General features: G+C 68.4%; 223 protein-coding genes, 5 tRNA genes, 1 other RNA gene and 1 pseudogene (2 of these 230 running past the window's edge). 138 read left to right on the top strand and 92 right to left on the bottom strand.

The window, feature by feature from the left end:
* Positions 1 to 187, bottom strand: the start of a protein-coding gene (locus tag E3O48_RS13660) for a beta-ketoacyl synthase (protein WP_134539542.1). It extends 1046 nt beyond the left edge of the window; the window shows 187 of its 1233 coding nt (coding positions 1-187); it begins with the start codon at positions 185 to 187; the stop codon falls past the left edge of the window.
* A 247-nt stretch (positions 188 to 434) separates the two neighbouring features.
* On the opposite strand from E3O48_RS13660, the gene murI reads away from it, so the two are divergent.
* The 4 genes from murI to E3O48_RS13640 all read left to right on the top strand — a co-directional run bounded on the left by murI (position 435) and on the right by E3O48_RS13640 (position 3632).
* Positions 435 to 1301: a glutamate racemase gene (gene murI / locus E3O48_RS13655; protein ID WP_134509714.1), complete on the top strand. Its 867-nt coding sequence runs from the start codon at positions 435 to 437 to the stop codon at positions 1299 to 1301.
* A complete protein-coding gene (rph, locus tag E3O48_RS13650) occupies positions 1298 to 2032 on the top strand; it encodes a ribonuclease PH (protein ID WP_134509712.1) in 735 nt (244 codons plus the stop codon). Before murI ends, rph begins: the two co-directional genes overlap by 4 nt.
* 2 nt (positions 2033 to 2034) lie before the next feature.
* Positions 2035 to 2625, top strand: a complete 591-nt coding sequence (gene rdgB, locus E3O48_RS13645) for an RdgB/HAM1 family non-canonical purine NTP pyrophosphatase (protein ID WP_134509710.1) — start codon at positions 2035 to 2037, stop codon at positions 2623 to 2625.
* A gap of 95 nt (positions 2626 to 2720) precedes the next feature.
* Entirely contained in the window at positions 2721 to 3632 is a 912-nt protein-coding gene (locus tag E3O48_RS13640) for a cation diffusion facilitator family transporter (protein ID WP_134539540.1), read from the top strand.
* Between the two features lie 35 nt (positions 3633 to 3667).
* On the opposite strand, the gene E3O48_RS13635 is transcribed toward E3O48_RS13640, so the two are convergent.
* The 4 genes from E3O48_RS13635 to E3O48_RS13620 all read right to left on the bottom strand — a co-directional run bounded on the left by E3O48_RS13635 (position 3668) and on the right by E3O48_RS13620 (position 6308).
* Positions 3668 to 4399: a DedA family protein gene (locus E3O48_RS13635; protein WP_134539671.1), complete on the bottom strand. Its 732-nt coding sequence runs from the start codon at positions 4397 to 4399 to the stop codon at positions 3668 to 3670.
* A gap of 141 nt (positions 4400 to 4540) precedes the next feature.
* The gene (locus tag E3O48_RS13630; protein ID WP_174774802.1) at positions 4541 to 5227 is read right to left on the bottom strand and encodes a DedA family protein; all 687 of its coding nucleotides are present in this window, start codon (positions 5225 to 5227) and stop codon (positions 4541 to 4543) included.
* Position 5228: 1 nt separating this feature from the next.
* Positions 5229 to 5310 (bottom strand) — tRNA-Leu (locus tag E3O48_RS13625).
* Between the two features lie 68 nt (positions 5311 to 5378).
* Complete coding sequence (locus E3O48_RS13620; RefSeq protein ID WP_241982533.1) at positions 5379 to 6308, bottom strand: LysR family transcriptional regulator; 930 nt, start codon at positions 6306 to 6308, stop codon at positions 5379 to 5381.
* Between the two features lie 146 nt (positions 6309 to 6454).
* Here E3O48_RS13620 and E3O48_RS13615 point away from each other — a divergent pair, with 146 nt between their 5' ends.
* The 6 genes from E3O48_RS13615 to E3O48_RS18375 all read left to right on the top strand — a co-directional run bounded on the left by E3O48_RS13615 (position 6455) and on the right by E3O48_RS18375 (position 12180).
* Positions 6455 to 7861 (top strand): MFS transporter, encoded by a 1407-nt coding sequence (locus E3O48_RS13615; RefSeq protein ID WP_134509704.1) that lies wholly within the window; start codon positions 6455 to 6457, stop codon positions 7859 to 7861.
* A gap of 59 nt (positions 7862 to 7920) precedes the next feature.
* Positions 7921 to 8727 carry a 3-hydroxybutyrate dehydrogenase gene (locus E3O48_RS13610; RefSeq protein ID WP_134539536.1) on the top strand — a complete coding sequence of 269 codons (807 nt, stop codon included), beginning with the start codon at positions 7921 to 7923 and terminating at the stop codon, positions 8725 to 8727.
* Positions 8728 to 8862: 135 nt separating this feature from the next.
* Positions 8863 to 10095: a CpaF family protein gene (locus E3O48_RS13605; protein WP_134539535.1), complete on the top strand. Its 1233-nt coding sequence runs from the start codon at positions 8863 to 8865 to the stop codon at positions 10093 to 10095.
* Positions 10092 to 10955, top strand: a complete 864-nt coding sequence (locus tag E3O48_RS13600; RefSeq protein ID WP_134539533.1) for a type II secretion system F family protein — start codon at positions 10092 to 10094, stop codon at positions 10953 to 10955. Before E3O48_RS13605 ends, E3O48_RS13600 begins: the two co-directional genes overlap by 4 nt.
* On the top strand, positions 10943 to 11890 hold the full coding sequence (locus E3O48_RS13595; protein WP_241982532.1) for a type II secretion system F family protein: 948 nt from the start codon (positions 10943 to 10945) through the stop codon (positions 11888 to 11890). The genes E3O48_RS13600 and E3O48_RS13595 overlap by 13 nt, the downstream gene beginning before the upstream one ends.
* A gap of 176 nt (positions 11891 to 12066) precedes the next feature.
* The gene (locus tag E3O48_RS18375; RefSeq protein ID WP_134539531.1) at positions 12067 to 12180 is read left to right on the top strand and encodes a zf-TFIIB domain-containing protein; all 114 of its coding nucleotides are present in this window, start codon (positions 12067 to 12069) and stop codon (positions 12178 to 12180) included.
* A 124-nt stretch (positions 12181 to 12304) separates the two neighbouring features.
* Here E3O48_RS18375 and E3O48_RS13585 read toward each other — a convergent pair whose 3' ends face one another.
* From E3O48_RS13585 to E3O48_RS13570, 4 genes are all read right to left on the bottom strand, one after another.
* Entirely contained in the window at positions 12305 to 12658 is a 354-nt protein-coding gene (locus E3O48_RS13585; protein WP_134539529.1) for a hypothetical protein, read from the bottom strand.
* Positions 12659 to 12717: 59 nt separating this feature from the next.
* A tRNA-Arg gene (locus tag E3O48_RS13580) sits at positions 12718 to 12794 on the bottom strand.
* Between the two features lie 146 nt (positions 12795 to 12940).
* Positions 12941 to 13132 (bottom strand): hypothetical protein, encoded by a 192-nt coding sequence (locus E3O48_RS13575; protein WP_134539527.1) that lies wholly within the window; start codon positions 13130 to 13132, stop codon positions 12941 to 12943.
* Positions 13133 to 13718: 586 nt separating this feature from the next.
* Complete coding sequence (locus tag E3O48_RS13570) at positions 13719 to 13958, bottom strand: helix-turn-helix domain-containing protein (RefSeq protein ID WP_166788709.1); 240 nt, start codon at positions 13956 to 13958, stop codon at positions 13719 to 13721.
* A 242-nt stretch (positions 13959 to 14200) separates the two neighbouring features.
* Here E3O48_RS13570 and E3O48_RS13565 point away from each other — a divergent pair, with 242 nt between their 5' ends.
* Positions 14201 to 14446, top strand: a complete 246-nt coding sequence (locus tag E3O48_RS13565; RefSeq protein WP_134539523.1) for a hypothetical protein — start codon at positions 14201 to 14203, stop codon at positions 14444 to 14446.
* 68 nt (positions 14447 to 14514) lie between these two features.
* On the opposite strand, the gene E3O48_RS13560 is transcribed toward E3O48_RS13565, so the two are convergent.
* From E3O48_RS13560 to E3O48_RS13490, 13 genes and pseudogenes are all read right to left on the bottom strand, one after another.
* A complete protein-coding gene (locus E3O48_RS13560) occupies positions 14515 to 15012 on the bottom strand; it encodes a tail fiber domain-containing protein (protein ID WP_166788708.1) in 498 nt (165 codons plus the stop codon).
* Positions 15013 to 15242: 230 nt separating this feature from the next.
* Positions 15243 to 17818: pseudogene (locus E3O48_RS13555) on the bottom strand (phage tail tape measure protein).
* A 176-nt stretch (positions 17819 to 17994) separates the two neighbouring features.
* Entirely contained in the window at positions 17995 to 18288 is a 294-nt protein-coding gene (locus tag E3O48_RS13545; RefSeq protein ID WP_134539515.1) for a hypothetical protein, read from the bottom strand.
* Positions 18289 to 18562: 274 nt separating this feature from the next.
* Positions 18563 to 18820, bottom strand: coding sequence for a P27 family phage terminase small subunit (locus E3O48_RS13535; RefSeq protein WP_134539511.1), 258 nt, complete (start codon positions 18818 to 18820; stop codon positions 18563 to 18565).
* A gap of 229 nt (positions 18821 to 19049) precedes the next feature.
* Positions 19050 to 19652, bottom strand: a complete 603-nt coding sequence (locus tag E3O48_RS13530) for a hypothetical protein (RefSeq protein WP_134539509.1) — start codon at positions 19650 to 19652, stop codon at positions 19050 to 19052.
* Positions 19653 to 19660: 8 nt separating this feature from the next.
* Positions 19661 to 20059, bottom strand: coding sequence for a helix-turn-helix domain-containing protein (locus E3O48_RS13525; protein ID WP_134539507.1), 399 nt, complete (start codon positions 20057 to 20059; stop codon positions 19661 to 19663).
* On the bottom strand, positions 20056 to 20298 hold the full coding sequence (locus E3O48_RS13520) for a WhiB family transcriptional regulator (protein ID WP_134539505.1): 243 nt from the start codon (positions 20296 to 20298) through the stop codon (positions 20056 to 20058). The genes E3O48_RS13525 and E3O48_RS13520 overlap by 4 nt, the downstream gene beginning before the upstream one ends.
* Positions 20295 to 21602, bottom strand: coding sequence for a DUF3631 domain-containing protein (locus E3O48_RS13515; RefSeq protein ID WP_134539503.1), 1308 nt, complete (start codon positions 21600 to 21602; stop codon positions 20295 to 20297). Before E3O48_RS13515 ends, E3O48_RS13520 begins: the two co-directional genes overlap by 4 nt.
* The gene (locus E3O48_RS13510; protein ID WP_134539501.1) at positions 21599 to 21997 is read right to left on the bottom strand and encodes a hypothetical protein; all 399 of its coding nucleotides are present in this window, start codon (positions 21995 to 21997) and stop codon (positions 21599 to 21601) included. The genes E3O48_RS13515 and E3O48_RS13510 overlap by 4 nt, the downstream gene beginning before the upstream one ends.
* Complete coding sequence (locus tag E3O48_RS13505; RefSeq protein WP_198413071.1) at positions 21994 to 22266, bottom strand: hypothetical protein; 273 nt, start codon at positions 22264 to 22266, stop codon at positions 21994 to 21996. Before E3O48_RS13505 ends, E3O48_RS13510 begins: the two co-directional genes overlap by 4 nt.
* A 109-nt stretch (positions 22267 to 22375) precedes the next feature.
* A complete protein-coding gene (locus tag E3O48_RS17835; protein WP_198413070.1) occupies positions 22376 to 22660 on the bottom strand; it encodes a hypothetical protein in 285 nt (94 codons plus the stop codon).
* Positions 22661 to 22977: 317 nt separating this feature from the next.
* Positions 22978 to 23433, bottom strand: a complete 456-nt coding sequence (locus E3O48_RS13495; RefSeq protein ID WP_134539499.1) for a hypothetical protein — start codon at positions 23431 to 23433, stop codon at positions 22978 to 22980.
* 155 nt (positions 23434 to 23588) lie between these two features.
* Positions 23589 to 24965, bottom strand: a complete 1377-nt coding sequence (locus E3O48_RS13490; RefSeq protein WP_166788707.1) for a recombinase family protein — start codon at positions 24963 to 24965, stop codon at positions 23589 to 23591.
* A 124-nt stretch (positions 24966 to 25089) separates the two neighbouring features.
* Here E3O48_RS13490 and E3O48_RS13480 point away from each other — a divergent pair, with 124 nt between their 5' ends.
* The 4 genes from E3O48_RS13480 to E3O48_RS13465 all read left to right on the top strand — a co-directional run bounded on the left by E3O48_RS13480 (position 25090) and on the right by E3O48_RS13465 (position 27461).
* Positions 25090 to 25494 (top strand): TadE/TadG family type IV pilus assembly protein, encoded by a 405-nt coding sequence (locus E3O48_RS13480; protein WP_174774801.1) that lies wholly within the window; start codon positions 25090 to 25092, stop codon positions 25492 to 25494.
* The gene (locus E3O48_RS13475; RefSeq protein WP_198413069.1) at positions 25469 to 25984 is read left to right on the top strand and encodes a hypothetical protein; all 516 of its coding nucleotides are present in this window, start codon (positions 25469 to 25471) and stop codon (positions 25982 to 25984) included. The genes E3O48_RS13480 and E3O48_RS13475 overlap by 26 nt, the downstream gene beginning before the upstream one ends.
* Entirely contained in the window at positions 25984 to 26490 is a 507-nt protein-coding gene (locus E3O48_RS13470; RefSeq protein ID WP_134539494.1) for a pilus assembly protein TadG-related protein, read from the top strand. Before E3O48_RS13475 ends, E3O48_RS13470 begins: the two co-directional genes overlap by 1 nt.
* An 86-nt stretch (positions 26491 to 26576) precedes the next feature.
* Entirely contained in the window at positions 26577 to 27461 is an 885-nt protein-coding gene (locus E3O48_RS13465) for a DMT family transporter (protein WP_134509694.1), read from the top strand.
* Between the two features lie 26 nt (positions 27462 to 27487).
* On the opposite strand, the gene E3O48_RS13460 is transcribed toward E3O48_RS13465, so the two are convergent.
* The 3 genes from E3O48_RS13460 to E3O48_RS13450 are packed head-to-tail and all read right to left on the bottom strand — an operon-like array spanning position 27488 to position 29911.
* Positions 27488 to 28147, bottom strand: a complete 660-nt coding sequence (locus tag E3O48_RS13460) for a pentapeptide repeat-containing protein (protein WP_134539492.1) — start codon at positions 28145 to 28147, stop codon at positions 27488 to 27490.
* Entirely contained in the window at positions 28147 to 28590 is a 444-nt protein-coding gene (locus E3O48_RS13455) for a nitroreductase family deazaflavin-dependent oxidoreductase (protein WP_134539490.1), read from the bottom strand. The genes E3O48_RS13460 and E3O48_RS13455 overlap by 1 nt, the downstream gene beginning before the upstream one ends.
* Before the next feature lie 40 nt (positions 28591 to 28630).
* A complete protein-coding gene (locus tag E3O48_RS13450) occupies positions 28631 to 29911 on the bottom strand; it encodes an MFS transporter (protein ID WP_134539488.1) in 1281 nt (426 codons plus the stop codon).
* A 73-nt stretch (positions 29912 to 29984) separates the two neighbouring features.
* Between E3O48_RS13450 and prfB the strand changes: the two genes are divergently transcribed.
* The 5 genes from prfB to ssrA all read left to right on the top strand — a co-directional run bounded on the left by prfB (position 29985) and on the right by ssrA (position 34365).
* Positions 29985 to 31097, top strand: coding sequence for a peptide chain release factor 2 (gene prfB, locus E3O48_RS13445; protein ID WP_134539486.1), 1113 nt, complete (start codon positions 29985 to 29987; stop codon positions 31095 to 31097).
* 77 nt (positions 31098 to 31174) lie between these two features.
* Positions 31175 to 32356, top strand: coding sequence for a cell division ATP-binding protein FtsE (gene ftsE, locus E3O48_RS13440; protein WP_134539484.1), 1182 nt, complete (start codon positions 31175 to 31177; stop codon positions 32354 to 32356).
* The gene (gene ftsX, locus E3O48_RS13435; RefSeq protein ID WP_134539482.1) at positions 32353 to 33267 is read left to right on the top strand and encodes a permease-like cell division protein FtsX; all 915 of its coding nucleotides are present in this window, start codon (positions 32353 to 32355) and stop codon (positions 33265 to 33267) included. The genes ftsE and ftsX overlap by 4 nt, the downstream gene beginning before the upstream one ends.
* An 81-nt stretch (positions 33268 to 33348) precedes the next feature.
* A complete protein-coding gene (gene smpB, locus E3O48_RS13430) occupies positions 33349 to 33825 on the top strand; it encodes an SsrA-binding protein SmpB (RefSeq protein ID WP_134509681.1) in 477 nt (158 codons plus the stop codon).
* A gap of 165 nt (positions 33826 to 33990) precedes the next feature.
* Positions 33991 to 34365, top strand: a transfer-messenger RNA (tmRNA) gene (gene ssrA, locus E3O48_RS13425).
* A gap of 101 nt (positions 34366 to 34466) precedes the next feature.
* Here the strand turns inward: ssrA and E3O48_RS13420 are convergent.
* Positions 34467 to 36953 carry a bifunctional YncE family protein/alkaline phosphatase family protein gene (locus tag E3O48_RS13420; protein WP_134539480.1) on the bottom strand — a complete coding sequence of 829 codons (2487 nt, stop codon included), beginning with the start codon at positions 36951 to 36953 and terminating at the stop codon, positions 34467 to 34469.
* A 176-nt stretch (positions 36954 to 37129) separates the two neighbouring features.
* Here E3O48_RS13420 and E3O48_RS13415 point away from each other — a divergent pair, with 176 nt between their 5' ends.
* The gene (locus E3O48_RS13415) at positions 37130 to 38854 is read left to right on the top strand and encodes a SulP family inorganic anion transporter (RefSeq protein ID WP_134539478.1); all 1725 of its coding nucleotides are present in this window, start codon (positions 37130 to 37132) and stop codon (positions 38852 to 38854) included.
* Between the two features lie 4 nt (positions 38855 to 38858).
* Here E3O48_RS13415 and E3O48_RS13410 read toward each other — a convergent pair whose 3' ends face one another.
* The 4 genes from E3O48_RS13410 to E3O48_RS13395 form a co-directional block, all read right to left on the bottom strand.
* On the bottom strand, positions 38859 to 40037 hold the full coding sequence (locus tag E3O48_RS13410) for a globin domain-containing protein (RefSeq protein WP_134509675.1): 1179 nt from the start codon (positions 40035 to 40037) through the stop codon (positions 38859 to 38861).
* Between the two features lie 85 nt (positions 40038 to 40122).
* Positions 40123 to 40593: an Rrf2 family transcriptional regulator gene (locus E3O48_RS13405; protein ID WP_134539476.1), complete on the bottom strand. Its 471-nt coding sequence runs from the start codon at positions 40591 to 40593 to the stop codon at positions 40123 to 40125.
* Positions 40594 to 40630: 37 nt separating this feature from the next.
* Positions 40631 to 41128: a hypothetical protein gene (locus E3O48_RS13400; RefSeq protein ID WP_134539474.1), complete on the bottom strand. Its 498-nt coding sequence runs from the start codon at positions 41126 to 41128 to the stop codon at positions 40631 to 40633.
* A complete protein-coding gene (locus tag E3O48_RS13395; protein WP_134539472.1) occupies positions 41128 to 41958 on the bottom strand; it encodes an inositol monophosphatase family protein in 831 nt (276 codons plus the stop codon). The genes E3O48_RS13400 and E3O48_RS13395 overlap by 1 nt, the downstream gene beginning before the upstream one ends.
* A gap of 116 nt (positions 41959 to 42074) precedes the next feature.
* Between E3O48_RS13395 and E3O48_RS13390 the strand changes: the two genes are divergently transcribed.
* Positions 42075 to 42150 (top strand) — tRNA-Lys (locus E3O48_RS13390).
* Positions 42151 to 42246: 96 nt separating this feature from the next.
* On the opposite strand, the gene E3O48_RS13385 is transcribed toward E3O48_RS13390, so the two are convergent.
* Both E3O48_RS13385 and E3O48_RS13380 read right to left on the bottom strand, forming a co-directional pair.
* Complete coding sequence (locus E3O48_RS13385) at positions 42247 to 43056, bottom strand: hypothetical protein (RefSeq protein ID WP_134539470.1); 810 nt, start codon at positions 43054 to 43056, stop codon at positions 42247 to 42249.
* Complete coding sequence (locus E3O48_RS13380; protein ID WP_134509645.1) at positions 43056 to 43397, bottom strand: S-adenosylmethionine decarboxylase; 342 nt, start codon at positions 43395 to 43397, stop codon at positions 43056 to 43058. The genes E3O48_RS13385 and E3O48_RS13380 overlap by 1 nt, the downstream gene beginning before the upstream one ends.
* A gap of 152 nt (positions 43398 to 43549) precedes the next feature.
* Here E3O48_RS13380 and E3O48_RS13375 point away from each other — a divergent pair, with 152 nt between their 5' ends.
* The gene (locus tag E3O48_RS13375; RefSeq protein WP_134539468.1) at positions 43550 to 44062 is read left to right on the top strand and encodes a DinB family protein; all 513 of its coding nucleotides are present in this window, start codon (positions 43550 to 43552) and stop codon (positions 44060 to 44062) included.
* Positions 44063 to 44103: 41 nt separating this feature from the next.
* Here the strand turns inward: E3O48_RS13375 and E3O48_RS13370 are convergent, their stop codons facing one another.
* Positions 44104 to 44805 (bottom strand): response regulator, encoded by a 702-nt coding sequence (locus E3O48_RS13370; protein ID WP_134539466.1) that lies wholly within the window; start codon positions 44803 to 44805, stop codon positions 44104 to 44106.
* Positions 44798 to 46462 (bottom strand): sensor histidine kinase, encoded by a 1665-nt coding sequence (locus E3O48_RS13365; protein WP_134539464.1) that lies wholly within the window; start codon positions 46460 to 46462, stop codon positions 44798 to 44800. The genes E3O48_RS13370 and E3O48_RS13365 overlap by 8 nt, the downstream gene beginning before the upstream one ends.
* 148 nt (positions 46463 to 46610) lie before the next feature.
* On the opposite strand from E3O48_RS13365, the gene E3O48_RS13360 reads away from it, so the two are divergent.
* From E3O48_RS13360 to mgtA, 5 genes are all read left to right on the top strand, one after another.
* Positions 46611 to 48002: a cation:dicarboxylate symporter family transporter gene (locus E3O48_RS13360; RefSeq protein ID WP_134539462.1), complete on the top strand. Its 1392-nt coding sequence runs from the start codon at positions 46611 to 46613 to the stop codon at positions 48000 to 48002.
* 279 nt (positions 48003 to 48281) lie between these two features.
* Positions 48282 to 49568: a glycine betaine/L-proline ABC transporter ATP-binding protein gene (locus E3O48_RS13355; RefSeq protein WP_241982531.1), complete on the top strand. Its 1287-nt coding sequence runs from the start codon at positions 48282 to 48284 to the stop codon at positions 49566 to 49568.
* Positions 49565 to 50494 (top strand): proline/glycine betaine ABC transporter permease, encoded by a 930-nt coding sequence (locus tag E3O48_RS13350; protein ID WP_134539460.1) that lies wholly within the window; start codon positions 49565 to 49567, stop codon positions 50492 to 50494. Before E3O48_RS13355 ends, E3O48_RS13350 begins: the two co-directional genes overlap by 4 nt.
* A 103-nt stretch (positions 50495 to 50597) precedes the next feature.
* Complete coding sequence (locus E3O48_RS13345) at positions 50598 to 51491, top strand: glycine betaine ABC transporter substrate-binding protein (protein ID WP_134509633.1); 894 nt, start codon at positions 50598 to 50600, stop codon at positions 51489 to 51491.
* A gap of 183 nt (positions 51492 to 51674) precedes the next feature.
* Positions 51675 to 54323, top strand: a complete 2649-nt coding sequence (mgtA, locus tag E3O48_RS13340) for a magnesium-translocating P-type ATPase (RefSeq protein WP_241982530.1) — start codon at positions 51675 to 51677, stop codon at positions 54321 to 54323.
* A gap of 42 nt (positions 54324 to 54365) precedes the next feature.
* Here the strand turns inward: mgtA and E3O48_RS13335 are convergent, their stop codons facing one another.
* Complete coding sequence (locus E3O48_RS13335; RefSeq protein ID WP_134509629.1) at positions 54366 to 54809, bottom strand: flavodoxin domain-containing protein; 444 nt, start codon at positions 54807 to 54809, stop codon at positions 54366 to 54368.
* Between the two features lie 204 nt (positions 54810 to 55013).
* On the opposite strand from E3O48_RS13335, the gene E3O48_RS13330 reads away from it, so the two are divergent.
* Positions 55014 to 56321 carry an HNH endonuclease signature motif containing protein gene (locus E3O48_RS13330; protein ID WP_134539456.1) on the top strand — a complete coding sequence of 436 codons (1308 nt, stop codon included), beginning with the start codon at positions 55014 to 55016 and terminating at the stop codon, positions 56319 to 56321.
* A gap of 50 nt (positions 56322 to 56371) precedes the next feature.
* Here E3O48_RS13330 and E3O48_RS13325 read toward each other — a convergent pair whose 3' ends face one another.
* From E3O48_RS13325 to E3O48_RS13300, 6 genes are read right to left on the bottom strand one after another with little or no spacing between them, the layout of a single operon-like run.
* Positions 56372 to 56728 (bottom strand): DUF1801 domain-containing protein, encoded by a 357-nt coding sequence (locus E3O48_RS13325; protein WP_134509625.1) that lies wholly within the window; start codon positions 56726 to 56728, stop codon positions 56372 to 56374.
* A 20-nt stretch (positions 56729 to 56748) separates the two neighbouring features.
* Entirely contained in the window at positions 56749 to 57528 is a 780-nt protein-coding gene (locus E3O48_RS13320) for an alpha/beta hydrolase (protein ID WP_134539454.1), read from the bottom strand.
* Between the two features lie 58 nt (positions 57529 to 57586).
* Positions 57587 to 58180: an energy-coupling factor transporter transmembrane protein EcfT gene (locus tag E3O48_RS13315; RefSeq protein ID WP_198413068.1), complete on the bottom strand. Its 594-nt coding sequence runs from the start codon at positions 58178 to 58180 to the stop codon at positions 57587 to 57589.
* 28 nt (positions 58181 to 58208) lie between these two features.
* Positions 58209 to 58889: an energy-coupling factor ABC transporter ATP-binding protein gene (locus E3O48_RS13310; protein WP_134539450.1), complete on the bottom strand. Its 681-nt coding sequence runs from the start codon at positions 58887 to 58889 to the stop codon at positions 58209 to 58211.
* Positions 58886 to 59494: a biotin transporter BioY gene (locus E3O48_RS13305; RefSeq protein WP_134539448.1), complete on the bottom strand. Its 609-nt coding sequence runs from the start codon at positions 59492 to 59494 to the stop codon at positions 58886 to 58888. The genes E3O48_RS13310 and E3O48_RS13305 overlap by 4 nt, the downstream gene beginning before the upstream one ends.
* Before the next feature lie 45 nt (positions 59495 to 59539).
* Entirely contained in the window at positions 59540 to 61348 is a 1809-nt protein-coding gene (locus E3O48_RS13300; protein WP_134539446.1) for a glycoside hydrolase family 15 protein, read from the bottom strand.
* Between the two features lie 29 nt (positions 61349 to 61377).
* Between E3O48_RS13300 and E3O48_RS13295 the strand changes: the two genes are divergently transcribed.
* Positions 61378 to 62754, top strand: a complete 1377-nt coding sequence (locus E3O48_RS13295) for a glucose-6-phosphate dehydrogenase (RefSeq protein WP_134539444.1) — start codon at positions 61378 to 61380, stop codon at positions 62752 to 62754.
* 38 nt (positions 62755 to 62792) lie between these two features.
* On the opposite strand, the gene E3O48_RS13290 is transcribed toward E3O48_RS13295, so the two are convergent.
* Complete coding sequence (locus tag E3O48_RS13290) at positions 62793 to 63224, bottom strand: hypothetical protein (RefSeq protein ID WP_134539443.1); 432 nt, start codon at positions 63222 to 63224, stop codon at positions 62793 to 62795.
* Positions 63225 to 63317: 93 nt separating this feature from the next.
* Positions 63318 to 63506 carry a hypothetical protein gene (locus tag E3O48_RS13285; RefSeq protein WP_134509611.1) on the bottom strand — a complete coding sequence of 63 codons (189 nt, stop codon included), beginning with the start codon at positions 63504 to 63506 and terminating at the stop codon, positions 63318 to 63320.
* Between the two features lie 128 nt (positions 63507 to 63634).
* On the opposite strand from E3O48_RS13285, the gene E3O48_RS13280 reads away from it, so the two are divergent.
* The 3 genes from E3O48_RS13280 to E3O48_RS13270 are packed head-to-tail and all read left to right on the top strand — an operon-like array spanning position 63635 to position 69115.
* Entirely contained in the window at positions 63635 to 64252 is a 618-nt protein-coding gene (locus tag E3O48_RS13280) for a TetR/AcrR family transcriptional regulator (protein WP_134539441.1), read from the top strand.
* 4 nt (positions 64253 to 64256) lie between these two features.
* Positions 64257 to 67199, top strand: a complete 2943-nt coding sequence (locus tag E3O48_RS13275) for an MMPL family transporter (protein ID WP_134539439.1) — start codon at positions 64257 to 64259, stop codon at positions 67197 to 67199.
* Positions 67196 to 69115 carry a YhgE/Pip family protein gene (locus E3O48_RS13270; protein WP_134539437.1) on the top strand — a complete coding sequence of 640 codons (1920 nt, stop codon included), beginning with the start codon at positions 67196 to 67198 and terminating at the stop codon, positions 69113 to 69115. Before E3O48_RS13275 ends, E3O48_RS13270 begins: the two co-directional genes overlap by 4 nt.
* Positions 69116 to 69171: 56 nt before the next feature.
* Here E3O48_RS13270 and E3O48_RS13265 read toward each other — a convergent pair whose 3' ends face one another.
* Positions 69172 to 70029, bottom strand: coding sequence for a sugar phosphate isomerase/epimerase (locus tag E3O48_RS13265; protein ID WP_134539655.1), 858 nt, complete (start codon positions 70027 to 70029; stop codon positions 69172 to 69174).
* Between the two features lie 196 nt (positions 70030 to 70225).
* Between E3O48_RS13265 and E3O48_RS13260 the strand changes: the two genes are divergently transcribed.
* The 7 genes from E3O48_RS13260 to E3O48_RS13230 all read left to right on the top strand — a co-directional run bounded on the left by E3O48_RS13260 (position 70226) and on the right by E3O48_RS13230 (position 80839).
* A complete protein-coding gene (locus tag E3O48_RS13260; RefSeq protein WP_370250005.1) occupies positions 70226 to 72415 on the top strand; it encodes a bifunctional alpha,alpha-trehalose-phosphate synthase (UDP-forming)/trehalose-phosphatase in 2190 nt (729 codons plus the stop codon).
* Between the two features lie 45 nt (positions 72416 to 72460).
* A complete protein-coding gene (ilvD, locus tag E3O48_RS13255; protein WP_134509605.1) occupies positions 72461 to 74155 on the top strand; it encodes a dihydroxy-acid dehydratase in 1695 nt (564 codons plus the stop codon).
* Positions 74156 to 74192: 37 nt separating this feature from the next.
* Complete coding sequence (locus E3O48_RS13250; protein WP_134509604.1) at positions 74193 to 76013, top strand: acetolactate synthase large subunit; 1821 nt, start codon at positions 74193 to 74195, stop codon at positions 76011 to 76013.
* Between the two features lie 2 nt (positions 76014 to 76015).
* On the top strand, positions 76016 to 76525 hold the full coding sequence (gene ilvN / locus E3O48_RS13245; RefSeq protein ID WP_174774800.1) for an acetolactate synthase small subunit: 510 nt from the start codon (positions 76016 to 76018) through the stop codon (positions 76523 to 76525).
* Positions 76526 to 76592: 67 nt separating this feature from the next.
* Positions 76593 to 77621, top strand: a complete 1029-nt coding sequence (ilvC, locus tag E3O48_RS13240; RefSeq protein WP_134539433.1) for a ketol-acid reductoisomerase — start codon at positions 76593 to 76595, stop codon at positions 77619 to 77621.
* 267 nt (positions 77622 to 77888) lie between these two features.
* Positions 77889 to 79529, top strand: coding sequence for an alkaline phosphatase (locus E3O48_RS13235; protein ID WP_134539431.1), 1641 nt, complete (start codon positions 77889 to 77891; stop codon positions 79527 to 79529).
* A complete protein-coding gene (locus tag E3O48_RS13230; protein WP_134539429.1) occupies positions 79526 to 80839 on the top strand; it encodes an alkaline phosphatase family protein in 1314 nt (437 codons plus the stop codon). Before E3O48_RS13235 ends, E3O48_RS13230 begins: the two co-directional genes overlap by 4 nt.
* A gap of 139 nt (positions 80840 to 80978) precedes the next feature.
* Here the strand turns inward: E3O48_RS13230 and E3O48_RS13225 are convergent, their stop codons facing one another.
* Positions 80979 to 81908 (bottom strand): alpha/beta fold hydrolase, encoded by a 930-nt coding sequence (locus tag E3O48_RS13225; protein WP_134539427.1) that lies wholly within the window; start codon positions 81906 to 81908, stop codon positions 80979 to 80981.
* 102 nt (positions 81909 to 82010) lie between these two features.
* Here E3O48_RS13225 and E3O48_RS13220 point away from each other — a divergent pair, with 102 nt between their 5' ends.
* The 3 genes from E3O48_RS13220 (at position 82011) to E3O48_RS13210 (ending at position 84098) form a co-directional block, all read left to right on the top strand.
* Complete coding sequence (locus tag E3O48_RS13220) at positions 82011 to 83078, top strand: zinc-dependent alcohol dehydrogenase family protein (RefSeq protein WP_134539425.1); 1068 nt, start codon at positions 82011 to 82013, stop codon at positions 83076 to 83078.
* Between the two features lie 106 nt (positions 83079 to 83184).
* Positions 83185 to 83718 (top strand): DNA polymerase III subunit gamma/tau, encoded by a 534-nt coding sequence (locus E3O48_RS13215; protein WP_134539423.1) that lies wholly within the window; start codon positions 83185 to 83187, stop codon positions 83716 to 83718.
* Positions 83715 to 84098 carry a hypothetical protein gene (locus E3O48_RS13210; protein ID WP_134539421.1) on the top strand — a complete coding sequence of 128 codons (384 nt, stop codon included), beginning with the start codon at positions 83715 to 83717 and terminating at the stop codon, positions 84096 to 84098. The genes E3O48_RS13215 and E3O48_RS13210 overlap by 4 nt, the downstream gene beginning before the upstream one ends.
* Positions 84099 to 84226: 128 nt before the next feature.
* On the opposite strand, the gene E3O48_RS13205 is transcribed toward E3O48_RS13210, so the two are convergent.
* A complete protein-coding gene (locus E3O48_RS13205; protein WP_134539420.1) occupies positions 84227 to 84652 on the bottom strand; it encodes a DoxX family membrane protein in 426 nt (141 codons plus the stop codon).
* A 97-nt stretch (positions 84653 to 84749) separates the two neighbouring features.
* On the opposite strand from E3O48_RS13205, the gene serA reads away from it, so the two are divergent.
* Entirely contained in the window at positions 84750 to 86342 is a 1593-nt protein-coding gene (serA, locus tag E3O48_RS13200; RefSeq protein ID WP_134539418.1) for a phosphoglycerate dehydrogenase, read from the top strand.
* Here the strand turns inward: serA and E3O48_RS18195 are convergent.
* Entirely contained in the window at positions 86332 to 86925 is a 594-nt protein-coding gene (locus E3O48_RS18195) for a TetR/AcrR family transcriptional regulator (protein ID WP_134539416.1), read from the bottom strand. The genes serA and E3O48_RS18195 overlap by 11 nt on opposite strands.
* Positions 86926 to 86986: 61 nt before the next feature.
* Between E3O48_RS18195 and E3O48_RS13190 the strand changes: the two genes are divergently transcribed.
* On the top strand, positions 86987 to 88513 hold the full coding sequence (locus E3O48_RS13190) for an MFS transporter (RefSeq protein ID WP_241982528.1): 1527 nt from the start codon (positions 86987 to 86989) through the stop codon (positions 88511 to 88513).
* 36 nt (positions 88514 to 88549) lie between these two features.
* Here E3O48_RS13190 and E3O48_RS13185 read toward each other — a convergent pair whose 3' ends face one another.
* Positions 88550 to 88795 carry a DUF6458 family protein gene (locus tag E3O48_RS13185; protein ID WP_134539412.1) on the bottom strand — a complete coding sequence of 82 codons (246 nt, stop codon included), beginning with the start codon at positions 88793 to 88795 and terminating at the stop codon, positions 88550 to 88552.
* 129 nt (positions 88796 to 88924) lie between these two features.
* Between E3O48_RS13185 and E3O48_RS13180 the strand changes: the two genes are divergently transcribed.
* From E3O48_RS13180 to E3O48_RS13170, 3 genes are read left to right on the top strand one after another with little or no spacing between them, the layout of a single operon-like run.
* Positions 88925 to 90007 (top strand): 3-isopropylmalate dehydrogenase, encoded by a 1083-nt coding sequence (locus tag E3O48_RS13180; RefSeq protein WP_134539410.1) that lies wholly within the window; start codon positions 88925 to 88927, stop codon positions 90005 to 90007.
* Positions 90004 to 91173 carry a branched-chain amino acid aminotransferase gene (locus E3O48_RS13175; protein ID WP_134539408.1) on the top strand — a complete coding sequence of 390 codons (1170 nt, stop codon included), beginning with the start codon at positions 90004 to 90006 and terminating at the stop codon, positions 91171 to 91173. Before E3O48_RS13180 ends, E3O48_RS13175 begins: the two co-directional genes overlap by 4 nt.
* Complete coding sequence (locus E3O48_RS13170; RefSeq protein WP_134539406.1) at positions 91170 to 91934, top strand: fumarylacetoacetate hydrolase family protein; 765 nt, start codon at positions 91170 to 91172, stop codon at positions 91932 to 91934. Before E3O48_RS13175 ends, E3O48_RS13170 begins: the two co-directional genes overlap by 4 nt.
* Positions 91935 to 91955: 21 nt before the next feature.
* On the opposite strand, the gene E3O48_RS13165 is transcribed toward E3O48_RS13170, so the two are convergent.
* The gene (locus E3O48_RS13165; RefSeq protein WP_134539404.1) at positions 91956 to 92561 is read right to left on the bottom strand and encodes a TetR/AcrR family transcriptional regulator; all 606 of its coding nucleotides are present in this window, start codon (positions 92559 to 92561) and stop codon (positions 91956 to 91958) included.
* Between the two features lie 96 nt (positions 92562 to 92657).
* Here E3O48_RS13165 and E3O48_RS13160 point away from each other — a divergent pair, with 96 nt between their 5' ends.
* Positions 92658 to 93692 (top strand): NADP-dependent oxidoreductase, encoded by a 1035-nt coding sequence (locus E3O48_RS13160; RefSeq protein ID WP_134539402.1) that lies wholly within the window; start codon positions 92658 to 92660, stop codon positions 93690 to 93692.
* Between the two features lie 71 nt (positions 93693 to 93763).
* Positions 93764 to 94471 carry a type 1 glutamine amidotransferase domain-containing protein gene (locus tag E3O48_RS13155; protein WP_134539400.1) on the top strand — a complete coding sequence of 236 codons (708 nt, stop codon included), beginning with the start codon at positions 93764 to 93766 and terminating at the stop codon, positions 94469 to 94471.
* An 18-nt stretch (positions 94472 to 94489) separates the two neighbouring features.
* On the opposite strand, the gene E3O48_RS13150 is transcribed toward E3O48_RS13155, so the two are convergent.
* Positions 94490 to 95596: an aminotransferase class V-fold PLP-dependent enzyme gene (locus E3O48_RS13150; RefSeq protein ID WP_134506014.1), complete on the bottom strand. Its 1107-nt coding sequence runs from the start codon at positions 95594 to 95596 to the stop codon at positions 94490 to 94492.
* 81 nt (positions 95597 to 95677) lie between these two features.
* On the opposite strand from E3O48_RS13150, the gene E3O48_RS13145 reads away from it, so the two are divergent.
* The 6 genes from E3O48_RS13145 to E3O48_RS13125 all read left to right on the top strand — a co-directional run bounded on the left by E3O48_RS13145 (position 95678) and on the right by E3O48_RS13125 (position 99822).
* On the top strand, positions 95678 to 96397 hold the full coding sequence (locus tag E3O48_RS13145; RefSeq protein ID WP_241982527.1) for a LysR family transcriptional regulator: 720 nt from the start codon (positions 95678 to 95680) through the stop codon (positions 96395 to 96397).
* The gene (locus E3O48_RS18075; protein ID WP_241982545.1) at positions 96282 to 96647 is read left to right on the top strand and encodes a LysR substrate-binding domain-containing protein; all 366 of its coding nucleotides are present in this window, start codon (positions 96282 to 96284) and stop codon (positions 96645 to 96647) included. The genes E3O48_RS13145 and E3O48_RS18075 overlap by 116 nt, the downstream gene beginning before the upstream one ends.
* A 12-nt stretch (positions 96648 to 96659) precedes the next feature.
* Entirely contained in the window at positions 96660 to 98180 is a 1521-nt protein-coding gene (gltX, locus tag E3O48_RS13140) for a glutamate--tRNA ligase (RefSeq protein WP_134539398.1), read from the top strand.
* Between the two features lie 79 nt (positions 98181 to 98259).
* A tRNA-Gln gene (locus E3O48_RS13135) sits at positions 98260 to 98331 on the top strand.
* 174 nt (positions 98332 to 98505) lie between these two features.
* The gene (locus E3O48_RS13130) at positions 98506 to 98715 is read left to right on the top strand and encodes an AlpA family transcriptional regulator (protein ID WP_241982526.1); all 210 of its coding nucleotides are present in this window, start codon (positions 98506 to 98508) and stop codon (positions 98713 to 98715) included.
* Positions 98716 to 99147: 432 nt separating this feature from the next.
* Positions 99148 to 99822: a haloacid dehalogenase type II gene (locus tag E3O48_RS13125; protein ID WP_134539396.1), complete on the top strand. Its 675-nt coding sequence runs from the start codon at positions 99148 to 99150 to the stop codon at positions 99820 to 99822.
* A 177-nt stretch (positions 99823 to 99999) separates the two neighbouring features.
* On the opposite strand, the gene E3O48_RS13120 is transcribed toward E3O48_RS13125, so the two are convergent.
* On the bottom strand, positions 100000 to 100245 hold the full coding sequence (locus E3O48_RS13120; protein ID WP_134539394.1) for a hypothetical protein: 246 nt from the start codon (positions 100243 to 100245) through the stop codon (positions 100000 to 100002).
* A gap of 151 nt (positions 100246 to 100396) precedes the next feature.
* On the opposite strand from E3O48_RS13120, the gene E3O48_RS13115 reads away from it, so the two are divergent.
* The 7 genes from E3O48_RS13115 (at position 100397) to E3O48_RS13085 (ending at position 105655) form a co-directional block, all read left to right on the top strand.
* A complete protein-coding gene (locus E3O48_RS13115; protein WP_134539392.1) occupies positions 100397 to 101134 on the top strand; it encodes an ABC transporter ATP-binding protein in 738 nt (245 codons plus the stop codon).
* A complete protein-coding gene (locus E3O48_RS13110; RefSeq protein ID WP_134539390.1) occupies positions 101131 to 102033 on the top strand; it encodes an ABC transporter permease in 903 nt (300 codons plus the stop codon). The genes E3O48_RS13115 and E3O48_RS13110 overlap by 4 nt, the downstream gene beginning before the upstream one ends.
* The gene (locus E3O48_RS13105) at positions 102026 to 102997 is read left to right on the top strand and encodes an ABC transporter permease (protein WP_134539388.1); all 972 of its coding nucleotides are present in this window, start codon (positions 102026 to 102028) and stop codon (positions 102995 to 102997) included. Before E3O48_RS13110 ends, E3O48_RS13105 begins: the two co-directional genes overlap by 8 nt.
* Positions 102994 to 103560 carry a hypothetical protein gene (locus tag E3O48_RS13100; RefSeq protein ID WP_134539386.1) on the top strand — a complete coding sequence of 189 codons (567 nt, stop codon included), beginning with the start codon at positions 102994 to 102996 and terminating at the stop codon, positions 103558 to 103560. Before E3O48_RS13105 ends, E3O48_RS13100 begins: the two co-directional genes overlap by 4 nt.
* Before the next feature lie 27 nt (positions 103561 to 103587).
* Positions 103588 to 104268 (top strand): response regulator transcription factor, encoded by a 681-nt coding sequence (locus E3O48_RS13095; RefSeq protein ID WP_134505985.1) that lies wholly within the window; start codon positions 103588 to 103590, stop codon positions 104266 to 104268.
* Positions 104268 to 105218, top strand: a complete 951-nt coding sequence (locus tag E3O48_RS13090) for a HAMP domain-containing sensor histidine kinase (RefSeq protein ID WP_134539384.1) — start codon at positions 104268 to 104270, stop codon at positions 105216 to 105218. Before E3O48_RS13095 ends, E3O48_RS13090 begins: the two co-directional genes overlap by 1 nt.
* A 143-nt stretch (positions 105219 to 105361) precedes the next feature.
* Positions 105362 to 105655 carry a hypothetical protein gene (locus tag E3O48_RS13085; RefSeq protein ID WP_134539382.1) on the top strand — a complete coding sequence of 98 codons (294 nt, stop codon included), beginning with the start codon at positions 105362 to 105364 and terminating at the stop codon, positions 105653 to 105655.
* Between the two features lie 917 nt (positions 105656 to 106572).
* Here E3O48_RS13085 and E3O48_RS13075 read toward each other — a convergent pair.
* From E3O48_RS13075 to E3O48_RS17685, 4 genes are all read right to left on the bottom strand, one after another.
* Entirely contained in the window at positions 106573 to 107010 is a 438-nt protein-coding gene (locus tag E3O48_RS13075) for a VOC family protein (RefSeq protein ID WP_134539381.1), read from the bottom strand.
* A 231-nt stretch (positions 107011 to 107241) separates the two neighbouring features.
* Entirely contained in the window at positions 107242 to 107835 is a 594-nt protein-coding gene (locus E3O48_RS13070) for a GNAT family N-acetyltransferase (protein WP_134539379.1), read from the bottom strand.
* A gap of 25 nt (positions 107836 to 107860) precedes the next feature.
* Entirely contained in the window at positions 107861 to 108031 is a 171-nt protein-coding gene (locus tag E3O48_RS18370; RefSeq protein ID WP_370250068.1) for a PLD nuclease N-terminal domain-containing protein, read from the bottom strand.
* 273 nt (positions 108032 to 108304) lie between these two features.
* The gene (locus E3O48_RS17685) at positions 108305 to 108475 is read right to left on the bottom strand and encodes a hypothetical protein (protein WP_166788706.1); all 171 of its coding nucleotides are present in this window, start codon (positions 108473 to 108475) and stop codon (positions 108305 to 108307) included.
* A gap of 505 nt (positions 108476 to 108980) precedes the next feature.
* On the opposite strand from E3O48_RS17685, the gene E3O48_RS13060 reads away from it, so the two are divergent.
* Positions 108981 to 109409: a GNAT family N-acetyltransferase gene (locus tag E3O48_RS13060; RefSeq protein ID WP_134539377.1), complete on the top strand. Its 429-nt coding sequence runs from the start codon at positions 108981 to 108983 to the stop codon at positions 109407 to 109409.
* A gap of 1442 nt (positions 109410 to 110851) precedes the next feature.
* Here the strand turns inward: E3O48_RS13060 and E3O48_RS17680 are convergent.
* Together E3O48_RS17680 and E3O48_RS13045 are read right to left on the bottom strand one after the other, a co-directional pair.
* The gene (locus tag E3O48_RS17680) at positions 110852 to 112150 is read right to left on the bottom strand and encodes a DUF6114 domain-containing protein (RefSeq protein ID WP_166788705.1); all 1299 of its coding nucleotides are present in this window, start codon (positions 112148 to 112150) and stop codon (positions 110852 to 110854) included.
* A 102-nt stretch (positions 112151 to 112252) separates the two neighbouring features.
* On the bottom strand, positions 112253 to 112849 hold the full coding sequence (locus E3O48_RS13045; RefSeq protein ID WP_134539371.1) for a DUF6230 family protein: 597 nt from the start codon (positions 112847 to 112849) through the stop codon (positions 112253 to 112255).
* Positions 112850 to 113248: 399 nt separating this feature from the next.
* Here E3O48_RS13045 and E3O48_RS13040 point away from each other — a divergent pair, with 399 nt between their 5' ends.
* The gene (locus tag E3O48_RS13040; protein ID WP_134539370.1) at positions 113249 to 114760 is read left to right on the top strand and encodes an amino acid permease; all 1512 of its coding nucleotides are present in this window, start codon (positions 113249 to 113251) and stop codon (positions 114758 to 114760) included.
* Between the two features lie 36 nt (positions 114761 to 114796).
* Here the strand turns inward: E3O48_RS13040 and E3O48_RS13035 are convergent, their stop codons facing one another.
* Positions 114797 to 115996 carry a CdaR family transcriptional regulator gene (locus E3O48_RS13035; protein ID WP_134539368.1) on the bottom strand — a complete coding sequence of 400 codons (1200 nt, stop codon included), beginning with the start codon at positions 115994 to 115996 and terminating at the stop codon, positions 114797 to 114799.
* Positions 115997 to 116377: 381 nt separating this feature from the next.
* Between E3O48_RS13035 and ald the strand changes: the two genes are divergently transcribed.
* Positions 116378 to 117496 (top strand): alanine dehydrogenase, encoded by a 1119-nt coding sequence (gene ald / locus E3O48_RS13030; RefSeq protein WP_134505936.1) that lies wholly within the window; start codon positions 116378 to 116380, stop codon positions 117494 to 117496.
* Here ald and E3O48_RS13025 read toward each other — a convergent pair.
* From E3O48_RS13025 to E3O48_RS13010, 4 genes are all read right to left on the bottom strand, one after another.
* A complete protein-coding gene (locus E3O48_RS13025; protein WP_134539366.1) occupies positions 117486 to 118151 on the bottom strand; it encodes a TetR/AcrR family transcriptional regulator in 666 nt (221 codons plus the stop codon). The genes ald and E3O48_RS13025 overlap by 11 nt on opposite strands.
* A gap of 8 nt (positions 118152 to 118159) precedes the next feature.
* Positions 118160 to 119461 (bottom strand): ABC transporter permease, encoded by a 1302-nt coding sequence (locus E3O48_RS13020; RefSeq protein WP_134539364.1) that lies wholly within the window; start codon positions 119459 to 119461, stop codon positions 118160 to 118162.
* A complete protein-coding gene (locus E3O48_RS13015) occupies positions 119458 to 120192 on the bottom strand; it encodes an ABC transporter ATP-binding protein (protein ID WP_134539362.1) in 735 nt (244 codons plus the stop codon). The genes E3O48_RS13020 and E3O48_RS13015 overlap by 4 nt, the downstream gene beginning before the upstream one ends.
* Before the next feature lie 130 nt (positions 120193 to 120322).
* Positions 120323 to 120961 carry an MBL fold metallo-hydrolase gene (locus tag E3O48_RS13010; protein ID WP_134539360.1) on the bottom strand — a complete coding sequence of 213 codons (639 nt, stop codon included), beginning with the start codon at positions 120959 to 120961 and terminating at the stop codon, positions 120323 to 120325.
* A gap of 105 nt (positions 120962 to 121066) precedes the next feature.
* Here E3O48_RS13010 and E3O48_RS13005 point away from each other — a divergent pair, with 105 nt between their 5' ends.
* The 22 genes from E3O48_RS13005 (at position 121067) to E3O48_RS12910 (ending at position 145212) form a co-directional block, all read left to right on the top strand.
* Positions 121067 to 121969, top strand: a complete 903-nt coding sequence (locus E3O48_RS13005; RefSeq protein WP_134539358.1) for a diacylglycerol kinase family protein — start codon at positions 121067 to 121069, stop codon at positions 121967 to 121969.
* Positions 121970 to 122026: 57 nt separating this feature from the next.
* Positions 122027 to 122099: transfer RNA gene (locus E3O48_RS13000), tRNA-Glu, on the top strand.
* A 284-nt stretch (positions 122100 to 122383) separates the two neighbouring features.
* Positions 122384 to 123409, top strand: coding sequence for a TerC family protein (locus E3O48_RS12995; RefSeq protein ID WP_134539356.1), 1026 nt, complete (start codon positions 122384 to 122386; stop codon positions 123407 to 123409).
* Between the two features lie 122 nt (positions 123410 to 123531).
* Positions 123532 to 124425, top strand: a complete 894-nt coding sequence (locus tag E3O48_RS12990; protein ID WP_241982525.1) for a PP2C family serine/threonine-protein phosphatase — start codon at positions 123532 to 123534, stop codon at positions 124423 to 124425.
* 6 nt (positions 124426 to 124431) lie between these two features.
* A complete protein-coding gene (locus tag E3O48_RS12985; RefSeq protein ID WP_134539354.1) occupies positions 124432 to 125385 on the top strand; it encodes a hypothetical protein in 954 nt (317 codons plus the stop codon).
* Positions 125386 to 125394: 9 nt separating this feature from the next.
* On the top strand, positions 125395 to 125634 hold the full coding sequence (locus tag E3O48_RS12980; protein ID WP_134539352.1) for an FHA domain-containing protein: 240 nt from the start codon (positions 125395 to 125397) through the stop codon (positions 125632 to 125634).
* Positions 125634 to 127340, top strand: coding sequence for a serine/threonine-protein kinase (locus tag E3O48_RS12975; protein ID WP_134539350.1), 1707 nt, complete (start codon positions 125634 to 125636; stop codon positions 127338 to 127340). The genes E3O48_RS12980 and E3O48_RS12975 overlap by 1 nt, the downstream gene beginning before the upstream one ends.
* Entirely contained in the window at positions 127337 to 128032 is a 696-nt protein-coding gene (locus tag E3O48_RS12970; protein WP_134539348.1) for a hypothetical protein, read from the top strand. The genes E3O48_RS12975 and E3O48_RS12970 overlap by 4 nt, the downstream gene beginning before the upstream one ends.
* 64 nt (positions 128033 to 128096) lie before the next feature.
* A complete protein-coding gene (locus E3O48_RS12965; protein WP_134539346.1) occupies positions 128097 to 129173 on the top strand; it encodes a hypothetical protein in 1077 nt (358 codons plus the stop codon).
* Positions 129174 to 129185: 12 nt separating this feature from the next.
* Complete coding sequence (locus tag E3O48_RS18190; protein ID WP_134539344.1) at positions 129186 to 133415, top strand: Ig-like domain-containing protein; 4230 nt, start codon at positions 129186 to 129188, stop codon at positions 133413 to 133415.
* A gap of 23 nt (positions 133416 to 133438) precedes the next feature.
* Complete coding sequence (locus E3O48_RS12955) at positions 133439 to 134407, top strand: MoxR family ATPase (RefSeq protein WP_134539342.1); 969 nt, start codon at positions 133439 to 133441, stop codon at positions 134405 to 134407.
* A complete protein-coding gene (locus E3O48_RS12950; protein WP_241982524.1) occupies positions 134404 to 135333 on the top strand; it encodes a DUF58 domain-containing protein in 930 nt (309 codons plus the stop codon). Before E3O48_RS12955 ends, E3O48_RS12950 begins: the two co-directional genes overlap by 4 nt.
* 17 nt (positions 135334 to 135350) lie before the next feature.
* Complete coding sequence (locus E3O48_RS18065) at positions 135351 to 135704, top strand: hypothetical protein (protein ID WP_241982523.1); 354 nt, start codon at positions 135351 to 135353, stop codon at positions 135702 to 135704.
* Positions 135701 to 137620, top strand: coding sequence for a transglutaminase domain-containing protein (locus E3O48_RS12945; RefSeq protein ID WP_134539340.1), 1920 nt, complete (start codon positions 135701 to 135703; stop codon positions 137618 to 137620). The genes E3O48_RS18065 and E3O48_RS12945 overlap by 4 nt, the downstream gene beginning before the upstream one ends.
* The gene (locus E3O48_RS17675) at positions 137542 to 138054 is read left to right on the top strand and encodes a hypothetical protein (RefSeq protein ID WP_166788703.1); all 513 of its coding nucleotides are present in this window, start codon (positions 137542 to 137544) and stop codon (positions 138052 to 138054) included. Before E3O48_RS12945 ends, E3O48_RS17675 begins: the two co-directional genes overlap by 79 nt.
* A 50-nt stretch (positions 138055 to 138104) precedes the next feature.
* Positions 138105 to 138620, top strand: a complete 516-nt coding sequence (locus E3O48_RS12940) for an FHA domain-containing protein (protein WP_134539339.1) — start codon at positions 138105 to 138107, stop codon at positions 138618 to 138620.
* A gap of 159 nt (positions 138621 to 138779) precedes the next feature.
* Entirely contained in the window at positions 138780 to 140225 is a 1446-nt protein-coding gene (gene leuC, locus E3O48_RS12935) for a 3-isopropylmalate dehydratase large subunit (protein ID WP_134539337.1), read from the top strand.
* Between the two features lie 2 nt (positions 140226 to 140227).
* On the top strand, positions 140228 to 140836 hold the full coding sequence (gene leuD, locus E3O48_RS12930; protein WP_134539335.1) for a 3-isopropylmalate dehydratase small subunit: 609 nt from the start codon (positions 140228 to 140230) through the stop codon (positions 140834 to 140836).
* A gap of 101 nt (positions 140837 to 140937) precedes the next feature.
* Entirely contained in the window at positions 140938 to 142266 is a 1329-nt protein-coding gene (gene murA / locus E3O48_RS12925; protein ID WP_134539647.1) for a UDP-N-acetylglucosamine 1-carboxyvinyltransferase, read from the top strand.
* Positions 142267 to 142273: 7 nt separating this feature from the next.
* Complete coding sequence (locus E3O48_RS12920; RefSeq protein ID WP_370249972.1) at positions 142274 to 143083, top strand: lysophospholipid acyltransferase family protein; 810 nt, start codon at positions 142274 to 142276, stop codon at positions 143081 to 143083.
* Complete coding sequence (locus E3O48_RS12915; protein WP_134539333.1) at positions 143073 to 144200, top strand: NAD(P)H-dependent glycerol-3-phosphate dehydrogenase; 1128 nt, start codon at positions 143073 to 143075, stop codon at positions 144198 to 144200. The genes E3O48_RS12920 and E3O48_RS12915 overlap by 11 nt, the downstream gene beginning before the upstream one ends.
* Positions 144103 to 145212, top strand: a complete 1110-nt coding sequence (locus E3O48_RS12910) for a D-alanine--D-alanine ligase family protein (protein ID WP_134539331.1) — start codon at positions 144103 to 144105, stop codon at positions 145210 to 145212. Before E3O48_RS12915 ends, E3O48_RS12910 begins: the two co-directional genes overlap by 98 nt.
* A gap of 7 nt (positions 145213 to 145219) precedes the next feature.
* Here E3O48_RS12910 and E3O48_RS12905 read toward each other — a convergent pair whose 3' ends face one another.
* The gene (locus E3O48_RS12905; RefSeq protein ID WP_134539329.1) at positions 145220 to 145735 is read right to left on the bottom strand and encodes a DUF3515 family protein; all 516 of its coding nucleotides are present in this window, start codon (positions 145733 to 145735) and stop codon (positions 145220 to 145222) included.
* A gap of 24 nt (positions 145736 to 145759) precedes the next feature.
* On the opposite strand from E3O48_RS12905, the gene thiL reads away from it, so the two are divergent.
* Positions 145760 to 146767 carry a thiamine-phosphate kinase gene (gene thiL, locus E3O48_RS12900; RefSeq protein WP_134539328.1) on the top strand — a complete coding sequence of 336 codons (1008 nt, stop codon included), beginning with the start codon at positions 145760 to 145762 and terminating at the stop codon, positions 146765 to 146767.
* A gap of 30 nt (positions 146768 to 146797) precedes the next feature.
* Here the strand turns inward: thiL and E3O48_RS12895 are convergent, their stop codons facing one another.
* Positions 146798 to 147391, bottom strand: coding sequence for an RsmD family RNA methyltransferase (locus E3O48_RS12895; protein WP_134539326.1), 594 nt, complete (start codon positions 147389 to 147391; stop codon positions 146798 to 146800).
* An 87-nt stretch (positions 147392 to 147478) separates the two neighbouring features.
* On the opposite strand from E3O48_RS12895, the gene E3O48_RS12890 reads away from it, so the two are divergent.
* The 11 genes from E3O48_RS12890 (at position 147479) to smc (ending at position 162275) form a co-directional block, all read left to right on the top strand.
* On the top strand, positions 147479 to 148333 hold the full coding sequence (locus tag E3O48_RS12890; RefSeq protein WP_241982522.1) for a tetratricopeptide repeat protein: 855 nt from the start codon (positions 147479 to 147481) through the stop codon (positions 148331 to 148333).
* Positions 148330 to 150567, top strand: coding sequence for an ATP-dependent DNA helicase RecG (locus tag E3O48_RS12885; RefSeq protein ID WP_134539324.1), 2238 nt, complete (start codon positions 148330 to 148332; stop codon positions 150565 to 150567). Before E3O48_RS12890 ends, E3O48_RS12885 begins: the two co-directional genes overlap by 4 nt.
* 53 nt (positions 150568 to 150620) lie before the next feature.
* Positions 150621 to 151109: a pantetheine-phosphate adenylyltransferase gene (gene coaD, locus E3O48_RS12880; RefSeq protein ID WP_134539322.1), complete on the top strand. Its 489-nt coding sequence runs from the start codon at positions 150621 to 150623 to the stop codon at positions 151107 to 151109.
* A 149-nt stretch (positions 151110 to 151258) separates the two neighbouring features.
* Complete coding sequence (locus E3O48_RS12875) at positions 151259 to 152233, top strand: MoxR family ATPase (RefSeq protein ID WP_134539643.1); 975 nt, start codon at positions 151259 to 151261, stop codon at positions 152231 to 152233.
* Between the two features lie 4 nt (positions 152234 to 152237).
* The gene (locus E3O48_RS12870; protein ID WP_134539321.1) at positions 152238 to 153602 is read left to right on the top strand and encodes a DUF58 domain-containing protein; all 1365 of its coding nucleotides are present in this window, start codon (positions 152238 to 152240) and stop codon (positions 153600 to 153602) included.
* A complete protein-coding gene (locus E3O48_RS12865; RefSeq protein WP_134539319.1) occupies positions 153599 to 155953 on the top strand; it encodes a DUF3488 and transglutaminase-like domain-containing protein in 2355 nt (784 codons plus the stop codon). Before E3O48_RS12870 ends, E3O48_RS12865 begins: the two co-directional genes overlap by 4 nt.
* Before the next feature lie 11 nt (positions 155954 to 155964).
* The gene (locus E3O48_RS12860; RefSeq protein WP_134539317.1) at positions 155965 to 156537 is read left to right on the top strand and encodes a DUF177 domain-containing protein; all 573 of its coding nucleotides are present in this window, start codon (positions 155965 to 155967) and stop codon (positions 156535 to 156537) included.
* 2 nt (positions 156538 to 156539) lie between these two features.
* Positions 156540 to 156743, top strand: a complete 204-nt coding sequence (rpmF, locus tag E3O48_RS12855) for a 50S ribosomal protein L32 (protein ID WP_134508074.1) — start codon at positions 156540 to 156542, stop codon at positions 156741 to 156743.
* Positions 156744 to 156866: 123 nt separating this feature from the next.
* On the top strand, positions 156867 to 157556 hold the full coding sequence (gene rnc / locus E3O48_RS12850; RefSeq protein ID WP_134539315.1) for a ribonuclease III: 690 nt from the start codon (positions 156867 to 156869) through the stop codon (positions 157554 to 157556).
* Positions 157557 to 157580: 24 nt separating this feature from the next.
* The gene (gene mutM / locus E3O48_RS12845; protein ID WP_134539313.1) at positions 157581 to 158486 is read left to right on the top strand and encodes a bifunctional DNA-formamidopyrimidine glycosylase/DNA-(apurinic or apyrimidinic site) lyase; all 906 of its coding nucleotides are present in this window, start codon (positions 157581 to 157583) and stop codon (positions 158484 to 158486) included.
* A 219-nt stretch (positions 158487 to 158705) separates the two neighbouring features.
* A complete protein-coding gene (smc, locus tag E3O48_RS12840) occupies positions 158706 to 162275 on the top strand; it encodes a chromosome segregation protein SMC (RefSeq protein ID WP_134539311.1) in 3570 nt (1189 codons plus the stop codon).
* A gap of 5 nt (positions 162276 to 162280) precedes the next feature.
* On the opposite strand, the gene E3O48_RS12835 is transcribed toward smc, so the two are convergent.
* The 12 genes from E3O48_RS12835 to E3O48_RS12780 all read right to left on the bottom strand — a co-directional run bounded on the left by E3O48_RS12835 (position 162281) and on the right by E3O48_RS12780 (position 174266).
* A complete protein-coding gene (locus tag E3O48_RS12835; RefSeq protein WP_134539309.1) occupies positions 162281 to 162676 on the bottom strand; it encodes a four-helix bundle copper-binding protein in 396 nt (131 codons plus the stop codon).
* A gap of 34 nt (positions 162677 to 162710) precedes the next feature.
* Positions 162711 to 163040 carry a ferredoxin gene (fdxA, locus tag E3O48_RS12830; protein WP_134539307.1) on the bottom strand — a complete coding sequence of 110 codons (330 nt, stop codon included), beginning with the start codon at positions 163038 to 163040 and terminating at the stop codon, positions 162711 to 162713.
* Positions 163037 to 164443: an FAD-dependent oxidoreductase gene (locus tag E3O48_RS12825; protein WP_134539305.1), complete on the bottom strand. Its 1407-nt coding sequence runs from the start codon at positions 164441 to 164443 to the stop codon at positions 163037 to 163039. Before E3O48_RS12825 ends, fdxA begins: the two co-directional genes overlap by 4 nt.
* Positions 164440 to 165729 (bottom strand): uroporphyrinogen-III C-methyltransferase, encoded by a 1290-nt coding sequence (gene cobA, locus E3O48_RS12820; RefSeq protein ID WP_134539303.1) that lies wholly within the window; start codon positions 165727 to 165729, stop codon positions 164440 to 164442. Before cobA ends, E3O48_RS12825 begins: the two co-directional genes overlap by 4 nt.
* Positions 165726 to 166661, bottom strand: coding sequence for an ABC transporter permease (locus E3O48_RS12815; protein ID WP_134539301.1), 936 nt, complete (start codon positions 166659 to 166661; stop codon positions 165726 to 165728). The genes cobA and E3O48_RS12815 overlap by 4 nt, the downstream gene beginning before the upstream one ends.
* Positions 166651 to 167472 carry an ABC transporter ATP-binding protein gene (locus E3O48_RS12810; RefSeq protein WP_134539299.1) on the bottom strand — a complete coding sequence of 274 codons (822 nt, stop codon included), beginning with the start codon at positions 167470 to 167472 and terminating at the stop codon, positions 166651 to 166653. The genes E3O48_RS12815 and E3O48_RS12810 overlap by 11 nt, the downstream gene beginning before the upstream one ends.
* Positions 167473 to 167475: 3 nt before the next feature.
* Positions 167476 to 168552 (bottom strand): ABC transporter substrate-binding protein, encoded by a 1077-nt coding sequence (locus tag E3O48_RS12805; RefSeq protein ID WP_134539297.1) that lies wholly within the window; start codon positions 168550 to 168552, stop codon positions 167476 to 167478.
* Positions 168549 to 169964 (bottom strand): sulfate adenylyltransferase subunit 1, encoded by a 1416-nt coding sequence (locus E3O48_RS12800; protein WP_134539295.1) that lies wholly within the window; start codon positions 169962 to 169964, stop codon positions 168549 to 168551. Before E3O48_RS12800 ends, E3O48_RS12805 begins: the two co-directional genes overlap by 4 nt.
* The gene (cysD, locus tag E3O48_RS12795; protein WP_134508051.1) at positions 169964 to 170917 is read right to left on the bottom strand and encodes a sulfate adenylyltransferase subunit CysD; all 954 of its coding nucleotides are present in this window, start codon (positions 170915 to 170917) and stop codon (positions 169964 to 169966) included. The genes E3O48_RS12800 and cysD overlap by 1 nt, the downstream gene beginning before the upstream one ends.
* Positions 170899 to 171642: a phosphoadenylyl-sulfate reductase gene (locus tag E3O48_RS12790; RefSeq protein ID WP_134539293.1), complete on the bottom strand. Its 744-nt coding sequence runs from the start codon at positions 171640 to 171642 to the stop codon at positions 170899 to 170901. Before E3O48_RS12790 ends, cysD begins: the two co-directional genes overlap by 19 nt.
* A complete protein-coding gene (locus tag E3O48_RS12785; RefSeq protein WP_370249959.1) occupies positions 171639 to 173348 on the bottom strand; it encodes a nitrite/sulfite reductase in 1710 nt (569 codons plus the stop codon). Before E3O48_RS12785 ends, E3O48_RS12790 begins: the two co-directional genes overlap by 4 nt.
* Before the next feature lie 207 nt (positions 173349 to 173555).
* Positions 173556 to 174266 carry a sirohydrochlorin chelatase gene (locus E3O48_RS12780; RefSeq protein WP_134539291.1) on the bottom strand — a complete coding sequence of 237 codons (711 nt, stop codon included), beginning with the start codon at positions 174264 to 174266 and terminating at the stop codon, positions 173556 to 173558.
* Positions 174267 to 174464: 198 nt separating this feature from the next.
* On the opposite strand from E3O48_RS12780, the gene ftsY reads away from it, so the two are divergent.
* Positions 174465 to 175340 carry a signal recognition particle-docking protein FtsY gene (ftsY, locus tag E3O48_RS12775; protein ID WP_134508045.1) on the top strand — a complete coding sequence of 292 codons (876 nt, stop codon included), beginning with the start codon at positions 174465 to 174467 and terminating at the stop codon, positions 175338 to 175340.
* A 7-nt stretch (positions 175341 to 175347) separates the two neighbouring features.
* Positions 175348 to 175851: a DUF2004 domain-containing protein gene (locus E3O48_RS12770; RefSeq protein WP_134508043.1), complete on the top strand. Its 504-nt coding sequence runs from the start codon at positions 175348 to 175350 to the stop codon at positions 175849 to 175851.
* A gap of 42 nt (positions 175852 to 175893) precedes the next feature.
* On the opposite strand, the gene E3O48_RS12765 is transcribed toward E3O48_RS12770, so the two are convergent.
* The gene (locus E3O48_RS12765) at positions 175894 to 176205 is read right to left on the bottom strand and encodes a putative quinol monooxygenase (protein ID WP_134508041.1); all 312 of its coding nucleotides are present in this window, start codon (positions 176203 to 176205) and stop codon (positions 175894 to 175896) included.
* 78 nt (positions 176206 to 176283) lie between these two features.
* Between E3O48_RS12765 and ffh the strand changes: the two genes are divergently transcribed.
* Positions 176284 to 177864 carry a signal recognition particle protein gene (gene ffh, locus E3O48_RS12760; RefSeq protein WP_134539289.1) on the top strand — a complete coding sequence of 527 codons (1581 nt, stop codon included), beginning with the start codon at positions 176284 to 176286 and terminating at the stop codon, positions 177862 to 177864.
* Positions 177865 to 177914: 50 nt separating this feature from the next.
* Positions 177915 to 178706 (top strand): LLM class F420-dependent oxidoreductase, encoded by a 792-nt coding sequence (locus tag E3O48_RS12755; RefSeq protein ID WP_134539287.1) that lies wholly within the window; start codon positions 177915 to 177917, stop codon positions 178704 to 178706.
* Here the strand turns inward: E3O48_RS12755 and E3O48_RS12750 are convergent.
* The 6 genes from E3O48_RS12750 to E3O48_RS12725 form a co-directional block, all read right to left on the bottom strand.
* Complete coding sequence (locus E3O48_RS12750; protein ID WP_134539285.1) at positions 178703 to 179284, bottom strand: NUDIX domain-containing protein; 582 nt, start codon at positions 179282 to 179284, stop codon at positions 178703 to 178705. The genes E3O48_RS12755 and E3O48_RS12750 overlap by 4 nt on opposite strands.
* Before the next feature lie 352 nt (positions 179285 to 179636).
* The gene (locus tag E3O48_RS12745; protein ID WP_166788702.1) at positions 179637 to 180254 is read right to left on the bottom strand and encodes a DUF222 domain-containing protein; all 618 of its coding nucleotides are present in this window, start codon (positions 180252 to 180254) and stop codon (positions 179637 to 179639) included.
* Positions 180255 to 180357: 103 nt separating this feature from the next.
* Entirely contained in the window at positions 180358 to 181497 is a 1140-nt protein-coding gene (locus E3O48_RS12740) for a glutamate--cysteine ligase (RefSeq protein ID WP_134539282.1), read from the bottom strand.
* Positions 181498 to 181690: 193 nt separating this feature from the next.
* Positions 181691 to 182107: a WD40 repeat domain-containing protein gene (locus E3O48_RS12735; protein ID WP_134539280.1), complete on the bottom strand. Its 417-nt coding sequence runs from the start codon at positions 182105 to 182107 to the stop codon at positions 181691 to 181693.
* A gap of 114 nt (positions 182108 to 182221) precedes the next feature.
* Complete coding sequence (locus tag E3O48_RS12730) at positions 182222 to 182482, bottom strand: Txe/YoeB family addiction module toxin (RefSeq protein WP_134539278.1); 261 nt, start codon at positions 182480 to 182482, stop codon at positions 182222 to 182224.
* On the bottom strand, positions 182479 to 182730 hold the full coding sequence (locus E3O48_RS12725) for a type II toxin-antitoxin system Phd/YefM family antitoxin (protein WP_134539276.1): 252 nt from the start codon (positions 182728 to 182730) through the stop codon (positions 182479 to 182481). The genes E3O48_RS12730 and E3O48_RS12725 overlap by 4 nt, the downstream gene beginning before the upstream one ends.
* Before the next feature lie 272 nt (positions 182731 to 183002).
* Here E3O48_RS12725 and rpsP point away from each other — a divergent pair, with 272 nt between their 5' ends.
* The 11 genes from rpsP to E3O48_RS12670 all read left to right on the top strand — a co-directional run bounded on the left by rpsP (position 183003) and on the right by E3O48_RS12670 (position 190552).
* Positions 183003 to 183428, top strand: a complete 426-nt coding sequence (gene rpsP / locus E3O48_RS12720; protein ID WP_134506967.1) for a 30S ribosomal protein S16 — start codon at positions 183003 to 183005, stop codon at positions 183426 to 183428.
* Between the two features lie 2 nt (positions 183429 to 183430).
* Entirely contained in the window at positions 183431 to 183667 is a 237-nt protein-coding gene (locus tag E3O48_RS12715; RefSeq protein ID WP_134506969.1) for an RNA-binding protein, read from the top strand.
* 25 nt (positions 183668 to 183692) lie between these two features.
* Complete coding sequence (rimM, locus tag E3O48_RS12710; protein ID WP_174774799.1) at positions 183693 to 184358, top strand: ribosome maturation factor RimM; 666 nt, start codon at positions 183693 to 183695, stop codon at positions 184356 to 184358.
* A gap of 93 nt (positions 184359 to 184451) precedes the next feature.
* The gene (locus tag E3O48_RS12705; protein ID WP_134506970.1) at positions 184452 to 185291 is read left to right on the top strand and encodes a formate/nitrite transporter family protein; all 840 of its coding nucleotides are present in this window, start codon (positions 184452 to 184454) and stop codon (positions 185289 to 185291) included.
* Between the two features lie 9 nt (positions 185292 to 185300).
* On the top strand, positions 185301 to 186038 hold the full coding sequence (gene trmD / locus E3O48_RS12700) for a tRNA (guanosine(37)-N1)-methyltransferase TrmD (RefSeq protein ID WP_134506972.1): 738 nt from the start codon (positions 185301 to 185303) through the stop codon (positions 186036 to 186038).
* A 28-nt stretch (positions 186039 to 186066) separates the two neighbouring features.
* Positions 186067 to 186606 carry an MFS transporter gene (locus tag E3O48_RS12695; protein ID WP_134539274.1) on the top strand — a complete coding sequence of 180 codons (540 nt, stop codon included), beginning with the start codon at positions 186067 to 186069 and terminating at the stop codon, positions 186604 to 186606.
* Positions 186607 to 186801: 195 nt separating this feature from the next.
* Positions 186802 to 187146: a 50S ribosomal protein L19 gene (gene rplS, locus E3O48_RS12690; RefSeq protein WP_134368536.1), complete on the top strand. Its 345-nt coding sequence runs from the start codon at positions 186802 to 186804 to the stop codon at positions 187144 to 187146.
* A gap of 77 nt (positions 187147 to 187223) precedes the next feature.
* Entirely contained in the window at positions 187224 to 187970 is a 747-nt protein-coding gene (gene lepB, locus E3O48_RS12685) for a signal peptidase I (RefSeq protein ID WP_134539272.1), read from the top strand.
* Positions 187971 to 188615 carry a ribonuclease HII gene (locus E3O48_RS12680; protein WP_134506978.1) on the top strand — a complete coding sequence of 215 codons (645 nt, stop codon included), beginning with the start codon at positions 187971 to 187973 and terminating at the stop codon, positions 188613 to 188615.
* Positions 188616 to 188627: 12 nt separating this feature from the next.
* On the top strand, positions 188628 to 188951 hold the full coding sequence (locus tag E3O48_RS12675; protein ID WP_130176401.1) for a DUF2469 family protein: 324 nt from the start codon (positions 188628 to 188630) through the stop codon (positions 188949 to 188951).
* 122 nt (positions 188952 to 189073) lie between these two features.
* Positions 189074 to 190552 (top strand): glyceraldehyde-3-phosphate dehydrogenase, encoded by a 1479-nt coding sequence (locus E3O48_RS12670; protein ID WP_174774798.1) that lies wholly within the window; start codon positions 189074 to 189076, stop codon positions 190550 to 190552.
* 149 nt (positions 190553 to 190701) lie between these two features.
* Here the strand turns inward: E3O48_RS12670 and E3O48_RS12665 are convergent, their stop codons facing one another.
* A complete protein-coding gene (locus E3O48_RS12665; RefSeq protein WP_134539270.1) occupies positions 190702 to 191142 on the bottom strand; it encodes a nitroreductase family deazaflavin-dependent oxidoreductase in 441 nt (146 codons plus the stop codon).
* A 48-nt stretch (positions 191143 to 191190) separates the two neighbouring features.
* On the opposite strand from E3O48_RS12665, the gene E3O48_RS12660 reads away from it, so the two are divergent.
* The 8 genes from E3O48_RS12660 (at position 191191) to E3O48_RS12625 (ending at position 199680) form a co-directional block, all read left to right on the top strand.
* On the top strand, positions 191191 to 192291 hold the full coding sequence (locus E3O48_RS12660) for a dipeptidase (RefSeq protein WP_134539268.1): 1101 nt from the start codon (positions 191191 to 191193) through the stop codon (positions 192289 to 192291).
* A gap of 73 nt (positions 192292 to 192364) precedes the next feature.
* Positions 192365 to 193090 carry an SGNH/GDSL hydrolase family protein gene (locus E3O48_RS12655; RefSeq protein ID WP_134539266.1) on the top strand — a complete coding sequence of 242 codons (726 nt, stop codon included), beginning with the start codon at positions 192365 to 192367 and terminating at the stop codon, positions 193088 to 193090.
* 160 nt (positions 193091 to 193250) lie between these two features.
* Entirely contained in the window at positions 193251 to 193607 is a 357-nt protein-coding gene (locus E3O48_RS12650; RefSeq protein WP_134539264.1) for a YraN family protein, read from the top strand.
* A complete protein-coding gene (locus E3O48_RS12645) occupies positions 193607 to 195142 on the top strand; it encodes a YifB family Mg chelatase-like AAA ATPase (protein WP_134539262.1) in 1536 nt (511 codons plus the stop codon). Before E3O48_RS12650 ends, E3O48_RS12645 begins: the two co-directional genes overlap by 1 nt.
* Positions 195139 to 196413 (top strand): DNA-processing protein DprA, encoded by a 1275-nt coding sequence (dprA, locus tag E3O48_RS12640; protein WP_134539260.1) that lies wholly within the window; start codon positions 195139 to 195141, stop codon positions 196411 to 196413. Before E3O48_RS12645 ends, dprA begins: the two co-directional genes overlap by 4 nt.
* 37 nt (positions 196414 to 196450) lie before the next feature.
* Complete coding sequence (locus E3O48_RS12635; RefSeq protein WP_134539637.1) at positions 196451 to 197569, top strand: alcohol dehydrogenase catalytic domain-containing protein; 1119 nt, start codon at positions 196451 to 196453, stop codon at positions 197567 to 197569.
* Positions 197570 to 197647: 78 nt separating this feature from the next.
* Positions 197648 to 198619 carry a phosphodiesterase gene (locus tag E3O48_RS12630; RefSeq protein ID WP_134539255.1) on the top strand — a complete coding sequence of 324 codons (972 nt, stop codon included), beginning with the start codon at positions 197648 to 197650 and terminating at the stop codon, positions 198617 to 198619.
* A 116-nt stretch (positions 198620 to 198735) separates the two neighbouring features.
* Entirely contained in the window at positions 198736 to 199680 is a 945-nt protein-coding gene (locus tag E3O48_RS12625) for a tyrosine recombinase XerC (RefSeq protein WP_134539635.1), read from the top strand.
* Here E3O48_RS12625 and E3O48_RS12620 read toward each other — a convergent pair.
* Positions 199658 to 200170: a M23 family metallopeptidase gene (locus tag E3O48_RS12620; protein WP_134507020.1), complete on the bottom strand. Its 513-nt coding sequence runs from the start codon at positions 200168 to 200170 to the stop codon at positions 199658 to 199660. The two genes, E3O48_RS12625 and E3O48_RS12620, sit on opposite strands and share 23 nt — an antisense overlap.
* A gap of 320 nt (positions 200171 to 200490) precedes the next feature.
* On the opposite strand from E3O48_RS12620, the gene rpsB reads away from it, so the two are divergent.
* The 9 genes from rpsB to E3O48_RS12575 all read left to right on the top strand — a co-directional run bounded on the left by rpsB (position 200491) and on the right by E3O48_RS12575 (position 207166).
* Complete coding sequence (gene rpsB, locus E3O48_RS12615) at positions 200491 to 201423, top strand: 30S ribosomal protein S2 (protein ID WP_134507022.1); 933 nt, start codon at positions 200491 to 200493, stop codon at positions 201421 to 201423.
* 10 nt (positions 201424 to 201433) lie between these two features.
* Positions 201434 to 202261 (top strand): translation elongation factor Ts, encoded by an 828-nt coding sequence (tsf, locus tag E3O48_RS12610; protein WP_134539253.1) that lies wholly within the window; start codon positions 201434 to 201436, stop codon positions 202259 to 202261.
* 119 nt (positions 202262 to 202380) lie between these two features.
* On the top strand, positions 202381 to 203109 hold the full coding sequence (pyrH, locus tag E3O48_RS12605; RefSeq protein WP_134507026.1) for a UMP kinase: 729 nt from the start codon (positions 202381 to 202383) through the stop codon (positions 203107 to 203109).
* A gap of 31 nt (positions 203110 to 203140) precedes the next feature.
* A complete protein-coding gene (gene frr / locus E3O48_RS12600; protein WP_134507028.1) occupies positions 203141 to 203695 on the top strand; it encodes a ribosome recycling factor in 555 nt (184 codons plus the stop codon).
* 15 nt (positions 203696 to 203710) lie between these two features.
* Positions 203711 to 204724, top strand: a complete 1014-nt coding sequence (locus E3O48_RS12595) for a phosphatidate cytidylyltransferase (RefSeq protein ID WP_370249938.1) — start codon at positions 203711 to 203713, stop codon at positions 204722 to 204724.
* Between the two features lie 46 nt (positions 204725 to 204770).
* Positions 204771 to 205319, top strand: coding sequence for a DivIVA domain-containing protein (locus E3O48_RS12590; RefSeq protein ID WP_174774797.1), 549 nt, complete (start codon positions 204771 to 204773; stop codon positions 205317 to 205319).
* Positions 205320 to 205373: 54 nt separating this feature from the next.
* The gene (locus E3O48_RS12585; protein ID WP_241974528.1) at positions 205374 to 206045 is read left to right on the top strand and encodes a lytic transglycosylase domain-containing protein; all 672 of its coding nucleotides are present in this window, start codon (positions 205374 to 205376) and stop codon (positions 206043 to 206045) included.
* A 51-nt stretch (positions 206046 to 206096) separates the two neighbouring features.
* Entirely contained in the window at positions 206097 to 206393 is a 297-nt protein-coding gene (locus E3O48_RS12580) for a hypothetical protein (protein WP_134507030.1), read from the top strand.
* 32 nt (positions 206394 to 206425) lie between these two features.
* Entirely contained in the window at positions 206426 to 207166 is a 741-nt protein-coding gene (locus E3O48_RS12575) for an alpha/beta hydrolase (RefSeq protein ID WP_241982521.1), read from the top strand.
* On the opposite strand, the gene E3O48_RS12570 is transcribed toward E3O48_RS12575, so the two are convergent.
* Together E3O48_RS12570 and E3O48_RS12565 are read right to left on the bottom strand one after the other, a co-directional pair.
* Positions 207163 to 208212, bottom strand: coding sequence for an AI-2E family transporter (locus tag E3O48_RS12570; protein WP_134539249.1), 1050 nt, complete (start codon positions 208210 to 208212; stop codon positions 207163 to 207165). The genes E3O48_RS12575 and E3O48_RS12570 overlap by 4 nt on opposite strands.
* 23 nt (positions 208213 to 208235) lie before the next feature.
* Positions 208236 to 209849 (bottom strand): DivIVA domain-containing protein, encoded by a 1614-nt coding sequence (locus tag E3O48_RS12565; protein ID WP_134539247.1) that lies wholly within the window; start codon positions 209847 to 209849, stop codon positions 208236 to 208238.
* A gap of 254 nt (positions 209850 to 210103) precedes the next feature.
* Here E3O48_RS12565 and E3O48_RS12560 point away from each other — a divergent pair, with 254 nt between their 5' ends.
* Positions 210104 to 211900 (top strand): hypothetical protein, encoded by a 1797-nt coding sequence (locus E3O48_RS12560; protein WP_241982520.1) that lies wholly within the window; start codon positions 210104 to 210106, stop codon positions 211898 to 211900.
* Positions 211897 to 212871: a tetratricopeptide repeat protein gene (locus E3O48_RS12555; protein ID WP_134539243.1), complete on the top strand. Its 975-nt coding sequence runs from the start codon at positions 211897 to 211899 to the stop codon at positions 212869 to 212871. Before E3O48_RS12560 ends, E3O48_RS12555 begins: the two co-directional genes overlap by 4 nt.
* Positions 212872 to 212967: 96 nt before the next feature.
* Here the strand turns inward: E3O48_RS12555 and glgB are convergent, their stop codons facing one another.
* Together glgB and E3O48_RS12545 are read right to left on the bottom strand one after the other, a co-directional pair.
* Positions 212968 to 215343 (bottom strand): 1,4-alpha-glucan branching protein GlgB, encoded by a 2376-nt coding sequence (gene glgB, locus E3O48_RS12550; protein ID WP_134539241.1) that lies wholly within the window; start codon positions 215341 to 215343, stop codon positions 212968 to 212970.
* On the bottom strand, positions 215340 to 217325 hold the full coding sequence (locus tag E3O48_RS12545; protein WP_255453761.1) for a maltotransferase domain-containing protein: 1986 nt from the start codon (positions 217323 to 217325) through the stop codon (positions 215340 to 215342). Before E3O48_RS12545 ends, glgB begins: the two co-directional genes overlap by 4 nt.
* Positions 217326 to 217538: 213 nt before the next feature.
* On the opposite strand from E3O48_RS12545, the gene glgP reads away from it, so the two are divergent.
* Positions 217539 to 220124 carry an alpha-glucan family phosphorylase gene (glgP, locus tag E3O48_RS12540; protein ID WP_134539239.1) on the top strand — a complete coding sequence of 862 codons (2586 nt, stop codon included), beginning with the start codon at positions 217539 to 217541 and terminating at the stop codon, positions 220122 to 220124.
* Positions 220125 to 220139: 15 nt separating this feature from the next.
* On the opposite strand, the gene ybaK is transcribed toward glgP, so the two are convergent.
* On the bottom strand, positions 220140 to 220634 hold the full coding sequence (gene ybaK, locus E3O48_RS12535) for a Cys-tRNA(Pro) deacylase (RefSeq protein ID WP_134539237.1): 495 nt from the start codon (positions 220632 to 220634) through the stop codon (positions 220140 to 220142).
* A gap of 23 nt (positions 220635 to 220657) precedes the next feature.
* The gene (gene glgX / locus E3O48_RS12530) at positions 220658 to 222700 is read right to left on the bottom strand and encodes a glycogen debranching protein GlgX (RefSeq protein ID WP_134539235.1); all 2043 of its coding nucleotides are present in this window, start codon (positions 222698 to 222700) and stop codon (positions 220658 to 220660) included.
* 82 nt (positions 222701 to 222782) lie between these two features.
* Here glgX and E3O48_RS12525 point away from each other — a divergent pair, with 82 nt between their 5' ends.
* The 3 genes from E3O48_RS12525 (at position 222783) to ligA (ending at position 227616) form a co-directional block, all read left to right on the top strand.
* Positions 222783 to 223970 carry a cysteine desulfurase family protein gene (locus tag E3O48_RS12525; protein ID WP_134539234.1) on the top strand — a complete coding sequence of 396 codons (1188 nt, stop codon included), beginning with the start codon at positions 222783 to 222785 and terminating at the stop codon, positions 223968 to 223970.
* A 219-nt stretch (positions 223971 to 224189) separates the two neighbouring features.
* Entirely contained in the window at positions 224190 to 225335 is a 1146-nt protein-coding gene (mnmA, locus tag E3O48_RS12520) for a tRNA 2-thiouridine(34) synthase MnmA (protein ID WP_134539629.1), read from the top strand.
* Complete coding sequence (gene ligA / locus E3O48_RS12515; RefSeq protein WP_134539232.1) at positions 225328 to 227616, top strand: NAD-dependent DNA ligase LigA; 2289 nt, start codon at positions 225328 to 225330, stop codon at positions 227614 to 227616. Before mnmA ends, ligA begins: the two co-directional genes overlap by 8 nt.
* 1 nt (position 227617) lies before the next feature.
* Here the strand turns inward: ligA and E3O48_RS12510 are convergent, their stop codons facing one another.
* Positions 227618 to 227933, bottom strand: partial view of an alpha/beta fold hydrolase gene (locus tag E3O48_RS12510; protein ID WP_134539230.1) — the final stretch only. The gene runs 449 nt beyond the window's last position; only the last 316 of its 765 coding nucleotides appear in the window; the start codon falls outside the window, past its right edge; the stop codon is at positions 227618 to 227620.

Raw genomic sequence — 227933 nt, 5'->3', positions numbered from 1 at the left:
ACATCTGCTCGGCCGGAACGAAGTTCTTGACTTCGCCGGCGATCTGGGTCGGCAGACCCTCAGGGTCGAACTGAGTGATCCGAGCGACCCCGCTCCGTCCGTTCGCGAGACCCGACCAGGTTTCCCGCCATGTGTTTCCCAGCGGCGTCAGTGCGCCCAACCCGGTAATTACGACTCGATCATTCACTGGGTCATCTCCTCAAACGACGAATGGGGCGTCTTCCTGCGCGGTTACCGTCGGTTGGCGGGCCTCCATATTCCGAGTGTAGTTACGCCCATATTCCCGCTCTGGTACGTGTGACGCCCGTCCCGCGGACCCTGAGAAAACGCCCACAATCGCCCGGCCTGGGGGCCGGTGAGGCGCGCTCGCGCGAAACCCGGGCCGAGCCGGGCACTTCGCCGGGATCGGAGGATTCCGACTAAGCTCGACTGTCGTGACGGATGCACCGATTGGAATCTTCGATTCCGGAGTGGGCGGCCTGACCGTCGCCCGGGCGATCAAGGATCAGCTGCCCAACGAATCGATCCTCTACATCGGGGACACCGCGCACTCGCCCTACGGTCCGAAGAAGATCGCCGACGTGCGTCGCTACGCACTCCAGGTGCTCGATGACCTCGTCGCCCAGGACGTCAAGATGCTGGTGATCGCGTGCAACACCGCCTCCGCCGCCGTGCTCCGCGACGCCCGGGAACGCTACAGTGTGCCCGTGATCGAGGTCATCCAGCCCGCGGTGCGCCGCGCGGTCGGCACCACCCGGAACAACCGGGTCGGCGTGATCGGCACCCTCGGCACCGTCAAGTCGCGTGCCTACGAGGACGCCTTCGCGGCGGCCACAGACATCCGTCTTTTCACCCAGGCCTGCCCCCGTTTCGTCGAATTCGTCGAAGCCGGCGTGACCACGGGCGGCGAGGTCCTCGCGGTTGCGGAGGAGTATCTTGCCCCCCTCAAGGCAGCGGGGGTCGATACCCTGGTGCTCGGCTGCACCCACTATCCGTTCCTGCGCGGAGCCATCTCCTACGTGATGGGTGACACCGTCACCCTCGTATCCAGCGACACCGAGACGGCCAACGACGTCTATCGGGCCCTCGTCAGCCAGGGCGCCGAACGCGCGGACAAACGCCCGCCGAGCTACCGCTACGAGGCAACGGGCGGCAGCGCCGAGGATTTCCTCAGCCTCGCGCACCGCCTGGTCGGCCAGGACATCGCCCGGGTCGACCTCGTCGAGACCGGCACCTTCAACCTGAGCGAGCTCGTCGAATTCGCGGCATCGCATCCGAACACCAACAAGGAGACCTCGTGAACGACATTGTGCGCGCCGACGGACGAACGACAGACGAGCTTCGGCCGGTCACGATCGAGCGAGGCTGGAGCGACCAGGCCGAAGGCTCGGCCCTGATCTCCTTCGGCCGCACCAGGGTGCTTTGCACGGCATCGTTCACCAACGGCGTGCCGCGGTGGATGGCAGGCAAGGGGGCGGGCTGGGTCACCGCCGAGTACTCCATGCTTCCTCGGTCCACCAACGACCGGATGGCCCGAGAATCGGTCAAGGGACGCATCGGCGGCCGCACCCACGAGATCAGCCGCCTGGTCGGCCGGAGCCTCCGCGCCGTGGTCGACATGAAGGCGCTCGGCGAGAACACGATCGTCCTGGACTGCGACGTGCTGCAGGCCGACGGCGGCACCCGCACGGCCGCCATCACCGGCGCCTACGTGGCACTGGCGGATGCCCTCGAGTGGGGCCGGGAGAAGAAGTTCCTCGGCCAGAAGGCGCAGCCGCTGATCGACAGCGTGGCGGCCATCTCCGTCGGCATCGTCGGCGGCGTACCCATGCTCGACCTGGCCTACACGGAGGACTCGAAGGCCGAGACCGACATGAACGTGGTCGTCACCGGTCGCGGATTGTTCGTCGAGGTTCAGGGAACCGCCGAGGGAGCGCCCTTCGATCGCAGCGAGTTGAATTCCCTGCTCGACCTGGCGCTGGCCGGCACCGTCACGCTGACCGAGTTCCAGAAGAACGCGCTGGGGCGCTAGCCGTGCAGGTCGTTCTCGCCACCCACAACCCCCACAAGGTGGAGGAGTTGCGTCGCATCCTCGCCCCGCGGCTTCCCGGCATCGAGGTTCTTGCCTACGACGGCCCTGAGCCCGTCGAAGACGGCACCAGCTTCGTCGAGAACGCCTTGATCAAGGCACGCGCCGCGGCCGCTCACACCGGGCTGCCCGCCGTCGCAGACGACTCCGGCATCTGCGTCGACGTGCTCGGCGGATCGCCGGGCATCTTCTCCGCCCGCTGGGCCGGACCGGCCAGGGACGCGGAGGCGAACCTGAGGCTGCTGCTCTGGCAGCTGGCCGACGTGCCGGAGGACCACCGGGGTGCGCATTTCGCCTGCGTCGCGGCCCTGGCCCTTCCGGACGGCACGGAACGCCATGTCACCGGGGAATGGCCGGGCCAGATCCTGCCCGAGCCGTCAGGGGAGCAGGGTTTCGGTTACGACCCGATCTTCCTTCCCGACGGCTACGCGATCTCGGCCGCCGCGCTCACGCCGAACGTGAAGAACGAGCAAAGCCACCGGGCCAGGGCCTTCGAACAGCTCGTTCCGGTGATCCGGGAACTGCTCGCCGACTGACCGCCTTGCGGGACCTCGCCGGTGCTGAGAATGGCACTCATTCCCAACTGGCGGCTCAACTGGCTATCCTCCTGTGTGCGCTCTACCTTTGACGCATGGGCCACGATCACGCGCACACCTCGCAGACGAACCGGGTGCGCCTCACTGTGGCGATCGGCATCGTCGCCGCAGTGCTCGTCGTCGAGATCATCGGTGCCGCCCTCACCGGTTCCCTGGCGCTGCTGGCGGATGCCGGCCACATGTTCTCCGACCTTGCCGGCCTGGTCATCGCGCTCGTCGCGACGGTCGTGGCCGCCCGGCCTGCCACCGACCGGCAGACCTTCGGCTACCAGCGGGCCGAGGTCTTCGGCGCGCTGATCAACGGATTGATCCTCGTGACCGTGGCGATCTCCGTCGTGGTCGGGGCCGTGACCCGGCTGGTCGGCTCCTCGCCCGTCGAGGTGCAGGCGATGCCGATGCTGATCGTGGCCGCGATCGGCCTCGTCGCGAACATCGCCGGGCTGCTGCTCCTGCGCCCGGCGGCGAAGGGCTCCATCAATATGCGCGGGGCCTACCTCGAGGTGCTCGGCGACGCCCTCGGTTCGGTGGCGGTCATCGCAGCGGCGGCGGTCATCCTGCTCACCGGCTTCGCCCAGGCGGATGCGATCGCTTCGCTGGTCATCGCGGCGATGATCGGTCCCCGGGCGTTCGTGCTGCTCCGCGACGTCGTGCGGGTGCTCAGCGAGTCAGCGCCCATCGACACGGATGTCACGGAGATCCGGCGGCACCTGCTGGAGACTCCCGGGGTGGTCGCCGTGCACGATGTGCACGTCTGGGCGATCACGTCCGGTGCGCATGTTTTCAGCGCCCATGTGGTGGTGGAACCGGTGGTGCTCCAGTCGGGAGGTTCGGGAGAGCTGCTCGATGCCCTGTCCGGGTGCCTCGCCGAGCACTTCGACGTCGACCACTCGACGTTCCAGCTGGAGCCGGCGGAGCACGCCGCGCACGAGGATTACCCGCACCTCTGACCCGGCGCCAGACGCCAGGCATCCGGCGTCAGGCGTCAGGCGTCGTGCTTGTGCTCGTGGTGACCGTCGAACACGTCGGGGTCGAGCACCAGGCTTCCGGTGGCGGTCGTCACCCCTGCCCGGGTGGCTCGGCGGGCCTTCATGGTCGCCTGAACGTAGTGGAACACGGTGGGGATCAGCGTGATCAGGACCGCGCCGAGCAGGATCAGATCGATGTAGTGGCTGACGAAGTCGCGCACGGGCGGGATGTAGCCGAGGAAGAAGCCCGCGTAGGTCACTCCCGCACCCCAGAGCAGGGCGCCCGCGAGGTTGTAGATCGAATACCGGCGGTAGTTCATCCGGCCTACGCCGGCGGCCACCGGGGCGAATGTGCGCACGATCGGGACAAAACGGGCGACGATGACGGCGAAGCCGCCGAACCGTTCGAAGAACGCGTTCGTGCGTTCCACGTTCTTGACGCTGAACAGCCCGGATTCCTTGCGCTCGAACACGCGCGGCCCGAACTTGCGGCCGATCAGGTAGCCGCATTCCCCGCCGAGGAACGCGGCGAAGCCGATGGCGAGGGCAACCCACCAGATGTCGATCTTGATGGCGCCGCTGAAGGTGAGGATGCCGGTGATGATGAGTAGGGTGTCGCCGGGGAAGAGGAATCCGACCAGCAACCCGGTCTCGGCGAAGATGATCGCGCAGACGCCGAGCAGCGCCCAGGCGCCGAACCCGTCGATCAGGTACTTGGGGTCAAGCCACGGGATGAGCGCCGAATGAATCGGCGCGGTGAGAATCAAGGCGGAATGAATCACGAATGAACTCCAGTCGGTGGCCACAACGGCCGGGCGGCGGTGATCGTGGGTGCTGTGATACAGGGTATCGCCAGATTACGGGAGAACCCCGTATGCGCCGGTCAGCGTTCAGACTTCGGGGGCGACGTCATCCGCTGGTCCGGGCGCCGGCGATGGTGAGAGCGCGGAGCGGGGGCCGCGCTCGGACCGCCAGGTGCGCACGCCGAACACGATCGACACCGCGATGAACAGCCCGGCTATGACGTAGGCGGCGCTCTTGACCCCGGGAATGGCCGCAGCGAAGTAGCCCGTCAGGGTGAGTCCGACACCCCAGGCGATCGCGCCGACCAAATTGCTGCTGAGGAATTTGTAGTAGTTCATCCGGCCGACCCCGGCGATCACCGGCACGAACACTCGCGCCCAGGGCATGAACCGGGCGATCACCACGGACCACCAGCCGAAGGAGCGATAGAACTGCTCGGTCCTGGCGATCGCGGACCTGGTGCGGCGTCCGCCGTGCCGGTCGAGGGAGGAACGACCGAAACGGCGCCCCAGGAGGAATCCGACCTGGTCGCCGAGGAACGCGGCGAGTCCGGTGCCGATCGCGAGCACGGCGATGTTGAGGTTCGGGGTCGAGGCCGCGACCAGACCGGAGCCGAAGAGCAGGGAATCCCCGGTGATGAAGGGGATGAAGACGCCGAGGAAGACCGCCGTTCCCGCGAAGACGAGCGCCCAGACAAGCAGGTAGAAGACGATCGCCCCGGTGTCCGCGAGCAGATCGTTCAACTGGCCGTCCAGCGCTGACGCATTGTTCATGTGCGGGAGAGGGGACTTGAACCCCCACGCTCGAAAGCACAGGAACCTAAATCCTGCGTGTCTGCCAATTTCACCACTCCCGCGACTACGGTTCCAGTGTAGTTCGTGCGCCGGTGGGCGCCCGGTGCCCGGTCCGGAGCGAGAAGCCCGGTCAGGCAGGCGATGGGCGGCCGTGCAGGGCCTCCCGGAAGGAGTCGACCTGGTGTTGCAGTGCCGCGACGAGGGTGGCAACGGCGGGTTGGTGCAGGGACTCGGAGCGGAGCACCATCCAGTACTGGAGTTGCTCGTTGAACTGGGCGGGGAGCAACCGCACCAGGTCGGAGTGCCGGTCGGCCATGAAACACGGGAGGAAGCCGATGCCGGCGCCGGCCCGGGTCGCCTCCACGTGCACGAAGACGTTGGTCGAGCTGAGCGAGGCCCGCATCGACGGGACCAGCCGCCGCGGGGCATCCAGATCGTCGACCAGCAGCATCGAATCAACGAAGTAGACCAGCGGATGCCGGGTGAGCTCGGCCACGCTCTCCGGGGTTCCCTTCTCGGCGAGATAGGCGCGCGACGCGTACATGCCGAGCCGGTAGTGGCCCAGCCGCACCGCCTCGGCCCGGTGCACCTGTGGTTCGCCGACCACCACTTCGATGTCGAGGCCGGAGCGATGCTGGAGGGCGCGCCGGGTCACCGTGACGATCTCCACCCGGAGATGGGGATGGGTGCGTTGCAGGGCGGCGACGGCGGGGGCGGCGATGTAGGCGCTGAAGCCGTCGGTCGCCGACATGCGCACGACGCCGGACAGTTGGCTCTGCCGGCCGGCCGGCCCGTTCAGCACGGCCACGGCTGCTTCGACGTTCTCGGCCGCGTTGAAGGCCCTCTTGCCCAGCTCGGTCAGCTCCCAGCCTCCCACCGTGCGGGAGAGCACGCGGCCGTCGAGGGCCTTCTCCAGGGCGGTGATCCGACGGGCGACCGTGGTGTGGTTCAGCCCGAGACTGTCGGCCGCCGCAGTGTACCGACCGGTGCGGGCGACCGCGAGCAAGACCAGGAGGTCGTCGGGGTGGGGAGCCGGGGACGGCGGCGCAGCGAGGGTCATATCTGCAATTATGCACACGCCCTCTGTAGAAGTGGTCATTGATGCACAGGCGGACTCCGTGAATACTCAGTGGAGCCGTGTTGAATGGAACTCGACCCTCGGCCAACCACCACTAAGTGTCAGCGACGACACCGAAGGAGACAGACATGAGCGTCAATCAGCGCGTCGGAGCCGGGAAGCCCGGAACGAGCGGGTCTGGTCAGGACAGCCCGGAGGAGAAATCGGGGCTGCGCAAGATCGTGGCGGCGTCGATGGTCGGCACGATCGTGGAATGGTACGAGTTCTTCCTCTACGCCACGGCCGCGAGCCTCGTCTTCGGCAAGTTCTTCTTCCCCAACGCGGGCAGCGAACTGGACGGCATCATCGCCGCATTCCTCACCTACGCCGTCGGCTTCATCGCCCGCCCGCTCGGTGGCATCGTCTTCGGTCAGATCGGTGACCGCCTCGGCCGCAAGCACACCCTGCAGGTCACGATCATCCTGGTCGGCGCCGCCACGTTCCTGATGGGCTGCCTGCCGGGCTTCAACAGCATCGGCTATTGGGCGCCCGCGCTCCTCGTGATCCTGCGCTTCATCCAGGGCTTCGCGGTCGGCGGCGAATGGGGCGGCGCGGTTCTACTCGTGGCCGAGCACAGCCCGAACAAGACCCGCGGTTTCTGGTCGAGCTGGCCGCAGGCGGCCGTTCCGGTCGGCAACCTGCTCGCCACCCTCGTGCTGCTGACCATGTCCTGGATCCTGCCTGCCGAGCAGTTCCTCGGCTGGGGCTGGCGGGTGGCCTTCTGGCTCTCCGCGATCATCGTGGTGATCGGCTACTACATCCGCACCCACGTCAGCGAGGCGCCGATCTTCCTCGAGGCCCGCGCGCAGGTCGAGGCGGAGAAAGCGATCAGCTACGGCGTGATGGAGGTCGTGCGCAAGTATCCGAAGGGGATCCTGGGGGCCATGGGTCTGCGCTTCGCCGAGAACATCCTCTACTACACCATCGTGAGCTTCTCGATCGTCTACCTGGTCACGGTGCACCAGTACAACACGAGCCAGCTCCTGCTCGCCCTGCTGCTCGCCCACGTCGTGCACTTCCTGGTGATCCCGCAGGTCGGCCGGCTCTCCGACCGGTTCGGACGCAAGCCGGTCTACCTCGCCGGCGCCGTGCTCGGATCGACCTGGGCGTTCTTCGCCTTCCCGATGTTCGACACCCTGAACCCGGTCGTCATCGTGGCGGCCATCACCATCGGGCTGTGCTTCCACGCTCTGATGTACGCCGGGCAGCCAGCGATCATGGCCGAGATGTTCCCGACCCGGATGCGTTACTCCGGGGTGTCCCTCGGCTACCAGGTCACCTCGATCCTGGCCGGTTCGATGGCGCCGATCATCGCCACGGCGCTGCTCCAGCAGTACAAGTCCTGGCTGCCGGTGGCGTTCTACCTGGTGATCGCCTGTGCGATCACCGTCGTCGCCGTGGTCACGCTCAAGGAGACCCGGGGCATCTCGCTGCGCGAGGTCGACGCTGAGGATGCCCGCAAGCACGGCCTCGAGCCGGCGAGGGTTTCCGGCTGAGCCTGTCGAGCGACCGGCCCCGCACGCCCTTGCCAGCCCGCACCACGAAGGACCACCTGATGACCGCAGCAGCAGAGACCGTTTCCGTCCACGATGGGGGAGGCACCAGGCCCCTTCAGGGCCGGAGAGCCCTCGTCACCGGGGGAGCGAGCGGGATCGGCGCGGCCACGGTCCGGGCGCTCGCGGCCCGCGGCGCCCACGTCGTCGTCGCCGATATCGACCGGGCCGGGGCCGCGGCGCTCGCCGCGGAGGTCGGCGGTTCGAGCTGGGCGGTGAACCTGCTGGACCCGGCCGCGCTGACCGATCCGGAGCTTTCCCTGCGGTTGGCGGGCGTGGACATCCTGGTCAACAACGCGGGCGTCCAGACGATCAGTCCGATCCAGGACTTCGCTCCGGAGGACTTCCGCCGCATCATCACGCTCATGCTGGAGGTTCCCTTCCTGCTGATCCGGGCGGCGTTGCCGCAGATGTACGAGCGCGGCTTCGGGCGCATCGTCAACGTCACGTCGGTGCACGGCATCCGCGCCTCGCCGTTCAAGGCTGCGTATGTCGCGGCCAAGCACGGGCTGGAAGGCCTCTCCAAGGTGACCGCCCTCGAGGGTGGGGAACACGGGGTGACCAGCAACTGCGTCAGCCCCGGTTATGTGCGCACGCCCCTGGTCGAGAAGCAGATCAAGGACCAGGCGCTCGTGCACGGCATCCCGGAGGCGGAGGTGCTCGGCCGGATCATGCTCACGGAGAGCGCCATCAAGCGGCTGGTCGAGCCGGAGGAGGTCGGGTCGCTGGTGGCCTGGCTGGCGTCGGCCGATGCCGCCATGGTCACGGGCTCCAGCTACGGGATGGACGGCGGCTGGTCCGCCCGCTGACTTGCGGAAAAAGCACCCTCGCCAGCGCGACGAGGGTGTGCGACGAGGGTGCTCTTTTCGCAACTCACCCGGGTATGGCGACGGGGGTGTGGATAAGTTCTCCGGTGTCCTGCACCGGTGGAGCATCATTCAGGGATGAGCGAGGCCGTGCGCATCATCACCGAGCAGGTCCGGTCCCGGGTGCGCCGCGACGGCGTCGATCTCTCGACCGACCTGCTGCTGGCGGAGAAGTACGTGCACGACGAGCTTCAGCGCTACAGCGAGCGGGCGCTCGGCTCCTCCCTGCCGCTGATCCCCGACGAACGCCAGGCAGCCAGGGAGGTGGTGGCGTCGCTGACGGGGTTCGGGGCGCTGCAACCATTCCTCGACGACCCGGGCATCGAGGAGATCTGGATCAACGCGCCGTCCCGGGTGTTCGTGGCCCGCGACGGGGTTCCGGAACTGACCGACATGGTGCTTTCCGAGCGTGAGGTCCGGGACCTCGTCGAACGGATGCTGCAGGCATCCGGCCGCCGGGTCGACCTGTCCTCCCCGTTCGTCGATGCGTCCCTGCCGGACGGCTCGAGGCTGCACGTGGTCATCCCGGACATCACCCGCAAGCACTGGGCGGTGAACATCCGCAAGTTCACCCGGCGCATCCGCGACCTGAACCAGCTGGTCGGGCTGGGGTCGCTGACCCAGCAGGCATCGGAATTCCTGCGGATGTGCGTTCTGTCGGGGCAGAACATCCTCGTCTCGGGCGCGACCCAGACCGGCAAGACCACGATGCTCAACGCCCTCCTCACGGCCACCCGCCGCAACGAGCGGATCGTGACGGTGGAGGAGACCTTCGAACTCGACCTTGCCGCCCGCGACGTCGTGGCCATGCAGTGCCGCCAGCCGAGCCTCGAGGGCACCGGCGAGATCACCCTGCGCCGGCTGATCAAGGAGTCCCTGCGGATGCGGCCCGACCGTCTCATCGTCGGCGAGGTGCGCGAGGCGGAAAGCCTCGACCTGTTGATCGCGCTCAACAGTGGGCTGCCGGGGATGTGCTCGATCCACGCCAACAGCGCGCGGGACGCCCTGGCCAAGCTGTCCACGCTCCCGCTCCTGGCCGGTCGCAACATCGACTCGGCCTTCGTGCTGCCGACCGTCGCGGGCTGCATCGACATCGTGGTCCACTGCGAAATCGACCGGCATGGCCGTCGCCGGGTCATCGAGATCCTGGCGCCCAGCGGTCGGCTTGCCGGCCCCGTGATCGAGGCGAGCCCCATCTTCCTCATCGAGGGCGGAACGCTCACGGCGACCGGCGGCCATCCCGGCAAGCTCACCAAGTTCCTGGCTGCGGGGCTCGACCCCGCCATTGTGCTGCGAGCTGGTGCGGCATGAGCGTCGTTCTCGGGAGCCTGCTCGGGGCCGGCCTGCTGCTGCTGGCCTCGCCGTTCCTCTGGCCCACGCGCGGGACGGCCGATCCCGGGCGGGGCCGGCCGCGCGGGGCCTTCCGGGCAGACCTGGCCCAGGCCGGCCTGGGTGCGCTTCCGCTGCCCGCGTTCGCGGCCATTTCCCTCGTCCTCGGGGTGGCCGGCTTCGCGCTGGCCGAGGCGCTCCTCGGCATCGGGGCGTTGTCGATCGTCGCGGGGCTGGGCGGCATGGCATTGCCCGTGCTGGTTGTCACCTGGCGCGCGCGGGCGGCGCGTCGGGCCAACCGGACAGTCTGGCCCGACGTCGTCGACCATCTCGTGTCCGCGGTGCGGTCGGGTCTCGCCCTCCCCGACAGCGTGAGCAGCCTCGCCGATGCCGGCCCGGTGACGACGAGGGCCGCGTTCGCGGCGTTCGCCGGGGACTACCGGTCCACCGGCAATTTCACCTATGCCGTGGACCGCCTCAAGGAGTCCCTGGCCGACCCGGTCGCCGATCGCATCCTTGAAACCCTGCGGATGGCCAGGGAGGTCGGCGGCAGCGACCTCACGATCGTGCTCCGCAGCCTTGCGGCCTGGCTCCGGCAGGACGCGGCCGTCCGGGCCGAGGTCGAGGCCCGCCAGTCGTGGGTGGTGAACGCCGCACGGTTGGGAGTGGCGGCGCCCTGGGTGATCCTGCTCCTCCTCGGGTCGCGGCCGGAGGCGGCCGTCGCGTACAACACCAGCACCGGTGTGGCCGTCGTGCTCGGCGGTCTCGGCATGTCGGTTGTGGCCTACCGGTTGATGGTGGCGCTGGGCCGGCTGCCCGAGGAACGCCGGTGGTTCCGGTGAGTGCGTCGCTGGCGTGGGGCCTGTTCTGCGGCTGCGCGCTGGGCATCGGACTGTGGTCGATGGTGAGCACCATCCCGCGTCTCAGCCGGCCGCGGCTCGTGCACAGGCTGGCCCCCTACATCCTGGACGTGTCCGTCGAGGCTCGCGCCTTCGTCGGCCGAAGGTCGGTCGACCCGATCCCCGTGCTCGGCACCCTGTTCGCCCCAGCCTTCGGCTCCCTCAAGCGGCTGCTCGGGGCCGTGCTCGGCGGCGCGGACGGCATCGAGCGGCGCCTGCGCCAATCCGGGACAGAGCACAGCGTCGATCGCTTCCGGTCAGAGCAGGTGGTCTGGGCTCTCGTCGCGTTCGGTCTGGGCGCTGGTCTTGCCATCACGCTGCCGATGTTCCGGGCGGTGCCCATTGTGGTGTCGGTCGTCCTGCCCGTGCTGGCCGGGCTCTGCGGCGCCCTGGCTCGGGACTGGCTCCTGACCCGCGCGGCGACGGCGCGGTTGGCGCGGATGCAGAGCGAGCTGCCGACGATCCTGGAGTTCCTCACGCTGTCCCTGTCGGCGGGCGAGGGAATCCTGGATTCGCTCGCCCGGGTGTCGCGCACGAGCACGGGGGAGTTGTCGCGGGAATTCGCCGGCGTCGTCGCCGATGTGCGGATCGGCGTGCCGCTGCACTCCGCGCTGCGGGCGCTGGCCGGCCGCCTGCACCTGCCGGCGGTGACCCGTCTCGTCGATCAGGTCTCGGGTGCGCTCGACCGTGGCACGCCCCTGGCCGAGGTTCTGCGCGCCCAGGCGCAGGACTCCCGGGACAGCGCCAAGCGGGAACTGCTCGAGGTTGCCGGCAAGAAGGAGGTGGCCATGCTCGTCCCCCTGGTCTTTCTGATTCTTCCCCTGACCATCCTGTTCGCGGTCTTCCCCGGCCTGTTCATCCTTCAGTCGGGTTTCTGACCCACCAACCCACCAAGTGATTCCCACGGAAAAACGGAAAAGAGGAGCAAGATGACCACATTGCGGCGGCGTTTCCTGGCCCTGTGGAGCGACGACACCGGGGACGTCCCCGGCTGGGTCCTGATCACCCTGATGACTGCAGGCCTGCCCAATCGAACACGAAGAGGGTAATAGTTATGGATGGCCTTGAGACTCCGAATTGCCCAGCTTGCCTGCACAGGATGGAGCCGATCGAGCGATGGGGTGCGGTCGTCTGGCGATGCCCGGAGTGTGGCCTGGTGAGGCTCTAGGCGCGCCGTGCTGAATGCCCGGTGAACGCAAAAACGGCGCGCCTGCCTAGTCAAAATGTAGGCGACAGAGCGGGGTGCTGTCGTGGTGTGGTGCTGCCCGGAGTGCCGGCTGGTCAAGTTCTGACTAGTTGGCGCGGGTTGCCCTTGCAGCAGCGTGGGCAGCGCGAATTCGCGCCCCCTCCTCCTTCCTGAGCTGGCGCTCGGCGTTTCTCGTTTCTATTCGCTCTAGATCTTCTGGGCTCACGACTCGCCATGACTGGTCGGACCGATCCCAAATAACGAACTTATCTTTGAGCGTCCCAAAATGCCGCAGTACGCTTTTGTCGATCGCCTGGTTGCCATTGTGATTCTTGTAAGACCACTCTGGGCCGAAACTGTCGCGCATCGCTTTGACCAAACGGCTCTGATACGAGCGGCGCGGGCCATTCGTGCGGATCTCGTTCATGAGCCATTCTGCGATCTCGTACTTGTCAGCCATAATCGAACGCTAACGAGCGCAGCTTGGGTGGATCTACTCCCAGTGAGGGGGGTTGAGCATGGTGCCAATGGGAGGATTCGAACCCCCGGCCTGACGGTTAGAAACCGTCTGCTCTATCCAACTGAGCTACATCGGCGTGCGTGAGTAGTCTCCACTGCGCAGCCCGCTCGAGCCAATACCCCCTTCCGGGTGGATCGGCAGCGAGATCGGGGCCGTGCGGGTATGGAAAACGACGAAACCCCCGTTGTCTTCGGACAACGGGGGTGCTCTGCTTGCACTGCTCTAGTTCTCGATTACCTCGATGACTTGCACCTGACTGGTGCCGATTGAGAAAACCTTCACGTCGTCGGTGCCGTTGTTGGCGTAGAAGTGGAAATATCCATCAGCAAACCTGTATGAGTCCGCCTTCACGGTGCGCTTGAAAGCTTCGTTTACGGGAACGTCCTTGTTGATGAGGTACTTGGTCAGTGCCATGTAGTGCTCCATTCGTTTGTAGCTCGACAGTATCAATGGCCGGTGACGGTCAAATGTCCACGGGCCGGAATTCGACGTCAGGGAATGCGGCGTCTACCGCTTCATCTTCCTGTGCCTCGATGATGCCGCGGTCATCTTTCCACCCGCTGCTATGGCGCTCGCAGCGGTCCCCAATCGAATCTGCTTCCAGTGCGTACGCCGACGCTTCGCCATTCGAAGCGATCGCCACCCTGCACGACGGGATCGCTTACGCCATCTCGCTGACAGCCAAGACGAGAGTCCTAACGACTGAGATATCCAGTACTACGCAGAAACTCGGAGACCTCGTGGCGGAGGCGGATCTACAGTGGGACGTGAACAACAAAATCGTTCGAGCCCTCGTAACTCTCAACGCGGCTATCTTGAGTGACCCGACAGCAGCGGGGGACCACATTGTTGAGATGAAGAGCATCGTTGACGAGATCGAGGCCGCAGGAGAGCTCAGATGCCCTTAAGGGCATCACCATCCCCGTTGCCCTCGAGACAGCGGGACATGACAATCCGTATCGAACACAAGCCACGCCATCTGCGCGCCGGGTTCTGAGCCCTAGCGTCCTCGAATCCGGCGCGCAGACGCGTCCGTAAGCCCCCACGTGTTCGGGGGTATTGCGGCGGTCGTGTTGGACTCCACGTAGGCTTCGACGGCGGCACGGGGGAACGTGAGTACGTGGCCTTGTTTCAGGAAGGCGATCTTCTTTTGATTGACGAGCCGGCGCAGTTTGGTCGTCTCAATCTTCAGGTATTCGGCGGTCTGCTCAATCGTATTGATGTCGTCAAGTTCACTCATGGGATCACCATAGGTTGCGGATCCAACTGCCAGGGCGAAAAGTGACCGCATGGACACCTTGACTTTTTGGACACGCCGAACCGCCGCATCTGCCTCGATCCGATGAAGGCCATTCTTACCGTGTGGGGGGTGAGTAGGATGCCGAGTGACACGGCGGCCATTCAGGCACGATGCCTGCAAGGGGTCCTTGGTCCTAGAATGACGCTGCGGGCCTGTGACCGCAGAACTTAGGGGGAGCAATCATGGCTTGGGCGATGTATTACAACGGTGAACCGATCATCGGTCCGCTTGCAATCGAGAAGGTCGATGAGATTTCTGAGTTGGTACTCAAGTGCCTGGAAAGTGGTCAGCCGGTCTGGCACGACGTTCATTACCCCAAGGGAGATGGCGTCGGATTTCACCGGATGCTCATCACGCCCGGCGTGGCAATCAGCTTCCACGAGTATGACCCGTCCGGACCCGACGACACACCACTCTCTTTCCGCTAACGCGTAGGCGTAGGCGTAGAACGTCAGAATGCCCGACCACAAACTGTGGACGGGCATTCTTTGGGCGTCTACCTCTCGAGCGCGCTGAGCCGCGCCTCGATCGACTGCGCCCAGGGGATCATGAGCAGTGCGAGCCGTTCGTACTTCACGCCGTTGGGCTTGCCGTCGGTGTCGTAGTCGACGAGCCAGGACAGGCCGAGAGCGTCGACATCCTCGGCGATCAGGCCGAGCTCTGTCACCGCGTCGTCGCCCAGATTGTCGACCGCAGCAATGTAACGGAAGGTGACGAGCTGCAGGGCGTTCAACAGATGCGGGTCGAGCGTGGCCGGCATGATGTCCTGCTTGTAGCGCCTCGAACTGGGCACGTAGCCCATGGTCCCGTCGACGTGGACATACTGCGCGTTGTAGGCCCCGCCGTAGGTCAGCAGCTTGCTGTAGACGCCCGTTGAGCTCACTCCGGTGGGGAATGTTCCCGTGGTGCCGGATACTGCGCTGGATGCGGTGACCGTGCCAGGTGCGATGTTGCCCGGACTTGCTACCTTCGCGTTGATCTGCGCCGTCGTCATAGAGTTGGCAGAGATCGATGTTTGCACGGCCGCGTCGATATTCAGGAGTGTTGCGTTCACCCTGGCGACGAGCGTCTGTACCTGAGCGGCAACGTTGCCGATGTTCGTTCCGGAGGGCGTTTGCAAGTCCCTGAGCTGCCTGCGGATGTCTCCGAGCTCGCGGGCCAGCCTATCGAGTCCCGGACCGTCTGGTGTTGGATACATTCCCATTGAGTTCTCCTTGTGATCGGTTAGATTTTGCCGCTGAGAGTGCGGCCGAGTTCGCGACCGAGGATGGTTGCGTAAACGAGTGAATCTGGCGTGGCGATGGCCGGCGCGGTGATGTTGATGTTCGGAGCCGACTGTTGCGTGGAATTGGCGTTGGACACGTGGTTGCAACCGCCATTCGGTGCCGCGTACTGGATGGGTGCCGCATACCCCACAAGCCCGCCTGAGGCATACCCGCGAATGGTTCCGCCACGGTTCATGTACTCGAGCGCGGCACGGTTCGCCGGGATCGCTGTTTGAGATGCGCGCGTGACAAACTCACCCGAGGCCGCATGAATAAACATGTTGTCCTTAGACGACGGCGCACCCGGAAGAATGCCACCAGTTGCCCGGTTATACACGTCCAGTGGGTTCGGGAGCTGCACACCTGGGCCGAGCGCGATCGAACCGGGAATAGTCCGGATCAGATCCCGCAAGTGCTCGAGCCGCCGAGCCGCCTCTGACGTATCCGCAATGACCTTGAACGCCGTCTCCGCGGGAATGGCTGCGAGATTGTCGGCGATAGCCTTGGCCGCGTCAGCATTGCCAGTGAGGGCCAAAGCGCTGTCATAAACCGTCTGCCACCCAGCCTGAAGCGTGGCCCGGTATGTGTTCATGTTGCCGTCAGCGTCAAGGGTTGCCTTCGCCGAGTCCTGCGCCGCCTTCGCGTGACCGGCGAGCATGTCAACGTTCTTGCTTCCCTCAACAGTGTTAGCGTCGAGGCTCGTGCTGAACCCGTCCGCGCCCCCCTTCGCCTGTCGCACATACTCCGACAGGTCAAAGATGGACTGCTGATAATCAGCATTCGCGCCCGCAGCGTCCTGGTTCACACCGTTCTGCTTGTTCATCGAGTCAGTCAGCGACCTGATCTGGTCGTCAAGTGCAGCAGCCGCGTCCTCCGAGTTGCCGTATGAGAACACGATGGCGTCCAACGATCCAGCAGCGCCGTCTGTTGCCTCGGCCTTCTGCGCCCATGCCTTCTGGCCCGCAATGACCCCGGACGTTTCGGCACCAATCGAGTCCCGCAGAACCTTCACCGCTGCCGCGTACTCCTGAGATGTCAGACCAAGCTTCTCCGCGGCTTTCACGTCATTGCCACTGTTGACCAAATCGGTGAATGCTTGCATGTGCTTCTGGACTTCAGCGAGGGCCGGCGCGCTGCCTAGCGCCGCGTCGGTGAGGACATCAAGGCCCAGACCAATCTTCTTTGCCGCGTCATACGCCGAGTCCGATTCGATGCCCAGAAAGTTGCCCTTCTTCACCAGATTCGCCTTGGCAATCTCGCGGGAGTAGTCCGTGGTCTTGCCCGTCAGCGAGTCCAAACTGTCCTCATAGGACTTCGCGCGCTCTGTTGCCTTCGCCTGGTTGTCAGCGAATACGGCCAGGGCTATGCCTGCGATCGCCAAGCCGCCAGACAGCAGGCCAACCCCTCGAGCAGCAGAGCCACCCGAAATGCCAAGGTCAGTCAGCGACGCCTTGAAGGCCGCAATCTTCGGGATGGCGACCAGCGCCGTGCCGCCCGCCAGCGCGACAGCAGCGACCAGGCCCCCGAGAGCCAGCGCACCGCCCAGAACGGGCTCAGGCAGCGCCCCAGCGGCCGTCACAAGGCCTGTAGCGCCCTGCGTCAGGGTTCGAAGTACATCGTTCGCCCCGGAGCCTGACTGGATCAGGTACGTGTCGAACGAACCGCCCAAAGCCTCCACGTCGCCCCTGAGATTGTCGAGCCGGTCAGCCGCAACCTTCGCCGCATAACCCGAATCGTTCGTCTGGTCGATGTACTTCTTGATGCCCGCCGCGCCCTCATCGAACAGGACCGTCGAAGCGCGCACCGCATCGGACCCGAAGATCGTAGACATAGCCGCGTTACGCTGCTCAACAGAGAGATCCTTCATCGACGTTGCCAGGTTGCCGGCGAACTTCTCCATACCAATGAAGTTCCCCTGCGCGTCATACGCGGAGATGCCCAGCTCGTCCATCTTCGCGGCAGCCTCAGCCGACTGCGGAGTGAGACGCTGAAGCATCGACTTGAACGCTGTACCCGCGTCAGACCCGAGCAGGCCCTTGGCTGCGAACGCTGAGAGGGTGCCCGTTGTTTCCTCGATAGAGAGGCCGGTGGAGTTAGCGACAAGACCAGCCTGAGAGAGTGCCCCGGACAGGTCGGTAACGTCGCCCATCGCCTTGCCCGCACCAGCAGCCATCAGGTCGGCAACATGGTTCATGTCCGAACCCTTGAGGTTGAACGTCTTCAGCGCCGTAGCAGCGATACCCGCAGCATCAGCAACGTCGAGACCCCAGCAGCAGCCAGCGACAGTGCAGCATCCAGACCGCCGCTCAGAATGTCCTTCGTGGACAGGCCCGCCTTGCCGAGTTCCTCGATCGCCCCCGCAGCCTCGGTAGCAGAGTAGACAGTGGACGCACCAGCCTTGAGTGCTGCATCTCGGAGCAACGCCATGTTGCCCGTCGTCTCCTGCGTGGCAGCCTTCACGTTGCTGATCGCAGCGTCAAAGTCGCTGAACTTCTTGACAGCCAGACCGACGCCCACCAATGCCAGAGCGCCCATGCCGACCATGCCCGTGCCAATGGATGTCATCGCCTGAGACTGCGCCTCGAGCTTCGCCCTAGCCTTCTCAGCCTCGGTGCCAACACCCTGTGTCGCCTTGCGCGCCTGCTCCATACCGGAGAGGTAGTTAGTGACCTGGGCGACAAGCGCCACCTTCACGATCCTGTCAGCCATGGTTAGACACCCTCCGCAGCATTGTCAGTGAGGGTCTGCTGGATGCCCGCAATGACCGTCTCGCGGTCCGTGCGTGAGGCCCAGTCATTGCCGAGCGTGCCGGCCAGGCCCACGACCAGCTCCCACAGGGCCAACTCGAAACCGCGAGGGTCCGTGTAGACATCCTCCGCAACGGCGGTCAGGTGGAGTAGGTCATCTTCGAGGACGGCGAGAACCAATCGCAATCCACGCGCCTGATCGGTGTCTTTGTCTCCGGTGATGCTGTTGAAATCCAGGTCAAACGTCTTGTGCGTCATTCTGATTCCTTCGTCTGGTTGATGGGGCCGGGATGCGTGTGCGCACCCGGAGATTGCCAAAGCGACCGCTTGACCGTGTGCGTGCCCCGAACGATCCACAGCCACGACCTCACGTCATTGCGCTGCAACGCTTGGGTGTCGCAAAATTCGCGCACCCTGATCCGCCACGCCTGTACCTGCTCGGTGATCGACTCCGTAGAGGCCGGATCGGGGGCGAACGACGCCACCCAATCCGGCATATGGAATTGGGACTCACGGGGCCGCCTGCGAACCATCAGCGACCGCCGCGCCCGTAGACGCCGCGCACGCCGCGGGCAGCAGGCAGGTTGTCCTCGCCCAGTGCCGGGATGCCCAGCGTTGCCAGCAGGCGAGCCAAGGTCAGACGTTGCTGCCTTGCCTCCGCAATGCCGGGATGTACGCGCGAACCCTGACTACTGGTGAGCATGAGCCCATCTTCTGAAACCTGACGGTCGAGCTGCACGATGCGGTCTCGAGTCCGGCACGCTTCCTCGAGCATCGCCAACTCGTGCATGGCCCACTCAAACTCTTCAGTTGAGGAATCCCAGAGCTTGCGACCCGCAGTGTTCAAGCCCCTGGGAACCGTTATGCTCGACACCGCTTCCGCTCGCAATCTGGGATGTAAGGGAGCGAAGGGGTCATCATTCTGACCTGCCGAAAGAAAAGGTCGCCGCCCCGGAGACCGCCCGCCCTTGGATGGAAGTCAGTAGTGGCCCCTACCCCCTTGAAGGCGTGAAGCGGCATCAGAACACGGCGATCTTCGACGAGGGGGTCTCGCCTGCAGCCATGACCCTCAACGCGGAGTCACTGTATGAGGAGAGCTCCTTGGGCTTGACCGCGATGAATGCGAACTGAGCGAATACGTCTTCCCCTTTCTGCTGGATCGTCCACAGCTCGGTCACGTCCTTATCGAGCGCTGGGTTCTTTGCCGCGAACTCATTGATCACATCAACCCATTCGCGCTCGAAGGCGGTCGCGAGTACGGCGCGCACGAGCAGGTCATCGCCAGCAGTGCGGGCCTTGTTGAGCATTGCCAGTGCGGTTGTCTCGTCCCTGGTCTGGATCTGCGATGCACGATCGAGCGCGTCGCGGTATGAGATCATGCTGTTCGCATCGGCAGTGTTGGGGATTCCAAACAGTCTCCGCTCAAGAACTGCGCGACGGTCGGCGGCGGTCTTGTCAAGGCCGGTCTCGAGTCCGTTGAGTCCGTCTTTGAGGTCGAGGTAGGCGCGCGCAAGCTGTCGCAGTTTGGCTTCATTCGAAAGGTCGCGGTTGTTTCGGATGCTGGCCATGTGCTGCTCTGCGAGTGTCCGCAGGTTGCTGTTGGTGTCGGTGGCGTTTGTCATGCTGTCTCCTATAGATTTCGTCGTGCGGTTATGAAGTTGGAGTAGTCAGCAGGGCTGACCGTCCACATGCGATCGACCTTCTCGGCGGGGAGCCGGCCTTCTCGAATTGCGAGCCGTACCGCATGTTCGGTGATTCCTGTCTTTGTGGCGATTTGAGCTGGTGTGTACCAGTTCCTCAATCGTGTCGGTGCTTCCGTGGCCTCCCCGTGCTGGCTGCCGTTGACGGAAGCTGCCCATTGCATTGCCGCCCATCGGATTGCGTTGAGGGCAGCGTCGAGTTCCTGATCGTTGCCGCGGCTTTGGCTGCGGAATGTGGTCAGGCGGATATTCGTCTCGAGGATGTACGCGATGCGCGGTGGGATGATCACCCCAGACACATAGCCGGGCGGGCGGATGTACTCGCTCATGCCGCCTCCCCGTTCGAGTTGTTTATCCGATAGCGATTCCCTGCCCAGATGCCGCCTTTGGGCCTTTCGAGTCCCGCATAGTCGGCGCAGAGATCGAACACTGGACAGGTGCGGCAGAGGGGCGCGAGTGTTGCCGCGGGTACGTCGTCGGAAACGAACCGGTCGTCGTCCTGGCAGGCGGGGGCGGTCGTGAACATGGCGAATTGCAGTCGGGCGAATGCGTCCGTTGCCTTGGTCATGCGGCGTGTGCGCTGTCACGTTTGGCGCAGATGCCCGATGCGCGAGAGGCCGGGTGGAGCAGGGGAGCGGCGCAGACTCGGCAGGCCTTGGCAGGTGTAACACTTGTTACAGGTGCTGCAGCCATAGACGGCTCGACGGTCTCAGACGGTCTAGACGGTTCGTTTGGGGGTGTGATCCCAGACTGTCGCCACGACTTTAAAAAGTCTGCTCGTGCGTATCCGCGGTGATCCAGTGCGTTCTTTGTTGACCTGATCTTGATCTGAACGAGAGTCCGTCCCAGTCGCTGAACGGTCAGCGCTCGCCCGTATGCGCTCACTACGTCCCAGTAGTCGGGGTTGCGCTCGATCAGGCGGCGCACCAGCTCGTTTGAGTTCACGAACGGCTCAGAATCAGGCCAAACTGCGTGCAAGTCGATGAGCAAAACCATTTGTGGGGGCAGCTTCATTAGTCCCTCTTCTCGTTCCATTTCCACCTCCTGCATGTCTCGTTTTATGAGTCGGTCGACAACCTCGGGCCAATCACCGCCAGCTGCAGCAGCAACGCGCATAAGCGGGTTCCACTTCTCCTTCATGCGGCCTACACAGCCGGCAGGCAGCGGGGGGCGAACAGTCCGGATGAACTCCCGCGCGTCGTCCATTGCGTTGGTGAGCGCTTCCGCGTGGTCCTGCGCGTCCGCTTCTATCTCTTCCCAATCGGAGGACTCAACTACGCCGTACAGGTCGGGCATGAGCAGCACACGGATGGAGCGTGAGCGGGTGTCGTCGGGCAGGTGCGGGGAGTTGCCGGCCATTGCTACGGGCGAGTAGGTAGACATCTCGTCCACGTCCCAGTCGCCGCCCTTGCCTGGCACTAGCACGGGTCTAGTAGCGCCCCGCTTGTATCCACTGTTGAGAATGGCGATTAGGTCTTCTACGCCCGGTTTCTTGGGATCCAGGGACCGGTCTACTTCGTCAATCAGAATCGTTCGAATGCCCTTAGAGAGCATGCGAGCGAGCAGAGCAGGTGACGATATGGACGCGGCCTGAATCGGCGCGTGGCAGAGGCGCTGCATGTGCTCAAGCACGGTCGTCTTGCCACTTCCCGGCATGGTTGAGTCGAGCACTAGTCGAGGGGTGGAGTACGTCTCGAGCGCAACGTGGGTATGGGCCGCCCAGAGTGCGAGCAGGTCCAGATCGATGTCGTCGGGAACGCAGATGAACCGAGCGAACCACGACCTCACTCCGGCGAGGGTGACCCCCAGAATGGAACCGCTTGAACCGTCGTGAACCGTCGAACCGTCGTGAATCGCGCTGGATACTGTCATTCGGCACCCCTTTCGTAGGTCGCGCGGCGGGTCGCTTGTAGCTCGGCGTGACTCGGCCCGATTTTGATGGGCGAGCGCGGGTCAAAGGCGGCTCGGTAGTAGCGGTCCCTGTCTGCTAACGCCTGCTCGAGCTGCGGGGCGACGGATGCGATGCCGTCGCTGTGACCGATCGAGTAGAAGCCCATGAGTGCCGGCGTCAAGTCGTGTAAGCCAATCTCGCCGGCCTTCAGCTTCCAGAGCGTGGCGTCGAGATGCGTTTCTACGCGTGCGCCGATCTTGCCTGCGGGTTCTGTGGGGTTCGATGAGTTCGGCTTTAGGCTGGAAGTGGTTGCGTTGCGGGTGGGTTCCCTGGCCGCCTCATTCACCGTGAGGCGGCTTTCTCGTGCCGCGCTCATCGCTTTTCTGCCATGACGTTGCGCACCGCAGTCTCGCCGGTTACGTCCGAGTAGCTGAGGACGTAGGCCTCGAGCATCCGGGCGGCGACCTGCACGCTGCCTGATCGCCGCACGTGTGCGCGCACGAGGCGTGACACCTTCGACGGCGAAAGCCGCAGCGCGTTGTCGGTGACGATGGTTGCGGCACGACGGATGAGCGCTTCAACTGATTCAGTCTGTCCCGCCTGTTCGTGAATCCAGGGGGCTGGGGTGAGGGGCGCGGCCTTCAAAGCGCACCACCGCCAGCGGGGCGCAGAAGCGCTGCGAGCTTGTCGCGCTGTTCGGGAGTGAGCGGAGGTGCGCACGCGACGATGCGACTGATGTAGTCCTGAGTGGCGCTCACAGGGCATCGCTGGCGAGCGAGTGCCCAACGGCGTCAAGGCTGGCAAGGTTCACGCGGATGAGTCGAGGGCCGAACCGTTCAGCTTGCACGAGCCCTCGTGCGATGTAGCGGCGAATGGTTTTTGTGCTGACAGCACGCCTGGTGGCGGCTTCGCGGATGGTGCCCCATTCGGCAATGGCTTCGGCTGCCGTTGCGCAGGCAGGTCGACGGTATGTACTATTCAATTGGTCGAGCCCTTCGTGAAGGTTGGTGTCCGGCTTGCTCCGGGTTTGAGTTGCCACTCATGGCCCGGAGCGTTCTCTTGCGGGGCGTTGTGCCCCTTATCCGTAAAGCTACTTCAGCGAAGTGTTCATACACACGTCGCCGTGTGGATAACTCTGTGGACAAGTTGTTCAGAACACATATTCGACTGTGGATAAGTTGTAAAGCAATCTGTGGCCTGTCCCGTGAAATCAGGCAAAAAGGCTGGTCAGCGGCCAGTAAATTTCTGTGCACAATGCTGCCTAAAGTAGACGTTTAATCTTTCTTGAGACTGCTCCACTTCTGGACGCAAAAATGCCCGGCAAGCTCTCGCAGGCCGGGCATTTTCGAGCTTTGGTCAGGCGGCGTTCTCGTATATGTCGAGGATGGTCTGGATTTCGTCCCCTGAGAATCCGAGTCTCACGATGTCGGCAGCCGGCGCGTGAGCAAGGATTGGGTTTGCGTCCAGCCACGCCTGAACCTTCGGGGTGATGGCCGCCGAGTCGGCGGCCATGGTGGGCGTGTGTGCAGCCATGAGAGTGATTCGCGCGCCGTCGGCGGGGTCGGCAATCGCGGCGACCATATCGAAGAGACCGACATACGTCTGCTTCACCATGTCGCCTTCTTCGGTTCGGTACTCGTAGTGGTCGCCAGGCTCGGCGGTTCGCGCTGGGTGGCTCTTTCCGAGGATGACGGTGGACCACATGCCCGCTTCGGACTCGATTACCCATGAGGGCGACCCGATCGTGTATCGGGAGATGTCGTTTCGGAGCCGGACCGTGCGGATTGAGTCGGCGGCGAACTGTCGTTCCAATTCGACAAGCTCGGACTCTGCAACGTCGCGGAGTCTGGTGACGAGGTTTGATGAGACGTTAGAATTTGAGATGGTCTTGCCTTTCGTTGTTGAGGTGGGATCTAGCCCCTGGACTGCGCAAACAGTCCGGGGGCACTTTCATAACTACTCGGTGGCTAGGACAGCCATTCGATAGCTATGTCATTGGGGTCGAACACTCGCGTGTTCTTCTGTTTGGAAACGGTGACGGTAAAGAGAGACGAGATCACCTGCCGCTTCTGGGGTAGGCCAAAACTCTCCCACTTGGCCGCGGTGTCGCTCGCAAGAGCAAGATCGGTCATCGTCGAGCCACCGCGGGCATTGTCGATCACGACCTGCAGCCGGGCCAGCTTGTCCTGAATGATTGCCGACTGCTCCCGAACTGCGGCAGGTCGCATGGTGCCGTCTGCTACTAGCTCGGCGAGGTCGTCCCATCGGCGGCGCAGGTCGAGAGCTTCCGCCTCTTGCGGCGCTACGTCCTGGTCCACGCGAACGAGATCGAGAACGTCAGGCTGCGAGAACCGGGCAACGACAATCCCCTCTACGAGCCCGTCTAAGCGCTCCTGGTCGCGTTGGGTGCACCACTTTGCCGTACATGCGTAGGCGATGCGTGGCGGGCGGTCTACGCCGTTACGCGGGTAGTCTGGACGCGCCAGCATGCGCCCGCCGCACACCCCGCAAAGGGCTAAGCCCGACAGCAGATACTTGGTCTTGTTGCTCCAGTCATGGGGTGTCTTTCGGTGCGTTCGGAGCCGCGTGTATTCGTCCCACGTCTTGCGTGTGATGATCGGCTCCCAGTCGCCCTGCGCCACGGCTTCGCCCTTGTACTCACGGATGCCGGCGTAGGCAGGATTTCGGAGCCGGGCTCGTAACGTCGTGATGCTCCAAGGCTTCCCCGTTGCGGTCATTGTCCCGCGGGTGTTCAGGTCGTCCACGATCGAGTAATACGATTCCCCGGCGAGATACCGGGCGTAGGCGTCACGCAACACGACGGCTTCGGGCTCTACAATCTGAACCTTGCCCCCCACGCGCTCGTAGCCATACGGCCGATTCGAGAACTGCCATACGCCCGCGTTCGCGCGCTGCACATTTGCGGCGACCTGGCGCGCACCCTTCTGCTCAACCTCGTAGCGAGCGGCAGCGCCGAGAATTTGCGCCATCATTCGCCCGGCGGCATTGTTGAGGTCCAGATCCCCAGCCTTGACGGTGAGGATTCGTAGTGCGTGCTTCTCTGCCAGTTCCACGAGTTCCACGAGATCCCGAACGCGACGATAGAGCCGGTCGGTGTGCCAGACGATGATGGTCGAAACGCTGCCCGCCTTGATCGCTGCGAGAAGTTCCTGGAATCCGGGGCGCGTTCCCTTTGATGCAGACACGTCGTTGTCGACGTATTCGTGCGCGATTTCGAGACCTGTTTGGACGGCTAGTGCACGGCATTCGGTGAGTTGGCGCTCTACGGCTGCGCCTACCCCGTCCCTGTCGAGGGACTGCCTCACGTAGATGATCGTGTTCATGTTGAACACTCTATACATGTTTTGGCGGGTCTAATCATCATCATCTGGGGTTTGGCCGGCCCGGCCCTGAGCGGGGTGTTCCAGCAGGCGATCGACCGCGTGAGCGGTTTCTGACCCCCGGACGATGTTTCTCCCGCGACGCGCATCCGCCCTGGCCGGTGACCGAGGATCGGCGGCGGCCGAATTCGTCCTGGTGGGCGCGCTCCTCACGGTGTTGACCGTCACCGTCATGCAACTCGCGCTCGCCCTGCACGTGCGCAATACCGCTCTCGACGCGGCGGCCGAAGGGGCACGGTTCGCCGCCCTGGCCGACAGCAGCCTGGCCGAGGGCGTCGCGCGCACTCGGGAACTGGTCACCGTGGCACTGGGTCCCGGCTACGCCACGGATGTCGTCGCCGGCTACACCGAATACGACGGCTACCCGAGTGTGCAGGTGCGGGTCATCGCCCCGCTGCCGCTGCTCGGTCTCCTCGGACTCGATCGCGGTCTGGAGGTGGTGGGGCATGCCGCCGTGGAAGGCCTCGAGTAGGAGCTGCGGCCGGGCGGAGACGAAGCCGACCGCGGGCGTTCGCCGGTCCGTCGGCCGGCTCCTCGCCGGGGAAGAAGGGTCGGCCGCGCTCGAGTTCATCACCGCCGGGGCGATCCTCCTCGTTCCGCTCGTCTACCTCGTGCTGGCCATGTCGGCGCTACAGAGCGGGGCGTTCGCGGTCGAGGGCGCGGCGCGGCAGGCCGCCCGCGTCTACGTTCAGGCGCCGGACGAGACCGCCGCTCGCGCCGGGGCCCTCCGGGCGGTGCAGGTCGGGCTCGACGACTACGGCATCGCCGGAGACAGCGCCGCGGTGAGTATCGACTGCGGGGCCGGGGGCTGTCTGGCCCGGCGGAGCACGGTTTCCGTCACGGTGCGGATTCGCGTGGCGTTGCCACTGGTCCCCGATCTGCTGTCCCTGCGAAGCGCGGCGAGCATCCCGATGGAAGCCGTCGCCACCCAGACGGTGTCCCGGTTCCGCAGGGCCGGCTGATGAACCGGGGAGCGCCCGGTCGTTCGGGCCGGAGGTGCGCCGCGGTCTGCCGCATCTGGGGTAGCCTCGGCCCGGATGAGGAAGGCTCGACTCTGATTCTGACGATCTTCTATGCCTTCCTCGCACTCGTGCTGATCCTCGTCGTCGTGGCCGCGAGTTCGCTCTACCTGGACCACAAACGGCTGCTCACCCTGGCCGACGGTGCCGCGCTCGCCGGCGCCGAGTCCTTCTCGCTCGACGCGGTCGGAATCACCGCTGACCCGTCCGGGCCGGTCCCCAGACCCGTGCTCCGATCCGACGAGGTGCGGGCGGCGGCCGAGGATTACCTGGCGACGGCGCCCCACGGCGGCGTCGACGGGGTGGAACTGACCGGGGCCGGCTCGGCCGACGGGCAGAGCGCGAGCGTCACGCTGGGCGCGGTCTGGCGCCCGCCGGTGCTGGTCTTCTTCCTGCCGGAGGGCGTGCCGCTGGAGGTCTCGGCCGTGGCGCGGTCGGTGTTCCGGTAGCCGACGCAGGCCCGGGTTTCCCGATCGGCGCCGGCGACCCGGTACTCTCGGAAGGCGCGCCCGACCGGGTGCGGACGAGGAGAGCCGTGACCGCCCAGCGCGACCGTCTGACCGGCGCGGGCGCCCAGCTCGCGACCGAGGTCAGCATCAACTTCGGGTCGTCCCTCGCCGGGCTCGCCATTCCGCTCGTCGGCTCACCCGTGGTGGTGGCGGCCCGGCAGCTCGTGATGGCCTGCACTGTTCTGCCGTTCTACCGTCCGAAACTGTCGACCCTGACCTGGCGCAGGCTGTGGCCTGCCCTGGCCCTCGGGCTGGTGCTCGCGATCATGAACCTGACCTTCTACGAGGCCGTCGACCTGCTCGGGCTCGGCGTCGCGGCCACGATCGAGTTCCTCGGCCCCTTCGCCCTGGCCCTGGCGTCGTCGCGTCGGCCGATCGACTTCGTCTGCGCGAGCGCGGCCGCCGCCGGGGTCTTCCTCCTGACCTGGTCGACCGGGGAGCTCAACCTCCCCGGCATCCTCTTCGCCCTCGCCGCCGCGGCGGCCTGGGCGGCATACATCCTGCTCACCCGGCGGGTGGCGGTGACCTTCCCCGGCCTGGAAGGCATCTCGGTGGCGAGCGTCGTCAGCCTGGCTCTGCTCGTGCCGTTCGCCCTGGTCACGGTCGACTACTCCAGCCTGAACTGGGGTGTCCTCGGGCTGCTGCTCGCGGTCGGAGCGCTCTCATCGGCCTTCCCGTACACGCTCGACACGTTCATCCTGCGCCGGATCACCCCTCGGCTCTACGCGATCATCACCAGCTTCGGCCCGGTCATCGCCGCGCTGTTCGGCGCCCTGGTGCTGGGGGAGACGTTCCTGCTGCAGCAGCAGATCGCGATCCTCGTGGTGTGTGTGGCGGCCGGGGCGGCGATCGCCACCCAGCGGGAACGCCCGAAATCCGACCTGGAGATCACTGCGGGCGTCATCTCCTGACACCTGCGTGGCGGGGCCCGGCCGGGCTACTCGACGACGATGCCGAGGTGACCGGCCAGCAGGGGAGCGAGCAGGCTCAACTGCGATTCGTCGATGGTCGCTCCGCGCAGGCCGTCGAGGCCGCGGATGACGCTGAACTCGGCCCCGCGCAGGTCGACGTGCTTGAGGGTGGCACTGGACAGGTCGAGCGTGCCGATCCGGCAGCCGCGCAGTTCGACCCGCTGAGCGACGACGCTGCCGAGGTCGAGTTCCTCGATGATGCAATTGGAGAACAGCACATCGGTCAACTTCGAATTCCGCAGGTTCACGAAATCGAGCTTGGAACCGTCGATCTGCACGCTGCGCAGGTCTGACTCGTAGAGCTCTGTTGAGCCGACCCTGGATCGTTCGATCCGCACGTCGCGCCAACTCGACCGCGGCGCCTTCAGCACGGCAGCGTGCAGTTCGACGGCCACACACTCGGCCACGGATGCCCCGCGCAGCGTCGCGTCGTCGAGGGACACCCCGCGGAACTCGCACTCGAGGAAGCCGATCCCGGTGAGGTCACGGCCGGAGAGGTCGCAGCCGTCGAAGGACTGCGCGTCGTAGCTGCCGCCGGCCCTGAGCTCGGAACCGTCGGCGGCAGCCAGCCCGGTGAGCCGGATCGGGTCGAGGAGCGGACCGCGGGTCGCCGAGCGGGCCCTCATCAGGACGCGGACACCGGTTCGAGCACGAAGACCGGGATCACCCGATCGGTCTTGACCTGGTAATCCGCGTAGTCGGGGTACGCGGCAACCGCCCGGATCCACCACTCGTCCCGTTCGGCGCCGGTGACCTCGCGGGCGACCATGTCCCATTTGCGCGCGCCGTCCTGCAGCTCCACCAGCGGATGCGCGACCACGTTCGCGTGCCAGACCGGGTTCTTCGGGCTGCCGCCGAGGGACGCGATCGCGGCATACCGGCCCTCGTGCTCGACCCGCATCAGCGCGACCTTGCGCAGCTTGCCCGACTTCGCGCCGACCGTGGTCAGCACGACCACGGGCATCCCGCGCATCGTGGTGCCCTGGGTTCCGCCGGAGCTCTCGTACAGCTCGACCTGGTCGCGCACCCATTTTTGTGGGCTCGGTTCGTATTCTCCGTGCAGTGGCATGTCACCATTCAACGCCATCGGCGCGGCCGGCATTCCTGCTCTACGACCCGGGGGGTGGCCCTGGGCGTGGACGGCGGGGCGCGTAGCGCGGGATGTAGCGCCCGAGCAGCACCGCCCCGAACAGGCCGAAGACGCCCATCACACCGCTGGCCAGTGACAAAGAGACGAGTGCGGTCAGGCCGGACACCGCCAGGGGAGCGGCCGCGCCGCCGAGGTCGGCGGTGAACCGCCAGGCGCCGAGGAAGGGCGCCGGGTTGTTCTCCGGTGCGAGGTCCGCACCGAGGGTCATCAGGAGGCCGCTGCCGATCCCGTTGGCCAGGGAGAGGAACATCGCCACCGCGATGAACCACTCCACGTTGCTCGGCAGGTCGTGGGTGAACGCGAGCACGAGATGCCCGGCCCCGAGCCCGACCATCGACGGCAGCGCCGTCCACAGCCGTCCGAACCGGTCCATGATCTGGCCGCTGGCGTAGAAAAGGGCGAAGTCGATGCCGCCGGCGATGCCGATGATCAGCGCGATGTCGGGTTCGTTGATGCCGATGCTCACCGCCCAGAGGGGGAGGAGGACCGTGCGGGTGGCGCGCATGGCGCCGATCAGGCCCGCCCCGGTGCCGAGCTTGCCGAGCACGGCCCGATAGCTCCAGATCGTGCGGAAGAGGCCCTCGGATTCCTCGGCGGCCAGTTCCTCACCCGCGCTGCGCGTCGTGCCGTCCGCGGCGACGACCGGCTCGGGCGTGCCGAAGGTGCGCGACGGATCGCGCAGCAGCAGCAGCATGGCCGCCGCGCCGAGGCAGCAGACCACGAAGACCCAGAACACCGATTGGGTGCTGCCCGTCAACCGGATCAGTGCGGTGGCGATGAACGGGCCGATGAACCAGCCGGCCCGGAAGATGCCGCCGAGGGTGGACAGGGCCCGAGCCCGGTAGGCGAGCGGGACATACGTGGTCATGAAGGCGTGGCGGGCCAGGGCGAACACGGCCGTCGCGAGCCCGACGAGGAAGATGCCCAGCCCCAACACGAACGGGTTCGGTGCGGCGATGCAGATCAGCACGGCGATGATCGAGAGCATCGCGGCCCAGATCATCGCGTTGCGCTCGCCGATCCGGGAGACCACCCAGCCGCTGGGGATGTCGCCGATCAGTTCGCCGACCATGATCATGGCCGCGATGAGACCGGCCACGGCGAGGGATGCCCCGAGGTTGTTGGCGACGATGGGGATGAGCGGGATGATCGCCCCCTCACCGATCGAGAAGAGCAGCGTCGGCAGGAATGCGGCGAGGGCAACGGAGCGCAGGCTGAAGGAGCGTTCGGCGTTACTCATGGCTACTCGATGCTACTTCAGGCGCTGCCCGGCCACGGTCCGCACGGAACCGCCCGGTAGGCTGGGGTCCGACATGATTGAGCTGGACTTTTCGGAGCAGATCGCCGCACTGCGGGCCACCTTTGGCGACATCCGGGCGGTGATCGACATCGATCAACTGCGCACCGACATCGCCGACCTGAACGACCAGGCCGGAGCCCCCGACCTGTGGGACGACTCCGAGCACGCCCAGAAGGTCACCAGCGCGCTCAGCCACCGCCAGTCCGAGCTCGCCCGCATTGAGAGCATCGAACGGCGCCTCGACGACCTCGAAGTCCTGGTGGAGATGGCCAATGAGGGCCAGGGCGACGAGGAGTCCGCCGAGGAGGCGACTGCCGAGCTGGCGAGCCTGAAGAAGGTGCTCGGCGACCTCGAGGTGCACACGCTGCTCAACGGCGAATTCGACGAGCGACCCGCGGTGGTCACCATCCGCTCCGGCGCCGGCGGCGTCGACGCGGCCGACTTCGCCGAGATGCTGCTGCGGATGTACCTGCGCTGGGCCGAGCAGCACAACTACCCCGTGCAGGTGCTCGACGTCGGCTACGCCGAGGAGGCCGGCATCAAGTCCGCGACCTTCCAGGTCGATTCCCCCTATGCCTTCGGCACCCTGAGCGTGGAGGCCGGCACGCACCGGCTCGTGCGGATGAGCCCGTTCAACTCGGCAGGCAAGCGCCAGACCTCGTTCGCCGCGGTCGAGGTCGTGCCCCTGATCGAGCAGACCGAATCGATTGAGATCCCCGACACTGACATCCGGGTCGACGTGTTCCGTTCCAGCGGCCCCGGCGGGCAATCGGTGAACACGACCGACTCCGCCGTGCGGATCACCCACCTGCCGACCGGCACCGTGGTGAGCTGCCAGAACGAGAAGAGCCAGATCCAGAACCGCGCCGCCGCCCTGCGCGTGCTGCAGTCCCGGCTGCTGCTCCTGCAGCGCGAGCAGGAGGCCGCGACCAAGAAGGAACTGGCCGGCGTCATCACCGCGAGCTGGGGCGACCAGATGCGCAGCTACGTGCTCGCGCCGTACCAGATGGTCAAGGACCTCCGCACCAACTACGAGACCAACAACCCGAGCCAGGTGTTCGACGGCGACCTCGACCCGTTCATCGCCGCGGGCATCCGCTGGCGCAAACAGGCGCCGAAGGACTGAACCGCTTTCGGACCGAGTCCGCGGTTCGGTATGTCGCAGTAGGAAAAACCCGGATGCCTGCTTAGGCTCAAGGGGCCATGATCCGTTTTGACCACATCACCAAGAAGTATCCGGGAACGAACCGACCCGCTTTGGACGATATCGACGTCGAAGTGCTGCGCGGCGAGTTCGTCTTCCTCGTCGGTGCGTCCGGCTCGGGCAAGTCGACCTGCCTGCGCCTGGTCCTGAAGGAAGACCGACCGACCAGCGGCAGCATCCACGTGCTCGGCCAGGACCTCCGGTCGATCTCCAACCGCAAGGTGCCGTATTTTCGGCGCAATCTCGGCGTCGTCTTCCAGGACTTCCGCCTGCTGCCGAACAAGACGGTCTTCGACAACGTCGCGTTCAGCCTCCAGGTGATCGGCAAGTCCCGGGGGTTCATTCAGGAAGCAGTCCCGGACACCCTGAAGATGGTGGGCCTGGCCGAGAAGGCCCAGCGGTTCCCGCATGAACTCTCCGGCGGTGAGCAGCAGCGCGTGGCCATCGCCCGGGCGATCGTGAACAAGCCGCAGGTGCTGCTCGCCGACGAGCCCACCGGAAACCTCGACCCCACCACGAGCGCCGGGATCATGGCCCTGCTCGAACGGATCAACGCCGGTGGCACGACCGTGATCATGGCGACCCATGAGGCCGGCATCGTCGACCAGATGCAGCGCCGCGTGATCGAACTCGCCAGCGGCAAGATCGTGCGCGACGAACGCCAGGGCGGCTACGCCACCGCGGCGATCCCGACCATCACCGCGGGCGCCGGAACCCACCGGCGCGCGAGCGTCCCTGCGGCCCAGACCCCTGCGGCCCGGACCCCCGAGGCCCCCATTCCCGCCGCCCAGGCCCCCGCCGTGCCGCCACGGCTCGCCTCGGTGTTCGCGCCGACGCCTTCCGAGCCGCTCACCTTCCCGCCGGCCCCCGAACCCGTCGCCGCGCCCGCGCCCGCACCCGCACCCGCACCCGCAGTGCGGCATGAACCCGCGCCGACCAGGGCGGGGCGCGCACAGGCCGCCGCCATCGCCGCCGACACGGGCATGCCCCTTCCGCATGTCGAACCGGAGCCGGAACCGGCTCCGCCCACCGACCCGGGCCGCCCGATGGCACGGCCGGCGCTGCCGGTCACCCAGCACGACGTGCCCGAGCAGCTGACGCTCGCCGAGAAACTCGGCCTGCGCGCGCCCGGCGAGAAAACGGACCAGTCCGGCGAACAGAATGTGGGGCCCACCCGATGAGACTCGGACTTGTGCTCTCCGAGGCCGCCAACGGCCTGCGCCGCAACGCCTCCATGGTGGTGTCGGTCGTGCTCGTGACCTTCATCTCCCTGACCTTCGTCGGCGCCGCCATCCTGATGCAGATGCAGATCGGCCAGATGAAGAACTTCTGGTACGACCGCGCCCAGGTCGGGATCTACATGTGCACCGCCATCTCCCCGGGCGAGACGTGCACCGCCGGCGAGGCGTCGGCAGAGCAGATCGATGCGGTCAAGGCCCAGCTCGTGTCGCCCACGCTCGCGCCGTTCATCGACAAGTACTACTTCGAAACGCACGACCAGGCCTTCGAGAACTTCAAGAAGCAGTTCGCCGGCAACCCGGTGGCCGATTATGTGACGCCCGATCAGCTCAACCAGACGTTCTGGGTCAACCTGAAGGACCCGTCGCAATCCGACGTGCTTGTGGAGAGCCTGTCCGGCATCCCGGGGGTCGAGAACGTCGCAGACCAGCGCAAGTACCTCGATCAGATCTTCTCGGTGCTCAACGTGGCCAGTTACACGGCCATCGGAATCGCGGCGCTGATGCTGGTGGCGGCCGCGCTGCTGATCGCCACCACGATCCGGCTCTCCGCGTTCTCGAGACGCAGGGAACTGGGGATCATGCGGCTCGTCGGGGCGTCGAACCGGTTCATCCAAACCCCGTTCATCCTCGAGGGTGTCTTCGCGGCGTTGCTCGGCTCCCTGTTGGCCGGCGGGGCGATCGTGGCCCTCGTGAATTGGTTCGTCCAGGGCTACCTCGGCGCGAGGCTCAAGGGGTTCTCGCTGGTCGGGATGCAGGACGCCCTCGTCGTGGTGCCCATCCTGCTCGTGGTCGGCGCGGTGCTGGCGGCCTTCTCGGCGAACTTCGCGATCACCCGCTATCTCAAGGTGTGACCCGGTAGCGTCACCCACAGGCTAGACTGGTGGGCTGGCTGCCACCGGGCTGCCGCACCCACCATTGCTGAGGAGTATGCCGTGCCCAGGGAACAAGGCGAGAAGGTCGTGTCGACCAATCGCAAGGCACGCCACGACTACCTCATCGAGGAGACCTACGAGGCCGGGATGGTGCTCAGCGGCACCGAGGTCAAGTCGCTCCGGGCCGGTCGCGCCTCCCTCGTCGACGGCTACGCGTTCATCGAGTCCGGCGAGGTCTGGCTGGATGCCGTGCACATCCAGGAATACAAGGCGGGCACCTGGACCAACCACCCGCCGCGGCGCAAGCGCAAGCTTCTCCTGCACAAGCAGGAGATCATCAAGATCAGCCACAAGACCAAAGAGGGTGGCTACACCCTCGTGCCGCTCCGGATCTACTTCAGCAACGGCAACGCCAAGGTGGAGATCGCGGTTGCCAAGGGTAAGAAGGAATACGACAAGCGGCAGACCCTGCGGGAACGCCAGGACAAGCGCGAGTCCGACCGGGCAATCTCGGCGAGGAAGAACCTGGGCGACTAGGGCACGCCCCGGGTCTCGACGGGGGAGTGTTTCTGTTGTAGAGTTAAAGGCTGCACGGGGTGTTCTCCGGAACGTCTCGCGCGGCCTTGGAAACTCAACAGCGTGTGATAGTGACCCACTCGATTGCCGCGACGGCCATGCCGTGCGACGGCACTGAGTGCGTATGGGGATGATCGGTTTCGACATTGCCTGCGCAATTATGAGAAGCGGGTCGAGGATGCAGGGTTATCTCGTAAACGATCTCTGCAAAACAATAAGTGCCAATTCAAACCGCACTGACTTCGCCCTCGCTGCCTAAGCGAGCGCACTAAGAAGTCCGCCAGACCGGGAATGCTCTCTACCCGGATCCTGACGTCATTGAGAGAGCTTGCTCCTACTCTGAGCCGCGGGGTGTAGGGGGACTTGAACGAGGGCTGGGCTCGTCGGAGTAGATGACAGTGTCAAATTCCGGAGCCGAGTAGAACGATTTCACTGGATACACCCGTAGAAGGCATATGACCACAGCAGTGGACCGGGGTTCAATTCCCCGCATCTCCACCATCGGTCGCTATCTCACGCTGTTGCCTCTTCCGAGGACGTCGACTCGAGGGTCGACGAGAAAGGCCCGGATCCCCAGGGATCCGGGCCTTTCTCGTCGTCGGTCAGTTGTCGTCGTCGTCCGTTCCGGCTGCCGCACCGGAGCCGATGATGTCGTGCTTCGGCGCCGGCATTTCCGAACCGGCTCCGCGCACCGATTTCCAGATGGCCCGGTTGTACAGCTGCTCGTCGATCTTGTCCTCGGTATCCGTGTTCTGCCCTTCGACCGCTCCGGCCAGCGGAGCGTTCGCACCGTTGACCGTGGTCATGTCGTAGCTCGGCCTGATCGCCGAATACGGGTTGTTGTCGGCGGTCGAGGTGAACGACGCGCTCATCGGCGTCGCGAACGCGTCGAATTGGGTCATCGGCTGGATGCCCGCGAGCAGTCCGACGGTGTGGACCATCGAGGCGGTGCTGTAGAAGGTGGAATCCACCTTCCCGGTCTGGGTGTACGGGCTGATCGCCAGTGCCACGGTGCGGTGGGCGTCGACGTGGTCCGGGCCGTTCTGGGCGTCGTCCTCGGTGACGAAGATGGCGGTGTCCCCCCAGATCCGGGAGTGCGACACTGTGTCGACCAGCTGGCCGAGGGCGAAGTCGTTGTCGGCCACGTAGGCCTTCGGGGTCGGTTTGCCCGCCCGGGTGGCCTGGGTGTGGTCGTTGGGGAGTCGAACGAACTGCACCGTCGGCACGGTGCCTGCGGCGACGTTGGCGGCGAAGTCCCTGGACCACTCGTCGATCCGGGGTGACCCGCAGTCCGCCTTCAGCGGTGCGAAGGTGCCCGCGGAATCAGGGCAGGAGAGGTCATAGCCCCGGTAGTCATGGTCGGTCTGGGCGTCGAGCACCGGGTCCTGAGCTTTGGCCTGCCCTCCGGCCAGGCCGACGAAGAAGCCGTAGTTGCGGAAGCTGACACCGGCCTGGGCGAGGCGCTGCCAGACATACGTGTTATCGGGTTCCTGCGCCGCGATCTCGGGGTCGGCGTTCTCGCTGGGGTACGGGGCCTTCCGGCCGGAGTAGTTGGCCGGCCACATCTGCTCGGCGTAGGGGTTCGAGTTCGCCGACGCGACCCAGTTCCAGCCGTTCGCGCTGACCTCCGCATCCGCATAGAAATTGTCAATGGTGGTGAACTGCTTCGACAGCGCGCGAACGTTCGGAGCCGATTCGTCGCCGAAGAGATTCAAGGACGGGTCCCCGTTGCCCCTGCCGATGCTTCCGAGCACCTGGTCGTAGGTGCGGTTCTCCTTGACGACGTAGATCACATGCTTGATCGGGCTGTCCTGGCCGGGCTTGCGGGGGATCACCTCCCCCTCCGCCTCCGCGGACCGGTTGTTGCTGGCGACCTGCCGGGTCGCCCGCTTGAGGTCCGCGGCGGCGGGAACCTCGAAACTGCTCAGCGTGCCGGTGATCATCGAGCCGCTGTACTGGTTCTCCGCCGTCGCCGCACTCGACTCGGGGTCAGGATGTCCGGAACCGTCGTTGGGTCCGGCGCCCAGGCCCTTGGCGTTGGTGGTGTGCAGCCGGCCGTCGGCGAAGGAGAGGGAAGTGGGATACCAGCCCACGGGAACGACCCCGTCCACGGTCCGCGTGCCGAGGTCGACGACCGCCACGTCGTTGTTGCCCGAGTTGCTCACGAAGAGCTTCGATCCGTCGGCGTTGAGGGCCAGCCCGGTGGGATTCGACCCGATCGGTGAGTCCGCCGTGGGCGCCACGCTGATCGAAGACGTGGTGCCGGCGGCGAGGTCGATGACGGAGACTGTGTCGGCGTCCCCGTCGGAGACATAGAGGTGGGCGGCATCCGGGGCCAGTACCGACTTGTTCGGGTGCAGCCCGGTCGCGAGGGTGCCCGTTGTGGCCGGTACGCCGCCGGCAAGGGTGACCACCGACACGGTTGCGGCACCCTGGTTGGTCACATAAGCGGTGAGTCCGTCCGCGGCCAGCGTCACCCAGAGCGGACGGTGGCCGACCGGGGTCGTCGTGACGGCGCCGGAGCCGAGATCGACCACGGAGACCGCGTCGGCGAGCTGGTCGGCGACGACCAGGTGTGTGCCGTCGGGGGTCAGCGCCAGGCCGGCCGGGAAGAGATTGAGGGCGGTGCCGTCGGGCGCGGTGGTGGGCAGCGGAAGGGAGGCGCCCTCCGTGAGGACGCCTCCGGCATACGAGTAGGTGCGGATCTTGGAGTTGGCTGCGGCACTCGCGAAGGCCTTCGTGCCGTCGTGGCTCCAGGCGAGCCCCATGTAGAGGGACTCGGGGGAGGAATACGGAATGGTCTGCGTGACCGTGCCAGCGGCCACATCCACCACCTGCAGGGATTGCGTGCCCTGCCCGTTGTTGGTCACGAGCAGTGTCTTCCCGTCCGGGGAGAGAGCGGAGTTCAGGGGGAGATCGCCCAGACTGGTCTGGCGACCCGTCGGCGTGACCCGCTGGCCCACGGGCGTGACGGCCGTTCCGTCCGCCTGTGGCCCGGCTACGGTGGGGACGATCGCGGCCGCGGCAATCCCGCCGACGAGGCCGAGCACGATGAGGGCGACCAGCCCGGTGGATGTCTTTATTCTCATGGTGCCCACGGTAGGAACGCGGCAAGTCGCCCCGACGCCGTTCGTCGAGACTCCGGATGAACGTCAGACGACGTTCGCGAGCCGGGGCCGGAAATGTCGCAGGTCGGCACCCAATTCCCCAGCGGTCGGTGAGGGAAGCACGCCGATGCGCCACAATGGGCCGTGAGAGGAGCTGCATGGCTGCGAAGTGGCTGCGGAGATGGGTGCCCGGGATCGATACGGCGCTGGGTTACCGGCGCGCGTGGCTGTTTCCGGATCTCCGTGCGGGCGCGGTCCTGACCGCTCTGCTCATCCCGGTGGGTATCGGCTACGCGGAGGTTGCGGGACTCCCGCCGGCCACCGGCCTGTATGCCACGATCATCCCGTTGGCTGCCTACGCCGTATTCGGGCCGTCCCGGGTGCTGGTCCTCGGCCCGGATTCGGCGCTGGCCCCGATCATCGCGGCCGCGATCCTGCCGCTCTCCCTCGGCGATGACGGGCGAGCCGTCGCCCTGGCCGGGCTTCTCGCGATCATGGTCGGGTTGGTGCTGCTGCTCGGCGGGGTCCTGCGCCTCGGATTCGTGACCGACCTGCTCTCGAAGCCGATCCGGGTCGGTTACCTCAACGCCCTGGCCCTGCTGGTCATCGTCTCCCAGCTGCCGGCGTTCCTCGGCTTCTCGATCGAGTCGGCGTCGCCCGCCGGCGACGCCGTCGCCATCGTGTCCGCCATCGTTGGTGGCCGGATCAACCCGATTGCCCTGCTGTTCGGGCTCGGTTCGCTGGGCCTGATCGTGGTGTTCTCCCGGGGCCGGACCCGCATCCCCGGGGTGCTGGTCGCTGTGGTGCTCGCCACGGTCCTCACCGTTCTCTTCGGGTTCCAGGATGTCGTGCGCGTGGTCGGGGCGCTGCCGAAGGGACTCCCGGCGCCTGCGCTCGGCGGACTGGACTGGGCGGATGTCGCCGCGTTGATCGCCCCGGCCCTGGGGATCGCGCTCATCGCCTTCGCCGACACCGCTGTGCTGTCGCGCACGTTCGCGGCCCGCCGGGGGGAGAACGTCGACGGCAGTCAGGAGATGGCGGCGATCGGGGCGTCGAACATCGCAGCCGGCCTGCTCGGCGGCTTCCCCATTTCGGCGTCGTCGTCGCGCACGCCCGTGGCGGAGAAGGCAGGGTCACGCACCCAGTTGACCGGTGTGGTCGGGGCCGTGCTCATCCTGGCGTTCATGCTGCTCGCGCCCGGCCTGACCGGGTACCTGCCGGCGGCGACCATCGCCGCCGTGGTCATGGTCGCTGCAGCGGGGCTGATCGATGTCAGGGGTCTGGTCGCGCTGGTCCGGATGAACAAGGTCGATGCGGCGCTTTCGCTCGCCGCGTTCCTGGGCGTGCTGGTGGTCGGGGTGATCGAGGGCATCGCCGTGGCGATCGTGCTGTCGCTGGGAGCCTTCGTCAGCCATGCCTGGCGGCCATACCGGGCCGAACTCGGCCGCGTTCGCGGTCTTCGCGGCTACCACGACCTGTCCAGGCACCCCGACGGTGAGCGGCTGCCCGGCATCGTGATCGTGCGCTTCGACGCGCCCCTCTTCTTCGCCAATGGAGGGATCTTCGACGACTACGTGCGGGCGACGGTGACCGCGGCCGGCAACGGGGTGCGCACTGTCATCCTCGCGGCCGAGCCGATCACCGACATCGACACAACCGCCGTCGACGAGTTGCTCGAACTCGACGACTTCCTCGCCTCCCGCGGGATCACCCTCATCTTCGCCGAGATGAAGGGGCCGGTGAAGGACCACCTGCGCGACTACGGGCTGAACGGGAGGTTCCCGCCTGAGCGGTTCGCCGACACTGTCGGTGCGGCCGTCGACGAGGCCACCGGCACCCTGCGCGGCGACCTCGACGGCACTCAGTGGGAGGGCAAGGCCTGACGGGTCAGACGCTCGCGAGCCAGAGGTCGGGGCCGAAGATCTCGTAGTGGATGCGTTCGGCCGGAACGCCGGACTCCAGCGCCTGGGCCCGGAGACTGCGCATGAACGGCAGCGGGCCGCACAGGTAGACCGACGCGTTCTCGGGGATCGCCACATTCCTCAGGGACATGAAGCCGTCGTGGGTGCCGTCGTTCGGGGTATCGAGGCTCGGGGTTTCCAGCCACAGTTCCAGCTCGGCCGTCTCGAGAAGGGCGACGTCCTCACGCATCTGGTCGCGCAGCGCCCAGCTCTCCAGGGAGCTCTCCGCGTGCAGGACCAGCACCTCGCGCTTGGATGCACTGTCCACGAGCGACCGCAGAATGGAGGCGCTCGGGGTGCAGCCGATGCCGGCCGAGGCCAGGACGAGCGGGGTGTCGCCGTCGGCCAAAGTGATGTCGCCGCACGGGTTGGAGAGGATCAGGGTGTCGCCGACCTGTACGTCGCGGTGCAGCGCGGGGGAGACCTCGCCGTCGGCGTCCAGCTTGGTCGTGAAGACCCGAGTCGTCGCTGTCCCCGCGGAGAGGGAATACTGGCGCACCTGGCGGATGCCGTCGGGCATCCGCACGGTGACGCTGACGTACTGCCCGGGCAGGCTCGGCGTGACCGGGGTGTCGTCGGCGGGTTCGAGGGTGAACGTGATCGCATCGGTGCCGGCCGCCACCTTCCCAGTCACGACCCAGGGGGCGAGCGGCTTGTCGCTGGCCGCGCCGGCATAGAGACCCTTCTCCAGCTTGATCAGGGCGTGCGCCATCAGCCAGTAGACCTCGGTCCAGGCCGCGGCGATCTCGGCGGTGATCACGTCGCTGAGCTCCTCGGCGATGGCCTCGAAGAGGTACCGGTAGACGAGGTCGTACTGCTCGGGGCGGATGTCGAGGGAGACGTGTTTGTGGGCGATCCGGGAGAGCATCGCCTCCGGGGTGGTGTCCGGGTTCGTGACCAGGTAGGTGGCGAAGACGGCGATACTGCCCGCCAGGGCCTGCTGCTGGGTTCCGCTCTTCTGGTTGGAGCGGCTGAAGAGGCCGTCGAAGAGTTCGGGGTGGGCGGTGAGCATGCGGCCATAGAAGTTCTCGGCGATACCGGGCATGCGTTCACCGACGATCGGCAGCGTCGCGGTGATCAGGGGAAGGGACTGGGGTGACAGCATGCCGGCTCCTTGAGAGGGGTGAGGGGATGCCTCTCAAACTAGCATCTGAAATGCCAATTTGCGGCTTTCGGGTTCAAACGGATGCTCAACGCGCCCGGTCCTCCGGCGCGTTGCCGATCATTGTGCTCAAAGTCAGGGCGACGGGTCCTGACCCTCGACGAGGGACGAGGCTGGAGATCGTCGTGTCGTCCAGTTCGGAGTAGAAGGCCTCCCGCGCCCGCCGCAGGGCTGCGCGGAGGCCGCAGCCGCCGCTGAGCGGGCAGTCCCCGTGAGGGGTCTCGCAGTCTGCCACGTCGGCACGGGTGTCCAGTCGGCGCATGAGAGCGCCGACAGTGGTCTCTCGGCCCGTTGGGCTGATGCGCACCCCGCCGAACCGGCCCCGAACCACGTCGACGACCTGCAGCTCCCGCAGCCGGATGATCGCCTTGCTGACATGGTTGTACGGGGTGTCGACGCCGTCGGCGATGACGCGTGAGGTGAGCAGTACGCCGTCCGGCGCTGCGGCCAGGAGCATGGCCACCCGCAGGCACACATCAGTGAAGGCATTGATCCTCATGTTCCCAGAGTACGGTTCCCTCGGGAGTCCCGGTCACTCAGCGGGCGGCATCCGTCAGAGTGCCGGCCACCGCGCCGGCCGGGTCGTAGATCACGCAGGTCACGACGTGGTCGTCGGCCCAGGTCGCATCCGTCGGCGTGAGGTAAGCGAAGTCGAGAGTCGAACCGCGGTAGGCGATTCCCGCGAAGGCATCGAACGAAGTGGCGCAGCCCGACTCCGCCGCGGCCGTGACCGCGTCGTCACCGGGGAAGTCGTCACCCGGGACGGGAATGATCGCGTAGACCTCGTAGCCGTGCGGGGCGCCGCACGGGACGATCGGAAATCCGGCGGGGGAGGCGGCGTCGAGGTCGTCCAGGCAATCGGCGACCGCCAAACGCGGTGCGATGCGTGTGACGGCCCGCTGGGTGGTGGTTGTCGCACTCGGGGGCGCCGCCGGCAACAGGTCCGCGACCGCGCTGCAGCCGGTGAGGGTGAGGGCGGCGCCGATCAGCGCTCCGATCCGGGCCGCCGCCGGGCGATGCCTGCCGGCCGGCACTAGGGGATGAGGGTTGCGGGTTCGACGAGACCGAGGGTGCTCAGCGTCGCCTCGTGCAGCAGACCGTTCGTGGCCAGGGCACTGCCGTGCCAGGGGCCGTCCCTGCCGTCGACGGAGGTGAATCGGCCGCCGGCCTCCTGCACGATGGGGACGAGGGCCGCCATGTCGTATGGTTTGAGATCGAATTCGCCCGCGATGTCGAGGAGTCCCTCGGCCAGCAGCATGTAGGACCACATGTCGCCGTAGGCGCGCGTGCGCCAGACCTGCCGGGAGAGGCGGACGAGGGCGTCAAGCTCCCCGGCCTGGTCCCACTGCTGGATACTGTTGTAGCTCAGCGAGGCGTGGTCCAGGGTCGTCACGCCGGAGACGTGCAGCCTGGTGGGGGCCGCGCCGGGCGTGCGCTCGTCGGTCATCCAGGCCCCGCCGCCCGTGCGCGCCCACCACCGCTTGCCGAGCGCCGGCGCGCTGACCATTCCGACGACGGGAACCCCGTCCACGGCCAGGGAAATGAGGGTGCCCCAGATCGGGATTCCACGGAGGAAGCCGGCGGTGCCGTCGATGGGGTCGATGATCCATTGCCGTTCGGTTGTGCCTTCGGCGCCGTATTCCTCGCCGAGAATACCGTCGGTCGGACGGTGCTCGGCCAGTGCGGCACGGATGGCGCGTTCCACGGCCTGGTCGGCATCCGTCACGGGAGTGCGGTCCGGCTTCTCGGTGACGACCAGGTCCAGGGCGGTGAACCGCTCCCGGGAGATGGCGTCGGCCACGTCGGCGAGGTGGGTCGCGAGGGCAAGGTCGTCGTCCAGGGAAAACGTTCGGGGCTCGGTCACACGTCCAAGAATAGTAATTGCGGGAGCGGCTCGCGGGTTTGCGTCTCGATTCGCATCGGAGCCGTCCGGGATGTTAGTCTCTAGAGTCGGTTCGGGTCAGCCCGGGTCGGAAATACGCACCTCTAGCTCAATTGGCAGAGCAACTGACTCTTAATCAGTGGGTTCCCGGTTCAAGTCCGGGGGGGTGCACCATGGAGGGCCGGATTCCTGTGCAAACAGGAAGCCGGCCCTTTTTTCATGCCCGGCGCGCGGTCGCACCTGCTGCGGAAGCGGATGAACCGGGATTGGTCAGGAAATCAGGCTGAGCGCGTCGTCGTCGCTGCCCCTGGCCAGGCGGGAGAGGGCCTTCCGAGCGAGGAATCCCCGCACCGTCCACCGATGACGTCGCGTCCGGGGCTGGAAGTCGGGGACATGACAGTACACGGCCTGGCTCATCGGAGACCCCAGATATGGTCCGGGCGCCGAGCCTGCGAGCGGAACGAACGGGATGCCCAGATAGTCGACCAGTTTCCGCAACGGCACTGCGTCGATGATCGACACGAGATGGTCGATGCCGTGCTGCAGCGCGGAGAGGTACATCGCGCGATAGAGCTGCACGCTGACGGCGCCCGCGCCGCTGCGGTGCCCCGGCAGGACGGCGACCGTCCCGACGTCCCAGAGGGTGCCCCGGTCGTCGATGGCGTGCTGCTCCGCCACATCCTCCGGCAGGATGTGAAACGGCGCGGATCGGGCGTCGTTGAGGGTCTTGAAGCCCCGCGGGGAATCGCCGATGATCCGGAGCGCGCCGCTCGGCATCCCGGTGGAGCGGTCGATCGAGACGAAGAAGACGCTGCCTGCCTCGTACGGGCCGTATTCGGCCGTCATCTGGGCGGCATCATTGCCGAAGGACGCCTCGAACACGACTCGTTCGATATGGCGGGCGATGTTGGAGAACGGGCTCTCACCGGCAATTTCGATTCCGACATAGCGGTATTTCTCCGGCCAGGCCCCCGCGAGGGAGGCCAGGAGCTCCACTGTGAGCGCCCCGACGTCGTCCGGGGACAGGTCGTAGCTGGCAGTGAACTCGGCGGTCTCCGCAACAACGCGCCGATCCGTCATCAAAACTCCTTGTAGACGGCGTCGTCGCTGCCGAAGAAGTCCTTCGTGTATTCGACCGCAGTGAGCGGATCGAAGGCCTTGCAGGTGTAGATGTCCACGCTGTAGAAGAGAACGGGCTGCTCCCAGGCGTAGAAGTGCGCCCCCGAGGTTTCCCAGTGCGTCCAGCCAGCCCAGCCGAACGCGTCGCTGCGGTGCGTCACCGGTTCGATCAGGGCGGTCATGTCCAGGACGGGAGCGAGTCCGGCAAGATACCGGGTGATCTGTTCGGCGCTGATCGCTTCCGGCGGGTACGCCTCGATCACCAGTCGTTGACGGTAGATCGACGGTGCGAGATCAATCATTCAGACAGCCCCCAAGAACCTGTTCCGGCAGCGAGACACTGGGTCTTCAAACGCCGCACAAGCTGAGAATATCATTTGAAATACCCTATTTTTTCCGAGTGCGCGCGGGAGCGGCGGGACTAGCCTGTGCCCTACGAGTCGAAGGAGCGCGGATGCTGTCGATCGAGCTGGTGACGGACGCCTTCGGGCGGGTGAACGCTGCCGTGCATTCGGTGCTGCGCGATGCCGGCAGCGAGTTCCTCACCTTCCGGCCCGACCCGGATGCGAACACCGTCGCCTGGCTGATCTGGCACCTCACCCGGGTGCAGGACGACCACCTCGCCGACCTGAGGGGCGGCGAGCAGGTGTGGACCGGCGAGGGTTGGGCGGAACGATTCGCCCTGCCCTTCGACCCGGCGGCCACGGGGTACGGCCAGAGCCCCGACGAGGTGGCCGCGGTTCGCCCGGGCTCCGCACTCCTGGCCGGCTACCATGACGCCGTGCACGCCCGGACGCTCGCCTATCTCGGCACGCTGGCCGAGGCCGACTTCGCCCGGATCGTGGACACCCGGTGGACCCCGCCGGTCACCCTGGGCGTGCGGCTGGTGAGCGTGATCGCCGACGATCTGCAGCACGTCGGCCAGGCCGCCTATGTGCGAGGCATGGCGGAGCGCGCGGGATGCTGAGCAGTCCCGGCCGAACGCCATGCGCCAGATCACGGGCCGGGCTACCGCCGCCAGGAGTACTCGTTCTCGGGCCGACCGGGAGTGCCGTACCGCGGGCTGCGCAACACGGAACCAGACTCGGCCAGGTACTCGAGGTAGCGCCTGGCCGTCACCCGGGACATCCCGAGTTCGTCCATGACCTCGCTGGACGAGATCGGCCGGCTGCGCGTCTTCACGAAGTCGACCACGGCGGCCAGGGTGCCCTCGGCCAATCCCTTGGGCCGGGGCAGTTCGCTGGGCGTGCGGAGGCTCGCGAAGGCCTGGTCGACGTCGGTCTGCGAGGTGAGCGCGGACGGGGTGCCGAGCTGGAGCCGGAAATCGCGGTACTGCGCCAGCTTCTGCGCGAAGGTGGCATAGGTGAACGGCTTGATCAGGTACTGCACGATGCCCGCGGCGACGGCGCCGCGCACGACCTGCAGGTCGCGCACGGCCGTGATCGCGATGATGTCGGTCACCAGCCCGGCCGAACGCATCCGCCGGCTCACGTCCAGGCCGTGCAGGTCGGGCAGGGTCATATCCATCAGGACAAGGTCGATCGGCTGGCCGAGGGAGGCCGCGGCCGACAGGAGGCGCAGGGCGGTGTGGCCGTCGGTGGCGGTCCCGGCGTGCACGAACCCGGTCAGCCGGCCCAGGTAGGCGGTGTGCGCCTCGGCGGCGATGGCCTCGTCCTCGACCACGAGCACCCGGATGTCGGTGTCAGGCACGAGAGGTCGCCTGCGTCGCGAGGGTGGCCGGCCGGTCGGCCGGGGTTGCCGCACCGGGGAGTGTGACGGTGAACACCGCGCCGCCGCGCCGTTCGATGGTGAGGGTTCCGCCGAGGCGATTGACGGCCTGGCGTACCAGGGCCAGGCCCAGGCCGCGCCCGTGCAGGCCCGGTTCCTTCGTGCTGTAGCCGTGGCGGAGGATATCCGCGACGGCATCGGGATCCACTCCCGGTCCGCTGTCCGATACCTCGAGGACGACGTCGCCGCCGGCGCTGCTGACCGCCAGGTGGACCTCGCGCGGCGATTCGCCCCCCGCCGCGGCGTCGAGGGCGTTGTCGATCAGGTTGCCGACGACCGTCACCAGGTCCTGGGCGGAGAGGCCGGAGTCGGCGAGGGTGCCCGAGGCGTCCACGGTGAGCCTGACGCCCAGCTCGGCCGCCTGGGCGAACTTCCCCATCAGCAGTGCGCTGAGCACGGGTTCGTCAACAGAGTCGATCATCTCGTCGGTGAGCCGCTGGCTCACCTCGAGGTCCTTCGTGGCGAAGTCGAGCGCTTCCGGCACGCGGCCCAGTTCCATCAGGGACACGATGGTGTGCAGCCGGTTGGCGTGCTCGTGGGTCTGCGCGCGGAGGGCGTCCGACAGGGTGCGCATCGAGGCCAGTTCGGTGCCCAGCGACTGCAGTTCGGTGTGGTCGCGGATCGTCGCGACCCACCCCATTGGAGTGGAGCGATGGCGGATGCCCGCCGAGGGTGAAAGCGCCGGCTGCTGGCTGACCACGAGCACTCGGGTGTCGGTCAGGTGGATCTCGTCGACGGCGCTCCGGCCGCTCCCGAGGAGTTCGCCGAGGCCGGCCGGAAGCTCGAGCTGGGCGAGGGTCGGGCTGCCGGGGGAGATCGCCTGCCCCGGCGGCCGGGCCGGGATGCCGAGCAACCGGGCGGCCTGGTCGTTGTAGAGCACGAGCTCGCCGGTGAGGTCGACCAGGACCAGGCCTTCGCGCACGGAATGCAGCACCGAGTCGTAGTACACGAAGAGCTGCGCGAGCTGCTCAGGACCCCAGCCCAGGGTGACCCGGCGCAGGTAGCGCCCGAGCAGCCAGGTGGCCACCGACCCGGCCGACAGCAGGGCCAGGGCCAGGCCGAGCACGGCCGGAAGCCTGGCGCTGAGGGCGATCGACAGGTTGCTCGTCTTGACGCCGGCTGCCACCAGGGCGCGCACGACGCCCTGGTCGTCGACGACCGGCACGACGGCGCGAACCGACGGCCCGAGCGTGCCGGTCGTCACCTCGGTGAATGCGGTGCCCGCCAGCGCTGTGCCGATCGTGCCGATGTAGGGCCGGCCGATCTCGGATGCCGTGGGGTGCGTCCACCTGGTGCGGTCCGGCGCCATGATCGTGATGAAGTCGAGGCCGCCGTCGCGGGTGACCCGAAGGGCGTACGGCTGCAGGAGGCCGCTGGGGTCGGCGGAACGGCTGGCCTCGAGCACGAGCGGGTTCTCGGCGATGGCGGTGGCGACGGACAACATCCGCTGCTCAGTCTCCGCATAGCCGCGGTCTCGGGCGTCGACGAACGACCAGGCCCCGACGAACAAGGCCGCCACCACGATGAACAGGGCGTGCGCCACGAACAGGCGCCGGGCGATGCTCCAACCGGGACCCATCGCATCCGCCTCCCGGCTCTCGCATCGTGAACAGTATGACCGCAACGGTGACGGACGCCGCCTCGTCGACCAGTCTGAAACGCACCACGGATTGTCGTCGGCGCCACGCGTCCACATCAAGCCTAGACACTAGACAAAGGAGTCTTTCATGGCATCACCGCGAGTATCTCGCGCCGGCAAGCCGGCGAAACGGATCGACAAGTCCCACTACCTCTACCTGGCGGTCATCATCGCCGTCGTCCTCGGCGTCATCGTCGGGCTGGTCTTCGGCGGCCCGGACGGCTTCGCCGTGTCCCTCAAGCCGCTCGGCGATGTCTTCATCGCCCTGATCAAGATGATGATCTCGCCGATCATCTTCTGCACGATCATCCTCGGCATCGGGTCGATCGCCAAGGCCGCCACGGTCGGCAAGATCGGCGGGCTGGCGCTCGGCTACTTCCTCGTCATGTCCACCTTCGCCCTGGCCATCGGCCTGGTGGTCGGCAACCTGATCCAGCCCGGCGCCGGCCTCAACCTCAAACCGGCCGACTATGTGGCGCCGGTGGCCGCCGACTCGCAGGGCTTCCTGCTCGGGATCATCCCGACGACGCTGTTCTCCGCGCTCACCGCCGGCAACATCCTGCAGACCCTCCTCGTGGCCCTGATCGCCGGTTTCGCTCTGCAGAAGATGGGCAAGGCCGGCAAGCCGATCCTCGAGGGCATCGCCCACGTGCAGGCGCTGGTCTTCCGCATCCTGATCATGGTGATGTGGCTCGCGCCGATCGGCGCCTTCGGCGCGATCGCGGCGGTCGTCGGCTCCACCGGCATCCAGGCTGTGATCAGCCTCTTCACCCTGATGGGCGCGTTCTACCTGACCTGCGCCCTGTTCATCGTGGTCATCCTCGGCGGGCTGCTCAAGATCGTCACGGGCGTCAACATCTTCAAGCTGATGCGCTACCTCGGCCGGGAGTACCTGCTCATCTTCTCCACCTCCTCCTCCGAGGCAGCCCTGCCCCGACTGATCGCCAAGATGGAGCACCTGGGGGTGTCCAAGCCCGTCGTCGGCGTCACCGTCCCCACCGGCTACTCCTTCAACCTCGACGGCACGGCCATCTACCTGACCATGGCGTCGCTGTTCATCGCCACCGCGATGGACCAGCCGCTGCAACTGGGGGAGCAGATCGGGCTGCTCGTCTTCATGATCATCGCGTCCAAAGGGGCGGCCGGCGTCTCCGGCGCGGGTCTGGCCACCCTCGCCGCGGGACTGCAGGCCCACGCCCCGCAGCTGCTCGACGGGGTCGGCTTCATCGTGGGCATCGACCGGTTCATGTCCGAGGCCCGCGCGCTGACCAACTTCACCGGAAACGCGGTGGCCACCGTGCTGATCGGATCGTGGACCAGGGAGATCGACCGCGCCCAGGTCGACCGGGTGCTCGACCGCCAGGACCCGTTCGACGAGACGACCATGATCGCGCACCACGGCGCCCCGGTCTCCCCGGTCGAACGCCCCGACGAGGCAGAAACGCCGGAGCTCGCCGGAGCCTCGACCGCGGCCCGCTGACCGGGAGCAGGGCGTCCGCGAAAAGGGGCCGACCACCCCCGAAAAGGGGGATTGTGTTAGAGTGATCCTTGGTCTAACGACCCTTCACCAGAACGCGAACACGAAGCCGCCAGCCTTGTCGGCCGTGGGCGTACGGTGAGGCTCTGATGGAGTCGGCCCCATGGTCGCCCCAGCCCCCGCCGGAATGGTGCCGGGCCGGTCACGGCCCACCCGTTCGACAAAGCGTGCACCCGATCGTCGACCGTGAGAACGGCCACGCCGTCGTGCATCGGAGAATCCGTGACCGAAACTATTGCCGTCAAGGCCGATCGACTGTACAAAGCGTTCGGGCGCCGCCCGCACGAAATGGTCAAGAAACTGACCGGCGGGGCCACCCGCGACGAGGTGGCCTCCCTGGGCACCGCCGCCGTCATCGACGCCTCCTTCGAGGTGCGACGCGGAGAGATCTTCGTCGTGATGGGACTGTCCGGTTCGGGCAAATCCACCCTCATCCGCATGCTCAACGGGCTGCTCGACGCGACCTCCGGCACCGTGACGGTCGCCGGGCAGTCCATCACCGGGATCCCGGCCAAGCAGCTGCGTGATGTGCGCCGCAACAACGTCTCCATGGTGTTCCAGCACTTCGCGCTGCTGCCGCACCGCACCGTGATCGACAACGTCGCCTACGGCCTCGAGGTGCAGGGCGTCGCCCGGGCCGAGCGCCTGGAGCGCGCGAGCACCATCATCCGTCTGGTCGGCCTCGACGGCTGGGCCGACAGCCTGCCCTCCGAACTCTCCGGTGGCATGCAGCAGCGCGTCGGCCTCGGCCGTGCGCTCGCCGCCGACACCGACGTGCTCCTGATGGACGAGGCGTTCTCCGCACTCGACCCGCTGATCCGCCGCGAAATGCAGGAACAGCTGATCGAACTGCAGGCCGAGCTCGGCAAGACCATCATCTTCATCACCCACGACCTCAATGAGGCGATGTTCCTCGGCGACCGGATCGCGGTGATGCGCGACGGGCGCATCGTGCAGATCGGCACACCCGAGGAAATCCTGACCGACCCCGCAAACGACTACGTCGCCCAGTTCGTGCAGGACGTCGACCGCGCCCGGGTGCTCACCGCGGCGAGTGTCATGGAGCCGGTCCGCAGTGTCGTGACGATCACGGCCGGCCCCCGCGCAGCTCTCCGCACCATGCGGGACCTGCAGACCTCCGCGACGTTCGTGCTCAACCGGGACCGCAGCTTCGCCGGGGTCGTTCGTGACCGCGATGTTCTGCGCCAGGTCAAGGCCGGCGAGACCGACCTGCGCTCCATCATCCGCGGTGACGCCACCTCGGTCACCCCGGACACCCCCCTGGTCGACCTGGTCGAACCCTCGGTCGGCAGCGACCTGGCGATCGCTGTGGTCGATGCGAAGAACCGGCTCCTCGGCGTGATCCCCCGGGTGACCCTGCTGGCCGCCCTCGGCAACGTCAGCACCACCACGGGTGAGCTGCCCGTGATCGAGCCTCCGGCCACCATCTCCACCAAGGTGATCACCGAAACGCTGCGCGAAACCGCTCTGGAAGGAGCCGAACTGTGAACGACTTCCGACTTCCCCTGGGCACCATCGTCGAGGGTTTCATCGACTACATCACCGAAACGTTCGGGTTCCTCTTCGACTTCATCCGTGCCGTGTTCAAGGGTGCGTTCGAACTTGTCGACGTGCTCCTGGTCTCCCCGCCGTTCTGGGTGATCATCGTTGTCGCCGCGGCGCTGGCCTACTTCACCAGAGGCTGGAAGTTCACCCTCGGCACGGTGGCCGGCCTGGTCGTCATCCTCGGCGTCGACCAGTGGGAGAACGCCATGGACACCCTGGCGCTGGTGCTCGTTGCGAGCCTCCTTGCCATCGTCTTCAGCGTGCCGCTGGGAATCCTGGCGGCGAAGTCGAAGGTCGCCTCGCGCATCATCAAGCCGATCCTCGACTTCATGCAGACCATGCCGGCCTTCGTCTATCTGATTCCCGCGCTCATCCTGTTCCGGGTCGGCGTCGTCCCCGGCATCGTCGCGACCATCATCTTCGCGATGGCACCCGGAGTTCGGCTCACCGAGCTCGGTATCCGCGGCGTCGACCACGAGGTCGTCGAGGCCGGCCAGGCCTTCGGTGCATCGCCGTGGCGCATCCTGCGGCAGATCCAGCTTCCCCTGGCCATGCCGACGATCATGGCCGGCATCAACCAGGTCATCATGCTGTCCCTGTCGATGGTCGTCATCTCCGGAATGGTCGGTGCCGGCGGTCTCGGCGCCGAGGTCGTCGCCAGCCTGAACCGGATCGACGTCGCGCTCGGCTTCGAAGCGGGCCTGGCCGTGGTGATCCTCGCGATCTACCTCGACCGGTTGACGGCCGCGCTCGGCACGGGCGGCACGCCGCTCGGCCGGTTCTTCGGCTCCCTCCGGCGTCGCCCTCGGGCGGTCGTCGCCGCCGCCGACGATGTACCTGCCCGCACACACGAGCCGGTCGCGGTCTGACCCAGCTTTTCCCGGATGCTGTCGCATCCGTTCAGCGCGGCCATGCCGTGCACGTCCAGCATGAACTCGGTCGCCCCAAGCGGCGACAAGGTAAGGAAACCACATGAAGAACCGTTCGAAAACCATGATCGCCATCGGCGCCGTCGGGCTCCTCGCCCTCACCGGGTGCACGGCCGCGGACTCGAGTGTCGGCCACGGCAACAAGGATAAGAAGGACATGACCATCGCCGTGTTCAACGGCTGGGATGAGGGCGTCGCCGCCTCCGAACTGTGGAAGGCGATCCTCGACGAGAAGGGTTACAACGTCAAGCTTGAGGAAGCGGATGTGGCTCCCGTGTTCTCCGGCCTCTCCACCGGCGACTACGACGCCACCCTCGACGTCTGGCTGCCCGACACCCACGCCTCCTACCTCAAGGAGTACGGCGACGACATCGTCGACCTCGGCGCATGGAACGACAAGGCGAAGCTCACCATCGCGGTGAACGCCGACGCCCCGATCGACTCCCTCGCCGACCTGGCCGCGAACGCCGACAAGTTCGACAACCGGATCGTGGGCATCGAGCCGGGCGCCGGACTGACCGCGGCGACGACCGAGAAGGTCATCCCCGCCTACGACCTGAAGAAGATGGACTTCGTCACCTCGTCGACGGCTGCCATGCTCACCGAGCTGACCGCGGCAACCAAGGCCGGCGAGAACATCGTCGTCACCCTGTGGCAGCCGCACTGGGCCTACAGCGCCCTGCCGATCAAGACGCTCGAAGACCCTGAGGGTGCCCTGGCGGCAACCGAGAGCCTGCACACCTACGCCAGGTCCGACTTCAAGAAGGACTTCCCGAAGGCCGCCGGCTGGCTCGCGGGCTACAAGATGGACCTCGACCAGCTGCAGTCGCTCGAGGACGCCATGTTCGTCAAGTACGATGGCAGCGACTACGGCCCCGTGGTCGCGAAGTGGATTTCCGAGCACCAGGACTACGTCGACTCGCTGACCAGCAAGTAGCGTCGGCCCGTCCCACCCGAAGACCCCCGTCGAGATCGACGGGGGTCTTCCTCGTGCCCGCTGTCGACTCGGTTGCGGCCGCACCCGGTGTATCCCGGGCGGGTCCGGGTTCGGTTAGTCTCTGCAGTAGCGCCATCGAGGGCGCCCTACCGGCGGAGGCCGTTGCCAATGCCGGACCCGGTCGTGACGCAATCCCTGGCCGGTGCGGCCAACCGCCGGGCCGAGGACGTGCTGCACGACCTGGGGTCGTCGTCCGCGGGGCTGACCGTGGCGGATGCGGCCGGCCGGCTGATCGCGAACGGGCCAAACGCGGTGCGCACCCACAAGGCGGGCGTCTGGTCCGTGTTGTGGCGGCAGCTGCGCAGCCCCATCCTGATCCTGCTCATCATCACCGCCGGTCTCTCCCTGTTCCTCGGCGACGTCACCAATTCCATCGTGATCGGGGTCATCCTCCTCGCCAGTGTCGGGTTGGGCTTCAGCAACGAGTACCGGGCAGAGCTTGCGGCCGAGGCGCTGCACAGCCGCGTCACGCACCGGGCCGTCGTTCTTCGTGGCGGCGCCCCGGCCCAGATCGACGTCGTGGAGATCGTCCCCGGTGACGTGGTGCACCTCGGGCTCGGGGCCATCGTCCCCGCCGACATCCGGTTGCTCACCTGCGAGGATCTGCTCTGCGACGAGAGCATCCTCACTGGCGAGTCGCTCCCGGTGTCGAAAGACCCGGCGCCGGTCGCGGCGGGCGGAGCGCTGGCCGACCTCACCTCCTGCATCCTGATGGGCACGGTGATCCAGTCCGGCAGCTGCACCGGGGTCGTCGTCGCCACCGGGGGACGAGCCGAATTCGGCCGGATCGCCCTCGGCCTGGGCGAACGCCAGCCGCAGACCGAGTTCCAGGTCGGGCTCAGAAGATTCTCGGTGCTGTTGCTGCAGGTGGCACTGGCGCTGACCTCACTGATCCTCATCGCCAACCTGCTGCTGCAGCGCCCGCTGCTGGAATCCCTGCTCTTCTCCCTCGCGATCGCCGTCGGGATCACGCCGCAGTTGCTCCCGGCCGTGGTGAGCACCGGCCTCGCGACCGGCACCAGGCAGTTGGCGCGACGCAAGGTGCTGGTCAAACGGCTGGTCTCGATCGAGGACCTCGGCGACATGGACGTCCTCGTGACCGACAAGACCGGAACGCTGACTGAGGGCCGGATCGCGTTCACCGCGGCGCTGCCGGCCCGGTCCGGTGACCCGGCCGACGACCTGCTCCGGCTCGGGCTGCTGGCCACCGAGGTGGACTACTCGGCCGGGCCGATCTCGACGCTCGGGCAGAATCCGCTGGACGCGGCGCTCTGGGAGTCGCCGCGCGCCACCGCGATCGAACTCACCGGGCACCGCCGGCTCGACGTCATCCCCTTCGATCACGAACGTCGGATGACCAGCGCACTGGTGACCGGGCCGGACGGGCGGGCGTTCCTGGTGACCAAGGGATCCCCGGAGGATGTGCTGCGCGCCTGCACAGGCATCCGCCCGGAGGCGCAGGCGCTGCTTGACGAACAGTACGATGCCGGCGCCCGGGTCGTCGCCGTCGCCACGCGGGAGGCCGTCGGCCGGACCGGCATCTCCCCGGCTGACGAGCGGGATCTCGTCCTCCAGGGCTTCCTGGTGTTCCTGGACCGGCCGAAGGAGAACGCGCGTGAATCCCTGGAGCGCTTGGACAGGCTGGGGATCACGGTGAAGATCGCAACCGGTGACAACGCCCGGGTCGCCGAGAAGGTGTGCGCCGACCTGGGACTTGTCTCAGGCGGCACCCTCACCGGCCCGGATATCGACCGGCTGTCCGACTCCGAACTCGGCAGAGCGGCCGCGGAGGCGAGCATTTTCGCCCGGGTGTCTCCCGAGCAGAAGGCCCGGGTGATCAGGCTGCTCCGGGAGAACGGGCGCGCCGTGGGCTTCCTCGGGGACGGGGTGAACGATGCGCTGGCCCTCCACGACGCCGACATCGGGATCTCCGTGGACAGCGCCACGGATGTCGCCAAGGACGCCGCAGACGTGGTGCTTCTGGACAAAGACCTCGGGGTGCTCGCCGACGGGGTCATGGAGGGTCGGCGGATCTTCGCCAACACCATCAAGTACGTGCTGATGGGCACGTCCAGCAATTTCGGCAATATGTTCAGTGCCGCGGCAGCGTCCGTGGCGCTCAGCTTCCTGCCCATGCTGCCCGGCCAGATTCTGCTGAACAACCTGCTGTACGACGCGGGTCAGCTGGCCATTCCCGGCGACCACGTCGACAAGGAACAGCTGCTCGCACCGGCCCACTGGAACATCGCGTTCATCCGCCGGTTCATGTTGTTGTTCGGTCCGATCAGTTCCCTGTTCGATTTCGCGACGTTCGCACTCATGCTGGGGGTTTTCCAGGCGGCGCCAGGGGAATTTCGGGCGGGATGGTTCATCGAGTCCCTGGCCACCCAGACGCTGATCATCTTCGCGATCAGGACCCGGCGGGTCCCGTTCCTGCGCAGCAGACCGTCACTCGGACTGACGGCGGCGGCCATCACTGTGGTGGCGGTCGGAGTGTTCCTTCCGTTCTCGCCGCTCGCGGGCCTGCTCGGGTTCGAGCCGCTGCCGGCGCCGTTCTTCCTGGCACTGGCCGGGATGACGGTGCTCTACCTCGTGCTGGTGGAGGTCGCCAAGTCCTGGTTCTTCTCTCGGGCGGCCCAGCGGCCGGCCGGCGTGCGCCAGCGGCCGGCCAGTCACCAGATCGGCCGGCGGGCGGCGCGGTTCAGCATCACGGCACCGGTTGCGGTCGTCGGAGCCGTTGGGCCTCGTCGGTCCCGGCGCCACCGCTTATAGCGACCGAAGGTCTGAGCGTGGACGCGGTGGTCGGGCCGTGGCTCAGCGCCGCAGGGTGGGCATGATCGCGCCGGCCCATTCGGCGGCCTTGTCGAGCTCGCCCGTGGCCATGGGGCCTTCGCGCCCCTCCACGATGAAGCCGTGAGGTTTGGCCACGATGTGGGCGCCGGCATGCTCCAGGGCGTGGGAGATCTTTCCGGCGGCGTCGCCGTGGATGAACAGGCGCAGTCGGGTGTCGAATGCCGCAGCCCTCACGCCGTGCAACATGCCGACGCCGAGTTGGGCGAGGAAGGCCTGCATCCGCGGTGACGGCCGCCAGCCGATGATGGGGCAGCCGACGACGAGGAGTTCAACGCCGGTGAGGCGCTCGGGGGTGAGGCCGGAAACGGAGACGACAGCGGTGCCCTCGCCGAGTTCCGCGGCGATCTTCTCGGCCACGATTCGCGTGGTGCCGTAGTTGGAGTCGTAAACGACGAGTGTGCTCATGGTGGTACCTCCAGCGATCGGGTTCGGGTTGGTGCTGGTGTGACCAGTGTGGCCCCGCGGGATGGGTGCGGCAAGGGGGTCCGTGGCTGTCGAGATCACCGCCGGCCGGTCCTCCACAAAGCGTGTTTGATCAGGTTATCCACACCCCGGTGTGGGGTCGGTTGGGGGCCGGGGAATGTCGGTGGCTGGTCGTAGTGTGCGGGTATGGCCACCCTGGTGAGCACCACCCAGCAGCAGCTCGGACTGCTCTTTGACGCGGTCGCGGTCGCGGACCGGGTGATCGCGCAGTGTTTCGCGTTCCGGGCGGAGTTGATCGATCAGACCCGCCGGTTCAGCGAGGCGCACGCGGGGGAGATCCCGCGGGGACCGCAAGCGTTGTGGAGCCGGGAGGAGATCGCGAAGCGGGAGCTCTCCAGCGAGCTGGCCGTGACGCTGCGGATCCCGGAGCGCAGCGCGGAGACCCTGCTCGCGGAGAGTAAGGCCCTGGTCCAGGACCTCCCCGCAACCCGGGCGGCGTTGCATGACGGGGTGATCAGTTACCGGCATGCGCAGACGATCGTCCAGCAGTCCTGGTCGATCCCGGTCGAGGGTTTGGCCGCGTTCGAACAGGCCCTGTTGCCCTCGGCGGAGCATTTGACGGTGGCCAAGCTCAAGCACAAGGCCCGGCTGCTGCGGGAACGGTTGCATCCGGAGACGATCACGGCGCGGCATGCCGAGTCGATCGCGCAGCGCACCTCGTCCGTGGAGGCCGGGGCCGACGGGATGGCGACGTTGTTCCTGACGACGGGGGCGGAGCTGGTGCAGGCGATTTTCACCCGGGCCACCGACCTCGCCGCCAGCCTGCAAGGGCCGGACGAGACGCGCACGCTCACCCAGGTGCGCACGGATGTGCTCAGTGACCTGTTGATCCACGGGGTCACCCCGACCGGTGTCGGCACCGGGGTCAAGGCCACCGTGCAGGTGACCGTGCCGGTGCTGACGCTCCTCGGCCACAGTGAGGAACCCGGGTATTTGGAAGGGTATGGGCCGATCGACCCCGCGACGGCGCGGGATCTGGCGTCGCGGGCGCCGAGCTTCACCCGGTTGCTCACCCACCCCGAGACCGGGGTGATCCTCTCTGTGGGGAGGGACCGGTACAAGCCGCCCAAGGCGATGCGCCGCTTCCTGCGCCTGCGCGATGAGACCTGCCGTTTTCCGGGCTGCAACCGGCCGGCAAGGGGTGCCGAACTTGATCACAGTCATGATTGGGGGTTGCTCGGCGAGACCGCGCACGACAACCTCGCCCATTTGTGCAGACCCAACCATGCGCTGAAAACTCAGACCCGGTGGAGCGTCGCCCAGCAACCGGGCGGCATCCTCACCTGGACGTCACCGACCGGGCGGGAGTTCATCACCGAACCCGCCACGATACTGCCGACCGTCCTCCCCACCGGGCCGCCGAAAGCGGGCCCGCCGACAGCCTTACCGCCGACAGCCGCAGCGTCGGACCTCCCCGACGACCCGCCGTTCTGACCAGGCCTTGCCGGGTGGCCTGCTGAAAAAGGAGGGCATTCCCGCCCTGGTTACCTGGTGCCGAGCTCGCGCACCTGGCGGAGCCACTCGGCCTGGAGGGGGAGATCGAGATCGGCGCTGCTGCGGAGTTTCACCGAACTCATCCGGCCGGAACCGGCGGCCTCCAGTCGGCCTGAGGTGTCCGTGATGTCCTGGCCTCGCCACAGCAACAGGGTGACGTAGGCCGGATACGCCTTGAAGCCGGCGACCGGGGTCTTCGCGGCGAGCCAGACCGGGTGGCCGTGCCACATCTGCCCGTCCGCCCGCGGCAGCGCCTCGTCGAACTGCGCCCGCAGGGTCCTGCCGATGGCGGCGAGGTTCTCCGGGAGGGATTCCAGATACTCGTCGACTGTTGCGGGGGAAGGCATGGTGGGGCTCCTGTCTGCTGCTAGCGGGAGGTCGAATCGGCCAGGAACGCGGTGAGGTTCCGGGTGATCGCGGCGGCCACGGCATCCGTCGACGCGGTCGCGATGCCGTCCCCGACCTCCACTCCGTAGTCGCCGAACCGGGCGTGATTGGCCCCCGGGATCTCCACGAATCTGGCGGTCGCCGGGAGCAGCCCGGCGGTGTCGGCGATCTTCGCCGGGGTGCTCAGGGCGTCCGCGCTGCCCGTGAGGCTCAGTACCGGCAGGTCGTCCCTGGCCAGTGGGGCCGCGCAATAGCTTCCGAAGAGCACCAGCCCGGCGACCTGGGGTTGGTCGGCGTACAGGCACGCCCGCACTCCGCCGAGGGAGTGTCCGCCCACCAGCCAGGTCGTGACGCCGGGGGCGACCGTGGTGAACGTGTCGAGCGGCCGAAGGTCGAGGATGGCGAGGTTCAGCACCGGTTTGGTGATGACCACTGTCAGCCCGGTCTCTTCCACCGTTCCCGCGAGTTTGTAGAGATAGGCATACGGGTCCACCCGGGCACCCGGGACGAAGACGAGACCGACACCGGATGCGCCCGTTTTCGGGGCGATCACGACCGCGTTCGCGGTATCGGTCACCGAGACGGCAGGATTGCCGAACACCCTGTCGGCGGCACCCCGGTCGACGGTGCGCACCGTGTTGGCCCGGACCAGGAAGACGACGATCGCGAGCACGAACGAGGCGAGGGCCGCCCAGCCGATCAGGCGCACCCGGCGCAGGATCCGGCCCGGCCGGGAGTCGGCGGTCGCAGTCTGGGACATCGTTCCTCTTCTGTCGGGCGCGCGGTCGGCGCGGGCTCCCAATCTAGAGCGGATACGCTCAGTCGTCGAGTCCGCGCGCCACCAGAGCCTCACCGATCGCGTCCGCCGCGTACAGCGACCGCACGACCACCGGCACCGCCAGGGCGAGCAGGGAACCCTGCGTGCCTCTGGCCCTCCGCGCTTCGAGAACCTCCGCGACGATCTCGGCGACGAGCGGGATGCAGCGCAGGGTGAGCGCGACGAGCAGCCCGACACGGTCCGCATCGATCCAGCGGCGGAACGGGTGCAGCAGCGCCTGGAACCCTTCGAGAACCGCTGTGACGGTCGTCGTGAGGGTGAACAGGGCCGCCAGGGCGACCGCGACCACCAGGCGACCGGCCATCATGCCCGCCGTCGTCCAACCGGCGAACAACGCCTGGAGCGGCACGGCGATGATGAGGATCCAGAGGATCGGGCCGATCTGCTGCCAGGCCGGCCGAGGGGGGATGCCGGCCACGACGTAGAGGACGAAGACGGCGCCGAGGGCGACGAGCAGCTGCCAGGGCTGCCCGAGCAGTCCGACTACGGTCACGCCGACGGACAGGAGCAGCAGCTTGAGCAGGGTCGGCGTGCGGTGGATGATCGAGGATCCCGGGTGGTAGAGGCCGATCACGACGGCCGGCTCCACTTGTCCGGCGCCCTCACGCGAGCAGCTCCCGGTAGGAATCGAGGGCGGCATCCGGGCTGCCGTCGAAGGCAACTTCGCCCTCGTCGATCACCACGACACGGTCGAACCCGGCCAGAAGCTCGAGCTGGTGCGTCACGACGATGACCTGCTGGCTCATTTCCTGGAGGAGCTCGGTGATCCGCCGGGCGTTCCGGGCGTCGAGAAGCGTTGTCGGCTCGTCCGCCACGACGATTTTCGGCTCGGCCACGAGCACGGCGGCCAGGGCCAGCAGTTGCTTCTGCCCGCCGGAGAGCCGGTGGGCGGGGTGGTCGGCGTGGGCGGTGAGTCCGAACCGGTCGAGGGCTGCCGCCGTGCGTTCGGCCACCTGCTCGCGGGTGAGTCCCCGCCGGCGCAGGGTGAAGGCCACGTCCTCCTGCACGGTCGGCATCACGATCTGGTTGTCGGGGTTGGTGAAGATGAAGCCGACCTGTCGGCGCACCTCCCTGGCGTTCCGGGCCACATTGAGGCCGTCGACGCTCACGGTTCCGCTGGTGGGGGTGATCAGCCCGTTGATCATCCGCACCAGGGTGGACTTGCCGGAGCCGTTCGCCCCGACGACCCCGATCCGGTGCTCGCTGAGGTCGAGCCGGATGTCCCGCAGAACGCTGCGCTTCCCATAGGAATGGGATACCCCGTCGAACGTGATCCGGGTCATCGACCCGCGTGCCCCGCCGTCATTGACGGCTTGCGGCGGAGGGCTCCCGGGATCAGACCGGGGTAGGCCTTGTGCACCTGGCGGGCGACCAGCACGGTGACGACGGCCTTGGCCACGTCGCCGGGCAGGAACTTGGCGCTGTCGACGAGCGCCGCCCAGAGCGGCAGGCCCAGGTTGACTGCGGTGACCGGCACGCCGAACAGGTAGACCACGACGATGCCGCCGAGGACGGTCGCCGCCAGGGCCGGCCAGAACGGGTACCGGGGGAGCAGCACCGCGGTGAGGTAGCCGATGACGGCCACCCCGGCGAGCCAGCCGTAGAGGTAGCCGGTCGACGGCGAGGTGGTGAACCAGACGAGCCCGCCGCGCCCGCCGGAGAGCAGCGGAAGACCGGCCGCCGTGAGAACGAGGAAGAGGAGCACGGCGAAGAAGCCCTTGCGCGCACCGAGGATCGCCCCGGCGAGCATCACGCCCAGGGTCTGGAAGGTGATCGGCACCGCGACGGCGCCGATCGTCAGGGCGCCGGGGAGCCCGAGGGCGGCAATGAGGGCGGCAAAGATGGCGATCTGGGCGAGATCGCGCACGGTGAGGGTTCGGGCAGTCATGTTCTTCAATCTAGAATTCGGGGCCACCCCTCCGCTGGGGAAGACCTACAAAGAATCGGCCGGATCTCTGGTCGAGGCCTCTGAAACGCAGCCGGCGATCGCGTCGGCCGCCCGCACGAGGGCCAGGTGACTGAGCGCCTGCGGGGTGTTCCCGGCCTGCAGCCCGGCGTCGATGTCGTATTCCTCCGACAGGAGCCCGACGTCGTTGGCGAAGCCGACGAGGCGATCCATCAGTGTCACCGCTTCCGCCTCACGGCCGGAGTCCGCGTACTGTTCGACCAGCCAGAATGAGCAGGCCAGGAACGGATGCTCGCCCGCGGCCAGGCCGTCCACGCCGGCGTCCGTCCGGTAGCGGAGCACAAGGCCCTGGTGCAGCAGGTCGGCTTCGATCGCGGCGACCGTGCCGAGCATCCGCGGGTCCGACGCGTCGCAGAAGCCGACCTGCGGGAGCACCAGGAGCGAGGCATCGACCTCGTCTCCACCGAAGTACTGGGTGTAGCTGTTCCGGGCGCTGTTGAAGCCGCGCTGCTCGATCTCGCCGCGCACCTCGTCGCGGAGCCGCGTCCAGCGTTCCACCGGCCCGGGCAGCCCGAACTCGGTCGCGCCGCGCACCAGCCGGTCGAACGCGGCCCAGACCATGACCCGGGAGTGGGTGAACTCCCGGGCCGGCCCGCGCACCTCCCAGATGCCCTGGTCGGGCCGTGACCAGTTCTGTTCGAGGAAACCGGCGAGCGCTCGCTGTAGCGGCCAGGAGAACTCGGTCTCGGCGACGCCGGCCTCCCGGGCGGCGTGCAGGGCCACCATCACCTCGCCGATCACGTCGGACTGGAACTGGTCGACGGCGCCGTTACCCACCCGCACCGGTCCGGAGCCGCGGTACCCGGGCAGGCTGGGCAGCTCGCGCTCGGGGAGGTACCGCTCCCCGGCCAGCCCGTACATGATCTGCACGTCGTTCGGGTCGCCGGCCACGGCCCGCAGCAGCCAGGCCCGCCAGCCCTGGGCCTCCACTTCGTAGCCGTGGGAGAGCAGCACGGTCAGGGTCAGCGCCGCGTCCCGAAGCCAGACGTAGCGGTAGTCCCAGTTGCGGCTGCCGCCGCGCAACTCGGGCAGGGAGGTGGTCGCCGCGGCGACGATGCCCCCGGTCGTCTCGTGGGTCAGCGCCCGCAGCACGAGCATCGAACGCACGACCTCGTCCCGGTACGGCCCTTCGTGCGTGCAGGTCCCGGCCCAGCCCCGCCACCACTCGGCCGTCGTCGCGTACGCCGCCGAGACGTCCAGAGCGGGCGGGGGCTCTCGGTGCGAGGGATACCAGGAGAGCTGCAGGTCGACATCCTCGCCGGCGTGGACGCGGAAACGGGCCGCGTGCCGATGGTCTGCGGCGTGCAGCGCCGGACCGCGCACGATGATCGCGTCCGGGCCGGCCACCGCGACCAGGCCGTGGTCGCCGCCGGTCGTCACCTGGCGCACCCATGGCATGGTCGTCGCGTAACCGAAACGGATGCGCAGGTCCTCGGTCATCTCCACGGTCCCCGATACTCCGCGCACCCGGCGCAGCACATCGGCGCGATGGTCCCCGTGCGGCATGAAATCGGTCACCTCGACCGAACCGCCGGGCGTCGTCCACAGCGTTGTGAGGATGAAGGTGCCCTCGTCATAGGAGCGGGTGCAGGTCGACGCCGGGTCGGCCGGGGCGAGCAGCCAGCGCCCATGGTCCTCGTCGCCCAGCAACGCGCCGAACATCGACGCCGAGTCGTACCGGGGGAGGCAGAGCCAGTCGATGCTTCCATCCCTGCCGACCAGCGCGGCCGAGTGGCAATCGCTGATCAGCGCGTAATCCTCGATATTGAGTGCCATGCAGTCATCCTGCCAGCTACGTTGGGCTGATGACCAAGCCAATCTCGACGCTCCTGATCCTCGGCGCCGGCGGGGACCTTGCCGCCCGGCTGCTTCTTCCCGCCCTCGGCCAGCTGCTCACCGCGCACCCCGACCGGCGGGTTCAACTGATCGGGGCAGGTCGAGAGGAATTCAGCCCCGCCGAGTGGCTGGCGAGGCTGACCACGTCGTTCGCGCTGGGTGAGGGGGCCGGCGCCGCAGTGGAGAACGTCCTCGAGACAACGGAGTACCACACGAGCGACCTGGCCGATCCAGCCGAGCTGGAGCGCCTGATCGCGCTGTGCTCCGGTGTGCCCGCGATCTACTTCGCCCTGCCGCCGGCCATCGCGGCCGGGGTCTGTGACGCCCTCGCCGATGTAGCCCTGCCCGACGGCACCCAACTGGCCCTGGAGAAGCCGTTCGGCGTCGACGAGCAGGGTGCCATCGCCTTGAACGCGCGGTTGGCCAGGCTCGTTCCGGAGGACCAGATCCACCGGGTCGACCACTTCCTCGGGCGCTCCACCGTGCTCAACCTCGTGGGACTGCGGTTCGCCAACCGGATCTTCGAACCACTCTGGAGCAACATCCACATCGAACGCGTCGACGTCGTCTACGACGAACAGCTCGGTCTCGAGGGCCGCGCGGGCTACTACGACCGGGCCGGCGCCATGGTCGACATGATCCAGAGCCACCTCCTGCAGGTTCTGGCGGTGCTCGCCATGGAACCGCCATCGTCGCTGGATTCCGCCGACCTCCGAGACGCCAAGGGCATCGTGCTGCGTGCCACCCGGCTCCGCGGCGGCAGCCCCACCCGCTCCAGCAGGCGCGGACGCTACACCGCGGGAACGGTCGACGGGAAGAGCGTCCCGGCCTACCTCGACGAGAAGGGCGTTCTGGCGGCCAACGACACCGAGACCCTGGCCGAGGTGACGTTCGAAATCGACAACTGGCGGTGGGCGGGAGTGCCGTTCACCCTCCGCTCCGGCAAGGCGCTCGCCGAACGCCGCCGGGAGATCGCCATCACGTTCAAGCCCGTGCCCCACCTGCCGGTCGGGCTCAGCGGGCTGCCGGGCCCGACCGTGCTGCGCATCTTCCTCGGGCCGGACGAGATGGCCATCGACCTCAACCTGAACGGGCCGGGAGACCCGCACACCCTCGACCGGGTGCGCCTCGCGGCATCCTTCGGTCCGGGCCAGCTGCTGGCCTACGGTGAGGTGCTCGAGGGGGTGCTCGACGGTGATCCAGCCCTGTCGGTGCGGGCGGACACCGCGGTGCAGTGCTGGCGAATCGTGGCGCCCATACTGGCGGCCTGGCGCGCCGGGAAGGTGCCGCTGGAGGACTACCCGGCAGGCACTGACGGCCCGGCGGAGTGGAAGAAGCTCGGCTGAACGGAGGCCGGTCGAGGAGAGCTAGGCGACGTGGAGGGCTATGCGACGAGGCGAGCGCGCTCTTCCGGCTGCTGGGCCGACGGGGTCACGGGCTGGGCGGCGGAGAAAATCGGAAGGTGCACGGGAACCTTCGACGATGCGCGCTCGGGTTCCGCGCGCCCGGGTTCGGCCCACACTGAGATCGGCGCGGGGGTCCACGGCAGCGCGGTGGGCTCGGCGACGACCTCGCCGCGCAGGAGGGCAGTCTCGGTGCGCAGCACGGCGGCGAGCGAGGCGGCGATCTGGTGGGCTTTGAGGCCGTGGAAGATCACGTCGGTGTCGCTCTCGCTGCGGGGGACGAGGGTCCACTTGCCCTGGGCGCCCACCAGCTGTGAGAGCTGATCGTGCAGGAGGGTGAAAACCTGTTCGTCACTGAGCTCGGGAACGGGTGCGGCAATGACCGGTGCGACGCGACGTCGGCGACCAAACATTGGTGGCCCCTTTCAATTGGCATGCTCGTGTTCCTATCAGTCTGCCGCCCGGAAGGGGGCTTGACCGGATGACACGCCGCAGGAAACCGCAAGTCAGCTGTCGATTTGCCGTTCGTCCGCGTCCTTCATGACCGTGCCGATTGCGACCGCGGCGCTGAGCGCCCAGCCCAGCCACATCAGCACTAGGCGCCAGTCGCGAGGCCCGCTCCTGGTGGCCTGAAAGATGTTCCACCCGCCGGCGATGACGCCGATCATGGCGCTACTGAAGATGAACTTTCGCATGTGAGGGCCTCCTGCCTCCTACGCTACTGGGCCGGGCCGGCTCGCGCTCCCTCCGGGTTACCCGCGTGTTGCCTCGATCGCTGACCGATCGTGCAGAACCTGACCGATCGGTCAAGTAAGGTGAACGGGTGCCTCCAGAATCTTCCCCGACTCCTCCCGCGCTCACCCGGCCGAGCACCGGCGACGAGCTGCGGGCCACCGCGCTCGCCCAATTCGCGTCGATCGGCTTCGCCGGCACGTCGCTGCAGCAGATCGCCGACGCCGCCGGCTATTCGAAATCGAGCGTGCTGTACCACTTCGCCTCGAAGGAGGCGTTGCTGGGGGAGGTCCTCACTCCCGCGATCGACCGGCTCGAGGTCATCCTCAACCGGTACGTCGATGCCCCCGACGGCGCGGCGTCGCGGCGGCGGTTCGTCGACGATTTCATCGACTTCCTGCTCGAGTTCCGGCTCGAGCTGCACACCTTCATCAACCAGGCCCAGTCCCTTCGCGGCATCCCCGTCATCGACCGGGCGGGCGTGCTGATCGTTCGCCTCTCCGACACCCTCTGCCACGACGGTGCCAGCACGGAAGACCGCATCCGTTTCGGTATCGCCCTCGGCGGCGCCGCGTACACCCTGGTCGCGGGGATGACCTTCCTCGACAAGGACATCGCCCCGGCGGACGAGATCCGCCAGGCGCTCTCCGTCGTGATCACCGAGCTCCTCGCCCCCGTCGCCGTCCACACGTCCCAGTCCCGGAAGTAGCACCATGGCCACCCTGCTCTACCGCATCGGACATTTCGCCTATCGCCGCGCCTGGCTCGTGCTCGGCATCTGGGTTCTCCTCCTGGCCGGGATCCTCGGCGGCGGCTTCGCCCTCGGCGGCCACAGCCAGGAGTCCTACGCGATCCCCGGCACTGAATCGCAGGACACCATCGACAAGCTCGCGGAGGTGTTCCCGGCCGCTGCGGGCGCCCAGGTTCAGGTCGTCTACCGGGCGCCGGACGGGGCATCCGTCACCGCTCCCGCTTACCGGGACGCCATCGAGGAGATGGCCACCGCTCTCGGTGATGTGCCCGGCGTCGACGGCGTGATCACCCCGTTCTCCGAGTACGCCTCCGGCGCGATCTCGAAGGATGAATCGACCGCGTTCAGCCAGGCGCAGCTCAGCGGGCCGTCGACCACGGTCACCCAGGCCACTCTCGACGGGCTGACCGCGACCGCGTCCATCGGCCGGGACGCGGGCCTCCGGGTGGCGTTCGGCGGCCAGGTGTTCCAGGACAACACGTTCGGCATCACCATCACCGAGGTCTTCGGCCTGCTCTTCGCCGGGGTCGTGCTGCTCGTCACCTTCGGCTCGCTCATCTCCGCCGGGATGCCGCTGCTGATGGCCCTGATCGGTGTCGGGGTGGCAATCGGCGGCATCACCGCGATCTCCGCATTCGTGCCTGTCTCCAGCACCGCCCCCATGCTGGCCCTCATGCTCGGCCTCGCCGTCGGCATCGACTACTCCCTGTTCATCCTGTCCAGGCATCGCACCCAACTGGCGCGTGGCACCGACCCGCACGAGTCCGCCGCGACGGCCGTGGCCACGGCGGGCAGTGCCGTCGTGTTCGCCGGGCTGACCGTCATCATCGCCCTGCTCGGGCTGCTCGTCGTCGGGATCCCGTTCCTGAGCGTGATGGGGGTGGCCGCGGCATTCGCTGTCCTCGTGTCGATCGGGGTCGCGATCACCCTCCTGCCGGCGATCCTCGGCCTGTCCGGGGCGAGGCTCGCCCCGAAACCCGGCGGCCGGGCGCACCGCCGGGCGATGATGCCCGACACCGGCCGGCCCACCCTCGGCCGGCTCTGGGTCGGCGTCGTGCTCAAAGCGCCCGCGCTCGTGGTGCTCGTCGTCGTCGGGATCCTCGGCACCCTGGCCATTCCGGCCCTCAGCCTCGACCTCAACCTGCCCGACGGCGCCTCCGAACCGGCCGCGTCCACCCAAAACAAGGCCTACACCCTGATCGCCGACGGTTTCGGGCCCGGCTACAACGGCCCGCTGATCGTGGTCGTCGACATCACCCAGACGACGAATATCTTCGCCGACCTCGACACCATCGGAGCGCGCCTGCGCGCCCTGCCCGACGTCGCCTTCGTCAGCAAGGGAACGCCGAACCCGACGGTCGACACCGCCATCATCCAGGTCATGCCCGGCAGCGCCCCGAACGCCCCGGAAACGAAGGACCTCGTTCAGTCCATTCGTGCCCTCGCGCCCGAGATCGACGCGTCCCTGGGCACCCCCATCGCGGTGACCGGCGCGACGGCCGTCTCGATCGACATCTCCAACCGGCTCGGCAACGCGTTGATCCCGTTCGCGTTGATCGTCGTCGGGCTGTCGATCCTCCTTCTCACCATGGTCTTCCGTTCGATCTTCGTGCCGGTCAAGGCCGCCCTCGGCTTCCTGCTCTCCGTGTTCGCGTCGATCGGCGCCACCGTCGCGATCTTCCAGTGGGGCTGGTTCGCCGACCTGCTCGGCGTCGCCCACCCCGGGCCGATCCTGAGCTTCCTGCCGATCCTTCTGATGGCCGTGCTGTTCGGTCTCGCCATGGACTACGAGGTCTTCCTCGTCTCCGGGATGCGCGAGGAATTCGTCGCCAGCGGCCGCCCCCACGACGCCATCGTGCACGGCTTCTCGCACGCCGCCCGGGTCGTCACGGCGGCCGCGCTGATCATGTTCTTCGTCTTCTTCGCCTTCGTGCCGGACGGAACCGGCGCGATCAAGGGCATCGCCTTCGCCCTGGCCATCGGCGTGTTCCTCGACGCCTTCCTCGTGCGGATGACCCTGGTTCCGGCCGCGATGGCGCTCGCCGGCCGCTGGGCGTGGTGGCTGCCGCGCCCCCTCGACCGGCTCCTGCCCGACGTCGACATCGAGGGCGTCGGTCTGCGCCGGCACCTCGACGACAGTGTGTGGGCCCAGGCCCAGGATGCCGTGATCACAGCGGAGGCCGCCGTGCTCGGCGTTCCGGAAAGTCGGCTCGGGCCGCTCGACCTCACGGTGGCCGCGGGCTCCGTGGTGTTCGTCACGGCCGGCGCGACCCGTCGCCGCGTGCTCGCCGCGACCCTCGCCGGGCGCCTCGACCTCGTCTCAGGACGACTCCAGGTGTGCGGAGCGCCGCTTCCCAGCGAGCGGAGCACGGTCATGCGCACCGTCGCCCTCGCCGAGGTAGGCGGCCGGCACGACACCGGGCTCACCGTCGGCGAAGTGCTGGCCGAACGACTCGACCTCGCCCACCCGTGGCACCGCACCGCCAGGCGCCGCGCTGAGCTCACCGTGTGGCTGGGCCGTCTGGAGATCGCCCTCCCGCAACCGTCCGGCAGGTGCCCGATCACGGCGGCCACGCCCATGGCCACCCTGCCGGCCATCGACCGGGCCGTTGTGCTGGTCGCGGCGGCGCTCGCAGAACGCCCCCGCGTCGTCTTCGTCGACCTCGGTGACGGGCTCCCCATCGATCCGGGGGGCCGGGACCTCGTCGTCATCCTGGCGGCACTGGCCCCGGCCGCCACCACGATCATCCTCGGCTCAGGATCGGATTCCGGGTTCGGTTCCGTCGCCTCCCGAGCTTCCGAATACGGTGCGAGAGCCGTGCAGGAGATCACCCTTGACGCCGTGGAAGACGACGCCACTCTCGACAGAGACTCCGCCCTCGACAGAAAGGCCCTCCAGCGATGAGCACGAGGCTTGATCGACTGTTCAGCCGCACGCCAGGGCAGCGACGGTGGGCCCTCACCGCGCTGCTGGCCGGCCTGATCGTGGTGCCCCTTGCCGTCGCCGGCCTCTTCGCCGGCGCGCTCGCAAGCGCCGACCAGCGGGTCGACACCCTGCCGGCGCTCGTCGTCAACAACGACACGTTCGTCACGACCACCCTGCCCGACGGCTCGCAACAGAAGGTGCTCGCCGGGCGCCAGCTCGTCACCGAAATGACCAGACCGGCGAAGGCCGGCTCGCCGTCCACCGGCTTCGCCTGGGCGATCTCCAACTCGACGGATGCCGCCGCCGCGCTCGCCGCGGGGCAGGCCTACGCCGTGCTCACCATCCCGGCCGACTTCTCCGCCTCGGTCACCTCGCTCGGCGGGAAGGCTCCCACCCGGGCCGACCTCGGCATCCGTACCGACGATGCCCACTCCTACCTGGCCGGTTCGGTCGCGCAGTCGGTGGGCACCGCGATGACGGGGATGTTCGGCCGCGAGATCACGGCGCAGTACCTCAGTGCCCTCTACTCGAACCTGTCCGGGTTGGGCGAATCCCTCACCCAGGCGTCCGACGGCGCCGCCCAGGTTTCCTCCGGGGTGACCGGCGTCGCCACCGGCCTCGACAGCCTGGCCTCCGGGGCGGCCTCCGCGGCTTCCGGGGCGGCCTCCGCGGCATCGGGCGCCGCCGCTCTTTCCTCCGGGGTCGCGGGATACACGGGCGGGGTCGACGCCTTGAGCTCCGGCCTGGCCGGCCTCGGCTCCGGCGCGGCCGGGCTCAGCCGGCTCAGCGATGGCTGGGCGCAGTACACCGGGGGAGTCGGCAGCGCCGCGGCCGGCTTCGGCTCGCTGACCGCAGCCCTGCTCGCCAACCCCACGAATGCGCCCTACGCCCAGTCCCTGGCCGGCTACCAGGACGTTCTGGACACCCTGGCCGGGCAGGGGAACGCGCTCAGCGGCCAGACCACGACCGCGCTCAGCGGGGTGCAGGACGGCATCACCCAGAGCGCCGCGGGCGCATCCCGCCTTGCCGCCGGATCGGCACCGCTGCGCACGGGGGCGAGCGACCTCGCCACCGGGATCTCGGGGCTCTCCGATGGTGTCGCGGGGCTCTCCGGGGGAACCGCGGCCGCGGCATCCGGCGCCCACCAGCTCGAATCCGGAGCCGGCGAACTCGCGGCAGGACTCAAGGACGGCGCGGCCAGTGCCTCCAGGCTGAGCGAGACCGACCCTCAGCAGACCGCCGCCGTCGTGTCCGAACCGGTCGCCATCGTCAGCACCCGTGACAACCCGGTGGATTCGATCGGGCCGATCATCGGCATGGTCTTCGTGCCGGTCGGCCTGTGGATCGGTGCGCTGGCGATCTTCCTGGTGCTGAGGCCGCTCTCCGCGACGGCCCTGGCCTCCACCGCCGGGACCGGCCGCCTGGTCGGGCGCGCCCTCGGCCGGGCCTTCCTGGTCGCGGCGGCGCAGGCCGTCGTGGTCGTGGCCCTGTTGCACAATGCGCTCGGGGTGTCCTGGCTGTTGCTGCCGTCGACCCTGGCCTTCGCGGTCTTCCTCGCGTTCGTCTTCGTCGCCGTGCACCACTTCCTCGTCACCGCCTTCGGCCGCGTCGGGATAGTGGCTTCCCTGGTGCTGCTCGCGCTGCAGATCACCGCGGTCGGCGGCCTCTACCCGATCGAACTGGTGGCGAAACCGTTCCAGCTGGTGAGCCCGTTCCTGCCGTTGACCTGGGCGGTCAAGGGGATGCAGGCCATCACCGCGGGCGACGGCGCGAATGCGGCGGCCCCCGCGGCCTTCCTGGCCCTGTTCGCGCTGTCCGCTGTGCTCTTCTCGCTCTGGACCGTCGCCCGGCGGCGCGGGGCGCGCTCGTTCGGAGTGTCCCTGGCCCGCGGGTAAGGCTGTTGGCCGGTGCGACCTGGCCGGTGCGACCTGGCCGGCGCGACCTGGCCGGTCTAGTGGTGGCGGCCCGGCAGCAGCGCCTCGAGGGCGCGACGGGACCGCGGAAAGCGCCGGGGGCGGGCCTGCAGCGTGTGCAGCCGGGCGAAGGCGAGGGTCTCCACGAGCAGGGCCAGCCGCTCCTCCTCGGTCTTGCACTTGCGGGTGTTCACCTCGGCGACGACCTGGCCGTCCCAGCGCGCCTTCGCGAGCATGCCGAGGACCTCGGCGACGGGTTCGCTGCCCCGGCCGGGCAGCAGGTGCTCGTCGAAGACCTTGCCTTCGTCCAGAGAGCCTGAGCCGTCGCAGAGGTGAACATGCCGGAGCCGGTCGCCGAGCGAGGTGGCCATGGCCAGGCTGTCGTGCCCGCTCAGCGCGCAATGCGAGAAGTCCAGGGTGGCCGCATCGCAGTCCATCACGGTCGGGTCCCAGCCGGGGGAGTACGCCTTCACGCTGCGGCCGCCGAACTTCCAGGGGAACATGTTCTCGACCGCGATCTCGATCCCGGTCTGGGCGCTGATCTCACGCACGATCGCGAGGAAGTCCACCGCGTATTCGGCCTGCCAGCGGAACGGCGGGTGCACCACGACGGTGGATGCCCCCACCGCCCTGGCCAGCTCGGCCGAACGCTCGAGCTTCACCCGAGGGTCACGGCCCCAGACGAAGTGCGTGAGCAACAAGACGGGCGCGTGGATCGACAGGATCGGCAGGTGGTACTTCTCGGACAGCGCGCGCAGCGCCGCGGCGTCCTGGGTGACCATGTCACGGGTCACCATGATCTCGATCCCGTCGTAGCCGGCCAGCTTGGCGAGCCGGAACGACTGCTCGGTGGGGAGAGGATAGGCACACGTCGTGCTCATGCCGATGCGGATCATTGGCGTCAGCATAGTCATCGTTCCTTAACCGTTGGGGGTGCACGCCCATTGTTCCGGCCGGGCTTGTGGACCGGCTGATAACCTTGCAGAACCAGCAAGGTGATCGCGCGAGGCGCTCGCCGGAACGGAAGAGACCATCTCGCCATCAGCCGAGTCCCCCCAGTCCGCCGGTTCGGCACAGACCTACTCGCTCGTGGTGGTGTCGAACCGCTTGCCGGTCGATTTCGAGGTCGCCGACGACGGGACGGAAAGCTGGCGCACCTCGCCCGGCGGCCTGGTCACCGCGCTCGAGCCGCTGATGCGTTCCTCGGACGGGGTCTGGGTGGGCTGGCCGGGAGTCGCCGACCGCACCTTCGCCCCCTTCGTCAACGACGGGATCTCCATCGCTCCGGTGCGGCTGAGCGCGGCGGACCTGGAAGACTACTACGAGGGTTTCTCCAACGACACGATCTGGCCGCTCTATCACGACGTGATCGCCCCGCCGAGCTTCCACCGCGAATGGTGGGAGGCCTACGTGCGGGTCAACCGGCGTTTCGCCGAGGAGGCCGCGGCCGCGGCGTCGACCGGCGCGACCGTCTGGGTGCACGACTACCAGCTTCAGCTTGTGCCGCGGATGCTGCGCGAGGCCCGCCCCGACCTCGTGATCGGTTTCTTCAACCACATCCCGTTCCCGCCGTACGGGATCTACGCCCAGCTGCCCTGGCGCAAGCAGATCCTCGACGGCCTCCTCGGCGCCGACCTGATCGGCTTCCAGCGGGCGGCCGACGCCGGCAACTTCTCCCGGGCGGTCCGCAGCCTCTACGGCTACCCGACCCGCGGGGTCGCCATCGACGTGCCCGGCCACAACGGGGTGCATCGCCGCGTCATCGCCAAGCACTTCCCCATCTCGATCGACGCCCGGTCGTACGAGGAACTGGCCAGGCGGCCCGAGGTGCAGGAGCGGGCCCGGCAGATCCGGGAGGACCTCGGCAATCCGAAGACGATCCTGCTCGGCGTCGACCGGCTCGACTACACCAAGGGCATCCTGCACCGGATCAAGGCGTTCGGCGAACTCCTCGAGGACGGCAGCGTGAGCGTCGCCGACGTCACCCTGGTGCAGGTCGCGAGTCCGTCCCGCGAGCGCGTCGGACCGTACATCGCCCTCAGGGACGAGATCGAACTCGCGGTCGGCCGCCTCAACGGCGACTATTCGACGATCAGCCACACCGCGATCAGCTACCACCACCACGGCTACCCGCGCGAGGAGATGGTGGCCCTCTACCTTGCCGCCGATGTGATGCTCGTGACCGCCCTCCGCGACGGGATGAACCTCGTCGCCAAGGAATACGTCGCCGTGCGGTTCGACCGCGACGGCGTCCTGGTGCTCAGCGAGTTCGCCGGCGCGGCGGACGAACTCAAGCAGGCCGTGCTGATCAACCCGCACGACATCGACGGGCTGAAGGCGGCAATCCTCCGAGCCATCGCCATGCCCCGGCAGGAACGCCTGCGACGGATGCGCGCCCTGCGCCGCAAGGTCTTCGACAACGACGTGGCCGCCTGGTCCGCCTCTTTCCTCCGCACCCTCACCGAAGGAGCAGCCGTGCGCCCCGGCATCCCCGATCCCCTCTCCGCCGCCCTCCGGGACGTCACCAGCACCGGGACCCTGCTCGTCGCCCTGGACTTCGACGGGACCCTGGCCCCGCACGTGGACAACCCGGAGGACGCCAGGGCCGTCGACGGCACCCGCGACGCCGTGCAGCGCCTGCTCGACCAGGACGGTGTGCGCGTCGCCTTCGTGTCCGGCCGGGCACTGGTCAGCCTCCAGCACGTGTCGCAGCCGCAGAGCGACGTGCTACTGACCGGCTCGCACGGCATCGAGGTGCAGCTGGACACCCCGGAGATCGAGCTGGACCTCGTCTCCGCTGAACTCGAGCAGCTGAACACGCTGGCCCAGGTGCTCGAACGCATCTCCGGCGGTGTCGCCGGAACCTGGATCGAACGGAAACCCGCCGGCCTCGCCCTGCACACCCGGCTCGCCACCCCGCAGGCCGCCCAGTCGGCGCAGAAGCAGGCCCGCGAGCAGCTCAGCGTGCTTCTGCCGGGACTGACCGTGCGCGAAGGCAAGAACGTGCTCGAATTCGCGGTTCGTGCCAGCACCAAGGGCGACGCCCTCGAGCGCCTCCGCCGGCACACCGGCGCCGACCATGTCTTCTACGCCGGGGACGACCTGACCGACGAGGACGCCTTCGCGGTGCTGGGGGAGGGTGACCTCGGCCTGAAGATCGGCGCGGGCGCATCCCTCGCCGGCTACCGGGTTCACGGCCCGGAGGAGGTGCCCCTCGTGCTGGGAATGATCGCCGATTTCCGGGACGCGGCCGCGGAGACTCCGCCCCAGCCGGGAGCCTGAGGGCCGGCCGACGTTCGGGGCCCGGCGACGTTCTAGACTCAGTGCATGCCTGAGTATGATCTGAAACCGCGCAGCCGCGACGTCACCGACGGAATCGAAGCCACCACCTCGCGGGGCATGCTTCGCGCCGTCGGAATGGGAGATGCCGACTGGGAGAAACCCCAGATCGGGATCGCCAGTTCCTGGAACGAGATCACCCCCTGCAACCTGTCCCTTGACCGCCTCGCCCAGGCCGCCAAGGAAGGCGTGCACTCCGGAGGCGGCTACCCGCTGCAGTTCGGCACCATCTCCGTCTCCGACGGCATCTCGATGGGCCATGAGGGCATGCACTTCTCCCTCGTCTCCCGCGAGGTCATCGCCGACTCCGTCGAGGTCGTCATGCAGGCTGAGCGACTCGACGGTTCCGTCCTCCTCGCCGGCTGCGACAAGTCCCTGCCCGGGATGCTGATGGCCGCCGCCCGCCTCGACCTCGCCAGCGTGTTCCTCTATGCCGGTTCGATCGCACCGGGCTGGGTCAAGCTCTCGGACGGCACCGAGAAGGACATCACCATCATCGACTCGTTCGAGGCCGTCGGCGCGGTGAAGGCCGGCCGGATGACCGAGGCCGACGCCAAGCGGATCGAGTGCGCGTTCGCCCCCGGCGAGGGTGCCTGCGGCGGCATGTACACCGCCAACACCATGGCCAGCGTCGCGGAGGCCCTCGGCATGAGCCTGCCCGGCTCGGCCTCGCCGGCCTCGGCCGACCGCCGCCGCGACTACTACGCGCACCGCTCCGGAGAGGCCGTGGTCAACCTGCTGCGCCTGGGCATCACGGCCAGGGACATCCTCACCCGCAAGGCGTTCGAGAACGCGATCGCCGTGGCGATGGCCTTCGGCGGGTCGACCAACGTCGTGCTGCACCTGCTCGCCATCGCGAACGAGGCCGAGGTCGAGCTCAGCCTGGACGACTTCAACCGGATCGGCGACACCGTGCCGCACATCGGCGACCTCAAGCCGTTCGGCAAGTACGTCATGAACGACGTCGACCGTCAGGGCGGCGTGCCCGTGGTGATGCGGGCGCTCCTCGAAGCCGGCCTGATCCACGGCGACGCGCTCACCGTGACCGGCAAGACGGTCGCCGAGAACCTCGCCGAGATCGACCCGCCCGACCTCGACGGCGAGGTGCTCCGCACGCTCGACAACCCGATCCACGCCAGCGGCGGCATCACCATCCTCAAGGGCTCGATGGCGCCGGAGGGGGCCGTCGTGAAGACCGCCGGCTTCGACAGTGACGTCTTCGTCGGCCCGGCCCGCGTGTTCGAACGGGAACGGGCCGCAATGGACGCGCTGACCGTCGGCGGGATCGCGAAGGGCGACGTCGTCATCATCCGTTACGAGGGTCCGAAGGGCGGCCCCGGCATGCGTGAGATGCTCTCGATCACCGCGGCCATCAAGGGCGCAGGGCTCGGCGCCGATGTACTACTGTTAACGGACGGCAGATTCTCAGGCGGCACAACCGGACTGTGTATCGGCCACATAGCACCCGAAGCGGTGGACGCAGGTCCCATCGCCTTCGTGCGCGATGGTGATCTCATACGGGTCGATATCGCAGCTCGCACGCTCGACCTACTGGTCGACCCTGAAGAGCTGGCTGCACGGCGCATCGGCTGGGCTCCACTCCCACCGCGCTATACCCGGGGAGTACTCGCGAAGTACTCGAAGCTTGTCCAGTCAGCGGCCGTCGGCGCCGTGACCGGCTAGCGCTCACCATTCGTCAACGAACTAGGGACTTGATCTCATGACCGCGGATTCACCCGTGCCATCGCCATCACCCTCGCCCGCCGCGCCCGGCCTGTCCGGCGCCGGCGTCGAGCCGGAGATCCTCACCGGCTCAGGGGCCATCATCCGCAGCCTCGAGCTGCTCGGCGTCACCGACGTCTTCGGCCTCCCGGGCGGCGCCGTCATCCCGCTCTACGACGAGCTGATGACCCAGGACGCCATCCGGCACATCCTGGTGCGCCACGAGCAGGGAGCCGGCCACGCCGCCGAGGGCTACGCCTCGGCGAGCAACCGCGTCGGCGTCGCCATCGCGACCTCGGGCCCCGGCGCCACCAACCTCGTCACCGCGATCGCGGACGCCTATATGGACTCGGTGCCGATCGTCTGCATCACCGGCCAGGTCTTCTCCACCCTGATGGGCACGGATGCCTTCCAGGAGGCCGACATCGTCGGCATCACCATGCCGATCACCAAGCATTCCTTCCTCGTCAAGCGGCCGGAGGACATCCCCGCCGCCATCGCCTCCGCGCACCTGATCGCGTCGACCGGCCGGCCCGGCCCGGTGCTCGTGGACATCACGAAGGACGCCCAGCAGAACAAGGCCCCGTTCATCTGGCCGCCCAAGCTGGACCTGCCCGGCTACCGGCCGATCACCAAGGCCCACGGCAAGCAGGTGCAGGCGGCCGCCCAGCTGCTCGCCGAATCCCGCAAGCCGGTGCTCTACGTCGGCGGCGGCGTCATCCGCGCCCGCGCGTCCGAGGAACTCCTCGCCTTCGCCGAGCTCACCGGCACGCCCGTCGTCACCACGTTGATGGCCCGCGGCGCCTTCCCCGACTCGCACGAGCAGCACCTGGGCATGCCGGGGATGCACGGCACGGTCTCCGCGGTGCTCGCCCTGCAGGAGGCCGACCTGATCATCGCCCTCGGCGCCCGCTTCGACGACCGGGTGACCGGCAAGGTGTCCGAGTTCGCGCCGCACGCCACCATCGTGCACGTCGACGTCGACCCGGCCGAGATCTCCAAGATCCGCACCGCTGACGTGCCGATCGTCGGCGACGCCAAGGACGTGATCGCCGACCTCACCGTCGCCTACGCGACCTCCGTCAAGACGACGACCCCCGACATCAGCGTCTGGTGGACCTACCTCAACGGCCTGCGCGAGGAGTTCCCGCTCGGCTACTCCGAGCCGACCGACGGCCTGCTCGCCCCGCAGTACGTGATCAAGCGGATCGGCGAGCTCACCGGCCCCGAGGGCGTCTACGCCGCCGGCGTCGGCCAGCACCAGATGTGGGCGGCCCAGTACATCAAGTACGAACGGCCCAACTCCTGGCTCAACTCGGGCGGCGCGGGAACCATGGGGTACTCCGTGCCCGCCGCGATGGGCGCCAAGGTCGCCGAACCCGACCGGGTCGTCTGGTCGATCGACGGCGACGGATGCTTCCAGATGACCAACCAGGAACTGGCCACCTGCACGATCAACAACATCCCGATCAAGGTGGCGATCATCAACAACTCGTCGCTCGGCATGGTGCGCCAGTGGCAGACCCTGTTCTACGACGGGCGCCACTCGTTCACCGACCTGAACACGGGCCACGGCTCGGCGATGGTGCCCGACTTCGTGAAGCTGGCCGAGGCGTACGGCGCCCTGGGCATCCGCGTCACCAGCGCCGACCAGGTTGACGACGCGATCAAGCTCGCCCTCGCGACCAACGACCGGCCGGTCGTGATCGACTTCATCGTCAGCCGCGACGCGATGGTCTGGCCGATGGTGCCGCAGGGCGTCAGCAACAGTTACGTGCAATACGCCAAAGACCATGCACCGACCTGGGGAGAGGAATAACCATGAGCTCCCACGTTCTCAGCCTCCTCGTCGAGGACAAGCCGGGCCTGCTGACGCGCGTCGCCGGCCTCTTCGCCCGCCGCGGATTCAACATCGAGAGCCTCGCCGTCGGTCGCACCGAGATCGAAGGCCTCTCCCGGATCACGATCCTCGTCGACGTCGAAGACCTCCCGCTCGAGCAGGTCACGAAGCAGCTGAACAAGCTGATCAACGTGATCAAGATCGTCGAACTCGACCCGTCGCAGTCCGTGCAGCGCGAACACCTGCTGGTCAAGGTGCGCGCCGACAACACGACCAGGTCCCAGGTGCTCGAGGCGGTCACCCTGTTCCGGGCCCGTGTCGTCGACGTCGGAATCGATGCGGTGGTGATCGAGGTCACCGGCGACTCCGGGAAGACCCAGGCGCTGCTGCGGGTGCTCGAACCCTACGGGATCAAGGAGATCGCCCAATCGGGTCTGGTCGCCATCGGCCGCGGGTCGAAATCGATCACCGAGCGCGTCTACAAAAACTAACCACACCGGAGATCCAGGGGATCTCGGCAAGCTCGACCACCGACAACAATAAGGAGAACATTTACTCGTGTCTGAGATTTACTACGACAAAGACGCTGACCTCTCGATCATCCAGGGCAAGAAGGTGGCTGTCATCGGCTACGGCTCCCAGGGTCACGCCCACGCCCAGAACCTCCGCGACTCGGGTGTCGAGGTCGTCATCGGCCTCAAGGAAGGCTCGAAGTCGAAGGCCAAGGCCGAAGAGGCCGGCTTCACGGTGCTCGGTGCCGCGGAGGCCTCCCAGTGGGCCGACGTGATCGTCGTCCTCGCCCCCGACCAGGTGCAGCGCCACCTGTTCACCGACGACATCGAACCCAACCTCGCCGAGGGCAAGGCCCTCGTCTTCGGTCACGGCTTCAACATCCGCTTCGGTTACATCACGCCCCCGGCGGGCGTCGACGTCGTCATGGTTGCCCCCAAGGGACCGGGCCACACCGTGCGCCGCGAGTACGAGGCCGGCCGTGGCGTTCCCGTCATCGTCGCCGTCGAGAAGGATGCCTCGGGTGCGGCCTGGCCGCTCACCCTCAGCTACGCGAAGGCGATCGGCGGGCTCCGCGCCGCCGGCATCAAGACCACCTTCACCGAAGAGACCGAAACCGACCTGTTCGGCGAGCAGGCCGTGCTCTGCGGCGGCGCGTCGCAGCTGATCCAGTACGGCTTCGAGGTTCTCACCGAGGCCGGCTACCAGCCGCAGGTCGCCTACTTCGAGGTGCTGCACGAGCTCAAGCTCATCGTCGACCTGATGTGGGAGGGCGGCATCGCCAAGCAGCGTTGGAGCGTCTCCGACACCGCCGAGTACGGCGACTACGTCTCCGGCCCGCGCGTGATCGACCCGCACGTCAAGGAGAACATGAAGGCCGTTCTCGCCGACATCCAGAGTGGCGCGTTCGCCGACCGGTTCATCAAGGACCAGGACGCCGGCGCACCCGAGTTCCTCGCGCTGCGCAAGAAGGGCGAAGAGCACCCGATCGAGGCCACCGGCCGTGAACTGCGCAAGCTGTTCGCGTGGAACGCCTCGTCCGACGACGACTACGTCGACGGCGAAGCCGCGCGCTAAGCGACCCGCGCGGTAACCACAGGGTACTTCTCGGCGACAGGGCCGGCCTTTCAAGGCCGGCCCTGTCGCCGTCCGCGTTCGCCCTCGTGGCCGTCGCCGCTGCCGGCCTGCTCCGCGTCGGTCTGGCCGACCACTTCTCGCCGCGACGCAGGGTGCATCCGAGGAATCCCGGCGGGGCGTGGACGACGGACGAACCTTGGGTGAAAAGCGGGTGAACGGGCCACCAAAGCCCGAAGGGCGGCCATGAGGCACCCCCAGACTGGGGGTATGAGCCCTTTCAATCGACGTGACCTGCTGCGATCCGCCGGCGTCATCGCATTTGCCGGTGCAGCCGCGACGACGGCGGGCACGCTGCCAGCCCACGCCGCCGCGGCCACCACCACGGCCGGATTCCGGCACGGTGTTGCGTCGGGTGACCCGTTGCCGAGCAGCGTGCTGCTCTGGACGCGCATCACCCCGACGCCGGATGCGGCGCCGGGGTCGGGCGTTGGCCCCGACGTCACCGTGAGCTGGGAGGTGGCCGAGGACTCCGGCTTCCTGCGGATGGCGGCCCGCGGGTCCGTCCGGACCGGACCCGCTCGCGACCACACGGTCAAGGTGATTCCAGGGGGGCTGAAGCCCGGCGCCGCGTACTGGTACCGGTTCTCGGCATCCGGGGTGACGTCGGCGACGGGTCGGACGCGCACGGCACCCGCTGCCGGGGCCGCGGTGGACCGGCTGCGCATGGGGGTGGTCTCCTGCTCCAACTGGCAGGCCGGGTACTTCTCGGCCTATCGTTACCTCGCGGATCGCGGCGACCTGGATGTGGTCCTGCACCTCGGCGACTACCTGTACGAGTACGCCCCCGGCGAGTACCAGGCGCGGGACGTCGTCGTGCGACCGCATGATCCGGCGGTCGAGATGACCACACTGTCGCACTACCGCCGCCGCCACGCGCAGTACAAAACGGACCTCGACCTGCAAGCCCTGCACGCGGCGGTTCCGTTCGTGGTCACCTGGGACGACCACGAATTCGCCAACGACGCCTGGTCGGGCGGGGCCGAGAACCACACGGAGGGTGCGGAAGGCACCTGGGCGACCCGACGCGACGCATCCAAGCAGGCGTACGCCGAGTGGATGCCGGTGCGCTTCGAGCCTGGCGGGCACATCTACCGGCGTTTCGAGTTCGGTACCCTGGCCAGCATCTCCATGCTGGACCTGCGCACGTACCGAAGCCGGCAGGCGTCCAGCGTCGTCGACCCCGCGATCGGCAGCCCGGCCCGGACCCTCACCGGTGACGCGCAGATGGACTGGCTGCTCGGCGGCTTCTCCTCGCCGGCCACCCAGTGGAAGCTCATAGGCAATCCCGTCATGATCTCCCCGGTGCGCTTCCCCTCCACGCTCAGCGCGCAGGAAGTCGGCGCGGTCGAACAGCTCCTGGGCACCACCACGATCGACGGCGTCCCCTACAACGTGGACCAGTGGGACGGGTACACGGCCGACCGCAGCCGGGTGATAAGCCACCTCCGCGATAACGCCATCACGGACGCCGTCTTCCTCACCGGGGACATCCACTCCGGCTGGGCCTGCGATGTGCCGGCGGATCCGCTGACCTACCCGTCGAACGGCGCGTCCGTGGCCGCCGAACTGGTCTGCACGTCGGTGACCAGCGACAATCTGGACGACATCCTGGGGACGCCGCCACGGACGTCATCCGTCGCCGTCGAGGAGGCCTTCAAGGGCGCGAATCCGCACGTGAAGTACCTGGACTTCGACTCGCACGGATTCTCCGTGCTCGAGGTCACACCGGGTGCCCTGCGGATGGACTGGTACGTGCTCTCCGAGCGCACCAACCGCGCGGCGACCAGTACTTTGTCCACCTCGTGGCGGGTCGCCGCGGGCACCCAGGCCGTCAGCCGCGTCCTGTGAACGTCGACCAGCCCCCGTCGCCCGCCGGCTTCCCGGCTGCCGACCGCCGCCAGTTCCTCCGGCTGGCCGCGGCCGGTGGCGCCTCCGTCCTGCTGTCCGTCGCGGCGGGGACCGCGCTCCCCGCCCCCGCGCGCGCGGCCGCTGCCACGGCGCCGGGTCCACGCACCCGCGTCTACGTGCTGGTCGTCGACGGCTGCAGGCCGGATGAGATCACGTCGGCACTGACCCCCCGCCTGGCGGCTCTCCGCGGCGCCGGGACCAACTTCCCCGCTGCCCGCTCCCTGCCGGTCATGGAGACCATCCCGAACCACGTGATGATGATGACCGGCGTTCGCCCGGACCGATCCGGGGTGCCGGCCAACTCGGTCTACGACCGCGCCGAGGCCGTCGTGCGCGACCTGGACCGGCCGACCGACCTGCGATTCCCGACCCTGCTGGACAGGCTCAGGGATGAGGGCTTCTCGACAGGCTCCGTCCTCAGCAAGCGCTATCTCTTCGGCATCTTCGGCGAGCGCGCCACCTACCGCTGGGAGCCGTCCCCGCTCCTCCCGGTGACCGGCCACGCGCCGGACAAGTTCACGATGGATGCGCTGATCGCCATGGTCGACGGCGTCGATCCGGACTTCGTGTTCACGAACCTCGGCGACGTTGACCGCGTTGGGCACTCGGACGTCTCCGGCACAACCCTGCAGGCGGCCCGGACCGCAGCCCTGGCCGACACCGACGACCAGGTCGGCCGATTCGTGGACCACCTCGTCGCGGCGGGCACCTGGCAGAGCAGCGTGCTGATCGTGCTCGCCGACCATTCGATGGACTGGTCCATCCCATCGAACGTCATTTCCGTCGATCAGATCCTCTCCGGCCGTGCGGACCTGCGCGAGCAGATCGCCATCGCCCAGAACGGCGGGGCCGACCTGCTCTCCTGGACGGGGCCACTCCGCGCTCGGGATGCCGGCCTGGCCGATGTGCGCGGCCTCGTCGCCGCGCACCCCGGGGTCCTGTCCGTTTCTGACCCTGGCGACCTGCGACTGGGTCCGGAGGCGGGGGACCTGGTCGCGTTCTGCCGGGCCGGCTGGCGGTTCTCTGATCCCTACATCGCGTCGAATCCGATCCCGGGCAACCACGGGCATCCGGCCACCGAACCGATTCCCTTCTTCGTGGCCGGCGGGAGTCCGAGAGTCTCCACCGGGGTGTCCTCCCAACCCGCCCGCACGATCGATGTGGCGCCAACGGTGGGGGCGCTGTTCGGGCTGGCCGCACCCGCGGGCGGCTACGACGGGACGGCGCGGGCCGACGCCTTCACGGTCTGAGCCTTTCCCCATCCGCTTCCACGAGTGTCGTGCAACTGTCTCCCATTCGGACAATAGTGGCCGGCACGCGGGCAACAGTTGTCCGAATGGGTAACGGTTGCGTTCGAATTCGGTCGGGCCGACCCGCAGGAGCCTGGCCTTACCCCGGCTGATCCTGGGGAGAAACGCGCCAGGCGCAGCGGTCCCGGATGTATGCGGCGACCGGCTCCGGCGCGAAGTAGACCATGTGGCCCACGCCGTCGAGCAGGTCGGGCCGTTCGGGATCGGTCGAGCCTGGCCGTCTGCGGATCCGGGTCAGCTCCGAGGCGATTTCCCGGAACACGGGATGAGACCTGTCGCCGCAGGCGAAGCGGATGTCGGCGCCCGAGCCGGCGAGGGCGGCCGGGTCGACGGCCTCGGCGGTCAGCGGAAGATCGCCCCGGATGAAGTTCTCGGCCAGGGCCGCGCCTCGCGCCGCGTACCACTCGAGTCCTTCCGGGGCATCGAGCAGCCCCGATGTGTCCGGCGCCTGCTCGTCTCCGGACCGGGCCACCTGGACGGCCTGGGACAGCGCGGCCATGGCGCCGGCAAAATCGCCGGGATGCGCGGCGAGGTGTCGGTCGACGTTCGCCCCGGCCCTGGCAGCGAGGGCGTGTCCGGACTCCGAATGCTGGAAGTAGCCCGGCTCGAACACGAGCACCCGACGCACGAGATCGGCGTGTCGGAGGGCCAGCTGCAGTGCCACGATCCCTCCGGCGCTCGCGCCAAAGACATGGGCGCCGCCCAGCCCGAGACTTCGGATCAACTCGGCGGCATCGTCGGCATGTTGCGCTCCGCCGCAGGGCCAGCCGTCGCTGCTGCTGCGCAGGGTGCCGCGCAAATCGAAGGTGACGACGGTGAATCCGCTCAGCCGTTCGGCGATTGGCGCGAACATCTCCGCGTCATCGCTGCAGGCACCGATGATGAGGATCGCCGGACCGGTGCCGCGCACCTCCGCGTACAGCCGGCATCCGTTGATGTCGTACCGTCCGGCGCGTGGTTTCTCGGCCCCGGGCAGGGCGAAGGGATTTCGGGACTCGGGATCCGTCATGGATGGATCGTAACCCCGCCCGACGCCGGGCCCGAGAGTACGTTAAGCAGCGTTCGGGCGGATGCCCGGAACGACGTCAGTATCGAAAATCGGGGAGTCACCGTGAAGGCACTGGTTTATGGCGGTCCGGGCAAGAAGACCTGGCAGGACGTTCCGGATCCGGAGATCGTGCATGCCACCGACGCCATCGTGCGAGTTGAAACGACGACAATCTGCGGCACGGACCTGCACATTCTGAAGGGCGACGTGCCGGCAGTGCAGGTCGGCCGGATCCTCGGCCATGAAGGCGTCGGCACGATTACGGCCGTGGGCTCCTCGGTGAGCAGCCTCGCGGTCGGCGACCGGGTCATCATCTCCTGCATCAAGTCGTGCGGGCACTGTGCCAACTGCAAGCTCGGGCTCTACTCGCACTGCCTCGGCGACGAAGGACAGTCCGGCATCGGCTGGGTGTTCGGCCACCTGATCGACGGTACCCAGGCCGAGTTAGTGCGCGTGCCGTACGCGGAGAACTCCCTCCATCGGATCCCTCCGGGGGTCAGCGACGAGGAGGCCGTCATGCTCTCGGACATCCTGCCGACGGGCTTCGAGATCGGGGTGCAGTACGGCCGGGTCAAGCCGGGCGATGTGGTGGCCGTGATCGGCGCCGGGCCGGTCGGCCTCGCCGCCATCGCCACGGCCGGGCTCTACGGCGCCGGAACGATCATCGCCATCGACACCGACGAGAACCGGCTCGAGCAGGCACGCCTGTTCGGGGCGACGGATGCCGTCGTCTCCGGCAGCCACGACTGGAAGCAGCAGGTTCTGGCGTTGACCGACGGCGCGGGCGTCGACGTCGCCATCGAGGCGGTCGGCATCCCGGAGACGTTCACGATGGCGGTCGACGTCGTGCGCCCCGGCGGCAACGTCGCCAACGTGGGCGTGCACGGCAAGCCCGTCGAACTGCACCTGGAGGACCTGTGGATCCAGAACATCAACATCAGTATGGGTCTGGTCAACACCAACAGCACCCCCATGCTGCTGAAACTGGTCGCCCGGGGCAAGATCCCCGCCGGGGCGCTGACCACCCACCGGTTCGGGTTCGACCAAGTCCTCGAGGCGTACGACACGTTCTCCCGCGCGGCGGAAACCAAGGCGCTGAAAGTCGTGATCAGCCGGAGCCGGATGGCGTAACCGTTCCCCGGTCGGACGAATGTTGCCGGCGTACCGGCGACATTCGTCCGCGTCGGTAACAGTTGCGCAGTCGGGGATCAACTCGGCGGATCGGTACGCTGGAGAGATGACTTCTGGAAACTCCGGCGACGACAACCGGGACGACGCCTTGGGCTGGGCCGGCGACGACGACCCGACCCTGCAGACGGGCACCGGAACGGCCGCCGGGGACACCGGCGGGGACGGCGCAGGGAACGGGCCCGACGTACCGCCCGTGGCCCCGCCGCCCGAGGGCTGGACCGTCACCGGGCCGGCATCCGCCGTCGAGGCGCAGGAAGCCGCCGAAGCGGCCGCTGCGGCCGCTGCGCCGGCCAGTTCCTTCGCCCTGATCGCCCTCGGTGTGTTCGGCGGGGTCTACCTGCTCTACACGATCGGCTGGTTCATCGGCATCTCCCGGATCGACAATCCGCTGTCGGACGCCGTCGGGCAGTTCATGTTCTCGCTCGGACTCTATCTCGCCGTCGCAGCGCCCGCGGTCTGGTTCGGTGCGACGTTCTGGCTGACCCGCACCAGGCCTCGGGCCAGGGTCGGTCTGCTGCTGCTGGGCGTCGTCCTGCTCGCGCCGCTGCCGTTCATCATCAACGCCGGGGGAATCTCATGAGCGCGACCGACGCAACTCCGGGTGCCGGCAAGGTCGTCGCCACACCACGCGGCTCGCCGGGCGGCACCCCGCGCTGGCTCTTCCTCACCATCGCCATCGTCTTCGGGCTGTTCTACGCCTACGACGCGTGGGAGGGCGTCGGAAACCTGGTCGGACTCAACCTCGCAGCCCAAAGCCTCGACACCACCCTGAGCGGATTCGGCTGGGGGCTCCTGATCGCCGGCGTGCTGCTGCCCGTCGCGGTCTTCGTGCTCGCGATCCGGTTCGGCCGCGCCCGCTCGGCCGGCGTCCAGGCGCTCCTGCTGCTCGTGGGCCTGTGCCTGGTCGCCGCGCTCTCCGCGGACATCTTCATGTTCGGCCTCGGCAGCCTCATCGTCTGACCTGCTGAGGGCCTTCGCACGCCCGGCGCGAGCATCCGTTCGCGCGCCCGAGTCCCGGCGCGGCGGCCCCCATGCCGTCGCGGCGCATGTTGAGGAAGCGGGCGCGCGTTCCTGCGTGCGCCGCGTTCTCAAAGCTGCGCCGCGACCGCGGACGTGACCGGCACGATCGCGAGCGCGATCAGGGCCACCAGCAGCGCCTGGCCGAGCAGCCGGGGCACGAGTGGGATGGCGATCCGGCCGAACCGCTCCGGATGCCGGGCCGCGAAGGCGTTCGCCGGGAATACGGCGACGAGGAACACGATCAGGCAGACCCCGCTCGTCACAATCAGGGGTCGATAGAGCAGGCCCAGGCCGCCGGCGATTTCGCACAGGCCGGTGAGGACGACGAGCGCGCGAGGGTTCAGGATGCCCGTGGATCGCAGTCGTGGCGGGATCATCGCCGCCATCGTGCGCTGCACGGACGGCAGGAAATGGGTGACCCCCGCACCGATGAAGACCACCGCGAGAAGGAGGCGGAGGACGAATTGGACGTCGGTCAACGTAACGCTGCTCATCGCCCCATTCTGCAGCCGATAGAGTAATTTCCTAACTGGCGCCCCACGGTCGCGGCGCAAGCCCACCATTTCTGCTGCAATCGGAGGAACCTTTTTCGTGTCAAAACCAGTCGTACTTATTGCCGAAGAGCTCTCGCCCGCAACCGTTGACGCCCTTGGACCGGACTTCGAAGTGCGCAACGTCGACGGCACCGACCGCCCGGCCCTGCTCAAAGAATTAGCGTCCGCCCACGCCATCCTCGTGCGCTCCGCGACCAAGGTGGATGCGGAGGCCATCGCCGCCGCACCGCTGCTCAAGGTCATCGCGCGGGCCGGCGTCGGCCTGGACAACGTGGACATCAAGGCCGCGACCGCGGCCGGCGTGATGGTCGTCAATGCCCCGACCTCGAACATTATCTCCGCGGCCGAACTCACGGTCGGCCACATTATCAGCCTCGCCCGCCACATCCCCCCGGCGCACGGCGCACTCGCCCAGGGCCAGTGGAAGCGCTCCAAGTACACGGGCGTCGAGCTCTACGAAAAGACGATCGGAATCATCGGCCTCGGCCGGATCGGCGCCCTCGTCGCCGCGCGCATGCAGGCCTTCGGCACGAACATCATCGCCTTCGACCCGTACATCACCTCGGCCCGTGCCCAGCAGCTCGGCGTGACGCCCGTCAGCCTCGACGAACTGCTCGCCCAGTCGGACTTCGTCACGATCCACATGCCCAAGACGCCCGAGACCACCGGGATGCTCGGCGCGGCCCAGTTCGCGCTGATGAAGCCGACCGCCTTCGTCGTCAACGTCGCCCGCGGCGGACTGATCAACGAGGCAGACCTGCACGACGCCCTCGTCGCCGGCACGATCGCCGGAGCCGGCCTCGACGTGTTCGTCAGCGAACCGCCGACCGGTTCGGCGCTGCTCGGCCTGCCGAACATCATCACGACGCCGCACCTCGGCGCGTCGACCGACGAAGCGCAGGAGAAGGCCGGCGTGTCCGTCGCCAAGTCGGTGCGCCTCGCGCTCTCCGGTGAACTCGTCCCCGACGCGGTCAACGTGGCCGGCGGCGTCATCGACCCGTACGTGCGCCCCGGCATCCCGCTCGTCGAGAAGCTGGGCCAGGTCTTCTCCGGCCTCGCCGCGCACAGTCCCCTCACCAGCGTCGACGTGGACGTCCGCGGCGAACTGGCCGACTACGACGTGAGCGTGCTCAAGCTCGCCGCGCTCAAGGGGATCTTCACCAACGTGGTCAGCGAGACGGTGTCCTACGTGAATGCGCCGCTTCTGGCCGAGCAGCGCGGCGTTGCCGTGCGCCTGATCACCGACAAGGAATCGCCGGAGTACCGCAACGTCATCACGCTGCGCGGCGCCCTGGCCGACGGCTCGCAGGTGTCGGTGTCCGGCACCCTGACCGGCACCAAGCAGATCGAGAAGATCGTCGAGGTGAACGGCTACGAGGTCGAGGTTCCGTTCGCGGAGCACCTCATCGTGATGGTCTACACGGACCGCCCCGGAATCGTCGCCGTCTACGGCCGCGAGTTCGGTGACGCGCAGATCAACATCGCCGGGATGCAGATCGCCCGCCACGTCGCCGGCGGGAAGGCGCTCAGCGTGCTGACCGTCGACTCACCGGTGCCCGCGAGCCTGCTCGCCAAGGTGCGCGACGCTATCGAAGCCGACGTGATGGTCGAGATCGCCCTCACCGAGTAACCGGCCGTTCGGTCATTCGCCCGATCACGGCGAGCAACCGGTCCAGCCTCGCCGCCGACGTCAGGTCGGCGGCGAGCTGGCCCGGGCCCGCGAGGGTTGATTCGTAGTACAGACCGTCACTGATGAGCATGACCGCCTCGGCCACGTCGGGGTCGCCCACGGCCTCCTCGATCGCTGCCAGCCACTGGCGCCGGGTAGAGGCCAGGGCCTGGTTGGCCAGCGGATGCGCCCCCTGCGCCAGGCGCACGGCCGCGGCGATATAGTGGTCCAGCCGTGTTCCCTCCCACATCGAGGTGCGGATCAAGTAGTCGATCGCTCCGGCCGGGGCCGCGCGGATCTGCTCGACGTCGTCGGCGACGAGCGCCGTGAGGCGGCCGAGCAGTCCTTCGACGAGGGCGTCCTTGGAACCGAAGTGGTAGAGCAGGCCGCCCTTGGACAGCCCCGCCGCCAGGGCCACCGCCTCGAGGGTGGCCGCCCGTTCGCCGTGGTCGATCAGCAGCAGCGCGTGCGCGTCGAGGATGCGGTCGCGGGTGGACACGGATGCCGGTGCGCGGCCTGCGGGGGATGCGGGAACGGAGCTCATGATGCTACTGTACCGTCTGGACGGTATAGTCATTGTCCACCGAATCCGAAAGCAGCTTCCCGTGTCGTCCGACCTCCGCCAGACCGTCCCCGCAGTCCCTGACCTCAGTCCCCGCCGCCGGTGGTTGGCGCTGGTCGTGCTCATGCTGCCGGTGCTCCTGGTCTCGATCGACAACACCGTGCTGGGCCTCGCCCTGCCGGCCATCTCCGAGGCGCTCCGGCCGACGGGCGTTCAGCTGCTCTGGGTGATCGACATCTACCCGCTGATGCTCGCCGGGCTGCTCGTGGCCATGGGAAGTCTCGGCGACCGGATCGGGCGCCGTCGCCTGCTCCTGATCGGCTCGGCCGGCTTCGGCACCGTCTCCGTGGTGGCGGCCTTCGCCCCGAGCATCGAATGGCTCATCATCGACCGCGCCGTGCTCGGCGTGTTCGGCGCCATGCTGATGCCGCCGACTCTGTCGCTGCTCCGCTCCGTCTTCACGGAGCGCGACCAGCGGCGGTTGGCGATCGCCATCTGGGCGAGTGGTTTCGCCGCCGGCAGCGCGCTGGGCCCGGTCGTGGGCGGCGTGCTGCTGGAGCACTTCGCCTGGGGTTCCGTCTTCCTGCTCGCCGTGCCGCTGCTCCTGCCGCTGCTCGTGCTCGGCCCGCTCCTCGTTCCGGAGTCGCGTGACCCGAACCCCGGCCGGATCGACCTGCCGAGCATCCTGCTGTCCCTGGCCACCATGTTTCCCGTCGTCTACGGCATCAAGGTGCTGGCCGAACACGGACCCTCGCTCGCCACGATCGGGCCGATCCTGCTCGGGCTGGTCGCCGGCATCCTGTTCGTGCGCCGCCAGCCTCGCCTGGCCCAGCCGATGATCGACCTCGCGCTGTTCCGCACGGGCGCCTTCAGCGGGGCGATCGGCGTCAACCTGCTCAGCGTGGTCGCCCTCGTCGGCGGGTTGTTCTTCCTGTCCCAGTACCTGCAGCTCGTGCTCGGCCTGTCCCCGCTGGCGGCCGGCCTGGTCCTGGTGCCCGGCCTGACGGCCATGATCGTGGCCGGCCTGGTGATCGTGCCGATCTCCCGGCGCGTGCGGCCGTCGATCGTGGTGCCGGCCGGCCTGCTGATCTCGGCCGGGGGTTACCTGGTCATCGCCCTCGGCGGGGCGACGCTGGACGCGGTCGGGGTCTCGCTCGTGTTCGCCCTGCTCGGCATCGGAATCGGCGCGGCCGAGACCGTGTCGAACGAACTCGTCGTAGCGACCGCTCCGGCGGACAAGATGGGCGCGGCATCCGCGGTCGGTGAGACGGCCTACGAGCTGGGCGCGGTGCTGGGCACGACGATCCTCGGCACCATCCTGACCGCCGCCTACCGAGGGTCGGTTGTGCTGCCGGAGGCGCTGAGCGCCGCCCAGCGGTCGGCCGCAGCGGAGACGCTCGGTGGGGCCGTCGCCGTGGCCGGCGCCCTTCCGGCCGGCCAGGCCGGGCTGCTGCTCGCCTCTGCGCGGGATGCATTCGGCACCGGCATCGGGCCCACCGCCTGGATCGGGGTGGGCCTGGTGCTGGCCGCGGCCGTCGTGGCACTGCTCACGCTGCGCACGGCGCGGTAGCGGGACCGCTGCGCGGCGTGAGGCGTGCCGGACGGATCAGATGTCGTCGATCGAGCGCTTCTCCTGCGTGACCTGCTCGCCGTCGACGACGGCGCTGCGGGTGGTGCTCACGCTGGTGCGCTTGCGGGTGAGGAGCACGATCCCGAGGATGATGATCACGGCTCCCGCACCCATGAAGATGTAGCCGACGAAGTCGAGGTCGATCCAGTCGACGCTGATGTTCAGCGCGAAGACGAGGATGGCGCCGACGACGACGAGGAAGATACCCAGTCCAAGGCTCATGATTAACTGCTTTCTCTGGCTGCCAGGCTGTGCTGTCAGGGATTGTGTTGTCAGGAGTTGTCCAGCTTAGACAATCGATCGCTCGCAGTAGGGTTTATCTACAGGTAAATCCCAGACATACGGAGCCGAATGTCCACTCAAATCAAGCTCGCCGTCATTCCAGGCGACGGGATCGGTCCCGAGGTCGTCGCTGAGGCCGTCAAGGTGCTCGAGGCGGCGACGGCCGCTGACGACGTCGCCTTCGACCTGACCTGGTTCTCGCTCGGGGCCGCACGGTTCCTCGAAACCGGTGACGTGCTCACCGACGAGGACCTCGCCTCCATCGCCGCGCACGACGCGATCCTGCTCGGCGCCGTCGGGGGAGTGCCCGGAGACCCCCGCCTGGCCAACGCGAACATCGAGAGAGGCCTGCTGCTCAAACTGCGGTTCTCCCTCGACCACTACGTCAACCTGCGGCCCAGCGTGCTCTTCCCCGGAGTGCCCAGTCCGCTCGCCGCTCCCGGCAACGTCGACTTCGTCGTCGTGCGGGAGGGAACCGAGGGCCCGTACGTCGGCAACGGCGGCGCGATCCGCCAGGGCACGGCCCACGAGGTGGCCAACGAGGTGTCCGTCAACACCGCCTTCGGCGTCGAACGCGTCGTCCGGTACGCCTTCGCGGTCGCCCAGGCCAGGCCGGGCCGGCACCTCACCCTCGTGCACAAGACCAATGTGCTCGTCTTCTCCGGCAGCCTCTGGCAGCGCATCGTCACCGCCGTGGCGGCTGAATTCCCCGAGGTGAGCGTCGATTACCTGCACGTCGACGCGGCGACGATCTTCCTGGTCACGAATCCGAGTAGGTTTGATGTCATCGTCACGGACAACCTCTTCGGCGACATCCTGACCGATCTGGCGGCCGCAATCAGCGGCGGCATCGGCCTCGCGGCCTCCGGGAACATCAACCCTGACGGCCGGTTCCCCAGCATGTTCGAGCCGGTGCACGGATCGGCACCCGACATAGCGGGCAAGCAGCTGGCCGACCCGACGGCAGCCATCCTGTCGGTCGCGCTCCTCCTCAGCCACCTGGGTCTGACGGATGCCGCGGCGAGGGTGACGGCCGCGGTCACCGCCGACATCGCTGCTCGCAGGGGGGACGGTGCCGCCACGGCACCGCGCAGCACCACCGACGTGGGCAACGCCATCGTGACCCGACTGACAGACAAGGGACTCCAATGAGCCAGGCAGCACCGAGCCAGACAGTACCGAGCCAGACCGCACCGACCGAGACGAACGTCACGGCCCCGCTGACCTTCAGCGTCACCCGGGCGACCGCGCCCCGCACAAAGGCCGAGCGCGACGCCATCCTCAGCGACCCCGGCTTCGGCAAGCAGTTCACCGACCACATGGTCGCCATCGACTGGACGCTCGAGGACGGCTGGCACGACGCCCGCGTCACCCCTTACGGCCCGCTCCAGCTCGACCCTGCCTCCTCGGTGCTGCACTACGGCCAGGAGATCTTCGAGGGCCTGAAGGCCTACCGCCACGCCGACGGGTCGATCTGGACCTTCCGTCCGGAGAAGAACGCGGAGCGGCTGCAGCGTTCGGCCCGCCGCCTCGCCCTGCCGGAACTCCCCGTGGTCGATTTCATCGAATCGATCAAGCAGATCATCGCCGTCGACGGTGACTGGGTGCCCTCCGCGGCCGAGACGAGCCTGTATCTTCGCCCGTTCATGATCGCCAACGAGAGCTTCCTCGGCGTGCGGGCCGCGCACAAGGTCGGCTACTACGTCATCGCCAGCCCCGCGGGGGCGTACTTCACGAACGGCGTCGCGCCGATCAAGATCTGGCTCTCCACCGAGTATTCCCGGGCCGGACGCGGCGGCACCGGCGCCGCCAAGTGCGGCGGCAATTATGCCGCCTCGCTGCTGCCCCAGATGCAGGCCTACGACAACGGCTGCGCCCAGGTGCTCTTCCTCGACGGCGAGACCAGCAGCCGCATCGACGAACTCGGCGGCATGAACGTCTTCTTCGTCTACGGCACCCACAAGCTCGTCACCCCCCGCCTGACCGGGTCGATCCTCGAGGGCGTCACCCGGGACAGCATCATGCAGCTTGCCCGGGACCGCGGGATGACCGTCGAGGAACGCGACGTGACCCTCGGCGACTGGCGCGACGGCGTCGAATCGGGCGCCATTACCGAGGTGTTCGCCTGCGGCACCGCCGCCGTCGTCACCCCGATCGCCGAACTCAAGGGGCCCGACCTCTCGATCGGCAATCCGGATGCCCCCGCCGGCGAGATCACGATGGCGTTGCGCCAGGAGCTGACCGACATCCAGTACGGCCGCCTGCCCGACCGGCACGGCTGGCTCGCCCGCCTCGACACCCCGGCGGGACAGGCGTGAAGGTCGCGCGGTTCAGCCACGGCGACATCATCGCCTTCGGGATCATCGACGACGACGAACTGGTCGTGCTGAAGGGCGACCCGATGTTCGCCGGCTACGACCCGACCGGGGAACGGATCGGCTTACGCGAGGTCAAACTGCTCGCCCCGGTGATCCCGCGGTCCAAGGTGGTCGGGATGGCCCACTCCTTCTACGCGAACCGCGAGGAGCAGGCCGCCGGCGAGCAGAGGGAGCCCCGGTTCTTCCTCAAGCCGAACACCGCCGTCGTGGGCCCCGGCGACCCGATCGTGCTCCCGGCCCAGTCCCGCGACGTACGGGTCGAGGGGGAACTCGCCGTCGTCATCGGCAAGATCACCCGGAACGTGTCGGTCGAAGACGCCGAGGACGCCATCTTCGGGTACACGATCGCCAACGACGTGACCGCGCGCGACCTCTACGAGCGCGACGAGGACCTGACCCGGGCGAAGAGCTTCGACTCGTTCTGCCCGCTCGGACCGGTCATCGACACCGAATTCGACTGGACCGGCCTGTCACTCCATGGCCGGATCAACGACGAGCCGTTCCAGTCCGGCGACGCGGCCCTGCTCCGGCACACCATCGCGGAGATGGTCTCGTTCGTCTCCGGCGTCTTCACGCTCCTGCCGGGCGACGTCATCCTGACCGGCGCGCCGGGGGCATCCGGAGCCGTCGTCGACGGTGACACCGTGCAGGTCGAGATCGCCGGGATCGGCGTGTTGTCGAACCCGGTGCGGCGCGCCTGAGCCGGGCTTGCCGCCTGATCGTCAGGCGGAGCCGGGGAACCAGTACCGGATCTGGACCGTCGCCGTGTCGAGCAGCGCCAGCGATTCGGCCGCGTTGACGCGGGCGAGCAGCATGGCGCTCATCCCCAGCGACGCGAGGGTGCGGGCGCGCTCGGGGGCGCGGTCCGGCCCGGAATCTCCCGCTGCGACGGCGGCCGCCCGGAGGGCGTCCTGAAGGGTGTCCGTCAGTTCGGACCGGTAGCCGTCGACGACCTGGCGGGCCAGGTCGTCGCGTCCGGCGAGGCCCGCGGCACAGTTCACCAACAGGCAGCCGCGGCGCGGGGAGTCCTCCGGCAGGGCGGAGACCGCCCACCGGAGGTCGTCGAAGTAGGCGAGCAGCGAGACCCGGCCGATCCCCGGCCCGGTCAGGATCCTCAGCCGCGGCCGGATGACGGTGCCCTGGTAGTCCTCGACCGCGGCGTCGAAGAGCCCACGCTTGCTGCCGAAGGCGTGGTAGATGCTGGATCTCTTCAGCCCGGTCGCCTCTTCGAGGTCGGCGAGCGAGGCCGCGTCGAAGCCCTTGTCCCAGAACAGGTCCCTGGCCGCCTGCACGACGGAGGTGCGGTCAAAGCTCTGCAGCCGTCCCATGGTGTTTCCTCCGTATTCCCTGTGAGCGGTTTTGTGTATCGCTCAGTACACAATATATATTAGACCATCCGTTACAAAATAGCAGAGGAGCCCCCCATGGCCTCGTCCATCACCAGCACCCAGATCCAGCTCGTCGCCCGCCCCGCCGGCTGGCCGACGGATTCCGACTTCGGCACCATCCGCATCGACCTGCCCGAGATGAGCCCCGGCCAGGTTCGCGTGGCCAACGAGTTCGTCTCCGTCGACCCCTACATGCGCGGCCGGATGAACGACGCCAAGTCTTACTCCGCCCCCTACGCTCTGGGTGAGACCATGACCGGCGGAGCCGTCGGGCGCGTCGTCGCCTCGGCCTCCGACACGATCGGCGTCGGTGACGTGGTGGTGCACCAGTTCGGTTGGCGCGACCTGGTGCAGGAGGACGCCGCCGGGTTCCGGGTCGTCCCCGAACTCCCCGGTGTGCCGATCTCGGCCTACCTCGGCGTTCTGGGCATGACGGCGCTCACCGCCTACGTGGGCCTGCTCGAGGTCGCCGGCCTGAAGGAAGGCGACACCGTTTTCGTCTCCGGCGCGGCCGGGGCCGTTGGCAGCATGGTGGGACAGATCGCGCGGCTCAAGGGGGCCAAGCGTGTGATCGGCTCCGCAGGGTCGGCCGAGAAGGTCGCCCTCCTCACCGAAAAGTACGGCTTCGACGCCGCCTTCAACTACAAGGACGGCGACATCGCCGGACAGCTCGCCGCCGCAGCTCCGGAGGGAATCGACGTCTACTTCGACAACGTCGGGGGGGAGCACCTGGAGGCGGCACTGGCCAGCTTCAACGACGGCGGACGCGCCGCCCTCTGCGGCGCGATCTCGGTGTACAACGACACCGAGGCGGCCGGCGGACCCCGCAACATGGCGAACATGATCGGCCGCGGGCTGACCCTCAAGGGCTTCATCGTGGGCAATTACGTGCAGCACTTCGCCGCGTTCTCCACCGATATGGCCGGCTGGCTCGCCTCGGGTGAAGTCGTCTTCGACGAGACCGTGGTCGACGGGATCGACCACGCGGTCGACGCCTTCCTCGGCCTCATGCGCGGCGAGAACACCGGCAAGATGGTCGTCCGCACGGGCGAGCTCGTCCCGGCCGTCTGATCGTCACGCACAATTCCCCGCACGATTCCACCCACGACTTCACGCACGAATCCACCGAAAAGGGAAAACTCATGACCCACGTACTCTTCGTTGTCAGCGCCGCTGACCACTGGACCTTGAACGACGGCAGCCTGCACCCCACCGGGTACTGGGCCGAGGAACTCGCCGAACCGCACCGCCTCTTCACCGAGGCCGGCTGGAAGATCAGCATCGCCACCCCCGGCGGCGTGGCCCCGACGATCGACGCCGTCAGCCTTCGCCCCGAATCCGCCGGGGGAGAGGACCGCGCCGCCCAGATCATCGACTACATCGGCACCATCTCGGGCGAGCTCGACGAGCCGCAGAGCCTCGATGCCATCGACGTGGCCGACTACGACGTGGTGTTCTACCCGGGCGGACACGGCCCGATGGAAGACCTCGCCGTCGACGCGGTCTCCGGCCGGATCCTGACCGAAGCCCTCGACACCGGCCGGATCCTCGGCGTGCTCTGCCACGCCCCGGCTGCTCTGCTCGCCGCGAAGCGCTCCGACGACAGCTGGCCGTTCACCGGCTACCGGATGACGGGCTTCACCGACGCCGAGGAGGTGCTCGGCGGCCTGGCCCCGAAGGCGCCGTGGCTCGTGCAGAGCCGCCTGGTCGAACTGGGCGCCGATTTCATCGCCGGCGATTCGTTCGCCCCGCACATGGAGATCGACCGCAACCTGTACACCGGGCAGAACCCGGCCTCTTCGGCCGAGCTGGCCCGGGCGATCATCGCCGCCGTCGCCGACAAGGAGTAGCAGCAGGATTGGTCGGGGTCACCGGCGCAGTGCCGCGAGCACGGCGTCGACGTCGCCCAGGTCGTTCCAGAGATGGAACGCCACCCTGGCCCGACCGGCCCGGCCCGACGCCGTGATCCCCGCGGCGGCGAGGCCGGCCAGGTCGCTGCCGTCGGCATCCGCCCAGGTCACGATCGCCTGACCGTTCGCGGGAATGCCGAGGCCCCGGCAGAGCGCATCGCCGAGACCGGCGTCGTGGCGCCGCACCTGCTCGAGATCGAGCGAGGCGACGAACGCCAGGGCTTCCCGGGCTCCGACCCAGGCCGGCCAGGCGGGGGACACGTCGAAACGGCGGGCGTCCTCCGCCAACGCCATCTCAGGTCCGTAGCAGGACTGCCACGGATCCTCCCCGGCATACCAGCCTGCCTGGCTCGGCCGGAGCCGGGCGGCGAATTCGGGGAGCACCGTCAGGAACGCCGCACCCCGCGGCGCGCCGAGCCATTTGTAGGCGTGGCAGATCGTGGCGTCGAAGTCGCCGGCGGCCACCGGCATCCAGCCGGCCGCCTGCGTGGTATCGCAGAGGGTGAACGTTCCGTGGGCACGGGCCGCGCGGGTGATGCCGTCCGCGTCGGCGAGTCGCCCGGTCGCGGACTGCACCAGCGAGAACGCCACCAGCCAGGTGTCGGCCGTGACCATTCCCGCCAGGTCGTCGAGCGCGGCGTGCCGCACCCGAACCCCGCGGTGGGCCTGCTGCAGGAACGGGAACACCATCGAACTGAAGTCGCCGTCCACGCAGAGCACCTCGGCGCCGTCGGGCACCGAAGCCGCGACCATCGCCGCCAGCACGGATGCCTGCGATCCGATCGCCACGGCCCCGGCCGGAACGCCGACGAGTGCCGCGTAGCTCCGCCGGGCGGCCGCGATGTCGGCCGCGTAGCCGGCCGGGCAGGCCTCGCCGCGCGCCCACCGCTCGCCATCCTCGCGGAGCGCCGTCACGGTGCCGATCGTGGGCAGGCCGAGCGTGCAGGCGGCCAGGTAGCGCCCCATGATCGGAGCGTACGCTGCCTTCGCCTGCACCACGGTGAGAGCGGCGGCCGGGATGGGCGGCGTGGGCAGGGACGGCGTGGACAGGGACGGAACGGGCATGAGTCCATCGTCCCCGTGCCCTTTTCATTCGACAATCCCCGGTATCTGATTGAATCCATAAGCAATGAGTATGATTACGACATGACGCTCACCCGGCCGGAGGCCCTCGATCTCGACTCCCAGGCGCTGCGGGTCGTGCAACGAATCGCCGAACTGGGCTCGATCACCGCGGCGGCGCGCTCCCTCGGCTACAGCCAGCCGGCGGTGAGTCAGCAGCTCAAGCGGCTCGAGGCCCGGATCGGCATGCCGGTCGTCAGCCGGGTCGGCCGCGGCGTGCGCCTGACCGAGGCCGGCCGCATCCTCAGCCGCTACGCGGTCAGCGTCACCACCGCCCTCGACGCGGCGGCCGGGGAGCTCGGCGAGCTCGCCGGGCTGCGGTCGGGGCGAGTGCGGCTCGCCTCCTTCCCCTCGGCGTCGTCGACGATCGTGCCGACCCTGCTGCGGGAGCTCGCGACCGTGCACCCGGGCCTGCAGTTGAGCTATCGCGAGGCCGAACCGCCCGAGGCCGTGCAGTTCGTGCGCGACCAGGCAGCGGACCTCGCCATCACCTTCAGCTATCCGGGCGACCCGGGCGACCCGCACCGGTCCAGCGCCAGGGGCCTCGCGGTGCTGCCGCTCTGGCGGGATGAGATGCTCGTGGTGCATCCCGGCCGCGCATCCGCTCGCGACCCGCACCGTGGTCGACCTGGCCGACCTCGCGGCGGAGAACTGGATCGCCGGCTGCCCCCGCTGCCGGGCGCACCTGCTTGCCCTTGCGGAGCCGCGCGGGTATCTGCCCCGCATCGCCCACGAGACCGATAACTTCGTCGCGGTGTTCGGCCTGGTCGCCGCCGGTCTCGGGGTGGCGCTCGTGCCCACCCTGGCCGTGGCGGCATCCGCCCTGCCGCCGGGCGCGGTGGCCCGGCCGACTTCGGGCGGCGACTTCCGCACCATCCACCTCGTCGCCGCTTCCGGCTCCGACCTGATCCCGGCGGTGGCGGCCACGACCCGGGCCATCACCGGGCTGGACGAGGGCGTCTGGGCCCTCTCGGGGGTGGAACGCCTTCGCTAGGATGAACAGCGTATGTCTACGACACCAGCACACCCATTCTCGACCGCGACCGGCACCGATGTGCGCGTGCGGTTCTGCCCATCTCCCACCGGAACGCCGCACGTCGGCCTGGTGCGCACCGCGATGTTCAACTGGGCCTACGCCCGGCACACCGGCGGAACGTTCATCTTCCGGGTGGAGGACACCGACCCGGCGCGCGACACCGAGGAAAGTTCCGTGCAACTTCTCGAAGCCCTGCGCTGGCTGCGCCTCGACTGGGACGAGGGCGTCGACGCCGGCGGACCGCACGGACCGTACCGGCAGTCCCAGCGCTACGACATCTACCGGGACGTCATCGCCAGGCTCACCGAGTCCGGCCACATCTACGAGAGCTTCGCCACCGGCGAGGAGATCGAGGCCCGCAACGTGTCGCTCGGCCGCGACGCGAAGCTCGGCTACGACAACTTCGAGCGCGACCTGACGGACGCGCAGAAGGCCGCGTACCGCGCGGAGGGTCGCTCGCCGGCGCTCCGGCTCAAGGTCCCCACCGAGGACATCACGTTCGACGACCTCGTCCGCGGCGAGATCACCTTCCCGGCCGGCTCGTTCAGTGACTTCGTCGTCGTGCGGCCCAACGGGCATCCGCTCTACCCGTTCGTGAACCCGGTCGACGACGCCCTGATGGGCGTCACCCACGTGCTGCGCGGCGAGGACCTGCTCTCGTCGACCCCGCGGCAGATCGCGCTCTACCACGCGCTGATCGAGATCGGCCTGACCGACTTCGTGCCGCGCTTCGGCCACCTGCCCTACGTGATGGGCGACAAGAACAAGAAACTCTCCAAGCGCGACCCGGAGTCGAACCTGTTCCTGCACCGCGAGCGCGGGTTCATCCCCGAGGGCCTCGTCAACTACCTGTCGCTGCTCGGCTGGTCGCTCTCGCACGACCGCGACGTCTTCTCCGTCGAGGAGATGGTGGCCGCGTTCGACGTGGTCGACGTCAACCCGAACCCGGCCCGGTTCGACCTGAAGAAGGCCGAATCGATCAACGGCGACCACATCCGTCTCCTCGACCCCGCCGACTTCGCCGCCCGGCTCGTGCCGTACCTGGCCGCCGCCGGGATCGTCACCGAGCCGCTGACGGATGCCGAACGGGCCATCCTCGAGGCCGGCGCGCCCCTGATCCAGGAACGCATCGCCCTGCTCGGCGAGGCCCCAGGCATGCTCGGCTCGCTCTTCATCTCCGGCGACGCCCTCGTGCACGAGGCCGACGCGCTCGCCTCGCTGCCGGCGAACACCGCGGAGATCCTCGCGGCGTCGGCTGCGGCGCTGCGTGACATCCCCGAGGCGGAGTGGGCGCACGAGCTCGTGCACACGACCCTGGCCGCGACGCTGATCGAAGGGCTCGGGCTCAAGCCGCGGATCGCCTTCGGGCCGCTCCGGGTGGCCGTGTCCGGACGCAAGGTCTCGCCGCCCTTGTTCGAGTCGATGGAGATCCTCGGCAAGACCGAGTCCCTTGCCCGGCTCGACGCTTTGGCGGCCGTTCGGGCCGGCTGACGCCGATGCGCGCGTCGGTTTGTCCTCTTCCCGTCGGTAGGTTAGAGTTACAAACCGGCCCGCTCTTCGGAATGGGCATTGGGGTATGGTGTAATTGGCAACACGACTGATTCTGGTTCAGTTGTTCTTGGTTCGAGTCCAGGTACCCCAGCACTAACAGGCGCAGGATTCCGCGGCGAATCAGCCATCGCCCATCCCTCCTTCGAGGCCCGCCTCTGTGACCAGAAACGGCCCAATAACCCCCGTGCGGGGTCGCCCTGGCGTTCTGATGCCCGGGTTAATACGGACCCGTCCCGACCGAGTCGGGCTGATCACGGCTTCGGTCGTGCGCCTCCTGGGTATGGACGCGATGACGCAGATCACGCCGACGTTCCTCACGCAGCGGGAACTCTCCGAGTTGCTCCGGCCGCCCGAGCGCACACTGGAGGATTGGCGCCTGACGCACTCGGGGCCGCCGTACCTGAAGCTCGGCCGGCACGTGCGCTACGACGTCCACGACGTGCTCAGCCGGGTCACCGAGCACCGACATGGTTAGGCCGCGGATCCCAGCCGGTGAGCTGGGCACCATCATCGTCGGACTGCTTCCGAGCGGCCGGTACCGGGCCCGCGCATCCGCTCGTGACGACAGCGGAGCCCTGCATCGCCTCGCTGCGGTGGCCGAGACGGGGGAGGATGCGCGCGCCGATGTCCGCCGGCAGGCGATGGCTTTGTCCACGGGTGGTTCCGGGGCGCTCTCGCCGTCGAGCACGATCGCCGACGGTCGAGCTCTGGCTCGCCCAGATCCTCACCCGCGACGTGGACATCATGACTCAGCCGCCGATCCTCATCGTCAACGGCACGATCGTCAGCCCCCGCCGGGCGATGTCCCCTCGACCAAGTAGGGCTCGAACAGATACGGTCGAATGCGAGGGTGTGAGCTTCTCGTTGACCGCAACGTGCCAGATGTGCCGACCCCGGAGAGCCGAAAATGAACACACCACCGTCAGTGATCGTTTTCGATGTCAACGAAACCCTCTCGGACATGTCGCCCCTGAAGACCCGATTCGGTGACGTTGGCGCGCCGGACTATCTCGCCCGGGTTTGGTTCGCCGCCCTATTGCGGGACGGGTTCGCCCTCGCAGCAGCAGGTGGCAGTGCGAAATTCGCGCTGATCGCCGCCGACGTCCTGCGCGAGGTCCTCCGCGACGTCGCCCTGACCCGGAGCCTGGACGCCGCCGTCACCCACGTCATGGACGGCTTTGCGGGATTGAACCTGCACGTGGACATCGCAGAAGGGATCCGGGCGCTGAGAGACGCGGGATTCCGGCTCGTGACCTTATCCAACGGGTCCGCCCAGGTGGCCGAGACCCTTCTCACCAGGGCGGAGATCCGGACCGACTTCGACGTCCTCCTCACGGTCGAGGACGCCCCGGCATGGAAGCCCGTCCGTAGCGCCTACAGCCACGCCGCGGATGCCTGCGGGGTTCAGCCGGAGGACATGCTCCTGGTCGCCGTGCACCCCTGGGACATCCACGGGGCGGCCCAAGCAGGCATGCGCACCGCCTGGCTGAACCGAACGGATGCGGCCTATCCCCGCTACTTCACCGCACCGGATTACACCGTTTGCACCCTGAGCGAGCTTGCTTCACGTTTGCTGACTTAGACTTCGGAATTCAATGTCAAGGTGAGGCGCCAGCTGCCGTGCCCAACATTTGAATGGTCAGGTAGGCGGACTCGCCCCATCCGCTGTTCATCCCGTCGAGGTAGAGCAACGGCCCCACCGACTCACGCACGACCCCATGCATGAATGTGAATGCGGCCGACAAGAGACCGAGCGCGCTCAGGCTTCGGCGAGTGACACTGCCCATGCGGGGGCGAGGGCATCTGAGACGGCGAAACCCGCCACGACGAACGCGATCCCCATGATGAAAAGTACGACCCCGGCGAGGGGGTAAAACTGCGGATACTGGCGCAGATAATCGAGGCTCACTGCGTGGTTATCGGTGTCGTCGAAGCCGAGGACCGGCGGCAACAGCTCGAGCGCAAACCACGTGATCCCTCCGAGCCCGGCAATGATGACCGCCATTCCAGTTGTCGGTCAGGTTCTCGGTGATCAGGGTGCCGACGACGCTGATCAGCACCACGGCGAGCCAGTAGATCGCGAAAGCGCCACCGGAACAGGGCGTGGAGAATGGGTTCTCATCGTGGTCTCATGGTGCGGTCAATAGCGTCGATGTATGACTACTTCGGCAATCTCGACGTCGGCCTTGTCGAGGGCTTTCGGCACGCATCGGGCTCTCGTGGGTCTCACCCTGAATGTTCCCGCCGGCGAGGTTTTCGGGCTGCTCGGCCACAACGGCGCGGGAAAGACCACCACGGTGAATCTGCTCACCACACTGTTGGAGCCCTCCTCCGGTGACGCAACGATCAACGGTCACAGCGTGACGGCGGATGCGGCGGGCGTGCGCCGCTCGATCGGGTATCTGCCCGAGAACGTCCAGTTCTACGACGACCTGACCCTGCTGGAGAATCTGCGTTTCTTCGCCCGACTCTCCGGCCTGCGCCGCCCGGATGCCCGCATCCGGGACGTGCTCTCATTCTTGGATTTTGAGGGCCACGACAACCAGAAGATAGGAATGTTCAGCAAGGGAATGCGCCAGCGAGTCGGTATCGCCCAGGCCGTGCTGCACGAACCCGCGGTGTTGTTTCTGGACGAACCGACGTCGGGGCTGGACCCGGAAGGTGTGCGCACCCTGCGGGAAACGATCGTGCGCCTCAACCGCGAATTCGGCATGACCGTGTTCATGAACACCCACCTGCTGTCCGAGGTCACCAAGACCTGCACGAGCATCGGCATCCTCAATCACGGGGCACTGGTGCACCACGACTCGCTGGCGAACACGCTGGCAGCGTTCCCGGCCGAAGACTCCCTGGAAGACATCTACTTCCGTCTCGATGTCACCTCCCCATCGTGACCACGCTCCTGACCAGCGCCCGGCACGAGGTGCTCTGCATTCTCCGCGCCGGAGTCGCCCTGCTCCTGCTCGCGGTATTCCTGTGCATGGTGTCACTGTCGTCCGTGATCGGCTGGATCACCAACACCACGGTCACCCGTGTCTACGAGAAGGTCCTGACCGATGGGCTCACGACGGCCCCGAATCCGTTCACCGCCGTTTCCCCTCTCTATTACGCGCGAAACTCGGTTATCTACGTTGTGCTGATCGGCGCGCTCCTGGCAATCGTGCTGGGGGTTCAATCCACGCTGCGCGACCGCAAGTCGACCACCTCCGACCTCGTGCTCAGCCGCCCGGTGAACACGATCTCCCGCCTCGCCGGAACGCTGGTGGGCCTCGGCGTCGTCATCGCCGCGGTCCTTCTCCTCAGCACCGTGATCAGTTGGGGCTCGATCAGCATCATTGTCGGCGCCCCACTCGGGCCGGACCCTTCCCTGCGACTGGCGGTGTTCGCTGCCCTGTCCTGGGCGTTGATGATGATTTTCGCTCTCCTCGGGATGCTCACCGGGCTGCACAGCCGGAAGGAAACCACGGCCCTGCTGGTGCCGTTCGTGGTGTGGAGCGCGGTGACGTTCGTGCTGCCGCAGATCGGCGCGAACGCCCGGCCCGTCGCACTCCTGAACCCCGTGCCCGCGCTGATCACCACGGGAACCAACTCGTTCGACCTCGTCGGGGCCATCACGGGCCCGTTCGCGATCACCGAGCAGTTCAAACGAGCCGCCGGCATCGCACTGCAGGACGAGAGCCTCACGGGCAGCCCGACCGCCAGCATCGTGCTTTTGGGCGCGTTCTTGATGGCAATGACCTGGATTGTGCTGGCGACCTCGCGCCGACAGCTGAGGAGTGGTCTCAATGAGTGACACCTGGACGGTGGCCGGCAAGGAGTTGCTCGACCTGCGCCGCGACCGGCTGTTTGCGATCCTGATCGCCTTCCTGGCTGTGGCCACCCTCATCTCCGTGGCCGTCGCCTCGGCCGACTTTCGAAACCAGCAGGGCGCCTACAACCTCTACGTGGCCAACCTGGTGAAGAGCGGAACCTCCATCGCTCCGGCGGCGCCGCAGCTCTTTCCGCTGAAGCTGCTGCGTGGCGGGATCGAATACCTCGAAATCCTCGGGGCACTCTTCGCGATCGTGCTCGGCTACGAAACGATCGCCAAGGAAAAGCATCGCGGCACCCTGGCACTGGTCCTCAGCCGCCCGCTCGGACGGTTCTCTTTCGCCGGCGGCAAGATGCTCGGCCTGTCGATCGCCTGGCTGGGCGTCGTCTCCGCGCTCACCGTGGTGTCACTGCTCGCGGTCGTCACGATCGGCCAGGCACCGATCCGAGGCAGTGACGTGGCCCGACTCCTCGTAAGTAGCGGCTTCGCCTGGCTCTACCTGGTGTTCTGGACCGCCCTCACGGTCGGCTTGACGGCACTGTCGACCCGGCTCAGCACCGGACTCATCCTCGCCCTCATCATCTGGCTCGCGTTCGTACTGATCATTCCGCAGATCGGCGACACCATGGATCCTGACAACCAGGTTCCCGGTGGACTGTTCGCCACCCTCCGGATCAAGAAACCGGACGAGCTCGCCGTGCTGGCCCAGTTCTCCGCCTTCGACGGCATCCGGAACGGCCTCGAAGTGTCCTCGGTGACCAAACACTTCGAACGCCTCACCTTCGCGTTCCTCGGCATCAAAGACCAGTACAACCAACAACCCCTCGGCCTGGTCTGGGTTGCGATGTTGCCCTACTCCATCACCCTTACGGCGGCGACCTTCGCCTCCGTCGTCTTCGCCGCCCTCGCAACGACGAGACGCACTCTGCAAAGGACGCACTCATGAAGTGGAAGATCATCCTCCCCGTGGCCCTCGTCGCCCTCGCCAGCGCCGGCGTCATCGCACTGTCACAGGTCAACGCCCCGGCCAGGCCGGCCGCCACCGACACGTCCCCAGCCGCTAGGGGCACGGTTCTGCCCGTGGAATCAAACCCGATCACCAATACGAGCACCACACCCGGACTCACGATCGTGTCCGCCGCAGCGGAAGACAACGCCGACCCGGCCACTGGAAAAGCCATCGCGGACCGCCTCCAGGTCATGGTCGGCAACACCACCAGCCAGCCGTTGACAAACGTGGAGACCTACTATGTGATGACCGATGCCACCACCGGTGCACAGGAGGCCTACTACCTTGCGTTGGACGGCCTCACCCTCGCCCCAAACAGTGAGACCATGATTTCCTTCGATAACGAAACCGGTGCCGGCCACTACCCGGAGAACAAGTTCAGCCTGTACCGCAGTTCGAAGAATCAGGTCGACTTCACCATCCAGGTCAGCGCCGGCGGCGTTCAGGCCGCCAACGGAACCGCAACCAAGGGAGCAGGAACCGGTGAGCAACCCGACTGACACCTCCAGCTTCACCCCGGGCGCCGCGTGAAGGTCCTCGTGGTCGAGGATGACGTCCGCATCGCGGACGTCATCCGGCGAACCCTCACCGAGTCCGGTTACGCCGTCGACGTGGCCCACACAGCGCCCGACGGCGTGCAAGCCTTCGAAATCGAAACCTACGACCTGGTCGTGCTCGACCTCATGCTTCCCGGCCTGCCTCACGGGGGCATGGACGTGTGCCGGCGCATCCGGGTCATCAACAACGACGTACCGGTGCTCATGCTCACCGCCCTCGACTCCATGCGCACCAAGGTAGAGGGGCTCGATGCCGGGGCCGACGACTACCTCGTCAAACCATTCCACCTCGTCGAGTTGCTCGCCCGGGTGCGCGCACTGCTCCGCCGTTCACCGAGAGCACTCGCCCCCACCCTCCACGCGCAAGGGGTCACCCTTGACCCGGCTACCCGCACCGCCGTGCGCGCCGGGCGCACGATCGTCCTGACTGCAAAAGAATTCTCCGTGCTGGAATACCTCATGAGCAATGCCGGCACGATCATCAGCACCACCGAGCTGATCGACCACTCCTGGGACAGCAACTACGAGGGATTCAGCAACGTCGTGCAGACCTACATCCGCTACCTGCGCCAGAAACTCACCCTCCCCGGTGAGACCGACATCATCGAAACCCGGCGCGGCGCCGGCTACCTGATCCACGCCGACACCTGATGTTCCGCCGCGCCACCCTCCGCCTCACCGTCACCTACACCGTCGTGCAACTCGTCCTCTTCGGAGCGTTCGCGATCGGCATCTACGCGTTCGTCACCGGCACCTTTGACTTCGATGCCGCCGAATCCGACGGCGCGGGCGCCCTGAACGCGGCCGAGCAGGGATTCGCCAACCTTCGCACCGGACTGCTCATCCTCTATTCCGTACTGCTCGTGCTCATTCCCTTCTCCAGCTACCTCATGGCCCGTGCTGCCCTCGCCCCCCTGCAGAAAAGCTACGACCTCCAACAACGATTCGTCGATGGCGCCTCCCACGAAATGCGCAGCCCACTCAGCGTGGTGCAGGGCGAACTCGAACTGGCCCTCCTCAAGCCCCGCACGCCGGCCGAATACGAGCACGCCATCAGGGTCTCCCTCAAGGCCGTCGACGGTCTGACCCACCTGGCCAATGACCTGCTCCTGCTCTCCCGAGGCAACGAGGCAGACCTCGAGGACGCCTACGAGCTCGTCGACCTCGACGCGCTCGTACGGCAGGACCTGGCTGACCGTTCAGACAATCCCGTCGACGTCGGCCGCCTGACTGCCGAGTATGGCGGCAACACGATCGTGCGTGGTTCGCCGGCCCTACTCGCCCGAGCGATCGCCAACGTCATCGACAACGCACTCAAATTCACGGCCAGCCCGGGAACGGTCACCGTCCATACCAGCACCCGAAACGGCACCTGCACCGTCCAAGTGCACGACATCGGCATCGGGATGAGCGAAGACGACAGACGCCACGCCTTCAACCGCTTCTGGCGCTCCGACCAGGCCAGGGTGCACCCAGGGCACGGCCTCGGCCTCTCGCTTGTGCAACAAATCATCGAAGCACACCACGGTCAGGCCAGCCTCACCCCGCGCCCAGGCTGCGGAACCATCGTTACCCTGAGCCTGCCAGCACCCGACGCATAGTCCCCGGATCGACTGGCGAACTCGTCGACGTCATCCGCGAAGGGCCAGACCTCCTGGCTCTCACGCCCATCTCACCGGCCCCTCTCTAGCGTGTGGATATGGTCACGCGTTCGTGTGACCGATCCCTCGAAAGGCAGACCAACATGGAAAAGAAGACCAAGATTGCCGGAGGCGCAGCAGTCGCCATTGCCATCGCTATCGTCGGCGGCATTACCCTCACCGGAGCAGCCCAGGCCACACCGACAACCCCGTCATCTAGTACTCCGACCGGCGCCACGGCCGGCGACAACGACAACGTGCAGAACGAGGTCGAAGACGGCACAAACGACGGCGAAACCGCCGACGAAACCGGCGACGAAACCAGCACCGGGTCCGGCACCGACAACACCTCCGACGACATCAACGGCGTCGCCGTCGAAGACGGCACTCAGGACTAGACCGTCTCTCCGACGGATGGCCGGCGCTGGCGCCGGATTCACCACCGGCCATTCGTTCGCGAGATCACGCCCACCCGGAGCGCACCCAGTGGAATCAGAATTCGCCGTCTTTGTTGTCTGATTGACGGGGCAGAGGGCAGCGGGCAGCGGGCAGCGGGTGATTCTTTGTGGACCAAACCGCGCTGAAGACTTCACAACCCGACGCAACCGGTCTCCGTCTGACTTGCGGTTACTGTTTGCGTCTCGTCGGCCACACGGCTAAAGAACACGTGACAGATCACAAACCCCACACCAGCCGGGCAATGTTCGCCGTTGTTGTGTGTCTGCAGTCCTGATGCAGAGCGGGCGTACACTCGGCGGCAGGGCTGAACGGAGCCGTTCCTCGGCCGGCCGCCACGTTGGGGCGAGTGGTAGTTCGGGCGGGGAGCTGTGCAGTCGGCTGGATGGGTCACACGGTTGGACGCTGCGGGCAGACAAGAGGAAGGTGGACACCATGAACGGGGACGCGGACGAGAGCGTTGAGGAGGACGAGCCTGGTCCAGTTGCCGCGGTCCCGCCGGACCGCTGGCGAGCTTTACCGGCTCGGGTGCGAGTGGAGGACCAGAGCACGTCCGTGCCGGCTTCGGATGCACCGGACCCTGAGGGTGGCAGGAACCCTGACAATGACTGGCTGCTCCGGGGCGTGTGAACCGGCGTGCAAATCCAATGAAGTGGCAGGGGCGGTTGTGACAGTGCGTTGTCTGGTCGGGGACCCAACGGTCTCCTGGAGTCGCTAGCCAGTCACGTGCAGTGGCGATTCCCGAAACCCAGCGACCGTTGCACAGCAGGATCCGTGGCCGGGCACGAAGTGCGGACCGACTGTCGCGATCGCGCCATGATCGAGTACGTTAACGCAGTCCGATTGGAATGAACGGCCGTTAGCCCTTCGTCAGATCCTGGGCGAGCATCACGAGGATCCCGCTCGGACCGCGGAGATATGTCAGCTTGTAGACGTCCTGATAGGTCGCCACGCCGCGAAGCGGATAGCAGCCGTGCTTCGCGGCTCGTTCAAGCGCTGTCTCGATGTTGTCGACGGAGAACGCGATGCGGTGCATTCCGATCTCGTTGGGGAGAGTGGGTTCAGTCTCGATCGCGTCGGGGTGAAGGTACTCGAAGAGCTCGATCTGACCATGACCGTCTGGTGTTTTGAGCACCGCGATCTTGGCGTGGTTGCCGTCGAGGCCAACGGCGGTGTCGGCCCAATCGCCACTGATCGTGTCACGACCGGTGACCGTGAGCCCAAGGTCGGTGAAGAACGCGATAGTCGCGTCAATGTCGCGGACGGCGATCCCTACATTTTCCAGTTTGATAGGCATACTTCGCATGATACCGAGGCAGCCTGCTGGCCTTGCAGCGCGCCTGCTTGCATGGCCCGCAAGCCGAACCCTCAACGGGGAGGGTAGCCCCGGAGGGATCGGTCGAGTTGTCGGGGGAGCTTCGAGTTCATTCAGAAGAGTGCCGGAGTATCGATGTTGCGGGATCCCAAGGGGGGCGACCGAAGGCGCCGCGACGCGGACCTGACGCGGCCGATCGGCGCGAACCCGGCGTCAGCCGCGGGCCGGCGGGATCGTCTTGCGCATCACGGTCTTGCTCTTGCCGATGTGACGCTCGAACGTGAATCCCGCCTTCTCGAACATGGTCCGCGTGCCGTTGTGGAGGAACGAGGACGACGTCCTCTTGCCTGGCGCGAGTTCGTTGGGGAACGAGACCACCTCGCCCCCGCCGGCCCGCGCGATCAGCTCCAGCGCGCCATCCAGCGCCTCCCGCGCCACTCCCGAGCGTCGGTGGTCGCGGTCGACGAAGAAGCAGGTGATCCGCCACGGGGCCGGCTTGGTCTCGCCCGCGTCATACTCCTTGCGGTGGTAGATGCCCGGCGGTTCGACTGGGCTGCCGTACTCGCACCAACCGATCGCGGCGTCACCGTCGAAGACGAGCGCGGCATGTGCGACGCCCTCCACCACAAGTCTCTGCTTGAACGTCGGCCCGTCGTACTCGCTCTTGACGGTGTGCTCCGTGTCGTCGTGGAAATACGAGCAGTAGCACCCGCCCCAGACCCCGTTGTGCTTCTGCGCGAGCGCCAGCCACGCCGGGAAGGTCACGGGAGTGAGCGCTTTGATCACGTGCGAAATTGTCACGCCCACCTCCGGGGTTGTCTCGGGAACGAGTTCAAAAAGGTCGGGAAGCAGGCTTCGTCGCAGGGGACTCGGCGACGCCGAATGGGTGTGGCCCGGCGAAGTACCAAACGAGTGCGCCCAGCAGAGGCGCGAATACGACGGCGATCATCCAGAGGGCTTTCTCCACCTCGGACAGGTCGCGGGTTCGCGCGATCTGGGCGATGGCGTACGCGATCGCAGCGACGTAGAGGACGGCGACGACGGATGCGAGAGCGACTGCAAATGCGACTGGATTGTCTATGACGGTTCCGTTCGTTTGGATACTTCAAGATAGGACCCCCGTGAAGATGCGTCTACGGAACCCTCTCCGGAACGCTCACTTGTGCTGAACGATGAAGAGGGTGTCCGAATGATGAGCAGCTCATCGCCGCTCCCGCGGGTTTGTGGGAAGTCGTCCACACGGGATGATCAGCCGGAGGCGGCCGTCCAAGGCGGCTCAGTCCACCTCGCTTTGCCACGCTCCATCCATCACCTCGGCGGCGTATCTGCGCTCCGCTTCTGAGACTGACTCGTCAATGAAATTGGCAACAAGCCAATCCGACCGATAGCCCGAGGATCCGAGAGACCGCGCGGCAGCGGCGGCGTCGTTCTTGGACGCGAACTTCATCAGCACCATTTGACCCGAACCCCACGCCGACGCGCAGGGAAACTCTGCCTCGCATATCGATGCTGTGACGTCGTTGGCTCCGGCGAGAAGGGGGATTCCGATCCCGGGGCCTTCCTCGCCCACAAAGTATTCGGGCTGAAGGTCAACCCGTGAGTCCCGAAGTAGGAGCCACCCGGCCACTGCCGCCAAGCACAGCACCGCTAGTGCGGCCGCGGCAAGCACAGCAACGATGCGGCGGCCGAGTCGGTGCGGAAGTCCAGAATCCAAAGCGTCCCCCAATAGCTGCACGGATGAAATTCCACGGTAGAGGCACAGTGACATCTTGGGGACTTCGTGTCAATCAAGCCCGCTCGTGAGCGCGATCGGGAGGGCGTCCGTCGGATCGGATCGGTAACAAAAGAATGATGTCACCGAGGTAATTGCTGAGGGAACCCCTAGCGGGAATGTGCGTTGCTGCCCGGTGAATGTTTGGGCGCAGTTCGCTCAGGACCGATTAGATGGGGGGATGGATTCGAATTATCGGTTCTCTGCCGACGTTGCCGAGATAGACCGTGACCAGGTGCATCGCTGGATCAGCGAGCAGTCTTATTGGGCGCCGGGGCGCTCGCGTGCCAGGCAGGATGCGGCGATAGACGGCTCACGAAACTTTGGCGTCTACGACACAGAATCGAACAAGCAAGTCGCCTACGCACGCGTCATCACGGATGGAGTGACTTTTGCATGGCTCTGCGATGTATTCGTCGACCCCGAGGTTCGCGGTCGGGGCATTGGCGGTGTGCTCATCGCGGGGGTCCTGGAAGAGTGTGAGCCGCTTGGTCTGAGGCGCATCGCTCTCTCGACCTACGATGCCCACGGCGTCTATTCCAAGTTAGGTTTCACCGCTTTGGATATTCCCGAGACGTGGATGGAACGCATCGGTAACCCGCGCGCTTAGGAGACAGCAGACCAACACCGCGCCGCTTTAGGTCGTGTCGGGTCTCACGAATGTACCCCCGAGGGAACGCTTGCCAGCGACTACCTATCGAAGCCGGGCGTTGGGTTGAGTATCCAGGGACACGGCCATAAGCTGTGGCCAACCGAGGGGGCATCGGGGAATCGGTGTTAGACCTTCCGTCTCTTCCCGTCATCCGTTTCAGTCGTTTCGTGCGGCTGGGACGAGGTCCAAGAGAGGCATCTCGCAGTGGAGATTGTGAACGCATTTGCTGGGGCTGTGCTCTCATTGGTCGTCCTTGGCATCGCGTTCTATGCACTCCTTCTGGCATCCAAGCTGTTCAGATACTGGCGACTAACGCGCTCGTCAGATCGGGCGACGATCCGGCAAGAACGTGCCGAGGCGAGGATTCGGGATTCGCTGCAACTAGCGGGGTTCAAGAAGTCAGAAATCGAAGACGCTCTCCGTGAGTTGGCGGACCGCCGACAGCTCAGAAGTAAGATGCTGAACGTCTGCGCGAGGGGGGACAAATGTCGAAGAGAGCAGTTCGTGTTCGAAGTCTCGCGATTCCGGCCGGAGTGGTCGGGGTCGTTCTACTGGTCATGTCCTATGGGTTAGCGACGGTGGGTGACTTTCGTCTCGCGTACGACCGTTGCACATACGCTGCGCTGCCGTCTGGAGCGCTTCGGGCGGAGGGGAGCTTGGTCGATTCCTTCGCGTCGGCCGTTCCGATCGGATATGGCTGCACCTGGACGGCGGCAGAAGGAGGCACGGTCTCGTCGACAATCACGAACTGGTCACTCACCACGGGGGCCGGTCTTGGCCTGCTCCTCGTCGTTGTTGCCGGGTTCGCATTGTCGCGCGCGGCCCTGGCGGCGTTGCCGGCTACGAGGCGTATCGCACCCGGAACACATCGGCCAAGCTGACGGCTTGCGGGCGCAGCTGGAGATCGTACGCTTCTCACCGAGGCGACCCTTCTGGCGCGACGAGCCCCGTTCACAGTCCGCGGCACCGGGCACCGGGCACCGGAGGTACGACCGGTAGTCCTTTCGTTCCTCATAGAGTGAACGTGCGCTCGAGTCAGCGCTTCGACCGCCGTTTGCTGCGCTACCCGTCTGCGTGAGAACGGATGCGACCCACTTCATCGCCCGACCCATTGAGCGCAGAATTCGTCGGAGGAGAGCCCGTGGGACAGACAGACCATAATGACCAGAATCGACCCGTACTCATCCGTGTCAGCGCGTGCACTGCATCAATGAGAACAGCGGAAAACCGCGGTATTCAGTATGCCGCGGGCGGCGGGCTGGCCAGTTGGGGTCACGAAGTCACCACTCCAGTTCCATCTGCGCCCGCAGTCGCGTGCTCACTGGCGCATGGGCTATGTAGCGCCGATGTCCTGGGGAGGACATCCTTTGTCCCCAGATAAGGGCGCACATCGCCCGCGGTCAGCCGACCGACATGGCGGCACCGGCCAAGGTCGCCGTGACGCTCGACACGGTGACGAGCGCGACGGTCGCACTCGTGAGCGACGGCAGGTCGGCATTCAGCGGTGGCGGCGTCGACGGATCGAAGGCGACCGGGGTGCCGTCGGTGAGGTTTCCGGAGAGTGACGTGCAGTACATCGTCACGGACCCGCCCAGGATGACCTGCGTCGCGGTCGTGCCGGGTATCCGGACCGCGGGATCGGTCGAGTCGAGCGAGAAGGCATCAAGCCCGACACGGTCTGCGGTGATCTTGAGCACGGTTCTCGGCGAGCCGTCCGCGAGGGTGACCGCCACGGTGCCGATGTAACGCGCGCCCTCGAGGGTGACCGAGGAACTGCGGAGCCGGGCCGCCATGGGGGCGGCTACCGGCGCATCCTGGTCGATGGCCGCCGGAGGAAGTGTGGCCGGCGGGGTGACGGATGGTGCGGGTGCCGCCGCGGGGGGCGCCGTGGTCGGGGCGGGCGGGGGAGCGACCGTCGGGCTCGGAGTCGCTGTCGGTGCAGGAGTCGGAGTCGGAGCCGGTGTCGAGACCTGCGGGTCAGGCGCTGCCGGGGTCGTGACTCCGGGGTCCGCGAACGACGGGCCGGTGGCCAGGCCTGCGGAAGACGCACCGAGAAGCATCGCGAGCGCGACGATTGCGAGGGCGTGGCCCTGCCGTCTCCGGGCCGGTGAAGCCGACACCCTGTCGAGGAAGGACGCGGCCCGCATCCCCGTCTGGCCGGTCGTCACCGGCGTGGGAGGCTCGACACCCGACTCCGAGGGGGAGCGGAAGGCAGGGAATTCCAGATCTATCAGTGCGAGCCCGACCGGGTCGTGCGGGGCGGCGTCATCCGCGGGTTCGGGGGAGTCTGCGGTCGGAGCGCGCCGCGGCATCCAGGACACGGCCATGACCCCGCCGATGAGACCGAGGAGGGTTCCGATGAAGAATCCGCCGAGGTTGACGCCGACGAGAGCGTAGATCGAGAACGTGAGGGACATGACTCCGTAGAACATGCGGTGGGCCGGCATCGCGAGGATGAGCACGCCGAGGGTGATCAGGGCGACCGGCAGGATCATCGCCTGCATCCCCTCGATGCCCACCTGGATGCGGATGTTGCCGAGGTCCAGTTGCCCGGAGAACAGCATCTCGATTCCCGCGACGGCTATCAGCAGACCGCCGATGGCCGGCCGCGTCCGGTACCACCGGCCGAACCGGGAACCAGCGCCTGGTTCATCCGGGCCTGCTGCTGCCATCGTCGTCGCGCGTCGAAAAATGTTCACCCGATTGGTTCCTTTGCTGTGGTGGTGGAGCGCCGCAGGTGCCGGCCCGCCACGGGCGGGCCGGCACCCCGGCGAACGGAGCGACTTCTCAGGGGCGTCGCGCTAGAAGCACTTCGTTCCGTTGGTGATCTGCATGTGCAGGCCGTTCAGGGCGAACGTGCCTGCCTGGGTGCTCCAGGCCGTCTGCTTGAGACCGTTGATCGTGATGTGGTCGGCATCCTGGGCGAAATCGCCCGCGGTGCCCTTGGCGGCGGTGTTGACCTTGGAAGCGTCGACACCGATGCGGATGTTGGTGAACGTCGCGTCACCCTGGAGGTCCGTCATCCCGAGCTGCAGGGCACTGGCCTTGGCCGGATTGCCCCCGCCGCCCGCGTTGATGAGCAGACCGAGCGTGCCCAGCGGCGTCACGGTGACGACCGACTGGCACAGGTCCGTCAGCGAGGCCGAGTCGATGTTCGCGATCGCGACCGGATGCATGGTCTTGCCGTCGGCCTGCACGGCAACGCCCGCATACTGTGAGAAGCCGGTCCCGTCGAGCTTGCTGGCGCCGATCTGAAACTGGCTGCCCGACACCGCGAAGGCGACGGGCACGGCGCCCTGCGCGACGCCCGTCATCAGTACCCCCATCACGAGTGTGACGGGGATGACAGCGAGCGTGATGCGACCTGGCCTGGACTGCGTGAGTTTCTTGAACTTCATGGATCCTCCTTGACACATGAGTGTGCGGGCGACTTCGGTATCGCCCGGAGTGCAGAATATTCAGAGTATTGTCGGACTGTCAATAAGGTGCGGGCTGATTGCCGCGAAAGGGGGGTGCGCGAGCTCTGACCGACGAAGCAGAACAGTGGTCGCCCGTTCTGCGAGGAACAGTCGACACCTGTCGAGCACGGGTTCGCCTGTGGCAGGTGAGCGCGCCGAAGCGAACCCCCTCGTTCGGGTCACGCGCGGGCGCCCGCCCCGTCGCCCGTGATTGTGCCCTTAGTGTTGCAACTTCAGTTCCGAGTTGTCCCGGTCGTCACGTTCGTGAAGGCCCCAGCGCGGTTGACGTGGTCGTCCGCTGAGCGGCTGCGTCTGTGCCGTGATGAGGAAAGAAGACCCATGCCTGATCAGAACGACGCGGCCTGCGCCACCGGCACCAGGACCACGCGAACCGGGGCCACGAGCCCCGTCGGTTCGGCCACCACCCCGCACCTGGACCCACCGCTCGCCCGGTCGCTGAGCCGCCGCCACATCCAAATGCTCGCCATCGGCGGAACCATCGGAACCGGCCTGTTCATGGGTGCCGGCAAGACCATCTCCCTCGCCGGGCCGGCCGTCATCTTCGTCTACACGATCATCGGCTTCATGCTCTTCTTCGTGATGCGGGCGATGGGCGAGATCCTGCTCTCCAACCTCGATTACAAGTCCTTCAGCGACTTCGCCGGCGACCTGCTCGGCCCGTGGGCGAGCTTCTTCACCGGCTGGTCATACTGGGCGTTCTGGGTCGTCACCGGGGTCGCAGACATCGTGGCGATCTCCGGCTATGTCGACGTCCTGGCGCCGGGCACGCCGCTCTGGATCCCCGCGCTGCTCACGCCCGTCGTGCTGATCCTGCTCAACCTGCCGAGCGTGAAGGCCTTCGGCGAGGCCGAGTTCTGGTTCGCCCTGGTCAAGGTGCTCGCCATCCTCGCCCTCATCGTCACCGGCATCGTCATGATCGCCACCCACTTCACCTCGCCCTCCGGCGCCGTCGCGGGTCTCGAGAACATCTGGAACGACGGCGGGATGTTCCCCCACGGCGTCGCCGGCTTCGTTCTCGGCTTCCAGATCGCCATTTTCGCTTTCGCCGGAATCGAACTCGTGGGCACCGCGGCCGCCGAGACGAAAGACCCGGAGACGAACCTTCCCCGCGCCATCAACACCATCCCGGTGCGGCTGCTCCTCTTCTATGTGGGCGCGCTGGTCATCATCATGGCCGTCAACCCGTGGCGCACGATCGACCCGGGCAGCAGCCCCTTCATCGGCATGTTCACCCTGGCGGGCCTCGGCATCGCGGCCATCGTCATCAACCTGGTCGTGCTCACCTCCGCCGCGTCCAGCGCCAACTCCGGCATCTACTCGACCTCGCGGATGGTCTACGGCCTCGCCCAGGACGGCAACGCCCCGCGCTCCTTCGGCAGGCTGAGCAGCCGCCGGGTTCCCCAGAACGCCCTGCTGTTCTCCTGCATCTTCCTGCTCGCCGGAGTCGTGCTGCTGTACACGGGGGATTCGTTCATGGGTGCCTTCACCCTCGTCACCTCGGTGGCGTCGGTGCTGACCATGTTCGTCTGGTCGATCATCATGGTCAGTTACCTGGCGTTCCTCCGGCGCCGTCCCCACCTGCATGCCGCGTCGAAGTACAGGATGCCCGGTGCCCGGTTCATGCCGTGGGTGGTGCTGGCGTTCTTCGCGTTCATGCTTTGGGCCCTTGGCCAGGCCGAGGACACCCGCCTCGCACTCGTCGTCGCCCCGATCTGGTTCCTGGCCCTCGGCATCGCCTGGTTCGTCAACCGCAAGGCACCCCTGCAGCAGGCCCGGGTCGAGGAGTGGAAGGCCGAGGCTCGCGCGGAGAAGGCTGCGCTCGTTCGCTGACTGCCGCCGCTGACCCGGCCGGCCGGCCCTGCTGCGTCAGATCCGGGGACGCCGCGACCAGCGGTCGGCCTTCATCGCCAGGTGCAGTTCCAGCCGCACCTGCCCGCCCAACGGGTCGGCCCCGATCAGGGAGCGGATCCTCGCCAACCGGTTGTAGATGCTGCTGCGGTGCAGGTGAAGGCCGGCGGCGACATCCTGCACCGACCCGTCGGTGTCGTAGAGCAACTCCAGCATGGGCAGGAGCTCCCGGTTGGCGTCGAAGTCCTGGAGCTCAGTGAAGTAGACGGACTCGACCGGGGCCAGGTTGCGGCTGGCCGCAGCGAGGAACTGATACACGCCGATCCGGCGGTAGTCGACCACGGCGCCGAGCCGGCTGTCGACGGCGGCGGCCTGCACGGCCTTGCGGGATTGGGCGTAGGCCTCCGGCAGGCGCCGCAGGTCGTGGAAGGCCTCGCTGACCCCCATCAGGTCGGGGCGGGCCGGCGGGCCGCCGCGGCGGGCGATCTCGGCCCCGTACCGGGCGAGGACCTCGGCGTGCACCAGCTTGCCGGGGGAGTCGCGCAGCAGCACGACCGCGTGCGTTTCGGTGCCGGCGCTGAAACGGGCCGCGTCGATGCCGACGGTGGCCTGCAGGGCGGCGATGCGCTGCAGCAGGGCGCCGCCCTCCCTCTCGGCGGCGGGTCTGTCGATCAGGGTCGCGACGTGCCAGGGCCCGGTGGCGTGGATCTGCGGCCAGTCCGCGATCTCGTCGACGGCCACGGCATCGGCGGCGCAGGCGGCCAGGAACAGCGCCTCGCGCTGCCTCCGGTGTTCGGATTCCGCCGTGTTCGTGTCGAGCAGCAGTTCGGCGAGCCGGTCGAGCTGGGTGCGCACGGCCGGCAGCTCGCCGAGGATCGCCTCCGGCGACTCGTCCTGCGATCCCTGCAGGGCCCACAGGTAGCCCACCCGGAAACCGCGCACCAGCAAGGGCACGCACACCCTCCCGAGCATCCCCAGATCCGCGTTGGCGGGCACGACGACCGGTCGCACCGCCGCGGCGATGCCGTGCCGCAGTTGCCAGGCACTCACGTCGGCCGGCACCTTCTTGCTCAACAGGAAGTTGACCCGCACGCTGTCGGCGAGCGGCTGGTCACGGCTGTAGGCGACAAGTCCGCCGTCGAGGTCCTCGAGCGACAGGGCACGGTCCAGACCGGCGGCAAGCGTCTCGACGAGCTCTTCGATTTCCGCCGTCTTCATGGGCTCAATGCTATGCGCCAGCCGGGCCCCGTTTCGGACAACCGGCGACGATTGACGAGCCGAGACTCGACAGTTGTCGAGTGACAAACCCCTGCGGCGTTCCGTCGGCCTCGGCAACGCGTGCCGCGACGGCCCGGCGGGCCGGACCCGGCTGAGGGCAAAACCCCTGAACGGCTGCGGAACGGCCGCCGGGGAGGGGCGGCCGACGGCATCCGGATTCCCCGCTCGCCCTCCGTCGCGGCCGGCGGATGCCCCGCGCCCGGCTTCGCTCCCCGGGCCGGCCGCGAACGCGGCCCCTAGTCTTGACCCCGCCGCCGGCATCGTCGCACGAGGCACGCCGGCGGACCCTTTCACGAGAACCAACCAGCAACGGAGTCGGCCATGATCATCGGTGTACCCAAGGAAATCAAGAACAACGAGTACCGCGTCGCCATCACCGCCTCCGGCGTGCACGAGTTCCTGGCCAACGGCCACACGGTGCTCGTCGAAACCGGTGCCGGAGTCGGCTCGCAGATCAGCGACGAGGAGTACCGCGTCGCCGGCGCAGAGCTGGTCGACTCCGCCGACGCCCTCTGGGCCCGCTCCGACATGGTTATGAAGGTCAAGGAACCCGTCGCCGCGGAATACCACCGCTTCCGGGAGGGCCTCGTTCTCTTCACCTACCTCCACCTGGCCGCTGAGCCCGAGCTGACCACGGCGCTGGTCGACGCGGGAGTCACCGCGATCGCCTACGAGACCGTGCAGACCCCCGGCCGCGGGCTGCCCCTGCTCGCGCCGATGAGCGAGGTCGCCGGCCGGCTCTCCGTGCAGGTGGGCGCCCAGTCGCTGATGGCCCCCGCCGGCGGGAAGGGTGTGCTGCTCGGCGGCGTGCCCGGGGTGCGCCCCGCCAAGGTCGTCGTGCTCGGAGCCGGCGTCGCCGGAACGAACGCCGCCGCGATGGCCCTGGGGCTCGGCGCCGACGTGACCATCCTCGACATCAACATCGACAGGCTCCGCCAGCTCGACGGCCAGTACCAGGGTCGGCTGAAGACGGTCGCCTCGAACTCCTACGAGGTCGAGCGGGCCGTGATCGACGCCGACCTGGTGATCGGATCGGTCCTGATCCCGGGCGCCAAGGCCCCGAAGCTGGTCACCAATGCGCTGGTCGCGCGGATGAAGCCCGGCTCGGTGCTGGTCGACATCGCCGTCGACCAGGGCGGCTGCTTCGCCGACACCCGCCCGACCACGCACGAGAACCCCACCTACACGGTGCACGAGTCGATCTTCTACTGCGTGGCCAACATGCCCGGCGCGGTGCCGAACACGTCCACCTACGCGCTGACCAACGTCACCCTCCGCTACGGCGTGGCCCTGGCCAACCTCGGCGTCAAGGTCGCCTGCGAGCGGGATTCGGCGCTCGCCCTGGGCCTGAACGTCGCCGCCGGGAGGGTCACCAACCGTTCGGTGTCCGAGGCGCACGGCCTGGAACTGGCCGACTGGCGCGAGCTCGTCACGGCCTGACCCGTGCGCCCTCCGGAGCAGGGTTCTCCGCGGCGGCGATCCGGCGCATGAGTGCGATCGAGTGCCGGAGAAGCTCGCCCGGACTGCCCGTGAAGCCGCCGGTGAACCACTTCTGCATCGAGAAACGCATCACGCTACCGGCCAGGGTGACCGCCATCCGGGCCTCGTCCTCGAGGCCCGGGGTGGACTCCTCGCTGCGGCCCTGGGCGTGGAAGCGCTCCAGCACCAGCAGGGTGAGGCTCTCCTCGAGCTCGGTGATGCGCGTGTTCTCCCGGCCCAGCAGCTCGGGGGTGCGTTCGATCAGCATCCGCCGTGACCGGAGGATGCCGGGGTCCGGCTCCTGGTCGACGAGAGCGGCTGTGATCAGCCCGACGAGATCACCGAGGACATCGGCGCCGGCGCCCTGCACGAAACGGGCGAGCTCGGCATCCGCCGGCATCGGGGGAGGGGTGCCCAGGAAGGCACCCTCCTTCGTGCCGAAGTAGTTGAAGAACGTGCGCTGTGAGACCATGCCCGCGTCGCAGATCATGTCGACCGTGACGTTCTCGTAGCCGTGCTCGAGTGCCAGCGCCAGGGCCGCCTGCTCCAGTCCGGCCTGGGTGGCCGCGCGCTTGCGGGCGCGCAGCCCGTCGTCGACGGCCGGCTTGCTCGTCATGGGGCCCGCTACTCGTACCGCAGGGCGTCGATCGGGTTCTGCCTGGCGGCGGCGCGCGCCGGGAGCGTGCCGGCCAGGAACGCGATCAGCATGACGACGCCGATGATGATGGCGATGGAGCTCGGGGCGAATTGCACGACCTGCAGGCCGGGAAGGGCGGAGAACACGCCGTCGGCGAGGATGTTGCTGACCAGCGAGCCGACACCGACCGCGGCCAGGGCGCCGAGGGCGCTGCCGAGGAAGCCGATGAAGACGGCTTCGGTGCTGAACAGGGTGTAGACGCGACCGCCGTTCATGCCCATGGCCTTCATCAGGCCGATCTCACGGGTGCGCTCCTGCACGCTCATCAGCAGGGTGTTGATGATGCCGAAACCGGCCGCGATGAGCGCGATCACGGCGAACGCGTTGAGCACGCCGATGATGACGTTGATCACGGTCTGGAAGGAGCCGATCTGGTCGGCGACGGTCTGCGACGCGTAGCCCTGTTTCGTGAGGTCGTCCTTGATGGCGGTGATCTCGGCCGGGGTGCTCGTGACATCGAAATGCGCGGTGGCCGTCGCATAGCTGTCGGTGGCGCCAGCCGGAGCCCCGGTCACCTCGATGGCGTGCAGGGTGTCGGTCAGGGTCTGGTTGAGGCCGGCGCCGACGCCGAGGATCGTCTCGTTCTGCACCCCCACGACCGTGGCCTTGACCGTCTGCTGAGCGCCCGTGTAGTCGGTGATCCCGATCGAGACCGTGCGGCCGACGGCCGCCTTGGCGCTCGGGAAACCGAGGTTCTTCAGGTACGTCGTCGGAAGGAGGATCTGATCGGCCGTGCTCGCATTACTGAGCTGGCTTCCGGCGGCCAGGTCGGCCTTGGTGAGCGTGGCCGTGGCGTTGACGATGATCTCGAACTTGCCCTTGCCGTCGTACTCGATGTAGTCGGGGGTCACCCGAACCGAGGGGTCGACGCCCAGGATGCCCGAGGTCTTCTCAATCTTGGTGAGGTCCCTGGCGGTGAGCGCCTGGATGGTCGTTCCCGGTCTTGATCCGTTGCCGAGGCTCACGGTGGTCGCCTTGCTCGGGTCGTAGGCCGCCGGGCCGTCGGTGGTGGACGAGGTGGAGTCGGCCGCCTTGGAGACCGTCAGCACGTCCGCCGCGCCGATCGCGGAGACCTGGGTGTCGATGTAGCTGGTGACGCCGGTTCCGATGCCGCTGGTGATGGTGAGGGTGAACGCGCCGATGAAGATCGCGATCACGGTCAGGCCGGTGCGGAGTTTGCTGCGGAAGCTGTTCGCGATCGCGGTCTTGACGATGTCGATGAACTTCATGCGTGTGCTCCTGCGTGTGCTCCGGCGTGCCTCTTGCGCGAGGCTCCGGATTCGGTGGTGTCCTCGAGGCCGTCGCGGATGAAGATCTGGCGGTCGCAACGCGCGGCGAGTTCGATGTCGTGGGTGACGATGATGAGCGTGATGCCCTTGTCCTTGTTGAGGGCGAAGAGGATGTCCTCGACCACGGCCCCCGTCGCCGTGTCGAGGTTTCCCGTCGGTTCGTCCGCGAAGATCACCTTCGGGTTGTTGACGAGGGCACGGGCGATGACGGCCCGCTGCTTCTGCCCGCCGGAGAGGTTGATCGCCTTGTTCTTCGCCTTGTCGGCGAGTTCGAGCTGTTCGAGCGCGGCCATGCCGCGGGCTTTGCGCTCCCGGGGCGGCACCCCGGCGATCTTCAGCGGCAGCACGACGTTGTCGAGCACCGTCGCGTTGGCGGTGAGGAAGAACTGCTGGAAGACGAAACCGAAGTCCTGGTTGCGCAGCCGGTTCACCTCCTTGCCCTTGAGCTTTCGGGCGTCGGTGCCCTCGACCAGGAGGCTGCCGCTGTCCGGGTCGTCGAGCAGCGCGAGCAGGTGCATCAGGGTGGACTTGCCCGATCCGCTTTTGCCGACGATGGCGACGGATTCACCGGCCTGGATGTCCAGGGACACCCCCTTGAGCGCGTCGAAACGGTTCGCGCCGCTCCCATAGGACTTGCCTATGTTATGGGCCGAAAGCACGGGAACGCTCATGATGCGGGGATCCTTCGTCGAGAGGGTTGTGCAGAGACAATAAAATTACAGTAGCTGCACGCAGGATGAACCGTCTGGGAGCGGGCTGTGCACGCCCCGGCAGTTCGCTCCGTGCCCGGACGACGGATGCTCAGAGGTCGAGGGACTCGTCCGGCTCGAGGGGGAAGAACTCGCCACCGTTCTGCTCGGTGGCGGAGCGGATCCGGGTGTTCGAGAGTTCCTTGCCGGCGCGGGAGAGCAGCATCTCGTGGGTGGGGAAGCTGCGCCTGGGCTTGAGCGCGAGCACGTAGTCGATGACTTCGCTGATCTTGAGCCAAGGCGCGTTCGCCGGGACGGCCAGGGTGCGCACGTCGACCCCGGACGGGATGGTGAACGCGTCGCCGGCATAGTAGAGCTCGTCGTTGACCAGCACCCCGACGTTGTCGATCACCGGGATCGACTCGTGGATGACCGCGTGCTTCTGGCCGAAGAAGCGCAACCGGAAGGGACCGGCCTCGACCTCGTCGCCGGCCGCGACGACCGTGACCGGGTAGCCTGCAGCTGCCGCTGCGACCCCGGCGGGACCGAAGATCCTGACGTCGGGGTTGAACTCCAGGATGCGGTCGAGCTGCTCGGGCGTCCAGTGGTCAGGGTGCTCGTGGGTGATCACGACGGCATCCGTGTTGGCCGTGTCGGTCAGGGCCGTGGTGAACGAACCGGGGTCGATGTACAGCTTCCGGCCGGCCACGTCGACGATCAGGGCGGCGTGCTCCAGTTTGGTCAGCTTCATGCTCCCGAGCTAATACCCATTCGAGACGCCGTGCAAGCCAGGACACGGCGGGTCCGGCGGGGCCGGGAGCCGGGTGTGACGGGGTCGTCCCCCTACGCTGGCACCATGCCCGCTCCTGCCCTGCGCATCATCGTCGCCGTCAACGCCTACGCCTCCTTCGGCCGCCGTGCAGACGTCGGCCCCCGGGTTGAAGCAGCCCTTGTCGCGGCCGGCCACACCGTAACCGCACGCAGTGAAGTCAATTTCGACCTGCTCCGCACCGAGGTGGCAGTCGAACTCGTGCCCGGGGTGGACGTCCTCGTCGTAGTCGGCGGCGACGGGATGGTGAGCCTGGCCACGAATCTGGTCGCCGGGACGCCGATCGGCCTGGCGATCGTGCCGACCGGCACGGGCAACGACCTCGCTCGTGGGCTGGGCATCCCGCTCGACGACACGGAGGCCGCCATCCGTCACCTCCTCGACGCGATCGCCCACCCGCCGCGGGCGATCGACGCGATTCGGGTGCAGGCCGAAGGTCGCACCAGCTGGTGCGCCGGCGTCGTCTCGGCCGGCTTCGACGCCGTGGTCAACGACCGGGCCAACCGGATGCGGCGCCCGCGCGGCAAGAGCCGGTACACGCTCGCGATGCTGCTCGTGCTGGCGACCTTCCGTCCGCTGTCCTACCGGCTAAGTGTTGACGGCGCGGAACGCACCGTCCGGGCCATGCTGATCTCGGTGGCGAACAACAGCTCGATCGGCGGTGGCATGCGAATCGCCCCCGGCGCACTGCTCGACGACGGACTGCTCGACCTGTTCATCGTCACGCCGCTGTCGCGGCTGGGCCTGCTTCGGGTGTTCCCGAAAGTATTCTCCGGAACGCATACCGGGTTGCCCCAGGTCGAACTCAGCCGCTGCCGAAGCGTATGGATCGATGCGGACAACGTGGTCGCCTACGGGGACGGCGAGCGGATCGGTCGTCTCCCCGTGCAACTCGACGTCGTGCCCGGCGCCCTGCTCGTGCACGCCTGAGCCGCTCGGTTTGGCCTCGGCCCGTTCCATGTGGCATACTCTGAAAGTTGCAAAAACGGCCCCATCGTTTAGCGGCCTAGGACATCGCCCTCTCACGGCGGTAACGCGGGTTCGAATCCCGCTGGGGTCACAATCACAAGCTCCTCCGGTTCGCCGGGGGAGCTTTTTTGTGCTCCGCGGGTTCTTGTGCTCCGCGGGCAGGGATGCGTCCCCGGCCGGGGTGAGCGTGCCGGTAGACTTCACCGAGTGAAAGGGAGTATCCCTCTGGGCTGAGAATTCTTCGCCCTATGCCGTGATCGTCAACACGGGCCTCAGCATCGCGGCCCCGGGCACGGTGGTACCGACAGGTGCGGGAGAGACTTTCGGGTTTCGTGCTGCTCTCAGCATCCCGTCAGTGAAAGGCTTTCCCCCCGCATGGATCTTGCTCTCCCGCTCTGGTTTGAAATCGGCGCCCTCGTCATCCTCACGCTGATCCTGGTCGCCGACCTGCTGATCGTCTACAAGCGGCCGCACGTGCCGTCGATGCGGGAGGCGACCCTCTGGGTGGTGTTCTACGTGGCGCTCGCGCTCGTCTTCGCCCTGCTCATGCTCGTGCTGGCCGACGCCGAGCATGCGGGCCAGTTCCTGGCCGGCTGGCTGACCGAGTACAGCCTGAGCATTGACAACCTGTTCGTCTTCGTGATCATCATGGCCAGGTTCCAGGTGCCCAGGAAGTACCAACAGGAGGTGCTGATGGTGGGCATCATCATCGCGCTCGTGCTGCGCGGCATTTTCATCCTGCTCGGCGCGCAGCTGATCGAGAACTTCAGCTGGATCTTCTACATCTTCGGCGCCTTCCTGCTCTACACCGCCGTGCACCAGGCGGTGGCGAAGGACCCGGAGGAGGACGAGGCCGAAAACGGCCTGATTCGCCTGCTGCGCAAGCGGATGCGGATCTCCCCGGATTTCAACGGCTCCAAGCTGCGCACCGTGGTCGACGGGCGCAAGATCTTCACCCCGATGCTGATCGTGCTCCTCGCGATCGGCACCACGGACCTGGTCTTCGCACTCGACTCGATCCCGGCGATCTTCGGCATCACGACCAGCCCGTTCATCGTGTTCACCGCGAACGTGTTCGCGCTGATGGGGCTGCGCCAGCTCTACTTCCTGCTCGGCGGACTGCTCGAGCGGCTGGAATACCTCAAGTACGGGATCGCGTTCATCCTCTTCTTCATCGGGGTCAAGCTCGTCCTGCATGCCCTGCACACCAATGAGGTCGCGTTCATCAACGGCGGCGACGGGGTTGCCTGGGCGCCGGAGATCGACACCTGGACGTCGCTCGGCGTGATCGTGGTGTCGATGGCCGTCGCCACCGTGGCCAGCGTGATCAAGGCCTCCAGCGACGCCAGGAAGCGGGGCCACACCCTCGCCGAGGAGATCCCGCAGCCCGTCGAGGAGTAGCCGGCCCCGCGGCGACGAGGCCGCTGCCCGGCGAACCCCGCGGAGTTGGTACGGTGGAAGCTCGTCGCCGTCGGTGGCGCGTCCGCGGCTCATCGACGCGAAGAACCGAACACTGGAGTGCCGTGTCCCAACCTGGCGAGTTCGACATGAAGCTGCCCTCCACCCGGGTGCGGTTCTCGTTCAGCGCCCACAGCGACGTCGGACGCGAGCGCAAGATCAACGAGGACAGCTTCATGGCGCAGGCTCCGGTCTTCCTCGTCGCCGACGGGATGGGCGGCCACGCACACGGCGACGTCGCCAGCCAGACCGTCGCCCGGGTGTTCGACGAGCACATCGAACGTGGGGCGCCGTCGACGCCGGAACGCATCCTCGACGCCATCCACTCGTCGAACGATGCGGTGCGCGACCTCAGCGCCGTCGACGACTTCGGCACCGCGGTGTCGGGCACGACCCTGGCCGGGGTGGCGTTCGTGGATGCCGGCGACGACGTCGGGTTCCACTGGATGGTCTTCAACATCGGCGATTCGCGGGTCTACACCTGGGACGGCCGCACGCTGGCCCAGCTCAGCGTCGACCACTCGGCCGTGCAGGAGATGGTGGACGCCGGGCTGATCACCGCCGAGTCCGCGGAACAGCATCCGGAGCGCAACGTGATCACGAGAGCCATCGGAGCGGACGAATTCGTCGACGCCGACGTGTGGCTGTTGCCCGCGTCCGGCCGCCACTCGTTCCTGGTCTGCTCCGACGGCCTCACCAAGGAACTGGGCAACGCCGAGATCGCCAGACTGCTGGCGGCCCACGACGAGACGTCCGACGCCGGGCGGTCCATCGCCGAGGTGCTCGTCGACGCCGCACTGGCCCACGGGGGCCACGATAACGTTACGGTCGTATATGTCGAATCGGTGCTGGGCGACCCGGAAACGGGGGCGCAGCACCCGGACGACGAGAACACGCAGGATCGGATTCCCGGGGCAGGGGAACATCACGAGGACACGAGGCCGCGAAGCCAGGGGTGAGGATCAATGCTCTCGTATTGCAGCGATGAGTCGGGGGAGTGGCTGGCCGCAACACGGCCCGGCTGCCTCCTCGTCGTGCGGACGGACGGTTCCCGCGACTCCGTCGACCGGCTCTGGTCGAGCCTGGACGGCGGGGCGCAGGGTATTCTCGACGGACTGACGTCGGCCGGCCTGTTCGCCACGCCGCCGTTCGTCCTGCTGACCTGGGACACCGCCGCCGGGCCAGGCTTCACGGGCCGGGCGATCCTGCGCGGCGACGTGTCGCTGCGCCTGACCGGGGAGAACGGGGACGCCGAGCTCTCCGGCCTTGGCGTGTCCACCTGGCGTGAACAGCCCTTCTCCGGCATGACGGAGATCACGGTGGAGTGCGGGGAGTGCGGGGAGCGCGGGGATCCGCGGGCGGCGCTGCCGGCGCTGCCGCTGTCGTCCGGCGTCGTGCGTGTGCGGCGGATCTCGCTGTCGTCGCTGCCGGCGTCGACGGCCGCGCCGGTCCCGGTCGCCGAGAGCATCGCCGAGGAAACGATCACCGACCAGACGATCACCGACCAGACGATCACCGACCAGACGGTCGCCATCGTCCGGAGCGGCGGCGTTCGCCCGGCACCGGCGCCGACGCCGGCAGCGGATGCGGTCGAGCCCGCCGCGGCGCAGGGCTACGACCACCTCTTCGGCGCCACCATGATGCGCGGGGTCGAGCAGGCCGCGGTTCGCCCCGCGGACGACGACGACGCCGGTGCGGATGCCGTTGACCCCGCCAGGCACGACGGCCTCACCGTGATGAGCGGGGACATCCGCACACTCCGGGACTCCCGGCGACGTGCCCGGCCCGCGCCGGAAGCCGCCGCCGCGGCTGCGCAGCCTGCCCTGTACCTGCTCCTCCCGAACGGTGTTCGCGAGCCGCTGGGCCAGCCGATCGTGGTCGGCCGGGCGCCGGGAGTGAACAAGGTCTCCGGCGGCTAGGTCCCGCGGCTGGTCAGCCTCGGCGGGGCCGACCAGGACATCTCCCGCAACCACGTGCGGATCACCGTGGAGGGCGAGACCGTCGTTGTCACCGACCTCCACTCCCGGAACGGCACCGTCATCGTGTTGCCGGGCAAGCCACCCCAGAAGCTGCGCGGCGGAGAGTCGACCTCGGTCATCGTCGGCACCGTCGTCGACCTCGGCGGCGGCGTGACGCTCAGCGTCGGCCAGGACGCGGGCGTGGTCTGATGCGCCGCGCCACGTCGATGCCACCCGAGCTGCCCGGCTACGACTTCATCAGCACGCTGGGCTCCGGCGGGTTCTCGGACGTCTTCCTCTACCAGCAACGGCTGCCGCGGCGCCGGGTGGCCGTCAAGGTCCTCCTGACCGAGCAGCTGGGCCCGGCGACCAGGGCCCGGTTCGTCGATGAGGCGAACCTGATGGCGCAACTGTCGACGCATCCGTACATCGTCACCATCTACCACGCCGGGGTCGCCGGGGACGGCCGGCCCTACTTCGTGATGGAGCACTGTTCCGGGCCGAGCCTGGCCGAACGGTACAAGCGCGAGCGTTTCACCGCCGAAGACGCGCTGCGCACGGGCGTGCGGCTTGCCGGTGCGGTGGCGACGGCCCATGGCGCCGGAATCCTGCACCGGGACATCAAACCGGCCAACGTGCTCACCAACGACTTCGGCTGGCCGGCTCTCACCGACTTCGGCATCTCCTCCAGCCTCGAGGACGACCTCCCCGTGCAGACCCAGAGCGGCCCGTTTCCCGCCGGCTCCGGCGGCACGGGCGCGGCCCGCGAGGGCACCGGCACGAGCGACGGCCAGTCGGTCGGGATGAGCGTGCCCTGGTCGCCGGCGGAGATGTTCGAGGACGACCCGAAGCCGGATGTGCGCAGCGACGTGTTCTCCCTGGCCGCGACGATCCACACCCTGCTGGCCGGCCAGACGCCGTTCGAGATCCGTGGGCGTTCCAACGGCACCCTCGACCTGATCGGCCGGATCGAGCGCGGGGCGATCACCCCGATCGGCCGGGACGACGTGCCCAGGTCGCTGACGGCTGTGCTGGCGAAGGGGATGGCAACCAGCCCCGCCAACCGTTATGCGACGGCCCTCGACTTCGCCCGGGCCCTGCAACGGATCGAACTGGAGTTCGGCTATGCCGCAACCGGCATCGAGGTGCCGCGTCTGCCTCAGTCCGGGCCGGACGAACGGGCAGCCCCCACCGACGAGAACGAAACACGTGCCCGCTCGGTCACCACGATCGCGGCCCAGCCGGCCATCCACCGGGCCCAAACGCCGACCCCGTCAGCACCGGCCGAGACCGACGAGACACGGGGGCGCGGCGCCGTGGTCATCGACCCCCGCGGAACCGCGGCGAACGCCGACGCTGCTGTGGCGGATCCGGCCGGGGCGGCCCCGGAGGGCACAGCGCTTCGCGGAGGCGGAAGCGGAATCGAGACCGTCCTGCGGCCCCGGCGCGTCGTCGCGACTCCCGGGCAGGATGCCGCACCGCCGCCCCGACCGGCGCGTCGCCGCGCCCTGGTGCCGGCGATCTCGGTCGCGGCCGGCGTCGTGCTCGTGGGCGCGATCGTGGCCGCGGTGTCGCTCGCCGGAAGCCAGTCACCCGACCTCGCCCCGACGCCGCGCGCGACCAGCGGCGAGGTCGGGGACGCCAATCTCGTGGCCGGGGTGCCCTCGCCCAAGCTCGAGGGCACGGCCACGTCCGTCGACGGCACCGTCGTGACCTTCACGGTGAGCAATTCCGACCCGAAGAAGGGCGACGTGTTCCGGTGGGCCCGCGCCGACGAACCCACCCAGCCGAAACTCAGCACGACGGGCGACATTGCCGTCGACGGCGTCACACCCGGGTCGAAGGTCTGCGTCGACCTCTACCTGCAACGCCAGGACGGCAAGCTGTCCGAGGCGAACCGAGTCTGCAACCGATGAAGCCCCTCAGGATCGAGTACTGCGGGGAATGGCACACTACCCAGCCCGGCACCGACTTCTCGATCGGCCGGGAATCCGACCTGACCATCGACGACAACCCCTACCTCCACCGAACCTTCCTGCGCCTGTCGGAGGAATTCGGGATGTGGTGGCTCTCCAACGTGGGCACCCTCCTGTCCGCCACGGTGTCCGACACCACCGGCACAGTGCAGGCCTGGCTGGCTCCCGGAGCCAAGCTGCCGATCGTCTTCCAGACGATGCACGTGATGTTCAGTGCGGGATCGACGACCTACGACTTCACGATCCACGCCGAGGAGGACTACTTCAACACCTCCGTCTCGGCGTCCAGCGACGCCGGCACGACAACCATCCTGCCGGTGACCCTGACGAGCAGCCAGCGCCTGCTCGTCGTCGCCCTCGCCGAAGGCGTGCTCCGCCAGACCGTCCCCGGGCGCGGAGCCATCCCCAGCTCGGCGGACGCCGCCGCCCGGCTCGGCTGGAACATGACCACGTTCAACCGCAAGCTCGACAACGTCTGCGAGAAGCTCGACAAGCTCGGTGTCGACGGACTCCGCGGCGGACGCGGCAAACTCGCCACGAACCGGCGAGGCCGCCTGGTCGAATACGCCGTCGCCATCCGCCTGGTCAGCGCCGACGACCTGGCCCTGCTCGATGCGCCGACCGCGTGTTAGCTTTGTGACCGGAATGGTCCGGGGCTGGTCGTTTCGGGGTGGGAACGGCGCGGAGGGATCGACGATGGGGGCCATTGCGTCGTGGTTTCGGCTGCGCAAAGCGACGGCATCCGTGCTGGCCGTAGCGGTGATCATCGGCGTGCCGTTGACGTTCGCGGTGTTGCACCAGGGTTTCCCGGTGACGGATGTGGATTTGAGTGCCCGGGACGTGTGGGTGACGAACGGGAAGCAGTTGCTCGCGGGCCGGCTGAATCGGCAGATCGAGGAGCTCAACGGTTCGGTGAACGCCGCGTCGAGCACGTTCGACGTGTTCCAGGACGGCGACGACGTTTTCCTGTTCGACGGGAGCGCGGGGTCGCTGGAGCGGGTGGACGCGTCGTTCACGACCCTCGGCCAGCGGGTGGACGTGCCGGTGGGGTCCGAGGTCGCGTTCGGCGGAGACACCCTGGCGGTGATGGCACCCGGCTCGGGGTCGGTGTGGGTGATCAACGCGGGCAGCGATCTGAATTTCGATCCGAAGAAGTCCGATCCGGTGATGAAGCTGGGCAAGGGCGGCCATATCGCGGTGTCGAAGGCGGGCGCGGTGTTCGGCACGTCCCCGCTGACGAAGAAGCTGGTGACGCTGGCCCGGACCGGTGACAAGCCCAGCCGGACGGACCTGCCGAAGCTGGGTGCGCACCAGGTGGCGGCGGTGGGGGAGAAGGCGGTTGTCCTCGACACGGTGAAGAACCGGCTGATCGTCGACGGCGGCGAGCCGATCGTGTTGCCGGCGAATGGGCTGAAGCTGCAGCAGAGCGGCGCGGAGAACTCGTTCGCGGTGGTGGCGACGGGTGAGGGGCTGCTGGAGGTGCCGTTGGGAGGCGGCAAGGCGGTGGCCGTGTCGGCGGGCATGGAGCGGATGGTGACCGATCCGAAGGCGGTGTCGAAACCGGTGTGGCTGTACGGGTGCGCGCACGGGGCGTGGGCAGGCGCGCAACGCTACCTGGCCGCGTGCGCGGGGAAGAAGCCCAGCGCGCAGGCGATCGCGCAGCCGACCCTCGGGTCCACGCTGGAGTTCCGGGTGAACCGGAATGTGATCGCGCTGAACAACCTGTCGAACGGAAACGTGTGGCTGGTCGATGCGAATATGCGGCTGGTCTAGAACTGGGATGAGGTGACGCCGCCCGAGGAGGAGGACTCCGAGGAGGGTGACGAGAAGGCGTCGCAGCAGTCGTTCGAGGACACCCTGGCGGAGCGCACGCCGCAGAACCGGGCACCGCTCGCCCACGACGACGAGTACGGGGTGCGACCGGGCAAGACGACGGTGTTGCCGGTGCTCGAGAACGACACGGATCCTGACGGTGATGTGCTCACGGTGGTCAATACCAACGGTTTTTCGGAGGCACAGGGACGCCTGGATTACATCGACGGCGGGCGGGCGTTGCAGTTCACGCCGGCGCCGGCGATGGCGGGCACGGCGACTTTCCGATACACGGTGGCGGATGGGCGGGGTGCGGTCGCGGAGGCGAGCGTGAATCTGACGGTCCGTCCGGCGGACCAGAACCTGGCGCCGGTCTCGCACCGGGCGGGGGCGATCAGCGTGGAGCAGGGCCAACTGGTCAGTTACAACGTGCTCAGCGACTGGATCGACCCCGACGGCGATGACATCTATCTGGTCAGTGCGTCGCCGACGACCGGCGACGGGGTGCGGTTCGGCCCGGAGGGGTTCGTGACCTTCGAGAGTAAGACGGCCGAGTTGGGGGTGAAGGAGGTGCCGTTCGTGGTGTCGGACGGTGTCGTCCAGGCTTCGGGGGTGCTCACGGTGGATGTGAAGGCTCCGGGGTCGTTGAATCCGGTGGGCACGCCCGATTTCGCGAGCACGTTCGTGGGGGAGACGGTTCTGGTCGAACCGTTGAAGAATGACGTGTCGCCGTCGGGGGCGGCGTTGGGTTTGATCGGGGTGACGGATGTTCCCGGGTCGGTGTCGGCGGTGGCGAACCTGGATCGGGGCACGGTGGCGTTCTCAGCGCCGGAGGCCGGCAGTTACGTGTTCACCTACAGCCTGGGCGCGGGCGCGGCATCCAGCGTCGGTCTGATCCGGGTGGATGTGAAGGAGAGCCCGGCCGGGCAGTCGCCGCCGATCGCGGTCAAGGACACCGCCTATCTGCGCGCGGGGGAACCGTTGACGGTTCCGGTGTTGAACAATGATGTGTCGCCGACCGGGCGGGTGCTGGCGGTGCAGTCGGTCGACACGAGCGCGACCGACGACCTGGTCACGGTCGAGATCCTCACCAACACGGTGTTGCGGGTGACGACGTCGGCGGCGTTGACGCAGCAGGTGCAGTTCACCTACACGATCAGTGACGGGCAGGGCACGTCCACGGCCGGGATCACGGTGGTGCCGGTGCCGCCGCTGGTCAAGCATCAGCCGCCGGTGGCAGTGGACGATTCGGTGAATGTGCGGGCGGGGGACATCGTCAGCGTCCCCGTGCTGGCCAATGATTACCATCCGGATTCGGCGACGATGAGCGTGTTGCCGGTGCTGGCGGATGTCACGAACGCGGGCGGGCTGGCGTTCGTGACGGGCAACCAGGTGCGTTTCCAGGCGCCGAAGGAGCCCGGCGCGTTCAGTGTCGCGTACACGATCACCGACCCGTATCTGGAGACGGCGACCGCGGTGGTGCATTTCACCGTGGTGGGGCCGGACACGGCAAACAACCAGGCGCCGACGCCGGTGCCGTTGACGATGCGCACCTTCGCCGATTCGACGATCGAGGTGAAGGTGCCCCTGGACGGCATCGATCCTGACGGGGATTCCGTGTTCCTGAAGGAGGTGACGAGTCCGCCGGGCCTGGGCCGGATCATCCGGCAGGGCAGCGACTCGTTCGTGTATCAGGCGTTCCCCGGCACGGCCGGCACGGACACGTTCACCTACGAGGTGGAGGACACCCTGGGTTCCACGGCGAAGGGGACGGTGCGGATCGGGGTGATTCCGCGGCCGGTGGCGTTGTTGCCGCCGAACGCGGTCGATGATGCGATCGAGATCAAGCCGGGGCGCACCGGGTCGATCCCGGTGGTGCTGAACGACTCCGATCCGAACGGGTACAAGCTGACCCTGGCCAAGAAGCTGCCCGAGGTGGCCGACGGCATCCGGGCGAAGGTCAACGGCAGCCGGATCATCGTCGACGCGCCCGAGGTCGAGGGCACCTACACGCTCCGTTACGCGATCAGCAACGGCCATGGCGGGGCGGCAACGGCGTTCGTGCAGGTGAAGGTCACCCAGGACGCGAAGGCGCAGTACCCGACGGCCACGGACCATTACCTCGAGCCGAAGCAGGTTCTGGCGAAGGATAACGTCACGCTCACGGTGCGCGACAAGGCCGAGAACCCGGGCGGCCTGGTCGAGGACCTGACGGTCAGCCTCGAGGGCCCGAACGCGGCATCCGGTGAGGTCGGGCCGGGCGGCAAGGTCACGGTGACGCCGACGAACGTGCGCCAGGCCATCGCCTACCGGTTGACCAACGAGATCGATCACCTCAGCGCCACCGCGTTCATCATCGTGCCGGCCAAGCCCGACGGCAACGAGAAGAAGAAACCGGTGGAGGAGCAGGTGTTCCCGCCGCCGTTCCTCAAGCCGTTGCCCGAGCAGCTCGTGCGGATGAACGGGTCCAAGAACTGGACCGTCGCCGACATCGTCGAGGTGCCCTCGGGCCGGCCTGCGCTGGTGTTGTCCGCGTCGGCGACCAACAGCAACGGGGCCGCGGTGCAGCTCGACCCGACCACGCTCGGCTTCGTGCCCCGGAAGGACTTCCGCGGTCCGGCGTCGGTCACCTTCGTCGTCACCGACGGCAGCTCCGCGGCCGACCCGAAGGGTAACCAGGCGACGCTGACGATCCCGATCACCGTCGGCGACCCGAACTCCGAAGACGTGCCGCCCACGTTCACCCCGCCGAACGTGACGATCGAGGCCGGCGAGACGGCCCTGGCCGTGATCCTGCGCGCCTCCAGCGGCCACCCGAACCCGCAGGTCATCGAGCAGCTCCGCTACGGGACCCTGACCGGGTCGAGCACGGATGTCGCGGCGAACCTCGACGGGGCGAACCTCGTCGTCTCGGCGCCGCTGGGCGTGCAGCCCGGCAGCAAGGTCACCCTGTCGTTCACGGTCACCTACAAGGAATTCACCATCCCCGGTTCGGTGAACGTGACCGTGGTGTCCTCGACCCGTGCGAAACCGCAGGCCGTGGACGACGCCGGCCCGAACGGGGAGGGCATCGAGACCCGGCCGGGCACCACCCTGACCATCCCCGTGCTCGACAACGACTACAACCCGTACTCGGCCGAGGCCAAACCGCTCACCGTGATCAAGGCGGACATCGAACAGCAGGTCGGCACCGCCACCGTCAGCCATACCGCCTCCGGTGTCACCGTCAAGACCGGCTCCGGCGCGACCGGCACCCTCACCGTGGTCTACCGCATCCAGGACGCCACCCGTGACCCCCTGCGAGAAACCCAGGGACGAGTCACCCTCGTCGTCCGCAACGCCCCCGACGCCCCCAAGCAGCCGTCCGCCAGCGCCGGAGACGGACGCGTCACCATCCGCTTCAGCGCGCCGGCCGCGAACAACTCACCGATCACCGGCTGTGTCGTGCGCTACGACGGCAAGACCGAGAGAGGGTGCGCGGCCGGGGTCGACTGTGTGCTTCCCGCGACGAACGGCCAATCGTTCACGGCGACGGTCGCGGCGGTCAACGCCATCGACGAGGGTGCCCCGTCGCCCGCCAGCCGGGCGGTCACCCCCTACGGTGCTCCCACGGCGCCCCGGAACCCGGACATCACCTCCAACGGGAACGCGCCCGCCAGGCTCACGATGAGCTGGAATGCCCCGGCCCAGACCGGCGGCGGCCCGGTGCGCTACCAGTGGCAGCTGAACTCCGGCGGCTGGAACGACACGACCGGCACGTCGGCGTCGGTCTCCGGCAAGGGCGCCGGGCAATACTCCTTCGAGGTGCGCGCCATCAACAGCGGCGGCGGGGCAGTCGGCCCCGTGGCGGCATCCAGCCCGGTGCAGGTCAGCGACCCGCCGCCGCCCGCGCCGACCGGCACCGTCCTGAAGGGCAATCCGGCCCCGTATTGCATCGGCTGCCGCTATGTCGGAGCGGACTTCGCCAATCTGCCGAGTGGGAATTACTCGGTGATCACGGAAATCAACGGCAGCAGTGCCACCTTCTCGACCACGACCGTGAACCTCGGCGGGAATGGGCGACTCTGGCTGCAAAACGGCCTGGGAAAGCGAAACTCCGACTCGATCCGGGTGCGCTTCACCAACAACGGAACCGGCGCCGTCTATCACACGCGGGCAACGACGAACTGGGACGGGCTGGGCGTCACGCCCGGCGGTCCTTAGCAAAAATGAAACAGGAGCACCAGATGACAGTCACCCAGGAGCAGGCGGACTGGTTCGCCGACGCCTTCGGCAAACTCGCCGACAACGTCAACCAGGCGATCCTCGGCAAGGACCACGTCGTGCGCCTCGTCGTCGCCGCGATGCTGACCAGCGGCCACGTGCTGCTGGAGGACTTCCCCGGAACCGGCAAGACCGTGCTCGCCAAGGCCCTCGCGAAGACGCTCGACGGAACCAACTCCCGGATCCAGTTCACCCCTGACCTGCTGCCCTCAGATGTGACCGGCGTCACCATCTACGACCAGGGCAAGGGCATCTTCGAGTTCCACAGGGGGCCGATCTTCGCGTCGATCGTGCTCGCCGACGAGATCAACCGGGCCAGCCCGAAGACCCAGTCGGCGCTGCTCGAGGTCATGGAGGAGGGGCGGGTCACGGTCGACGGGGTCAGCCACGAGGTCGGCAACCCGTTCATGGTGATCGCCACCCAGAACCCGGTCGAGCAGGCCGGCACCTACACCTTGCCGGAGGCGCAGCTCGACCGGTTCCTGATCAAGACGAGCCTCGGCTACCCCGATCACGCCACCGCCGTCACCCTGCTGCTCGACTCGTCCAACCGGGCCCGCGACTCGAAGATCACCCCGATCATCGCGTCCGGCTCCGTGAACACGATGGCCCAGCTCGCCTCCGACGTGTTCGTCGACGCCGCCGTGTTGAGCTACCTGAACGAGATCGTCACGGCCACCCGCACCGATCCCTCGTCGACCCTCGGCGTCAGCATGCGCGGCGCGCTCGCCCTCGCCCGGGCCGCGAAGACCTGGGCGCTGTCCCAGGGGCGCACCTACGTGACCCCCGACGACATCCGCGACCTCGCCGTTCCCGTGCTCGCTCACCGCATCATGGTCGAGCCGGAGGCGGACTTCGCCGGCGTCACGGCCGAGGACATCGTCAGCCGGATCCTCGTCGAGGTCGCACCGCCCGCCTACCGCGCCGCATGAGCCGCGTCGCCGAGAAGGCACCCCGCCGGGTGACCCAGGCCGAACAGGCACTGGACGGCATCCGGCGTGCCCTCGGCGACGCCCTGCGCCACGCCCGGCGCCTGGTCGGCCAGCTCCTGGCCCGCGGCTGGGCATTCATCAGGCCGGTGACGGATGTCGTCGGCCCTGTCGGCTGGCTCGTGCTCGCCGCCGCCGCCGGAGCGTTCGTTCTCGCCGGGACGTTCGGCTGGAGCGAGTTCACCTACCTCGCCACCACCCTCCTGGCCGCGTTCCTCATCGCCGTGGGCTTCGTCTTCGGCCGGGCGACCTACGCAGTCGAACTGCAGCTGAACCCGCACCGGGTCGTGGCGGGGGAGCGCGCCCTCGGCCAGATGGCGGTCATCAACTCCGGCGAGAAGGGGCTGCTCCCCGCGCGGATGGAACTCCCGGTGGGCAACGGCCTGGGCGAGTTCGTCATCCCCGGCCTGGCCGCCGCCGCCCGGCACGAGGAACTGTTCGCCGTGCCGACCCACCGGCGCGCGGTGATCGTCGCCGGCCCGGCCGTGTCCGTGCGCGGCGACCAGCTCGGGCTGCTGCGCCGCACCGTGCGCTGGACCGACCCGGTCGAGCTCTTCGTCCACCCGGTCACCGCCCGGCTCCAGGCCTCCGCAGCGGGACTCGTGCGCGACCTCGAGGGCGAGATCACCAAGAAGATCACCAATAACGACATCTCCTTCCATGCGCTCCGCGCCTACGTGCCCGGCGACGCGCTGAGGAACGTGCACTGGCGCACCTCGGCCCGCACCGGCCAGCTGATGGTGCGTCAGTTCGAGGAGACGCGCCGCTCCCAGCTGACCATCGTGCACATGCCGAGTCGGCCGGCTACTCCTCCGACGAGGAATTCGAGCTCGGCGTCTCGGTCACGGCGTCCCTCGCCCTTCAGGTGATCCGCGACGGCACCCGGGTGAGCGTGGTCACCGAGGGCAGGCTGCTGAAGACGGCGACACCGGTGGCCCTTCTGGACGACTCCTGCCGGATCGACCCGGTCTTCGGGAGATACCCGACCCTGCGCGATTTCGCCAGGGACGCCACCCGGCGCCTGCCCGAACCGAGCGTGGTGACGATCGTCGCCGGATCGCAGGTCGACCTGGCCGAGTTCCGTGCCGTGCAGACGCTCTTCGGGCAGGACGCCAAGACGGTCGCCTTCCGCATCGACGAAGGCGCGACGCCCCGTGTCTCCGCAGTATCAGGACTCACCGTGATCACCGTGGGCCACCTCACCGACCTGCCCGCCCTGCTGCGCCGGGTGAACCGATGAGCCGGTTGCAGCCGTTCCCCGCCCGGGCCGGCGCCGACCTGGCCGTGCTCGGCACCCTGGCCGTGCTCGGTGTGCTCGGCCTGGAAACGTCGTTCGGCGACTACAACTTCCTTCTCGCCGGGCTCGGCGGACTGATCGTCGGCACCGGCGCCGCCATCCTCGGCTTCCGCCTGCGCCTGGGCGCCCTGGTCGGCGTCCTCGCCGCGATCCTCGCCTACTTCCTGCTCGGCACCCCGTTCACCATGCCGGCACAGGGTCTGCTCGTCGTGTTCCCCAGCGTCGCCTCCGCCGCCGGACTCGCCGTCGGCGCGGTCTTCGGCTGGGCCGACATCGTCACCCTCGGAACGCCCGTCGAGGCACCGTACTACATGCCCGTGCTGCCCTATTTCGCCGCCTGGCTGATCGCCGTGGTCGGCAGCATGCTCGCCCTGCGCTGGTTGCCGCCCCGCCGGCGAACGGTCTGGCGGGCGAGCGCCCTCCTTGTCGGCCCGGTCCTCCTCTACCTTGCCGGCATCCTGATGGGCACCGACGAGCCGTACCTGGCCGGACTCCGCGGCGTCGCCTTCGCCGTGATCGCGCTCGTCTGGCTGGGCTGGCGCCGCCCCGACACCGACCGGGGCGACGTGCCGGGAGCCCGCCGGCAGCTGCGTCGCAAACTGGCCGGCACGGTCGTCGTCGTGGTCGGGGCGATCCTGAGCGGCTCGTTGGCCGGTACCGCGCTCGCCCCCGTGCAGAAGGACCGATTCGTGTTGCGGGAGGAGATCCAGCCGCCGTTCGACCCCCTGGCGTTCCCGAGCCCGCTGGCCGGATTCCGCCGCTACACCAAGACCCTCGCCGACACCGCCCTGTTCACGGCCACGGGTATGGCGACCGGGCAGGTCCTCCGCCTCGCCAGCATGGATTCCTACGACGGGAAGCTGTGGAACGTCGCAGCGGCCGATGACGAGGCCGGCGGATCCGGCAGCTTCCGCCTCGTCGGGCGCACGATTCCCCGCCCCCCGCTGGTGACAATCGTTCAATCGAGCGTCGTCACGATCACCGACTCCGGCTACGCGGACGTCTGGCTGCCCGGCGTCGGTTACCCGAGCACGATCGACTTCGACGACGCCGCCAGCAGTGCGGAGGCCGAGAGCCTGCGCTACAACGCCGGCAGCGGCACCGCCGTGCTGACCGCCGGTGTGAAGAGCGGCTATCGGTACACCACCAGGGCCCAACTGCAGCAGACCTACAAGGACGAGGACCTCGAGGCCGTCCCGGTCGCGGCGATGACCCTGCCGGCGGCAGAGAACATCCCCGACGTCGTCGTGGCCAAGGCGGCGGAGTACACCGGCGGCGCGGACACCCCGATCGACAAGCTCCGCGCCATTCAGAAGGCCCTGAAGACTCAGGGCTTCCTCAGCCACGGCCTGGCCTCCGACGGCGTCCCCTCCCGGGCAGGCCACGGTGCGGACCGGATCGACGAGCTCTTCACCCGCAGTCAGATGGTCGGCGACCAGGAGCAGTACGCCGCCGCCATGGCGTTGATGGCCCGCAGCCTCGGCTACCCGTCCAGGGTCGTGATGGGCTTCGCCCCCGACGTGCCGGAGGGCGCCGCGAGCGTGGAAGTGACCGGTTCCGACGTCACGGCCTGGGTCGAGGTGGCCTTCGACGGGATCGGCTGGGTTCCGTTCTTCCCGACTCCCGACCGACAGATGTCCCCCAGGACCAGACCCCGAAGCCCAAGTCCGTTCCGCAGCCCCAGGTGCGCCAGCCGCCCCGCTCCGACAACCAGTCCGATGACCTCCTCACCGCCGTCGAGATCGACGACACCAAGAAGGATGACAAGGGCACAGGGCTGGTGCTGCCCGGGTGGGCGTGGGTCGTCATCGGCGTCATCGGAATCCCGGCCCTCCTGGTCGGCGGCCCCCTGCTCGTGATCGGCGCGCTCAAGGCCCGGCGGCGCCGCCGCCGGCGCAGCGCGGGCAGCGGCGACCTTCGGGTGGCCGGATCCTGGGACGAACTGACCGACGGATACTCCGAGCTGGGCTTCGAGGTTCCCCGCGGCACCACGCGGCTCCTCGTCGCCGCCGCGTTGGAGAGCCAGCTGGCCGGTCAGCAGCCGGCCGGTCAGTATCCGGTATCCGCCGGGCTCACCCCCCTGGCCGGGCGGGTCGACCGTGCCGTGTTCAACGGCCGGGAGATCGACGACGACCTCGTGGAGCAGAGCTGGGCCGAGGCCCTCGACTCACTCGGGATCGCCGAGACGTCGGCAGGGCGCCTGCGCCGGCTGGTCGGCCGGTTCCGGATCCGTTCCAGGCGCGATTGGAACAAGCAGGATTGGCGGAAGCGGGACACGAGCAGGCGGAAGTGACCCGCACCGTGCTCCCCGGTGCGACGGTGCTGCATCGGTAGAGTGGCGGGGTGGACAAACCCGGCTTCATCGTTCCCCCGCCATGGCTCGTTCCCGAGCGGGACGATGAATCGACGGTGCCGGCGGAGGATGTCGTCCCGGCCTCGTTCCCGGCCTTCCTGCCTGCCCCGATCGGCGGGATGCCCGCCCCCGCACTGCCGCCGCGGTCGGTGCCGGCCCCGGAGCAGTCATCGGTCGCCGCCTGGCGGCTGACCCTCGACGATGGGCAATCGATCGTCGTCACGGGGACGCTCGTGCTGGGCCGTGACTCGGCCGAGGTCGCTTCCCGCCCGCACGCCGGGCTCGTTCGCGTGCACGACCCTGCCAGGTCCGTCTCGAAGACGCACGCCGTGATCGACCCGGGCGGCCAGACCCTCTCGGTGACCGACCTCGGCTCCACCAACGGGGTGTCGATCACGGACCCCGACGGCCGGGTGACCGATCTCGACCCGAACGGGCAAGGAATTCTTGAAGCAGGATCACGCCTGATCCTGGGCGAATTCGGCGTCACCGTCAGCCGCGAATGAGCGCCGCTTCCGGTCTCGCCGCAGGCGAAGTGTTAGCCTGTCGGAGTGCTGTTCGGTCGACTTCTTCTTCTCTGCCGCGACGAGTCCCAGTTCTGAGGCCTCCCTTGTCGCGGAGTCTGTCGTTGGCTGCCACCAATCTTGAGGAAGACGCACACACACATGACTGACGCAACATTCACGGGCACCCGACCGCGCACCCTGGCCGAGAAGGTCTGGGACAAGCACCTCGTCGCCAAGGGCGAGGACGGCACACCCGACCTCATCTACATCGATCTGCACCTCGTGCACGAGGTGACCAGCCCGCAGGCCTTCGACGGTCTCCGCCTGGCCGGCCGCCCCGTGCGACGCCCGGACCTGACCATCGCCACGGAAGACCACAACACCCCGACGCTGGCGATCGACCGGCCCATTGCGGACCCCACCAGCCGCACCCAGATCGAGACCCTGCGCCGCAACTGCGAGGAATTCGGCATCCGCCTGCACTCCCTCGGCGACATCGAGCAGGGCATCGTGCACGTCGTCGGACCGCAGCTCGGGCTCACCCAGCCCGGGATCACCGTCGTCTGCGGCGACTCCCACACCTCCACCCACGGCGCCTTCGGGGCGATGGCCCTCGGCATCGGCACCAGCGAGGTCGAACACGTCATGGCCACGCAGACGCTGCCGCTGCAGCCGTTCAAGACGATGGCGATCACCGTCGACGGCACCCTGCGCCCCGGCGTGACGGCCAAGGACATCATCCTCGCAGTGATCGCGAAGATCGGCACCGGCGGCGGCCAGGGCTATGTGCTCGAGTACCGTGGCAGCGCCATCCGGGACCTCTCGATGGAGGGCCGGATGACGATCTGCAACATGTCGATCGAGGCCGGCGCGCGGGCCGGCATGGTGGCTCCGGATGCGACCACCTACGCCTACCTGAAGGGCCGCGCCCACGCGCCGTCCGGCCAGGACTGGGACGACGCCGTCGCCTACTGGGACACCCTCCCGACCGACGACGGCGCCGTCTTCGATGCGGAGGTCGTGCTCGACGCGGACTCCCTCGAACCCTTCGTCACCTGGGGCACAAACCCCGGCCAGGGCGTCTCCCTCAGCGAGACTGTGCCTGACCCGGCCGGCATCGTCGACGCGAACGAACGCGCCGCCGCCGAGCGTGCCCTCGACTACATGGACCTCACCGCGGGCACCCCGATGAAGGAGATCAGGGTCGACACCGTCTTCCTCGGCTCCTGCACCAACAGCCGGGTCGAAGACCTCCGCGCCGCCGCCGAGATCGTCAAGGGGCACTCCCTCGCCGACGGGGTGCGGATGCTCGTCGTGCCCGGTTCCGCACGGGTGCGGATCGAGGCGGAGGCAGAGGGCCTCGACAAGGTCTTCACCGACTTCGGCGCCGAGTGGCGGTTCGCCGGCTGCTCGATGTGCCTCGGCATGAACCCCGACCAGCTCGCCCCCGGTGAGCGCTGCGCCTCGACCAGTAACCGCAACTTCGAAGGCCGGCAGGGCAAGGGCGGACGCACCCACCTCGTGTCCCCGCTCGTCGCCGCGGCCACCGCGATCCGCGGAACCCTGTCCAGCCCGTGGGACCTGATCCAGGATGGAGACAACTGACCATGGAGAAGTTCACGACCGTCACGGGAATCGCGCTGCCGCTGCGCCGATCCAACGTCGACACCGACCAGATCATCCCGGCCGTCTACCTCAAGCGCGTCACCAAGACCGGGTTTGACGACGCGCTCTTCGCCGCCTGGCGGCAGGACCCCGACTTCGTGCTCAACCAGCCGGCCTACCGGGGAGCCAGGGTGCTCGTCGCCGGCGCCGACTTCGGCACCGGTTCCTCCCGCGAGCACGCCGTGTGGGCGCTCCGCGACTACGGTTTCGACGTCGTGCTCAGCCCGCGCTTCGGCGACATCTTCCGGGGCAATTCCGGCAAGCAGGGATTGCTCGCGGGCCAGATCACCGAGGCGGACGCGCAACTGCTCTGGGACGAAATCGAGGCCGACCCGGGAATAGAACTCACCGTCGATCTGGTTGCCCGCACTGCACGGGTCGGCGATCTGACGATCCCGTTCCTGATCGACGACTACACCCGTTGGCGCCTTCTCGAAGGCCTCGACGACATCGGCTTGACCCTGCGCGACGAGGCGCGGATCTCAGAATTCGAATCCCATCGGGAGCCCTGGCGGCCCCGTACTCTCCCCGTGAAGCAGGTAAATCAGTGAGCACAGTCAGTGAAGTCGAGCGCAATCGTGAAGTCGCGCAGCAGCGTGAAGATGAGCAGAACCGCGAGAACGCGCAGAACGCCCAGAACTGGGGCGCAGCCGTGGGGTTGAAGGGCGACAAGATCACCATCCGCGGCGGCATCCCGTTGCGCGGTCGGATCGAGCTGAAGGGCGCGAAGAACCTGGTCACGAAGGCCATGGTGGCCGCTCTGCTCGGGGAGAGCCCGAGTGTGCTCAAGAACGTGCCGAACATCAGCGACGTGCGCATCGTGCGCGAGCTGCTCGAGGTGCACGGCGTCAAGGTCACCGACGGCGTCGAGCCCGGCGAACTGCTCCTCGACCCGGTCGACGTCGAGAGCGCCCACTTCGCCGCGATCGACGCGCACGCCGGCTCCTCCCGCATCCCGATCCTGTTCTGCGGGCCGCTGCTGCACCGCCTCGGCGAGGCGTTCATCCCCGATCTCGGCGGCTGCCGCATCGGCGACCGCCCGATCGACTACCACCTCGATGTGCTGCGCAAGTTCGGCGCCGTGGTCGAGAAGCAGCCCAACGGCATCCGGATGTCCGCACCCAACGGCCTCAAGGGCACCAAGGTGTCCCTGCCGTATCCGAGCGTCGGAGCGACCGAGCAGGTGCTCCTCACCGCCGTTCGCGCCGAGGGCATCACCGAGCTCAAAGGCGCGGCGATCGAGCCGGAGATCATGGATCTCATCAACATCCTGCAGAAGATGGGCGCCATCATCACGGTCGACACCGACCGGGTGATCCGGATCGAGGGCGTCGAACGGCTCGAGGGCTACAACCACCGTGCCCTGTTCGACCGGAACGAGGCGGCCAGCTGGGCCGCCGCCGCCCTGGCCACCGACGGCGACATCTTCGTCGGCGGCGCCAAGCAGGCCGAGATGCTCACCTTCCTCAACGTGTTCCGCAAGGTCGGCGGCGCGTTCGACATCGAGGACGACGGCATCCGCTTCTACCACCCGGGCGGCGACCTGAAGCCCGTCATCATCGAAACGGATGTGCACCCGGGCTTCATGACCGACTGGCAGCAGCCGCTCGTCGTCGCCCTCACCCACGCGCACGGCGTCTCGATCGTGCACGAGACCGTGTACGAGCAGCGGTTCGGCTTCGTCGACGCTCTCGTGGACATGGGTGCCACGATCCAGATCCACCGTGAATGCCTCGGCGGGCATCCCTGCCGCTTCGGCCAGCGCAACTTCAACCACTCGGCCGTCATCACCGGTCCGACGAAGCTGCACGGCGCCGACATCGAGGTTCCCGACCTGCGCGGCGGTTTCAGCCACCTGATCGCGGCGCTCACCGCCGAGGGCACCTCGACCGTCAGCAACGTGGGGATCATCAGCCGCGGCTACGAGAACTTCATCACCAAGCTCGAACTGTTGGGGGCTGACTTCGATCTCGAAGGATAATGGGCCTGTGCCAGTTCCCGATGAAGAGTCCCAGCCGGATGAACCACTGCCGAAGCAACGAGTGACGAAGACGAGGGAAGGGTCGGAGACCACCCGGCCGTCGGTCTTCTGGGTGCTGGCGGCCCTCGTGCTGCCACTGATCAACCTGTCGGTGCGCTACAAGATCACCGATGCCGGCAAGTTCCCGCGGTCGGGCGCGTTCGTGATGGCGCCCAACCACTTCAGCGAGATCGACCCGCTGGTGATGGGCGTCCTGAGCTGGAAGCTGGGGCGTGCGCCCCGGTTCATGGCGAAGGCTTCCGTCTTCGCGATCCCCGTGCTCGGCGCCCTGCTGCGCAAGTCCGGGCAGATCCCGGTCGCCCGGGGCGGTGCCGTGCGCGGAAACGAACCGGTCAAGGCAGCCGAACGGCTCGTCCGCAACGGCCAGATGGTCGTCGTCTACCCCGAGGGATCGCTCACCCGCGACCCCGACCTGTGGCCGATGCGCGGCAAGACGGGGGCGGTGCGGATCGCCCTCGAACAGGGAATCCCGATCGTCCCGGTCGCCCACTGGGGCACCCAGGCGCTGCTTCCCCGGTATTCGAAGAGGGTCAGCCTGTTTCCGCGCAAGACGGTGCTGGTCAAGATCGGCGACCCGATCGACCTGGCCGAATTCCGCGGCCGCAACCTGGACACGGCGACGCTGAACGAGGCGACCACCATCGTCATGGAAGCCATCACGCACCTGCTCGAAGACCTCCGCGGGGAGAAAGCGCCCGTGAAGCGCTGGAATCCCGCCGAACACGATCAGAAAGAGACCGGCCGTTTTGAAGCCTAAGGTTCAGCCAGGCAAGCGGGTCGCCGTTCTCGGTGCCGGCAGCTGGGGCACCACATTCGCGAAGATCCTGGCCGACGGCGGAGCGGACGTCGTGCTCTGGGCGCGCCGCCCCGAACTGGCCAGGGAGATCACCGAGGGGCGCCGCAACAGCGACTACCTCCCCGGCATCAACCTGCCCGCCGGGCTCCGCGCCACCTCACGGCTCGACCTCGCCCTCGCCGGCGCGGAACAGGTCTTCGTCTCCGTGCCGAGCCAGTCGCTGCGGGAGAACCTGATCCTCGCCGAGCCGTTCCTCGCGCCCGGCGCGATCGTCGTCTCCCTGATGAAGGGCGTCGAGCGCGGCTCCGGCATGCGGATGAGCGAGATCATCGCCGAGGTCCTGCCGATCAACCCCGACCTGATCGCGGCCATCTCCGGACCCAACCTCGCCCTCGAGATCGCCAAGGAGCAGCCCACCGCGGCCGTCGTCTCCTCCAACAGCCTCGAAACCGCGCAGGCGGTCGCCATGCTCGCCACGAACCGATACTTCCGCTCCTACGTCAACACGGATGTCATCGGCACCGAGTTCGGCGGCGTGCTCAAGAACCTGATCGCGGTCGCGATCGGCATCGTGGACGGGGTCGGCTACGGCGAGAACACCAAGGCGTCGATCATCACCCGCGGCCTGGTCGAGATGACCGACTTCGCCGTGGCCTACGGCGCCCGGTCGGAGACCCTGGCCGGGCTGGCCGGGCTCGGCGACCTCATCGCGACCTGCCAGTCGCCGCTGTCGCGGAACAACACCGCCGGCCGGCTCCTCGGCCAGGGTTACGGCATCGCCGACGTCGTCAAGCAGATGCAGCAGACCACCGAGGGCCTCGCATCCGTCGGCCCCATTCTCGACCTGGCCCGCGCCAAGGGGGTGGACATGCCCATCGTCGAGCAGGTCCGCCAGGTGCTGGCCGGTACTCTGAAACCGCGGGACCTCGCCCCGCACCTCACCACGGACTCGGATGAGCCGCAGGGCGAAAGGACGATCGATGACTCACAAGCTCACGGTGGCGCTGCTCTTTGGGGGTCGGTCAAGCGAACATTCGATCAGCTGCGCCACGGCGGGCGGCGTCCTGGCGGCAATTGACCGCGAACGCTACAACGTCATCCCGATCGGGATCACCCGGGATGGCGCCTTCGTGCTCGAGGAGGACGACCCGGCCCGGTTCGCGCTGAACCAGGCCGAGCTGCCGGAGGTCTTCGACAACGGCAGTCGGGTGCGCTGGCCGGAGAGCACCCTGAGCCGGCAGCTGACCGTCACGGACGGCGCCGGGCTCGACTCCCGCTCGCTCGGCAACGTCGACCTGGTCTTCCCGATCCTGCACGGGCCGTTCGGGGAGGACGGCACCGTCCAGGGCCTGCTCGAACTCACCGGTCTGCCCTATGTGGGGTCAGGCGTGCTCGCGTCGGCCCTCGGCATGGACAAGCACTTCACCAAGACCGTCTTCCAGCAGGCGTCCCTCCCGGTCGCGCCGTGGCGCACCATCACGGCGGATGACTGGGCCGAAGCCCCCGGGATGGCCCACGCGGCGATCGAGGAACTCGGGCTTCCCGTGTTCGTCAAGCCCGCCAGGGCCGGGTCCAGCGTCGGCGTCAGCAAGGTGTCGACCAGGGACCAGCTCGCCGAGGCGATGCGGGTGGCACTCGCCGAGGACGACAAGGTGCTGATCGAGGCCGGCCTGGTCGGGCGCGAACTCGAGATCGCGGTACTCCAGGGGCGACGCGGGGAGCCGGCCCGGGCATCCGTCGCCGGCGAGGTGCTCGTCCGCGGCCGTGACTTCTACGACTTCGCCGCGAAGTACCTGGGCGCGCCCGGCATCGACCTGGTCTGCCCGGCCGACCTGTCGGCGACGGAACTGGCCGAGATGCAGAGGCTCGCCATCCGCGCGTTCGAGGCCATCGACGGCGCCGGCCTTGCCCGGGTGGACTTCTTCCACACCGCGGACGGCTGGGTGATCAACGAGATCAACACGATGCCGGGGTTCACGCCGATCTCGATGTTCCCCAGCTGCTGGCTCGCCAGCGGCTACACGTATCCGCAGCTGATCGACGAGCTGATCGAAGTGGCGCTCAGCCGCCGCGGAGTCCGGGCGGCCTGAGCCTGCGCTACGGCGCGGGGACCGCCGTGCCGCCGTCGGTGGGGATGGTGAGGTCGTCCACGCCCACGCACTGCCCGGTCGCGGGGATGGCGGACACGGCCTTGGCCAGGTCGACCAGGACGGTCGAACCGCTGACCTTCCCCGAGTCGATCACCAGTTCGGTCGCCGGGTCCCGGCCGTAGGTCGTGTACCGGTAGAGCGGCGCCTCGGAGTCGTCTTCGATCCAGTCGATGCCGTTGACGTTGAGGCAGGGCAGGGTGGTGGGCACCGGCACGGTGACCCCGCAGTGCAGCAGCACAGCGGCCGGGGTGCCCCAGGCGCCGGTGGCCTGCGCGTTCGTCTCGCGCTCGGGCAACGACGCGACGGCCGTCGGCAGGCGCACGATCAGGTCGGCGCAGGTCGGGTTGGCGGCATCCTTGGACGGCTCGAGCGGCACGATCGCGGTGCAACCGGTCAGCAGCACAGTGCCGGCGACGAGCGTGATGCCGACGGCGGCGCGAAGGAGACGGGAGCGGGGGGTCATTGCATTCAGGCTACCGTTTGATGCATGACGAATGCTGCGGCCGCACCGCTCCCCTCGAGCGAGACGCTCGCCGACCTGAGCGAGGGCGAGGTGCTCGCCCGGATCTTCCCGCGACTGCCCGGCTCGGACGCCCAGCTGCTCGGGCCGGGGGACGACGCCGCCGTGCTGCGGGCGCCGGACGGGCGCTACGTGGTGACGACGGACATGATGATCCAGGGCCCGGACTTCCGGCTCGCCTGGTCGACCCCGCACGACCTCGGTTGGAAGGCCGCCGCGACCAACCTGTCGGATGTCGCCGCCATGGGAGCACGACCGACCGCCCTGGTCGTCGCCATCGCAGCGCCCCCGTCGACACCGATCTGGGTGATCGAGGGAATCGCCGACGGGCTCAGGGACGGTTGCGACGCGCTGGCCCCCGGTTGCGGAGTCGTCGGCGGTGACCTGTCCGCCTCCGACGCCCTGACGCTGGCTGTGACGGCCTTCGGCGACCTGGAGGGGCGCGAGCCCGTGTTGCGCTCCGGGGCGCGCCCAGGCGACGTCGTGGCGCTTGCCGGGAGGCTCGGTGACGCCGGGTGGGGGCTGAGCCTGCTGTTCAGGCTCGGGGTCGACGCCGACGGCACCCCGGATGCCGCGCTCGCCGCGGCGCTGCGGGAGCGGCATCCGCGGGAAATCGGTGCCCAGCTCGCCCCGGAGCCGCCGATCGACCGCGGCCCTGCCGCCGCGCTCGCCGGGGCGACCGCGATGCTCGACGTGTCAGACGGGCTCGCCATCGACGCCGGCCGGCTCGCCAGGGCGAGCGGTGTGGGGATCGACTTCGATTCGACGACGCTGGGCGGCCAGGTCGAGCGCGCCCTCGGCGGTGGCGAGGACCACGGGCTGCTGGCCACGTTCCCGGCGGGTGCCGAGCTGCCGGACGGCTTCCGCCGGCTCGGGGTCGTCACGGCCGCGGCCGGCGTGGTGCTGGTCGACGGGACCCCGCACACGCAGGGCGGCTGGGACCCGTACCGCGGCTGGGACGGCGCGGCGGGCTGACCCGGCGACGGGAGAGGCAGGCGGGGCCGGTCAGGCCCGCACGGCGACGGGAGAGGCGTACCAGACGGTGGTGTCGCCGTAGTCCTTGCGCCGTTCGCTCGTGAGACCGGGGCCCCAGGCCGGCTCGGGGGAGCGGGAACTGCGTTCGACGACCACGAGGGCGTCCGCGTCGAGGAGCGGGGCGAGCGCGGCCAGGTTGTGCCCGAGTTCGGTCTCCGCCAGGTCGTACGGCGGGTCGAGGAAGACGAGGTCGAAACCCTCGCCGGTGGCGGCGAGGAACGTTTGCACGGCCTGCGAGCTCACCTTGATCTTCGGGGCGTTCTTCTTCGGGGCGTTCTTCTTCGGGGCGGCACGGAGCACGGCGTCCGTGTTCTTGCGACACAGCTGGGCTGCCCCGAAGCTGTTCTCGACCAGCGTCACGATGCGTGCGCCCCGGCTGGCCGCCTCGAGCCCGAGCGCCCCGGACCCCGCGTACAGGTCGAGAACGCGGGCGCCGCGCACGACGTCGCGGGCGTCGAGGGCCGAGAAGATCGCCTCGCGCACCCGGTCGCTGGTCGGTCGGGTACCGGTCTTCGGCACGGCCAGGGGCAGAGAACCGGCGAACCCGGCGACAATTCGCGTCATGAGATATCGAGCCTATCGCCCGCCGCCCTGCCGGCGGCTGTCCTGCCGCCGGCTGCGGCGGAGGGCGCCGGATGTCATGATGGACCGGTGACCGATACAGCAGCGTTCGCGGCGGATCCGATTCCGCCGGCCGCCACCGTGCCGCCCAACCCGGTAGCCCTGGGGACCGGCCCGGTCAGCCAGGCCCTGCTCGACTCCCTCTGGGACTTCACCGACGCGGCGGCATCCGCCCGGCGTTTCCAGCAGGCCGCGGACGACGCCGGCCGTGATGACGAGGCACGGGCAGAGCTCGCCACCCAGCTCGCCCGGGCGTTCGGCCTCCTCGGCCGCTTCGACGACGGACTGGCCGCCCTCGCCGCGGTGCAGGAGAGCACCGGGGAACCCACCGACCGGCTCCAGGCGCGCGTCGCCCTCGAACACGGCCGACTCCTCCGCAGCATGGACCGGACCGATGAGGCCGTGCCCTTCTTCACCCTCGCGGCGCGGAAGGCGGCATCCGCCGGGGCCCAGTTCCTCGCCCTCGACGCTCTGCACATGCTGGCCATCGCCGACGCCGGGCACGAGGAGGAGTGGGCCGCCGAGGGTCTGGCACTCCTCGACACGACCACGGATGCCCGGACCCGGCGCTGGGGAGTCGCGCTGCACAACAACCTCGGCTGGTTCCTGCACGACTCCGGCCGCCCCGACGAGGCCCTGCCGGAGTTCGAGGCTGCGCTGCGTGCGGCAGACACCGTCGGCACCCACGAACAGCGCCACCTGGGCCGTTGGGCCGTCGCGCGCTGCCTGCGCACCCTCGGCCGGACCGACGAGGCCAGGGCCCTGCAGCAGCAGCTGGCGGCCGAGCGGCCCGACGACGACTTCGCGCGCGCCGAACTGGCCCTGCTCGACCAGGCCGCCGACGCGACCGGAGTGTCAGGGGCAGAGCCTACGATCGTGCCATGACCGAATCGGCTGCCGTCGCACCCGGTGCCGTCACACCCGGTGCCGTCACACCCGGTGCCGTCACACCCGGTGCCGTCACACTCGACACGAAGCTGGCGAATGTCGTGGGCGGCCGCACGACCACCGCGCTCACCAAGGCGTTCGGCATCGTCACGGTCGGCGACCTGCTCAGCCACTACCCGCGCCGCTATGCCCGCCGCGGCGAGCTCTCGGCGATCGGCGACCTGCCCCTCGATGAGAACGTGACGATCATCGCCGAGATCCGCACGGTGGAGGAACGCCAGATGAAGGCCCGGAAGGGGTCGATCGTCGAGGTCAAGATCTCCGACGGCCGCGGCATCCTGAGCCTCACCTACTTCAACCAGTCCTGGCGCGCGAGACAACTGGCGCCGGGCATGCGCGGCATGTTCGCCGGCAAGGTGTCCGACTACCGCGGTCACCTGCAGCTGACCCACCCGACCTACCGGCTGTTCGGCCCGGGCGAAGACGACGAACCCGATATGCCCGCGGATGCCGCGGACGCGAAACTCTGGATCGAGCAGCCGATCGCGATCTACCCGGCCACGAACGCCATCGCGAGCTGGCAGATCACCAAGACGGTGGAGGTCGTGCTCGACGCCATCCTTCGTGTGCCCGACCCGATCCCGGCCGAACTCCGCGCCGAACGGGGCCTGCTGCCGCACGGCCGGGCGCTCGAACTCATCCACCGGCCCGAGACCGACTCGGACTGGCGCCGGGCCAGGGACACCCTCCGGTTCACCGAGGCGTTCGTGCTGCAGACCGCGCTCGTGCAGCAGCGCAACTCCGCCCGCGCCCGGAAGGCCACGCCACGGCTGCCGGTTCCCGGCGGCTTCCTCGAGCGCTTCGACGCCGCCCTGTCGTTCACCCTCACGAGCGACCAGACGGTCGTCGGCGACGAGATCGCACGCGACATCGCCGAGGACGCGCCGATGAACCGCCTGGTGCAGGGGGAGGTCGGCTCCGGCAAGACGGTCGTCGCGCTCCGGGCGATGCTCGCGGTGGCCGACTCGGGCGGGCAGGCCGCCTTCCTCGCGCCGACCGAGGTCCTCGCCGGGCAGCACCTGCGCTCGATCGTGCGCGCCCTCGGACCCGACCTGGCCGTGCAACTCATGCCGACCCTGCTCACCGGGCAGCTGCCCGTCGCCGAACGCCGGAAGGCTCTGCTGCGGGCGGTGTCCGGCCAATCGCGCATCGTGATCGGCACCCACGCCCTGCTCGGCGACGCAGTGACCTTCTTCGACCTTGGACTCGTCGTCGTCGACGAGCAGCACCGGTTCGGCGTCGACCAGCGTGAGGCCCTCCGGCAGAAGGGGGCGGTGCCGCCGCACGTGCTGGTGCTGACCGCCACCCCCATTCCGCGCACGATCGCGATGACCGTCTTCGGCGACCTCGACGTGAGCACGATCACCATGCTCCCTGAGGGGAGGCAGGGCATCGAGACGTTCGTCGTGCCCCTCGGCGACAAGCCGGCCTGGGCGACGAGGGTCTGGCAGCGGCTCGCGGAGGAGCTCGCCCTGGGCCGGCAGGCGTTCGTGGTGTGTCCGGCCATCGCGCCCAAGCAGGTGGAGGAGGGTGAGGTCCTCGACCCCGAAGCCAAGGCGCCGGCCTCCGTCGAGGAGACGCTCGCCGAACTCCGGGCCAAGCCGATCTTCGCCTCGGCGCGAATCGAGCCCCTGCACGGCCGGATGACCAGCGAGCAGAAGGACCAGGTCATGCGGGCGTTCGCCGCCGGGGAGATCGACGTGCTCGTCGCGACGACCGTGATCGAGGTCGGCGTCGACGTGCCCAACGCCTCGGCGATGGTGGTGATGGACGCCGACCGGTTCGGCGTCTCCCAACTGCACCAGCTGCGCGGCCGGGTCGGTCGCGGGGGAGTGCCGGGGCTCTGCCTGCTCGTGACGACCGCCGAAGCCGAGTCGGTGTCGCGCGAGCGGGTCGAGGCCGTCGCGGCGACCCTCGACGGCTTCGAACTCGCGCAGGTCGACCTCGAGTTGCGCCGGGAGGGCGACGTCCTCGGCAACAACCAGTCCGGCGGGAGGTCCTCGCTGCGCCTGCTCCGGGTGGTGACCGACGGCGACCTGATCGGGGAGGCGAGGGGCCATGCCCAGGCGCTGATCGACTGGGACCCCGAACTGGACAGCGTCCCCGCCCTGCGCGACGCTGTACGGCGCCGACTCGACGACTCCGAACGCGCCTCCCTGACGAAAGGCTGACGAGAAGCAGTCCGCACGGGCGTCGTTCACGGTGTAGGTCTAGGGTGAATCGTATGCGCAGGATCGCCGTCGTCCCTGGATCATTCGACCCCGTCACACTGGGGCACCTCGACGTGATCGAACGGGCGGCCGGTCTCTTCGACGAATTGCATGTCCTCGTGGTGCACAACCCCGCCAAGTCGGCGCTCCTGCCGATCAGCCGGCGGGTGTCGCTGCTGCAGCTGGCGATCAAGGATGCCGGCCTGCCCGACAACATCACCGTCGCGTCCTGGAGCATGGGTCTCCTCGTCGACTACTGCCTCGAGGTCGGCGCGAGCGTGCTGGTCAAGGGCATTCGCTCCCAGATCGACGTGGCCTACGAGACCCCGATGGCGATCGTCAACCGCAACCTCGCATCCGTGGAAACCGTCTTCCTGCTGCCGAACCCGGCCAACGCCCACGTGTCCAGTTCGCTGGTGCGCCAGGTGGCCGCGCTCGGCGGGGACATCGCACCGTACGTCCCCCGGGTCGTCGCCGATTTCCTGCAGAAGGCACCAGTGTGAACGGAGCACCAGTGTGAACGGAGCACCAGTGTGAACGGAGCACCAGGGTGAACGGAGCACCCGTCAGAGTGGTGACGGGCCCGGCGGTCGCCGGGACCGAGGTCGGTGCTGTGGCCGGGTTCGGCGACGAGGCCGAGGTGGAGACACCGATGGATCTCGCCGCCGTCGAGGCGTCCGCGCGGGCGATCATGCGCAACGTGGAGACCGTCATCGACGGCAAACACGCCGCGGTCAAGACGGCACTGACCGTGCTGCTGGCGCAAGGGCACCTCCTGATCGAGGACGTTCCCGGCGTCGGGAAGACCATGCTCGCCAAGGCCCTTGCCAAGTCCGTGCACTGCACGGTGAGCCGGATCCAGTTCACCCCCGACCTGCTCCCGTCCGACGTCACGGGGGTGTCCGTGTTCAACCAGGCCGACCGGCGCTTCGAATTCAAGCCGGGCGCCATCTTCGCCAACATCGTCATCGGAGACGAGATCAACCGGGCCAGTCCGAAAACCCAGTCCGCCCTGCTCGAATGCATGGAGGAACGCCAGGTCACGGTCGACGGCTCCACCTATCTGCTGCCGCTGCCGTTCACCGTGGTGGCCACCCAGAACCCGATCGAAATGGAGGGCACCTACGCGTTGCCGGAGGCCCAACGCGACCGCTTCATGGCCCGGATCTCCATGGGCTACCCCGACAAGGATTCCGAGCTGGCGATGCTCGACTCCCGGGACACCTCGAGCCCTCTGGCGGGCATCACCGCCGTCGTCTCCGGAGCCCAGTTGCGGGGGATGATGACCGCGGCGCAGGCCGTTTTCGCGTCCGGCGCGGTCAAGGAATACGCGGTCAACCTGGTGCGGGCCACCCGTGACGACCGGGACCTGCGCCTCGGTGCCAGCCCGCGGGCGACCCTGCAGCTCATCCGCGCGGCGAAGGCGCAGGCCGCGCTCAACGGCCGGGAATACGTGCTGCCCGACGACATCGATTCGCTGGCCGTGTCAGTGCTCGGGCACCGCCTGGTCGCCAGCAGCAGGGTGCTGGGTCATCACCACCAGGATGCCGCCCCCCTGATCGAAGAGATCGTCACCCGCATCGTCGACGCCACGCCGGTGCCGGTCGGCGCCCAGGGACGCCCCTAGGCCCATGTCCGCGTCGCGGCGGCCCCTGTGGTTTCCCCGGCTCACCCTCCGGGGCGGGGCGTTCCTCGGTGTCGGCGCTCTCTTCCTGGTGCAGTACCTGTTCACCGGGCGCCGCGACATCCTCTTCGTGGCCTGCCTGCTCCTGCTCGTGCCCGTGACCGCCGCCGCGTATGTCGCGATCCGCCCCGTGGCGGTGAAGGTGAGCCGGACGTTCCGGCCCTCGGTCGTGGAGGCCGGCCGGGGAACGATCGTCACCCTCATCGTGCGCAACCTGTCCGCCCGCCCGCTCTACGGCCTGCGCTGGAGGGACACCGGCGCCCCCGGGCTCACCACTCCCGGCGCCCTGGTGCTGCCTGGTCTCGACCGGTTCGAGGGAGGACGTGACAACGGCGCGGATGCCGTCAGGCTCGAATACTCGCTGGCGCTAAGGCACCGGGGCATCTACTCCAGCGGCCCGCTCCGGCTGGAGCGATATGACCCGTTCGGGCTCGCCTCGAGCGAATGGACGGTCGGCGAGCCCCTCGATCTCGTGGTCACCCCGACCGCGACACCTCTCTCGGGGACCGGCCTGACCGGCGCGGGCGGCGACGGCGACGCCCGTGAGCGGTTGCGGCACCTCAACCACAACTCGGACGAACTGATCGCCCGGGAATACCGGCCGGGGGACCCGCTCCGGCGGGTGAACTGGCCCGCGACCGCGAGGCATGGCGAGATCATGGTGCGCCAGGAGGAACACCGCAGCAACCCGGTGGCCAGGATCGTGCTCGACACCGCGTTGCGGGGTCGCCCTGCGCCGCCGCCCGGCCAGGGACCCGACCGCCGCTTCCGGCACGACCAGGCCTTCGAAGTGGCCGTTGAGCTCGTCGCCTCGGTGGGAGTGCACCTCCTCGACGCCGGCTTCCGACTCGACCTCGTCGAACTGGGGCCCAGCCAGCTCGGTTCCCGCACCGGGACGGGCCGCGGCGGCCTGCGCGGGGACCCGGCCGTGGATTTCCAGGAGGCCGGCGGAATGCGGCTGCTGCTCGAGGGCCTGGCCGGCGTGGTGCCCCTCGAGCCGGGCCCGGCCGGCGGGGCCCGGCCCGCGCCCGCGCTCTCCGGTGGCTACGCGCCGCAACTGCCGCTGCCGACCTTCGCGGTGCTCGTCGACATCGACGAGCAGGATGCCGCTGAGCTGGCAGCCCTCGGCGCCGCCGCCCGGCCCGCGGTGGCCTTCAACCTCGACACGATGCGGCCGGCCGCGATCGAGACGCTGCGCGACGCCGGCTGGCGCTGCGTTCCCGTGCGCGCGGCCCGGGACATCCCGGCCGCCTGGCTGGACGCCGCGCGTGCCCAGGGCGCGGCCGCCTCCACCGGGCGGGAGCCCTCATGAGCCGGTCCGGGGCGGCAACAGGCCGGCGGCGCCCGCTCCGCGCCGAATGGCCGGTCACCGGCGCGCTGCTGCTCCTGCTGCTCGTGGCGAACGGGGCCCTCGGTTCGCTGCTGCAGTCCACCACCTGGTGGTGGCTGATGGCCTTCGTGTCCGCGACCGTGCTGATCGGCCTGGCCGGGCTCCGCCGGGTCGGCCTGGCGGAGTCGCTCGCCCCGGTCGCCGGGTTCGGCATCCTGCTCGCCACGGTGACCCTGCTGTTCGGCGGCGGCACGGGGCTGCTCTGGCTGATCCCGTCCCTGGAGACCATCGACCGGTTCGGCAGGCTGGTCGACTCCGGGCTGGAGTCCATCCAACAGCAGGGCACGCCGGCCGACCCGGTCGCCGGCATCCTGCTGCTGCTCTGCGCGGGAGCAGGAGCCATCGCGGTGATGGTGCACCTGCTCGCGATCAACCTCCGGGTTCCGGCGCTCGCCGGGCTTCCCGCGCTCGTACCCGTCGCCGTTCCCGGCCTCATCATCGACGGCGGGGCCGACCCGCTGGCCCTCGTCCTGACGGCCATCGCGTTCCTCATCCTGTTGCGCGTGGACGTGCGGGTGCGGCGAACCAGGGAAGCCGACAATCCGCCGGTCGGGCCGAACGCTCCGCGGGTGGTCGGTCCGGTGCGCCGGCGGGGCCCCGGCCCGCTGTGGGGGTCGATGGTGGTCGGCAGCATCGGCATCGTGGGGGCGCTCCTGCTCAGCGTCGCCACCCCTGCCGTGCCCGGTGGAGGCTTCGCCGGCACCCGGGGCGTCGGCACGCTGCTCTTCGGGAGCGGTGTCACCCCGCTGATCAACCTCGGGCAGGATCTCCGGCGCCCCCAGTCCAGTGCGGCCCTGCACTACCGCACCACTGCGTCCCCGCCGCCGTACCTGAAACTGCTGACCCTCGACAACTTCGTCGGCGCCACCTGGATGGCCAGGGTCGAACCGGATAATCCCAGCGACAACGTCGAGGCCATCGCCCTGCCGCAGGGGCTCTCCTCCCAGGTGGTCACGAGGGAGACCAGGACGCAGATCGTCATCGACGGCGTCGCGACCCGGTGGCTGCCGACCCCGTTCGCGCCGAAGAAGGTCACCGGCCTGGTCGGCGACTGGTACTGGGACCGGTCGACCTCGACCATCGCCAGCGCCAACAGCATCACCCGCGGTCAGCAGTACACCGTCACGGCGCTCGAACTCGCTCCGACGCCCGCGCAGCTCCGGGCTGCGGGCACCCGTTACTCGGCGAGCATCCGGCGCAACCTCGACCTGCCCGGGAATCGGCCGGCCATCATCGACCAGACCGCCCGCGACGTGACCGGCGGGGCGATCTCGCCCTACGACGCGGCCGTCGCCCTGCAGAGCTACCTGAGGGGCGGCGTGTTCAGCTACGACACGGATGCCCCGGTCGCCGAGGGCTACGACGGCGGCGGCGTCGACGTCGTCGGCAAGTTCCTCGAGGTGAAACGCGGCTATTGCGTTCACTTCGCTTCGGCGATGGCGGTGATGGCCCGGTCCATCGGCATCCCCGCCCGGATCGCGATCGGTTACCTGCCCGGGTCTCGGTCGACGAGCTACATCGAGGGGCGGGACCGGTTCAACGTCGACGCGCACGACCTGCACTCCTGGCCGGAACTGTATTTCAGCGGAATCGGCTGGCTGGCGTTCGAGCCGACGCCGGGGCGCGGCACGGTGCCGGCGTACACAAGGGAGACGGATGCCCAGGTCCCGCTCGGCGGCGAGGCCGGCGGGCTCGCGACGGCCGCGCCGCGGAACGCCGACCCGGGCGGCCAGAACGTGTCCGACGGCCTCCGGGCTGCCACCTCCCCAACCGGCGGCAGCGAAGCAACGACAACCGTCTCCGTGGCCCTCGCGGCCGTCCTGATCCTGCTGATGTTCCCCGGCGGCGCGCGAGCGTTGCGGAGGCAGGGACGGCGCCGGCGCGTCCGCACCGGCCCGGGCGCCGCAGGCTGGGCCTGGGACGAACTCACCGACACGGCCGTCGACCACGGGGTGCGGGTGCGCGACACCGAGACCCCCCGGGAACTGGTCGCGCGCCTGGAGCAGCTTACCGGCCTGGTCTACCCGCCGGCCGGCGACCCCGGCGCTGCGCTGCGGCGGTTGCTGGTCGCGGCCGAACGCCAGCGTTTCGGCCGACCCGGCGCCGCCTCGGGCGGGGCCTCAGCAGCGTTGGCCGCGGACCTCGACCAGGTCACCCGCGCGATCCACGCCGGCGCCTCCTGGCCGGCGCGCATCCGTGCGATCGCGCTGCCTGCCTCACTGCGGAGGCCGTCGAGGGTGGCACGGAACGAGACCCTGCCCGCGGACGCGTAGAATCTCCCACCGTGACCAAGTTTAAGAAGACCCCGTACAAGGTCGATGTGCGCGACCTCATCAACCGGCCAGGCACCATGCACGAGCGGCACCTCGAGATCGTCGTGCCCGGTGACCTCGGAGAGAGCCTGGTGGCCGTCAAGGCGGGTTCCGCACTGACCGTGAACCTGCGCCTGGAGGCCCTGCACGAGGGCATCCTGGTGTCCGCCCAGATCTCCGGAAAGGCCGCCGGGGAGTGCGGAAGATGCCTGATTGACATCGAGTTGCCTGTCCAAGTCGAGTTTCACGAGCTTTTCGCGTACTCTCTAGACGAAGCTTATGAGTGTGAAGTTCAAGATGACCACGTGGATCTTGAACCTCTGATCAGGGACGCAGTGGTATTATCACTGCCTTTCCAGCCGGTTTGCCGGCCGGATTGCCCAGGTCTCGACCCAGAGACCGGGCAGCGGCTTGCCGAGGCCCCTGAACTCGAACCAGAAGAAAAGCGCGATCCCCGGTGGGCCGCGCTGATGGAATTCCAGGCTTCCGCAAGCATCGGCACGGATGAAGACATCCAGGCTGAATCAGATAGAGAAGAGAAGTAGTCATGGCAGTCCCGAAGCGCAAGCAATCACGCTCGAACACCCGCTCACGTCGTTCCTGCTGGAAGGCCGAAGCCCCCACCCTGGTGAAGACCATGGAAAACGGCAAGGTCGTCTACAGCCTCCCGCACCGTGCCAAGGTCGTCACCGACGCCGCCGGCACCGCGATGTTCATGGAATACAAGGGCCGCAAGGTCGCTGACGTCTAGTCAGAAGTTTTCAGGTCAGCGGATGCTGGATGCTCTGATGCCGCGCCGTCGAAGGACGAGCAACCCGAATCCGGGGTGTTCCACCTCGGGGCGCGGCATCTGCCTGTGCCCGGAGGCCGGCGCATGAACTCCGACGCATCCGGGATCTCGGCGCTTCCGGCGATCCTCGGCGTATCGATCGACCCCGGCCTGCTCGAACTCGCACTGACCCACCGGTCGTACGCGTACGAGCACGGCGGCGTGCCCACGAACGAGCGCCTCGAATTCCTCGGCGACTCTATCCTCGGCCAGGCCGTCACGGTCATGCTGTACCGCGAGTTCCCGCGCCTCGACGAGGGAGACCTCGCCAAGCGCAGGGCCAGCCTGGTGTCCAGTGTCGCCCTCGCCGAGATCGCCCGCGGGATCGGCCTCGGCGAGTTCGTCCGCCTCGGTCGCGGTGAGATCCTCACCGGCGGACGAGACAAGGGTTCGATCCTCGCCGACACCGTCGAAGCGCTGATCGGCGCCGTCTACCTCGACTCCGGCGGAGAGGTCGCGACGCAGCTCGTGCTGCGACTGATCGCACCCCTGCTGAACGACCCGGGGCACTTCGGTGTTTCGATGGACCCGAAAACAAGCCTGCAGGAGGCCGCCGCCCGGCTCGGATCCGGTGTGCCCGTCTACGGGATAGCCGAGAGCGGCCCGGACCATTCGAAGGTCTTCATCGCGACCGTCACGGTGGGCATCATCACCGCGACCGGCGAGGGCACGAGCAAGAAGCACGCCGAAATGGCTGCGGCGCTCGACGCCTGGACCCGGCTCGGCGACCTCTGATCCAGCGGCTGGTAGGCGTCTGACGTGCCCGAACTTCCCGAGGTGGAGGTCGTCCGGTCAGGCATCGAACCGGCGGCCACCGGTGCCGTGATCGCTGCCGTCGAGGTGTTCGAGGAACGCTCGCTGCGCCGCCACGACCCCGTTCCCGGCTCATTCGCCGCGCTGCTGGAGGGGCGGCGCATCCTCGGCGCCGTGCGGCGCGGGAAGTTCCTCTGGCTGCCTCTCGATTCGGGGCGCGCCCTCGTCATCCATCTGGGCATGAGCGGGCAGGTGCTCCTTCGCGCCCCCGGTTCCGACTCCGACCGGATGCTCCGGGTGCGCCTGCACCTCGACCACCCCGTGCACGGCGAGTTGCTGCTGCACTTCGTCGACCAGCGCATCTTCGGCAGCATGGCCGTCGACACCATGCAAGCGACGCGTGACGGTCTGGCCGGGGGATACTCCGGAGCGGCGTCAGGCGACTGGTCGGCGCTGATCCCGTCGCAGGTCGCCCACATCGCCCGGGACCCGATCGACCCCGACTTCTCCGCGGACGCGTTCCTGGCCGCCCTCGCCCGCAGGAAGTCAGGTGTCAAACGGGCGCTCCTGGACCAGACCCTGATCAGCGGCATCGGCAACATCTACGCCGACGAGGCGCTCTATGCGGCCCGGCTGCACTTCGACCAGCCGGCCGACTCGTTGTCCCGTGCCAGGGCACGCCTCCTGCTCGACTCGGTGCGGGTTATCCTGGGCCGGGCCCTCGCGGAGGGCGGCACGAGTTTCGACGCCCAATACGTGAACGTCAACGGCGAATCCGGCTACTTCTCGCACAGCCTCACCGCCTACGGACAGCAGGGCAAACCGTGCCCGCGATGCGGCACCATCCTGGTCAGGCAGCAGTTCATGAACCGGTCGTCCCACCTCTGCCCGCGGTGCCAGCGGCTGCGCTGACCGGGCCGTTCCCGTGCCGGCCCTGCCCCTGGCCGTCGAATTCGACGGAGAATTTGAGCAAAACCGGCCTGCGGCATCCGTTTCAGCCCCAAATCGGCAAAATCTCCGTCGAATTTGACGGGCCCGCGCCTCCCCGGCAGGGCGCGATCTGTCCGGTACCGTGGAACCGGGCGGCAGGCCCGCAGGGACCTGGCGCCGACGACCGGAAAGGGCGCAGCGTTGTATCTGAAGAGCCTCACCCTCAAGGGGTTCAAGTCGTTCGCGCAGCCCACGACCTTCGCCTTCGAGCCCGGAGTCACCTGCGTGGTCGGCCCCAACGGCTCCGGCAAGTCGAATGTGGTCGATGCGCTCGCCTGGGTGATGGGGGAGCAGGGCGTCAAGACCCTCCGCGGCGGCAAGATGGAGGACGTCATCTTCGCCGGCACGTCGACCAAGGGTCCGCTCGGCCGGGCCCAGGTGACGCTGACAATCGACAACACCGACGGCGCCCTCCCGATCGACTACTCGGAGGTCACGATCTCCCGCACCCTGTTCCGCAACGGGGCCAGCGAATACGCGATCAGCGGGCAGACCTGCCGCCTGCTCGACGTGCAGGAACTGCTCAGCGATTCCGGCCTCGGCCGGGAGATGCACGTCATCGTCGGTCAAGGGCAGCTCGACGCCGTGCTTCGGGCCAGCCCCGAGGAACGGCGCGGCTTCATCGAGGAGGCGGCCGGAATCCTCAAGCACCGCCGCCGCAAGGAGAAGACCCTCCGCAAGCTCGACGCGATGCAGGCCAACCTGACCCGGCTCAGCGACCTCGCGGGGGAGATACGGCGCCAGCTCAAACCCCTCGGTCGCCAGGCCGAGGTCGCGCGCGAAGCTCAGGGCATCGCCGCGGTCGTGCGTGACGCGCGGGCGCGCCTCCTCGCCGACGACGTCGTCACGCTGCGCACGGCCCTCGACGCGCACGGTCGCACCGAAAGCGAACGCCACTCCGAACGCATCGTGCTGCAGGAGCAGCTTGACCAGAAGCGCCTGCGCCTGCGCCGGCTCGAGGAGGCCCAGGTCGGCGACGCCGTCGACCTGGCCCGGCGCACCAGTTTCGGCCTCGAGTCCGTGCAGGAACGCCTCCGCGGCTTGTACACGCTGGCCAACCAGCGCCTGGCCCTGCTCGCCGACCAGGCCGAGTCCGTCGACACCGGGCCGAGCGTGACCCCGGCCATGCTCAGGGATGCCGCCGCCGAGGTCGACGCATTGCGGGAACGGATCGGCCTGGCCGAGACCCGGCATGCGAACGCTCGCGAGGCATCCGCCACCGCGCGTGGACGGCTCGACGCGCTCGACCTGGAGATCGCCGCGCAGGCGGCGCTGGTCTCCCGCCACGACCTCGAGATCGCCGCCCTGAAGGGGCAGGCCGAGACCGCGGCGTCCCGGCTGGCCTCGGTCAGGGGAGAGGTGCTCCGCCAGCAGAACGCCTTCGACGCGGCCAGGCAGCGAGCGGATGCGGCCCAGGCCGTGCTCGACGCGCTCCACGCCGATGCCGGGGCGGAGGGCGCCGACGGCAGCAACCTCGCCGACGCGTGCGAACGGTCCCGGACCGTCGTGACCGAGGCCGAGGCGGAGGTGGAGCGCCTGCGCGAGGAACTGCACACGCTCGAGCGTGAACGGGACGCGCTCGCGGCCCGCACGGGTGCCCTTTCGCTCGCCCTGGACCAGAAAGACGGCTCGTCCGCGCTCGTCGCCCAGGCGCAGGCCGGCATCCGCGGCCTCGTCGCCGACCACGTCCACGTGCATCCGGGCTTCGAGGCCGCGATCGCCGCCGCTCTCGGTTCGCTGGCCGACGCCGTGCTGGCGGAGACGCGGGACGCCGCCTTCGACGCCATCGGCACGGCGCGCGCCGATGACCTCGGCCGGGTCGAGCTCATCGTCGCCGGCCGCGGGAACCCGGGAACGGCCGCGGGGACCGGCGTGTCCACCCTGCCCGGCCTGTCGAACCTGCCGGACCTGTCGAACCGGCCTGGCCTGGCCTGGGCTCGTTCGGTCGTCGAGGCCCCGGCCGGGGTCCTCGCACTGCTCGAGCACATCGTCGTCGCCGACGACCTGGCGTGCGCCCGGGCCGCCGAGGACCTGCTGGCCGCCGGCGGCACGGCGCCGCTGACGTTCATCACCCTGGCCGGCGACGTGCTGAGCGAACACGTGCTGCGCGGAGGGTCCGGCGCCCGGCGGAGCAGGCTCGAACTGGTCGCCGACCGGGACGCGGCGGCCGACCGGCTCGGCGAGGTCCGGTCCCTGGTCGAGCGGGTGGGAGCGGACCTTGTAGAACAGCGCGGACTGCTCCGCCACGGCAAGGAGCAGCTCGTCGCAGCGCGTGCCGCGCAGCGGGAAGCAGAGTCCCGCGTCACCGCCCGCGCCGAGAAGTCCGGCCGGGCCACCGTGCAGGTCCAGGCCGCCACCGCCGAATTCGACCGGCTTTCCACGGCCCTGCACGTGGCAGGCGTTGCCGTCGCGGGCGCGGAGGCCGAGTCCGCTCGCACCTCCGCGGAGTTGGAGGCGCTGCGGGCGCGACCTCGCCCGGTCCTGGACGTGAGCGCGCGGGACGCCGTCCACGCCGAGGTGGAGGCCGCCCGGGAGACCGAGATCGAGTCACGCCTTCAGGTGGAGACCGCCAGGGAACGCGTGCGGGCGGGACAGGCCCGGAGCGCCGGACTCACCAGGCGGCTGGAGGCCGAGCGGGCGGCAGCGGAGGAGGCAGCCAGGCGCGCGGTGATCCGGCGCCGCCAGGTGGCGGCAGCCATGGAGGTCGCCCAGGCGCTGCCCCGGGTGCTCGCCTCCGTCGACGGAGCGGTCGGCGAGGCCCGCTTCCGCCTGGCCCAGGCCGAGGCGGAGCGGACCAGCCAGAACGAGGAACTTTCGGCCCTGCGTCGGGAGGACGCTGCCTTGCGCGACCGGCTCCAGGCTGTCACCGAGAACGTGCACGGCCTCGAACTGGAGATCTACGAGAAGAAGCTCCACCTGTCCGGCCTGCTCGAACGGGCGGGCAGCGAACTGGGCCTGGTCGAGGCCGTGCTCGTCGCCGAATACGGACCCGACCAGCCGATCCCGTCCGAAAGCGACGCCGGGGCATCGGGACTGCCCTACGACCGTGCCGCGCAGCAGCAGCGCCTCGCCGTCGCGGGACGCCGGTTGGCGCAACTCGGCCGGATCAACCCGCTCGCCCTCGAAGAGTTCGCGGCCCTCGAGCAACGGCACAAGTTCCTCACCGAACAGTTGACCGACCTCACCAACACCCGCACCGACCTGCTCACGATCATCGCGGAGATCGACGAGAAGATGGGGGTCATCTTCGGCAGCGCCTTCGACGACACCCAGGCGGCGTTCGCCGAGGTCTTCCCGGTGCTGTTCCCCGGCGGCAGCGGCAGCATCCGCCTCACCGACCCTGACTCCCTGCTCACGACCGGGATCGAGGTCTCGGTCAAACCGGCCGGCAAGAAGATCGAGCGGCTCTCACTACTCTCCGGCGGTGAACGCTCGTTGGCGGCGGTCGCCCTGCTGATCGCGATCTTCAAGGCGAGGCCGAGCCCGTTCTACATCATGGACGAGGTTGAGGCGGCCCTCGACGACGCGAACCTCGGCCGGCTGCTCACGATCTTCGAGGACCTGAAGGCCGCGAGCCAGCTGATCATCATCACCCATCAGAAACGCACGATGGAGATCGCGGACGCCCTCTACGGCGTGTCGATGCGGCAGGACGGGGTCTCGGCCGTTGTCGGGCAGCGGCTCGCGAAGGACGAGGCCCGGGCGTCCTGAAGCCGTCACCCCGCGCTGTGCCCCAGGGCGGCGAGCAACCGGGTGCAGGAGTCTCCGACCCGGCGGCAGGCCATCGAACAGGTCTGCCACGAGGGGTGAATGGCCTTCATCCGCTCGCAGGCCGCCGCTGAGACCTGGCTCGCTTCCCGGCAGGTCTCCAGGATCGAGATCGCGGTCGGACCGTTGTTGCGGGTGTGCCAAGACAATACCCGGGTCGTGGTGATGCAGATTTCAACGCAGTCGAGGTCGGCCAGGAAGCAGGCGGTGACCTCGCCGTCGCCCTCGATGGCGAGGCAGGCGTCCGCGCAGTCTTCGCTGACCTTCACCAGCGCGTCACAGGCCGTGACGCACTGGGTGATCCCGGCCTCGATCGAATTCTCCGGCCAATCCTTCACGGGCATGCCGACACCCTAGCGCCGGTGCGGGTCCCTGTCGCTAGGCGTCGGCCGCGCCCTGAGGCGGCAGTGCCGCGATGATCGGGTGGTCGAACGAGAGCACGCCGGTCTTCGCGGCGCCGCCGGGAGAACAGAGGTCGACGAAGAAGTCCACGTTGGCGGTGTAGTACTCGGCCCATTGTTCGGGCACGTCGTCTTCGTAGTAGATCGCCTCGACCGGGCATACCGGTTCGCAGGCGCCGCAGTCGACGCATTCATCAGGGTGGATGTAGAGCGAACGGTCGCCCTCGTAGATGCAGTCGACGGGGCATTCGTCCACGCAGGCGCGGTCCTTCACGTCCACGCACGGCAGCGCGATGACGTAGGTCACGACACCACCAGGCTTTCGGAGCGGGCGATGCCGACCTGTTCGTCGCGCGGCACGACCTTGACGCGCTCGCGCGTCACCGTGGACAGGTCGGCCTGGCCGAGCGAGCGCTCGTGCGCGTCGAGGGCGAGCCAGCCGGACCAGGTCGTGAAACGGATGCCCCGCTCGTCGAGCAGGGCGAGGATCGCGTCCTCCGCCGGCCGGCCGGGCTGCACCGTCAGGTCATGGTCCTCGAGCAGCTTCGTCACGGTCTCGAGTGCGTCGCTCTTCGTGTGACCGATCAGGCCCACCGGTCCGCGCTTGATCCAGCCGGTCGCGTAGAGGCCGGGCAGCGGGGTTCCCTGACCGTCGACCACCCGTCCGCCGTCATTGGGGATGACACCCCTGGCCTTGTCGAACGGCACCTGCGCCAGGGCGCTGCCCCGGTAGCCGACCGCGCGGTAGACGGCCTGCAGCGGGTAATCGATGATCTCCCCGGTGCCGCGGACGCCGCCGTCCGCGGTGGGTTCGGTGCGTTCGAAGCGCATGCCCTCGACCCGGCCGGCGCCGTAGACCTCGACCGGGCTGTGCAGGAAGTGCAGGTGAAGCCGGCGCGGAGCCCCGGTCGGTTCCCGGCTCAGCCAGCCGTTCAGGGTACGGGTCATCACCTTGACCTGGTTGTTCGACGCGGCGAGCCGCTGCTCGGAGTGCTCGTCCCGCGGGAAGTCTTCCTGATAGACCAGCACGTCGACGTTCGGGATGTCGCCGAGTTCGCGCAGTTCGATCGGGGTGAACTTCACCTGGGCCGGTCCGCGGCGGCCGAACACGTGCACATCGGTCACCGGCGAGCCGGCGAGCCCGGCGTGCACGGTGGCGGGGATGTCGGTCGGGAGCAGGTCGACCGGGTGCTTGGCCAGCATCCGCGCCACATCGAGGGCGACGTTGCCGTTGCCGATCACGGCGATGTCGGTCGCGTCGAGCGGCCAGTCGCGCGGGGCATCCGGATGCCCGTCGAACCAGGAGACGAAGTCGGCGGCCCCGTAGGAGCCGGGCAGGTCGATGCCGGGAATGCCGAGCACGGCATCCCGGATCGCCCCGGTCGCGAAGATGAGGGCGTGGTAGTGGGCGCGGAGGTCGGCCAGGTCGAGGTCGGTGCCGTAGGCCACGTTGCCGATGAACCTAATGGTGCCGGCGTCCAGCATCTCGTGCAGCGAGTTGACGATGCCCTTGATCCGGGGGTGGTCGGGCGCCACCCCGTATCGGATCAGGCCGTAGGGGGCGGGGAGTGAGTCGAACAGGTCGATTCCGACCTCGCCGCCGGCGTCCTGCACGGCCCGGGTGAGGATGTTGCCGGCGTAGATGCCGGCCGGGCCGGCGCCGATGATGGCGACGCGAAGGGGCTGGGGCGCCGTGGGGGTCCGGGTCATGAGTGGGCCTTTCGGGGTGCGGTGGTGACGAGTTGTCTTCTGGGGGTGTGCGCGTGCGGGCTCAGGGTGACGACGTCACCGACCACGACGACGGCCGGGGAGGCGACGCCGCGGCTCTCGGCCAGGGCGGCGATCGTGGCGAGGGTGCCGATGGTGACCCGCTGGCCGGGGCCGTAACCGTCCTCGATGATGGCGACGGGGCAGCCCTCGCCGCGGGTGCCGGTGGCGAGCACCGCGGCGGAGCCGGACAGGGCGCTGATGCCCATCAGCAGGATCACGGTGTGGTCCCGTCCGCCGGGGAGCGCGCGGAGCTGTTCGTGCCCGGTGACGACCGTGAAGCCGGCCGCGACACCGCGGTGGGTGACCGGGATGCCTGCCGCCGCCGGGACGGAGATGGCGCTGGTCACGCCGGGCACGACCTCCACGGTGACGCCGTGGCTGCGGCAGTAGGCGGCCTCCTCGCCGCCGCGGCCGAGAACATAGGGGTCACCGCCCTTGAGACGCACGACCCGGCGCCCGGCGCGGGCGTGCTCGACGAGCAGCGCGTTGATCTCGTCCTGGGGGACCGGGTGGTGGCCGGGGAGCTTGCCGACGTCGATCACGAGCACCTCGGGGTCGAGCTCGCCGAGGAGGGAGCGCGGGCCGAGACGGTCGGCGATCACGACGTCGGCCTCGGCGAGGAGTCTCCGGCCGAGCACGGTGATCAGGCCGGGGTCGCCGGGGCCGCCGCCGACCAGGTGCACGGTGCCGGCGCCCGCGGGGCGGCGGTGGTGGCGGAGGGGCAGCTCGCCGGCGTCGAGGGAGGTCGCGATCGCATCCCGCAGCGCCATGGCCCGGCGCGGGTCGCCGCCGGTCGACACCGTGACCGTGACGTCGTCCCGCCGGGTGACGGCGGGGACCCAGGCGTCGGAGGCCGTGTGATCGCCCGCGTTCACGCACCAGATCCGTGCGGCCTCGGCATCGGCGGCAACCTGGGTGTCGACCTCGGTCACGCCGGTCGCCGTGTGGGCGAGCCAGGCCCCGGCCAGGTCGCCGGTGCGATAGCCGCGGTTCCGCCAGGTGACGACGCCGGTGGACAGGAGGGCGCGGAGGTCCGGACCGGCCTCCGGGGCGACGACGGTGACGAGCGCGCCGACGGCGACGAGGCCCGACGCGCGCCGGGCGGCGACGGCACCGCCGCCGACGACGAGCACGGCGCGGCCGGAGAGCCTGAGGCCGAGCGGGTAGAGCGCCACCGGGCGAGGGGCGACAGGGCCAGCGGCGACAGGGTTCGCGGAGTGCGTCATCGGGGGCCTCCGGCGGTCAGGCCGCGTCGGCGCAGGAGGCTGCGCTCCGCCGGGGCGAATGCGATCAGTTCGACCAGGATGCCGACGAACAGGATGACGAGGATGGTGGCGAGAACCCCGGGCAGGTCGGCCAGGTCCCGGCTCTGCTGCAGCATCGAGCCGAGTCCGAAGCCGATCGACCCGCCCATCGCGATGATCTCCGCCGCCATCAGGGAGCGCCAGGAGAACGCCCAGCCCTGCTTGAGTCCGGCGAGGTAGCCGGGCAGGGCGGCGGGCAGGATGACCAGGGTCGCGAGCTGGAGGCGGGAGGCACCGAGCACCGTGCCCACCCGGCGCAGCTGCGGCGGAACCTGGTCGATCCCGGCGACAAGTCCGTTCGCGATCGAGGGGACCGCGCCCATCAGCACCACGAAGTAGACGGTCGCGTCCGTGAGCCCGAACCAGATGATCGCGGCAGGTACCCAGGCCACGGAGGGCAGCACCTGCAGCCCGGAGAGCAGCGGGCCGAGCGCGCGGCGGAGCAGCCGCCACTCGGCGAGCAGCAGCCCGAGCGGGGTGCCGATGGCGACGGCGATCAGGAAGCCGGCGCCCCCGCGGGCGAGGCTCGTGAGCACCGCCTGCTGCAGGCGCCCGTTCGACCAGAGTTCGCCGATCGAGGCCGCGACGTTGAACGGCCCCGGCACGAGGTCGGGGCGCGGCTGCGCGATCACGACGTAGAACTGCCAGGCGACGACCAGCGCCGCGAGCAGCAGCACCGGCGGCAGCACGCCGTCGACGATGCGCCGCCAGGGGCCACGCTCGGCGAGCGGAACCGTCTGCAGCGCGTCAAGGCCCGCCTCGAGGGTGCGGAAGTCGTCGTTCGAGGTGGCGCGGGCGGATGCGGGGAGCGCCGGGACGGCCGTGCTCTGGTCGGTGCTCGTGTCAGTGGGCATTGCGGCGGATCTCCTGTCTCAGCTGCTCGGTGATCTCGATCGACAGTCGGGATACCTCCGGGGATTCGATCCGGCGCGGCCCGGTGTCGGCCAGGCGCCACTCGTTGGCGATCCGCCCCGGACGGGACGACATCAGCAGCACCCGCTGGCCGAGCCGGGCGGCCTCGCGCACGTTGTGGGTGACGAAGACGATCGTGCGGCCGGTCTCCCGCCAGATCCGCTCGAGTTCCTCGTGCAGCAGGTCCCGGGTGATCGCGTCGAGCGCGGCGAACGGTTCGTCCATCAGGAGCACCTTGCGGTCCTGGGCGAGCGAGCGGGCGAGGGCGACTCGTTGGCGCATGCCGCCGGAGAGCTCGTGCGGGCGCTTGTGCGCGGCATCCGCGAGGTTGACGAGGTCGAGCAGTTCGAGCGCCTGGCCAGGGCGCTCGGCCCTGGGCACTCCGCGGAGTTTGAGGGCGAGTTCGACGTTGCGGCCGGCGGTCAGCCAGGGGAACAGGGCCGACTCCTGGAACATCACCGCGGCACTGCCGCTGGTGACGGTGACGGTGCCGCTGGTCGGATGCTCAAGACCCGCGATGATATTGAGGAGGGTCGACTTTCCGCAGCCGGACGCGCCGAGCAGGCAGACGAACTCGCCGGGCTCGATCGACAGGGTGATGTCGTCGAGCACGACCGGGCCGTCGGTGCCGAATCGCTTGGTGAGGCCGTCGACGCGAATGGCGGGGGCAGCGACCTGCCGCTGGATGGCCACCGTGGTGGCAGTGCCGGTGGTCGCATCGACCGTGACCGGTGCCGTCCTGGTGTCGATCATGGCTTACTCCGTTCCGAGTCCCGCGGCGCCGACCGGCGCGACGCCGGCCTTCGCGCGCACGGCGTTCAGGGCCGTCAGGTCGAAGAGACCGTCCAGTTTGCCCGGCTTCGCGGTGCCGACCGTGACGCCGGCCCCCAGCAGCACCGGGAAGGTCGCCGCGAGCGGGTCGGTCGTGAAGGTCACATGGGCGAGCGCCCGGGTGATCACGGCGTCGGAGAGGCCCTTGCCGGTGTCTTCGGTCAGCTTCTTGTTGATCACGGCGGCGGCGTCGCCCGGGTGCGCGGTGAGCCAGTCGATGGATGCCGTGTGCCCGGCGACGAGGGCCCGCACGGTCTCCGGGTGCGCGGCCAGATACTCGCTCCGGACGAGCAGCACCGTGGTGGGGAAGGCCCCGTCGGGCCAGAGGGATGCCTCGTCGACGAGCACGGTGGCGCCGGCGTCGAGGACGAGCCGGGACACCCAGGGTTCGGGCAGCCAGGCCCCGTCGATCTTGCCGCTCTGGAACAGGGCCAGGGTCTGGGCGTTGTCGGTGGGCGCGATGTGCACCTGGCCGCCGCCCGCGGTGTCGGTGTCGTAGCCCTGCTCGCCGAGCCACGCGCGGAGGGCGACGTCCTGGGTGTTGCCGAGCTGGGGGGTGGCGATGGTGGTGCCGGCCAGGTCGGCGGGCCCGTCGATGCCGGCGCGCACGACCAGGGCGGCGCCGCCGCTGGCGGCCCCGGCGACGATCGTGACGGACTGCCCGGCGCTCTTGACGAAGCTGTTCACGGCGGGATTCGGGCCGATGTAGGCGGCGTCGATGGCTCCGGCGCTGAGGGCCTCGATGGTGGTCGGCCCGGCGCTGAAGATCTGGGTGCGGAGCTTCGTTCCGCCGAGGCTGTCGGCGAGGAGGCCCTTCTCCAGCCCGACGAGCGCGGGGGCGTGCGTGACGTTGTCGAAGTAGCCGAGGCGGAGTTCCTCGGCCGGTCCGGCCGGCGCCGCCGCGCTGCCCTGCGCCGAGCATCCGCCCAACAGCACGGGAACGAGGGCGATCGCGGCCAGGGCCAGGCCGGTGCGCGAGGCGAGACCGGTGCGCCGGGTCATGCCGGTACCCCGGCGGCCACGGCGATGCCGGCGGCCGTGACGATGCCGGCGGCGAGGGTCGCGCCGTCCTGCGGATGGATGACGAGGAATGCGCCCGAACGGCGACTGGAGGCGAAGGTCTCGACCGGCAGCGCCGCGGCGAGCCGCACGGTGACGTGGCCGATGTCGTTGATGTCGAGGCTCGCGGCGGTCTCCTGCTCCAGCGTGTCCAGGTTGAGCCGGCCGGTGACGGCGGTGACGATGGCCTGCACCGTGTTGGCGCCGAATTTCACGAGGGCGCGGTCGCCGGGGGTGAGCGGCCGGGGGTCGAGCCAGAACAGGGCCGCCGTCAGCTCCTTCGTGGGGTCGGGGAGCGTGCCGGCGGCGCCGATCACCGCACCGCGGGCGATGTCGAGGTCGTCCCTGAGCCGGAGGGCGATCGACTGCGGTGCGAAGGCCTCGGTGAGTTCGGTGCCGGCGAAGTCGATCCCGGTGACGACGGTGCCGGCCCCGCCGGGCAGCACGGTGACGGCGTCGCCGACCCGCACGGTGCCGGAGGTGACCTGCCCGGCGTAGGCGCGGTAGTCGCGGAAGGCGGGCGCGTCGGCTGCGGGGACGGCGACGGCGCCCTGGGGGCGCAGCACGAGCTGCACCGGCAGGCGGAAGGCCTCGAGGGCGCTCTCGACCTCGTCGACGACCGGCAGGGTCTCGAGCAGTTCGAGCAGGCTGGGCCCGGTGTACCAGGGGGTGCGCGGGGAGGCGTTGACGACGTTGTCGCCGGCCAGGGCCGAGACGGGGATGACGTGCACCGCGCCGAGGCCGAGTTCCCCGGTGACCGTACGCACGGCATCCGCGATCTCGGTGTACGCGGCCTCGTCGTAGCCGAGCAGGTCGATCTTGTTGACGGCGACGATGATGTGCGGCACCCGGAGCAGACGCACCACGGAGAGGTGGCGGCGGGTCTGTTCGAGCACGCCCTTGCGGGCGTCGATGAGCATGATGACGGCGTCGGCCGTGGTGGCCCCGGTGACCATGTTGCGGGTGTACTGCACGTGCCCGGGGCAGTCGGCGAGGATGAAGGAGCGCCGGTTGGTGGCGAAGTAGCGGTAGGCGACGTCGATGGTGATGCCCTGTTCGCGCTCGGCGCGCAGGCCGTCGGTGAGCAGGGCGAAGTCGATGCCGCCCGCGGCGCCGCCGAAGCCGCGCTCGGTGGAGGTGCGGGTGACGGCGTCGAGCTGGTCGGCGAGCACGGCCTTCGAGTCATGCAGGAGCCGGCCGACGAGGGTCGACTTGCCGTCGTCGACCGAGCCGGCGGTGGCGAAGCGGAACAGGGTGCCGCCGGCCAGGGTTTCGGCCGCGGAGAGGTCTGCCTGTGCCGGGCTCGGTGCCTGGCTGTGGGTGGGGGCCTGGCTGTCGATGAGTGCCTGGGTCATTAGAAGTACCCGTCCTTTTTTCGGTCTTCCATTGCTGCTTCGGAGATCCGGTCGTCGGCGCGGGTCGCGCCACGTTCGGTGATCGTGCTGAGGGCGACCTCGCGCACGACGGCGTCGACGGATGCGGCATCCGACTCGACCGCGCCGGTGCAGCTCATGTCGCCGACGGTGCGGTAGCGCACCGTGCGGTTCTCGACGGTTTCGGTCGCCCGGGGCATGCTGACCGGGCCGACCGAGCGCCACATCCCGTCGCGGCGGTACACCTCGCGGTCGTGCGCGTAGTAGAGCGGGGGCAGCGCGATCTGCTCGCGTTCGATGTAACGCCAGACGTTCAGCTCGGTCCAGTTGCTGATCGGGAACGCCCGCACGTGCTGGCCGACCGTGTGGCGGCCGTTGTAGAGGTTCCACAGTTCGGGCCGCTGGTTGCGCGGGTCCCACTGGCCGAATTCGTCGCGGAGGGAGAGGATGCGTTCCTTCGCCCGGGCCTTGTCCTCGTCGCGGCGGGCCCCGCCGAAGACGGCGTCGTGCCGGCCGGCGGCGATCGCGTCGAGCAGGGGCAGGGTCTGCAGCGGGTTCCTGGTGCCGTCGGCACGCTCGTGCAGCCGGCCGTCGTCGATGTAGTCCTGCACCCTGGCGACCTCGAGCCGCAGGCCGAGGCGCTCCACGGTCGCATCACGGAAGGCGATGACCTCGGGGAAGTTGTGCCCGGTGTCGACGTGCAGGAGAGGGAAGGGCACCCGGCCCGGCCAGAACGCCTTCGCAGCGAGGTGGAGCACCACGACGGAGTCCTTGCCGCCGGAGAACAACAGCACGGGGCGTTCGAATTCGGCCACCACCTCGCGGATGATATGAATGGCCTCGCTCTCCAGCACGTCGAGCTGGGACAGGCGGTGGCTGCCGGTGGCGCGGATCGGCGAGGCGGTGTCGGTGGCGTTCACAGGTGGAGTCCGCATTCTGTCTTCGCCAGGCTGGCCCAGCGTCCGGATCGGGGATCGTCGCCCGGGGCGACGGGTTTCGTGCACGGCGCGCAGCCGATGGAGGGATAGCCCTGGGCCATCAACGGATTGACCGGGACCTGGTGCGCCGCCGCGTAGTCGAGGATGTCCTCGAAGCTCCACGCGGCGAGCGGGTTCACCTTGACCAGGCCGTTGCGCTCGTCCCAGGTGACCAGTGGCGTGTTCGCCCGGGTGGGCGCCTCGTCCCGGCGCACGCCGGTGAACCACAGTTCGTAGCCGCCCAGGGCGCGGTGCAGCGGCTCGACCTTGCGCATGGCGCAGCACAGGTTGGGGTCGCGGTTGAAGAGCTCCGCCCCGTGCAGCCCGTCCTGTTCGGCCACCGAGTGTTCGGGCAGCACGTCGACGACCCGCACGGGCAGCAGCCGGGCCACGTCGGCCCGGGTCTCGTGGGTCTCACTGAAGTGGTAGCCGGTGTCAAGGAAGAGCACGTCGACGTCGGGCAGTTGCGCGGAGACGACGTGGGGGAGAACCGCGTCGGCCATCGAGCAGGCGACCGCGACGGCGTCCACCGCGAAGTTCGCGGCGACCCAGGAGACGACCTGCTCGAAGCCGGCCTCGCCGAGTTCGGCGGCGCCGCTCTCGGCGAGGGCGCGCAACTCGTCCGCGGAGCGGAGCGTGCCCGCCCGGCCGGTGCTGTGGATGCCGGTGTTGTCGACGCTCATTGCAGTGCCTCCTCGTCGGCGCGATGCGCCCAGTGGGCGAAGGTCTCGTCGGCGCTCTTGTCGGCGATGAACCGCAGCACGATCCGTTCGACATAGTCGGCCAGGTCGTCCGCGGTGACCTTCAGGCCGCGCACGGTGCGGCCGAGGCCCGCCTCGTCCCGTCCGACCGAGGCCAGACCGCCGCCGAGGTGCACCTGGAACCCGGGTACCTGTCCGCCATCGGCGTCCGGCAGGAGCTGCCCCTTGAGGCCGATGTCGGCGGTCTGGATGCGGGCGCAGGAGTTCGGGCATCCGTTGACGTGCAGGCTGATCGGCTGGGGCACGTCGATCCCGGCCAGGCGTTTCTCCAGTTCGAGCACCGCGTCGGTGGCGGCCTGCTTGGTCTCCACGATCGCGAGCTTGCAGTACTCGATGCCGGTGCAGGCGATCGTCGAACGCCGGAACAGGCTGGGGCGTGCGGCGAGGCCGATCTCGTCGAGCGCGACGATGAGCGCCTCGACGTTCTCCTCAGGGATGTCGAGCAGGACCAGCTTCTGGTGCGGGGTCGTGCGCAGCCGGGTCGATCCGTTCGCTTCGAGCAGGGCGGCGAGGCTGAGCAGGGTGGGGCCGGAGACCCGGCCGACGAACGGGGTGACGCCGATGTAGTAGCGGCCGTCGGTCTGCTTGTGCACGCCGACGTGGTCGCCGGCGCGGGTGGGCGGCGGTGCCGCGGGGCCGTCGGGGAGCGGCGACTCGAGGAACTCGTCCTCGAGGATCTGCCGGAACTTCTCCGGGCCCCAATCGGCGAGCAGGAACTTGAGACGGGCCTTGTTGCGCAGGCGCCGGTAGCCGTAGTCGCGGAAGAGGCTCGCGACGCCGTGCCAGACCTCGGCGACGCGGTCGGGGGCGATGAAGACGCCGAGGCGTTCGGCGAGGCGCGGGGCGGTGGAGAGGCCGCCGCCGACCCACAGGTCGAATCCGACTCCGTGCTCGGGGTGGTCGACCGCGACGTAGGAGATGTCGTTGATCTCGTGCACGACGTCCTGGCTGGGGCTCCCCGTGATGGCCGTCTTGAACTTGCGCGGCAGATTCGCGAGGCTCTCGTCGCCGATGTAGCGCGCGGTGATGTCGGTGATGAGACCGCTCGGGTCGATGAGTTCGTCGGCGGCGATGCCGGCGACGGGGGAGCCGAGGATGACGCGGGGCACGTCGCCGCAGGCTTCCGTCGTCTGCAGCCCGACCGCTTCGAGGCGGGTCCAGATTTCCGGCACGTCCTCGATGCAGATCCAGTGCAGCTGGATGTTCTGCCGGTCGGTGAGGTCGGCGGAGTCGCGGCCGAATTCGGTGGAGATCTCGCCGATGACGCGCAGCTGGCTGGTGGTGAGCTGGCCGCCGTCGATGCGCACCCGGAGCATGAAGTACTTGTCCTCGAGCTCGTGCGGTTCGAGGGTGGCGGTCTTTCCGCCGTCGATGCCCGGCTTGCGCTGGGTGTAGAGGCCCCACCAGCGCATCCGGCCGTGCAGGTCAGTGCCCTCGATCGAGTCGAAGCCCTGTTTCGAGTAGACCTTCTCGACACGTTCGCGGACGCTGAGGCCGCCGTCTTCCTGCTTCCAGACCTCGTTGCCGTTCAGGGGCGCGGTGCCATCGACCTTCCACTGTCCGTTCGGACGCGACGCCTGGCGCTTCGGGCGGGCCGGCGGCGCCGTCTCGGTCTGACTCGGTGACACGATGGTTCCTCCTCCTTGAACGCGACTACGGCGACAACGGATGCCGGACCGCGTGGGAGAAAACGTACCGAGAACGGGGGGTCGGTGTCTCCCCGGCGCGTAACGGCCTGTCACGCGCCGTAGCGCGGCGTCACAGTGGGGCTCGGCAGGCCGGGTCGGCTATGGTGCGCCGGGAACGGATGTCGCGCTCGGGCGTCGCGGAGGCGGCTATCGCGCGGCGGAATACCGGTCGATGACGACCTCGACGAGGGGCGCCGGGGCCGGCTCGTCCGGCACGAGGAGTGGGCGGGTCACGACATCCGCGCCGGCCTTCTCGACCAGTCCCTGGAAGTAACCGGGGGCGAGCAGGTAGCTGCTGGCGACGACCCGCCGGCCCGGCCGGTTGATCCTGACCCTCGTCACCGCGCAGGCCAGCCGGGGTGTGGCGGCGGAGAGGAAGCCGAGGGTCACCTCGCGCCCGGCGGCATCCGCGAGGCGCTCGGCCACGACCCGGCAGGCAGCCACAGCCCGAGCATCGCTCGAGCCGGCGACGGCCAGCACGACCACGTCGTCCGGTCGGAGACCGGCCTCCGCGAGTCGTTGTCGGAGCACCGCGATGATGCGGTCGTCGGGCCCGAGCGCGCCGGCAAGCAGCACTGAGCGCCCGGTCTCGGCCCGCACGGCCTCGGTCAGGTCGACGTGCACGTGGTAGCCCGCCGACAGGAGCAGCGGCACGATGACGGCGGGAAGCCCCGCCGGGAGGGCGGCCAGGGTCGCCGGGGTGTCGGGCTGTTGCACGTCGACGAAGCCGGAGACGACCGTCAGGTCGGGCCGGGCGGCGGCCACGGCGCGCATCAGGCCGGCGACCGCAGCCTGGCCGTGTGCCGACGAGGTGCCGTGGGCGATCCCGACGAGCGCTGGGGGAGTCTGAGTGCTCACTCGACCATTCTGCCGGGTCGCACCGGCTGTGTTACCGCGGATGTCGGCCTTCACCGCCGGCTGATCGGGTAGCCGGTGCGCCGGGCGAGGCTCGAGCCCGTGCGGCCGGGCGTCGTGGTGTGCGTCGACATGAGTGCAGTGTCGTGCCGGCCCGCCCGTTCGGCTAGGTCCGAAGGTCCCGAGCCATAGGCTAGAGGCATGGCAGAACGCACCTCCTGGTCCCTCTCCGGCGCTCTGCGCGGCATGTTCACGAAGAAGACGATCGACGACGACACCTGGGACGACCTCGAGGATGCGCTCATCCAGGCCGACTTCGGGCCGGCCGTGACCGACGCGATCGTCGCCGAGCTTCGGGCGAAGGTGGCGAAGTACCACACGACGGACCCGGTGGACCTGCAACGGATGCTCCGCGAGGGCATCGAGGAACGCCTCGCCCGGCACAACCCGACCCTCACCCTCAGCGCCCGACCCGCGGTCGTGCTCGTCGTCGGCGTCAACGGCGTCGGCAAGACGACGACGATCGGCAAGTTCGCGAAGTTCCTCCGCGGTTACGACCGCAGCGTGCTGATCGGGGCGGCGGACACCTTCCGGGCCGCCGCCGTCGAGCAACTCGCCACCTGGGCCGAACGGGCCGGGGCCGACATCGTGCGGCCGCAGGCGCACGGCCAGGATCCGGCATCCGTCGCCTTCCAGACCGTGCAGAAGGCCATGAACGAGGGCATCGAGATCGTGCTCATCGACACCGCCGGCCGGTTGCAGACCAAGGGCGGCCTGATGGATGAGCTCACCAAGATCCGCCGGGTGATCGAGAAGCAGACCCCGATCGCCGAGGTCCTCCTCGTGCTCGACGCGACCACGGGCCAGAACGGGCTCGCCCAGGCCGAGGCGTTCATCGAACACGCCGGGGTGACCGGCCTCGTGCTCACGAAGCTGGACGGCTCCGCGAAGGGCGGGTTCGTGCTCGCCGTGCAGGAGAAGACCGGCATCCCCATCAAACTCGTCGGCCAGGGTGAGGGGATCAACGACCTCACCGGTTTCACGCCGCACGTCTTCGCGCAACAACTCGTCGGATAGGACGTACATGACCATCGAACACGATTTCTTCGGAATCCTCGGCAGCGACGACGCGGGCGAGGTGTACTGGTCGGACACGGCCGAACTGGGCGACCAGGACGTGCAGATCGACCTGAGCTCGCCCGACGAGGACTCCGTGTCGATCGAGGCCCTCGACATCGCAGCGGCCATGGTCAACGCGCTCGAGGAACTGGATTCCCAGGCTCGCGAGTCGCTCGTGGCCGACCTCAGTGCGGAGCGCTCAGTGACGAGCGCCTACATCACGACCGAACTCGAGGAGATGGACCCGGAGGCCCTCGAAGATGCCCTCATCTGGGACTCCGGCGACAAACAGATCGACTTCCTCCGCTCGATCCAGCTGCAGCGGGTGGGCTTCCACCCGCACCATTTCCGCAGCGAGGAGCACTTCGCGGTGCTCGAGTACTCGATCAGTCCCGACGAGACCGACGCCCTGCTCGTGGTGACGATCGACGTGCACGGAGACCCCGTGGTCATCGCCGTCGAGCAGTAACGGGCGCCGGGGCCGGCCGGGACTTCTACTGGGCCGGGAGTTCTACTGGATTGTGCCCTTGGCCGGATCGCCGAAGGGCATGTTGGCGAGCACATGCACCTCGGCCGGACCGGCGACGGCGTCGCCGGTGAGCGCGTTCAATTCGGCGATGGCCGCACCGGCGGCGTGGGCGGCCAGGTCTTCGGCCGTGGACCAGCGCTCGACCATGAAGACCCGGTCGCCGTCGGTGTGCGCCGCGTAGAGCTCGCAGCCCGGTTCGGCGTGCGCCTTGGGGGCGACAACGGCCAGCGCGTCGAGGATCTCCTGGTTGCGGCCGGGCTTCGGGGTGAGTGTTGCGATGACTACTACGGACAAGACGGCTCCAGACCTGAGAATGCGCCAACGGCGCACCCGCTCACGATAGACCTCCGGACCGGTTAAAGTAGAAGCACAATGGCTACTTTTGGAAACCTCTCAGATCGCCTGGCCGAGACGTTCAAGAATCTCCGCACCAAGGGCAAGCTCAGTGCGGCGGATGTCGACGGCACCGTCCGCGAGATCCGTCGCGCCCTCCTCGACGCCGACGTCGCCCTCGACGTCGTCAAGGACTTCACCGGCAAGGTGCGCGAGCGCGCCCTCGGCGACGAGGTCAGCAAGGCGCTGAACCCGGCGCAGCAGGTGGTCCGGATCGTCAACGAGGAGCTCGTCGAGATCCTCGGCGGCCAGCAGCGCCGGCTCGAATTCGCCAAGAAGCCGCCGACCATCATCATGCTCGCCGGCCTCCAGGGCGCGGGAAAGACGACCCTCGCGGGCAAGCTGGCGAAGTGGCTCGCCAAGGACGGTCACACCCCCGTGCTCGTCGCAGCCGACCTCCAGCGCCCCAACGCGGTCACCCAGCTCCAGGTCGTCGGGCAGCAGGCCGGCGTTGCCGTCTTCGCCCCCGAACCGGGCAACGGTGTCGGCAACCCGGTGCAGGTGGCCCGCGACGGCGTCAAGTTCGCCCAGCAGAAGATGCACGACGTGGTCATCGTGGACACTGCCGGCCGTCTCGGCGTCGACGCCGACATGATGAAGCAAGCCTCGGATATTCGCGCGGCCATCGGACCCGATGAGGTCCTCTTCGTCATCGACGCGATGATCGGCCAGGACGCCGTCGCGACTGCCAGGGCGTTCCAGGACGGCGTCGACTTCACCGGTGTGGTACTGACCAAGCTCGACGGCGACGCGCGCGGTGGCGCCGCACTGTCGGTGGCGTCGATCACCGGCCGTCCGATCATGTTCGCGTCGACGGGCGAAGGCCTGGACGACTTCGAGCCGTTCCACCCCGACCGCATGGCCAGTCGCATCCTCGACCTCGGTGACATCCTCACCCTGATCGAACAGGCCCAGGGGGCCTTCGACGAGGACGAAGCGCGCAAGATGGCGGAGAAGTTCTCCACCGACACGTTCACGCTCGACGACTTCCTCGGCCAGATGCAGCAGCTGCGCAACATGGGTTCGATCAAGAAGATGATGAGCATGCTGCCGGGCGCGGGTGCCATGAAGCAACAGCTCGAGAACTTCGACGAGCGTGAGATCGTGCGCACCGAGGCCATCATCCAGTCGATGACCAAGGCCGAACGCACCACCCCGAAACTCCTCAACGGCTCCCGGCGGCTGCGCATCGCCCGCGGTGCCGGCTCCACCGTGACCGAGGTCAACCAGCTCGTGCAGCGCTTCGAGCAGGCAGCGAAGATGATGAAAACGGTCGCCAAGGGCGGCATGCCCAACATCCCGGGCATGGGCCCGATGGCGGGCGCCGGACTCGGCGGCAACCGCGGCAAGCAGCAGCCCAAGAAGAAGGGCTCGAAGTCGGGCAACCCGGCCAAGCGGGCGGCGGAGAACGCCGCGCTGGCCTCCGGCGAGAAGCCGGCCGGAGCCGTCACAGCCGGTGGAACAGGCTTCGGCCTGGGCGGCAGCAAGCCCGTCGCGGGCAAGGCCGGCGGCCCGACCGAAGACGAGATGGCAGCACTCCAGAAGATGCTCGGACGGTAGCGGCCGAGCCGGCCCGCTCAGAGGTGCGAACGCCGGTTTAGGATGAGCGCATGACTTCCGCAGCCTCCCGCCCGGTGCGCGTCGGCGCGCAATTGGCGCCGCAGCACGCCGAGTACGCCACGATCCGGGACGCGGTCGCCCAGGTCGAGGCCATGGGCACCGACGTCGCCTTCAACTGGGACCACTTCTTCCCGTTGTCGGGTGACCGGAACGGCCTGCATTTCGAATCCTGGACGATCCTGGCGGCCTGGGCCGAGCAGACCTCCACCATTGAACTCGGCGCCCTGGTCAACTGCAACAGCTACCGCAATCCCGACCTGCAGGCCGACATGGCCCGCACCATCGACCACATCAGCGGGGGCCGGTTCATCTTCGGCACCGGCTCGGGCTGGTTCGAACGCGACTACGACGAGTACGGCTACGACTTCGGCACCGTCGGCACGCGGCTGGACTCGCTGGCCGAGAACCTGCCGCGGATCGAGGCGCGGTGGGCCAGGCTCAACCCGCCGCCCACCCGGAAGATCCCTGTGCTCATCGGAGGCGGCGGCGAGAAGAAGACGCTCCGCATCGTCGCCCAGCACGCCGACATCTGGCATTCGTTCTCGAGCCCGGAGGTGCTCGAGCACAAGCTCGGTGTTCTGGCCGGCTGGTGCGACACGGTCGGCCGGGACCCGGCCGAGATCGAGATCTCGACCGAGCTCCGCGGCCGGAGCGTGGAAGAGGCGGACCAGCTCTACGACCTCGGCGCTCGCCTGTTCACCCTGGGGCTGTCGGGCCCGCACTACAAGCTCGACCGGCTGACCGACTGGCTCGCCTGGCGCGACGACAAGAACCGGGTCTAGTCATTTCGTCGGTGCTCCAACTCTCGGAGCACAACGGCCAGGCGGTCACCGAAGCCCGACGGGACGTTGTCTGGAAGGGCGTCCGTCGGCCACCAGGCGACCTCCTCGCTTTCCGAGCTGGTCACGGGAATCGCCTCCGCAGGGGCGATGGCCGCAAAGCCGACGTCCCAGTGGGTGGTGCAGTGCCCGAATCGGGAACTCAGAGCGTGCCGGTGCACGTCGATCGGCGCGTCGCCCAGGGAACGCAGCTCGGCGATGCCGCCCTCCTCGCGGGCCTCGCGGAGTGCGGCAGCGGCCACGGACAAGTCTGCGGATTCGATATGCCCGCCCAGCTGAACCCAGAACTGTCCCTTCCGGTGAAAGCAGAGCAACACTTGACGCAGGTCCGGCGTGAAAACGAAGCAGCTCGCGGTCAGGTGCTCCGCACCGCCGTCCCGGTCAAGTGCGCCGCCGCCGCCGGCACGCACAAACGAGGCGTACTCGGTGCGAAGCAGTGTCTGGGAGGGATCGGCCGGCAGCCACTCGGTCAAGGACGTCTGAATGGCTGTTGCTGCGGCGAGCTGAAGGAGCGAGTGCATCTTCGAAGGCTAGACGAGCCGGTGGCGTCGACCCGACCCCCGGTGATCGAGCGCCCGGTGATCGAGCCTCGTTGATCGAGCTTGTCGAGATCCCCGGCCTCAGAACGGTGGGTCGTCGGGCAATGTGGCGGCTTTGGGTACGGGTGGCCCGGTGGATTGCGAGGTGGCCGGGAGTACAGTGGCCGGTTCGGTGACGAAGTCTCGTCCGGTGGGGGAGGTCCAGGTCAGGATGCCGCCGGGCTGCTGGGCCACGGTCCACCGGGTTTGGGTCTTCAACGCATGGTTGGGTCTGCAGAGGTGGGCGAGGTTGTCGTGCGCGGTCTCACCGAGGAGAGCCCGGTCATGGGAGTGATCAAGTTCGGCACCCCTTGCTGGCCGGTTGCATCCCGGGATGCGGAGCGAAGCGTCGCGCCACGGACGAGGTGCGCTTCGCGATCGACTCGGCATGCCGCGCCGTGATCGTCTCCGGGTGCAACCGTTCCCGCAGCAGCCGGGCCTTGTGCTTGAGCTTGGCCACCGTCAGGTGCTCCGCCGAGGGCAGCAGTGCCTGTTCGAACGCGGCCACACCCTCCTCGGGGATCGACCAGGACTGCTGGACTATCGCCTGCGCGTGCCGGTAACTGATCACCCCGTCATGCAGGGCCGCCCGGGTTGCGGGGAGGTCCTGGACCAGGGCCTTACTTTCCGCGAGCAGGGTCTCCGCGCTGCGCTCCGGGATCCGCAGCGTCGCGGCCAGCTCACTGGAGAGCTCCCGCTGCGCGATCTCCTCCCGGCTCCACAACGCTTGCGGTCCCCGCGGGATCTCCGCCGCGTGCGCCTCGCTGAACCGGCGGGTCTGATCGATCAACTCCGCCCGGAACGCGAAACACTGCGCGATCACCCGGTCCGCGACCGCGACCGCGACCGCGACCGCGACCGCGTCAAAGAGCAGTCCGAGCTGCTGCTGGGTGGTGCTCACCAGGGTGGCCATACCCGCACCCAGCCACCGACATCCACAGGCACCCAACCGACCCCCACACCAGGGTGTGGATAACCTGATCAAACCCATATTGTGGTGGGGAACCGCAACGCGTTCAGCGCGCGATGAGTCCCGTGCGCAGCTCGTCGGCGAGTGCGCGAACAACCGCCGGCAGGCTCCCGTCGGCGGCGTCCGCCACCCGCAACTGGCGTTGGTAGCTGGCCCCGGCGTCGAGGATCAGGTTGAGCTGGAGCAGTTCCGCCAGGCAGCCGAGGCGCTCAGCCACGGGGGAGAGCACTTCGATCAGGCGCCGCACGTCGTCGACGACGGGGCATTCGGCCCCGGCGGCGTCGAGGATGATCTCCGCGTCGAGCCCGTACCGCGAGGCGCGCCACTTGTTTTCGCGCACGAACCAGGGCTGCAGTTGCAGCACGGTCTCGCCCGCGTCCAGCCGCGTCGACATCCACTCGACCAGGCATTGGATTAACGCGGCGATCGCCCCGAGTTCCTCGGCCGTCGACACCCCGTCGCAGGCGCGGATCTCGATCGTGCCCCAGCGTGGCGACGGGCGGATGTCCCAGCGCACCTCGGTGACATCGTCGACGATCCCGGTGACGGTCATGTCCTCGACGTAGCGTTCCCACGCGGCCCAGTCGTCCAGGATCCACGGCAGGCCCGCCGTCGGGAGCTGCTGGAACATCTGGGCGCGATTCGAGGCGTAACCGGTGTTCACGCCCGCCCAGAACGGACTCGACGCGGACAGCGCCTGCAGGTGCGGCAGATAGGTGAGCAGCCCGTTCAGGATGGGGATCACCTTGGCGCGGTCCTCGATGCCCACGTGCACGTGGATGCCCCAGATCATCATGTTGCGCCCCCACCACTGGGTGCGGTCGATCAGGCGGTGGTACCTGGCCTTGTCCGTGACCTCCTGGTCGAACCACTGGCCGAACGGATGCGACCCGCTGCAGATGAGATCGACGCCCCGCGGATCGGTGATCGCCCGCACCTCGGCGACCTGGCCGACAACATCCGCGACCGCCCCGGCCACCGTGTGATGGACCCCCGAAACCAGCTCGACCGTGTTGAGCAGCAGTTCGCCGGTGATCTTCGGATGCGGCGAGCCGCCTGGCCCGCAGAGCCCCGCCAGCACCTCGTCGGCGATGCACACGAGGTCGCCGGTCTGGCGGTCGACCAGGGCGAGTTCCCACTCAATGCCGATGGTCGACCGCTCAGAGCGGGCGAATTCGATTCCCATGGGTGGCCTTTCGAGGATCGCCTCACCCGAGTGGGTGTTGTCCGCCACAATCCTGACACCGATCGGGCCGCCCTGCGTGTCAGGGTGAGTTCTCCGACCCGACCCGTGACTCGTCGACTACCGAAGCGATCTTCGCCGCAGGTCCGCGGAAATGCGGGCACTCGTGGTCAGCGTGCGCAAGCTGCGGCCGCGGTCAACCACGGCATGCCGGAGCGTACGGCCGAGCACCCAAAAGCTTCCCCCACTCCTCCTCGGTCAGTGCTCGTCCGGCAACCTGGCACGCGCGCTCGGTCCACGCCGCCGGGTCGGCGACGATCACCTGCGTCATCCCGTAGGAGTGTTCGAGCCCGACGGTGCGCTCATCGAGCTCCACGGACGCAGTCTGCCGAGCGAACATGCTGGTGCGGAAACCCGCCGACCAGTCGCCGAGGTCCCACGTGATGATCGCGCCGCCCGCGTCGGCGGTCGCGATCCGACGGCCATCCGGACTGACCGCCAGAATCCCGTTTCCGGGGATCCGAGGCAGCTCATCGCCGGATGCCGTGTCGATCACGATGGTCGGGCCGAACCCGCTGGCGTAGAGTCGCGAGCCGTCCGGCGAGAACTTCACCGCACCGAACTCCGCGCCGGGCTGCACAGCCGGTGAAAGGTCGTCAACCCACAGGGCACGAGTATTGCCGTCCCGGCGTTCATCAATGGCCTCCTGCTGGTGGCCGGCGGATCCCTAGTTTCCGTAGTGGTACCGGCACCCCGCGATGCGAACCTCGTCGCCGTCAACCTTGTAGATGAGGCGGTGCTCATCCGTGATGCGACGCGACCAGTAGCCGTGGAAGCCGTGCTTCAGCGGCTCGGGCTTTCCAATGCCCTCGTTTCCGTTTCGTGCCACATCACGGAGAAGCGTATTGATCCGCTTGAGGACTTTGCGGTCCGGGGCCTGCCACCATTCGTAGTCCATCCAGGCATCTTCATCCCAGACGAATTTCACTCCGTCAGGTCATTCACGGTGCCGAGCCCGGACTCGAGCCGTTCGATTGATCTGAGAAGGCGCCGCGCATTGGCCGGATTGCGGAGCAGATAGGCGGTTTCCTTGAGCGACTCGTACTCATCGAGCGAGACGATCACGACGGGCTCGTGCCCGGCGCGGGTGATGATGACTTCCTCGCGGTCATTGACGACCGCCGACAGGGTTTCGGCGTAGTGCGCGCGTGATTCTGAGTAGGTCATGGTTCTCATCGGAAGCCTCCCTGTACGGATTATTGTACGCGAGGGGAGCGAGGAGGGCAAGAGTGACTCGCCGCCTGCACGGTGCGCCGCCTGACACTGCTCACGCGGGCGACCGTCGATTATCCGAAACGGGGCATCGTCTGGCAGAATGATTAGTCGAGTTCTCTTGCGTTCGACCCTCTACTCAGACGCAGGAAAAAACCACCTTATTGAGCTTGTGCCGAGTGTGCCCCCACGCTCACGGCCGTCAGTTCGCCAAAAATCAAATACACAGGAGAATTGTGGCTGTCAAAATTCGTTTGAAGCGCATGGGTAAGATCCGTGCACCGTACTACCGCATCGTTGTCGCCGACTCGCGCACCAAGCGCGACGGCCGTGTCATCGAAGAGATCGGCATCTACCACCCCACGCAGGAGCCCTCCGTCATCGAGGTCAAGTCCGAGCGCGCGCAGTACTGGCTCGGCGTCGGCGCACAGCCGACCGAGCAGGTTGCCGCTCTCCTCAAGCTGACCGGCGACTGGGGCATCTTCAAGGGTGACAAGAACGCCGTCAGCACCGTGAGGGTCAAGGAAGCCAAGGTTGCTTTCGTCGCCGACGAGAAGAAGAAGCCCGTTCTCAAGCCGAAGGCCGACAAGCCCGTGGCGAAGGAAGAGGCCCCCAAGGAGGCCGTGGCTGACGCCGCTGCTCCCGAAGAGGACAAGGCGTAGTCTTGCTCGCTCCCGCGCTTGAGCACCTCGTCAAGGGGATCGTCGATCACCCGGATGACGTGCACGTTTCGACACAGAACTCCCCACGTGGCGAGGTCCTCGAGGTTCGCGTGAACCCTGAAGACCTCGGCCGCGTGATCGGTCGTTCCGGTCGTACCGCCAAGGCCTTGCGCACCCTCGTGGCCGCGCTGGCCGACGGCAGGCGCGTGCGGGTCGACGTCGTCGACACCGATTTCTGAAGAAACTGTTAGCGAGTAGTTGGTAATGAGCTTGGTGAACGACAGCACGCCGCCCCGAAGTCAACTCCGGGTGGGGCGTCTGACGAAGGCGCACGGTCTCAAAGGCGCCATCAAGCTCGAACTGTTCACGGATGACCCGGGACGTCGTTTCGTCCCGGGCGCCGTGTTCACCCTCCAGGTCCCCACGGGGTCACCCTGGCACGGCAAGACCCTCGAACTCGTCGAGCTGCGCTGGTACAACCAGCACGCCGTCGGGTTCTTCAAGGATGTGCCCGACCGCGAAGCGGCCGAGGCCCTCGCCAAGGCGATCCTCTGGATCGACCAGGATGACGAGGAACAGCCCGACGAGGAAGACGCCTGGTACGACCACCAGCTCGTCGGACTCGCCGTCGTACGCGACGGCGAGAAGATCGGCACCATCACCCGGCTCGAGCACCTCCCGGCCCAGGACCTGCTCATCGTGAAGACGCCGGCCGGCGAGGTGATGATCCCCTTCGTGAAGGCGATCGTGCCCTCGGTGGACATCACGACCGGCATCGTCACCATCACCCCTCCACCCGGGCTGCTCGAAGAGCTGCCGGAGGAACCCGATGACGACCTGCCGGAGGATCCGGACACCGAGCCGGAACCAGACTCCGAACCCGAGACGCAGGCGTCTCCGGTGGAGACCCCCGACAGCGAAGGCGCATAGACGCGACCCGAAACACCCGGGGAGTGGCGCGCCGCGCCCGTCCGACTTCCCAGCTCGTCATGACGCGGCACACCCTCCAAGGAGAACCGCAGCATGTCGTACGTCAAACCGGATCAACTCATCGATGACATCATCCACTCCGGTGTCCTTAAATCGAACCTGACCATTAAGCAGATGTTCGTGCGCGGCACCCTCGCCGGCGCCATTCTCGGCGCGGCGACCACCGTCGCGCTGACGGCCGCAGCCCAGACGGGGCTCCCGATCGTGGGCGCTGTGCTGTTCCCGGTCGGCTTCGCGATGATCCTCCTGCTCGGCCTGGAGCTCGTCACCGGCAGCTTCGCCCTTATTCCGCTCGCCATCATGGAGGGCCGCACAACCCTCCAGAAGGGGCTCACCAACTTCGCCGTCGTCATCTGCGCGCACCTCTTCGGCGCCGTGCTCTACGCGGCACTGTACGTCGCCTCGATCACCTACCTCGGCACCGAGACGAGCGACCCGATGATCCAGGCGATCATCCACATGGCCGAGCACAAGGTGCTGCCCTACGAGGCGGTCGGTGCCGGCGGCATCCTGGTCGCCATCATCAAGGCGATGCTCTGCAACTGGATGGTCGCGATCGGCACGATCATGTTCTACACCTCGAAGTCCACGGCCGGGAAGATCCTCGCCATGTGGCTGCCGGTGACCACCTTCTTCAGCCTCGGACTCGAACACGCCATCGTGAACATGTTCGTCATCCCGGCCGGGATGATGCTCGGCGCGAACATCAGCTTCGGCGAATGGTGGGTCTGGAACCAGGGCCCGGTCCTGATCGGCAACCTCCTCGGCGCCGTGCTCTTCACCGCCCTGCCGATCTACTTCTCCCACCGCACCCGGGTGAACCGGGCCGCCGCACTCGAGGGTGCGAACGAGCCGGTGCTGATCCGCTCCTAGACTTCTCTGGTGCGCATCGACATCCTCACCATCTTTCCGGAGTTCTTCTCCGTCCTCGACGTCTCGCTCGTCGGCAAGGCACGCCAGTCGGGGCTGATCGACCTGCGCGTGCACAACCTGCGCGATCACACCCACGACCGGCACAACACCGTCGACGACACTCCCTATGGCGGCGGCGCCGGCATGGTGATGAAGCCGGAGCCGTGGGGTGAAGCGCTCGATGAGATCATCGGCGAGGTGGCCGGCGGCGCAGCCGGGGATCAGGCCGGGACGGATGCCGGACCTGTCCTGATCTTCCCGTCCCCGGCCGGCGAACTGTTCACCCAGAAAATGGCCAGGTCCCTCGCGGAGGAACCGAACCTGGTCTTCGGCTGCGGCCGTTACGAGGGCATCGACCAGCGCGTCTTCGACCACTACGCCGCCACCGGCCGGGTGCGCCTGATCAGCCTCGGCGACTACGTGCTCAACGGGGGAGAGGTCGCCGTGATGGCCATGATCGAGGCCATCGGGCGGCTGATCCCCGGCGTCGTCGGCAACCCGGAGAGCCTCGTCGAGGAATCGCACGAGGACGGTCTGCTGGAATACCCGAGCTACACCAAGCCGTCCAGCTGGCGCGGGCACGACGTGCCGCCCGTGCTGCTCAGCGGAAACCACGGGGCCATCGCCGCCTGGCGCCGCGAGCAGCAGCTCGCGCGCACCAGGCAGGTGCGGCCCGACCTTCTGCCCCCAGCGAACTCCGAGGAGTAAGTCAGAATCACGCGAGTAGTCTGATGTCGTGTTCGTACGCAGACTCTTCTACTACTGGCAGTTCATCGCCGTCGTCGTGCTGCCCGCCTGGCTGCTGGTCGGCGCGTCGGTCTTCGGTGTGAGCGGCTGGATGGTGCTCGGCAGCTTCTTCGGCGGCGTCCTCCTCGGCATCGGCCTGCTCATGGTCGCCCTGCTGATCTACGCCCGCAAGGACGTGCGCGCCGCCCGGGCGGTGTCCTGGGCGGATGTCGGCGTGCTCACCCTCTGGCACGCCCTGATCGTCGCCCTCGGCTTCACAGCCTCGTCCTCCGGGCTTCCCGTGCTCGTGGTGGTCGTCGGTCTGGCCGCGTTCTGGTTCGTCATCTGGGAGTTCTACAGCGCTGCCCGGGCGAGGATGCGCGAGATGCTCGTCGTGATCGAGGAGACCGCGCGGTTCGGCACGGTGCCGGCCGGCGGCGTCCAGGGTTCACCCCAGGGTTCCGCCCCGGGTGCACCCAAGCCGCCCCGCTTCGACAGCACCGCCGATCCCGCCGTGATCGTGATCCACGAGAAGCCCGCCGAGCAGTAACGGGGCGGTCTCTTTTGCGGCACCGACCGCTTTCATGACATAATCAGCGTTTGTGCCGTAGCAAGCCTCTGCCACAGGGGAGCTGCAACGTATCGGCATGAACATACTCAGTCGGTTGCCGACGCGGGTCGCTGACAGCGGGTCGCGCGGCACAAATCGTAGTCGTCCTGTGGCGGATACAGAGAGCGAAACACTATGCATATTCTCGACCAGGTGGATGCACCATCACTCCGGAAGGACATCCCGGCCTTCCGCGCCGGCGATACCGTCAAGGTCCACGTCAACATCGTTGAGGGCGCCCGCTCTCGTGTCCAGGTCTTCCAGGGAGTCGTCATCGGCCGCTCCGGCGAAGGCGTGCGCGAGACGTTCTGCGTTCGCAAGGTCAGCTTCCAGGTCGGCGTCGAGCGTACCTTCCCGGTGCACTCCCCGGTGATCGACCACATCGAGGTCATCACCCGCGGTGACGTGCGTCGCGCGAAGCTGTACTACCTGCGCAACCTGCGCGGCAAGAAGGCCAAGATCAAAGAGAAGCGCGACTAACAGTCGACTCCCAGCATCCGCTGGATTTCTCCCTGAGCTCCTCACCCTTACACTGGGTCAGGAGCTCAGGCGGTTTAATGACAGACAATTCTCTGCCCACGCGATCAGATCGCCTGGAATCAGAAACGAAGCGCAAGAAGCGCGGCGTTGCACTCTTCCTTCGCGACCTCCTGGTCATTTTCGTGGTGGCCCTGCTCATCTCGTTCCTGATCAAGACGTTCCTGATCCGCTCGTTCTACATCCCCTCCGGGTCGATGGAGACGACGCTGCTGGTCAACGACCGGATCATCGTGAACCAGCTCGAACCCGGGCTCATTCCGATCACCCGGGGCGACGTCGTCGTCTTCCGCGATCCGGGCGGCTGGCTCCTGCCGCAGGCTCCGGTGCAGCAGAACCCGATCGTGGCCGGCGTCGACTGGGTGCTCTCCGTGGTCGGCCTCTCCGCCCCGGACAGCAACGACCACCTGATCAAACGGGTCATCGGGCTGCCGGGAGACCACGTCGTCTGCTGCAACGCGCTCGGCCAGATGAGCGTCAACGACATCCCGCTCTCAGAACCGTACGTGAACCTCCCGACCGGCCAAACGCAGGTCTCCAAGGATGCCTTCGACGTGGACGTGCCCGCGAAATCACTGTGGGTGATGGGCGACAACCGCTACAACTCGAAGGACTCCCGGTACAACGGCGACACGCCGGGCAAGGGCTTCGTGCCGATCGAGAACGTCGTCGGCCGTGCCCTGGTGATCAGCTGGCCGCTGGCCCGCTGGACCTGGCTGGACGACTACCCGGAGGTCTTCCGCGGGGTCTCCGCGGAGACCGACTAGGTGGGCGTCGTCGACCCGACCCTCGACGTCGAGCAGGCGATGATCGCCGCCGGCGCGACCTGCGTGATCGGCTGCGACGAGGTCGGGCGCGGTGCGCTGGCCGGGCCCGTCGGCGTCGGCGTGGCCGTTGTCGGCCCCGCCGCTGCGGCCATCCCCGACGGACTGCGTGATTCCAAGATGCTCAGCGAGCCCCGCCGAGAGGCCCTGGCGCCCCTCGCGGCCGCCTGGGCGCTGCACTCGGCCGTCGGGCTCGCCTCGGCCGCCGAGGTCGACGAGCTGGGCATCATCGCCTGCCTCGGGCTCGCCGGCAAACGTGCTCTGGCCCAGTTGCACGCCGCCGGGGTCGACATCGCCGGGAGCGTGGTGCTGCTCGACGGCAACGACGACTGGCTGAACAAGGCCCTGCACACTCCGCTGAACGTGGTCACCCGGGTGCGGGCCGACCAGGACTGCGGTTCGGTGGCCGCGGCATCCGTGATCGCCAAGGTGCACCGCGACCGGCTCATGATCGAAGCGGATGCCCGGCACCCCGGCTACGGCTGGGCGGGGAACAAAGGCTACGGGAGTGCGGCCCATCTGGACGCGATCGCCCTGCTCGGCCCCACCGGGCTGCACCGCAAATCGTGGCTCAAGATCACAGCGTAGGATTGAAACACCATGGAAGAAGAAGAATTCGAGGACTACGACCGCGAGGTCGAGTTGGCCCTGTACCGCGAGTACCGAGACGTTGTCGGGCAATTCCAGTACGTCGTAGAGACCGAGCGACGCTTCTACCTCGCCAACGAAGTGGAGTTGGTGCGCCGGGACACTGAGCACGACTTCTACTTCGAACTGACCATGAAGGACGTCTGGGTCTGGGACGTCTACCGCTCCGACCGGTTCGTGAAGTCGGTTCGCGTGCTGACGTTCAAGGACGTCAACGTGGAGGAACTCGCCTCCAAGGAGTTCGAGTTGCCCAAGGAACTCGCGCTCGACGAGTAGCTCGACCCGCGGCCGCCCCGGCGGCCGCGCCCCCCGATTCCGGGCCGACCACCGCCGGTCTGCCCGGCCCAGGCTGCCAGCCTGCACAACCCGGCGCAACGATGCGGCCGGGAGAGAAAGGTATGTCCTTGCTTCAGGATGCTGATCGCTGCCGAGACACGTGGATCAACCGGGAAGCACTGGCGGAGGCGATGATCCCGCTGATCGGCCGGCTGTACCGGGACAACAACGTCGTCACCAGCGTGCACGGGCGCAGCCTGATCAACCAGTCGGTGGTGGGGCTGCTCAAGGCGCACCGCTTCGCCCGGCAGATCGACGACGTCGAACTTCCCCTCGAGGAGACCCTGCCGATGCTGCAGGCGCTCGCCCGGCTGCGGCTCGGCGCCGCGTCGATCGACCTGGCCCGGCTGAACCTGGCCTACCGCGGTGACGAAGCCGGCCGGAGCCTCGACGACTTCCTGAGCGAGGAACTGGCCGACGTCATCGGTCTGCAGGGCGCCGACCCGCGCACGAGCACCGATGTCGTGCTCTACGGGTTCGGCCGGATCGGACGTCTCCTCGCCCGCATCCTGATCGAGCACGCCGGCGGCGGCCAGGGCCTGCGACTGCGCGCCATCGTCGTGCGCCGCGGGTCCGCCAACGACATCGTCAAGCGGGCCAGCCTGTTGCGACGGGACTCCGTGCACGGGCCGTTCGAGGGCACCATCACCGTCGACGAGGAGAACGACACGATCCTGGCCAACGGCACGCTGATCCAGGTCATCTACTCCTCCGACCCGGCCGGCGTCGACTACACCCGGTACGGCATCCACGACGCGGTCGTGGTCGACAACACCGGCCGCTGGCGCGACGCCGAGGGGCTCTCCCAGCACCTCGCCTGCCCCGGGGTCGCCCGGGTGCTGCTCACCGCGCCCGGCAAGGGCGATCTGAAGAACATCGTGCACGGCATCAACCACAGCTCGATCACCGCCGACGACACCATCGTGACGGCGGCCTCGTGCACCACCAACGCGATCACCCCCGTGCTCAAGGCCGTCAACGACCGTTTCGGCATCGTCGACGGGCACGTCGAGACGGTCCATTCGTTCACGAACGACCAGAACCTGATCGACAACTTCCACTCCGGTGACCGCCGGGGCCGCTCGGCCGCCCTCAACATGGTGCTCACCGAGACGGGCGCGGCGAAGGCGGTGGCGAAGGCCCTGCCAGAGCTGGCCGGGAAACTGACCGGCAACGCCATCCGCGTTCCGACGCCTGATGTGTCGATGGCGATCCTCAACCTGAATCTCGAACGGGAGACCGGCAAGGACGAGCTCAACGCCTACCTCCGGTCGATGAGCCTGAACTCCGAGCTGCACAAGCAGATCGACTACATCGACTCGCCCGAGGTCGTGTCCAGCGATTTCCTCGGCTCACGCCGGGCCGGGATCGTCGACGGGCTGGCCACCATCACCACCGGCCGCAAGGCCGTGCTCTACGTCTGGTATGACAACGAATACGGCTACAGCTGCCAGGTCATCCGGGTGCTCGAGGAGATGGCCGGGGCGCATCCGCCGGTCTTCCCGAAGGTGAGCGTGGCCGAGCCCGAACTGGCGCGCTGACCCGCGGACGTAACGCATCCGTCCTCCGTCGAATTCGACGGACATTTTCGGCAAATGGGCCCAAAGCCCCGCCTATCGGGCGCCACAGCTCAAAATCTCCGTCGAATTTGAAGGCCACGGGGGCACGTGGGCACGGTGAGGGGCGCGAGCTAACGGGGTTCGCAGATGACCACCGGGATGTCCCGGCTCGTCTTCTGCTGGTAGCCGTCGTAGCCCCTGTAGGCGGCAACGATCTGGGGCCACAGCTCGGCCTTCTCCTCCGGGCTCGCCGTGCGGGCGTGCATCGGCATGGTGGTTCCGTACACGGTGAGCTCGACCTCGGGATTCGCGACCAGGTTGAGGTACCACTGCGGGTTGCGGTCGTCGCCGCCCTTCGACGCGATCAGCACGTAACGATGCCGGTCGTGCACGGGCGCGGTCAGCATCGTCGCCCGCCGTTTGCCGCTCGACCGGCCGATCGTGTGCAGCTTGACCGCGGGCATCGAGCCGAAGTTGGCGAGGACGCGCCCGCCGGAGAGCGTGAACACGGCCCGGTGCAGCACGTTCATCGTCTTCATCTGCAGGTCGACCAGATCGTTGCGCAATCCCATGGATCCAGACTAGGAGAGGAGCCTGCCGTCGAGCACTAGCGTGGAGGCATGAATCCCGCCGCTGCTTCCCCTGCCCCCGCTGCCGCGGCCGTCGTCGCCCAGGCGCTGCGGATCGCGCCGCTCATCGACGGCCACAACGACTGGGCCTGGGTCTGCCGCGAGGAACGGGACTATTCGGTGGAGGGCCTCGAACAGGGACTCGCGACCGACACGGACATCGCCCGGCTCCGGGCCGGGCAGGTCGGCGGCCAGTTCTGGTCGGTCTACGTCAGCGACGACCACGCCGGCGCCGACGCCGTGCAGGGCACCCTCGAACAGATCGACTGGGTCTACCGGCTCGCCGCCCGGTACCCGGGGGACTTCGTCATCGCGCGGAGCGCCGCCGACGTCGAGGCAGCCAGGGCCGACGGGCGGGTGGCATCCCTCCTCGGCGCGGAGGGGGCGCACAGCCTCAATGACTCGCCGGCCGTGCTGCGGATGTTCGCCCGGCTGGGCGTGCGCTATCTCACCCTGACCCACGTGCACAACACCAGCTGGGCCGATTCGGGCACCGACGATCCCGCCCACGGGGGCCTCACCGCCCGCGGGGCCGAGTACATCCGGGAGCTGAACCGGCTGGGGATGCTGGTCGACCTGTCGCACGTGTCGCCCGCCACGGCGCACGCGGCCCTCGACCTGACCGATTCGCCGGTGATTTTCAGCCACAGTTGCGTCTCCGCGGTCGCCGACCATCCCCGGAACGTGCCCGACGACCTGCTCGGCCGGCTCGCCGCGAACGACGGCGTGATCATGCTCACCTTCGTGCCGCAATTCCTCACCCCCGAGTACTCGGCCTGGTTCGACGGGGCGAGGGACACCCCGGCGCCCGCCGTGACGATCGCGCAGGTCGCGGATCACATCGAGCATGCCCGCCGGGTGGCCGGCATCCGTCACATCGGCCTGGGCGGTGACTTCGACGGCACGGACGAATTCCCCTCCGGCCTCGAGGGCGTCGACGGCTACCCGGCACTGCTGGCCGAGCTCGCGGGGCGGGACTGGTCGGCGGAGGATCTCGCCGCCCTGGCCGGCGGCAACATCCTGCGCGTGCTGCGCGCCACGGATGCGGCCTTCGCCGCGGCCGGCGGCGGGATCCCCCTGCTCGTGCGCTGAGCCGTGCCCCCGGGGGTAGCCTCGAGCGAGGGCGCGACCAATCCGGACGGGCCGCCGCTGACGAATGAGAGTCATGACCCTGCGCCGACGTATCGCCCTGCTGACCGTGATCGGCGTGCTGTGCGCGGGGACCATCGCCGTTGTCGCCGGGGTGCTCGGCGGGGCGACCGGAACGGGGAGCGCGGGCGTCGCCGACTCGACGGCGGGATCGGCGGCCACGGGATGGCCGGCCGACGGCTCGGCCGTCGTCGCGTTCTACGGCGACTCCTACACGCGCGGCACCGGCGCATCAAGCCGGGCCGCCCGCTGGTCGACCATCGTGTGCGCCGAGCGCGGCTGGACCGAGGTCAACCCGAGCACCAACGGGCTCGGCTTCGTGAACAACCGGGCGAACCTGCCGGGGCCCGACCTCGTCGACCAGGTGATCAAGGCCCAACCCGACATCGTGATCAGCACCATGGGCTTGAACGACAACTTCGTGATGCCCGGCCGGGCCGACGACGTTCGGGCCGCGATCGACACGGACTTCACCGAGCTCAAGAAGGCACTGCCCCACACCCGCTTCATCATCGTCGAACCGTTCTGGTACACCGACGAGCGGCCCGAATCCGTGGAACGCATCATCGGCTGGGTGCGGGACGCGGCCGTGGCCATCGACGCCGACTACATCCCGGGGGCCTCGCACTGGATGGACGGGCATCCGGAGTGGAAGGCCGCAGACAGCCTCCACCCCAATGACGTCGGCTACCGCGAGATCGCGGTGCGGATGGACGCCGAGCTGGCGAAACTGGGCCTCTGACCGGTTCCGGCGAATTCCCCGCCTCACCCTCGAGCCGCCGCGGAACCCGGCCGGCTGCCGGCTCACCCTCCACAGGGCGGGGACGGCCCCGGGCCGCACCGATCCGGGGCCGTGCCGGGGACACGGCCGGCCTCCGGGCACGCTGGACCCGGAGGCACTCGTGGCAGACAAAGACGACCTGGGCAGGCGCGGCGAAGAGTGCGCGGCCGGGTTCCTGGCCGCGGCCGGCTACCGGGTCATCGCCCGCAACTGGCGGTGCGACCAGGGCGAGATCGACCTCATTGTCGAGCAGAGCGGCGAAGTCGCCTTCGTCGAGGTGAAGACGCGGTCGGGAACGGGCTTCGGGCATCCGTTCGAGGCGATCACGGTGCACAAACTCGCCCGCCTGCGCCGGCTCGCCGCGGCCTGGTGCGACCAGTCGGAGCCCCGGCCCGCGCGCATCCGGATCGACGCGGTCGCGGTCATCCTCCGGCCGGGGGCCGACCCGGTGATCGAGCACCTGGTGGGGGTGTTCTGATGGCGCTCGCGCGAACGCACGCCGTGGCGCTGCTCGGCCTCACCGGGGCGCTGGTCGAGGTGGAGGCCGACATCTCGGGCCAGCTGCCCGGCATCGTGCTGATCGGCCTGCCGGATGCCGCCCTGTCGGAGGCGACCGAACGGGTGCGGGCCGCCGCGAAGAACTCGGGGTGCCCGCTCACCCGCAACAAGCTGACCATCAACCTGTCACCGGCGGCCCTGCCCAAGCACGGATCCGGCTTCGACCTGGCGATCGCGCTGGCCTGCCTCGCCGCCGACGAGGCCGTCTCCGCGGAGTCGGTGGGTGCGGTGGTGCACATCGGCGAACTGGCCCTGGACGGGCGCCTGCGCCCGACGTCCGGAATGCTCCCTGCGGTGATCGCCGCATCCAGGCTCGGCCACAGCACCGTCATGGTCCCGGCCGGCAATGCCGCGGAGGCTGCCCTCGTGCCGGGGATGCGGGTCATCGGCGTCGCCTCCCTCCGGGACGCCGCCATCTGGCATGGTTCCCGGCTCGAACCGGTCCAGGTCGACGTGATCGCGGCGCCCGGCGAGGGCAGTGTCGAGCCCGTCGAACCGGAGCTGGCCGACGTGATCGGCAATGAGGACGCGGTTCTGGCGCTGCAGATCGCGGCGGCCGGCGGCCACCATCTGTTCATGGTCGGTCCGCCGGGGGCGGGCAAGACCATGCTGGCGGCCCGGCTGCCCGGCCTCCTGCCCGACCTCGACCCGGAGGCGTCCCTCGAGGTCAGCTCGATGCGTTCTCTCAGCGGCCGCGGGGTCGGCCCCGCCCTGGCGACCCGGCCACCGCTCGAGGCGCCGCACCACACCGCCACCGCGGCGGCGATGGTGGGTGGGGGCAGTGGCCGGATCCGCCCCGGCGCGGCGGCCCGCGCCTCCCATGGCGTCCTGTTCCTCGACGAGGCCCCGGAGTTCGCCTCAGCCGTGCTCGACGCGCTCCGCCAGCCGCTCGAGTCGGGTGTGATCAGCATCCATCGAGCGAACGCCGTGGCCCGGTTCCCGGCCAGGTTCCAGCTCGTGATGGCCGCCAACCCGTGTCCCTGCGGCCAGTACGGGGCCGCCGACCTCGACTGCAGCTGCCCGCCGAGCGCCCGGAGACGATACCTCGCCCGGCTCTCCGGCCCGCTGCTCGACCGGATCGACATCCAGCTGCGGGTGCAGCGCGTCACGGCCGCGCAGTTGCGCCTGGCCGCCGACGGTCCACGCCTGACCAGTGCGACGGCGAGAGCGCACGTTGAGCAGGCCAGGGCCGCGGCGGCGGAACGGCTGGCAGACACGCCATGGTCGCTCAATTCGGAGGTGCCGGGGCCGTGGCTGCGCGGCGCACACGCCAGGCTCCCCGGCGAGGCGACCGCGATCCTCGACCGGGCGCTGGAACGCGGCGGGATCACCATGCGCGGCTATGACCGGGTGCTCCGGGTGGCCTGGTCAATCGCCGATCTCGGCGGCGTTGCACGCCCCGGCGCCGAACAGGTCGGGCAAGCGCTCTACCTGCGGAAGGGAATGACATCATGACGCTTTTCGGACTGGACGAGGCCGCGGTGGCCGGGCTTGCGGAAGGCGTGCGCCCGTCGCACGCCCCCCGGGCCGGGATGGAACCCGGCCTCGCGGGCGAGGTGTTCGCCCGGGCGGCCTGGACCTGCATCGCCGAGCCAGGGGACGGCACCGCCGGGGTGCTGGTCGACCGGCTCGGTGCCGGGCCGGCCCTGGCCGCCGTGCTCGAGCCGGGCTCGCCAGGCAGGCTCGCCGCGCGGGTCGGGGCCACCGGCGTGCCGGAGGGCTTCGCGGAGGAACTGGGGCAGGCCCTGCAGCGGTGGCGTCCGCGCCTGTCTGCGGGGGAAGTCACCCGTTGCCTCCAGCAGGCGGCCCGGGTGGGCGCCCGGCTGGCCCTGCCTGGTGACGAGGTGTGGCCCGCCGGGGTCGACGACCTCGGCCGGAATGCCCCGCTCGCCCTGTGGTGGCGAGGCACCGCCCCGGCCCTGGCCTCGCTGGCGAACTCGATCGCCCTGGTCGGGGCGAGGGCGGCCACCGGGTACGGCGAACACGTCGCCATAGAATCCTCGGCCGGGCTGGTCGACCGCGGGTTCACGATCGTCTCCGGGGCTGCCTACGGCATCGACGGGATGGCCCACCGGGCGGCCCTCGCCAGCTCGGGGTTCACCGTCGCCTTTCTCGCCGGGGGAGTCGACCGGTTCTACCCGAGCGGCCACGACGCGCTGCTGGGGCGCATCGTGGCCGCCGGCGCGGTGGTCTCCGAACTGCCGTGCGGGGCTGCCCCGACGAAGTGGCGATTCCTGCAACGCAACAGGTTGATCGCGGCGTCCAGTGCGGCCACGATCGTGTTGGAGGCAGGCTGGCGGTCGGGTTCGCTCAACACGGCCGGGCATGCCGCCGCCCTCGGTCGTCCGCTGGGGGCCGTGCCGGGCCCGGTCACCTCTCCGACGTCGGCCGGCTGCCACCGGCTGATCCGAGAATACGACGCTGTGTGCGTGACCACGGCAGCGGAGATGGCCGAACTCGTCGGCGACCGGGTGGTCCAGGTGCCGCTCGACTTCCCCGGTGACAGAGAGACGGGCACCCGGGGCGGCGCACCGGGCCGGGGTGAACGCACCAGCGACCAGATCCGGGTGTTCGACGCTTTGAGCGCCCGGTCCCCGCGCACTGTGCATGACGTGGCCCGCCGGGCGGGCCTGTCCGTCGCGGCCGTCCAGGGTGCGCTCGGCGGCCTCGACCTCGAGGGCGCCGCCCGGGAACGTGAAACCGGCTGGGTGCGCGCCTCCACCTGACCCGCGGGTTAGGTTGGACAGCATGACGCAGGCAACGATGCTCAGCTCAATCCTCTACGACACCGGGTTGCCGCGCCCCTACGCCGATAGCCGGCCGCTGCGCCACGAGACGGTGGCGGTGCCGGTGCCACGTCCGGGCGAGGTGCTGGTGAAGATCGAACGGGCCAGCCTGTGCCACTCCGACCTCTCCGTGGTCAACGGGTCCCGGCCCCGTCCGCTGCCGATGGCGCTCGGGCACGAGGCTGCCGGGACGATCGCCGAGGTCGGCGCCGGCGTGACGGATGTCCAGGCCGGCGACCGGGTTGTGCTCATCTTCGTGCCGAGCTGCGGCGACTGCCGCGCCTGCGACGCCGGCCGCCCGGCCCTCTGTCACCGCGGTGCGGAAGCCAACGGCAGCGGAGACCTCCTGCACGGACCGGCCGCCCTCAGGACGGCGTCGGGAGTGAGGCTCAACCACCACCTCGGGGTCTCCGCCTTCTCCGGGTTCGCGGTCGTCGCCCGCGAGTCCGTGGTCGTCATCGACGAGGATGTCCCGTTCGACATCGCGGCCCTGTTCGGCTGTGCGGCGCTGACCGGGATCGGCGCCGTGCGGAACACCGCCCGGCTGGCCCCCGGCCAGTCCGTGGTCGTCTTCGGTCTGGGCGCGGTGGGCCTGATGGCGGTCATGGCGGCCGCCCGCATTCCCGGAACCTGCGTGATCGCCGTCGATCCGCTCCCCGAGAAGCAGCGCCTCGCCCTCCGGGCCGGCGCCGATCATGCCGGTTCCCCCGACCAGGTCGCAGCGCTCGTCGCGGAGTACGCCGGGGACGGCGTCGACGTCGCCATCGAGGCCGTCGGCAGCGCCCGGGTGATGGAGGCCTGCCTCGGGCTCCTCACCCGAGGCGGCGCCCTGGTCTCGGTCGGGCTGCCGCGTCCCGACGAGATCCTCAGCGTGCCGGCGCTGCAGTTCGCGGGAACCGGCGTGCGTTTGCTCGGCTCCTACCTCGGCGATTCCCTGCCGGCGCGGGACATCCCGCTCTATCTCCAGATGTGGCGTGACGGCACCCTCCCCGTCGAGCTGCTGCACACCGACACGAAGCCGATAGCCGAGCTCAACGAGGGCCTCGATGCGCTCGCCGACGGGGCCGTGGTGCGGCGGCTCTTCGCCTTCGCCTGACCCGGACGTGCGGCGCACCCCGCGAGCGTCGGGGGCGAGCCGTAGTGTGAGCGACATCGATGAAAGGCAAGGCAAGGCATGGCAGTCGTCCCGAACCAGCAGGTCCAGCAGACCCACCAGGTCCAGCAGGTCCAGCAGATCCAGATGGGCCAGCACGGGCCGGCCAGCCACCTGATCGCCCACATCAGCGACACGCACTTCCTCGGCGGCTCTCGGGCGCTCTACGGAACAGTCGACACCGACACGCCCGCGCGCCAGGCGCTGGCCCAACTCGAACGCTCCGGGCTGCGCCCCGACGCTCTCGTTTTCACCGGCGACATCGCCGACACCGGGGAAGCGGATGCCTATCGCCGGGTGCGCGCCCTCGTCGAGGCGTCGGCCGATCGACTCGGCGCCCAGGTCGTCTGGGTGATGGGCAACCACGACAAGCGAGCCGCATTCCGCACCGACCTCCTCGGCCAGGCCGGGTCCGACGCCCCGGTCGACGCGGTGTTCGACCTCGGGGGAGTCCGCCTGATCGCGCTCGACAGCAGCGTTCCCGGTTACCACCACGGCGAGCTCACCCAGTCCCAGCTCGACTGGCTGGCCGACCTGCTCAGCGAACCGGCACCCCACGGCACGGTGCTGGCCCTTCACCACCCGCCCATCCCCACCATGATTCCGCTGATGAGCATCCTGGAACTCCGCGGCCAGGCCCGGCTCGCCGAGGTGATCGCCGGCAGCGACGTCCGGACCATCCTCGGCGGTCACCTCCACTACGCCACGACCGGACTGTTCGCGGGCGTCCCGGTCTCCGTCGCCGCCGCCACCTGCTACACCCTCGATGCGAGCGCCCCGCAGGGGGGACTGGTCGGGCAGAGCGGTGGGCAGTCGATCAACCTCGTGCACGTCTATGACGACCAGATCGTGCACTCGACCGTGCCGCTGGGCGAATTCGACGTCGCGACCAGGTTCGACCCGGCATTCCTGGCCCGGATGCAGTCGCTCAGCCCTGAGGAACGCACCGAGGCCTTCTCCCGCCAGGTCGACTCGACTGGAAGCGTGGCGTGACAGGCCAATCCGTGACAGGCCAATCCGTGACAGGGCAGACCGTGACAGGGCAGACCGTGGCAGGGCAGACCGTGGCAGGGCAGACCGTGCCAGGGCAGACCGTGCCAGGGCAGACGATATCCCTGGCCGCGGCCGTGGAGGACTTCGCCGTCTACCTGGCCGCGGAGCGCGGCTTCTCCCCGCATACCATCCGCGCCTACCGGAGCGACCTGGCCGGGCTGCTCGCGTTCGCCGAGGAGCGCGGCGTGGCCGGCTCGTCCGCACTGACCCTGGACCTCCTCCGGGACTGGCTCTGGGTCGGCAGCCAGGCCGGGCTGGCGCGGGCGACCATCGCCCGCCGGTCCGCCTCGGCGCGCGGCTTCACCGCGTGGCTGGCGCGCACCGGAGCGAGCCCGGCCGACCCGGCGATCCGGCTGCGCTCGCCGAAGCCGGGCCGCACCCTGCCCCGGGTGATCAACCACGCCCAGATGCAGGACCTGCTCGGTCACCTCGAGCAGCGCGCGGCCGGCGGCGAGCCGCACGCCCTGCGCGACCTCGCGATCGTCGAACTGCTCTACGCGTCGGGGCTGCGCGTCTCCGAACTCGTCGGACTCGATACCGGCGACGTCGACCTGCACCGGCTCACCGTGCGGGTGACCGGAAAGGGATCGAAGGAGCGGGTCGTGCCGTTCGGAGTCCCGGCCCAGTCCGCCATCCTCGGGTACCTCGACCGGGGGCGGCCGGTGCTGGCCGCCGCGAAACTCCCGCCCGAGACCCCTGTGCACAATCCCGCTGTGCCCGCGGCCGCTGCCTTGTTCCTCGGCACCGCCCGGCGGCGGCTGGGCGTGCGGGCCGTGTACCGCCTCGTCGCCACCCTCCTCGCCGATGTTCCGGGCAACGGCCCGGCCGGCCCGCACGCGCTGCGCCACACGGCGGCCACCCATCTGCTCGACGGCGGCGCCGACCTCCGGGCGGTCCAGGAGCTGCTCGGTCACGCGAGCCTCGGCACCACCCAGATCTACACCCACGTGTCGGCGGAACGCCTCAAGCGGAGTTACCTCACCGCGCACCCCAGGGCGTAGCCGGCCCTTCCCCGGCGAGCGGCAGCAGTACGGCCCGGCGGATGCCGCCGAGGTACTGGCGGGGAGAGACGTACCGCCCGTGCAGGCGCGCCCCCAGGTGCACGCACCGGCCGGAGCAGTGACCGCCCGCCCCGACATGCCCGACCAGCTGGCCGCGGGCGACCGTCTCACCCGCCGAGACGACCGCGGCCACGGGCTCCAGGCTCGAGGTCAGGTCGCCGGCATGCCGGATCGACAGCACCGGTCGGTCGACCACGATTCCCGCGAAAGCCACCACGCCGTCCGACACGGCGAAGACCGGTTCCCGCTCGCCCGCGGCCAGGTCGAGACCGCGATGTCCCGCGGAGTAGTCGGTGGCAGGCGCTGCGAACTCGGCAAGCATCCGGTGCGTCGTGAGCGGCCAGACCCAGGGCTGAGGTGGGGGCACTGCGGCGGGAATGAGGGCGGCGGCAGCCACTGCCGCTGCGGCGAAGAGGCGGGGGAGCTGCATGCCTCCACCGTGCCGCTGTCCGGGCGCGCCCGGGCCGCCGGTCGGGCATCCGTGGAGGGGGCCGTCCGGCCACTCACTGTGGTGGGAACCCCGGCGCCTGCCGGTGCACGGCAGCCCTCCCGTCGGGTGCTAAACTCGTCCAAGCAGCGCTTCGTGCGCTGACTACGCGTGCCCAATCGGCCTCCGTATCCACTCGGTCCTCGCTTCCCCGGAAGCAGGCGGATGCGTGCCGGGCACCAGGAGTAGTGGTCATCCGATCACGACACAAACCGATTGGCGTTGCTCTGCCCTGCAGGCGCGCCGGACAAGGAGTACGGCTCATGGCCGTCGTAACCATTCGCCAGCTGCTCGACAGCGGCGTGCACTTCGGGCACCAGACCCGCCGTTGGAACCCGAAGATGAAGCGATTCATCTTCACCGAGCGGTCCGGCATCTACATCATCGACCTGCAGCAGTCGCTCGGGTTCGTCGACAAGGCCTATGACTTCGTCAAGGAGACCGTCGCCCACGGCGGCACCGTCCTCTTCGTCGGAACCAAGAAGCAGGCGCAGGAATCGATTCAGGAGCAGGCGACCCGTGTCGGCCAGCCCTACGTCAACCAGCGCTGGCTCGGTGGCCTCCTCACCAACTTCCAGACCGTCTCCAAGCGTCTGGCCCGCATGAAGGAGCTTGAAGAGCTCGACTTCGAGGACACCGCCAAGAGCGGCTTCACGAAGAAGGAAATGCTCATCAAGAAGCGCGAGCTCATCAAGCTTCACAAGAGCCTCGGCGGTATCCGCAACCTCACGAAGACGCCGTCCGCGCTGTGGGTTGTCGACACCAACAAGGAGCACCTTGCCATCGACGAGGCACGCAAGCTCGGCATCCCCGTCATCGCGATCCTCGACACCAACTGCGACCCCGACGACGTCCAGTACCCGATCCCGGGCAACGACGACGCCATCCGTTCGGTCGGCCTGCTGACCCGCATCATCGCGGACGCAGCGGCCGAGGGGCTCATCCAGCGCCACGCCAAGCCGGAGGCCGAAGTCGAGCCTCTCGCCGCCTGGGAAGCCGAACTGCTGCAGACCGGTGAAGCCGCTGCAACCGACGCGACCCCCGAGCAGTCGTCCGCCGAGACCGCTGAGGTTGCCGATGTAGCCGTCGCCGCCGAGCAGGTCGCCGCCGAGGCCGTTGTCGAAGAGGTCCCCGTTGTGGAAGAGGAAGCCGCAGCCGTTGCTGCCGCCGACGCTCCCACCGAAGAAGCCAAGTAAGGAATCGAGTATGGCAAGCATCAGCCTCGCAGACGTGAAGGCGCTGCGCGAGCGTCTTGGAACCGGCATGGTCGACACCAAGAACGCCCTCGTTGAAGCCGAAGGCGACATGGAAAAGGCCGTCGAGCTCCTCCGGATGAAGGGTGCCAAGGGCAACGCCAAGCGCGCTGACCGTTCCACCTCGGAGGGTCTCGTCGCCGCCAAGGAAATCGGCGACACCGCCACCCTGATCGAACTCGCCTGCGAGACCGACTTCGTCGCCAAGGGCGACAAGTTCGTCGCGCTGGCCGACAAGGTCCTGGACGCGGTTGCCGCGGCCGGCGCCACCACGGTCGAGGAAGGCCTGGCCGCCCCGGCCGGCAGCCAGACCGTCGGCGAACTGATCGACGGCGAAGCCGCGATCATCGGTGAGAAGTTCGAACTGCGCCGCGTCGCATCCGTCAAGGGTGCGAAGTTCGCGATCTACCTGCACAAGACCAGCAAGGACCTGCCCCCGCAGGTCGGCGTTGTTCTCGGCTACTCAGGTGACGACGCTGAGACCGCGCGCAGCGTGGCCCAGCACATCTCGTTCGCGAACCCGGAGTACCTGGCCAAAGAAGACGTCCCCACGGATGCCGTCGAAGCCGAGCGCCGGATCGTCACCGAGATCTCGAAGAACGAAGGCAAGCCGGAAGCGGCGCTGCCCAAGATCGTCGAGGGTCGCATCCACGCATTCTTCAAGCAGGTTGCCCTGCTGGAGCAGGACTACGCCAAGGACAACAAGGTGTCCGTCAGCAAGGTCCTGGCCGATGCCGGACTGACCGTGTCGGGCTTCGCCCGATTCAAGGTCGGCGCGTAACAGGATTCACAATGAGGGAGACCGGGTTGCAGTCGCAATCCGGTCTCTTTCTCTGTGTGGGCCCCCAGCAGCGCACACAGTAGTTTTAGAACACGCACAACGGAAGGACGCTCACGGGCATGTCAGACACGCGAACGAAGCCGAGCAAGAAGCGCAGGGTCCTCCTCAAATTGTCGGGTGAAGCATTCGGGGCAGGCAGCCTCGGCGTCAACCCCGACGTGATCAGCGCCCTCGCGCGCGAAATCGCCGAAGCAGCCAGGACCGTGGAAATCGCCATCGTCGTCGGCGGCGGCAACTTCTTCCGAGGCGCGGAACTGTCCCAGCGCGGCATGGACCGAGGTCGTGCCGACTACATGGGCATGCTCGGAACCGTGATGAACGCCCTGGCCCTGCAGGACTTCCTCGAGCAGGCGGGCGCGGAGACCCGCGTGCAGTCCGCCATCGCCATGACCCAGGTCGCGGAGCCATACATCCCGCGCCGCGCGGAGCGCCACCTGGAGAAGGGCCGTGTCGTCATCTTCGGTGCCGGCGCGGGACTCCCGTACTTCTCGACCGACACGGTCGCCGCGCAGCGCGCCCTGGAAATCGACGCGGACATCGTGCTCGTCGCCAAGAACGGCGTCGACGGGGTCTACTCTGCCGACCCGCGCACCGACCCGGACGCGCGCAAGATCGACCACATCACCTACCAGGATGCCCTCCAGCGCGGCCTCAAGGTCGTCGACTCGACCGCGTTCAGCCTCTGCATGGACAACGGGATGCCGATGCAGGTCTTCGGCATGGCACCGCACGGCAACGTGACCGCCGCCATTCTCGGCGCCGATCTGGGAACCCTCGTCTCCAACTAGGATTGTTGAAGCCACCGAAGAAGGAGTCACCGTGATCACGGATGTTCTGTCCGATGCCACCGCACGCATGCACAAGGCACTCGAAGCCGCCAAGGACGATTTCGCGACCGTACGAACCGGACGCGCGAACCCGCAAATGTTCGCGAAGATCCTCGTCAACTACTACGGCACCGCGACGCCGCTCGAGCAACTCGCCTCCCTGCAGAACCAGGAGGCGCGCACGCTGCTGATCGGCCCGTACGACAAGGGCGCCCTGCGCGACATCGAGCAGGCCATCCGCGACACCCCCAACCTCGGCGCCAACCTCGGCAACGACGGCAACGTCATCCGGGCCACACTGCCGGAGCTCACGGCCGACCGTCGCAAGGAATACGTCAAGATCGTTCGCACCAAGGCCGAAGACGCCAAGGTGTCCGTGCGCAACCTGCGTCGCAAGGCGAAGGACGAGCTCGATGCGCTGAAGAGCGAAGTCGGCGACGACGACGTGGCCAGGGCCGAGAAGGAACTCGAGCAGATCACCAAGACCCACGTCGACGCCATCGACGATGCGCTCAAACGCAAAGAAGCCGAACTCCTCGAGATCTAGGGCGGAGTCAGCGTCATGTCGGACGATCCGAACAAGGAACTGCCGCCCAAGCGCGCGCACGGGGTCAGCCGCGCAGAGTTCCGGGCCCAGGTGCACGCGGCCAGGAGCGACATCGAGCGGCAGATGCAGTCGACCCGCGCCGACTTCGAGCGACAGGTGCAGGCCACCCGGGCGCAGCTCGACGCGACCAACGAACGGATCGAGGCGCGCACCGGCCGCAACCTGATCCTGGCGATCCTGATCGGGCTCGCCCTCGGCCTGTTCATGCTCTTCAGTCTCATCTTCATCAAAGAGCTGTTCATGGTCTGCGCGGCGGCGTTCGTCGGCCTCACCGCCTTCGAACTGGCCCAGGCGCTCCGGCACGCGGGCCGGAATGTCCCACGCATCCCCGTGGTGCTCGCGGCGGTGTCGGTCGTCCCCGCCGCCTTCTACCTCGGGGCGGCCGGCCAGTGGCTGGCCATGCTGGGCGGCATCCTGCTGATCGCTCTCTGGCGAGTGGCGCTGCTCATCCTGCCGGCTCACCGGGCGCCCGCCCGCGACGTGGTCGGTGACATCGGCTCCGGGTTCTTCATTCAGTCGTACGTGGTGTTCCTGGGCAGCTTCTCCGTGCTGTTGGCCGCCCAGCCCGACGGGCAGTGGTGGACGCTCGCCTTCCTGCTCCTCGTCATCTCCGCCGACACGGCCGCCTACGCGACCGGCCTCAGCTTCGGCAAGCACAAGATGGTTCCCACGATCAGCCCCAAGAAGACCTGGGAGGGATTCGCCGGGGCCGGCGCGGTCTGCCTGATCGCCGGAGTCGTCCTCGCCGTCTTCATGATGCATCAGCCCTGGTGGTTCGGGCTCATCTTCGGTGTGGTCATCCTGCTCAGCGCCACCTTCGGCGACCTGGCCGAGTCCCTGATCAAGCGCGACCTCGGCATCAAGGACATGAGTTCCTGGCTGCCGGGCCACGGGGGCTTCCTCGACCGGCTGGACTCGATCCTGCCGTCGGCTGCCGCCGCGTACGCGCTGTACCTGATCTTCGCCTGAGTTGCCCGCTTTCGACACCATGGGCAGGGTGGGGCAGAATGAAGCAGTGACCACCACCTTCCCCCGCACGCCCAAGAAGACGCTCGGCTACAGCGCAGCCCAGGTCGATGAGTTCCTCGAGGCTGCCCGGCGGGCGTATGACGGTTCAGACGACAGCGCGACGCTCACTGCCGAGACGATCCGGCACACCGCATTCGCCATGAAGAGGGGCGGCTACTCGCCCGTGCACGTCGACGCGGCCCTGGAACGGCTCGAAGACGCCTTCGCCTCCCGCGACCGTGACCTCGCCTCCCGCACCGGCGGCCAGCAGGCCTGGCTCGAGGACGCCCGCGCGAAAGCGCAGGTGCTCGTCAACCGGCTCAGCCGACTCTCCGGCCACCGCTTCTCCCGCACCAGCTTCCTCAGCGTCGGCTACAGCCGAGCGGATGTCGACCGATTCGCGAACAAGCTCGTGAAGTACTTCGAGGCGGGATTCCCGATCACGGTCGACGATGTGCGCGGGGTCGTCTTCAAGCCGGAACGGGGCGGCTACCGCGAGGCCCAGGTCGACGCAGTCCTCGACGCCGTCGTCGACGTGATGTTGGCGGTGCGCTGAATGCGGCTCCGTTATCTGGCTGTTATCCCGAATCTGGGCTAGGCTCGACGAATCGTGGGTAGACATCTGAACATCATCGCGTCCGAGCCGGCCGGCAGGCCCGTCAGACCCCGGATGCGACGACCTCGGTCCCGCGGGCAGGCCTCCCTGTTCACCTTCGCGTTCACCGCTGCGGCCGCGTTCGTGCTCGTCAGCGTCGTCGACCCGTACTCCGGCGCCACGGCATCCCCCTACTTCCAGATCGCCGGCGATCGCTTCGGCGGCCAGGCCGTGCAGGAGATCCAGGTCGCCGGGGCATACACGAACACCATCACCCGCGACAACTTCACCGTCACTGAGAAGCCGAAGCCCGTTCCGGTTCCGGTTGCCGCCAAGTCCGCCTCCAGCTCGAGCGGCCGCGCCCCGTCGGCAGCCGTGCCCGACCCGGGCTCCGCCCAGGCGATCGCCCATGACAAGGTCGTCGCCCGCGGCTGGGGCGAGGACCAGTTCAACTGCCTCGTCTCGCTCTGGAACAAGGAGTCCGGCTGGCGCGTCAACGCCGCCAACTCGTCCAGCGGTGCCTACGGTATCCCGCAGGCCCTGCCCGGTTCCAAGATGGCGTCTGCCGGCGCCGACTGGGAGACCAACGCCGGGACACAGATCGAATGGGGCCTCGGCTACGTGTCGGGCCGCTACGGCACGCCCTGCGGCGCCTGGGCGCACTCCGTCGACAACGGCTGGTACTGACCCGTAGCGACACCGTCTTCCGGCCCAGCGCCATCGACGTAGACTGGCCGAATGCCACGCAGCAACCGACCCAGGGGCCACCGACCCGGGCCGGAGGAGAACGGCGACGGCCTCGACCGGCTGCGGGCCGGTTGGCGTCGCACGGAGACCCGCAGAGACGGCCTGTGGACAGTGCAACCGGTCGCTGCGGCGCGGGCGGGGAAGAGTTACGTCTGCCCGGGATGCAACCTCGAGATCGAACCGGGCCGGGCCCACCTCGTCGCCTGGCGCGGTGACGGCCTGATGGGTGAGGCCGCCGACCTCGCCGCCCGCCGCCACTGGCACGCACACTGCTGGAAGATCAAATGACGCCGTCCGGTGCCGGCCGAGAAGGAGCATCCGTGAGTCCGAACGCCGTAGAAATCAGGGGCGGGATCGAACTGCCGGCCGTGCGCGAGCACATCGAACTGCACACCACGGACGGCCTCACCCTGGTCGGGGAACTCGCGACTCCGGCGGATCGCCCCCCGGTGGCGACCCTCGTCACCCTGCACCCTCTGCCGACGCACGGCGGATTCATGGATTCCCACATCCTGCGAAAGGCCGCCGGGCGACTGCCGGCCCTGGCCGGACTGGCCGTGCTGCGGTTCAACACCCGCGGGACCACGTCGCCCCGGGGCACCAGTGACGGGGTTTTCGGCCACGGCGACGCCGAACGCGCCGACGTGGCAGCGGCCATGGCCTTCGTCGCCGAACGGCACCTACCGAATCCGTGGCTCGTCGGCTGGTCGTTCGGCACCGAGCTCGCCGTCAAGTACGGCCTCGAGCATCCGATCCGCGGCGCCATCCTGCTCTCCCCGCCGCTGCACCGGGCGACGGATGCCGAACTGGCCGCCTGGGCAGGCAACGAACGCCAGCTCGTGGCCATCATTCCCGAACACGATGACTATCTGCGCCCCGACGAGGCGAGGAAACGGTTCGCCAGTGTGCCGGGCACCCGGTTCATCGCCGTCGACGGCGGAAAGCACCTGTGGGTGGGGGAGAGCCAGACCCGTCGGATCCTGGACGAGATCGTCGCCGTCGTGAATCCCTCGGCCGCACCGCTGCCGACAGTCTGGGCCGGCCAGGCGGTACCGGGTTAGAGCTCGTTCTGCCTGGGGATGACGACCTGCTTGATGATCATGATCACCGAGGCGGCGACGGGGATCGCGATCAGCGCGCCCAGGATGCCGAGCAGCTGTCCACCGGCCAGGGCGGCGACGACGACGACGGCGCCCGGAACGGACACCGCCCGGTTCATGATGTTGGGGCTGAGCAGGTAGGCCTCAACCTGCATGTAGACGAGGTAGTAGATCGCCGCGACGAGGGCGGTCAGCGGCGAGCTCCCGATCCCGGGCACGAGGCAGGTCAGCACGATGATGACCGAACCGCTGATCGTGCCGACCAGCGGAATGAGCGAGAGCAGGAACGCGATCAGTGCAAGCAACGCCGGGAACGGCGCCCCGATGATCGAGAGGAAGATGAAGCTCAGTATTCCGTTGCACAGCGCGAGCGCCGCCTGACCGATCACGAAGCGTCCGACGGCCGTCGTGATCTGTTCGGTCAGATCGGCGAACCGCTCGCGCTTCGTCGCCGGCACCAGCTGGTACATCGCCCGCTTGATGCTGTGCAGTGACGCGGTGAAGTAGAGCGACAGGATGAGGATGATCAGCCCGCCGAACAGGCCGCTCACCACGGCGAGCCCGGACTGGATCAACGTCGTTGTGATCGTGGTCAGGTTGCCGCCGAGATAGTCCGTGATCGAGGCGACGATTTCGTTGACCTTGAGGCCGGGGAACTGGCGCTGGATGTCCGCCAGGAAGGTGGACGTGTTCACCGACTTGACGAGGTCGGGGATGGCCTTGGAGAGCTTGGCAACCTGGTCGACGATGATCGGCACAATTGCGAAGACCACGCCCGTCAGCACACCGACAACAGCGACCAGCACGGTGAGGATTGCGGCCCAGCGCGGAAACTTCTTCTTCTCCAGCCAGGACACGGCCGGGTCGAGGCCCAGGGAGATGAAGAGAGCAGCACCGACGTAGGTGATGATCGTCTGCAGGGTGACGACGGAGCTGATGATCAGCAGTCCGAGGCCGACACCCAGGGTGCCGATCAGTCCGACTCGGAACGCGTTCTGGATCTTCACTCTGAGTTTCCCCCTGCTTCGGTCTAGTCGTCTGTGGCCGTGACCCTCTCCGCCTGGGTGAGGAGGCCGCGCAGGCTTTCGAAGTAGCCGGCAACCGCGTCGCGCTCAATCCTAATCTGCGAGAGGCGCTCTTCGGCGTCGGTGACGAGGGCGCGTGTGCGCGCCTCCGCCTCGGACACCAGGGCGGCAGCCCTGGCCTCGGCCTCACGCACGATCTGCTCCGCGCCGGCTTCGGCCGCCTTCTTCGCGATCCTGGCGTCGTTCCGGGCGCCGCTGTCGAGCTGGTCGTTCAGCGCGCGCAGCTCGGCCGTGCGCTTGTTCGTGTCGGCGAGCTGGCGGGCCGCCTCATCGAGGAACTTCTGGGTCTGCGCGACGGCCTCCTGGTGGCGGACCAGGTGCCCCTGCTCGGCCTCGTCACGGCGAGCCTTAAGCTCGATGTCGAGGTCGGCCCTGGTCTGGTCGATCTCGCGCCGCAGCCTGGCCGCTTCATGCTCCCCGCGCTTCCGTGCGGCGGTGAGCTGGTTGTCCAGGTCGATCCGCAGTTGTTCGCTGTCGGCCGTGAAGTCCGCGCGGGACTGCTCGTTGTCGCGCGCCTGGTCGGCGTGGGACTGCTCGAGTTCCGCGGCGAGATCGGCCCGGGCCTTCTCGATCTCCCGGGCGAGGGAGACTCGCTGGCGCTCGAGGTCCCGGGTGAGGTCGGTCTGGGCCTGTTCCCGCTCGATGACGAGGTCGGCCCGGGCCAGCTCGATCTCGCGTTCGAGGTCGATCTTCGCCTGCTCGATTTCGATTGCCAGTTCGGCGCGGGCCAGCTCGCTCTCGTGTGCCAGATCGATCCTGGCCTGCTCGGTCTCCCTGGCCAGGTCCAGGCGGTCCTGTTCGGTCTCCGCGGCGAGGTCGATCCTGGCCTGCTCGGTCTCCCTGGCCAGGTCGGCGCGCTGCTGGTCCAGTTCGTGCGCGACCTCGGCCCGGGTGAGTTCGGTTTCGCGGGTGAGGCCGGCCGCGATCTCGCGGGCCTCCGTGGCCTCCCGCTGGGCCACGACCCGCACCTCGGCAGCCTCGCGTTCGGCCTCTGAGCGGATGGCCGCCACCTCACGTTTGACCGTGGCGCGCAGCTCCGCGGCCTCGGTGGCGACCGCGCCGCGAATGGCGGCGGCCTCCTGGACGCCGTCCTGAGTGAGGGTGGTGTAGTCGTCGTGGGCGCGGGCAAGCAGGTCGTCGGCTTCCGCGGAGGTATCTTCGAGGATGCGCTCGGCCTTCACCGCGGCATCCGACAGGACGCGCTCGGCGTGGTCGGCCGCTTCGCGGCGGAGCGTGTCGACCTCGGCGGCAGCGGACGCGCGCAGACGCTCGGCGTCGATGTCGGCCTGGGCGATGACACGGGTGGACTGCTCCTCGGCCACCCGAAGTGTGTTCTCGAGCTTGGTGCCGAGCCCGGAAAAGGTGGGGCTGCCCACTTCCTCGATTTCGGCGTTCAGGTCGTCGATGTGCGCGGCCAGGCGCTTGATCTCCCGGGCGGCCTCGGTGGCCTGGCTGTTCGCCTGGATCAGGTCCCGGCGCAAACCCTGCAACGCCTTGTCGACCTCTTCCTTGTCATAACCACGGAAAACCTGGGTGAAATCAGCTTCGTCGGTCGGCACGCTATCTCCTCATAATGGGACTCTGACCCCGCATTCGGGTTCTCTCAGGGCAGGGCCGTGATAATTTTAGTCTGTCCGGGAGACCGGGGCGCGTCCCGAGTTCAGGGGGCTATTAGGCGCCTCTCAGCGGCACCCAGTATCGTGAGACGTCCTGTCTGCTGCAACCCGGGCTCGAATCCGGGCGGTGCGTGCGAGTGCGTGCGTCCGGCGGCCGGCGACACAGGAGGGTTTACGTGCGTTTTGTTCTTGCCATTGTGGCATTCGTCCTCGCGGCCGCGATGATCGTTCTCGGCATCGCCCAGCGGACGGTCTTTCTTGAACCGGCTTCCACGAGCGTCAGCACCACGGTCGCCGACGATGTCCGGTTCGCGGTCATCGAGCCCAGTGCCCTCACCGCCTTCCCCGGCAGCCAGACGCTCACCATCACCGGGTCAGACACCGTTTTCGCCGCCTACGGACGGTCGGGCGACGTCACGGCGTGGCTCGCCGACGAGCCCTACGACGACATCCGTCAGGTCAAGAACACCGCCAGGCTGAGCAGCAAGCTCACCGAGGCCCCGGCGGCGACCGGTGAGGCGTCGACGGATGCTCCCGCCGGTGCCCCCGTGGCACGGCAGAGCACCGACCCGGTCGGCTCCGACCTGTGGCTGCAGGAGTTCAGCGGCAAGGGCTCGCTGACCACCACCATAAATGTTCCGGACGGCATCGCGGTCATCGTCGCCTCGGACGGCACGAAGCCCGCGCCGACGAAGATCACCATCACCTGGCCCACCGACAACTCGACCCCGATGGCCGGTCCCCTGATCGCCGGAGGTGGAGCGCTCGCGGTCATCGGGCTGATCCTCTACCTGTGGGCGCTCATCCACCTGCGCCGCTCCCACGGTCCCCGCCGAAACCTGCCGCGCGGGCCGCGGATGCCCCGGCTGCCCCGGGTGCCCCGGCCCAAGTTGATCAAGGCGAGCGAGATCACCGGTCCGCGCCGTTCCATCACCCGCAAATTCATCGCCACCGTGCCGGTCCTCCTGGTGACCGGCCTCGTGCTGAGCGGTTGCTCCGCTGATTTCTGGCCCAGTTCCCCGGCTACTCCCGATGCGGCGGCCAGCGCGACCGCCGCCGCGACCGACGTGCCCAAGGCCGTCAAGGACGTGCCGCCGCCCGCGGTGACGGTGCCCCAGCTCGAACGCATCGTGCGACGGATCGCCGTTCTCACCACCGACGCGGACGCCAAGCTCAACGGCGACGCCCTCGCGGCCCGGTTCACCGGCCCGGCGCTGGAACAGCGCCTGGCCAACTACAGGATCCGGGCGGCCATCGCTGACTACCCGGCGTTGCCCGCGTTGCCGGCGTCCCCGCTGACACTGACGCTTCCCCAGCAATCCTCGACCTGGCCACGGGTCGTGATGACGGTCATCCAGAGCGCGGACGATGCCGCTGTCGCACCGACGGCCATCGTGCTGAGGCAGGAGACTCCCCGGTCGGCCTACCTGATCGAGTATGCGGTGCAGCTCGAGGCCGCGGCGAAGGTGCCGGATGTCGCCCCGGCGACCATCGGCGCGCCGATCATCGCCCCCGACTCGAAACTGCTGCTCCTGCCGCCGGGCGAGGTGGCGGCGGCCTATGCCGACATCCTGCTCCAGGGGGACAAGAGCCCGTCCTACGGCCTGTTCCAGGTGAAGGGCGACACCTTCCGCACCCAGGTGGGACTCGACAAGAAGAACGAGAAACGGGCCGCCCTTCCGACGACCGCGTCGATCGATTTCGCGGCCGCCGTCGGCGCTGGTTCACCGGTCGCCCTGGCGACGAACGACTCCGGGAGCATCGTCGCCGTCAGCATCACCGAGACCGAGACCGTGAAACCGGTCGACGCGGGCGCGACGGTCAGCCCGGAGGGCGCCAGCAAGGCGCTGTCGGGCGTGTCGGCGACCGCAAAGGGAATCCAGAGCACTTACGGCGACCAACTCCTGTTCCACGTGCCGGCCGCCGGTTCATCCGACAAAATCGTCCTCCTTGGCTTCGCCCAGGGTCTGATCTCATCCACGGAGCTTCCATGAGTCTTGTGCCACCGTCCGGCGTCAATATGCGCGGAGCCGTCGACCTCTCGTCCCTGGTGAACCGGCCACCGGCTTCCGTCCCGGGGTCACCTGCTGCGGCAGCCGGGGCAGCGCCGGCCGCCGTGCCGGTGCCGAGCCTCACCCTGGAGGGCACCGACGCGAACTTCGGCGAGGTGCTCGAACTGTCCATGACGGTGCCCGTGATCGTCGACCTGTGGGCCGAGTGGTGCGAGCCGTGCAAGCAGCTCACGCCCATCCTCGAAAAGCTCGTCGCCGAGTACGAGGGCCGGTTCGTGCTGGCCAAGGTCGACGTCGACTCCAACCCGCAGCTGACCCAGGCGTTCCAGGCCCAGTCGATCCCGACCGTCGCCGCGGTCATCGGCGGCCAACCGGTGCAGCTCTTCAACGGGGCGATCCCCGAAGGCCAGGTCCGTGAGGTCCTCCAGCGCGTGCTGCAGCTCGCGGCCGAGCACGGAGTCACCGGCACCGCCGTCGCACCGGAGCCCACGGGGGAGGCCGACGACGCGGCTGAGGCGCCGGCGCCGGTCGAACCCGAGTTGCCGCCCCTGCACCGTGAGGCGTACGAAGCCATCGAACGTGGCGACTACGCCGCCGCGACCGCGCTCTACAAGACCGCGATCGCGCAGGACCCGCGCGACCAGATGGCCATCGCCGGCCTCGCCCAGGTCGGCCTGCTGGCCCGGTTGCACGGCCGGACCATGGCCGAGATCCGCGCGGAGGCCGCTGCGGCGCCCGGGGATCTCGACGCCCAGCTGCTCGTCGCCGACCTGGACCTGTCCGGCGGCCATGTCGAGGACGCCTTCGACCGCCTGCTGGCTCTCTTCCCGACCCAGGACCCCGCCGGCAGGAACAGGATCCGCGAGCGCATCCTCGACCTGTTCGAGGTCATCGGCCAGGACGACCCGCGCGTTGCCCCGACCCGGTCCCGCCTGACGGCCCTGCTCTACTGACCCTCCCGCCTCCTTCCGCTCCGCGAGAGTGCAGAATCGGCCCCTTCCGAAGAACTGAAGGGGCCGATTCTGCGCTCTCACGCGGTGGGCGGCAGGTCAGCGACGCAGACGCAACCAGAGGCCGGCGAGCGGCGGCAGGGTGAGGGTCGCGGATGCCGGCCGGCCGGCCCAAGGCTCGGCGACCGCGTCCACGGCACCGAGGTTGCCCACGCCGGAGCCGCCGAAGATCTCCGCGTCCGTGTTGACGATCTCGTCCCACACCCCGGCGAACGGCAGGCCGACCCGGTAGCCGGTGTGCGGCTGCCCGGAGAAGTTGAACAGGCAGGCGACGGGATTGGCGTCGTTGTCCCAGCGCAGGAAGGAGATCACGTTCTGGGCGGCGGCTCCGCCGTCGAGCAGCTCGAAGCCGCCCGGGTCGTTGTCGCGCGCCCACAGGCTCGCAGTGTCCCGGTAGGTGCGGTTGAGGGCACCGACAAGGGTGAACAGCCCGCGGTGCGCGGGCTGGTCCAGCATCCACCAGTCGAGGCCGCGCGACTCGCTCCACTCCGACCGCTGTCCGAATTCCTGGCCCATGAAGAGCAGCTGTTTGCCCGGGTGGGCCCACATGAACGACAGGTAGGCGCGCACATTCGCGAGCTGCTGCCACGAGTCGCCCGGCATCTTCGCGACCAGGGAGCCCTTGCCGTGCACGACCTCGTCGTGGCTGATCGGCAACAGGAAGTTCTCGCTGAAGGCGTAGACGAAGGAGAAGGTCATCTCATTGTGGTGGTAGGCCCGGTACATCGGGTCGATCTGCATGTACTCCAGTGAGTCGTGCATCCAGCCCATGTTCCACTTGAAGCCGAAGCCGAGCCCGCCGCCGGAGGTCGGTGCGGTCACCCCGCCCCAGTTCGTGGACTCCTCGGCGATCATCACCGTTCCGGGGTTGCGCTTGTAGGCCGTGGCGGTGATCTCCTGGAGCAGGCTGATCGCCTCGAGGTTCTCGTTTCCGCCGTAGATGTTCGGCTCCCACTGGCCGTCCTCCCGGGAGTAGTCCAGGTAGAGCATGGAGGCGACGGCGTCGACGCGCAGGCCGTCGATGTGGAACTCCTCGAGCCAGTAGAGCGCGTTCGCGACGAGGAAGTTGCGCACCTGCTTCTGCCCGAAGTCGAACACGAAGGTGCCCCAGTCCATCTGCTCGCCGCGGCGCGGGTCGGGGTGTTCGTAGAGAGCCTGGCCGTCGAATCGGGCCAGGGCGAAGTCGTCCTTCGGGAAGTGCCCGGGAACCCAGTCCATGATCACGCCGATCCCGGCCTGGTGCAGCCGGTCGATCAGGTAGCGCAGGTCGTCGGGGTGACCGAACCGGCTGGTCGGCGCGTAGTAGCCGGTGACCTGATAGCCCCAGGACCCGCCGAAGGGGTGCTCGCACAGCGGCATGAACTCGACGTGCGTGTAGGCGAGTTCCTCGAGGTAGGAGATGAGTTCGTCCGCGAGGTCGCGGTAGCCGAGCCCGGGACGCCACGACCCGACGTGCATCTCGTAGATGCTCATCGGTCGGTCGTGCTGGTCGGTGGCGCTGCGCGCGCTGAGCCAGGCGGCATCCCCCCACTCGTACGACGTCTCGCCGATGACGGACGCCGTCTTCGGCGGCACCTCGGTGTACCGGGCCATCGGATCGGCCTTGCGGACCCAGTCACCGGACTGCGTGAGGAGCTCGAACTTGTAGTTGGAACCGGCGGGGAGGCCGGGCACGAACAGCTCCCAAACGCCCGTGCTGCCCATGTTGCGCATGGAGTGCAGCACACCGCTCCAGCCGTTGAAGTCACCGATCACGCGCACCGACCTGGCGTGCGGGGCCCAGACCGAGAACGAGGTTCCGGTGGTCTCGCCCATGGCTCCGGCGTGCGAGCGGTAGTGCGCGCCGAGCACGTCCCAGAGGCGTTCGTGGCGGCCCTCGCCGATCAGGTGCAGGTCGAGCTCGCCGAGGGTGGGTAGGAAGCGGTACGGGTCGTCGACGATCCAGGTCGGAGCGTCACTGTAGCGCGCCTCCAGCGTGTAATCCTGCAGGCCGAGGGTGCTGACTCCCTGCCAGATCCCGCGGCTCAGGTGCGCCAGCTCGACGTGCGCACCGGTCGACAGGATGGCGAAGACCTCGGTGGCCAGCGGGCGCAGGGCGCGGATGACCGTGAGCGGGTCGGTGACGGCGCCGTCGCCGGCTCCGGACGGCTGCAGCAGGTGCTGGCCGAGGACCTCATGCGGGTTGTAGTACCGGCCCTCGGCGACGGCCTCGAGCACCGATTCCGGGAGCGTCGGGAGCGACCCGGCCGGGGACGAGGAGGACGAGGTCGGCGTGGGCGTCGCTACGGCGGGGCTCGCGGCCGGGGCGGTCGCTCTGGGCGGGACGGTTGCCGTCGGCGGGACGATCGCCGCGGGCGGGACGGTTGCCGTCGGCGGGACCGTCACGGCGGCCGGGTCCTCGTGGGCGTGCTTCATGAGACTGGTCCCTTCACGTGCAGGATGTGCACCGGTTCGGTGAATGCGTCGAGGCGCACGAAGTTGTCGGCGGCCCAGGTCCAGGTGGCCCCGGTGATCAGGTCCTCCACCTCGAACGACCCGCCCTCCGGGATGCCGAACCGGGTGACGTCCAGGTGCACCACCGTCTGCCGCACCGAGTGCGGGTCGACGTTCGCGACGACGAGGAGGGCGTCCGGAGCCCCCGTGCCGGTAAACGGCGCGTCGAGGAACTTGCTGTAGACGAGGATCGCCTCGTCCTCGCTGGAGTGGATGTCCAGGTTGCGCAGCTGGCCGAGCGCCGGGTGTTCGGCCCGGATCCGGTTCAGCACCGTGAGATACGGCGCGAGCGAGGCGCCGTGCGCCTCCGCCGCGGCGAAGTCGCGCGGACGGTACTCGTACTTCTCGTTGTCGATGTTCTCTTCGGCGCCGGGGCGCGCCACGGACTCGTAGAGCTCGAATCCGCTGTACAGGCCCCAGGTCGGCGCGGCGGTGGCGGCGAGGGCCGCACGGATCTTGAACGCGGCCGGGCCGCCGAACTGCAGGTACTCGGAGAGGATGTCCGGAGTGTTCACGAACAGGTTCGGGCGCACGAAATCGGCCGTCTCATGGGCGAGACCGTCGAAGAACTCCTCGAGTTCCTCCTTCGTGTTGCGCCAGGTGAAGTACGTGTAGGACTGCTGGAAACCGACCTTGCCCAGTCCCTGCAGAAGCGCCGGACGGGTGAACGCCTCGGCCAGGAAGAACACGTCCGGCGCCTCGTCGGCGATCGTGGATATCAGCCATTCCCAGAAGTCCAGCGGTTTGGTGTGCGGGTTGTCGACCCGGAAGATCTTCACCCCGACGTTGATCCAGTGCCGCACGATCCGCAACACCTCGGCGCGGATGCCGGCCGGGTCGTTGTCGAAGTTGATCGGGTAGATGTCCTGGTATTTCTTCGGCGGGTTCTCCGCGTAGGCGATCGACCCGTCCGGGAGGGTGGTGAACCACTCCGGATGCTCGGTCACCCACGGGTGGTCGGGGGAGGCCTGGAGCGCGAGATCGATCGCGATCTCCACCCCGCGGTCCTTTGCTGCGTCCAGGAAGAAGGCGAAGTCGGCCAGGGTGCCCAGGTCGGGGTGGATGGCGTCATGGCCGCCCTCGGCCGAGCCGATCGCCCAGGGCGATCCCGGGTCGTCCGGGCCGGCGCCCAGCGTGTTGTTCGGCCCCTTACGGAAGGCGCGGCCGATCGGGTGGATCGGCGGCAGGTAGACGACGTCGAAACCCATGGCGGCCACGGCCGGCAGGCGCTTCGCCGCGGTGCGGAACGTGCCGCTCTGCCAGGAGCCGTCCTCGCGGCGCACCGCGCCTTCGGACCGGGGGAAGAACTCGTACCAGGAGCCGACCCCGGCGCGGAGGCGCTCGACCAGGATCGTGCGCGGCTCCGAGACCGACTCGAGGCCGGTGATCGGCCGCACGGCGACGGCGGCCAGCAACTTGGGATCGGACAAGACGGTGAAGCGCGCGTCGACGGATGCGGTGACGTCGCCGAGCGTCTTCGCCGCGGCGGTGAACAGGCGCCGTTCGGCCACGGGCCGGCCCTTGTCCGTGCCGGCGGCCGTGAGCAGTTCGGCACCGATCAGGAACATGAGTTCGACATCGATTCCCGCCGGGATCTTCACCGAAGCGTTGTGGTGCCAGGTGGCCCATTCGTCCGCATAGGCGCGGACACGGTACTCCCACCGCCCCTGGCTGCCCAGGAGGACCTCGGTTTCCCACCGGTCGGTCCCCGGCGCGCCGGGGCTCATCGGGTGACGGGTGAGCGTGCCGTCGGGGCTGGTCAGCAGCAGCATGGCGCCGATCAGGTCGTGGCCCTCCCGGAACGCCGTCGCGCCGAACGGCACGACCTCGCCGGTGAACGCCGTGACCGGCCAGAGATTGTCGGGCAGTTGCGGGGACAGGTCCAGGATCGGGATGCGCCCGATCCGGGTCGCCCGGGGAGTCGGCGTCGCTGGGGCCGCTGCCGCCTGCCGTGCCGCCGTGGTGGTCTTCGGGAGGGGCCGGGTCGTACCGGATGATTCAGGAGCCGCGCCTGCGCGTTTTACTGTCTTAGCCACCTACTGACCGTAGCGCGAAATGTCGGCCCGGTGCGGTGCGCATTAACGCAATGGACACATCCCGGCCCTAGGCTTGGGTCCGTGAAGGCGATCCGCAAATTTACCGTCCGTACCGTCCTGCCCGAGTCGCTTGCAGCGCTCGATGAGTTGGCGGGCAACCTGCGCTGGTCCTGGCATGAGCCGACCCGCCAGCTGTTCGAGCACATAGCCCCCGAGCTGTGGCGTGAGATCGGCGCCGACCCGGTGGCGCTGCTCGGGTCCGTCGACCCGGCCAGGCTCGAAGCGCTCTCCCGCGACCACGACTACGTGTCCTGGGTGAACTCCGTCCGCGCCGACCTCAGGGACTACCTCGAGCAGCCGCGCTGGTACCAGGGACTCGAGGGTGAGAAGCCCGAGTCGATCGCGTATTTCTCCCCGGAGTTCGGCATCGCGGCCGCGCTGCCCCAGTATTCGGGCGGGCTGGGCATCCTCGCCGGAGACCACCTGAAGAGCGCCTCCGACCTCGGCGTGCCGCTGGTCGGGGTCGGACTGTTCTACCGGGCCGGCTACTTCAGCCAGGCGATCTCGCCTGACGGGTGGCAGGTGGAAAGCTACCCGCTGCTCGACCCCGACGGGCTGCCGCTGTCGGTGTTGCGCCGGGCCGACGGCTCGGCCGTGCAGGTGTCCCTCGCCCTGCCGGACAACCGCACGCTGCACGCCCGGGTCTGGCAGGCCATGGTCGGCCGGATCCGCCTGCTCATGCTCGACACGGACATCCCGGAGAACGCTGACGACCTGCGCCTGGTCACGGACCGCCTCTACGGCGGCGGCGGTGAGCACCGCCTGCTGCAGGAACTGCTCCTCGGCATCGGCGGCGCGCGCGCCGTGAAGCTCTGGAGCAACCTCAACGGGCGCCCGGACCCCGAGGTATTCCACACCAACGAGGGCCACGCCGGTTTCCTCGGCCTGGAACGCATCTCCAGCCTGATCGGCGACGGACTCAGCTTCTCCGAGGCCCTGCAGGTCGCGCGTGCCGGGACCGTCTTCACCACCCACACGCCCGTCGCGGCCGGAATCGACCGGTTCGAGCGCAGCCTGGTGCGCCGCTACTTCGAGACCGACCTGCTTCCGGGGGTGGCGGTCGACGACCTCCTCGCACTCGGCGCCGAGAACTACCAGGACGGATCACCCGACGTCTTCAACATGGCGCTGATGGGCCTCCGCCTCGGGCAGCGCGCCAACGGCGTCTCCAAGCTGCACGGCGAGGTCAGCCGGCGGATGTTCAAGGGACTCTGGCCGGGCTTCGACGCGGAGGACGTGCCGATCGCCTCGATCACCAACGGGGTGCACGCGCCGACGTGGACCGACCCGGCGCTCCTCGCGCTCGCCCAGAACCGTCTCGGCACCAGCGACACCTCCGAGGCCGACTGGGCGTCCGACGCCGTCTCCGACGACGACCTCTGGCAGGTGAGGGGCCAGATGCGCCTCCAGTTCGTCGAGGACGCACGCCGGCGGATCGCGACGGCCTGGCTTGTGCAGAACCCGGGCGGCATCGTGCCGTCCTGGATCGGCAAGGTCTTCGACCCCAGCGTGCTCACCATCGGCTTCGCCCGCCGGGTTCCGACCTACAAGCGGCTCACCCTGATGCTGCACGACCCCGAACGCCTCCGAGCCCTCCTGCTGCACCCTGAGCACCCGATCCAGATCGTGATCGCCGGCAAGTCCCACCCCGCCGATGAAGAAGGCAAACGCCTGATCCAGAAGGTCGTGCAGTTCGCGGCCGATCCTGAACTGCGCACGAGGATCGCCTTCCTTCCGGACTACAACATCGGCATGGCCCAGTTGATGTACCCGGGCACCGACGTCTGGCTCAACAACCCGCTCCGGCCGCTCGAGGCCTGCGGCACGTCCGGGATGAAGGCGGCCTTGAACGGTGCGCTCAACCTGTCGATCCTCGACGGCTGGTGGCCTGAGTACTACGACGGGAAGAACGGCTGGGCGATCCCGTCGGCGGATGCCGCCGGGGACTCCGCCGAGCGAGACCGGATCGAGGCCGACGCGCTCTACGAGCTGATCGAGCACCACGTCGCCCCCCGGTTCTACGATCGCAACGCGGACGGCGTGCCCGAACGGTGGGTGTCATCGATCCGGCACACCCTCGCCGGGCTGTCCCCGGAACTGAACGCCGGCCGGATGGTGCGGGAATACGTGCAGAAGCTCTACCGCCCGGCCGGCCAGGCCGAGGCCCGGCTCTCCGCCAACAACTACCGGGCTGCCCGCGAGCTGGCCGTCTGGAAGGGCCGGATCGTCGCGGCCTGGCCTGGCGTGGCCGTGGCCCACGTCGAATCGGGTGGCGTCGCTACCGTGCCGCAGGTCGGCGACGAGCTGCACCTCCGCGCGCACGTGCACCTGAACGGCCTGGAGCCGGGAGACGTGACCGTTGAGGTCGTCTACGGGAAGAGCCTGGGCAACGACGAGCTCAGCGACGTCAGCACGCTGGCCCTTACGGCTGCGACCGATCCGGACCAGGAATCCACCGGCAGCCCGGCCCCCGGCAACGCGACCCTGTTCACCGGCACGGTCCAGCTCGACCGCGGCGGCGCGTTCGGCTACACCGTTCGCGTCGTGCCCCGCAACGACCTGCTGATCAGCCCGGCGGAGATGGGGCTCATCGCCGTCGCCGGCTGAGCCTGCTCGGCCGGCCTACCCTCGGGAGATCGCCGCGAACACGGCGCCGGATGCCCGGGCCAGGTCGGCGGGGGCGAGTTCGATGTCGAACCCCCGCCGGCCGCCTGAGACGAAGACGGTGTCGAAGAGCTGGGCATCCTCGTCGATGACCGTCGTCAACGGGGTCTTCTGCCCGATCGGGCTGATCCCGCCGACGACGTAGCCGGTCTTGCGTTCCGCGGTCTTCGGATCGGCCATGACGGCCTTCTTCGCGCCGACGGCCGCGGCCAGCGCCTTGAGGTCGAGCTGGCCGGTGACCGGCACGATGCCGACGACGAGGGTGCCGTCCGCCTCGGCGAGGAGAGTCTTGAACACCCGGGCCGGGTCGAGGCCGAGCTTCTGGGCGGCCTCGAGTCCGAAGTTGGTCGCGTGGGCGTCGTGATCGTACAGGTGGGGCGTGAAGGCGATGCCGGCCCTCTCGAGGGCGAGCGTGGCGGGGGTTCCCGCACCGTGATCCGCCCGCCTGCCCATGCCGTGTCGTCCCCGGGTGACGGCTAGTGGGCCCGGAAGAGCTGCATCGACGCGCCGGGGACGAGCAGCCGGGCTCCGGGGGCGTGTTCGATCACGGCATCGCTGATGTCGTCGTGGCTCGAGTCCCAGAGCAGCGTGTACGAGCCGACCCCCGTGTGCACGGGCAGCGTCACCGTGACATCCGCTTCCCGGCCCTGCACGATCAGCAGGATCCGATTGAACTCCTCGCGCTCCGGGGTGCTGGCCGCGAGATACTGCAGCGTGCGCTCATCCGACGAGTGCCAGTCCTCCTCGGACATCGACTCGCCCAGGGCGTTGTACCAGTCCATTTCGCTGGCGCTGAGGGTCGTTTCGCCTGGGCGACCGAACCGCACCGGCCGGAGTGCCGGATTCTCCCGGCGCAGTTCGAGCAGGCGCCGGCTGACCCGGTGCAGGTCGACCTGCCAGTCGTCCAGGTCCCAGTTCAGCCAGGTCAGTTCGCTGTCATGGCAGTAGGCGTTGTTGTTGCCGCGCTGGCTGCGCCCGAATTCGTCGCCGGCGGTGATCATCGGAACGCCGGCCGAGAGCAGGAGGGTGGCCAGCAGGTTGCGCATGGCCTTCCGCCGGGTCGTGAGGATGGTGGTGTTGCGGGTGGGGCCCTCGACGCCGTGGTTGAACGAGTTGTTGCTGTCGGTGCCGTCCCGGTTCGACTCGCCGTTGCCGACATTGTGCTTGACGTTGTAGGCGGTGAGGTCGGCCATCGTGAAGCCGTCATGGGCCGTGATGAAGTTCAGCGAGGCAAGCGGCCCGCGCTCCTGCGAAAACGTGTTGGACGACCCGGCGAGACGGGTCGCGAAACGGCCGATGCCGCTGCCCGCATGACCGTCGCGCGCCGCGGCGAGGTCGGTCAGCCAGAACGAACGCATCCGGTCGCGGTAGCGGTCGTTCCATTCCGTCCACCCGTCGGCGAAGTTGCCGGTCTGCCAGCCGCCCTGCCCGATGTCCCAGGGCTCGGCGATGAGCTTCACATCGGTGAGGTCAGGGTCGGTCCGGATCGCCGTCAGCAGAGGGTGGTCGCGCTGGTATTCGACGTTGCCGTCCCGGCCGAGCGTCACCGCCAGGTCGAACCGGAAGCCGTCGATCTGCACGTCGTTCGCCCAGTAGCGCAGCGAGTCGAGCACCAGGCGGTGCGGCACCTCGTGCGACACGTTCAGGGTATTGCCGCAGCCGGTGACGTCGATATACGCGCCCGCGTCGTTCTGGCGGTAATAGGTGGCGTTGTCGATGCCGCGCAGGCTGCTGACCGGGCCGTTCGGTCCCTCCTCGGCGGTGTGGTTGTAGACCACGTCGAGGATGACCTCGAGGCCGGCCTCGTGCAGCAGCTTGACCATGCCCTTGAACTCCCGGAGCACGGCCTCCGGGCCGGCGGACTGGGAGGCCATGGTGGCGTAGTCGGCGTGCGGGGAGAAGAAATTGAAGGTGTTGTAACCCCAGTAATTGGTCAGGCCCTGCTTGATCAGGCGCTGTTCGGAGACGAATGCGTGCACCGGGAGCAGTTCCACCGTGGTGACACCGAGGTTCTTCAGGTACCCGATCGTCGACTCGTGGGCGAGGCCGGCGTAGGTTCCGCGCAGGTCGGCCGGGACCGCCGGGTTGAGCTTGCTGAGGCCGCGAACGTGGGCTTCATAGACGACCGTGTGGTCGAGGGCGATCTTCGGTTTGACCGACCCGGCCCAGTCGAAGCCGCCGTCCACGACGGAGGACTGCCACTGGTCGGGGCCGACCCGCACGAGACCCCGGGAATACGGTTCGATCAGTGTTTTCTCCGGGTGGAACGAGTTCCTCGACGAGGCGGGACCGGAGACCCGGATGCCATAGCGACGGCCGGGGGAGAGGGTACGGGACCGCCCGAACCAGACGTCGTTGGTGTCTCTGGTCATGGGGACGGTCTTGACGATCCAGTTGGGATCGGTCTCGTCGAAAATGCACAGTTCCATGGAGTCGGCGTTCTTCGACCACACTCGCAGCTCGCCGCCGTTGGCCCCCAACCGGACGCCGAGGTTGCGCAGGGGATCACCGGAAGTCATGGGTTCTAGAGTAATGAGTACAGACGGTCGGTTTTGACCACAATCAGACCTGCCGACGCCCGAAAACCTGCAGAGGATCCCCATGTCGGTCTACCTGGACCACGCCGCGACAACACCGATGCTCCCCGGCGCCATCGCGGCGTTCAGCGAAGCGATGACGGTCGTCGGCAACCCCGCGTCGATCCACAGCCAGGGCCAGCTCAAGAAACGGATGCTCGAGGAAGCCCGCGAAACCGTCGCGGCCAGTGTGGGCTGCGACCCCATCGAGGTCGTCTTCACGGCCGGCGGCACCGAGTCCGTCAACCTCGGCATCAAGGGGCTGTTCTGGGCCCGGGCGCCAAGGCGGCGCATCCTCGTTCCCGGCGGGGAACACCACGCCACCGTCGACACCGTCGAGTGGCTGGAACGGCACGAGGGCGCAATGATCGACTGGTTGCCGCTGGACGAGCACGGCCGGGTCGACCCGGCCGCCGTCGCCCGGGCGATCGCGGCCCACCCCGAGGAGATCGCCCTGGTCACCCTGCTGGCCGCCAACAACGAGGTCGGAACGATCCAGCCCGTGGCTGAGGTCGCCGCGCTCGCGGCGGCCCACGGCATCCCGGTGCACGTCGACGCGGTGGCCGCCTACGGGCACGTCCCGATCGACTTCCGCACGCTGCGCCGCGGGGGAGTGTCCGCGGTGAGCGTCTCGGCGCACAAGATCGGCGGCCCGGTCGGCATCGGCGCTCTGGTCCTGTCCCGCCGCGCGACGGTGGAACCGCTTGTGCACGGCGGCGGGCAACAGCGTCAGGTGCGCAGCGGTACCCAGGACGTTGCGGCAGCCGTGGCCTTCGCCGTGGCCGCGGCCGCCGTCGGGGTCGACCTGCCCGGCGAGAACGCACGGGTGGCCCTGCTGGGGCAGGCCGTCGTGGACGGGGTGCTCGCGGCGGTGCCCACGGCGCAACTCAACGGCGACCCCGACCCGGCCCGCCACCTGCCCGGAACGGCCCACTTCAGCTTCCCCGGCTGCGAGGGCGATTCACTCCTGTTCCTGCTCGACGCGGCCGGCGTCTCCGTGTCGACCGGCTCGGCCTGCCAGGCCGGCATCCCGGAACCCTCGCACGTGCTCCGGGCGATGGGCCGCACCGAGGTGGAGGCCCGCGGGGCCCTCCGGATCACCCTCGGCCGCACCTCGACCATGGCCGACGTCGACGCCCTGCTCGCCGCCCTGCCGGCCGCCCACGCCCAGGCCTCCCGGGCCGGCATGGCCGACCGCGTGCCGGGCCGCTGACCTGCGCCTCCGTTGACCGAGCGTCCCTGACCCGTCGCATCCGCCGCCCTCGGCCGATGCTCGAGCGCCACCGTTGCGCCGCTGCGCGCCCGGTGCGCCTGGCGCGCAGCGGCGCAATTGGCGCGTAGGCCTTCCGGCCTCGCGCCGCGGCGGCGGAGCGGGCGCGTTGGCCAAACGGTCCGACCCTATTACACTCGTCAGGTGAAGGTTTTGGCAGCAATGAGCGGTGGGGTGGACTCCGCCGTCGCCGCAGCCCGCGCGGTCGAGGCGGGACACGAGGTGGTCGGCGTGCATCTGGCGCTGAGCCGGATGCCGGGCACTCTCCGCACCGGAAGCCGGGGCTGCTGCACGGTCGAGGACTCGATGGACGCCCAGCGGGCGGCCAACATCATCGGCATCCCTTATTACGTCTGGGACTTCTCCGAGCGGTTCAAGCTCGACGTGGTCGACGACTTCATCGCCGAATACGCCGCCGGCCGCACTCCCAACCCCTGCATGCGCTGCAACGAGCGGATCAAGTTCGCGGCGCTGCTCGAGAAGGCCATCGACCTCGGCTTCGACGCCGTCGCCACCGGGCACTACGCCACGATCCTGACGGATGCCGACGGCAACCGCGAGCTGCACCGGGCCAGCGCCTGGGCCAAGGACCAGTCCTACGTGCTCGGTGTGCTCACCCAGGACCAGCTCGCGCACTCGATGTTCCCGCTCGGGGCGACCCCGTCCAAGGCCGAGGTGCGCGCCGAGGCCGCCGAGCGCGGCTTCTCCGTGGCCACCAAGCCCGACTCCTACGACATCTGCTTCATCCCCGACGGCGACACCCGCGGCTGGCTGGCCGAGCGCGTGCCGCCGGCGACCGGCGACATCCTCGACCGCGATGGCAACACCCTCGGCCTGCACGAGGGCGCCGCCGCGTTCACGGTCGGCCAGCGCAAGGGCCTCCAGATCGGCACCCCCGCCGCCGACGGCAAGCCGCGGTTCGTGCTCGAGGTGCGCCCGATCACCAACACGGTCATCGTCGGGCCCAAGGAAGCGCTCGCGATCAAAGAGATCGCCGGCACGAAGTACACCTGGTGCGGCGTCGCCCCAGAGCACCCGGAGATCGCCTTCGACTGCGACGTGCAGATCCGCGCCCACGCCGACCCGGTTCCCGCGGTGGCGCGGCTGGTTCCGACAGGCTCGACGACCGATGGTTCGACCACAGGCGGGGTGGAACTGCGAATCCTGCCGGTTGAGCCGCTGACCGGCGTCGCGCCCGGCCAGACCGCCGTGGTCTACCTCGGCACCCGCGTGCTCGGCCAGTGCACCATCGACCGCACCGTCAGCGCCGTCCCCGTCGCTGACTCGGCCGTCGCCGCACATGCCTGACGGCGCGGCCGCCGAAACCCCGGCCGACCTGCACCGGGCCGCGGCGGAGGTCGCCGACCTCACCCAGCGGATCCTGGCGGCCAGGGACGCCTACTACGAGCGCAACGAGGTCGTGATCTCCGATGCCGACTACGACGCCCTGGTGCACCGTCTCGGCGTGCTCGAGGGCGAATTCCCCGAGCTGGCCAGCCAGGACAGCCCGACCCAGACCGTCGGCGGCCGCGCCGAGACCAGCCTGTTCGCACCGGTGCAGCATGCCGAACGCATGCTCAGCCTCGACAACGTGTTCTCGATCGACGAGTTCGCGGACTGGGCCGCGAAGGTGGAGCGGGACGCCGGCCGCGGCGTGCACTACCTCTGCGAACTCAAGATCGACGGGCTCGCCATCAACCTCCGCTACGAACACGGCGTGCTGGTCACCGCGGCGACCCGCGGCGACGGTGTGGTCGGCGAAGACGTCACCGAGAACATCCACTGGGTCCCCGGAATCCCGCGACAGCTGACCGGCACCGGCCACCCGGCCCTGATCGAGGTGCGCGGTGAGGTCTTCTTCCCGGTCGAGGCCTTCCGTGAACTTAACGCCGAGCAGGCAGCCGCCGGCGAGCGGGTCTTCTCGAACCCGCGCAATGCCGCGGCGGGCTCGTTGCGCCAGAAGGCCGAGGGCAGGGCCGCCGAACCGCTGCGGCTGATGCGGGCCAGGCTCGGCCGGCTCCGGATGCTCGTGCACGGCATCGGCGCCTGGGCGAACCCGCCAGTGGCCGCCCAATCCGAGGTGTACGCGCTCCTGCGCGGCTGGGGTCTGCCGACCAGCACCTACTTCATGGTGGAGCCGACCGCCGCGCAGGCGGCGACCTTCATCGAGTACTACGGCGTGCACCGCGCAAGCGTCGAACACGAGATCGACGGCATCGTGATCAAGGTCGACGAACTCGCCCTGCACGCCGAACTCGGCGCCACCAGCCGGGCTCCCCGCTGGGCGATCGCCTACAAATACCCGCCGGAACAGGTCAACACCAAGCTGCTCGACATCGTCGTGAGCGTCGGCCGCACCGGTCGGGCCACCCCGTTCGCGGTGATGGAGAAGGTGCGGGTCGCCGGCTCCGAGGTGCGCCAGGCCACGCTGCACAACCAGGACGTGGTCAAGGCCAAAGGCGTCCTGATCGGCGACACCGTCGTGCTGCGCAAGGCCGGCGACGTCATTCCCGAGGTGCTCGGCCCGGTGATCGAACTCCGCGACGGCACCGAACGCGCCTTCGTGATGCCCGTGAACTGCCCGGAATGCGGCACCCCGCTCGCCCCCGCCAAAGAAGGGGACATCGACCTGCGCTGCCCGAACGCGCGCAGCTGCCCCGCCCAGGTGCGCGGACGGGTCGAACACATCGGATCGCGGGGTGCCCTGGACATCGAGGTTCTCGGCGAGGTCGCCGCAGCCGCGCTGACCCAGCCGACGGTGCCCGCCGAGCCGCCGCTCTCCACCGAGGCCGGCCTGTTCGACCTCACCCTGGCCGACCTGTTGCCGATCGAGGTGGTCGTGCGGGACGCCGAGACCGGGCTGCCACGCGAGGAGGAGGACGGTGCCATCCGCCTGCGCACACCGTTCCGGCGCAACCCGTCGGCCGCGGAGAAGAAGCAGGGGATGACCGGGCCGCAACCCTCGTCGAATGCGATCAAGCTGCTGCGCGAGATCGAACTGGCCAGGACCAAGCCGCTCTGGCGACTGCTGGTGGCCCTCAACATCCGTCACGTCGGCCCGGTGGCCGCGCGTGCCCTCGCCGACCACTTCGGGTCCCTCGACCTGGTCCGCGCCGCCACGCGGGAGGAGCTCGCCGAGGTCGACGGGGTCGGCGGCATCATCGCGGACGCCATCCTCGCCTGGTTCGAGGTCGACTGGCACCGCGAGATCGTGGACCAGTGGACGCGCGCCGGGGTCCAGTTCGTCACGCTCGGCCATCCCGGGCCTGGCGCCGCGGCCGCGGCCGGCGGGGTGCTCAGTGGACTGACAGTCGTCGCCACCGGCTCCCTCGAGGGCTACAGCCGGGAGGAGGCCCAGGAGGCCATCATCGCTGCCGGTGGTAAGTCCGCCTCGAGCGTGTCGAAGAACACCGACTTCGTCGCGGCCGGTCCCGGCGCCGGGTCGAAGCTGGCCAAGGCCGAGCAACTCGGCCTCCGGATCCTCGACGCAGCCGAGTTCCACCTGCTGGTGACGCACGGCCCTGCCGCGCTCGGAGACGCTGCGCCGGCGGACGGCGCGGGGGAGACCCCGTCCAGCACCTCCGACTGACTCAGCGGCCGGCGGCCGGCAGGGTTCCGTCGTCGACCCAGCCGGCCACCATCCGCGTGAACAACTCCGCGTCTTCGATGCTCCACACGTGGTGCATGCCCGGCGCGATCCAGGTGCGAGTCTGCGGCAGGAGCGTCTGCAGCGTCGCCAGGCTGTCCCGCACGAGCCGGGATTCCTTCTCGCCCGCCACGGCCAGGAGCGGGCCGCGGTAGCCGCCCAGTCCCTCGGGGCTGCCGCCGCGGTTCACGTCCTCGAAGACCCGCGCGGCATTGTCCGGCCGGATGTCCAGGCCGTGTTCGACGAAGACGGTCACCGCG

This window comes from Cryobacterium sp. HLT2-28 (assembly GCF_004402495.1).
Classification (GTDB): Bacteria; Actinomycetota; Actinomycetes; order Actinomycetales; family Microbacteriaceae; genus Cryobacterium; species Cryobacterium mannosilyticum.
The sequence above is the reverse complement of the archived record's forward strand: the minus strand, read 5'-3'. Positions and strand labels throughout refer to the sequence as shown.

Coding starts and splice junctions, on each gene's coding strand:
- E3O48_RS13640 (WP_134539540.1), top strand. CDS start 2,721: ATGGGCCACGATCACGCGCACACCTCGCAGACGAACCGGGTGCGCCTC.
- E3O48_RS13630 (WP_174774802.1), bottom strand. CDS start 5,227: ATGAACAATGCGTCAGCGCTGGACGGCCAGTTGAACGATCTGCTCGCG.
- E3O48_RS13620 (WP_241982533.1), bottom strand. CDS start 6,308: ATGACCCTCGCTGCGCCGCCGTCCCCGGCTCCCCACCCCGACGACCTC.
- E3O48_RS13615 (WP_134509704.1), top strand. CDS start 6,455: ATGAGCGTCAATCAGCGCGTCGGAGCCGGGAAGCCCGGAACGAGCGGG.
- E3O48_RS13610 (WP_134539536.1), top strand. CDS start 7,921: ATGACCGCAGCAGCAGAGACCGTTTCCGTCCACGATGGGGGAGGCACC.
- E3O48_RS13605 (WP_134539535.1), top strand. CDS start 8,863: ATGAGCGAGGCCGTGCGCATCATCACCGAGCAGGTCCGGTCCCGGGTG.
- E3O48_RS13600 (WP_134539533.1), top strand. CDS start 10,092: ATGAGCGTCGTTCTCGGGAGCCTGCTCGGGGCCGGCCTGCTGCTGCTG.
- E3O48_RS18375 (WP_134539531.1), top strand. CDS start 12,067: ATGGATGGCCTTGAGACTCCGAATTGCCCAGCTTGCCTGCACAGGATG.
- E3O48_RS13585 (WP_134539529.1), bottom strand. CDS start 12,658: ATGGCTGACAAGTACGAGATCGCAGAATGGCTCATGAACGAGATCCGC.
- E3O48_RS13575 (WP_134539527.1), bottom strand. CDS start 13,132: ATGGCACTGACCAAGTACCTCATCAACAAGGACGTTCCCGTAAACGAA.
- E3O48_RS13570 (WP_166788709.1), bottom strand. CDS start 13,958: ATGAGTGAACTTGACGACATCAATACGATTGAGCAGACCGCCGAATAC.
- E3O48_RS13565 (WP_134539523.1), top strand. CDS start 14,201: ATGGCTTGGGCGATGTATTACAACGGTGAACCGATCATCGGTCCGCTT.
- E3O48_RS13560 (WP_166788708.1), bottom strand. CDS start 15,012: ATGACGACGGCGCAGATCAACGCGAAGGTAGCAAGTCCGGGCAACATC.
- E3O48_RS13545 (WP_134539515.1), bottom strand. CDS start 18,288: ATGACGCACAAGACGTTTGACCTGGATTTCAACAGCATCACCGGAGAC.
- E3O48_RS13535 (WP_134539511.1), bottom strand. CDS start 18,820: ATGCACGAGTTGGCGATGCTCGAGGAAGCGTGCCGGACTCGAGACCGC.
- E3O48_RS13530 (WP_134539509.1), bottom strand. CDS start 19,652: ATGACAAACGCCACCGACACCAACAGCAACCTGCGGACACTCGCAGAG.
- E3O48_RS13525 (WP_134539507.1), bottom strand. CDS start 20,059: ATGAGCGAGTACATCCGCCCGCCCGGCTATGTGTCTGGGGTGATCATC.
- E3O48_RS13520 (WP_134539505.1), bottom strand. CDS start 20,298: ATGACCAAGGCAACGGACGCATTCGCCCGACTGCAATTCGCCATGTTC.
- E3O48_RS13515 (WP_134539503.1), bottom strand. CDS start 21,602: ATGACAGTATCCAGCGCGATTCACGACGGTTCGACGGTTCACGACGGT.
- E3O48_RS13510 (WP_134539501.1), bottom strand. CDS start 21,997: ATGAGCGCGGCACGAGAAAGCCGCCTCACGGTGAATGAGGCGGCCAGG.
- E3O48_RS13490 (WP_166788707.1), bottom strand. CDS start 24,965: ATGAACACGATCATCTACGTGAGGCAGTCCCTCGACAGGGACGGGGTA.
- E3O48_RS13480 (WP_174774801.1), top strand. CDS start 25,090: ATGTTTCTCCCGCGACGCGCATCCGCCCTGGCCGGTGACCGAGGATCG.
- E3O48_RS13475 (WP_198413069.1), top strand. CDS start 25,469: ATGCCGCCGTGGAAGGCCTCGAGTAGGAGCTGCGGCCGGGCGGAGACG.
- E3O48_RS13470 (WP_134539494.1), top strand. CDS start 25,984: ATGAACCGGGGAGCGCCCGGTCGTTCGGGCCGGAGGTGCGCCGCGGTC.
- E3O48_RS13460 (WP_134539492.1), bottom strand. CDS start 28,147: ATGAGGGCCCGCTCGGCGACCCGCGGTCCGCTCCTCGACCCGATCCGG.
- E3O48_RS13455 (WP_134539490.1), bottom strand. CDS start 28,590: ATGCCACTGCACGGAGAATACGAACCGAGCCCACAAAAATGGGTGCGC.
- E3O48_RS13450 (WP_134539488.1), bottom strand. CDS start 29,911: ATGAGTAACGCCGAACGCTCCTTCAGCCTGCGCTCCGTTGCCCTCGCC.
- prfB (WP_134539486.1), top strand. CDS start 29,985: ATGATTGAGCTGGACTTTTCGGAGCAGATCGCCGCACTGCGGGCCACC.
- ftsE (WP_134539484.1), top strand. CDS start 31,175: ATGATCCGTTTTGACCACATCACCAAGAAGTATCCGGGAACGAACCGA.
- ftsX (WP_134539482.1), top strand. CDS start 32,353: ATGAGACTCGGACTTGTGCTCTCCGAGGCCGCCAACGGCCTGCGCCGC.
- E3O48_RS13420 (WP_134539480.1), bottom strand. CDS start 36,953: ATGAGAATAAAGACATCCACCGGGCTGGTCGCCCTCATCGTGCTCGGC.
- E3O48_RS13415 (WP_134539478.1), top strand. CDS start 37,130: ATGGCTGCGAAGTGGCTGCGGAGATGGGTGCCCGGGATCGATACGGCG.
- E3O48_RS13410 (WP_134509675.1), bottom strand. CDS start 40,037: ATGCTGTCACCCCAGTCCCTTCCCCTGATCACCGCGACGCTGCCGATC.
- E3O48_RS13405 (WP_134539476.1), bottom strand. CDS start 40,593: ATGAGGATCAATGCCTTCACTGATGTGTGCCTGCGGGTGGCCATGCTC.
- E3O48_RS13385 (WP_134539470.1), bottom strand. CDS start 43,056: ATGACGGATCGGCGCGTTGTTGCGGAGACCGCCGAGTTCACTGCCAGC.
- E3O48_RS13380 (WP_134509645.1), bottom strand. CDS start 43,397: ATGATTGATCTCGCACCGTCGATCTACCGTCAACGACTGGTGATCGAG.
- E3O48_RS13375 (WP_134539468.1), top strand. CDS start 43,550: ATGCTGTCGATCGAGCTGGTGACGGACGCCTTCGGGCGGGTGAACGCT.
- E3O48_RS13365 (WP_134539464.1), bottom strand. CDS start 46,462: ATGGGTCCCGGTTGGAGCATCGCCCGGCGCCTGTTCGTGGCGCACGCC.
- E3O48_RS13360 (WP_134539462.1), top strand. CDS start 46,611: ATGGCATCACCGCGAGTATCTCGCGCCGGCAAGCCGGCGAAACGGATC.
- E3O48_RS13345 (WP_134509633.1), top strand. CDS start 50,598: ATGAAGAACCGTTCGAAAACCATGATCGCCATCGGCGCCGTCGGGCTC.
- E3O48_RS13335 (WP_134509629.1), bottom strand. CDS start 54,809: ATGAGCACACTCGTCGTTTACGACTCCAACTACGGCACCACGCGAATC.
- E3O48_RS13330 (WP_134539456.1), top strand. CDS start 55,014: ATGGCCACCCTGGTGAGCACCACCCAGCAGCAGCTCGGACTGCTCTTT.
- E3O48_RS13325 (WP_134509625.1), bottom strand. CDS start 56,728: ATGCCTTCCCCCGCAACAGTCGACGAGTATCTGGAATCCCTCCCGGAG.
- E3O48_RS13320 (WP_134539454.1), bottom strand. CDS start 57,528: ATGTCCCAGACTGCGACCGCCGACTCCCGGCCGGGCCGGATCCTGCGC.
- E3O48_RS13310 (WP_134539450.1), bottom strand. CDS start 58,889: ATGACCCGGATCACGTTCGACGGGGTATCCCATTCCTATGGGAAGCGC.
- E3O48_RS13305 (WP_134539448.1), bottom strand. CDS start 59,494: ATGACTGCCCGAACCCTCACCGTGCGCGATCTCGCCCAGATCGCCATC.
- E3O48_RS13300 (WP_134539446.1), bottom strand. CDS start 61,348: ATGGCACTCAATATCGAGGATTACGCGCTGATCAGCGATTGCCACTCG.
- E3O48_RS13295 (WP_134539444.1), top strand. CDS start 61,378: ATGACCAAGCCAATCTCGACGCTCCTGATCCTCGGCGCCGGCGGGGAC.
- E3O48_RS13290 (WP_134539443.1), bottom strand. CDS start 63,224: ATGTTTGGTCGCCGACGTCGCGTCGCACCGGTCATTGCCGCACCCGTT.
- E3O48_RS13285 (WP_134509611.1), bottom strand. CDS start 63,506: ATGCGAAAGTTCATCTTCAGTAGCGCCATGATCGGCGTCATCGCCGGC.
- E3O48_RS13275 (WP_134539439.1), top strand. CDS start 64,257: ATGGCCACCCTGCTCTACCGCATCGGACATTTCGCCTATCGCCGCGCC.
- E3O48_RS13270 (WP_134539437.1), top strand. CDS start 67,196: ATGAGCACGAGGCTTGATCGACTGTTCAGCCGCACGCCAGGGCAGCGA.
- E3O48_RS13265 (WP_134539655.1), bottom strand. CDS start 70,029: ATGATCCGCATCGGCATGAGCACGACGTGTGCCTATCCTCTCCCCACC.
- ilvD (WP_134509605.1), top strand. CDS start 72,461: ATGCCTGAGTATGATCTGAAACCGCGCAGCCGCGACGTCACCGACGGA.
- E3O48_RS13250 (WP_134509604.1), top strand. CDS start 74,193: ATGACCGCGGATTCACCCGTGCCATCGCCATCACCCTCGCCCGCCGCG.
- ilvN (WP_174774800.1), top strand. CDS start 76,016: ATGAGCTCCCACGTTCTCAGCCTCCTCGTCGAGGACAAGCCGGGCCTG.
- E3O48_RS13235 (WP_134539431.1), top strand. CDS start 77,889: ATGAGCCCTTTCAATCGACGTGACCTGCTGCGATCCGCCGGCGTCATC.
- E3O48_RS13225 (WP_134539427.1), bottom strand. CDS start 81,908: ATGACGGATCCCGAGTCCCGAAATCCCTTCGCCCTGCCCGGGGCCGAG.
- E3O48_RS13215 (WP_134539423.1), top strand. CDS start 83,185: ATGACTTCTGGAAACTCCGGCGACGACAACCGGGACGACGCCTTGGGC.
- E3O48_RS13210 (WP_134539421.1), top strand. CDS start 83,715: ATGAGCGCGACCGACGCAACTCCGGGTGCCGGCAAGGTCGTCGCCACA.
- E3O48_RS13205 (WP_134539420.1), bottom strand. CDS start 84,652: ATGAGCAGCGTTACGTTGACCGACGTCCAATTCGTCCTCCGCCTCCTT.
- E3O48_RS18195 (WP_134539416.1), bottom strand. CDS start 86,925: ATGAGCTCCGTTCCCGCATCCCCCGCAGGCCGCGCACCGGCATCCGTG.
- E3O48_RS13185 (WP_134539412.1), bottom strand. CDS start 88,795: ATGAGCCTTGGACTGGGTATCTTCCTCGTCGTCGTCGGCGCCATCCTC.
- E3O48_RS13180 (WP_134539410.1), top strand. CDS start 88,925: ATGTCCACTCAAATCAAGCTCGCCGTCATTCCAGGCGACGGGATCGGT.
- E3O48_RS13175 (WP_134539408.1), top strand. CDS start 90,004: ATGAGCCAGGCAGCACCGAGCCAGACAGTACCGAGCCAGACCGCACCG.
- E3O48_RS13165 (WP_134539404.1), bottom strand. CDS start 92,561: ATGGGACGGCTGCAGAGCTTTGACCGCACCTCCGTCGTGCAGGCGGCC.
- E3O48_RS13160 (WP_134539402.1), top strand. CDS start 92,658: ATGGCCTCGTCCATCACCAGCACCCAGATCCAGCTCGTCGCCCGCCCC.
- E3O48_RS13155 (WP_134539400.1), top strand. CDS start 93,764: ATGACCCACGTACTCTTCGTTGTCAGCGCCGCTGACCACTGGACCTTG.
- E3O48_RS13150 (WP_134506014.1), bottom strand. CDS start 95,596: ATGCCCGTTCCGTCCCTGTCCACGCCGTCCCTGCCCACGCCGCCCATC.
- E3O48_RS13145 (WP_241982527.1), top strand. CDS start 95,678: ATGACGCTCACCCGGCCGGAGGCCCTCGATCTCGACTCCCAGGCGCTG.
- gltX (WP_134539398.1), top strand. CDS start 96,660: ATGTCTACGACACCAGCACACCCATTCTCGACCGCGACCGGCACCGAT.
- E3O48_RS13125 (WP_134539396.1), top strand. CDS start 99,148: ATGAACACACCACCGTCAGTGATCGTTTTCGATGTCAACGAAACCCTC.
- E3O48_RS13120 (WP_134539394.1), bottom strand. CDS start 100,245: ATGGCGGTCATCATTGCCGGGCTCGGAGGGATCACGTGGTTTGCGCTC.
- E3O48_RS13115 (WP_134539392.1), top strand. CDS start 100,397: ATGACTACTTCGGCAATCTCGACGTCGGCCTTGTCGAGGGCTTTCGGC.
- E3O48_RS13105 (WP_134539388.1), top strand. CDS start 102,026: ATGAGTGACACCTGGACGGTGGCCGGCAAGGAGTTGCTCGACCTGCGC.
- E3O48_RS13100 (WP_134539386.1), top strand. CDS start 102,994: ATGAAGTGGAAGATCATCCTCCCCGTGGCCCTCGTCGCCCTCGCCAGC.
- E3O48_RS13090 (WP_134539384.1), top strand. CDS start 104,268: ATGTTCCGCCGCGCCACCCTCCGCCTCACCGTCACCTACACCGTCGTG.
- E3O48_RS13085 (WP_134539382.1), top strand. CDS start 105,362: ATGGAAAAGAAGACCAAGATTGCCGGAGGCGCAGCAGTCGCCATTGCC.
- E3O48_RS13075 (WP_134539381.1), bottom strand. CDS start 107,010: ATGCCTATCAAACTGGAAAATGTAGGGATCGCCGTCCGCGACATTGAC.
- E3O48_RS17685 (WP_166788706.1), bottom strand. CDS start 108,475: ATGAAGTTCGCGTCCAAGAACGACGCCGCCGCTGCCGCGCGGTCTCTC.
- E3O48_RS13060 (WP_134539377.1), top strand. CDS start 108,981: ATGGATTCGAATTATCGGTTCTCTGCCGACGTTGCCGAGATAGACCGT.
- E3O48_RS13045 (WP_134539371.1), bottom strand. CDS start 112,849: ATGAAGTTCAAGAAACTCACGCAGTCCAGGCCAGGTCGCATCACGCTC.
- E3O48_RS13040 (WP_134539370.1), top strand. CDS start 113,249: ATGCCTGATCAGAACGACGCGGCCTGCGCCACCGGCACCAGGACCACG.
- E3O48_RS13035 (WP_134539368.1), bottom strand. CDS start 115,996: ATGAAGACGGCGGAAATCGAAGAGCTCGTCGAGACGCTTGCCGCCGGT.
- ald (WP_134505936.1), top strand. CDS start 116,378: ATGATCATCGGTGTACCCAAGGAAATCAAGAACAACGAGTACCGCGTC.
- E3O48_RS13025 (WP_134539366.1), bottom strand. CDS start 118,151: ATGACGAGCAAGCCGGCCGTCGACGACGGGCTGCGCGCCCGCAAGCGC.
- E3O48_RS13020 (WP_134539364.1), bottom strand. CDS start 119,461: ATGAAGTTCATCGACATCGTCAAGACCGCGATCGCGAACAGCTTCCGC.
- E3O48_RS13015 (WP_134539362.1), bottom strand. CDS start 120,192: ATGAGCGTTCCCGTGCTTTCGGCCCATAACATAGGCAAGTCCTATGGG.
- E3O48_RS13010 (WP_134539360.1), bottom strand. CDS start 120,961: ATGAAGCTGACCAAACTGGAGCACGCCGCCCTGATCGTCGACGTGGCC.
- E3O48_RS13005 (WP_134539358.1), top strand. CDS start 121,067: ATGCCCGCTCCTGCCCTGCGCATCATCGTCGCCGTCAACGCCTACGCC.
- E3O48_RS12995 (WP_134539356.1), top strand. CDS start 122,384: ATGGATCTTGCTCTCCCGCTCTGGTTTGAAATCGGCGCCCTCGTCATC.
- E3O48_RS12985 (WP_134539354.1), top strand. CDS start 124,432: ATGCTCTCGTATTGCAGCGATGAGTCGGGGGAGTGGCTGGCCGCAACA.
- E3O48_RS12975 (WP_134539350.1), top strand. CDS start 125,634: ATGCGCCGCGCCACGTCGATGCCACCCGAGCTGCCCGGCTACGACTTC.
- E3O48_RS12970 (WP_134539348.1), top strand. CDS start 127,337: ATGAAGCCCCTCAGGATCGAGTACTGCGGGGAATGGCACACTACCCAG.
- E3O48_RS12965 (WP_134539346.1), top strand. CDS start 128,097: ATGGGGGCCATTGCGTCGTGGTTTCGGCTGCGCAAAGCGACGGCATCC.
- E3O48_RS12955 (WP_134539342.1), top strand. CDS start 133,439: ATGACAGTCACCCAGGAGCAGGCGGACTGGTTCGCCGACGCCTTCGGC.
- E3O48_RS12950 (WP_241982524.1), top strand. CDS start 134,404: ATGAGCCGCGTCGCCGAGAAGGCACCCCGCCGGGTGACCCAGGCCGAA.
- E3O48_RS12945 (WP_134539340.1), top strand. CDS start 135,701: ATGAGCCGGTTGCAGCCGTTCCCCGCCCGGGCCGGCGCCGACCTGGCC.
- leuC (WP_134539337.1), top strand. CDS start 138,780: ATGACTGACGCAACATTCACGGGCACCCGACCGCGCACCCTGGCCGAG.
- leuD (WP_134539335.1), top strand. CDS start 140,228: ATGGAGAAGTTCACGACCGTCACGGGAATCGCGCTGCCGCTGCGCCGA.
- E3O48_RS12910 (WP_134539331.1), top strand. CDS start 144,103: ATGACTCACAAGCTCACGGTGGCGCTGCTCTTTGGGGGTCGGTCAAGC.
- E3O48_RS12905 (WP_134539329.1), bottom strand. CDS start 145,735: ATGACCCCCCGCTCCCGTCTCCTTCGCGCCGCCGTCGGCATCACGCTC.
- thiL (WP_134539328.1), top strand. CDS start 145,760: ATGACGAATGCTGCGGCCGCACCGCTCCCCTCGAGCGAGACGCTCGCC.
- E3O48_RS12895 (WP_134539326.1), bottom strand. CDS start 147,391: ATGACGCGAATTGTCGCCGGGTTCGCCGGTTCTCTGCCCCTGGCCGTG.
- E3O48_RS12885 (WP_134539324.1), top strand. CDS start 148,330: ATGACCGAATCGGCTGCCGTCGCACCCGGTGCCGTCACACCCGGTGCC.
- coaD (WP_134539322.1), top strand. CDS start 150,621: ATGCGCAGGATCGCCGTCGTCCCTGGATCATTCGACCCCGTCACACTG.
- E3O48_RS12875 (WP_134539643.1), top strand. CDS start 151,259: ATGGATCTCGCCGCCGTCGAGGCGTCCGCGCGGGCGATCATGCGCAAC.
- E3O48_RS12870 (WP_134539321.1), top strand. CDS start 152,238: ATGTCCGCGTCGCGGCGGCCCCTGTGGTTTCCCCGGCTCACCCTCCGG.
- E3O48_RS12865 (WP_134539319.1), top strand. CDS start 153,599: ATGAGCCGGTCCGGGGCGGCAACAGGCCGGCGGCGCCCGCTCCGCGCC.
- rpmF (WP_134508074.1), top strand. CDS start 156,540: ATGGCAGTCCCGAAGCGCAAGCAATCACGCTCGAACACCCGCTCACGT.
- rnc (WP_134539315.1), top strand. CDS start 156,867: ATGAACTCCGACGCATCCGGGATCTCGGCGCTTCCGGCGATCCTCGGC.
- E3O48_RS12835 (WP_134539309.1), bottom strand. CDS start 162,676: ATGCCCGTGAAGGATTGGCCGGAGAATTCGATCGAGGCCGGGATCACC.
- E3O48_RS12825 (WP_134539305.1), bottom strand. CDS start 164,443: ATGACCCGGACCCCCACGGCGCCCCAGCCCCTTCGCGTCGCCATCATC.
- cobA (WP_134539303.1), bottom strand. CDS start 165,729: ATGACGCACTCCGCGAACCCTGTCGCCGCTGGCCCTGTCGCCCCTCGC.
- E3O48_RS12815 (WP_134539301.1), bottom strand. CDS start 166,661: ATGCCCACTGACACGAGCACCGACCAGAGCACGGCCGTCCCGGCGCTC.
- E3O48_RS12810 (WP_134539299.1), bottom strand. CDS start 167,472: ATGATCGACACCAGGACGGCACCGGTCACGGTCGATGCGACCACCGGC.
- E3O48_RS12805 (WP_134539297.1), bottom strand. CDS start 168,552: ATGACCCGGCGCACCGGTCTCGCCTCGCGCACCGGCCTGGCCCTGGCC.
- E3O48_RS12800 (WP_134539295.1), bottom strand. CDS start 169,964: ATGACCCAGGCACTCATCGACAGCCAGGCCCCCACCCACAGCCAGGCA.
- cysD (WP_134508051.1), bottom strand. CDS start 170,917: ATGCGGACTCCACCTGTGAACGCCACCGACACCGCCTCGCCGATCCGC.
- E3O48_RS12790 (WP_134539293.1), bottom strand. CDS start 171,642: ATGAGCGTCGACAACACCGGCATCCACAGCACCGGCCGGGCGGGCACG.
- ftsY (WP_134508045.1), top strand. CDS start 174,465: ATGGCAGAACGCACCTCCTGGTCCCTCTCCGGCGCTCTGCGCGGCATG.
- E3O48_RS12770 (WP_134508043.1), top strand. CDS start 175,348: ATGACCATCGAACACGATTTCTTCGGAATCCTCGGCAGCGACGACGCG.
- ffh (WP_134539289.1), top strand. CDS start 176,284: ATGGCTACTTTTGGAAACCTCTCAGATCGCCTGGCCGAGACGTTCAAG.
- E3O48_RS12755 (WP_134539287.1), top strand. CDS start 177,915: ATGACTTCCGCAGCCTCCCGCCCGGTGCGCGTCGGCGCGCAATTGGCG.
- E3O48_RS12750 (WP_134539285.1), bottom strand. CDS start 179,284: ATGCACTCGCTCCTTCAGCTCGCCGCAGCAACAGCCATTCAGACGTCC.
- E3O48_RS12745 (WP_166788702.1), bottom strand. CDS start 180,254: ATGGCCACCCTGGTGAGCACCACCCAGCAGCAGCTCGGACTGCTCTTT.
- E3O48_RS12740 (WP_134539282.1), bottom strand. CDS start 181,497: ATGGGAATCGAATTCGCCCGCTCTGAGCGGTCGACCATCGGCATTGAG.
- E3O48_RS12725 (WP_134539276.1), bottom strand. CDS start 182,730: ATGAGAACCATGACCTACTCAGAATCACGCGCGCACTACGCCGAAACC.
- rimM (WP_174774799.1), top strand. CDS start 183,693: ATGAGCTTGGTGAACGACAGCACGCCGCCCCGAAGTCAACTCCGGGTG.
- E3O48_RS12705 (WP_134506970.1), top strand. CDS start 184,452: ATGTCGTACGTCAAACCGGATCAACTCATCGATGACATCATCCACTCC.
- rplS (WP_134368536.1), top strand. CDS start 186,802: ATGCATATTCTCGACCAGGTGGATGCACCATCACTCCGGAAGGACATC.
- lepB (WP_134539272.1), top strand. CDS start 187,224: ATGACAGACAATTCTCTGCCCACGCGATCAGATCGCCTGGAATCAGAA.
- E3O48_RS12675 (WP_130176401.1), top strand. CDS start 188,628: ATGGAAGAAGAAGAATTCGAGGACTACGACCGCGAGGTCGAGTTGGCC.
- E3O48_RS12670 (WP_174774798.1), top strand. CDS start 189,074: ATGTCCTTGCTTCAGGATGCTGATCGCTGCCGAGACACGTGGATCAAC.
- E3O48_RS12665 (WP_134539270.1), bottom strand. CDS start 191,142: ATGGGATTGCGCAACGATCTGGTCGACCTGCAGATGAAGACGATGAAC.
- E3O48_RS12660 (WP_134539268.1), top strand. CDS start 191,191: ATGAATCCCGCCGCTGCTTCCCCTGCCCCCGCTGCCGCGGCCGTCGTC.
- E3O48_RS12655 (WP_134539266.1), top strand. CDS start 192,365: ATGACCCTGCGCCGACGTATCGCCCTGCTGACCGTGATCGGCGTGCTG.
- E3O48_RS12645 (WP_134539262.1), top strand. CDS start 193,607: ATGGCGCTCGCGCGAACGCACGCCGTGGCGCTGCTCGGCCTCACCGGG.
- dprA (WP_134539260.1), top strand. CDS start 195,139: ATGACGCTTTTCGGACTGGACGAGGCCGCGGTGGCCGGGCTTGCGGAA.
- E3O48_RS12635 (WP_134539637.1), top strand. CDS start 196,451: ATGCTCAGCTCAATCCTCTACGACACCGGGTTGCCGCGCCCCTACGCC.
- E3O48_RS12630 (WP_134539255.1), top strand. CDS start 197,648: ATGGCAGTCGTCCCGAACCAGCAGGTCCAGCAGACCCACCAGGTCCAG.
- E3O48_RS12620 (WP_134507020.1), bottom strand. CDS start 200,170: ATGCAGCTCCCCCGCCTCTTCGCCGCAGCGGCAGTGGCTGCCGCCGCC.
- rpsB (WP_134507022.1), top strand. CDS start 200,491: ATGGCCGTCGTAACCATTCGCCAGCTGCTCGACAGCGGCGTGCACTTC.
- tsf (WP_134539253.1), top strand. CDS start 201,434: ATGGCAAGCATCAGCCTCGCAGACGTGAAGGCGCTGCGCGAGCGTCTT.
- pyrH (WP_134507026.1), top strand. CDS start 202,381: ATGTCAGACACGCGAACGAAGCCGAGCAAGAAGCGCAGGGTCCTCCTC.
- E3O48_RS12595 (WP_370249938.1), top strand. CDS start 203,711: ATGTCGGACGATCCGAACAAGGAACTGCCGCCCAAGCGCGCGCACGGG.
- E3O48_RS12580 (WP_134507030.1), top strand. CDS start 206,097: ATGCCACGCAGCAACCGACCCAGGGGCCACCGACCCGGGCCGGAGGAG.
- E3O48_RS12555 (WP_134539243.1), top strand. CDS start 211,897: ATGAGTCTTGTGCCACCGTCCGGCGTCAATATGCGCGGAGCCGTCGAC.
- glgB (WP_134539241.1), bottom strand. CDS start 215,343: ATGAAGCACGCCCACGAGGACCCGGCCGCCGTGACGGTCCCGCCGACG.
- ybaK (WP_134539237.1), bottom strand. CDS start 220,634: ATGGGCAGGCGGGCGGATCACGGTGCGGGAACCCCCGCCACGCTCGCC.
- glgX (WP_134539235.1), bottom strand. CDS start 222,700: ATGACTTCCGGTGATCCCCTGCGCAACCTCGGCGTCCGGTTGGGGGCC.
- E3O48_RS12525 (WP_134539234.1), top strand. CDS start 222,783: ATGTCGGTCTACCTGGACCACGCCGCGACAACACCGATGCTCCCCGGC.
- mnmA (WP_134539629.1), top strand. CDS start 224,190: ATGAGCGGTGGGGTGGACTCCGCCGTCGCCGCAGCCCGCGCGGTCGAG.
- ligA (WP_134539232.1), top strand. CDS start 225,328: ATGCCTGACGGCGCGGCCGCCGAAACCCCGGCCGACCTGCACCGGGCC.